At 38.6% G+C, this 230686-nt stretch carries 217 protein-coding genes, 2 tRNA genes, 1 pseudogene and 1 riboswitch (1 of these 221 cut by a window edge); of the genes and pseudogenes, 121 read left to right on the plus strand and 99 right to left on the minus strand.

The window, feature by feature from the left end:
• Positions 1-689 precede the first annotated feature (689 nt).
• Positions 690-2897, minus strand: coding sequence for a polyribonucleotide nucleotidyltransferase (locus PSF86_RS00005; RefSeq protein WP_277898005.1), 2208 nt, complete (start codon positions 2895-2897; stop codon positions 690-692).
• A 291-nt stretch (positions 2898-3188) separates the two neighbouring features.
• On the minus strand, positions 3189-3458 hold the full coding sequence (gene rpsO, locus PSF86_RS00010) for a 30S ribosomal protein S15 (RefSeq protein WP_277898006.1): 270 nt from the start codon (positions 3456-3458) through the stop codon (positions 3189-3191).
• Between the two features lie 155 nt (positions 3459-3613).
• On the opposite strand from rpsO, the gene PSF86_RS00015 reads away from it, so the two are divergent.
• Positions 3614-4477: a hypothetical protein gene (locus PSF86_RS00015; RefSeq protein WP_277898007.1), complete on the plus strand. Its 864-nt coding sequence runs from the start codon at positions 3614-3616 to the stop codon at positions 4475-4477.
• Between the two features lie 101 nt (positions 4478-4578).
• Here the strand turns inward: PSF86_RS00015 and accD are convergent, their stop codons facing one another.
• The 3 genes from accD to tamL form a co-directional block, all read right to left on the minus strand.
• Complete coding sequence (gene accD, locus PSF86_RS00020) at positions 4579-5436, minus strand: acetyl-CoA carboxylase, carboxyltransferase subunit beta (protein WP_277898008.1); 858 nt, start codon at positions 5434-5436, stop codon at positions 4579-4581.
• Between the two features lie 61 nt (positions 5437-5497).
• Positions 5498-6565: a class II fructose-bisphosphate aldolase gene (gene fbaA, locus PSF86_RS00025; RefSeq protein WP_277898009.1), complete on the minus strand. Its 1068-nt coding sequence runs from the start codon at positions 6563-6565 to the stop codon at positions 5498-5500.
• A gap of 74 nt (positions 6566-6639) precedes the next feature.
• Entirely contained in the window at positions 6640-9180 is a 2541-nt protein-coding gene (gene tamL, locus PSF86_RS00030) for a translocation and assembly module lipoprotein TamL (RefSeq protein ID WP_277898010.1), read from the minus strand.
• Between the two features lie 43 nt (positions 9181-9223).
• Here tamL and PSF86_RS00035 point away from each other — a divergent pair, with 43 nt between their 5' ends.
• Positions 9224-9949 (plus strand): TrmH family RNA methyltransferase, encoded by a 726-nt coding sequence (locus PSF86_RS00035; protein ID WP_277898011.1) that lies wholly within the window; start codon positions 9224-9226, stop codon positions 9947-9949.
• A gap of 94 nt (positions 9950-10043) precedes the next feature.
• On the opposite strand, the gene porT is transcribed toward PSF86_RS00035, so the two are convergent.
• Both porT and ubiE read right to left on the minus strand, forming a co-directional pair.
• Positions 10044-10754, minus strand: a complete 711-nt coding sequence (porT, locus tag PSF86_RS00040; RefSeq protein ID WP_277898012.1) for a type IX secretion/gliding motility protein PorT/SprT — start codon at positions 10752-10754, stop codon at positions 10044-10046.
• Between the two features lie 33 nt (positions 10755-10787).
• On the minus strand, positions 10788-11519 hold the full coding sequence (ubiE, locus tag PSF86_RS00045; RefSeq protein WP_277898013.1) for a bifunctional demethylmenaquinone methyltransferase/2-methoxy-6-polyprenyl-1,4-benzoquinol methylase UbiE: 732 nt from the start codon (positions 11517-11519) through the stop codon (positions 10788-10790).
• Between the two features lie 127 nt (positions 11520-11646).
• On the opposite strand from ubiE, the gene trkA reads away from it, so the two are divergent.
• Both trkA and PSF86_RS00055 read left to right on the plus strand, forming a co-directional pair.
• Positions 11647-12996 (plus strand): Trk system potassium transporter TrkA, encoded by a 1350-nt coding sequence (gene trkA / locus PSF86_RS00050; RefSeq protein ID WP_277898014.1) that lies wholly within the window; start codon positions 11647-11649, stop codon positions 12994-12996.
• 8 nt (positions 12997-13004) lie between these two features.
• Positions 13005-14498 carry a TrkH family potassium uptake protein gene (locus PSF86_RS00055; RefSeq protein WP_277898015.1) on the plus strand — a complete coding sequence of 498 codons (1494 nt, stop codon included), beginning with the start codon at positions 13005-13007 and terminating at the stop codon, positions 14496-14498.
• Positions 14499-14690: 192 nt separating this feature from the next.
• On the opposite strand, the gene PSF86_RS00060 is transcribed toward PSF86_RS00055, so the two are convergent.
• Positions 14691-15878, minus strand: a complete 1188-nt coding sequence (locus tag PSF86_RS00060; protein ID WP_277898016.1) for a pyridoxal phosphate-dependent aminotransferase — start codon at positions 15876-15878, stop codon at positions 14691-14693.
• A gap of 15 nt (positions 15879-15893) precedes the next feature.
• Positions 15894-17000, minus strand: a complete 1107-nt coding sequence (locus PSF86_RS00065) for a fatty acid desaturase family protein (protein ID WP_277898017.1) — start codon at positions 16998-17000, stop codon at positions 15894-15896.
• A gap of 145 nt (positions 17001-17145) precedes the next feature.
• Between PSF86_RS00065 and rsmG the strand changes: the two genes are divergently transcribed.
• Entirely contained in the window at positions 17146-17787 is a 642-nt protein-coding gene (gene rsmG, locus PSF86_RS00070; protein ID WP_277898018.1) for a 16S rRNA (guanine(527)-N(7))-methyltransferase RsmG, read from the plus strand.
• A gap of 101 nt (positions 17788-17888) precedes the next feature.
• On the opposite strand, the gene PSF86_RS00075 is transcribed toward rsmG, so the two are convergent.
• The 5 genes from PSF86_RS00075 to PSF86_RS00095 all read right to left on the minus strand — a co-directional run bounded on the left by PSF86_RS00075 (position 17889) and on the right by PSF86_RS00095 (position 22940).
• Positions 17889-18152: a hypothetical protein gene (locus tag PSF86_RS00075; RefSeq protein WP_277898019.1), complete on the minus strand. Its 264-nt coding sequence runs from the start codon at positions 18150-18152 to the stop codon at positions 17889-17891.
• Positions 18153-18475: 323 nt separating this feature from the next.
• Complete coding sequence (gene pruA, locus PSF86_RS00080) at positions 18476-20101, minus strand: L-glutamate gamma-semialdehyde dehydrogenase (protein ID WP_277898020.1); 1626 nt, start codon at positions 20099-20101, stop codon at positions 18476-18478.
• Positions 20102-20188: 87 nt separating this feature from the next.
• Positions 20189-20575, minus strand: coding sequence for a Co2+/Mg2+ efflux facilitator ApaG/CorD (apaG, locus tag PSF86_RS00085; protein ID WP_277898021.1), 387 nt, complete (start codon positions 20573-20575; stop codon positions 20189-20191).
• Positions 20576-20577: 2 nt separating this feature from the next.
• Positions 20578-21669 carry a DUF3667 domain-containing protein gene (locus PSF86_RS00090; RefSeq protein ID WP_277898022.1) on the minus strand — a complete coding sequence of 364 codons (1092 nt, stop codon included), beginning with the start codon at positions 21667-21669 and terminating at the stop codon, positions 20578-20580.
• 14 nt (positions 21670-21683) lie between these two features.
• A complete protein-coding gene (locus PSF86_RS00095; protein WP_277898023.1) occupies positions 21684-22940 on the minus strand; it encodes a type IX secretion system plug protein in 1257 nt (418 codons plus the stop codon).
• Positions 22941-23101: 161 nt separating this feature from the next.
• Here PSF86_RS00095 and PSF86_RS00100 point away from each other — a divergent pair, with 161 nt between their 5' ends.
• The 6 genes from PSF86_RS00100 to nqrF are packed head-to-tail and all read left to right on the plus strand — an operon-like array spanning position 23102 to position 29026.
• Positions 23102-24445: a Na(+)-translocating NADH-quinone reductase subunit A gene (locus PSF86_RS00100; RefSeq protein WP_277898024.1), complete on the plus strand. Its 1344-nt coding sequence runs from the start codon at positions 23102-23104 to the stop codon at positions 24443-24445.
• 14 nt (positions 24446-24459) lie between these two features.
• Entirely contained in the window at positions 24460-25617 is a 1158-nt protein-coding gene (locus tag PSF86_RS00105) for an NADH:ubiquinone reductase (Na(+)-transporting) subunit B (RefSeq protein WP_277898025.1), read from the plus strand.
• Positions 25618-25619: 2 nt separating this feature from the next.
• Positions 25620-26342, plus strand: coding sequence for an NADH:ubiquinone reductase (Na(+)-transporting) subunit C (gene nqrC / locus PSF86_RS00110; RefSeq protein ID WP_277898026.1), 723 nt, complete (start codon positions 25620-25622; stop codon positions 26340-26342).
• A gap of 5 nt (positions 26343-26347) precedes the next feature.
• On the plus strand, positions 26348-27070 hold the full coding sequence (locus tag PSF86_RS00115) for an NADH:ubiquinone reductase (Na(+)-transporting) subunit D (protein ID WP_277898027.1): 723 nt from the start codon (positions 26348-26350) through the stop codon (positions 27068-27070).
• A gap of 26 nt (positions 27071-27096) precedes the next feature.
• Positions 27097-27711: an NADH:ubiquinone reductase (Na(+)-transporting) subunit E gene (gene nqrE / locus PSF86_RS00120; RefSeq protein ID WP_277898028.1), complete on the plus strand. Its 615-nt coding sequence runs from the start codon at positions 27097-27099 to the stop codon at positions 27709-27711.
• Between the two features lie 22 nt (positions 27712-27733).
• Complete coding sequence (gene nqrF / locus PSF86_RS00125) at positions 27734-29026, plus strand: NADH:ubiquinone reductase (Na(+)-transporting) subunit F (RefSeq protein ID WP_277898029.1); 1293 nt, start codon at positions 27734-27736, stop codon at positions 29024-29026.
• A gap of 79 nt (positions 29027-29105) precedes the next feature.
• On the opposite strand, the gene PSF86_RS00130 is transcribed toward nqrF, so the two are convergent.
• A complete protein-coding gene (locus PSF86_RS00130) occupies positions 29106-29624 on the minus strand; it encodes a hypothetical protein (RefSeq protein WP_277898030.1) in 519 nt (172 codons plus the stop codon).
• Between the two features lie 57 nt (positions 29625-29681).
• Entirely contained in the window at positions 29682-31490 is a 1809-nt protein-coding gene (locus PSF86_RS00135; protein ID WP_277898031.1) for a vWA domain-containing protein, read from the minus strand.
• A gap of 190 nt (positions 31491-31680) precedes the next feature.
• Here PSF86_RS00135 and PSF86_RS00140 point away from each other — a divergent pair, with 190 nt between their 5' ends.
• Positions 31681-32040: a DUF8840 domain-containing protein gene (locus PSF86_RS00140; RefSeq protein ID WP_277898032.1), complete on the plus strand. Its 360-nt coding sequence runs from the start codon at positions 31681-31683 to the stop codon at positions 32038-32040.
• Positions 32021-33061, plus strand: coding sequence for an FAD:protein FMN transferase (locus tag PSF86_RS00145; RefSeq protein WP_277898033.1), 1041 nt, complete (start codon positions 32021-32023; stop codon positions 33059-33061). The genes PSF86_RS00140 and PSF86_RS00145 overlap by 20 nt, the downstream gene beginning before the upstream one ends.
• A 26-nt stretch (positions 33062-33087) precedes the next feature.
• Here PSF86_RS00145 and PSF86_RS00150 read toward each other — a convergent pair whose 3' ends face one another.
• From PSF86_RS00150 to PSF86_RS00175, 6 genes are all read right to left on the minus strand, one after another.
• Entirely contained in the window at positions 33088-33861 is a 774-nt protein-coding gene (locus PSF86_RS00150; RefSeq protein WP_277898034.1) for a class I SAM-dependent methyltransferase, read from the minus strand.
• Positions 33862-33875: 14 nt separating this feature from the next.
• Positions 33876-34694 (minus strand): type I methionyl aminopeptidase, encoded by an 819-nt coding sequence (gene map, locus PSF86_RS00155; protein ID WP_277898035.1) that lies wholly within the window; start codon positions 34692-34694, stop codon positions 33876-33878.
• A gap of 367 nt (positions 34695-35061) precedes the next feature.
• A complete protein-coding gene (locus PSF86_RS00160) occupies positions 35062-37368 on the minus strand; it encodes a M1 family metallopeptidase (protein WP_277898036.1) in 2307 nt (768 codons plus the stop codon).
• Between the two features lie 61 nt (positions 37369-37429).
• Positions 37430-37948 (minus strand): DUF6702 family protein, encoded by a 519-nt coding sequence (locus tag PSF86_RS00165; protein ID WP_277898037.1) that lies wholly within the window; start codon positions 37946-37948, stop codon positions 37430-37432.
• Positions 37949-37958: 10 nt separating this feature from the next.
• Positions 37959-38687 carry a BamP family beta-assembly machinery protein gene (locus PSF86_RS00170; protein ID WP_277898038.1) on the minus strand — a complete coding sequence of 243 codons (729 nt, stop codon included), beginning with the start codon at positions 38685-38687 and terminating at the stop codon, positions 37959-37961.
• Positions 38688-38709: 22 nt separating this feature from the next.
• Entirely contained in the window at positions 38710-39453 is a 744-nt protein-coding gene (locus PSF86_RS00175) for a BamP family beta-assembly machinery protein (RefSeq protein WP_277898039.1), read from the minus strand.
• 184 nt (positions 39454-39637) lie between these two features.
• On the opposite strand from PSF86_RS00175, the gene pepE reads away from it, so the two are divergent.
• Complete coding sequence (pepE, locus tag PSF86_RS00180) at positions 39638-40339, plus strand: dipeptidase PepE (protein WP_277898040.1); 702 nt, start codon at positions 39638-39640, stop codon at positions 40337-40339.
• On the opposite strand, the gene rluF is transcribed toward pepE, so the two are convergent.
• Both rluF and PSF86_RS00190 read right to left on the minus strand, forming a co-directional pair.
• Positions 40336-41067, minus strand: coding sequence for a 23S rRNA pseudouridine(2604) synthase RluF (gene rluF / locus PSF86_RS00185; RefSeq protein WP_277898041.1), 732 nt, complete (start codon positions 41065-41067; stop codon positions 40336-40338). The two genes, pepE and rluF, sit on opposite strands and share 4 nt — an antisense overlap.
• Before the next feature lie 59 nt (positions 41068-41126).
• A tRNA-Gly gene (locus PSF86_RS00190) sits at positions 41127-41199 on the minus strand.
• Between the two features lie 286 nt (positions 41200-41485).
• Between PSF86_RS00190 and PSF86_RS00195 the strand changes: the two genes are divergently transcribed.
• From PSF86_RS00195 to PSF86_RS00205, 3 genes are read left to right on the plus strand one after another with little or no spacing between them, the layout of a single operon-like run.
• Positions 41486-41773, plus strand: coding sequence for a GNAT family N-acetyltransferase (locus PSF86_RS00195; RefSeq protein WP_277898042.1), 288 nt, complete (start codon positions 41486-41488; stop codon positions 41771-41773).
• Positions 41774-41783: 10 nt separating this feature from the next.
• Positions 41784-42224 carry a GNAT family N-acetyltransferase gene (locus tag PSF86_RS00200; protein ID WP_277898043.1) on the plus strand — a complete coding sequence of 147 codons (441 nt, stop codon included), beginning with the start codon at positions 41784-41786 and terminating at the stop codon, positions 42222-42224.
• A 51-nt stretch (positions 42225-42275) separates the two neighbouring features.
• On the plus strand, positions 42276-42917 hold the full coding sequence (locus PSF86_RS00205; protein ID WP_277898044.1) for an O-methyltransferase: 642 nt from the start codon (positions 42276-42278) through the stop codon (positions 42915-42917).
• Here PSF86_RS00205 and PSF86_RS00210 read toward each other — a convergent pair.
• The 4 genes from PSF86_RS00210 to gpmI form a co-directional block, all read right to left on the minus strand.
• The gene (locus tag PSF86_RS00210; protein ID WP_277898045.1) at positions 42914-43462 is read right to left on the minus strand and encodes a phosphatase PAP2 family protein; all 549 of its coding nucleotides are present in this window, start codon (positions 43460-43462) and stop codon (positions 42914-42916) included. The two genes, PSF86_RS00205 and PSF86_RS00210, sit on opposite strands and share 4 nt — an antisense overlap.
• Positions 43462-43734, minus strand: coding sequence for a Sec-independent protein translocase subunit TatA/TatB (locus tag PSF86_RS00215; protein ID WP_277898046.1), 273 nt, complete (start codon positions 43732-43734; stop codon positions 43462-43464). The genes PSF86_RS00210 and PSF86_RS00215 overlap by 1 nt, the downstream gene beginning before the upstream one ends.
• A gap of 89 nt (positions 43735-43823) precedes the next feature.
• The gene (locus tag PSF86_RS00220) at positions 43824-44411 is read right to left on the minus strand and encodes a thioredoxin family protein (RefSeq protein WP_277898047.1); all 588 of its coding nucleotides are present in this window, start codon (positions 44409-44411) and stop codon (positions 43824-43826) included.
• An 89-nt stretch (positions 44412-44500) separates the two neighbouring features.
• The gene (gene gpmI / locus PSF86_RS00225; RefSeq protein ID WP_277898048.1) at positions 44501-46018 is read right to left on the minus strand and encodes a 2,3-bisphosphoglycerate-independent phosphoglycerate mutase; all 1518 of its coding nucleotides are present in this window, start codon (positions 46016-46018) and stop codon (positions 44501-44503) included.
• Between the two features lie 251 nt (positions 46019-46269).
• Here gpmI and PSF86_RS00230 point away from each other — a divergent pair, with 251 nt between their 5' ends.
• Positions 46270-46671 carry an ankyrin repeat domain-containing protein gene (locus PSF86_RS00230; protein ID WP_277898049.1) on the plus strand — a complete coding sequence of 134 codons (402 nt, stop codon included), beginning with the start codon at positions 46270-46272 and terminating at the stop codon, positions 46669-46671.
• 140 nt (positions 46672-46811) lie between these two features.
• Here the strand turns inward: PSF86_RS00230 and PSF86_RS00235 are convergent, their stop codons facing one another.
• The 3 genes from PSF86_RS00235 to PSF86_RS00245 all read right to left on the minus strand — a co-directional run bounded on the left by PSF86_RS00235 (position 46812) and on the right by PSF86_RS00245 (position 48677).
• A complete protein-coding gene (locus PSF86_RS00235) occupies positions 46812-46979 on the minus strand; it encodes a DUF6747 family protein (RefSeq protein WP_277898050.1) in 168 nt (55 codons plus the stop codon).
• A gap of 179 nt (positions 46980-47158) precedes the next feature.
• Positions 47159-47932: a M48 family metalloprotease gene (locus PSF86_RS00240; protein ID WP_277898051.1), complete on the minus strand. Its 774-nt coding sequence runs from the start codon at positions 47930-47932 to the stop codon at positions 47159-47161.
• A gap of 40 nt (positions 47933-47972) precedes the next feature.
• Entirely contained in the window at positions 47973-48677 is a 705-nt protein-coding gene (locus tag PSF86_RS00245; RefSeq protein WP_277898052.1) for a M15 family metallopeptidase, read from the minus strand.
• A 414-nt stretch (positions 48678-49091) separates the two neighbouring features.
• Between PSF86_RS00245 and kynU the strand changes: the two genes are divergently transcribed.
• Complete coding sequence (gene kynU, locus PSF86_RS00250) at positions 49092-50366, plus strand: kynureninase (protein WP_277898053.1); 1275 nt, start codon at positions 49092-49094, stop codon at positions 50364-50366.
• 92 nt (positions 50367-50458) lie between these two features.
• On the opposite strand, the gene PSF86_RS00255 is transcribed toward kynU, so the two are convergent.
• Positions 50459-51169: a pirin family protein gene (locus PSF86_RS00255; protein ID WP_277898054.1), complete on the minus strand. Its 711-nt coding sequence runs from the start codon at positions 51167-51169 to the stop codon at positions 50459-50461.
• A 115-nt stretch (positions 51170-51284) separates the two neighbouring features.
• On the opposite strand from PSF86_RS00255, the gene PSF86_RS00260 reads away from it, so the two are divergent.
• Entirely contained in the window at positions 51285-52433 is a 1149-nt protein-coding gene (locus PSF86_RS00260; RefSeq protein ID WP_277898055.1) for an MFS transporter, read from the plus strand.
• Positions 52434-52437: 4 nt separating this feature from the next.
• Here PSF86_RS00260 and PSF86_RS00265 read toward each other — a convergent pair whose 3' ends face one another.
• From PSF86_RS00265 to PSF86_RS00275, 3 genes are all read right to left on the minus strand, one after another.
• On the minus strand, positions 52438-53100 hold the full coding sequence (locus PSF86_RS00265) for a hypothetical protein (RefSeq protein ID WP_277898056.1): 663 nt from the start codon (positions 53098-53100) through the stop codon (positions 52438-52440).
• A 389-nt stretch (positions 53101-53489) separates the two neighbouring features.
• Complete coding sequence (locus PSF86_RS00270) at positions 53490-53648, minus strand: lmo0937 family membrane protein (protein ID WP_008612219.1); 159 nt, start codon at positions 53646-53648, stop codon at positions 53490-53492.
• Positions 53649-54005: 357 nt separating this feature from the next.
• Positions 54006-54251 (minus strand): hypothetical protein, encoded by a 246-nt coding sequence (locus PSF86_RS00275; RefSeq protein WP_277898057.1) that lies wholly within the window; start codon positions 54249-54251, stop codon positions 54006-54008.
• A gap of 250 nt (positions 54252-54501) precedes the next feature.
• Here PSF86_RS00275 and PSF86_RS00280 point away from each other — a divergent pair, with 250 nt between their 5' ends.
• From PSF86_RS00280 to PSF86_RS00290, 3 genes are all read left to right on the plus strand, one after another.
• Positions 54502-55854, plus strand: coding sequence for an FAD-dependent oxidoreductase (locus PSF86_RS00280; protein WP_277898058.1), 1353 nt, complete (start codon positions 54502-54504; stop codon positions 55852-55854).
• A complete protein-coding gene (locus PSF86_RS00285; RefSeq protein WP_277898059.1) occupies positions 55841-56188 on the plus strand; it encodes an avidin-fold protein in 348 nt (115 codons plus the stop codon). Before PSF86_RS00280 ends, PSF86_RS00285 begins: the two co-directional genes overlap by 14 nt.
• Before the next feature lie 95 nt (positions 56189-56283).
• Positions 56284-56925, plus strand: a complete 642-nt coding sequence (locus PSF86_RS00290) for an NAD(P)-dependent oxidoreductase (RefSeq protein WP_277898060.1) — start codon at positions 56284-56286, stop codon at positions 56923-56925.
• Positions 56926-56929: 4 nt separating this feature from the next.
• Here PSF86_RS00290 and PSF86_RS00295 read toward each other — a convergent pair whose 3' ends face one another.
• From PSF86_RS00295 to PSF86_RS00305, 3 genes are all read right to left on the minus strand, one after another.
• On the minus strand, positions 56930-58768 hold the full coding sequence (locus tag PSF86_RS00295) for an ABC transporter ATP-binding protein (protein ID WP_277898061.1): 1839 nt from the start codon (positions 58766-58768) through the stop codon (positions 56930-56932).
• 86 nt (positions 58769-58854) lie between these two features.
• Complete coding sequence (locus tag PSF86_RS00300; RefSeq protein ID WP_277898062.1) at positions 58855-59634, minus strand: zinc ribbon domain-containing protein; 780 nt, start codon at positions 59632-59634, stop codon at positions 58855-58857.
• Positions 59635-59640: 6 nt separating this feature from the next.
• Positions 59641-60735 (minus strand): Nif3-like dinuclear metal center hexameric protein, encoded by a 1095-nt coding sequence (locus tag PSF86_RS00305; RefSeq protein ID WP_277898063.1) that lies wholly within the window; start codon positions 60733-60735, stop codon positions 59641-59643.
• Between the two features lie 44 nt (positions 60736-60779).
• On the opposite strand from PSF86_RS00305, the gene lpxK reads away from it, so the two are divergent.
• Positions 60780-61781, plus strand: coding sequence for a tetraacyldisaccharide 4'-kinase (gene lpxK, locus PSF86_RS00310; protein ID WP_277898064.1), 1002 nt, complete (start codon positions 60780-60782; stop codon positions 61779-61781).
• Here lpxK and PSF86_RS00315 read toward each other — a convergent pair.
• The 10 genes from PSF86_RS00315 to PSF86_RS00360 form a co-directional block, all read right to left on the minus strand.
• A complete protein-coding gene (locus PSF86_RS00315; protein WP_277898065.1) occupies positions 61778-63970 on the minus strand; it encodes a tetratricopeptide repeat-containing hybrid sensor histidine kinase/response regulator in 2193 nt (730 codons plus the stop codon). The genes lpxK and PSF86_RS00315 overlap by 4 nt on opposite strands.
• Positions 63971-64006: 36 nt before the next feature.
• Complete coding sequence (gene gap, locus PSF86_RS00320; RefSeq protein ID WP_277898066.1) at positions 64007-65002, minus strand: type I glyceraldehyde-3-phosphate dehydrogenase; 996 nt, start codon at positions 65000-65002, stop codon at positions 64007-64009.
• A gap of 44 nt (positions 65003-65046) precedes the next feature.
• Complete coding sequence (gene lipA, locus PSF86_RS00325; protein WP_277898067.1) at positions 65047-65925, minus strand: lipoyl synthase; 879 nt, start codon at positions 65923-65925, stop codon at positions 65047-65049.
• Between the two features lie 49 nt (positions 65926-65974).
• Positions 65975-67192, minus strand: coding sequence for an Nramp family divalent metal transporter (locus PSF86_RS00330; protein ID WP_277898068.1), 1218 nt, complete (start codon positions 67190-67192; stop codon positions 65975-65977).
• Positions 67193-67313: 121 nt separating this feature from the next.
• The gene (locus tag PSF86_RS00335; protein WP_407933300.1) at positions 67314-67904 is read right to left on the minus strand and encodes an RNA polymerase sigma factor; all 591 of its coding nucleotides are present in this window, start codon (positions 67902-67904) and stop codon (positions 67314-67316) included.
• Between the two features lie 100 nt (positions 67905-68004).
• The gene (locus PSF86_RS00340) at positions 68005-68211 is read right to left on the minus strand and encodes a membrane or secreted protein (protein ID WP_277898069.1); all 207 of its coding nucleotides are present in this window, start codon (positions 68209-68211) and stop codon (positions 68005-68007) included.
• Between the two features lie 218 nt (positions 68212-68429).
• Entirely contained in the window at positions 68430-69215 is a 786-nt protein-coding gene (locus PSF86_RS00345) for an anti-sigma factor domain-containing protein (protein ID WP_277898070.1), read from the minus strand.
• Positions 69212-69787 (minus strand): RNA polymerase sigma factor, encoded by a 576-nt coding sequence (locus tag PSF86_RS00350; RefSeq protein WP_277898071.1) that lies wholly within the window; start codon positions 69785-69787, stop codon positions 69212-69214. Before PSF86_RS00350 ends, PSF86_RS00345 begins: the two co-directional genes overlap by 4 nt.
• 137 nt (positions 69788-69924) lie before the next feature.
• Entirely contained in the window at positions 69925-70947 is a 1023-nt protein-coding gene (gene murB / locus PSF86_RS00355) for a UDP-N-acetylmuramate dehydrogenase (protein WP_277898072.1), read from the minus strand.
• Positions 70940-72130, minus strand: a complete 1191-nt coding sequence (locus tag PSF86_RS00360) for a pyridoxal phosphate-dependent aminotransferase (protein ID WP_277898073.1) — start codon at positions 72128-72130, stop codon at positions 70940-70942. The genes murB and PSF86_RS00360 overlap by 8 nt, the downstream gene beginning before the upstream one ends.
• A gap of 127 nt (positions 72131-72257) precedes the next feature.
• Here PSF86_RS00360 and PSF86_RS00365 point away from each other — a divergent pair, with 127 nt between their 5' ends.
• Entirely contained in the window at positions 72258-73613 is a 1356-nt protein-coding gene (locus tag PSF86_RS00365) for a PDZ domain-containing protein (protein WP_277898074.1), read from the plus strand.
• A 54-nt stretch (positions 73614-73667) separates the two neighbouring features.
• Here PSF86_RS00365 and PSF86_RS00370 read toward each other — a convergent pair whose 3' ends face one another.
• Positions 73668-74057: a DUF1573 domain-containing protein gene (locus PSF86_RS00370; RefSeq protein WP_277898075.1), complete on the minus strand. Its 390-nt coding sequence runs from the start codon at positions 74055-74057 to the stop codon at positions 73668-73670.
• Between the two features lie 128 nt (positions 74058-74185).
• Between PSF86_RS00370 and PSF86_RS00375 the strand changes: the two genes are divergently transcribed.
• Positions 74186-76816, plus strand: coding sequence for a valine--tRNA ligase (locus PSF86_RS00375; protein WP_277898076.1), 2631 nt, complete (start codon positions 74186-74188; stop codon positions 76814-76816).
• 58 nt (positions 76817-76874) lie between these two features.
• Here the strand turns inward: PSF86_RS00375 and PSF86_RS00380 are convergent, their stop codons facing one another.
• From PSF86_RS00380 to rsfS, 8 genes are all read right to left on the minus strand, one after another.
• Positions 76875-77522, minus strand: coding sequence for an SdpI family protein (locus PSF86_RS00380; RefSeq protein ID WP_277898077.1), 648 nt, complete (start codon positions 77520-77522; stop codon positions 76875-76877).
• Positions 77509-77790, minus strand: coding sequence for an autorepressor SdpR family transcription factor (locus PSF86_RS00385; protein ID WP_277898078.1), 282 nt, complete (start codon positions 77788-77790; stop codon positions 77509-77511). Before PSF86_RS00385 ends, PSF86_RS00380 begins: the two co-directional genes overlap by 14 nt.
• A 57-nt stretch (positions 77791-77847) precedes the next feature.
• Entirely contained in the window at positions 77848-78111 is a 264-nt protein-coding gene (locus PSF86_RS00390; protein WP_277898079.1) for an acyl-CoA-binding protein, read from the minus strand.
• A gap of 2 nt (positions 78112-78113) precedes the next feature.
• Entirely contained in the window at positions 78114-78761 is a 648-nt protein-coding gene (locus PSF86_RS00395; protein WP_277898080.1) for a phosphatidylserine decarboxylase family protein, read from the minus strand.
• Positions 78751-79566 carry a phosphatidate cytidylyltransferase gene (locus PSF86_RS00400; RefSeq protein ID WP_277898081.1) on the minus strand — a complete coding sequence of 272 codons (816 nt, stop codon included), beginning with the start codon at positions 79564-79566 and terminating at the stop codon, positions 78751-78753. The genes PSF86_RS00395 and PSF86_RS00400 overlap by 11 nt, the downstream gene beginning before the upstream one ends.
• 46 nt (positions 79567-79612) lie before the next feature.
• Positions 79613-80221: an LUD domain-containing protein gene (locus PSF86_RS00405; RefSeq protein ID WP_277898082.1), complete on the minus strand. Its 609-nt coding sequence runs from the start codon at positions 80219-80221 to the stop codon at positions 79613-79615.
• A 119-nt stretch (positions 80222-80340) separates the two neighbouring features.
• A complete protein-coding gene (gene ftsH, locus PSF86_RS00410) occupies positions 80341-82293 on the minus strand; it encodes an ATP-dependent zinc metalloprotease FtsH (RefSeq protein WP_277898083.1) in 1953 nt (650 codons plus the stop codon).
• Between the two features lie 89 nt (positions 82294-82382).
• Positions 82383-82751 (minus strand): ribosome silencing factor, encoded by a 369-nt coding sequence (rsfS, locus tag PSF86_RS00415; RefSeq protein WP_277898084.1) that lies wholly within the window; start codon positions 82749-82751, stop codon positions 82383-82385.
• A gap of 93 nt (positions 82752-82844) precedes the next feature.
• Here rsfS and PSF86_RS00420 point away from each other — a divergent pair, with 93 nt between their 5' ends.
• Complete coding sequence (locus PSF86_RS00420) at positions 82845-83576, plus strand: biotin--[acetyl-CoA-carboxylase] ligase (protein ID WP_277898085.1); 732 nt, start codon at positions 82845-82847, stop codon at positions 83574-83576.
• A gap of 130 nt (positions 83577-83706) precedes the next feature.
• On the opposite strand, the gene PSF86_RS00425 is transcribed toward PSF86_RS00420, so the two are convergent.
• On the minus strand, positions 83707-84474 hold the full coding sequence (locus PSF86_RS00425; RefSeq protein ID WP_277898086.1) for an ABC transporter ATP-binding protein: 768 nt from the start codon (positions 84472-84474) through the stop codon (positions 83707-83709).
• Positions 84474-85211 (minus strand): MlaE family ABC transporter permease, encoded by a 738-nt coding sequence (locus PSF86_RS00430; RefSeq protein ID WP_277898087.1) that lies wholly within the window; start codon positions 85209-85211, stop codon positions 84474-84476. Before PSF86_RS00430 ends, PSF86_RS00425 begins: the two co-directional genes overlap by 1 nt.
• Before the next feature lie 111 nt (positions 85212-85322).
• Between PSF86_RS00430 and pafA the strand changes: the two genes are divergently transcribed.
• Positions 85323-86969 (plus strand): alkaline phosphatase PafA, encoded by a 1647-nt coding sequence (gene pafA / locus PSF86_RS00435; protein ID WP_277898088.1) that lies wholly within the window; start codon positions 85323-85325, stop codon positions 86967-86969.
• Between the two features lie 487 nt (positions 86970-87456).
• Here the strand turns inward: pafA and PSF86_RS00440 are convergent, their stop codons facing one another.
• The 4 genes from PSF86_RS00440 to gcvP all read right to left on the minus strand — a co-directional run bounded on the left by PSF86_RS00440 (position 87457) and on the right by gcvP (position 92939).
• The gene (locus tag PSF86_RS00440; protein ID WP_277898089.1) at positions 87457-88308 is read right to left on the minus strand and encodes a glycosyltransferase family 2 protein; all 852 of its coding nucleotides are present in this window, start codon (positions 88306-88308) and stop codon (positions 87457-87459) included.
• Positions 88309-88320: 12 nt separating this feature from the next.
• Entirely contained in the window at positions 88321-88848 is a 528-nt protein-coding gene (locus tag PSF86_RS00445; protein WP_277898090.1) for a class I SAM-dependent methyltransferase, read from the minus strand.
• 1 nt (position 88849) lies between these two features.
• Positions 88850-89908 (minus strand): 3-oxoacyl-ACP synthase III family protein, encoded by a 1059-nt coding sequence (locus tag PSF86_RS00450; protein WP_277898091.1) that lies wholly within the window; start codon positions 89906-89908, stop codon positions 88850-88852.
• Between the two features lie 178 nt (positions 89909-90086).
• Positions 90087-92939 (minus strand): aminomethyl-transferring glycine dehydrogenase, encoded by a 2853-nt coding sequence (gene gcvP / locus PSF86_RS00455; RefSeq protein ID WP_277898092.1) that lies wholly within the window; start codon positions 92937-92939, stop codon positions 90087-90089.
• 250 nt (positions 92940-93189) lie between these two features.
• Between gcvP and PSF86_RS00460 the strand changes: the two genes are divergently transcribed.
• Positions 93190-94002 carry a UbiA prenyltransferase family protein gene (locus tag PSF86_RS00460; protein ID WP_277898093.1) on the plus strand — a complete coding sequence of 271 codons (813 nt, stop codon included), beginning with the start codon at positions 93190-93192 and terminating at the stop codon, positions 94000-94002.
• Here PSF86_RS00460 and PSF86_RS00465 read toward each other — a convergent pair.
• Positions 93999-94250 carry a hypothetical protein gene (locus PSF86_RS00465; protein WP_277898094.1) on the minus strand — a complete coding sequence of 84 codons (252 nt, stop codon included), beginning with the start codon at positions 94248-94250 and terminating at the stop codon, positions 93999-94001. The two genes, PSF86_RS00460 and PSF86_RS00465, sit on opposite strands and share 4 nt — an antisense overlap.
• The gene (locus PSF86_RS00470) at positions 94243-94806 is read right to left on the minus strand and encodes a sigma-70 family RNA polymerase sigma factor (protein WP_277898095.1); all 564 of its coding nucleotides are present in this window, start codon (positions 94804-94806) and stop codon (positions 94243-94245) included. The genes PSF86_RS00465 and PSF86_RS00470 overlap by 8 nt, the downstream gene beginning before the upstream one ends.
• 118 nt (positions 94807-94924) lie before the next feature.
• Here PSF86_RS00470 and PSF86_RS00475 point away from each other — a divergent pair, with 118 nt between their 5' ends.
• Positions 94925-95299 (plus strand): rhodanese-like domain-containing protein, encoded by a 375-nt coding sequence (locus PSF86_RS00475; RefSeq protein ID WP_277898096.1) that lies wholly within the window; start codon positions 94925-94927, stop codon positions 95297-95299.
• 62 nt (positions 95300-95361) lie between these two features.
• Here the strand turns inward: PSF86_RS00475 and PSF86_RS00480 are convergent, their stop codons facing one another.
• The 4 genes from PSF86_RS00480 to PSF86_RS00495 all read right to left on the minus strand — a co-directional run bounded on the left by PSF86_RS00480 (position 95362) and on the right by PSF86_RS00495 (position 99756).
• A complete protein-coding gene (locus PSF86_RS00480) occupies positions 95362-97401 on the minus strand; it encodes a M3 family metallopeptidase (RefSeq protein ID WP_277898097.1) in 2040 nt (679 codons plus the stop codon).
• Positions 97402-97469: 68 nt separating this feature from the next.
• Positions 97470-97724, minus strand: a complete 255-nt coding sequence (locus tag PSF86_RS00485) for a hypothetical protein (RefSeq protein ID WP_277898098.1) — start codon at positions 97722-97724, stop codon at positions 97470-97472.
• 220 nt (positions 97725-97944) lie between these two features.
• On the minus strand, positions 97945-98430 hold the full coding sequence (gene purE / locus PSF86_RS00490; RefSeq protein ID WP_277898099.1) for a 5-(carboxyamino)imidazole ribonucleotide mutase: 486 nt from the start codon (positions 98428-98430) through the stop codon (positions 97945-97947).
• 168 nt (positions 98431-98598) lie between these two features.
• The gene (locus PSF86_RS00495; protein WP_277898100.1) at positions 98599-99756 is read right to left on the minus strand and encodes a 5-(carboxyamino)imidazole ribonucleotide synthase; all 1158 of its coding nucleotides are present in this window, start codon (positions 99754-99756) and stop codon (positions 98599-98601) included.
• Between the two features lie 321 nt (positions 99757-100077).
• On the opposite strand from PSF86_RS00495, the gene hpt reads away from it, so the two are divergent.
• The 5 genes from hpt to PSF86_RS00515 all read left to right on the plus strand — a co-directional run bounded on the left by hpt (position 100078) and on the right by PSF86_RS00515 (position 104380).
• Positions 100078-100611 (plus strand): hypoxanthine phosphoribosyltransferase, encoded by a 534-nt coding sequence (hpt, locus tag PSF86_RS17760; protein ID WP_338424005.1) that lies wholly within the window; start codon positions 100078-100080, stop codon positions 100609-100611.
• A 2-nt stretch (positions 100612-100613) separates the two neighbouring features.
• On the plus strand, positions 100614-101186 hold the full coding sequence (locus PSF86_RS17765) for an adenylate kinase (protein WP_338424006.1): 573 nt from the start codon (positions 100614-100616) through the stop codon (positions 101184-101186).
• 158 nt (positions 101187-101344) lie between these two features.
• Positions 101345-102361, plus strand: a complete 1017-nt coding sequence (gene obgE, locus PSF86_RS00505) for a GTPase ObgE (RefSeq protein WP_277898101.1) — start codon at positions 101345-101347, stop codon at positions 102359-102361.
• Between the two features lie 39 nt (positions 102362-102400).
• Positions 102401-102922: a DUF4136 domain-containing protein gene (locus PSF86_RS00510; protein ID WP_277898102.1), complete on the plus strand. Its 522-nt coding sequence runs from the start codon at positions 102401-102403 to the stop codon at positions 102920-102922.
• Between the two features lie 102 nt (positions 102923-103024).
• On the plus strand, positions 103025-104380 hold the full coding sequence (locus PSF86_RS00515; RefSeq protein WP_277898103.1) for a UDP-N-acetylmuramate--L-alanine ligase: 1356 nt from the start codon (positions 103025-103027) through the stop codon (positions 104378-104380).
• A gap of 50 nt (positions 104381-104430) precedes the next feature.
• Here the strand turns inward: PSF86_RS00515 and PSF86_RS00520 are convergent, their stop codons facing one another.
• Complete coding sequence (locus PSF86_RS00520) at positions 104431-104877, minus strand: DUF1569 domain-containing protein (RefSeq protein WP_277898104.1); 447 nt, start codon at positions 104875-104877, stop codon at positions 104431-104433.
• Between the two features lie 188 nt (positions 104878-105065).
• On the opposite strand from PSF86_RS00520, the pseudogene PSF86_RS00525 reads away from it, so the two are divergent.
• The 7 genes and pseudogenes from PSF86_RS00525 to PSF86_RS00555 form a co-directional block, all read left to right on the plus strand.
• Positions 105066-105281, plus strand: a pseudogene (locus PSF86_RS00525) (JAB domain-containing protein); the annotation flags it as partial.
• Positions 105282-105283: 2 nt separating this feature from the next.
• Positions 105284-106582 carry a polysaccharide deacetylase family protein gene (locus PSF86_RS00530; protein WP_277898105.1) on the plus strand — a complete coding sequence of 433 codons (1299 nt, stop codon included), beginning with the start codon at positions 105284-105286 and terminating at the stop codon, positions 106580-106582.
• Positions 106579-107274 (plus strand): YjjG family noncanonical pyrimidine nucleotidase, encoded by a 696-nt coding sequence (locus PSF86_RS00535; protein ID WP_277898106.1) that lies wholly within the window; start codon positions 106579-106581, stop codon positions 107272-107274. Before PSF86_RS00530 ends, PSF86_RS00535 begins: the two co-directional genes overlap by 4 nt.
• Before the next feature lie 36 nt (positions 107275-107310).
• Positions 107311-107883 carry a hypothetical protein gene (locus tag PSF86_RS00540; RefSeq protein WP_277898107.1) on the plus strand — a complete coding sequence of 191 codons (573 nt, stop codon included), beginning with the start codon at positions 107311-107313 and terminating at the stop codon, positions 107881-107883.
• Positions 107873-109297: a DUF5723 family protein gene (locus PSF86_RS00545; RefSeq protein WP_277898108.1), complete on the plus strand. Its 1425-nt coding sequence runs from the start codon at positions 107873-107875 to the stop codon at positions 109295-109297. Before PSF86_RS00540 ends, PSF86_RS00545 begins: the two co-directional genes overlap by 11 nt.
• A gap of 12 nt (positions 109298-109309) precedes the next feature.
• A complete protein-coding gene (locus PSF86_RS00550; protein ID WP_277898109.1) occupies positions 109310-110104 on the plus strand; it encodes a hypothetical protein in 795 nt (264 codons plus the stop codon).
• Between the two features lie 273 nt (positions 110105-110377).
• Positions 110378-111457, plus strand: coding sequence for a serine hydrolase domain-containing protein (locus tag PSF86_RS00555; RefSeq protein WP_277898110.1), 1080 nt, complete (start codon positions 110378-110380; stop codon positions 111455-111457).
• Positions 111458-111848: 391 nt separating this feature from the next.
• Here the strand turns inward: PSF86_RS00555 and PSF86_RS00560 are convergent, their stop codons facing one another.
• The gene (locus tag PSF86_RS00560) at positions 111849-113126 is read right to left on the minus strand and encodes a replication-associated recombination protein A (RefSeq protein ID WP_277898111.1); all 1278 of its coding nucleotides are present in this window, start codon (positions 113124-113126) and stop codon (positions 111849-111851) included.
• 96 nt (positions 113127-113222) lie between these two features.
• Here PSF86_RS00560 and PSF86_RS00565 point away from each other — a divergent pair, with 96 nt between their 5' ends.
• Entirely contained in the window at positions 113223-113987 is a 765-nt protein-coding gene (locus PSF86_RS00565) for a rhomboid family intramembrane serine protease (protein WP_277898112.1), read from the plus strand.
• 56 nt (positions 113988-114043) lie between these two features.
• Here PSF86_RS00565 and rlmB read toward each other — a convergent pair whose 3' ends face one another.
• From rlmB to PSF86_RS00605, 8 genes are all read right to left on the minus strand, one after another.
• Entirely contained in the window at positions 114044-114778 is a 735-nt protein-coding gene (rlmB, locus tag PSF86_RS00570; RefSeq protein WP_277898113.1) for a 23S rRNA (guanosine(2251)-2'-O)-methyltransferase RlmB, read from the minus strand.
• A 207-nt stretch (positions 114779-114985) separates the two neighbouring features.
• The gene (locus tag PSF86_RS00575) at positions 114986-116422 is read right to left on the minus strand and encodes a SusD/RagB family nutrient-binding outer membrane lipoprotein (protein ID WP_277898114.1); all 1437 of its coding nucleotides are present in this window, start codon (positions 116420-116422) and stop codon (positions 114986-114988) included.
• Between the two features lie 10 nt (positions 116423-116432).
• Positions 116433-119657 (minus strand): SusC/RagA family TonB-linked outer membrane protein, encoded by a 3225-nt coding sequence (locus PSF86_RS00580; protein WP_277898115.1) that lies wholly within the window; start codon positions 119655-119657, stop codon positions 116433-116435.
• A gap of 426 nt (positions 119658-120083) precedes the next feature.
• Positions 120084-120968 carry a hypothetical protein gene (locus PSF86_RS00585; RefSeq protein ID WP_277898116.1) on the minus strand — a complete coding sequence of 295 codons (885 nt, stop codon included), beginning with the start codon at positions 120966-120968 and terminating at the stop codon, positions 120084-120086.
• 13 nt (positions 120969-120981) lie between these two features.
• Entirely contained in the window at positions 120982-122478 is a 1497-nt protein-coding gene (locus PSF86_RS00590) for a SusD/RagB family nutrient-binding outer membrane lipoprotein (protein ID WP_277898117.1), read from the minus strand.
• A 7-nt stretch (positions 122479-122485) separates the two neighbouring features.
• Entirely contained in the window at positions 122486-125602 is a 3117-nt protein-coding gene (locus PSF86_RS00595) for a SusC/RagA family TonB-linked outer membrane protein (RefSeq protein ID WP_277898118.1), read from the minus strand.
• Between the two features lie 388 nt (positions 125603-125990).
• On the minus strand, positions 125991-127346 hold the full coding sequence (locus PSF86_RS00600) for a RagB/SusD family nutrient uptake outer membrane protein (protein ID WP_277898119.1): 1356 nt from the start codon (positions 127344-127346) through the stop codon (positions 125991-125993).
• A gap of 10 nt (positions 127347-127356) precedes the next feature.
• Positions 127357-130365, minus strand: coding sequence for a SusC/RagA family TonB-linked outer membrane protein (locus PSF86_RS00605; protein WP_277898120.1), 3009 nt, complete (start codon positions 130363-130365; stop codon positions 127357-127359).
• Positions 130366-130765: 400 nt separating this feature from the next.
• On the opposite strand from PSF86_RS00605, the gene rpsL reads away from it, so the two are divergent.
• From rpsL to typA, 43 genes are all read left to right on the plus strand, one after another.
• Positions 130766-131140, plus strand: a complete 375-nt coding sequence (gene rpsL / locus PSF86_RS00610) for a 30S ribosomal protein S12 (protein WP_143954394.1) — start codon at positions 130766-130768, stop codon at positions 131138-131140.
• A 22-nt stretch (positions 131141-131162) separates the two neighbouring features.
• Entirely contained in the window at positions 131163-131639 is a 477-nt protein-coding gene (gene rpsG / locus PSF86_RS00615; protein ID WP_277898121.1) for a 30S ribosomal protein S7, read from the plus strand.
• Between the two features lie 11 nt (positions 131640-131650).
• A complete protein-coding gene (fusA, locus tag PSF86_RS00620) occupies positions 131651-133780 on the plus strand; it encodes an elongation factor G (protein WP_277898122.1) in 2130 nt (709 codons plus the stop codon).
• A gap of 11 nt (positions 133781-133791) precedes the next feature.
• Positions 133792-134097 carry a 30S ribosomal protein S10 gene (rpsJ, locus tag PSF86_RS00625; protein ID WP_007094989.1) on the plus strand — a complete coding sequence of 102 codons (306 nt, stop codon included), beginning with the start codon at positions 133792-133794 and terminating at the stop codon, positions 134095-134097.
• 261 nt (positions 134098-134358) lie between these two features.
• On the plus strand, positions 134359-134976 hold the full coding sequence (gene rplC / locus PSF86_RS00630; protein WP_277898123.1) for a 50S ribosomal protein L3: 618 nt from the start codon (positions 134359-134361) through the stop codon (positions 134974-134976).
• Complete coding sequence (gene rplD / locus PSF86_RS00635) at positions 134976-135605, plus strand: 50S ribosomal protein L4 (protein WP_277898124.1); 630 nt, start codon at positions 134976-134978, stop codon at positions 135603-135605. The genes rplC and rplD overlap by 1 nt, the downstream gene beginning before the upstream one ends.
• Before the next feature lie 7 nt (positions 135606-135612).
• Positions 135613-135903 carry a 50S ribosomal protein L23 gene (rplW, locus tag PSF86_RS00640; RefSeq protein ID WP_277898125.1) on the plus strand — a complete coding sequence of 97 codons (291 nt, stop codon included), beginning with the start codon at positions 135613-135615 and terminating at the stop codon, positions 135901-135903.
• Positions 135904-135916: 13 nt separating this feature from the next.
• Complete coding sequence (rplB, locus tag PSF86_RS00645) at positions 135917-136741, plus strand: 50S ribosomal protein L2 (protein WP_277898126.1); 825 nt, start codon at positions 135917-135919, stop codon at positions 136739-136741.
• Between the two features lie 11 nt (positions 136742-136752).
• Entirely contained in the window at positions 136753-137031 is a 279-nt protein-coding gene (gene rpsS, locus PSF86_RS00650) for a 30S ribosomal protein S19 (RefSeq protein ID WP_008613595.1), read from the plus strand.
• 9 nt (positions 137032-137040) lie between these two features.
• Positions 137041-137448: a 50S ribosomal protein L22 gene (gene rplV, locus PSF86_RS00655; RefSeq protein WP_277898127.1), complete on the plus strand. Its 408-nt coding sequence runs from the start codon at positions 137041-137043 to the stop codon at positions 137446-137448.
• 8 nt (positions 137449-137456) lie between these two features.
• On the plus strand, positions 137457-138179 hold the full coding sequence (gene rpsC, locus PSF86_RS00660) for a 30S ribosomal protein S3 (RefSeq protein WP_277898128.1): 723 nt from the start codon (positions 137457-137459) through the stop codon (positions 138177-138179).
• A gap of 20 nt (positions 138180-138199) precedes the next feature.
• Positions 138200-138619 (plus strand): 50S ribosomal protein L16, encoded by a 420-nt coding sequence (gene rplP, locus PSF86_RS00665; protein ID WP_202029075.1) that lies wholly within the window; start codon positions 138200-138202, stop codon positions 138617-138619.
• Positions 138620-138633: 14 nt separating this feature from the next.
• Positions 138634-138825, plus strand: a complete 192-nt coding sequence (gene rpmC / locus PSF86_RS00670) for a 50S ribosomal protein L29 (protein ID WP_277898129.1) — start codon at positions 138634-138636, stop codon at positions 138823-138825.
• Between the two features lie 17 nt (positions 138826-138842).
• Positions 138843-139100 carry a 30S ribosomal protein S17 gene (rpsQ, locus tag PSF86_RS00675; RefSeq protein ID WP_008613590.1) on the plus strand — a complete coding sequence of 86 codons (258 nt, stop codon included), beginning with the start codon at positions 138843-138845 and terminating at the stop codon, positions 139098-139100.
• 2 nt (positions 139101-139102) lie between these two features.
• Positions 139103-139471 carry a 50S ribosomal protein L14 gene (gene rplN / locus PSF86_RS00680; RefSeq protein ID WP_277898130.1) on the plus strand — a complete coding sequence of 123 codons (369 nt, stop codon included), beginning with the start codon at positions 139103-139105 and terminating at the stop codon, positions 139469-139471.
• A 12-nt stretch (positions 139472-139483) separates the two neighbouring features.
• Positions 139484-139798: a 50S ribosomal protein L24 gene (rplX, locus tag PSF86_RS00685; protein WP_277898131.1), complete on the plus strand. Its 315-nt coding sequence runs from the start codon at positions 139484-139486 to the stop codon at positions 139796-139798.
• Positions 139799-139800: 2 nt separating this feature from the next.
• Complete coding sequence (gene rplE / locus PSF86_RS00690; RefSeq protein WP_277898132.1) at positions 139801-140352, plus strand: 50S ribosomal protein L5; 552 nt, start codon at positions 139801-139803, stop codon at positions 140350-140352.
• Positions 140353-140355: 3 nt separating this feature from the next.
• A complete protein-coding gene (gene rpsN, locus PSF86_RS00695; RefSeq protein WP_277898133.1) occupies positions 140356-140625 on the plus strand; it encodes a 30S ribosomal protein S14 in 270 nt (89 codons plus the stop codon).
• Positions 140626-140689: 64 nt separating this feature from the next.
• A complete protein-coding gene (gene rpsH / locus PSF86_RS00700) occupies positions 140690-141088 on the plus strand; it encodes a 30S ribosomal protein S8 (RefSeq protein ID WP_277898134.1) in 399 nt (132 codons plus the stop codon).
• 19 nt (positions 141089-141107) lie between these two features.
• Positions 141108-141650: a 50S ribosomal protein L6 gene (rplF, locus tag PSF86_RS00705; protein WP_277898135.1), complete on the plus strand. Its 543-nt coding sequence runs from the start codon at positions 141108-141110 to the stop codon at positions 141648-141650.
• Positions 141651-141661: 11 nt separating this feature from the next.
• Positions 141662-142018, plus strand: coding sequence for a 50S ribosomal protein L18 (gene rplR, locus PSF86_RS00710; RefSeq protein ID WP_277898136.1), 357 nt, complete (start codon positions 141662-141664; stop codon positions 142016-142018).
• A 6-nt stretch (positions 142019-142024) separates the two neighbouring features.
• Positions 142025-142549 (plus strand): 30S ribosomal protein S5, encoded by a 525-nt coding sequence (gene rpsE, locus PSF86_RS00715; protein ID WP_277898137.1) that lies wholly within the window; start codon positions 142025-142027, stop codon positions 142547-142549.
• Between the two features lie 13 nt (positions 142550-142562).
• On the plus strand, positions 142563-142742 hold the full coding sequence (gene rpmD / locus PSF86_RS00720) for a 50S ribosomal protein L30 (protein WP_277898138.1): 180 nt from the start codon (positions 142563-142565) through the stop codon (positions 142740-142742).
• A gap of 13 nt (positions 142743-142755) precedes the next feature.
• Positions 142756-143208, plus strand: coding sequence for a 50S ribosomal protein L15 (gene rplO / locus PSF86_RS00725; protein WP_277898139.1), 453 nt, complete (start codon positions 142756-142758; stop codon positions 143206-143208).
• A gap of 13 nt (positions 143209-143221) precedes the next feature.
• On the plus strand, positions 143222-144577 hold the full coding sequence (secY, locus tag PSF86_RS00730; protein WP_277898140.1) for a preprotein translocase subunit SecY: 1356 nt from the start codon (positions 143222-143224) through the stop codon (positions 144575-144577).
• Positions 144578-144579: 2 nt separating this feature from the next.
• Positions 144580-144795 (plus strand): translation initiation factor IF-1, encoded by a 216-nt coding sequence (infA, locus tag PSF86_RS00735; RefSeq protein ID WP_014031991.1) that lies wholly within the window; start codon positions 144580-144582, stop codon positions 144793-144795.
• Positions 144796-144799: 4 nt separating this feature from the next.
• Positions 144800-144916 (plus strand): type B 50S ribosomal protein L36, encoded by a 117-nt coding sequence (gene ykgO, locus PSF86_RS00740; RefSeq protein WP_074978891.1) that lies wholly within the window; start codon positions 144800-144802, stop codon positions 144914-144916.
• Positions 144917-144919: 3 nt separating this feature from the next.
• Positions 144920-145294, plus strand: a complete 375-nt coding sequence (gene rpsM / locus PSF86_RS00745) for a 30S ribosomal protein S13 (RefSeq protein ID WP_277898141.1) — start codon at positions 144920-144922, stop codon at positions 145292-145294.
• A gap of 14 nt (positions 145295-145308) precedes the next feature.
• Positions 145309-145701: a 30S ribosomal protein S11 gene (gene rpsK / locus PSF86_RS00750; protein ID WP_178949687.1), complete on the plus strand. Its 393-nt coding sequence runs from the start codon at positions 145309-145311 to the stop codon at positions 145699-145701.
• A gap of 82 nt (positions 145702-145783) precedes the next feature.
• Positions 145784-146389: a 30S ribosomal protein S4 gene (gene rpsD, locus PSF86_RS00755; protein ID WP_277898142.1), complete on the plus strand. Its 606-nt coding sequence runs from the start codon at positions 145784-145786 to the stop codon at positions 146387-146389.
• 21 nt (positions 146390-146410) lie between these two features.
• Positions 146411-147403 carry a DNA-directed RNA polymerase subunit alpha gene (locus PSF86_RS00760; protein ID WP_277898143.1) on the plus strand — a complete coding sequence of 331 codons (993 nt, stop codon included), beginning with the start codon at positions 146411-146413 and terminating at the stop codon, positions 147401-147403.
• Positions 147404-147478: 75 nt separating this feature from the next.
• A complete protein-coding gene (rplQ, locus tag PSF86_RS00765; RefSeq protein ID WP_277898144.1) occupies positions 147479-147997 on the plus strand; it encodes a 50S ribosomal protein L17 in 519 nt (172 codons plus the stop codon).
• A 93-nt stretch (positions 147998-148090) separates the two neighbouring features.
• Positions 148091-149212 carry a glutamine-hydrolyzing carbamoyl-phosphate synthase small subunit gene (carA, locus tag PSF86_RS00770; protein ID WP_277898145.1) on the plus strand — a complete coding sequence of 374 codons (1122 nt, stop codon included), beginning with the start codon at positions 148091-148093 and terminating at the stop codon, positions 149210-149212.
• The gene (eno, locus tag PSF86_RS00775) at positions 149209-150498 is read left to right on the plus strand and encodes a phosphopyruvate hydratase (protein WP_277898146.1); all 1290 of its coding nucleotides are present in this window, start codon (positions 149209-149211) and stop codon (positions 150496-150498) included. The genes carA and eno overlap by 4 nt, the downstream gene beginning before the upstream one ends.
• Before the next feature lie 215 nt (positions 150499-150713).
• Positions 150714-152330: a glycogen synthase gene (locus tag PSF86_RS00780; protein ID WP_277898147.1), complete on the plus strand. Its 1617-nt coding sequence runs from the start codon at positions 150714-150716 to the stop codon at positions 152328-152330.
• Positions 152331-152471: 141 nt separating this feature from the next.
• On the plus strand, positions 152472-153755 hold the full coding sequence (locus PSF86_RS00785) for a citrate synthase (RefSeq protein ID WP_277898148.1): 1284 nt from the start codon (positions 152472-152474) through the stop codon (positions 153753-153755).
• Positions 153756-153959: 204 nt separating this feature from the next.
• On the plus strand, positions 153960-154874 hold the full coding sequence (locus PSF86_RS00790; protein WP_277898149.1) for a dimethylarginine dimethylaminohydrolase family protein: 915 nt from the start codon (positions 153960-153962) through the stop codon (positions 154872-154874).
• 67 nt (positions 154875-154941) lie between these two features.
• On the plus strand, positions 154942-155874 hold the full coding sequence (ctlX, locus tag PSF86_RS00795) for a citrulline utilization hydrolase CtlX (protein ID WP_277898150.1): 933 nt from the start codon (positions 154942-154944) through the stop codon (positions 155872-155874).
• Positions 155875-155913: 39 nt separating this feature from the next.
• The gene (locus tag PSF86_RS00800; protein ID WP_277898151.1) at positions 155914-156342 is read left to right on the plus strand and encodes an RrF2 family transcriptional regulator; all 429 of its coding nucleotides are present in this window, start codon (positions 155914-155916) and stop codon (positions 156340-156342) included.
• 109 nt (positions 156343-156451) lie between these two features.
• Positions 156452-157063 (plus strand): phosphoadenosine phosphosulfate reductase domain-containing protein, encoded by a 612-nt coding sequence (locus tag PSF86_RS00805; protein WP_277898152.1) that lies wholly within the window; start codon positions 156452-156454, stop codon positions 157061-157063.
• 394 nt (positions 157064-157457) lie between these two features.
• Positions 157458-158138, plus strand: coding sequence for an N-acetylmuramoyl-L-alanine amidase (locus PSF86_RS00810; protein ID WP_277898153.1), 681 nt, complete (start codon positions 157458-157460; stop codon positions 158136-158138).
• Between the two features lie 12 nt (positions 158139-158150).
• Positions 158151-159620 (plus strand): M14 family metallopeptidase, encoded by a 1470-nt coding sequence (locus PSF86_RS00815; protein WP_277898154.1) that lies wholly within the window; start codon positions 158151-158153, stop codon positions 159618-159620.
• A 109-nt stretch (positions 159621-159729) separates the two neighbouring features.
• Positions 159730-161535, plus strand: coding sequence for a translational GTPase TypA (typA, locus tag PSF86_RS00820; RefSeq protein WP_277898155.1), 1806 nt, complete (start codon positions 159730-159732; stop codon positions 161533-161535).
• A gap of 85 nt (positions 161536-161620) precedes the next feature.
• Here the strand turns inward: typA and ppgK are convergent, their stop codons facing one another.
• Complete coding sequence (gene ppgK, locus PSF86_RS00825) at positions 161621-162373, minus strand: polyphosphate--glucose phosphotransferase (RefSeq protein ID WP_277898156.1); 753 nt, start codon at positions 162371-162373, stop codon at positions 161621-161623.
• Between the two features lie 167 nt (positions 162374-162540).
• Between ppgK and PSF86_RS00830 the strand changes: the two genes are divergently transcribed.
• Entirely contained in the window at positions 162541-162768 is a 228-nt protein-coding gene (locus PSF86_RS00830) for a YgjV family protein (RefSeq protein WP_277898157.1), read from the plus strand.
• Positions 162769-162853: 85 nt separating this feature from the next.
• On the opposite strand, the gene PSF86_RS00835 is transcribed toward PSF86_RS00830, so the two are convergent.
• Positions 162854-163537, minus strand: coding sequence for a cell division ATP-binding protein FtsE (locus tag PSF86_RS00835; protein WP_277898158.1), 684 nt, complete (start codon positions 163535-163537; stop codon positions 162854-162856).
• 241 nt (positions 163538-163778) lie between these two features.
• Between PSF86_RS00835 and PSF86_RS00840 the strand changes: the two genes are divergently transcribed.
• Positions 163779-166805, plus strand: a complete 3027-nt coding sequence (locus tag PSF86_RS00840; protein ID WP_277898159.1) for a tetratricopeptide repeat protein — start codon at positions 163779-163781, stop codon at positions 166803-166805.
• Between the two features lie 10 nt (positions 166806-166815).
• Positions 166816-168618, plus strand: coding sequence for a TonB-dependent receptor (locus PSF86_RS00845; protein WP_277898160.1), 1803 nt, complete (start codon positions 166816-166818; stop codon positions 168616-168618).
• Between the two features lie 179 nt (positions 168619-168797).
• Here PSF86_RS00845 and PSF86_RS00850 read toward each other — a convergent pair whose 3' ends face one another.
• Positions 168798-169358, minus strand: coding sequence for a hypothetical protein (locus tag PSF86_RS00850; RefSeq protein ID WP_277898161.1), 561 nt, complete (start codon positions 169356-169358; stop codon positions 168798-168800).
• 288 nt (positions 169359-169646) lie between these two features.
• Positions 169647-171875 (minus strand): FUSC family protein, encoded by a 2229-nt coding sequence (locus tag PSF86_RS00855; protein ID WP_277898162.1) that lies wholly within the window; start codon positions 171873-171875, stop codon positions 169647-169649.
• Between the two features lie 293 nt (positions 171876-172168).
• Between PSF86_RS00855 and PSF86_RS00860 the strand changes: the two genes are divergently transcribed.
• Positions 172169-173809, plus strand: coding sequence for an amidohydrolase (locus PSF86_RS00860; protein ID WP_407933301.1), 1641 nt, complete (start codon positions 172169-172171; stop codon positions 173807-173809).
• Between the two features lie 66 nt (positions 173810-173875).
• Here PSF86_RS00860 and PSF86_RS00865 read toward each other — a convergent pair whose 3' ends face one another.
• Entirely contained in the window at positions 173876-174421 is a 546-nt protein-coding gene (locus PSF86_RS00865; RefSeq protein ID WP_277898163.1) for a DUF2911 domain-containing protein, read from the minus strand.
• Between the two features lie 263 nt (positions 174422-174684).
• Here PSF86_RS00865 and asnB point away from each other — a divergent pair, with 263 nt between their 5' ends.
• From asnB to metE, 7 genes are all read left to right on the plus strand, one after another.
• The gene (asnB, locus tag PSF86_RS00870) at positions 174685-176355 is read left to right on the plus strand and encodes an asparagine synthase B (RefSeq protein ID WP_277898164.1); all 1671 of its coding nucleotides are present in this window, start codon (positions 174685-174687) and stop codon (positions 176353-176355) included.
• A gap of 366 nt (positions 176356-176721) precedes the next feature.
• Positions 176722-178662 carry a DNA topoisomerase (ATP-hydrolyzing) subunit B gene (gene gyrB / locus PSF86_RS00875; RefSeq protein WP_277898165.1) on the plus strand — a complete coding sequence of 647 codons (1941 nt, stop codon included), beginning with the start codon at positions 176722-176724 and terminating at the stop codon, positions 178660-178662.
• A 153-nt stretch (positions 178663-178815) separates the two neighbouring features.
• The gene (locus tag PSF86_RS00880) at positions 178816-180204 is read left to right on the plus strand and encodes a M16 family metallopeptidase (protein WP_277898166.1); all 1389 of its coding nucleotides are present in this window, start codon (positions 178816-178818) and stop codon (positions 180202-180204) included.
• 101 nt (positions 180205-180305) lie between these two features.
• Entirely contained in the window at positions 180306-181694 is a 1389-nt protein-coding gene (locus PSF86_RS00885) for a M16 family metallopeptidase (protein ID WP_277898167.1), read from the plus strand.
• A gap of 297 nt (positions 181695-181991) precedes the next feature.
• The gene (locus PSF86_RS00890; RefSeq protein ID WP_277898168.1) at positions 181992-182918 is read left to right on the plus strand and encodes a malate dehydrogenase; all 927 of its coding nucleotides are present in this window, start codon (positions 181992-181994) and stop codon (positions 182916-182918) included.
• A 155-nt stretch (positions 182919-183073) separates the two neighbouring features.
• The gene (secDF, locus tag PSF86_RS00895) at positions 183074-186043 is read left to right on the plus strand and encodes a protein translocase subunit SecDF (protein WP_277898169.1); all 2970 of its coding nucleotides are present in this window, start codon (positions 183074-183076) and stop codon (positions 186041-186043) included.
• A gap of 254 nt (positions 186044-186297) precedes the next feature.
• Positions 186298-186543, plus strand: a riboswitch (cobalamin riboswitch).
• A gap of 153 nt (positions 186544-186696) precedes the next feature.
• The gene (metE, locus tag PSF86_RS00900; protein WP_277898170.1) at positions 186697-189012 is read left to right on the plus strand and encodes a 5-methyltetrahydropteroyltriglutamate--homocysteine S-methyltransferase; all 2316 of its coding nucleotides are present in this window, start codon (positions 186697-186699) and stop codon (positions 189010-189012) included.
• Between the two features lie 69 nt (positions 189013-189081).
• Here metE and PSF86_RS00905 read toward each other — a convergent pair whose 3' ends face one another.
• From PSF86_RS00905 to PSF86_RS00920, 4 genes are all read right to left on the minus strand, one after another.
• The gene (locus PSF86_RS00905; protein ID WP_277898171.1) at positions 189082-189534 is read right to left on the minus strand and encodes a GNAT family N-acetyltransferase; all 453 of its coding nucleotides are present in this window, start codon (positions 189532-189534) and stop codon (positions 189082-189084) included.
• 1 nt (position 189535) lies between these two features.
• Entirely contained in the window at positions 189536-190030 is a 495-nt protein-coding gene (locus PSF86_RS00910; protein WP_277898172.1) for a DUF192 domain-containing protein, read from the minus strand.
• Positions 190027-190851, minus strand: coding sequence for a prolipoprotein diacylglyceryl transferase (gene lgt, locus PSF86_RS00915; RefSeq protein WP_277898173.1), 825 nt, complete (start codon positions 190849-190851; stop codon positions 190027-190029). The genes PSF86_RS00910 and lgt overlap by 4 nt, the downstream gene beginning before the upstream one ends.
• A 133-nt stretch (positions 190852-190984) precedes the next feature.
• Positions 190985-192442 (minus strand): BCCT family transporter, encoded by a 1458-nt coding sequence (locus PSF86_RS00920; RefSeq protein WP_277898174.1) that lies wholly within the window; start codon positions 192440-192442, stop codon positions 190985-190987.
• A 238-nt stretch (positions 192443-192680) separates the two neighbouring features.
• Here PSF86_RS00920 and argS point away from each other — a divergent pair, with 238 nt between their 5' ends.
• Positions 192681-194462: an arginine--tRNA ligase gene (gene argS, locus PSF86_RS00925; RefSeq protein ID WP_277898175.1), complete on the plus strand. Its 1782-nt coding sequence runs from the start codon at positions 192681-192683 to the stop codon at positions 194460-194462.
• Between the two features lie 508 nt (positions 194463-194970).
• On the opposite strand, the gene PSF86_RS00930 is transcribed toward argS, so the two are convergent.
• Positions 194971-195321, minus strand: coding sequence for a DUF6686 family protein (locus PSF86_RS00930; RefSeq protein ID WP_277898176.1), 351 nt, complete (start codon positions 195319-195321; stop codon positions 194971-194973).
• Positions 195322-195348: 27 nt separating this feature from the next.
• Complete coding sequence (locus PSF86_RS00935; protein ID WP_277898177.1) at positions 195349-196251, minus strand: DUF6607 family protein; 903 nt, start codon at positions 196249-196251, stop codon at positions 195349-195351.
• A gap of 111 nt (positions 196252-196362) precedes the next feature.
• On the opposite strand from PSF86_RS00935, the gene PSF86_RS00940 reads away from it, so the two are divergent.
• From PSF86_RS00940 to PSF86_RS00970, 7 genes are all read left to right on the plus strand, one after another.
• The gene (locus tag PSF86_RS00940; RefSeq protein WP_277898178.1) at positions 196363-198486 is read left to right on the plus strand and encodes a TonB-dependent receptor plug domain-containing protein; all 2124 of its coding nucleotides are present in this window, start codon (positions 196363-196365) and stop codon (positions 198484-198486) included.
• Between the two features lie 6 nt (positions 198487-198492).
• Positions 198493-199890, plus strand: a complete 1398-nt coding sequence (locus PSF86_RS00945; RefSeq protein WP_277898179.1) for an HmuY family protein — start codon at positions 198493-198495, stop codon at positions 199888-199890.
• A gap of 12 nt (positions 199891-199902) precedes the next feature.
• A complete protein-coding gene (locus tag PSF86_RS00950) occupies positions 199903-200349 on the plus strand; it encodes a DoxX family membrane protein (RefSeq protein WP_277898180.1) in 447 nt (148 codons plus the stop codon).
• A gap of 251 nt (positions 200350-200600) precedes the next feature.
• Positions 200601-201374, plus strand: coding sequence for a zinc metalloprotease (locus tag PSF86_RS00955; RefSeq protein ID WP_277898181.1), 774 nt, complete (start codon positions 200601-200603; stop codon positions 201372-201374).
• Between the two features lie 56 nt (positions 201375-201430).
• Positions 201431-202792, plus strand: a complete 1362-nt coding sequence (locus PSF86_RS00960) for an MATE family efflux transporter (RefSeq protein WP_277898182.1) — start codon at positions 201431-201433, stop codon at positions 202790-202792.
• A 157-nt stretch (positions 202793-202949) separates the two neighbouring features.
• Positions 202950-204278, plus strand: a complete 1329-nt coding sequence (gene ffh, locus PSF86_RS00965; protein ID WP_277898183.1) for a signal recognition particle protein — start codon at positions 202950-202952, stop codon at positions 204276-204278.
• A 150-nt stretch (positions 204279-204428) separates the two neighbouring features.
• The gene (locus PSF86_RS00970; protein WP_277898184.1) at positions 204429-205319 is read left to right on the plus strand and encodes a bifunctional 5,10-methylenetetrahydrofolate dehydrogenase/5,10-methenyltetrahydrofolate cyclohydrolase; all 891 of its coding nucleotides are present in this window, start codon (positions 204429-204431) and stop codon (positions 205317-205319) included.
• 45 nt (positions 205320-205364) lie between these two features.
• Here PSF86_RS00970 and PSF86_RS00975 read toward each other — a convergent pair whose 3' ends face one another.
• From PSF86_RS00975 to rho, 3 genes are all read right to left on the minus strand, one after another.
• A complete protein-coding gene (locus PSF86_RS00975) occupies positions 205365-206378 on the minus strand; it encodes an AI-2E family transporter (RefSeq protein ID WP_277898185.1) in 1014 nt (337 codons plus the stop codon).
• 97 nt (positions 206379-206475) lie between these two features.
• Positions 206476-207423 (minus strand): mechanosensitive ion channel family protein, encoded by a 948-nt coding sequence (locus tag PSF86_RS00980; RefSeq protein WP_277898186.1) that lies wholly within the window; start codon positions 207421-207423, stop codon positions 206476-206478.
• A 142-nt stretch (positions 207424-207565) separates the two neighbouring features.
• Positions 207566-209266, minus strand: a complete 1701-nt coding sequence (gene rho / locus PSF86_RS00985) for a transcription termination factor Rho (protein ID WP_277898187.1) — start codon at positions 209264-209266, stop codon at positions 207566-207568.
• Positions 209267-209458: 192 nt separating this feature from the next.
• On the opposite strand from rho, the gene PSF86_RS00990 reads away from it, so the two are divergent.
• Both PSF86_RS00990 and PSF86_RS00995 read left to right on the plus strand, forming a co-directional pair.
• Entirely contained in the window at positions 209459-209869 is a 411-nt protein-coding gene (locus PSF86_RS00990; RefSeq protein WP_277898859.1) for a DUF4293 domain-containing protein, read from the plus strand.
• Positions 209870-210104: 235 nt separating this feature from the next.
• Entirely contained in the window at positions 210105-211991 is a 1887-nt protein-coding gene (locus PSF86_RS00995) for a hypothetical protein (protein WP_277898188.1), read from the plus strand.
• Between the two features lie 99 nt (positions 211992-212090).
• On the opposite strand, the gene PSF86_RS01000 is transcribed toward PSF86_RS00995, so the two are convergent.
• A complete protein-coding gene (locus PSF86_RS01000; RefSeq protein WP_277898189.1) occupies positions 212091-212495 on the minus strand; it encodes a hypothetical protein in 405 nt (134 codons plus the stop codon).
• A gap of 293 nt (positions 212496-212788) precedes the next feature.
• On the opposite strand from PSF86_RS01000, the gene crtID reads away from it, so the two are divergent.
• From crtID to PSF86_RS01035, 7 genes are all read left to right on the plus strand, one after another.
• Complete coding sequence (gene crtID, locus PSF86_RS01005; RefSeq protein ID WP_277898190.1) at positions 212789-214249, plus strand: bifunctional phytoene desaturase/3,4-desaturase; 1461 nt, start codon at positions 212789-212791, stop codon at positions 214247-214249.
• On the plus strand, positions 214246-215097 hold the full coding sequence (locus PSF86_RS01010; protein WP_277898191.1) for a phytoene/squalene synthase family protein: 852 nt from the start codon (positions 214246-214248) through the stop codon (positions 215095-215097). Before crtID ends, PSF86_RS01010 begins: the two co-directional genes overlap by 4 nt.
• Entirely contained in the window at positions 215094-215543 is a 450-nt protein-coding gene (locus PSF86_RS01015) for a sterol desaturase family protein (protein ID WP_277898192.1), read from the plus strand. The genes PSF86_RS01010 and PSF86_RS01015 overlap by 4 nt, the downstream gene beginning before the upstream one ends.
• Positions 215543-216250: a lycopene cyclase domain-containing protein gene (locus tag PSF86_RS01020; protein WP_277898193.1), complete on the plus strand. Its 708-nt coding sequence runs from the start codon at positions 215543-215545 to the stop codon at positions 216248-216250. Before PSF86_RS01015 ends, PSF86_RS01020 begins: the two co-directional genes overlap by 1 nt.
• A gap of 285 nt (positions 216251-216535) precedes the next feature.
• Positions 216536-217105, plus strand: coding sequence for an RNA polymerase sigma factor (locus tag PSF86_RS01025; RefSeq protein WP_277898194.1), 570 nt, complete (start codon positions 216536-216538; stop codon positions 217103-217105).
• Between the two features lie 2 nt (positions 217106-217107).
• Positions 217108-217281 carry a hypothetical protein gene (locus tag PSF86_RS01030; protein ID WP_277898195.1) on the plus strand — a complete coding sequence of 58 codons (174 nt, stop codon included), beginning with the start codon at positions 217108-217110 and terminating at the stop codon, positions 217279-217281.
• Positions 217274-218107, plus strand: coding sequence for a mechanosensitive ion channel family protein (locus tag PSF86_RS01035; RefSeq protein ID WP_277898196.1), 834 nt, complete (start codon positions 217274-217276; stop codon positions 218105-218107). Before PSF86_RS01030 ends, PSF86_RS01035 begins: the two co-directional genes overlap by 8 nt.
• 479 nt (positions 218108-218586) lie before the next feature.
• On the opposite strand, the gene PSF86_RS01040 is transcribed toward PSF86_RS01035, so the two are convergent.
• Complete coding sequence (locus tag PSF86_RS01040) at positions 218587-220101, minus strand: helicase HerA-like domain-containing protein (RefSeq protein WP_277898197.1); 1515 nt, start codon at positions 220099-220101, stop codon at positions 218587-218589.
• 289 nt (positions 220102-220390) lie between these two features.
• Here PSF86_RS01040 and PSF86_RS01045 point away from each other — a divergent pair, with 289 nt between their 5' ends.
• Complete coding sequence (locus PSF86_RS01045) at positions 220391-221023, plus strand: 7-carboxy-7-deazaguanine synthase QueE (RefSeq protein WP_277898198.1); 633 nt, start codon at positions 220391-220393, stop codon at positions 221021-221023.
• An 85-nt stretch (positions 221024-221108) separates the two neighbouring features.
• Here PSF86_RS01045 and PSF86_RS01050 read toward each other — a convergent pair whose 3' ends face one another.
• On the minus strand, positions 221109-221810 hold the full coding sequence (locus PSF86_RS01050) for a class I SAM-dependent methyltransferase (protein WP_277898199.1): 702 nt from the start codon (positions 221808-221810) through the stop codon (positions 221109-221111).
• Positions 221811-222022: 212 nt separating this feature from the next.
• Here PSF86_RS01050 and PSF86_RS01055 point away from each other — a divergent pair, with 212 nt between their 5' ends.
• Entirely contained in the window at positions 222023-222517 is a 495-nt protein-coding gene (locus PSF86_RS01055) for a YkgJ family cysteine cluster protein (RefSeq protein ID WP_277898200.1), read from the plus strand.
• Positions 222518-222614: 97 nt separating this feature from the next.
• Positions 222615-223451, plus strand: a complete 837-nt coding sequence (locus PSF86_RS01060) for a sterol desaturase family protein (protein WP_277898201.1) — start codon at positions 222615-222617, stop codon at positions 223449-223451.
• A 20-nt stretch (positions 223452-223471) separates the two neighbouring features.
• Here the strand turns inward: PSF86_RS01060 and PSF86_RS01065 are convergent, their stop codons facing one another.
• Positions 223472-224707, minus strand: coding sequence for an exo-beta-N-acetylmuramidase NamZ family protein (locus PSF86_RS01065; RefSeq protein ID WP_277898202.1), 1236 nt, complete (start codon positions 224705-224707; stop codon positions 223472-223474).
• 3 nt (positions 224708-224710) lie between these two features.
• On the opposite strand from PSF86_RS01065, the gene PSF86_RS01070 reads away from it, so the two are divergent.
• From PSF86_RS01070 to PSF86_RS01080, 3 genes are all read left to right on the plus strand, one after another.
• Positions 224711-225946, plus strand: coding sequence for an ABC transporter permease (locus PSF86_RS01070; RefSeq protein WP_277898203.1), 1236 nt, complete (start codon positions 224711-224713; stop codon positions 225944-225946).
• A gap of 94 nt (positions 225947-226040) precedes the next feature.
• A complete protein-coding gene (locus tag PSF86_RS01075) occupies positions 226041-227396 on the plus strand; it encodes a pyridoxal-phosphate dependent enzyme (RefSeq protein ID WP_277898204.1) in 1356 nt (451 codons plus the stop codon).
• A gap of 64 nt (positions 227397-227460) precedes the next feature.
• Entirely contained in the window at positions 227461-228543 is a 1083-nt protein-coding gene (locus tag PSF86_RS01080; RefSeq protein ID WP_277898205.1) for a Gfo/Idh/MocA family protein, read from the plus strand.
• 376 nt (positions 228544-228919) lie between these two features.
• Here PSF86_RS01080 and PSF86_RS01085 read toward each other — a convergent pair.
• Positions 228920-228991: transfer RNA gene (locus tag PSF86_RS01085), tRNA-Arg, on the minus strand.
• A gap of 299 nt (positions 228992-229290) precedes the next feature.
• On the opposite strand from PSF86_RS01085, the gene rocD reads away from it, so the two are divergent.
• Positions 229291-230535 (plus strand): ornithine--oxo-acid transaminase, encoded by a 1245-nt coding sequence (gene rocD, locus PSF86_RS01090; protein ID WP_277898206.1) that lies wholly within the window; start codon positions 229291-229293, stop codon positions 230533-230535.
• A gap of 76 nt (positions 230536-230611) precedes the next feature.
• Here the strand turns inward: rocD and PSF86_RS01095 are convergent, their stop codons facing one another.
• On the minus strand, positions 230612-230686 hold the 3' portion of the coding sequence (locus tag PSF86_RS01095; RefSeq protein WP_277898207.1) for a hypothetical protein. 222 nt of this gene lie beyond the right edge of the window; only the last 75 of its 297 coding nucleotides appear in the window; its start codon lies beyond the right edge, outside the window; the stop codon is at positions 230612-230614.

Genomic DNA, 230686 nt, shown 5'->3' on the forward strand with positions numbered 1-230686 from the left:
CGAACAGAGCAGTTAAGCCCGCCAGCGCCGATGGTACTACGCAAGTGGGAGAGTAGGTCGCCGCCTTCTTTTGAGCCCCGATGCCCGGACGGACATCGGGGCTTTTTTTTGCCTTTTTTTTGGTGCTCCTTTTTATAATTTATACACTACTTGGATATTTTGACCTTAAGATAGGAATGGCTTGTTTAAGCCTAAACCATGGAATATCTAAGTCATGGATATCTCAATAGTGATCGATAGTTTACACAGCACTAAAATAACGGTTTAGAGGGGTTCTGAAGAATACTCTATATAAAATGCTTAAAATATTATTTTATGTTTGCCTGAAGAGATGTGTTGCGGGTTAGATATTAAAAGCTTTGATAACCCTCCCGAATTAATTTTTTGGCAGGACTCCGTTGGATAGAAATGAATGATTTTTTTTATACTTTTTATTTTAGGATGTAGCGTGTAGTTGCATGCTTTTTTGTTTAATGTACTGGATTTCACGGCCAGGGATTGCAGCAGCGACACACTGCCTGGCGGATGCGCCAGGGGCGAGGAACAATAGAGGAAAGCCAGACTACGCTGGAGGTGGGGACGGCATAAAAAACTCCCGAGAATAGGTGTTGCTGGTTTTTTGGAATAAAAAAAGTCCGGCTTGATGAAATACCGGACTTTCCCACACTTTAAAAAATTAAATAAATGCTTTAGTTTCTTCGAGGTTTTCTATCGCCTCTATGGTCTCTTGACCTGTTATCACGATTTCCATCCCTTTCGCGGGGTACTCTTTCTTTATAACCTTCTGGTTTTGGTATGAGTGCCTTTCTGGAAACTTTTTCCTTTCTTGTTTTAGGGTCAATGCCAAAGTATTTTACTTCGAACACATCGCCTAGATTAACTACATCGGTTACATTGTCCGTACGGTCCCATGCAAGCTCGGAGATATGGAGCAATACTTCATTGCCTGGAGCTTGGATATATTCTACTACAGCACCAAAATCAAGTACTTTAATGACTTTTACTTCATAGGTCTCTCCTTTTTCCGGCTTAAAGGTAATTGCTTCTATTTTTGCTAAAACTGCATCGATACCCGCTTGGTCAGTACCAAGAATCTCGACAACTCCTTGTTCATCCACCTCTTCGATAACAATTTCGGTTTTGGTGGCTTTTTGTAGTTCTTGAATTACTTTTCCGCCAGGTCCAATAAGCGCGCCAATGAAATCTCCTGGAATGGTAACGGTAACCATTTTAGGGGCATGTGCTTTCACGCTTTGGTTTGGAGCTGCAATAGTGTCTGTAAGTTTTTCCAAGATATGTAACCTACCATCTTTGGCCTGGTTTAGTGCTTTCTCTAGAATTTCATAAGAAAGGCCTTTTATTTTAATATCCATTTGGCATGCTGTAATTCCGTCTGCCGTACCGGTTACTTTAAAATCCATATCACCTAAATGATCTTCATCACCTAAAATATCGGATAATACAGCATACTTTTCACCATCGGTAATAAGGCCCATTGCGATACCCGATACTGGTTTTTTAAGCTGAACACCTGCATCCATTAATGCCATTGTCCCGGAACAAACGGTAGCCATAGAGGAAGATCCGTTTGATTCTAATACTTCCGAAACAACCCTTACAGTGTAGGGGCAATCAGCAGGAATCATGTTCTTTAAAGCTCTTTGTGCAAGGTTTCCATGGCCGACTTCCCTACGGGATGTTCCTCTTAATGGTCGTGCTTCTCCGGTTGAAAATGGAGGGAAGTTATAATGTAAATAGAATTTTTCTTCAGATTGTTCTGTAGGCAGATCGATTACATTGGCCTGTTTGGAAGTGCCTAAGGTAACTGTTGCCAAGGCTTGTGTCTCGCCTCTGGTAAAAATAGAAGATCCATGGGTTGATGGTAAATAATTAACTTCGCACCAAATTGGGCGGATATCGGTTGTTTTTCTACCGTCCAAACGGATGTTTTCTTCCAGAATAAGATTTCTAACGGCTTCTTTTTGTGCCTTACCGAAATATTTACCAATAAGTTCGCCAACTTCTTCCAGCTCTTCTTCGGTATACCAAGCTTCTATTTCTTCTTTTATAACGGCAAATTTTTCGCCTCTTTCTTGTTTAGAAGTATCCTCTTTTGCTACGGCATAACATTTGCTGTAAGCAAACTCCTGTATTTTGGTTGCCAAGGCTTCATCTTCGAGTTCAGACTCGTATTCGCGGGTTTCTTTTTTACCTACTTTTTCTACTAACCTTTTTTGTGCCTCACATTGTGTTTTAATGGCTTCATGGGCAAATTTTATGGCATCGGCCATTTCTTTTTCAGAAACTTCGTGCATTTCACCTTCTACCATGGCCACAGAATCTTCTGAAGCACCAACCATCATGTCAATATCGGCTTTTTCCAGTTGCTGTTTGCTCGGGTTGATGATGAACTCTCCATCAACTCTGGCAACTCTTACTTCAGAAATAGGATATTCAAAAGGAATGTCCGACAATTGTATGCATGTAGATGCTGCAAGGCCTGCCAATGCATCGGGCATTACATTTTCGTCATGAGACATTAACTGGATCATTACCTGTGTTTCTGCGTGGTAATCTTTTGGAAAAAGGGGTCTTAATACGCGGTCTACCAAACGCATGGTCAATACTTCGCTGTCGCTCGGTCTAGCCTCGCGCTTAAAGAAACCTCCGGGAAAACGCCCGGCTGCGGCAAATTTTTCTCTGTAGTCTACGGTTAATGGTAAAAAGTCAATACCGGGATTGGCACTTCTTGCAGATACCACTGTAGCTAATAGCATGGCATCTCCCATTTTTACTACAACAGATCCATCTGCTTGTTTTGCTAATTTTCCCGTTTCTAGAGAAATGGTCCTTCCATCCCCTAAATCAATAATTTCTTGTTTTACTTCAGGAATCATATAGTTTTTTAATTGTCCTGCGCAAAGCAGGTTGTTAAACAATGGGTTCCGTGTTTTTCAACGGAGTAGTTGTGTTGTTGTAGTTGTTGTTACCCAATGAAAAACTATTAAATTTAAGCTTTTTTGTATGCTTTATGCGTACGTGTTGTGTTATAATTTATTACTGCTAAAGTAGTGATTTTTAGCTTTTATAGTATGGTAATAAACTATTTTTCAATTAAAGAGAAAGTGTTTATTTATACATATAAAGTCCAGAAAAATAAAAAAGGGGGCAATTCGCCCCCTTATATCTTACTTTCTTAATCCTAATTCTTTGACGATTGCACGATATCTTTCAATATCTTTCTTCTTCAAATAATCAAGTAGGCTTCTTCTTTTACCTACTAACCTAACCAATGAACGCTCTGTGTTAAAATCTTTACGATTCTTTTTCAAGTGCCCTGTTAAGTGGTTAATTCTGTGGGTGAACAAAGCAATTTGTCCTTCTGCAGATCCGGTGTTTTTTTCGTCACCGCTATATTTTTTAAATATGTCTGCCTTTACTTCTTTAGCTAAATACATGCCAATATTTATTTAAATGATTCTTATGTATTTGATAGGCTCTCTATCATTGGGCGCAAAGATAGCAATAATTTTAGTTTCTGTTCGTTTTTGTAGTGTAAATATTTCAATAGAAATAGAAACCAAAATTTAGTATTAATTTTAATTTTTGCCTTATGAAATCTTTTTTTAGAAATGCATTAATGATCCTACTGCCTACTACATTGATTATTTCTTGTAATGATGATGATTCCAATGGTAACCCTGATGGTTCTTCTCCGGAAGCAATTACTCCTGCTGAAGTGCAAACTTCTATGGAGGCTGAAGATGTTTCAGGCGATATAGACAACGTGGTTGATTTTATGGTCGTGGCCGATTTAGGCGATACATCTGCTAAAAGTGACGCGTTAGCGTCGAAGGGATGGTTGCCCGATTGCTATACCATAAGTACTGAAGCTACTAGCGACAGTTTTATTACAACGTTCGATTTTGGCGAAGGTTGCGAAATGCCGGACGGCAAAATGCTTGGCGGAATGTTAACGCTAAGTTATCTTAAGGAAACCGATTCGACTTCGCATACCAGAACCTCCGAGGTTACTTTTGAAAACTTTACGGTAGACTCTGTTACCGTGAATGGTATGAAAACGTATCAGCATACTTTCTCTCAGGAAGAAAACCCAATGTCTTCTGTTGTTACAGATATTACTTTGACATGGGAAGACGATACTTCCATGGCGGTTTCTTCTGAAAAAACCAGGGAATGGGTAGAAGGTTTTGATAACGGAACCTGGGGAGATAGTGCTTTTTTAATTACGGGAAATGCCTCTGTTACAAATAGGGAAGGAGTTGTGTTTACTAGTGATATTAGCACACCTTTAAGAGCCGAATTGTCCTGCGACCATTTGGTGAGCGGTGTTATTGATTTTAGTAAAGACGATGCAACGGCCCAACTTGATTACGGCGATGGAACTTGTGATGACAAGGCGATGTTTACGGGGACCGATGGCGAAACCGTAGAGATAACCTTGGAGAAGAAATAGTAACAATAAGACAGCTCTTTTTGAGCGAACAAAGAGTGAAGAAAATAAAAAATCCGTAAAGCAATTGTTTTACGGACTTTTTTATGGGTTGTATAAAGCTTTTAAACCCTTATAGGTTTGTTCTGTATAAGGTCTATGTATTGATTTATATTGTTTTTTAGGTCTTTTCTGTGGGTGATAAAATCTAAAAAGCCATGCTCCAATAAAAACTCTGAAGTTTGAAAATCTTCGGGCAAATCTTTTCCAGTAGCCTCTTTAACTACACGTGGCCCCGCAAAACCGATTAAAGCACCTGGCTCGGCAATATTAATGTCCCCCAACATAGCATATGATGCTGTTGTTCCACCGGTGGTTGGATCGGTACATAATGAAATATATGGGATTCCCAAATCTGAAAGTTGGGCTAATTTGGCCGAAGTTTTTGCTAACTGCATTAATGATAATGCTGCTTCCATCATACGGGCTCCCCCTGATTTTGAAATCATTAAGAAAGGAGTTTTCTTTTTAATGGAATAATCAATGGCGCGGGCAATTTTTTCTCCAACAACACTTCCCATGGATCCGCCTATAAAAGAAAAATCCATACATGCTATAACCAAATCCTTTCCTTTGGATTTACCTACGGCAGTTCTTACGGCATCTTTTAAATTTGTTTTTTCTTGGGCCTGCTTAAGCCTGTCTGAATATTTTTTGGTGTCAACAAAGCTCAAAGTGTCTTTAGATTCGAGGTTTGGGTCCAGTTCTTTAAACTTGTTGTCATCAAATAGGATAGAGAAATACTCTTTACTACCAATCCTAACATGGTAATCGTCCTCTGGACTTACATAAAAATTTTTAGCAAGCTCGTCGGCTTCTACTATTTTTCCGGTAGGCGACTTATACCACAACCCTTTTGGGGTGTCTTTTTTTTCTTCGGTAGTGGTTTGTATACCTTTTTCTTTTCTTTTGAACCAAGCCATATTCTTCGTATAATTAAAATAAACATCCGGAAGAAGAACTTCCGGATGCACAATCAGTTTATTATAACGTATTTACGTTGTTTAAATCTTCAAAAGCCTTTTTAAGTCTGGTGATGAAGGTTTTTTCGCCTTCCCGCACCCAAACTCTTGGGTCGTAATGTTTTTTATTTGGGGAATCCGGTCCTTCGGGGTTACCAATTTGAGCCCCTAGATAATCGACCTTATTGGCCATATAGTCCCTAATTCCTTCTAAATATGCATATTGAAGGTCTGTATCGATGTTCATTTTGATAACTCCGTAACCAATAGCTTCCCTGATCTCTTCTACGGTAGATCCTGAACCACCGTGAAATACAAAATCGATGCTGTTATGTGGCACATTGTATTTTTCTGATATATATTCTTGAGAATTCTTTAAAATCTTAGGAGTAAGTTTTACGTTCCCAGGCTTGTACACTCCATGAACATTTCCAAAGGCTGCTGCAATGGTAAAGCGGGGTGATACTTTGGAAAGTTCTTCGTAGGCATAGCCAACCTCTTCTGGCTGTGTGTATAGTTTAGAATCGTCTACATCAGTATTGTCAACGCCATCTTCTTCACCTCCGGTTATACCCAGTTCAATTTCCAGGGTCATTCCCATTTTGTGCATTCGGGCCAAATATTTTTTACAGGTTTCGATGTTTTCTTCGATAGGCTCTTCAGATAAATCAATCATATGGGAGCTAAACAAAGGCTTGCCTGTTTCTTTAAAATGCTTTTCGCTGGCATCTAGCATACCGTCTACCCAAGGTAATAGTTTTTGGGCGCAATGGTCTGTATGCAAAATTACCGGAACACCATATTTCTCGGCCAATTCGTGTACGTGTTTGGCTCCGGCCACAGCTCCGGCCACAGCCGATTGTTGTCCTTCGTTGGATAAACCTTTTCCTGCATTAAACTGAGCGCCGCCATTAGAAAACTGGATAATAACGGGGGAGTTTAACGTTGCAGCAGTTTCAAGTACCGCATTAATGCTGCTGCTACCAATTACGTTAACAGCCGGAAGTGCAAATCCCTTTTCTTTGGCATAGTTAAAGATATTTTGTACTTCATCTCCTGTGGCTACACCTGGTTTAATGTTATGACTCATAAAATTTAAGTTTCGAATTTATATTTAGTTGTTTTATTAGTAATGCGTTTGCAAAAATAAGAAATTTAGATGGCTTAAAAGGGATAATTAATACCAATATTGTATACAGCATTGCCAAAATTATAGTCGGTAAACCATCTTTTACTTTTTTGATAAGAAGGGTCGTAAGTTTTAAAACCTATGTCGAAGCGTAAAACAAAGAAGTTAAAATCGTACCTGATACCAAAACCGGTCCCCAGTGCTATTTCGCTTAATGAACTAATGCCTTCAAAAACTGCGGCTTCATCGTCTACGTCGTCAAGAAAGTTCCATATGTTACCCGCATCGGCAAATAAGGCGCCTTTAAAATCCCCGATTAAATTAAACCGATATTCCAAATTGAAGGCCAATTTTAGGTTTGCTTCATTAAAATCGTTAATGTTGTCGGTCCTTCCCGGCCCCAATGAGTATGGTTGCCATGCCCTGTTGTCGTTTGAGCCCCCGGCAAAATAGCTTCGTATAAACGGTATGTTGTCGGCATTTCCATAAGGAATGGCCATTCCTACAAAACTCCGGAACGCAAGTACGTTACTTCTGGATAACCGCCAATATTTGATATAATCGAGCTCGGTTTTTACATATTGAGAATATTGTACCCCAAAAATAAGGTTGTCGCCGTTTTCGTTTTTGTCGAAATTTAGAATAGGCGCCATTGCCGATAACAAGTTTCCGGCAAATTCTATTTTACCTCTAAATTGAAAAAAATTATTGTCGTTAAAATTCCTGCGGTTATTAATAAAGTAGGTGTAGTTGCTGGCAAAGATTAAATTATTGGCCGTGAGTCGTTCCCGCTGATCTTCAACCCGGGATACTTCGTTTCGGTCGTCTGTGGAAGTGCTTATGTTTCCGTCAAGTACATCGTTTGTAAAGCCGGTTGTACCTTCGGGGATAATCAAATTGCCATTTTCGTCATAATAAGCAGGGTCTGCTTGACCGGCATATTTGGTCCCTACGTCATTTAAGTCCTCATAACTATTGTCGTACACATCGTAATAACGGTCTGTGTTTAGGTTTTTAACATATTGAACATTAATTAATTCCAGAAAGTTTTTGCGTTTGGTGTTGGGGTTCCATTTGTAACGCAGGATCCCGTTTAAGGTCTGCTTGTCCAGACCAATATTTTTTTGCAACGTGGCACCTACCGAAAAGCGGGTTTCCGGAGCCATGGATTTTGGTATGTATTTATCGGTATTGAACGGAAAGAATATCCGTGGAAAGTTAAGCCCGACATCTGCACCAAACTCTGCAATATTAAAAAAACCGCTGTCCTGTCCATCAAAATCGGACGAAGAACCGAAGGTTCCCCTAAAAGCAATGTCCAATGTTTCTGCGCCCCTAAAAATATTTCGGCTAATTAGTGAGATACTTGGAGAAATACCAATGTCTTGAATATTGGAATGTATAACATCCGAACTAAAACTAAGCGAGAACCGCGGCCTTGGCGCTAAATAAATATTTGTGTTTAATTGATTGTCGGTACTATCTACATATACATAATTTATATTTGGGTACTTAAAAACCTTTAAATTGCTTATCTGTCTGGCCGTAAGTGACCTCTCGGAATCTTTATAAACATTCCCCGGTAGAATGGCAATGGCATCGGTCAAAGCTTTTGGCCTGTATTTTAACTTGTCCTTAAAATAGATATTGTATCCATCATATTGAATGGATTGCAGGCTAGATATGTCATCGTTAAAAGAATAGTCGGCAAAAATATTTACATTTTTTATGCGATGCACTTTATAGGCCACTTCATCCAAAGAATCCCCGTCGCGCTCGGGAACGTTGTCGATGTCTACCTGAACGGGCATTTTTTGATCTTTTCCCAGCGTAGTATCCCTTTGAATATCGAAACTAATGGAATTGGGCTGAAATTTATAAATACCATTATTCGAAAAAATAGTGGTTAAGCGTTCTTTTTCTGCTTGAAAATTGTCCAGGTCAAAACGTTGTCCCGGCCGTATCCTGGAAAAACGTTTGTATCGTTCGTAAATAGAATCCAGGTCTTTGGATGGGATAGCCGTGGAAATACTGTCTATATAATATGCGGGCCCGGTTTTAAGGCGATAGTTAACAACTGCCCTTTTTTCTTTTTGGCCCGTTGTGTCCACCTCATATTCTACTATATTATTAAAATACCCCTTTGTGTCGTAATAGAGCTCTAGCCTTTCTGCCGATTTTTTAGTCTTGTTCTCATCTATAATTACGGGGGCCTCACCGGTTTTCATCAACCAGTTGTTAAAATTTATTTTATAATCGGCAACCTGCACCAGTTGTTTTTTGGATATAATCCTTTCGAATAGATTGATATCTTTTAAAGCGGTGTCCAGTTTTGCAACATAAAAAGAATCCGGGTTTTCTCTGGCAAGGTTGTACAGTGCCAACCGCCCCATATTATTGGGTCTTTGCGAAAGCAATCCTGCAACTTCTTCGTCTTTTATTTTTTCGCCATTTACAAGGATATTGTTCTTGGAAAGTAAATATTGATCATCTTTTACCCTTTTTACGGCATTACATGAGCTTATAAATAGTATTACAATAAATAATACTGTTATTTTTACAAAAAAATCTCTCAAGCGGGCAATTAATTAAATTTAACGTCAAAAATACATTATTTGGATGGTTAGCAAAAGCGAAATAAAACTTATAACGAGCCTACAACAAAAAAAGTATCGTATTAAGCATGGCCTTTTTATTGCTGAGGGGATAAAGGTAATTAATGAATTTTTGAATTCTAATTTTAAGCTGCACAAAATTTTTGCAACAGAAAAGGGTCTTTTTGATGATGATTTTGCCGTGGAGCAGATTACCAAAGATGAATTGAAGAAGCTTAGTGCTTTGAAAACGCCAAGCAATACATTGGCCGTTTTTTATATAAAGGAAACCAATCCATGCCCAGATCATGAAGGCTTGGTAGTTGCATTAGACGATGTGCGGGATCCCGGGAACCTGGGCACCATTATTAGGATGTGCGATTGGTTTGGTGTAGAAAACCTGATATGCAGCGCCAATACTGTAGATTGCTATAACCCAAAGGTAATTCAGTCCACAATGGGGTCGTTAACAAGGGTAAACATAATTTATTTAGACCTGGAACATTATTTAAAAGAGACACAAAAACCTGTTTTTTGTGCCACAATGGAGGGGGCGAATATTTATAAAACCGAAGTAGGTAACAATGCAATCCTGGTAATGGGCAATGAAGCAAATGGTATTTCTCCTTCGATACTTTCTTTAGTAAGCAAACAGGTAAGTATTCCCCGTTTTGGAAAGCTTCAGGCAACCGAAAGTTTAAACGTAGCTACGGCAACGGCAATTTTACTGAGCGAGTTTAAGCGAAGGTGATTTAACAGTTTAAGGAGTTAATAAGGGAAGAACTTAAAAAGTATAACAATTAAGGTCCCGTTTTCTTATTAATTAATTATCCGGCAATTAATAACTATTCAAAAGTAAAATTAATAAAAACACCTCTTGAATACATGCCATCAATGTTGGATGTCCAAGGACTATTGGGGTCATTGTCCGGAATTAATTCATCTGTGAGGGCAAATACACCTCTAATGGAAGGTGAAAATTTAAAATAATACAGGTAAAAATCGATTCCAAAACCTATCTCATAATAATAGGTGGTCTTTTTCATACGGAATGTTCCGGTTTCGTTGTCTTCGGCACTATCTTGGCTACTACTTAAATTGAGAGAGGTTGAAACCCCGCCAACTATATAGGGTTTAAAATTCCCAAGACGTTTGGTACTTACTTTCAACAAGAGAGGCACATGTATGTATGTAGATTTAACTTCTCTTAAAAAATCACGTTCGTCTGAAAACCCGGGAAACCCAAGATCGCGTTGGGTATAATATAGTCCGGGCTCCAACCGTAAATCAAAATAATCATTAATACGAAGTTCTCCAATGAGCCCTACATTAAAACCTATGTTTTTGGCAACCAAGACATCGGTTTTATTTTGAGCTGGATCATACTCTTTATAGTCAAATTTAAAATCGTATTGATTGAACCCTAAAAAATATCCCCAATTTATACGTTTTTTATCTTCATTTTCTAGGTTGAGAATGGGGTGTTCGTTAAACTGAGCGAATAACGTATGGCAATTGCATAGTAAAACCGGTAAAAAAAACAATACTTTTTTCATGGTCTAGGTTAAGATATTCAATATCAATATTAGTTATTTAAATGCTTTATAGATAGTTGCAACTCCAAAAGTTTGCGGTTTATCTTCCACACTTATAAACCCAATTTTACGCAAAATATTGTTGAATTCATCACCAAAAGGAAAAACAGATGCAGATTTCGACAAATATGCATAGGCCGATCGGTCTTTTGAAAACAATTTTCCTATGGTTGGCAATAGGGTTCTTGTATAAATGTTATAGCCTTGTTTATATGGGGGTTTTGTAGGGACAGAGGTTTCTAAAACCACAAAAACACCTCCCTTTTTAAGCACGCGGAATATCTCGGATAGACCCTTTTCAAGATCTTCAAAATTTCTTACCCCAAAGGCTACCGTAATTGCATCAAAGGAATTATCTTCAAAGGGCAAGGCTTCGCTGTCTCCAAGAACCATTTCAATTTTGCTGGTTAAATTCTTTTCAGCAACCTTTTGTTTTCCTATTTCGAGCATACCGGCAGAAATATCCAGACCAACAATTTTTTGGGCATTGGTTTTTAGGGCCATGTTAATGGCAAGGTCGCCGGTCCCGGTGGCAATATCCAAAATACTTTCGGGATTGGTGCCATTTATCATGGCCACCACTTTTTCCCTCCATTTTACGTCGATGCCAAATGAAATAACTCTGTTCAATCCGTCATATTTTCCCGAAATGGTATCAAACATCTGGGTAACCTGTTGCTTTTTACCTAGTTGAGAATCTTCATAAGGTGTAATCTTTTTCTCCATCTGTAAAATTTAGACAAATATACTATTTAGAATTCATCTTGTCGAGTTAATTTTATAAATGGCTGACAATCTATTGAACTAATAATAATTAATATATATTTGTAAGGTAAATTGTTTACAAAAATAAATGAAAATAATTATTGCAGGTGCTGGTGAGGTAGGCTTTCATTTGGCAAAGCTTTTGTCGTACGAATCACAAGACATAACGCTTATCGACAATGAAAAAGAGAGCTTGAATTATGCCGATACCCATTTAGATATTAAAGTGCTAAGAGGTGATGCAACTTCTGTGTCTGTTTTAAAGGAAGCCAGGGTTGATTCTTCCGACCTTGTTATTGGCGTAACCGCATCTGAAACTACAAATATTACCCTTTGTTTACTTGCAAAGCAATTGGGATGTAAACGTACCATTGCCAGAATATCCAATACCGAGTTCATTCATAATAAAGATGAAATAAAATTTGACAAACTTGGTATTGATGAGTTGATTTCGCCCGAAAAACTGGCTTCTGAAGAAATCCAGCTATTACTCGACCAATCTGCTTTTAACGATAGTTATGAATTTGAAGAAGGGGCCCTCATTATGGTAGGGACTTCCTTGCAGCGGACGGCCCCTTTTGTGGGGAAAACCGTACAAGAAGCCGCTAATATTTTTCCCAAACTGCATTTTATGCCCATAGCAATACAGCGGTTTGGTACACAATACACCTTAATCCCAAGAGGTGATGCATATTTTAAGGAAGGCGACCAAGCATATTTTGTTACCCTCAAGAAAGGTGTGGACGAATTGTACAAGCTTACTGGAAAAACCAAAGAAGACATTAAGAATGTAATGATTCTGGGCGGGAGCAAAGTAGGATTTAAAACAGCAAAAAATCTTTGTAAAAGTAAATTCAGGGTGAAGCTTATTGAAAAAGACAAAAATAAAGCTTTCGACCTGGCCGATGAATTGCCCAATGCATTAATAATTAATGGAGACGGAAGGAATGTAGACTTACTTGAAGAAGAAAATATTAGCGATATGGATGCTTTTATTGCCGTTACCGGGAATTCTGAGACTAATATTATGTCCTGTTTAATGGCAAAATCTAAAAATATTAAAAAGACAATCGCGCTTGTCGAGAACATGGATTATTTTCAGTTATCACAATCCATTGGAATAGATACCCTTATCAATAAAAAATTATTGGCCGCAAACAATATATTTAGGCACATCAGGAAAGGCGAAGTGGTAGCCTTGACCAAATTGAACAATTTAAATGCAGAAATGCTGGAGTTTATAGTAAAACCATCTTCTGCGGTAACTGGTAAAATTATAAAAGACCTGGATTTTCCCCGTTCTGCAATTATTGGGGGCGTAATAAGAAATGGAAACGGCATTATTGCATTGGGGGATTTTAAAATTGAAGCAGGAGACAGGGTTGTGGTTTGTTGTTTGCCGAGGTCTATTTCCAGGGTAGAAAAACTTTTCTTATAACTTTCTTCATGAAAAGGCTCAACACTAAAATAATATTTCATTTTATGGGCTTGCTTTTACTTTGCAATGGTGGGTTTATGTTGTTGGCCTCCATTGTAAGCGGTATATACAGGGACGGGGCAACACTGGAAATAAGCTTTGCAGGCATTACGACTGTTTTAATAGGGGTTTTGCTGATGTTTGTTACGCACAATCATAAAAAGGAGATAAAAAAACGCGATGGCTATATTATTGTTTCTTTCGGATGGATATTTATGACACTTTCGGGAATGTTCCCTTATCTATTTACCGGAGCCATACCAAGTGTTACCAATGCTTTTTTTGAAACAATGAGTGGCTACACCACAACGGGAGCCTCTATTTTAAACGATATTGAAGTACTGCCCGAAGGGATTCTTTTTTGGAGAAGCACCACGCACTGGATAGGGGGCATGGGAATTATTGTTTTGGCAATAGCCATATTGCCTTTATTAGGCATTGGCGGGATGCAGCTTTTTGCTGCGGAGGCACCCGGTCCAAGCGCAGATAAGCTTCACCCCAGAATTACCGATACCGCAAAAAGACTGTGGTTTATATATGTGGGCTATACTTTTGCAGAAACATTATTGTTGAAATTGGCCGGGATGGATTTTTTTGATGCTATTAACCATGCAATGGCAACCCTTTCCACCGGAGGTTTTTCTACAAAAAATGCAAGTTTGGCCTATTGGAACGATAATCCGCTTATTCAATATATCGTTGTATTTTTCATGTTCGTGGCAGGAGCCAATTTTATATTGAGCTATTTTGCTTTTAAAGGTAGAGTGAAAAAGGTTTTTGAAGATTACGAGTTTCGTTTTTATGGTTTGCTGGTACTTTGTGTAAGCATTGTAGCAGCACTTGTTATTTATTTAAAAGCGAATGTCCCTGTTAGCGAATACCATCCCATGGTATTGGGAGCTGCCGAAAGTTCTTTTAGGCATGCAATGTTTCAGGTAATTTCCGTAGTTACGACCACGGGGTTTGTATCGGCCGATTATACAAGTTGGACACCTTTTTTGACCATTGTTTTTTTCGGATTGATGTTCGTTGGTGGGTCGGCAGGTTCAACGGCCGGGGGCGTAAAAGTAGTAAGGCATTTATTAATGATAAAAAACGGCTTGCTGGAATTTAAGCGCACGCTACATCCTAATGCCATCATTCCGGTGCGTTACAACAAAAAAACGGTACCTGAAAAAATTATATACAACATCCTTGGCTTCTTTATTATTTATATGCTGTTGTTTATAATTGGTGCGGTAGTATTGGGGTTGTTGGGCTTGGACTTCGAGTCGGCCATCGGTGGGGCTGCATCTTCTTTGGGAAATATTGGCCCAGCTTTAGGATCATTGCATCCGCTCACTAATTATGATTCGCTTCCCATACTTGGGAAATGGTGGTGCTCTTTTTTAATGCTCTTGGGGAGATTGGAGCTTTTTACGGTGTTGATTTTGTTTTCGCCTTTCTTTTGGAAACGAACATAGCAAGAAAAAAATTCAGCCAAATTCATAAAAAGGGGGTTTTTCCCCTTACCTATTTCTATGGGTTTTATGATATTTGTTAAAATTCTTTGCCATCAAGGCAATGATGAAAGTTTGAGGGAATTAAGAAAAAAATGCGAAGCCAAGGCTTCGCATTTTTATTTTTAAAAACTATTTTGTTTTGTTTAAGTGGCATCAAGAAAGTGCTTCTTTTATTCTTTTGATGGCTTCTTTAAGCTCGGTTTCTGAAGCAGCATAAGAAATCCGGATGCAGTTGGGGTTACCAAAAGCTTCACCTGTAACCGTAGCTACATTTGCTTCTTCTAAAAGAAGTAATGAAAAATCTGATGCATTCTCTATTTTTTTACCTTTAATTGTTTTTCCGAAGAAATAAGATATGTTTGGAAAAACATAAAAGGCGCCTTCCGGTACATTTAGTTGAAAACCTTCTATTTCACCTAAAAGACCAAGCACTAAATCCCTTCTTTCATGAAATTTGTCTATCATGTATTTAATTTTGCTCACCGGGGCTTCCAGCGCGGTTATGGTTGCCCGTTGTGCAATACAGTTGGCGCCACTGGTAATTTGACCTTGCATTTTATTGCATGCCCGGGCAATCCAGTCGGGAGCGCCTATGTAGCCAATTCTCCATCCTGTCATGGCAAAGGCCTTGGAGACTCCGTTTACGGTTACCGTCCTATCGTACATTCCGTCAATGGAAGCAATGCTTGTATGCCCGTTGCCAAAATTTATGTGTTCGTAAATTTCATCTGAAACAATAATGATATTTGGGTGCTTTCTCAGTACAGCGGCAAGCGATTCTAATTCTTCTTTACTGTAAACAGAACCACTTGGATTGCACGGGGAGCTGTACCATATCATTTTTGTCTTTGGGGTAATGGCTGCTTCCAGTTGTTCGGCAGTCATTTTAAAGTCGTTTTCAATAGAAGTTTGAACTTCTACAGGGACACCCTCGGCAATTTTCACGATATCAGAATAACTAACCCAGTACGGTGCCGGCAAAATTACTTCGTCGCCCGGATTGATAACGGCCAAGGCTACATTGGCCAATGATTGCTTGGCGCCCGTAGAAACTACAATTTGATTTGGTGTATAATTAAGTCCGTTATCCCTCTTGAATTTGTTAATGATGGCTTCTTTTAAATCGGCATAACCATCAACCGGGGAATAGCTGTTGTAATTTTGGTCAATGGCCTCTTTGGCCGCATCTTTAATAAAGTCTGGCGTATTAAAATCTGGTTCGCCCAAACTTAAACCAATTATATCTTTCCCTTCGGCCCTTAACTCCCTTGCTTTTGCTGCCATGGCAAGTGTTGCAGAAGTTGCCATGTTTAAAACTCTTTCAGATAATTGTTGTGTCATAAAAAAGATTGTTGTTTAATTATAAACATATGTAGGCTTTTCGCCTAACGCTTTTAAGTGTTTAAAGTGCGAAATTATGGCTTTTCTTGTAGTTTTATACTCGTAATAAGGTAAATTAAACTCTTTTGCCGTTTCTCTAACAATTTTTGCAATATTTGTGTAATGTATATGGCTAATATTAGGAAAAATATGATGTTCTACCTGATGGTTTAAACCGCCAGTAAACCAGTTTACAATTTTATTTTTTGTAGAAAAATTGGTCGTAGTAAACAATTGGTGTATTGCCCATGTATTTTTTATGGTGCCCGTTTCATCGGGGATAAATGTGGTGGCTTCGTCTACAATATGGGCCAATTGAAATACAATACTTAAAATAAGCCCGGCGGTATAGTGCATTACAAAAAAGCCGATAAGGACTTTCCACCAAGCAAGCTCTATAAAGAACATCGGGATTGCGATCCATACCATAATGTAGATAATTTTGGTAATGATGAGCACGCTCCATTCTTTGGCGGGGTTTGGGAATTTTCCGTAAGACAGCTTTCGTTTCATGTAGCGTCTCATTTGTTTAAAATCGGTCGTAATGGCCCAATTAAGCGTTAACAGCCCATAAAGAAAAACAGAATAGTAATGTTGAAATTTATGAAAACGCCTCCACTTTGAATGTTTGCTGAAGCGGATAATCCTTCCGGCATCCAAATCTTCATCGTGGCCGGGAATGTTTGTATAGGTATGGTGCAGTACATTGTGTTGTACCTTCCAGTTGTATACGTTTCCAGCAAGTATGTATATGCTTGCCCCCATTATTTTATTGATCCATTTTTTAGAAGAGTACGATCCGTGGTTGCCATCGTGCATGACATTCATTCCAACACCGGCCATTCCAATACCAATTACAATGGTGAGCAATAATTGTATCCATTGGTTCATGTTGATGGTCAAAATTAAAAAATAAGGTGTAAGGAAAATGGCAAACATAATAGCCGTTTTTAGGTAAAGTTTCCAGTTTCCGGTTTTTTTAATGTTTTTTTCCTTGAAATATAAATTGACCCTGGAATTTAAAGTTTTAAAAAACTTGGCAGGGTCTTTTCTCGAAAATTTAATTGTATTGTGCGTTTTCATAAATTGTTGTAACATTTATATCCTTCATCATTAAAAAACAAGGAATTGTAAGTTGACAAAAATAGAAATAATAAAAGTGTCTAACGCTGTAAAAAGTTTAAAAGTGCATGTTTTATTGCCTATTTTTGTTAAAATTTTTAAAAAGATGACTGCGCAAATTATTAAAAAATATTTTCCCTCAATTACTGACGATCAATTTGATAAATTTAACGAACTCGAAAATTTATACAAAGATTGGAACAGTAAAATTAATGTAATTAGCAGGAAAGATATAGACGAATTGTATGTGCGCCATGTATTGCATTCTTTGGGAATAGCAAAAGTGCAGCCTTTTAATAGCGGCGCCGCTATTTTGGACGTAGGAACTGGCGGCGGTTTTCCCGGCATTCCTTTGGCTATTTTATTTCCCGAAGTAGAATTTATGTTAATCGATGCCATTGGCAAAAAAATTAATGTTGTTAACGAAGTAGTTGCAGGTTTGGGTCTGCAAAATGTTACCGCCGAACAAGTACGTGCCGAGAAGGTAAAAGAGCAGTTCGATTTTATTGTGAGCAGGGCCGTTACCAATATGCCTGATTTTGTGAAATGGGTTAAGGGAAAAACCAAGAAAGAATCCAACCACAGGTTGAAAAATGGTATTTTATACCTCAAAGGGGGGGATTTGTCTGAAGAATTAGCAGTATACCAAACTGCTAAAATATTTAACCTTCCCGATTATTTTGATGAAGACTTTTTTGAAACCAAGAAAGTGGTGTACCTCCCTCTAAAATATACAGGAAAGAAATAGGAATGTTTTTATAATGATCTCAATAAAAAATCGGCTCATAAACATAGGTTTAAGAGCCGAAAAGAATATCTTTTTTTAGATAGCCGGTAACCGGGCTGACGTTAAATTTTCAGCATAGAATGGTATGTATATCTCCAACTTTTTAAGAAATGATGGAGATACTGCGCTTTACGGCTTAAAAAACTTGGTTTCGGTTTTTTTTGAAGCTTGTCTTCAAAGTCCTTTATTTTCCTGAGCAAAATGTTTTTGTTTTTGGCAATAAAGACCCGTTCTATTTCAGTTTCCTTTGCTTTTTTGTTGCTTGAGGTATCCAAAATAGAGTATTTAATGCTTAAAATACAACGTTTGTCATCTTCTTTCATCATGATTTTATTTTAAGTTTAATATTCAAATATAACAAATATTTACATTAAAATTACATTTTGGTAACATTAAATTAACATTAAACTTATAAATAATTGATTTTAAACTAATTGAAGTTGTGTAGTTTGTAATCAATCATGATTTATTGCCCGTTGAGATTAGTCAGGAGATTATGGGCGCATCATTTTCATCATTGGCGATCGATTGACATCACCTAGACATTCATCATTATGTCAAGACTAATAGCAGATAAAATCAGTATTAAAAAAGAAAACCCTTGAAAAATTAATCTCAAGGGTTTTTATGGTGATTATGTTCCTAGGGATTATCCTAAAAACGGATATCTGTAATCTACAGGGGTAACAAAAGTTTCCTTAATAAGCCTTGGCGATACCCAACGCAATAAGTTTTGAGATGATCCTGCTTTGTCGTTGGTTCCAGATGCCCTGGCGCCACCAAAAGGCTGTTGGCCAACTACCGCGCCTGTAGGTTTGTCGTTTATATAGAAATTTCCAGCACAGTTTTCGAGTGCTCTTGTTGCTTCTTCAATAGTGTACCTATCTGAAGAAAAAACAGCACCTGTTAATCCATACTCGGAAGTGTTGTCTACAAGTTCTAAGGTTTCGCTCCACTTTTTGTCTTCATATACATAAACGGTAACAACGGGCCCAAAAAGTTCTGTTGTCATGGTTTTGTACTGTGGATCGGTTGTAACGATAACTGTTGGGTGCACAAAGTACCCTTTGGATTTATCATAGGTACCACCTACGTAAATTTCTGCTTCGCTGTCTTTTTTGGCTTGGTCTATATAGCTTGCAAGTTTATCAAAAGAGCCTTCATGGATTACAGCAGTAATAAAGTTCTCCATGTTGTTGGGAGCTCCAATCTTGAAAGATTCCACATCTGCTTTTACATAATCCAGAATTTCAGTTGCAATAGATTTTGGCAGATAGACCCTTGAGGCAGCGCTACATTTTTGTCCTTGAAATTCAAAAGCACCACGTGTAATAGCTGTGGCTACTTGTTTTGGGTTTGCAGATGGATGTGCAACAATAAAATCTTTTCCACCTGTTTCACCAACAATTCTAGGATATGTTTTGTAGGTGTCGATGTTGTCCCCGATTTTTTTCCAGATACCTTTAAATACCTTGGTTGAACCTGTAAAGTGTATTCCTGCAAAATCTGGACTGGCCAAAACGGTATTGGTAATCATTTCGGGGTCGCCATATACTACATTGATTACCCCGTCTGGTAATCCGGCTTCTTTAAATATATCTACAATAATTTTTGCAGAATAGATTTGGCTATCGCTTGGTTTCCAAACAACAACATTCCCCATCATGGCAGCACTGGCTGGTAAATTTCCAGCAATAGCTGTAAAGTTGAACGGCGTTACGGCATATACAAATCCTTCCAAAGGCCTGTATTCCACACGGTTCCATATGCCTTCGTCTGACTCTGGCTGATCGTCGTAGATTTTTGCCATGTACTCGATGTTGAATTTCAAGAAGTCGATCAACTCACAAGCCGAATCGATTTCGGCCTGATGGATGTTTTTAGACTGAGCTATCATTGTAGCGGCATTTATTTTGGCCCTGTACGGACCTGCAATTAAATCTGCTGCTTTTAAAAAAATAGCTGCCCGTTGTTCCCAACTTAGGGCGGCCCATTTTTTTCGGGCTTCTAGATTGTTTGCAATTGCCTTTTCAACATGAGATTTTTCGGCCAAATGGTACTGCCCCACTATATGTTGGTGGTCGTGAGGAGGAGATAAAGGCTTGGTATTGCCTGTTTTTATTTCCTCGCTGCCAATGTAAAGTGGAACATCAACTTTGCTGTTGAAAAATTCATCATACTGTTTTAATACAGCCTCTCTTTCTGGGGAGCCCGGCGCATAAGTTTTAACGGGTTCGTTAACTGCCGCAGGGACATGAAAAAAGCCTTTTCCCATACTTTTTGATTTAAACATTAAATTTGCCCCCAAAGGTACTAAATGCCATAGGGTTTAAAAAGTAAAATTGTGTTAAAGGAGATTTCTTTAATTCAAGGCAAAAGGAGCGTGTAATTTAAAAGTAGGGATAATTACCCTAAAGCGTCTCGTGGAAGTAAAGTTTACCATATTATAATGACCCCGCATGGCCCCGATGGGCGATGTTAACAAACAGCCAGAGCTATAGGTGTGGGATTCGCCGGGTTTTAAAACCGGTTTTTTGCCAATAACGCCATCGCCGTCTACTATCTCGACTTCGTTGAGGGCATCAAATATTTGCCAGTGCCTTGAAGTAAGCTGTACAGAGTCTTTGCTTTGGTTTTCAATGGTAATCTTGTAACCAAAAGCATAGTGCATTTTATAGTTCTTGAAGAAAGTTCCTTCAAAACTGGTTTTTACAGTAATCTTTATGCCTTTGGTTATTTGTGTAATCATAGTTAATAAGTGAGTGCACTTACAAATAAAATCATGGAAAACGAAAACAAGGCTAAAATAAGAAAAATAGTATTAAGATATATAAATTTAACAATTGTTTTGAATCTTTTCTCCTTGTAAAAGCCTCGCATTGATTTATATAGATAAAGCAGGAATACTATTAAGGCTATCCAATGAAGGTTTATATTGAAAAACCATTTTATAAGGAAGGTTATAATGAGCAAGAGGATGAAAAGGGTTTGTGTATGAAAGCTGAAAATTAAATGGTCTATGTAGTAAAACTTCCGCTTTGGGTAAACCAGCCATATAAAAATTGAAAAAACGGGCAGGTAAAAGAAGATTACAAATGGTAGCTTTGAAACCAGATTTTCAAAAAAACTCCCCGGATGATGATAAGATTTATATGAGCTTTTTGCAATGCTGAAAGCAGTTTTGTTTTCTAGGGTGCTCTCTATTTTTAAGCGTGAAAGTGCATCTTCGTACTGACGGTATTTTTTTGCCTGTATACCATTAAAAAAATATACTGTTTTATCGTATATGGTATTGAACATAGGTTTTTGTTCAAGTTCGGCAAAATAGGCTTTTGGGTCGAGGTCTAAATTGTCGTTTTTTTCTTTAGGACTGTATTTTGTTATTAGAGAGTCTATTAAAGCCGTATCCTCTTTATTTGTGCTGGCATCTTTTATTTGCTGAAGCGTTGTTTCAATATGTAAACTGTCCTGAAGGAGCTCGTTGTTCCAAAACTCGTCAATACTGCTAAAGTCGCTATTGTAGCTTATCATCAGAAAATATAAAATGGTAATGCTGAAAAAGAATCGGAAAGGGTTGGTGTAGGTGGCTCTTTTTCCCTTTATAAATTCTGATGTAATTTTTCCTGGTCTTAAAATAAGTGCGGTAAGCGTTTTCCTCAGCTTTGAGTCATAAGAGAAAACGCTGCCCATTAACTCCTCGATTATGTCGAAAACAGAAATCTTTTTGGTGCTGTTTAATTGTCCGCAATTTGGGCAAAAACGATCGCTGCTTTCAAGGGGGATTTTACAATTAAGGCATTGTGTTCCCCTGTATTTTAACTCAGACCGGGTTGTGTTGTCCATATAATGAATAGGTGTTAGTTGGAAATATCTGTGGATGAGGCACTTCCTATGCCAATAATGCTGTCGTAATTGTTGCCAAATTCACGGTAGTAAACTAAAATGGTATAAGTGTTTTCGGTTTGCCAAAAATTTCCGCAGATAAAGTTGAGGTCGGTAATGCCTTCGCCGTTTACTTTTACAAATTTATAGTTGTAAAAACCTTGTTTTAATAAAATAGCCGTATTGAGCGTATTGGTTTCTTCGTTAAACTTGAGCAGGTTCTCATCTGTTAGGGCGTAATTGTTAAATTTTCCATAGACATATATTTTGTCCAGCCCAATGGTGTTGTTATATTCCAGGCTAAAGCGTATAAAAGAATAATCGGCTTCGTGGTCGGGGTTTTGGCCGGTGCCATCAATACTCCTAATATAAAAGTCGCCATTAATGTCAGGGTTGTATGTATAAGGTTTGTCCTTTCTTATTTCGTTGGTATAAAGGTAATGGTTGTACCTATTGGTAAGCTTCACTTTTGCAATGCTGTTATTTGCAACCCTGATTTCTTTGGTGTCGAACCAAAAATATTCGTTCCCCCCTTCAAAAGTGGCTTCTTTATCGTATTTGTATATTAGTTGGTTTCCTGAGATAAACTGGGGTTTTAGCCCTGTAATCATGGTAGAGAAGTTGCTGTTTTTTATAAGGGCGACTTTAACTTCCTGTTGTGGGTTTACAAGTTCATAATCTGGTGAATTAATAAAAAACTCCAAGCGTTGGGCCTTGTCGATAATGTCAAAATTACGGGATCTCTTGGTAACCGCACCTACTTGGACAAGCTCTTTGTAAACAGCAAAACGTCGCGAAAATATAACTTCACCGGTATTGTCTACAACTTTTAAAATATAATTTCCAGTTACCTTAAACTTAGTTTGCTGGTTGGGGAGCGTTAACTTATAATTAGTGTAAGGTTGAATGGTGGAGAGCGAGTTTTGGTAGCGCATGATACGCTGGTCGTCGATTCCGTCTAGAAATTGAGACTTTAAAAGCTTGGACGGGGACCAATTATAATTGCAGTGTTCAATTTTATAATAATAATCTTTCTCGTCGGCATACAGATCATCAAAGGTCAAATTAACGCTTTCCCCTATTTTTACAATAGGAAATTGATCGCCTTCATAGCTCGATTTAAACACGATTGATTTAATATTTGCCGGGGGGGCTATTTCTTTTTGAACTTGTGCCGTGCATATATTGCCCAATAACAAAATAAAAGCGAAAACCTTATAGTTGAAAATCATTGTCGTTGTCCATTGTTTGGGCTAAAGATACACAAAATACCAACTGTGTTGGTGTTGATTGTTAAAGCACTGAAAAATATAGGTTTTTATTATGCGAACTATGTTTTAATTATTAAATTTGCACGAATTTTTGAGTTAACTAATTTCATTAGATAGATAGCATGTCAAACGACATTAAGATTAGAAAAGGCTTAGATATTAAGCTGAAAGGCGAGGCGGAAAAACTAGTTTCTGATGCGCCAAGATCTAAAAACTTCGCTATTAAGCCTACCGATTTTCATGGTGTTACGCCAAAAATGGTTATCAAGGAAGGTGAGTCTGTTAAGGCCGGAGATACTATTTTTTATTCAAAGTACAGCGACAGGGTGAAGTTTGTTTCGCCCGTTAGCGGAACTTTGAAAGAAATCCGAAGAGGGGCAAAACGAAGAATTTTAGAGGTCGTAATCGAAGCTGATTCAGCCGACACTTACAAGGAATTTGGTCAAAAGGACGTTGAAAAAATGTCTGGAGATGAAGTAAAGGAGCATTTGCTGGAAGGCGGATGTTGGCCATTCATCAAACAAAGGCCATACGATATTGTGGCAAACCCGGAAGATACCCCCAAAGCAATCTTTATTTCAGGGCTTTCAACGGCGCCATTGGCTGCCGATGTTGAGTTTGTCCTGGAAAAAAGAAAAGAAGAGTTTCAGTTCGGGCTTCAGGCAATATCGAAACTTACCACAGGCAAAACCCACCTCTGCGTAGACAAAAAGTCCGCTTCGTTTTTAAACGAAGTAAAGGGCGTTCAGCTGCACACGGTTTCAGGCCCCCATCCTGCCGGGAATGTTGGTGTTCAAATTCACCACATAGATCCCATTAATTCAGGAGAGCGCGTTTGGGTTGTAAGCCCGGAAGATGTGGCAATTATAGGCTCCTTTTTTAAAACAGGAAAGTTCGATGCCACCCGTGTTGTTGCCGTAGCAGGGACCGAAGCTCCAAAAGCACAGTATTTCAGGTTTAAAATAGGTACTAATGTAAAAGAGATTATAGGTCAGGTACCGGCTAATGTCCGTATTATCAGTGGAGATGTACTTACCGGAGATAGAATATCTAACGATGGTTTTGTTGGTTATTACAGTAGCATAATTTCCCTAATTCCAGAAGGAAATACCTATAGAATGTTTGGATGGTTGCCTTTTAAAGACAACAATATCCCAAGTATGTCCAAAACTTCTTTGTCTTGGCTGTTCCCGAATAAAAAATATAAGGTGGACACCAATTTAAACGGCGAAGAAAGGGCATTGGTTGTTACAGGGGAGATGGAGAAAGTAATGCCAATGGACATATATCCAATGCAACTTCTTAAAGAATGTATGGTATTAAATATAGAGAAAATGGAAAATCTGGGGATCCATGAAGTGGCTCCCGAAGATTTTGCATTGGTAGACTATGTTAATACTTCTAAGCTTGAAGCACAAGCCATTATCAGGGAAGCTTTAGATGTAATGATAAAAGAAGTTGGTTAAATAAAACGTAAGATATGAACGCTTTAAGAAAAAAGTTAGATCAACTAAAAAAACCTTTTAACAAAGGGGAGAAATGGGAGAAATATGCTCCCGCAATCAATGCATTCGATACTTTTTTATTTGTGCCCAACCATACCACAAAAAAGGGAGCGCACATTCGTGATGCAGTAGATTTAAAAAGAACAATGATTACCGTAGTTATAGCCTTGTTGCCTGCCTTAATTTACGGGATATACAATACAGGTTACCAGCATTTTTCGCAATTGGGTGAAGCATTTACGTTTATGGATGCATTTACACATGGTTTGTGGAAGATATTGCCTATGATTGCAGTTTCGTATATCGTAGGTCTTGGTATTGAATTTATTTTTGCCATTTACAGAGGCCACGAAGTAAACGAAGGGTTCTTGGTAACCGGATTGTTGGTGCCAATGATCATGCCGATAGACATTCCTTTATGGATGGTTGGCGTTTCAGTAGCTTTTGCCGTTTTAATTGGTAAAGAGGCTTTTGGAGGAACCGGGATGAATATTTTAAACCCTGCACTAACTGCAAGGGTTTTTGCATTCTTTGCATATCCTACTTTTATGTCTGGAAACAAAGTATGGGTCTCTGACGCCAGTAAAATCGATGCTATTTCGGGAGAAACAATTTTAGGTACCTTGGCTGCCGGAAAAGACGTACATTACAGTATGTGGAATATGTTTGAAGGAGCCATTCCAGGATCTATTGCAGAAACATCTACTTTGTGGATTCTAGTTGGAGCCGCCATTTTGGTGCTTACCGGAGTAGGAAGCTGGAGAATTATGGCTGGCGGGGTAATAGGTGGAGCATTTATGGGCTTCCTTTTCAATCTATGGGGAGCAAACGATTTAATGTCCTTTCCTTGGTACCAGCAATTAATTGTTGGAGGATTTGCCTTTGGTATTGTGTTCATGGCCACCGATCCCGTATCTGCCGCCCAGACACAAAAAGGAAAATGGATATACGGAATCCTTATCGGGATATTCTGTATCATGATCCGTGTTTTCAACCCGGCATATCCAGAAGGGGTAATGTTAGCAATTTTATTAATGAACGTCTTTGCGCCGACCATAGACCATTATGTAATTCAGGCTAATATCAAAAGAAGAAAGAAACGTTTATCTGCCGTTAAGGTAAAATCAGCTTAATTATGAATAGAGATAGTAACGCATATACATTTATATTCGCAACTATAATGGTTGTTGTAGTAGCATCTGCACTTGCATTTGCCGCCACTTCCTTACAGCCTAAGCAAGCTGCAAATATTAAAATAGAGAAGATGCAAAACATCTTGTCTACCATAGGGGTCACAGCAACTAAAGAAGATGCAGAAGAAACCTATAAAAAATACATTACAGAAGAGGTTGCCCTCAACAGCAAAGGAGAAGTGGTAACAGATGTAGATCCTTTTAAAGTAGACCTTGCAAAAGAGCTTAAAAAAGATGAGGAGAAACAACGCTTTCCATTATATATTGCAGATGTGGAAGGCAAGAAATATTATGTTATACCACTACGTGGAGCCGGATTATGGGATGCCATTTGGGGATATATTTCTTTGGAAGATGATGTAAATACCGTTAAAGGAGCAGTTTTTGATCATAAAGGCGAAACTCCCGGACTGGGTGGTGAGATTACACAAGCTTGGTTTCAACAACGGTTCCAAAACGAGAAGATATATGATGAATCTGGAAATTTTGTAGGAATTACAGTTCAAAAAGGATATTCAGGTGGAGATAATAAAGACGATAATGCAGTTGATGCTATTTCCGGGGCTACCATTACCGGAAACGGTGTAACGGCAATGATACACAACAGGTTGGAATATTACCTTCCATACCTAAAGGAACAAAATACTAAAGTAGCTTTAAAATAAATATTATGGCTGACACTGAAAACAAAAAAGAGAAATCTCCCGTGGTGCTTTTTGTTGCTGAAGAAAAAGAACCACTTTTCTCTAAGAAAAACAGAAAATTATTAACAGATCCTTTAAACGACGATAACCCGATTACCGTACAGGTATTGGGTATTTGTTCTGCATTGGCAATTACGGTTCAGTTAAAACCTTCTATCGTAATGGCCATTGCTGTATTGGTGGTAGTTGCTGCCAGTAACGTTATTGTATCGCTTTTAAGGAACTTAATCCCCAACAGGATCAGGATTATTGTTCAATTGGTGGTAGTGGCCGCTTTGGTGATCTTGGTTAACGAGGTGCTCAAGGCCTATGCCTACGACGTGAGTAAGGAACTTTCGGTTTTTGTTGGGTTGATTATTACCAACTGTATTGTAATGGGCCGTTTGGAGGCCTTTGCCTTGGGGAACGGACCTTGGAAGTCTTTCCTTGACGGAATTGGAAACGCAGCTGGTTATGGAATGATATTAATTATCGTAGCGTTTTTTAGGGAACTTTTGGGTTCTGGAAAATTGTTTGGTTTTGAGGTTCTTGGACATAAAGGGGTGACAATTGCCGAATCTACAGGATTGTATGCTCTGGGATATCAAAATAACGGTTTAATGCTGTTATCGCCAGCCGCCTTATTGGTTGTTGGTATTATTATTTGGGTACAGCGTTCCAGAAACCGTAAGTTAATAGAAAAACATTAAGCATCAGACTTTAAAAAATATTTAAAATGGAATATGTAAACCTTTTTGTAAAAAGTATTTTTGTTGAGAACATGATTTTTGCCTATTTCTTGGGGATGTGTTCTTACTTAGCGGTTTCTAAAACCGTAAAAACTGCTGTTGGTCTTGGTGCTGCTGTTATCTTTGTATTGGCAATTACAGTGCCTATCAACTTTTTATTAGATAATTACCTGTTAAAGCCCGGGGCTTTATCTTGGCTTGGGCCAGAATATGCCGAGCTTGACCTTAGCTTTTTAAGTTTTATCATGTTTATTGCCGTAATTGCATCCATGGTACAACTTGTAGAAATGATTGTGGAGCGGTTTGCTCCCGCATTATACGGTGCTTTGGGTATTTTCTTGCCATTAATTGCGGTAAACTGTGCAATTCTTGGTGGATCGCTATTTATGCAACAAAAAGATTTTGGTGGCGTATCCGAGGCGGCCGTTTATGGATTAGGCTCCGGTGTGGGCTGGTTTTTAGCAATTCTGGCTATTTCTGCTGTGCGGGAAAAGATTACCTACTCAAATGTTCCTGCTCCATTAAGAGGCTTGGGAATTACCTTTATCATAACAGGACTTATGGCGCTTGGCTTCATGAGTTTTATGGGAATTAAATTATAAATCGTATTTAGTTAATTAGCATATGGATTATTCAGTAATCATAGCAAGTTTAATAGTTTTTCTGGCACTTATTTTTGTATTGGTAGGAATATTATTAACCGCAAAAGCAAAACTCGTTCCTTCGGGTCCTGTAACATTAAAAATCAACGGAGAAAAAGATGTTGAAGTTTCGTCAGGGGGGACCTTGTTATCAACTTTAGGAAATAGCAAAATATTTTTACCTTCTGCCTGTGGTGGTGGTGGTACCTGTATCCAGTGTAAGTGTATAGTTAAAGAAGGCGGGGGGCAAATGCTTCCAACCGAAGAACCGCACTTTACCCGTAAAGAAGCCGCCGAAGGATGGAGGCTTGGATGTCAGGTAAAGGTAAAACAGGACATGGTTATTCAAGTACCGGAAGAGGTATTTGGTATAAAAAAATGGGAAGCAGAGGTTGTTCGTAACTGGAACGTGGCTTCTTTCATAAAAGAATTTGTTGTACGTATCCCGGAAGATATGGATTACCAAGCGGGTGGATATATTCAAATTGAGATTCCGCCGGTGGAAGTTAAATATGAAGATATTAATATTACTGCTCACCCCGAAGAACACGAAGACCCTAAAAAATTCCAGCTAGAGTGGGATAAATTTAATTTATGGCCTTTGGTGATGAAAAATACAGAGGTTGTTGAAAGGGCCTACTCAATGGCTTCTTATCCTGCCGAAGGAAGGGATATTATGTTGAACGTGCGTATTGCAACCCCGCCATGGGATAGAAATAAAAATGGCTGGATGGATGTAAATCCAGGTATAGCATCTTCTTATATATTTTCCAGAAAAGCGGGAGATAAAGTTGTAATTTCAGGACCTTACGGAGAATTCTTTATCAACCCGAGCGAAGCAGAAATGCTATATGTTGGCGGTGGGGCCGGAATGGCGCCAATGCGTTCACATTTGTACCATCTCTTTAAAACCCTTAAAACCGGTAGAAAAGTTACATATTGGTACGGTGGACGCTCTAAACGTGAATTGTTTTACTTAGAGCATTTTAGGGAATTAGAAAGGGATTTCCCTAACTTTAAATTTTATATTGCCCTATCCGAGCCTTTAGAAGAAGATAATTGGAAAGTAAAAGATGGACTTGATGGCGAAGGTGATGGTTTTGTTGGCTTTGTTCACCAAGTAGTTATCGATAATTACTTGAACCATCATGAAGCCCCAGAGGATATAGAATTCTATTTCTGCGGACCGCCATTAATGAACAAGGCTGTTGAAAAAATGTGCGACGATTTTGGTGTGCCGCCAGAGAATGTTCGTTTTGATGACTTTGGAGGATAAACAATCATTACATACGCATATATAGATATAAAAAAACCACGTTTTTCGGCGTGGTTTTTTTATCATTAAAATTCGATATTTATTTAGCTTCAACATTTACAATATTGGTTTCGTCCCCCGATTTAAATTCAACGGTTTTTAAACGGTTGTCTCCCGGAAGTTTAAAAATAAGGACAGCCATGCTTGTAAAAGACTGTTCTTCGCCTTCTTCAATATTGTATTCTATAATAACGCTGGATCCAATTCTTTTAGCATCATCAATTTCTATAATCTCTTTTCTATTGCTTTCAGGGAGTAAAATTACGCCTACCCTATTTTCATTAAAATCAATTTGGGTCACTTCGTTGTTCATGGTTTTGGCAGCCCCAAATTTTTGGTCGAACTCCTGTTGGTTATCAATGGTAAAAAACTGTATTACATTGGGTGCAATATCTTTTTTTGGAAAATAATTAGCTACAATTTCTGTTTTCATAGTTTCTGGTTTTCCAGCACGTGTAAAATCGTTATCACTGCTGTCAGAGTTGTTGCCCTTTTTATTGTTGCAGGACATAATCATTGTTGCGGATAGCGCTATAAAAGCTATTTTTTTAATATTCATAATGTTATGTTTTTTGTTTGCAATTATAGTTGTAAAAATAATCTATAAACAAAGATACTAAAATCTATTGTAGCTTTTCATTAACCGAACAAATTCTGCACGGTACCCTTCCTTGTCAACCCCTTTGTTGTTTTCGGCCAAGTTTACTATTTGTTCTTTGGTGGTACCGTTTAAATATTCAGAATCCCTTAAGTACATCCCCCACATGGCAACAGCCGAAGCAAAGTTAAAATCGACATTGGTCGGCGATGGTTTATCATTAACTGGGTGTACTATTTCTTTACTAGTGTCTCCATCAGGTTTTTTATACCTGAACTTTACGGTAAGCAATTCGTTTCCATAAGTATTGGTGGCTGTTGTTTTGGTATATTTTAAAGAATCTATATCTTTTAAATAAGGGCTGTCAATACCTTCTGGAATAAGCTCATACAAAGCGGATACGGTATGTCCACTGCCCAATTCGCCTGCATCTTTGGTATCGTCTTTAAAATCTTCATCGTTTAAAAGCCTGTTTTCGTATCCAATTAATCTATATGCCTGTATCTTTTCGGGGTTAAATTCCACCTGAATCTTTACATCCTTAGCAATGGTATAAAGTGTGCCTCCAAACTCGGTGCCTAAAACACGTTGTGCTTCTTGCATGGTATCAATATAGGCATGGTTTCCGTTTCCTTTATCAGCTAGGGTTTCTAGCTTGGAATCTTTGTAATTTCCCATTCCAAAGCCCAAACAGGTTAAAAAAACACCACTTTTTCTTTTTTCTTCAATGAGGTCTTCCATTTCGCGGTCGCTGGAAGGACCTATGTTGAAATCGCCGTCGGTGGCAAGAATTACCCTATTGTTTCCTTTTTTTATAAAATTTTCCTGAGCTGTTTCATAGGCAAGTTGCAAACCTTTGCTTCCGGCTGTCGATCCACCGGCTTCGAGTTTGTCCAAAGCTTCTATAATTTTGTTTTTGTCACTGCCTGGGGTAGGTGGGAGTACCAATCCTGCCGCACCTGCATATACCACAACGGAAACCCGATCTTTAGGACGTAATTGACCGACCAATAATTTAAAGGCCGATTTTAACAATGGCAGTTTGTTGGGGGCCTGCATGGAGCCCGATACATCAATGAGGAATACCAAGTTTGATGGAGGAATGTTGTCCAACGGAACGTTTTTCCCTTGAATTCCTATTTTTATAAGTTCGTGCTGCTCGTTCCATGGTGTTTTGTTCAACGTGGTTTCAATTGAAAAAGGGTCGTCTCCTGTGGGTTGTTTGTATTCATACTTGAAATAATTGATCAATTCTTCAATTTTAATGGCGTCCTTTGGTATTTCTTCTCCGTTGTTAATCATACGCCTCATATTACTATATGAAGCCTTGTCGACATCAATTGAAAAAGTGGAAAGTGGCTTATAAGTAACCTGTTGAAAGCCACGCTCGTTAATTTCAGTATAGCTTTCAGTGTTTGCTTGAGGAGATGGGGGATATGCTATTTGCGTGGAATATGTACTTATGCCCCTTATTACATTCATGTTTTTCTTCAACTCGGCAGCATCTTCCACAATCATAATTTCTTCCAATTCTTCACCAGATGGCTCCAATTGTATATTAAGCTCTTTGCTTTTTTCTTTGACGCTAACTTTTTTTGGCTTCATTCCCAAGAATGAAAAAGAAAGAACGTCCCCGGTTTTGGCGGCAATGGAAAAACGACCGTTATAATTGGTAGCCGTACTAGCGTTGGTAGTTGTATTTATAATGTTTACACCAGGTATCGGACTTCCGTCTGATGCATCGGTTACTGTTCCCGTAATCTGTCTAGTCTGGGCTGTAGCCCATGTGGTACTAAGAATGAACAATAAAATATATAAGCTTCGCATATGTATAATTTTTAGTTTGTTTTTTGTAAAAATCAACATCTGTGCCAAAAGGGCCGTACCAATAAATACCGTTTGACTTAAAAATATTGGTTAATACCTTTTTTGTGCTTATTCTTCCTGTAGTTTTGTGTAATTTTACTGAGCTTGCTTTTATAACTACAGATACCGAAAATTTTATTAAACGATCCTTATGTCGATAGAACTTACTACACAAGAACTACACAATTTAGCAATGAATGTTGTTGGAAAAGATTTGGAGAAGCAGGGCTTTGAATTTATTTCGGTTAATAGCCAATTAAAAAAAGATCCGCAATTTGTATGCTTAAAAAACAAAAAGCTTCATTTTGTTGTTGTAAAGGCAGTTTTATATCCTAACAATCCGGAAAAATATGATGTTACGTATATGGAAACCATGAAGGAGCATGCGTTAAAATTTAAGGCCCGTACATATTATGCCGGCGTTGGTATTGCCAACGCAAAAAACTATGAAGCCCCTATAACTAAAAACGAAAACTATATCATTAACTATAATGGCATTATTGAAATCTAAATTATTATTATGGCAACTAGGATTGGTTGTTGTTTTTTTTATAGGATGCAATTCTCAGGCAGAGTCTAACTTTAAAGTAGAACAGGGATATGCCCTTGGTACGACTTACAACATAAAATATGAGGTAGAAAACGACACTGAAGACCTTAAAGGCCAAATCGATGCCGTTTTTGATACGGTAAACAAATCCATGTCCACATACCTTCCAACGTCAGATATATCTGCTATTAACAGAGGCGATTCTGCCGTAGTGGTCGATAAATACTTTCGGGAAGTGTACTTACATGCAAAACAGATATGGCGCAAGACCAATGGTTTTTTCGATCCCACCGTGGGTGCTCTTATAAATGCTTGGGGGTTTGGACCTGAAAAGGCCGTAAACCATATGGAAGATTATCAAGTTGACAGTATTTTGGAATTTACTGGTTTTGATAAGGTTTTTATGTCTGATGATTATAGGATTATAAAAAAGAATAAAAACATATACTTGGATTTTAATGCCTTGGCTAAAGGATATACCATCGACCTTATTGGAAGGATGTTTGAAAGAAACGGCGTGGAAAATTATCTAATCGAACTGGGCGGTGAAATTTTAACCAGAGGGAATAGCCAAAACACAAATAAGATTAAAAATTGGGTGGTGGCCATTGACAGCCCTATGCAGGATAAGGAACAGCGCGTTTTAATTGCCAAGGTAGAGCTTAAAGACAAGGCAATGGCCACGAGCGGCAACTACCGTAAATTTAGGGTAGACGAAGCAACGGGCGAGCATTATGTGCATATTATAAACCCATTGACCGGATATCCCCAAAAAAGCAGTGTTCTAAGTGTTTCTGTGGTGGCAGATAGCTGTATGTTGGCCGATGCTTATGCAACTGCCCTAATGGTAATGCCCTTGGAAAAGGCAAAGGAACTTTTAAAAGTAACCCCAGAAATTGATGCATACATCATTAGCGCCGATAAAGATGGAGACCTTATTGAATATAAAACTAAGGGCTTTCAGGAGTTGCTTTTGGAATAACAATTTAATTAAAACCGAACGGCGCCTCACTTTTTGGGCTTATGGCACACGGGAATAATCTCGTTGGGGTTAAGAGCATAGCGTTGAATGTCTTTGGAAGGTAGTTGTTTTGGATAATCAACTTCTTCTACTTTAAAGCCTATGTTTCTTAACCTGTTAAAATAATCCATTCCATATACGCGGACGTGGTCGTATTGACCAAAGATTTTGGCACGCTCTTTTCTGTTGGTTATGGAATCGTCTTCAAAGGTATTTTTTCTGTTGATATCCTGTGGAATTTGAAAGATGCCCCATCCATCGGGCTTCATTACACGGAACAATTCCTGCATGGCCTTTTCATCATCTTTAATATGCTCAAGTACATGATTGCACAAAATAACATCATATGTGTTATCTTCAAAAGGAAGGTTGCAAATATCGGCTTTTACGTCGGCTAAAGGAGATTCAATATCGGTGGTGGTATATTCAATATTGTTTAACTTTTTAAAGCGTTTGTAAAAAGCCTGTTCTGGGGCAAAATGAAGCAATTTAATGGGGGTTTTAAAAAAATCTGTTTCATTGGCAAGGTACAGCCATAAAAGCCGGTGCCGCTCCAGAGAAAGTGTTCCGGGGGCCAGTACGTTGTTTCTTTGGTTGCCGTAACCATAGGGCAAAAACGATTTATAACTTTTGCCGTCTATTGGGTCGGTATATGTGTTGCCTTTGTATAGAACGACTATAAGTGGCCGGACCCAATAGCTTAATTTAATGAGCAGGGGCCTGGGAACAGTATTTAAAACAAGTTTAAAAAGCTTTTTCAATTAAAAGTGGCTATTTATTTTGCGGTTACATGGTTTTTAAACTCAGCTTCCTCGTTGCTTTCAATCCCCAATGCATCATATATGTATTTAAATGTGGAAAGGATTTCGGGTTGCCCGTTAATAAGGGCTACATCATGCTCAAAATGTGCGCTTGGTTTTCCGTCGGCGGTAACAATTGTCCAACCGTCCTTTAATTGTTTTATACGATGGGTACCCATATTAATCATTGGTTCTATGGCGACCACCATACCTTCTACAAATTTTTTACCACGTCCCCTTTTGCCATAGTTTGGCATTTCGGGATCTTCGTGCATTTTTTTCCCTAATCCGTGGCCTACCAATTCCCTAACAACGCCATATCCGTGATTTTCGCAATAGTTTTGTATGGCAAAGCCAACATCGCCCACGCGGTTACCGTGTTTAAACTCACGAATTCCAACATACAAAGATTCTTTAGTAACCTGGAGTAATTTTTTGGTTTCGGGAGCTACTTCACCAATTTCAAACGTATATGCATGGTCTCCGTAGAAACCATTTTTCAAGGCGCCACAATCTATGGAAACAATATCGCCCTCTTTTAAGGGGGTATCTGTTGGCAGCCCATGTACCACCGCTTCATTGGTGCTTGTTAATAGCGTAGAAGGACAGCCGTACAAACCTAAAAAACCAGGCTCGGCTTGGTGGTCCCTTATAAATTCTTCTGCAATTTTATCTAGGTGCTTTGTGGTAACGCCCGGCTTTAATTCTGTAGCCAACATGCCTAATGTTTTAGAAACAATAAGGGCACTTTCTCTCATTAATTCTATTTCTTCGAGCGTTTTTACTTTAATCATATTGCGTTTTTTAAACTGAAAAATTAATCTGCTGTGCGGTTGTTGTATTTAAGTGCATTTGCTTACTTGCCATGTAAGCTTGCTGCCTTGCAACTTTTGTTGTTATTTTTGAATCAAAAAACTTTAATAACAGCATGCAAAAATAAGTATTATTTTTTAGTTTTTACGTGTTTGGCTTTCTACAAAGGGTTTTGTTGTTTGAGACGGCCATATGCTTGCTGCTAGTTCTAGATTGAGCCAAATATCCTGTTTGTTCGACAAGGAAGGGGAATAATGGCGATTGGTGTATGAAAAGAGGATAGTGTCGTAAAAGAATCGAGGCCATTCTTTGTGGAATGACCTCGAAATATATATATGTTTGGCATAACTAGTTTTGAACTTTCTCCTTGAACTTATCGAAGTCCGATTCTCCTTTTTGTTCAGGCCAGCTATTGTTTGAAGTGTCAACGTCAGCAGTTTCGGCCTTCGGATCGACTACAATACTGGTAATCTCTTTATTGGAGGCTTCAACTATTTTTACCTCTTTGTCATTCTTTCTCCAAATTTCCACGGGATACGTAATATCTTTTTTCGTACCATCTTTATAGGTATATTCAACGATTAATGGCATTGGGATACCGCCCGGCTTGTTGAAGCTTACTTCGTAAAAATATTTTGGTTTTTCCATTTTAGCCCTTTCAGAAGGCGTGAAATTGTCCATTAAGTACTCGTTGAGCGACTTGAAGTTGTCTTCTTCCGATCTTTTTGAAACTTCGTTTTTGTAATCGTCGCTATCTTCAGCAACTAAATATACAAGGTCTGGAAGGTCTGATTCGGCCATGCCTCTTTCTTCCAAAATTTCTTTTACACGTGCATTTGGAGTAGATGAAACATAATATTTTTTAACGCCTTCTACGCCTATGTCAACATGGTCGGTCGTGTAGAACCATTCTCTCCAGAACCAGTCTAGGTCTACCGCCGAGGCATCTTCCATGGTCCTGAAAAAATCTTCGGGGGTTGGGTGTTTAAACATCCAGCGCTGGGCGTATGTTTGGAAAGCATAATCAAACAAATCGTGCCCCATAACGGTTTCCCTTAAAATATTCAGGGCAGTTGCGGGTTTTGCATACGCATTGGCCCCTAACTGGAATACATTTTCGGGGTTGGACATAATAGGGGCGATAAAATTTTGGTCGCCTTTCATGTAGTCCACAATTTTGCTGGGTTCACCTCTTCTGGAAGGATATTTCCCATCGGGGCCTACCGCTTCCGGATGGCTTTTTGCAAATTCCTGCTCGGTTAAATATTGGCAAAAAGTATTGATGCCTTCGTCCATCCACCCCCATTGGCGCTCGTCTGAATTTACGATCATTGGAAAATAGTTGTGGCCAACTTCATGGATAATCACGCTAATCATTCCAAATTTAGTACGGTCGCTATAGGTGCCGTCTTCATTTGGCCGTCCATAGTTCCAGCAAATCATGGGATATTCCATTCCCTGGTTTTTTGCATGCACCGAAATTGCTTTTGGGTAAGGATAAGCAAAGGTATGGTGCGAATATGTCTTTAAGGTTTGTACAACGGCTTTTGTGGAATATTCTTCCCAAAGTGGGTTTCCTTCTTTTGGATAAATGGAAACGGCCATGACCGTTTTGTTTTCACTTGTTTTTACGGCCTGCATTTCCCAGATATATTTTCTGGAAGTTGTAAAGGCAAAGTCGCGCACATTTTCGGCTTTTAGCCTCCATGTTTTTTTGTCTGTAGCATGCCCTTTTTCGTTTTCTCTTGCTTCGTCTTCGGTAACGATAAATACAGGTTTTTTATATGAAGTCTTAGCTTTCTCGTAACGTTTCAACATTTCGTCTGTTAAAACTTCTTTTGGGTTTTGAAGCACCCCGGTACCGTCCAGGATATGATCGGCAGGAACGGTAATGTTTACCTCAAAATTTCCAAATGGTAAAGCAAACTCTCCACTTCCCCAAAATTGATGGTTTTGCCATCCTTCTACGTCGTTGTATACGGCCATGCGAGGATAAAACTGGGCAATAACATAGTTTTTATTTCCGTCGGGGAACAGCTCGTAACCACTACGTGCCCTGTCGATGGTATGATTGTTTACATTGTACCACCATTCGATATTGAACGAATATTTTTCTCCCGGCTCCAGTGGTTTGGGAATGTCTATACGCATCATGGTCTGGTTGATGGTGTGCGGTAAGTTTCTGCCTTTGGTGTCTTTTACCGATTGAATATTGAATCCACCGTCAAAAGGGGCTTTGTAATATTTATTGGCAAAGTTTGCCGTTTCTTCTGCTGGGGGGACACCGCCACCGTTTCTTAAGGGTGCCTTGGAATCTTTGGCCCTGACGTTTTGGTCTAATTGAACCCAAAGGAACTCTAATTTGTCAGGGGAATTGTTGGTATAGGTAATGGTTTCTTTACCAATAATTTTCTGGCTTTCGTCATTAAGCTCGATGTCCATTTTATAATCTGCCTGCTGTTGGTAATAAGCTGGACCGGGAGCCCCGGATGCGGTTCGGTACATGTTTGGAGTAGAAAACTCCTCGTACATTTGTCTAAATTTGTTAGTGTTGGAATGGCCCTGTTCTGGCTCCTCGCTGCCGTTTTCCTGAGAAAAAACCGCACTAAAGGACAAGAAGCAGAAACCTGCTAATAAGTACTTGAATTTATGCATAGTTGTTTAGAATGAATTAGGTTTGAAAATTAAATAATTTGAACACTATTTATAATTAAAGTTACAATTTTAACATAGCTTTATCATTTTCTTTTACCAGCATAAAACTTTTTTTGTGTTTTTTTATGCTTATATGCACGACATTTTGTTGTTCCGGATATATATCATATAAAACTTTGCTTTCAACACTAATGTATTTTAGGTCTTCCGGATGAACGTCTGGAATCTCTAAGTAAACTTTCATCACGTCAACATCGTATTCCTTGCCAATATAATTCCAGTCGGTTTTTTTTCCGTTGATACGTATCACAAATTTGTCATGGAGGTACTTTTCAATATAATTGTCTACGTTTTTTAATTCGTTGTTACTCATTAATTTAGGTTCTATTGCGTAGCGTTCTTTTAAAAGTTTTTCAATATCGTCTATAAAATAACGGGATATCATTTGGATGGCCTGATCTTCTTCGGCATAATTTACATCGGTAACGCTTACATAGAATTTATGAAAGCTATTGAAACCAAATAGCGAAACAATAAAAAGTAGCAATAACGGCGTTCTAAAAAGTTTTTTAATATACATGGCTGTTTTTTTATTTCAATCCGTTGAGTTTTCTAAAATCGATACTTTTGGCATTTATGTATTCTAAAATGCTTAGCGTGTTCTGGTCTTGAAAATCTTTAAAGGATGGGTCGGCAGCACAAAAATACATAAAACGATCTATATAATCTTCGGGGATTTTTAAACCTTCAACAAAGAGTTCGATTTCAAACCGGTCTTTGGTTGCCTGAATTTTCTTTTCCTCTTTTTGAAGGCGGATAAGTTTTTTAATTTTTTTTATTTTTCCGTTGAGGGTATTTATAAGAAGACTTAACGGGCCGGCAGAAGCACTCATAAGCATGCGTTGTGAATATTCGGGGCGTTTAACCGTTGCATTGGGCAACCCAAGGGAAACTGCGTTTATAGGTGTTTTTACCGGGGTGTTCTGAATATCCTTGCTTAAATCTCCCGACAAATTATACGGTGTTACAAAAACGGGTTCGAGGACATTGACCTTTTCTGTTAAAGCAATTTCAAGATGTCCACTGTCGATAATGGTTTTGTTTATGTGCACAAATTTTATTTCGAATTGAAGCGCAGAAAAAACCAATGTATCATTGAGTTTTATCGGAATATTAAATTCCCCTTGTCGATTGGTAATGGTTGCAGCATTTGAGGTTTTATTGAGAATGTAAATGCCTTCGGTTTCAACAGCATTATCTACAATTTTTCCATGTATTTCCGTTCTAGGGAGTTGGGCATTTAGGTAAACCGGGATCAACAGTAAAATTAATATTGGTAAATTAGTTTTCAGAGGCTTTTAATGCGTTAAATTCTTTGCTTTGATCTACCAAAAAATCAATAAGTTCAAATTCATTGCTCTTTTTCAGCAAGGTTTTAGATGGCAGTTTGTCGTCTACATAATATAGAAACTCATCAATTTGGTCTTGCGGTACTTTTAGATCGGTCACAAAAAATTCATCATCGTAAACCTGGCGTAATACTTGGCTGGGCATCAGCACAATTTCTTCCCCTTTTTCTTTATTGGACTTGAACAAGGCCTTGTAAATATTTACAAAATTTAGCCCGTCCTTCATTCCCCTTTGGCTCACGGGAATTGCATAATTGGTTACATCGGTAGCCTTATCGGTTTTATAATCAACCTGTTTAAATTCTTCATTTTTAAGCTGTATGTACGCTTCCCGGTTTTCTGGGGTAATTACCACTTCGTCCAGTTCGGTTACCTTTTCGTTTACTTCAACCACAATGCGTTTGTTTGCTATAATCGCCTCGGTAATTTTTACAGTTTTTAATTGGTAGTTCATGGCGGCAAAAGCCAGTTCGTCGCCCACATTTACCATAATTTCAAATTCACCTTCGTTATTGGTAATTGTTGCGCGCTCGGTAGTAATGTTGATAACATTTTCATTGGGTACGCTGGTATTTTGGTAAAGCACCTTCCCTCTTATTAAAGTTCCATCAGTTTGTGTATGTGCAATAAAGGGGGCGATAATTAAAAGATATAATATGAATATTTTTTTTTGCATTGGAATAGTTTCTAATATTAAAGAAATTACAACTTACCGAAATTTAAAAGAAAAGTGATGGTAATCTTTTGTTAAATCCTATTTTATGTGAATAAAACGAAAAAATTGCGGCACCTTAAATAAATATGGGCTAAAAGTGTTGGTTACTTTATATAAATTTACAAAAAAATGGAAACAGAATAGCATGAAAAAATTAATAATTGCAAGCACTTCTACCGTTCACGAAAGCAGCTACTTAGCTTATATTTTAAGTGATTTGAATAAGTTTTTCGATAATGAGGATGAAATAATTTTTATCCCTTTTGCAAGTCCTGGCGGAATTTCTCATGACGATTATACCAAAATTGCCCAAAATGGCTTTGCTCAAATAGGAAAGAAGGTCGCCGGGCTCCATACATATCAAGATCCGGTTGAAGCATTGAGAAGCGCAAAGGCCGTATTTACAGGTGGTGGAAATACTTTTTTATTGGTTTCGCAGCTATACAAACACAGCATAATGCCGATTTTACGGGAGCGTATTTTTAGCGGCATGAAATATTTTGGCACCAGTGCCGGGGCCAATATTACCGGGTTGACCATGCAAACCACCAACGACATGCCCATAATTTACCCACCGAGCTTTAAAACGTTGGGTGCGGTTCCCTTTAACATAAACCCACATTATCTTGATCCGGTTGAAGGCTCAAAGCACATGGGGGAAACAAGGCAAACCCGTATAAAAGAGTTTCATGAAATAAATACACAGCCCGTGGTTGGACTCCGTGAAGGAAGTTGGCTTGAAGTTAATGGCGAACAAATAGTTTTAAGGGGGAATTTACCTGCCCGGATTTTTGAGCAAGGAAAAGAGCCTTATGAGATGAATTCAGGAAACACCTTAACGCTTTAATCTTTATGCGTTTTTTTTGAAGAAGCAGAAAGTTGTTGAATTTCTTTTAACTCCTCCTTTGTTAAATAACGCCATTGTCCCACGGGAACATCCAGTGTAACGTTCATGATTCGTATGCGTTTTAATGTTTCAACATGATATCCCAAATATTCACACATACGCCTAATTTGGCGGTTTAGGCCTTGGGTTAAAATAATTTTAAAGGTTCGCGTGTCTACCTTTTCAATGTGACATTTTCGGGTTATGGTATCTAAAATAGGGATGCCGTTACCCATGCGTTTTATAAAATTATCGGTAATGGGTTTGTCGACCGAGACGATATATTCTTTTTCGTGTTTGTTTCGAGATCGCAGGATTTTATTAACAATATCGCCGTCATTGGTCAAAAAGATAAGTCCTTCACTGGGCTTGTCCAGTCTACCGATAGGGAAAATTCGTTTTGGGTAGTTTATAAAATCAATAATGTTGTCTTTTTCCACCTTGGTATCTGTAGTGCAGACAATGCCCACGGGTTTGTTGAACGCCAAATAAACAAAATCGTTTTTTGGTGCTGCAATCAACTTTCCGTCAACCCGAATTTCATCGTCGGCACTCACTTTGGTGCCCATCTCGGGGATAGTCCCGTTAACGGTTACCCGTTTTTGCTGGATAAGTTTATCGGCCGCCCTTCGGGAGCAGTAACCCACTTCGCTTAAATACTTGTTTATTCTGGTCAGTTCTTTTTCCATTTCTATTTAAAGGTACATATTTCCCATAAAAAAAGCCCAACATTAGGTTAGGCTTTTAGAGCGGGAGACGAGGTTCGAACTCGCGACATTCAGCTTGGAAGGCTGACGCTCTACCAACTGAGCTACTCCCGCATAAAATTTATTTATTGGTTGTAATAAAACAACTCGTTTATTCTTTTTAGTGTCCAATACGCTCCTTTAATCGAACATTTTGTTTGGCGCGAGCAAATACCAACTGACTTGCCCGAAACTACTTTTTGTAATGGCGGGGCTACTCCCGTGTTTACGGGTTGTGAGGGCAAATATAAAAAAACTCTTAATTTCTTTCCAAATATTTTTTGGCGATTTTATTTTGAAGACATGTGCGAACGAACATTTTAAATTACCGTATCTTTATGACTCTTTAAAAGTGAAAAATATGAAATTCAACATACAACATGAAGCATCTGCAAGCAAAGGAAGGTTTTATGTAGAAGACAATGGCAAAACATTGGCCGAAATGACGTATTCGGTGGCAGGTTCAGACAAAATAATAATAGACCATACAGATGTTGATGATTCTTTACGGGGCATGGGGGTTGGATTGAAGCTGGTGGAAGCTTCGGTAAGATATGTCAGGGAGAACAATATAAAAATACTTCCGTTATGTCCGTTCGCAAATGTACAGTTTAAAAAACATGCCGAATTTCGCGACGTTTTGGTTTAATTAGAAAAAGATGAACGAAATAAAGGTAATTACTTCAGCGGAGGCGCATAAAGTAAGGCATCCCGTTTTAAGGGAAGGAAAACCATTTGAAACAGCCATCTTTCCGGAAGATGATTTAAAAGATACGTTTCATGTTGGTTGTGTTTTGGAAAATGAGCCGATAGGAACAGTTACTTTCATGCAAAAAGGCAAAGAGGAGTTTAAAGCAGTAAATCCTTATCAACTTCGCGGAATGGCAGTGCTGCAAAATTATCAAAAAAAGGGATTGGGAGATTTAATGGTAAAGAAAGGGGAAGAGCTTGTAAAAAAACGCAATGGAGATTTAATATGGCTGAACGCCCGGGAAGTAGCTGTTGGTTTTTATAAAAAGATGGGCTATCAAGTACATGACGGTGTTTTTATGGTAGCGGGTATTGGTCCCCATTATTTAATGTATAAAACATTGACATAAAACCGAGATTCTTAAATTAACATTCATAATTTTAAATTAACATAAAAAACCATGCATTTTTTATCAGAAACAGTAGAAAATTACGTAGCGCAACACTCTGAAGATGAGCCTAAGCTTTTACGGGAACTTTCCAGGGAAACACATTTGAAGATTATGCAGGCAAGAATGCTGAGCGGCCATTTTCAGGGACGTGTATTAAGTGTGCTTTCTAAAATGAAAAGCCCCAAAACAATACTAGAAATAGGGACATATACGGGTTATTCTGCCATTTGCCTTGCGGAAGGGCTAGATAAGGAAGGTGTTTTGCATACGATAGACGTAAACGAGGAATTGTTTGAGTTACAGCGGCGTTATTTTGATAAAAGTGGGTTTGGCGATAAAATTATTCAGCATACTGGAAATGCCATGGATATTATCCCTTCGCTGCACAAGAAATTCGATTTAGTTTTTATTGATGCAGATAAAGTCAACTATACTAATTATTTCGATTTGATTATCGATAAAATGAATCCGGGTGGAATTATTCTGTCAGATAATGTGTTATGGAGCGGAAAAGTTGTTGAAGAAGTAAAGGCAAACGATAAAAACACCAAGGCTTTGCTGGCATATAATAAAAAACTAAAAGTAGACCCGCGTGTAGAAACGGTTTTACTTCCTATTCGGGATGGCTTAACATTAAGCCGTGTTATTTAGGGATCCATTTTTTTATGGATTTGATAAAAGAACAGGGCAATTAAAGTGCCAACGAGTGCCCCGGCCAATATGTCTGAGGGATAATGAACGCCTACATAAATTCTGCTAAATGAAAAAAAGACCGGCCATATGTACAAAATGTATATCCATTGATATTTATTCCTTAATATAAGTACGATAAATGTAGTTAACGCAAAAGAATTGGCCGCATGGCCGGAAAAAAAGCTATAAGAATTTGGTTCTATAATAACGCGTATCAATTCGGTCAGGTCACTATTGCCACTGGGCCTGGTTCTGGCAATTATAGCCTTTACCAAAGATGTTATTAAACTTGTAGTAAGTACAACGGCCAATGTTAACAGGATACTTTTTCTTAAGGGTTCTTTTTGGTAAGTCTTAAAAACTAATATCAGGATAAATATATAAAGAGGAATCCAAACAATGGGCTGTGTAATTGTTTGCCAAAAATAATCGTAGTCCTCAATACCGAGGTTATTAAGAAAAATGAGGAGTTCCCGGTCGTATTCCAGGAGTTTGTCGAGCATTAAAGTTTACGTTTTACAGACCCTGTAAAATCTTCAATATCGTCGCGTACCTTGCCTATTTCTTCACTTATCCCCTTGGTGACGTCTTTGTCCAGCCCGTTTTTTTCTGCACTTTTCTGGATTTCGGACTTTACCTCATTGGTTGCGTCCTTAAGTTGACGCATTCCTTTTCCCAGCTCTCTGGCAATGTCAGGAAGCTTGTCTGCTCCAAAAATCATCACTACTAAAAATAGGATGAATACAATTTCTGCTCCACTAATAAATAAAAACATATTTTTTTCTTCCCTTTAGTCAACTAAAAAGTCTGTACAAATATAGTGAAGTTTATTTCCAAAAAAGAAAAAGTTTTTATAAATGCACATCATTCTGCATAGGGGTTTTTATAATCTTTGCCCTGTAGAATTTGTAGCATGTCTTCTTCCAGTGTATGGATGGGGTATTCTACAATCCTGTTCATTTCTTTTCCGTCCTTATAAAAAATAATGGTGGGAACATTAATAATGTTAAGTCCTTTTTCTAAGTTGGCCGGCGTTGTTTTATCCCTCGACATAGTAATGAGCGTAAAATCATCATAAGAATATCCTGCCTTATCCATAATATTAAAAAATACAGGGACTTGATGTTGGCTGTCGCTGCACCATGTTCCCATAAAAATTTTAATATTCACGCCTTCTAGAAGAGGCTTTATGGCTTCAAGTGTTTCTTTATCAACTTTATAATCGTTGTAATTTTCATCAAACCATTCTTTATAAGGGGCTTCTTCAAGTGCTTCCCTTGATTGTACCCCCAATAGTATTTTTTCTTGTACTTCGGTGCTGTTTTGGTCAACATCGGAAATACTATTTTCAACGGTCTGGGGTGTTGCAGTATCCTTTGAGCTTTTTTTGGTTTTATCGGCACAGGAAATGCCAAACAAGAATATAAACGTAATGAGTGTGTACTTTATCATAAAAAAAAATATGCTAACAAAATACAAATAAAAAAGCGACCGTCAAATTAAATTTATCGGTCGCTTTTATATAATGGTTTTTCAGTTCTTTACACTAGAGAATGCCTGGTCATTGCCTTAGGTTGTTGTATTCCCATAAGTTTTAGAATTGTAGGAGCGATGTCTCCAAGAACGCCATCTTCTATTTTTTTTATGTCATTGTCAACTAAAATAATGGGTACCGGGTTTGTGGTATGCGCTGTGTTTGGGCTGCCGTCTGGATTTACCATAGTGTCGCAATTACCATGGTCGGCGATTACTATGGTGGTATAGCCATTTTTTGTGGCCGTTGTAATTACGTCGTTGGCGCATTTATCTACGGTTTCACATGCTTTAATGGCTGCTTCCATTACTCCGGTGTGCCCAACCATATCTGGATTGGCAAAATTCAGGCAAACAAAATCAACTTCACCCTTTTCAAGTTCGGGAACAATTTTGTCACGAATATCATAAGCGCTCATTTCTGGTTTTAGATCGTATGTTGCTACTTTTGGGGAAGGGCAAAGCAAGCGTTCTTCGTTAACAAAAGGTTCTTCGCGCCCACCATTAAAGAAAAAGGTAACATGTGGGTATTTTTCGGTCTCGGCGATCCTAATTTGTTTCTTCCCTGCTTTGGAAACGGTTTCTCCGAGCGTATCTACGATGTTATCCTTATTGTAAATTACATGGATTCCCTTAAAGGTTTCATCGTAATTGGTCATGGTAACAAAATACAGATCCAGTTTGTGCATGTTCTGTTCATGGAAATCTTGTTGCGAAAGAGCTTGTGTTAATTGTCGGCCCCTGTCTGTCCTAAAATTAAAAAAGATTACTACATCGCCTTCTTCAATTTTTGCAATGGCATGGTTGTTTGCATCTTGTAAGACAATGGGTTTTATAAATTCGTCGGTAATGCCATTGTCATAGCTTTCTTGCATGGCTTCCAAAGCATTTTTATAAGGAGCTCCTTGGCCATTCACTAATAAATCGTAGGCGAGTTTTACCCGTTCCCAACGTTTGTCCCTATCCATTGCATAATACCGACCAATAACCGATGCAAGCCTTGCATTTGTTTTTGCACAATGTTTTTGTATTTCCTCGACAAATCCCTTGCCACTTTTTGGATCTACGTCGCGCCCGTCTGTAAAGGCATGCACATATACATCTTTTAGGCCATATTTATTGCTTGCATCCAGCAGTCCTTTTAAATGATTTATGTGCGAATGGACGCCACCATCACTCAACAATCCTAAAAAATGTACTTTTTTATGGTTCTCCTTGGCATATTCAAAGGCTTTTTTTAGTGCGGTTTCGTTGGTTAGGGTGTTGTTTTCCACGGCCATGTTAATTTTGGCCAAGTCTTGGTATACAATTCTTCCTGCGCCTAAGTTCATGTGTCCAACCTCGCTATTTCCCATTTGCCCGTCGGGCAGGCCAACGTTCATTCCGTCGGTGCGGAGATTGGCATTGGGGTATTTGATGTATAGGGAATCTATAAAAGGGGTGTTTGCATTGTCGATTGCTGATATTTTAGGGTCCGGCGATTTGCCCCAACCATCTAAGATCATCAATATTACTTTTTTGTTCATTATCTCGTGCTTATTGTTTGTCTACTTCAAAGATACTACTATAAATATTTTTACGGAAAGCTAAGCAATGGTTTGTTGACCTATACAATTGATATAAAAAAATAATTAAAAAATAATAGTAATATAACATTCTGGCAGGTGGATAGTTAAAATTAATATAAAGAAGTTAAACATACGTTAAAGCACAGAAAATACTGAAACATTCCTTTGGGTAAGACGTCTTTCTAATATAACCAGTAAAATTTATTCTCATGAAAAAGTTAGCATTTGTTACCGCCTTACTCCTTACAATTGGAGTGACTTTTGCAAACACATCAAAAAACGAAAAAGACTTTGAAACAAGTACCCTTGTTTCTTCCATTACAGTTACGCCAAACGTATCGCCTTTTTGCATGTCTATTGTTAAAGGAGATTATGAGACTGTAAAAAAACTAATCGATTTAGGTGCCGATGTAAATGCCAAATCCAACGGGATGACCCCCGCCATGTATGCGGCTAAATTTAACCGTGTCGATATTTTAGAACTGTTAATTGCCAAGGATGCCAATTTAAAGGCAAAATGCTCCAAAAAAGGGCTTACTGCCCTGGAGTATGCCGAACTGTCTAATGCAACCGATGCTATTGCAGTTCTTAAAAAAGCATTGAATTCTTAAATCTCAGAATTTAATTTATTTGATTTAGCAATCTAAAAAATCCCGCCTTTGCGGGATTTTTCATTTTAAGGGTAACCGTATAAAAACATTGAACATTTAACCATAAACTATTGTAATCCATGGTTACATCTTTTAGTGTTTTATATCGGGAAACCGGTAAACAGCCTATAAAAAAATGCATAAATAACTACTGCCAAGGTAAATGCACATAGCCATGTAAGTGCCTTTAAAACAGTGGCGAGATATTCATTTTTTAATTCGGCAAAAGAATTTGTGTAAAGTTGTTTAAGAAGTAAAAATGTTGTCATAATAAATTATTTAAAACTAATTAATAAATTAATGTTTAGCTTTAAATAGATTATTACAAAGTAGAGAATTAGGGGGTAAGTTTTACCTTACATCCGTAAAGCTATCTATTTTTTAACAACATAAAAAGTAAAAATACAAGGAAACGATAAGTTACTGGAATTTTGGATAAAATGCAGTTTTACAACGTTTTATATTTGTCTATTGCTTCTTCAATCTTTTCTATCCTGTTTTCGGGGTCGGGATGCGTACTTTGAAACTCGGGAGTCCTGTTTGGCCCTGCGGCCTGCTTTAATATTTCCATAACCCCGATCATTTCTTCGGGATTGTACCCACTTTCAATCATAAACTTAACGCCTAAATCGTCGCTTTCCAATTCGTCATCCCTGTCATATTTCATATTGACCACATTGGCAATAACTGCGGCCATTTGGGTCGTGGCCTGGCTATCGCTACCTACGGCAACGCCGTTTAGCAAGCCTTGTGTTAGTCCTTGTTTAGAAATCCTGTCGGCAGAGTGCCTGCCTATAACATGGCCAATTTCATGCCCCAAAACCCCGGCCAATTGGTCTTCGTTTTGTAATTGAGAAAAAAGTGCATAGGTTATAAACACTTGCCCACCGGGCAATGCAAAGGCATTAATTACGTTTTCATCGGCAAGTAGATGAAATTCAAACTGATACGGTGTTTCGGCGGCAATGCTATTTTTAACAAGTTTTCCCCCAACCTGATCGACAAGCAGTTGATATTTGTTTTCTGGGTGGAGCCCGCCGTGCTGCTGTGCCATTTGTGGCGCACTCTGCAACCCAATGGCAATTTCTTCTTCAGGTGATAGCGATATGTGCTGTTTCTTTCCGGTATAAGGATTTGTTTCAGAAGATGCGCAATATTTAATAATTGCAAAAAGCGCAATGGCAATCCCTATAAAAAGCCGGACCCTATTTTTACCTAACATGGTTTTAATAAGTTTAAATCAACATCCTAAAATACAAAAATTAGTCCTTCAACTCAGGATTTATGTCCATGATGTTATCCTCGATATAAGTGTTCATAAAATCGGGGGTTAAATATTCGCTCCCCAATAATTTATTTTCCCGTAAAATAGCAATAATATCAAGTTTTTTGTATGCAACGAGCATGGGCTTGGAAATTGCTTTGTAGCTATAGTGCCAAGGCTCATATTTAAATCCCTTTCGCTTGGGGTCGTCGGTATAGACTAGGTAAAACCCAAAGTCGTTGGCATGTGCATCGAGCCATTCCTTTAATTTGCAAAACGGGCCGTTCCCATGAAATTTATCTGCATCGAGCACATCCCCTTCGGCCGGGACCGCACTGTCTATAATATCCACATCGGTCCCCCAATGGTGCCTGGAAGTTCCCGGAATGGTAGAATATTCAACTATTTTTTCAATGGCTTCTTCCGGCAAAAGCCCAGCGTTTGTATAAGCTTTGTACTTACGTTCCCAAATGGATTTTTGCCTGTTAAAACTGCGGTATCCCGATACCGCTTTTATATCGACCCGCTCTTTTCCGGCAGCTTTTTTCATCTTTAAAAAAGCAGTATAGGCATCTTTTTGCAGGCCAATTCCTTCACCAAACAGCTCCGGCTCCCCTTTTCCTATTAAAATGTTATCCGAGTATGTTTGGCCCGTTATGGTCCCGTAAATAATTGTAAAAACAATGATTAAAATTCTTTTCATTACTATTTTTTTATTTTGAAGCCCAAATATACGGGCATTTATATCTTTGCATTTGCCCGCTTTCATTACTACACATTTTTTTGGCCACACCAAAAAATGGGGCAGTTAATGCAATCGGGGCTAGCTGGATGAGCCTGCGGGGTTAAGCATTTGCAGAAAATTGCAAAAAGCTATTATGCAATAAATATACGCAGAAACAAGTTTGGATTCAATTTCGGCAGGTCATGTATAAGGATTTTTAAACATAGCAATATCTCCATCTGCAAATAATTTAAGTGTCTGCCTCCGTATACATAAGTAGCTTCTACGCCCTTTGTAGTAGAAAGCTTGTTAACTCATAAAAGCCATAAAAACGTCAAATCTGCACTTCTTCCTTCAAAAATATCTCCCTATTTTTGCCGAAACCTCAATTTTATGCAGTTTAAAAACACAAGGGAATTTGCAAGGTCGCTCGATGCCCAAGACAAATTGATTTCCTATAAAGAAGAATTTATCTTTCCCGTAATCAATGGTAAAAAAGTAATTTACTTTACCGGTAATTCTTTAGGGCTTCAACCAAAGCGTGCTCAAAAATATGTAAATGAAATCATGAACGATTGGGCCGGACTTGCGGTAGAGGGACATTTTAAAGCAGAAAAACCATGGTGGGACTACCATGAGCGCCTAACCAGACCATTGGCAAAGGTGGTGGGGGCATTGCCCGAAGAAGTTACCGTAATGAACACGCTTACGGTAAACCTTCATTTTTTAATGGTATCGTTTTACAGGCCCACTAAAAGGAGGTTTAAAATAATCTGTGAGGAAAAAGCTTTTCCTTCCGATCAATATATGTTGGCCAGCCAGGTGCGGTTTCACGGTTTCGACCCGAAAGAAGCCATTGTGGAAATAAAAAAGAGGGAAGGTGAGAATTTTTGGCGTACCGAAGATGTGTTAAAAACCATAGAAAGTACCGGAGACGAATTGGCTTTGGTATTAATTGGCGGGGTTAATTATTACAACGGACAGGTTTTTGACATGGAAACCATAACCAAGGCCGGGAAAAAAGCCGGAGCCTTCGTTGGATGGGACTTGGCGCATGCTGCCGGAAACATAACTTTGCAATTACACGATTGGGACGTAGATTTTGCCGCATGGTGCAGTTATAAATACATGAATAGTGGCCCGGGGAATGTTTCGGGTATTTTTGTAAATAAAAAATACCACGGAAAAAAAGACATCCCCCGTTTTGAAGGTTGGTGGGGAACCAAAAAAGAAACGCGCTTTTTAATGGAACCCGAATTTGAGCCCATGCCAAATGCCGAAGCATGGCAAGTGAGCAATGCCCCGGTAATTTCGTTTGCTCCATATTTGGCATCATTGACATTGTTTGATGAGGTCGGTATGGAAGCATTAATAGCAAAAAGGGACCTGCTTACCAGCTATTTGGAGTTTGTACTAAAAACCATTGATGATGAAATTGGCATTAACGATGTGTTCGAGATCATAACTCCCCCCGAACGTGGTTGCCAATTGTCCGTATTTCTTCATGGGCAGGGAAAACCACTTTTTGATTATTTAATGGAAAACGGCGTAATAACCGATTGGCGGGAACCCAATGTAATTAGATTGGCACCGGCACCGTTTTATACTTCTTTTGAAGAAATGTACGAGTTTGGACAGATACTTAAAAAAGGAATATTGGAAAATTGATAAAAAAATGCCGACGGGTTTGTTGAAGTTCCAATTTTGAAAAATTTCAACAAACCCAACTCGACACAATGGTGTATAGACTTTCTTTTTTCCTAGGCCATCGGTACTTCCATTAAAAGTACTTTGGCATTGGTGTCAGCGGTAATGGCTATTTCTGAGGCTTCCCGGATGCCCATTCCGTCTCTTTGGTTTAATTTTTCACCATTTATAGTTACATCGCCAGCCAGTACAAATGCGTACAGTCCATTTTTAGCATGGTGCAACTGGTATGTTAGCGATTTTTTTGCCTCCATTTCAGTGATGTTGAACCACGCGTCCTGATTAATGCTAACGCCTTCATCATCCATATCTGGGGAAACTATTTGTTGCAACTTGTTCTTTCTGTCTTTTAGCTGCAAACTTATTTGGTCGTATCGAGGTGTTACATTGCGCTTTTTGGGCATAACCCAGATTTGCAAGAATTTCACCTCTTTATCTTTGTTTCTGTTGTATTCGCTGTGTACAACCCCGGTTCCTGCCGTCATCGATTGGATGTCGCCTTCTTTTATAACCTTTTTGTTTCCCATGCTATCTTCATGTTCTAAATCCCCGGAAAGCGGGATGGAGATAATTTCCATATTGTCGTGGGGGTGTTTTCCAAAGCCCATGCCCGGGGCAACGGTATCGTCGTTTAAAACTCTTAAAACACCAAAATTCATTCGTTGTGGGTCGTAATAGTTTGCAAAACTAAATGTATGGTAACTGTTTAACCAACCGTGGTTGGCATGTCCGCGGGTATTGGATTTGTGTATAATCTTTTTCATGTTTTTTTCTTATTTTTATTAGGTACTTAGACGTATGATGAGGGCTTTTCTTACATTTAAACAGGCTGACGAAAGTACAGAAAGATTGTTGTTAATCTAACCATTTTAATTGGGTATGTATTCTTTACGTTTAATATTTAACAATCAAAAATATTTTTCCGCCGCCTGGGTTTTTGCCTCCCTGAACATTCTTTTTGGTACATGGGCCATATACATTCCGCAGGTAAAGGAAAACCTACAAATAACAGAAGGGCAATTGGGCATTGCATTGTTCTTTTTTGCCTTCGGGACATTGGTATTTATACCTTTTACCTCAATAATTATTAAAAAACTTGGTCTGGGAAAAGCTACCATTGTGGCAATTATTGGCTATGCCATTGCTTTTTTACTGCCATTTATGGCTACTTCATATTTTTTATTGGCCTTTAGCCTATTTATAGTGGGCGCAACATCGGGGTTTACAGATGTAGCAATGAATACACTGGTCTCTGAAATCGAAAGGGAAGATAAAGCTAGTTTTATGTCGGCTTCCCATGGATTTTTTAGCTTGGGCGGTGTTATAGGTGCGGGCGTTGGAAGCTATTTAAAATTATTTATAGAGAGCCCGTTGCTTCATATGTGTTATGTTTCTTTGTTCGTGTTGATATCGAACATAGTGCTGGTTAAAAATTATATACATATAAAAGGAACAAAAAGGAGGGAGGAAGCAATGGATTTTAAGTACTTAAAGCCATTGCTTGGCCTAAGTTTAATTGGGCTTTTAATTATGGGGAGCGAAGGCGCCATTGCAGATTGGAGCGGCCTGTACTTAAAAAATATAACCATGACAAGTTCTATGGTCCTTATTGGACTTGGCTATACCATTTTTTCTGCAACAATGACCACCGGAAGGTTTCTTGGAGATTATATTGCAAGCAAGTTTGGGGCATTAAAAATAATAATTGCCGGTGCTCTTTTGGGGGCAATGGGATATATTTTAATACTTACGGCATACACATTTGTTGCCTTGGCTGGCTTTGGCCTTGTCGGACTGGGATTTTCGGTAATTATTCCAGAGCTGTTCCGGCTTGGTGGAAAAGTAGAAGGTGTAGAAACATCAAAAGGAATTGCTTTTATTGCAGGAACAGGCTATGTTGGGTTTTTAACCGGCCCTGTTTTGCTGGGTTTTTTGGCTGATATTGCTTCTTTAAAACTTAGTTTTATGGCATTGTTGCTTGCTGCCATAATTGTATTTGTTATAGCTTCGATTTTGAGGCGCCAATAAAATATTAATCTTCTGAAGTTTTTACGCTTACATTGGTAAAATAAAGTTTAAAGACACCGTTTTCATTTTGGTGCATCGTTGCTATTTTTAAGCCTTCAATATCTTTGTAGTCTTCCCAGGTCGTTATCATGCAATTGGTTGGGTCGTTGTTTTCCCTGTAGACCCATTCTTTTACCATATTATCTTTGTCTATATAAAAATCATAAGCATCGCCGGGGGTATAACCGCCTTCGGAGCTATAAACAATAGTAACTTTTTGCAAAGAATCCTTGCTAATGGGGGCTTGAGAAAGGATGGGGTCTTTATATTCAATTCCGTCGTCCCAAATTAATTTATAAGGAGCAAGCAACCAATATACATCGTTGATGAAGTTTTTATCGGCGGCCAATTCTTGATCGCTTAAAATCTGACTCCGGTTAAAATCCAGTTCTTCACCGTTTTTTATAAGTGTGATTTCGTTTTTTTTAGGCCTCCATTCCCAACTTCTTTCAAAATGTACGGTGTCCCTATCTACATTAAAAGTAAATTTAATTTCATCTACTTTGTTCCAGTTCTCAAAACCATGGGCATATGCTATTTTTTCAAGCGGATTCAAGTTTTTGTTTGTTTCCTTTTTACAGCTTCCCAAAAGAAGAAATAAAATTATAAGTAGGCTAATGTTTTTCATCTTTCTTTATTTTTTAACTGATTGTCCATAATCAATTACAAGTAATGATTGTGCTCACCCTCATATTAGGCATTATTTTATGGCCAGCAACGGGTAATCAGAATTTTTTATAAAAGTAATTATATTTTAAAAAATGGAGGGTGATTTTTGTTGTAGCGTACTTTTTTATCTGTTAATAGAAGTATTTTTAACGCAAATGAAAATATATTTTAATGAAAATGAATGATTTATAATGCTTTTCTTCCACATAAAACTGCTCAAAATAAAAAGCCTCCCAATTTAAAATCGAGAGGCTTTTCCCTAAACTAATACCTACTACTATGTAATGATTACTTTATATACGAAGGAAAATTACTTTTGGATTTCGAAAATGTAATTTTTTTTAAATTTTATGGCCTTCTTCCAGTAGCAAGCCGATAAAGTATACCAATAATGGCCAAAACCAACAGGATATGGATTAAACTTCCAACAGCTTCACCAAATCCAAAATAGCCAACTAGCCATCCTATTATTAGAATTACAACGATAAGCCAAATTATATCTCTCATAATATTAAATTTTTTGGTCTTCCGGTAATTATAAATCCAGAAGATAGTTAATATTATTAAGGTAGGAATAAGTATCTAAAAATGTAGGAGATTTAACAGTATTTAACTTGTAATCACCTATATATCAATATTAAAAATAAAAACCCTTGCTGTTTTGGCAAGGGTTCATTGAAATATATATAGACGCTTGGAGCGGTATTTTTTTATCGTATTTGTTATATATACGGGGTATATATTAATACGGATTATACGGCTTTGTTAAAAAAACATTAAAGTTAATGTAAGCTAGATTTTCCCTAAGCAAAATAGCCTTTATGAACCTGAAAAAAGCCACCTTTTTGGTGGCCTTTTAAATTATTACGCTTCCGGGGTTAACTTGTTAACGCGTTCTTGATATTCATTAATTGCTTCCCTTACCATATCTACATTGTCAGAGGCCCTTTGGTGGGCATCTTCCATTACTTTTTCTAATTTGGCATCGGGATGCTGAAAAAGATCGGTAATTACATGATTGATTTTGTCAATACTGCTTTCTTGAGTATTCTTGATATCTTCTAATTTAGAAAGGATCTTCCTCATTCTATCCAATTTGTTTTCGCTCATAATGTTATATTTTATTTTTCATATAATATACAAAATTTTCCTAATATGTTTACTTTCAATTTGTTTCATATATGGGCGTACTTACTTTTTTAATAAAATCATGGATTGGTTTAAAGGAAAACGAAGTTGGTTTTTAAAACAAAAAATGGCTAAAGAATACTAAAACGGTACTATTGCTCAATAAATGCAAGAAATTGTTAACTTTGTGATGCATCCCGCATAAGCGGGACTTTTTATATTTTATCTTCTCATGCAAACGCCAAAAAAAATCGCTATAACGGGCAGCGGGCTCGTAGGAAGTTTATTAGCTATTTACCTAAAAAAAAGAGGCCATCAGGTGGACGTCTATGATAGGCGGCAGGATATCCGCACCATGAATTTTTCGGGAAGGTCTATAAACCTGGCAATGTCCAAACGCGGCTGGAAGGCTTTAGAAATAATCGGGATGGACAAGCCAATAAGGGAAATAGCAACTCCAATGGACAAACGCGCCATTCATGTACCGGGCAAACCAGCGTATTTTCAATATTACGGAAAAGAAGGCGAGGCCATTTATTCTATTTCAAGGGGGATACTTAATAAAAAAATGATCGATTTGGCCGAGACCGAAGGGGTAAATTTTATTTTTAACTCAAAAGTTTGGGATGTTTCCCTGCCCGAAGCCATTATTTATACCGGGGATAACGAAAAAGAAGAATGGACACCGCACCCGTACGATTTGGTGTTTGGTGCAGATGGAGCCTTTTCAAGGATTAGGCATAAGATGCAACGGCGGAGCTTGTTTAATTATAGCCAGCATTTTCTTGATACCGGCTATAAAGAATTAAGTATACCGGCCAATAAAGATGGGTCGCATAAGCTTAACAAAAATTCGTTGCACATATGGCCAAGGGGAAACTTCATGCTCATTGCACTGCCAAACCTCGACGGAAGCTTCACCTGCACGTTGTTTATGCCTTACGAAGGCGTAAATTCTTTTAAAAACCTGGATTCCGAACCAAAGGTCGAGAAATTCTTTAGCAAACATTTTGAAGATGTAAAAGACGATATACCTTATTTAATACGTGACTTTTTTAAAAACCCAACAAGTTCTTTGGTTACCATAAAATGTTTTCCGTGGATATACGAAGATAAAGTGGCACTTATAGGAGATGCGGCACATGCTATAGTCCCTTTTTATGGACAGGGAATGAACGCAGGCTTTGAGGATATTACCATATTGAACGATTTAATGGAACAACATGCCGACGATTGGCAGACCATTTTTTCTGAATACCAACAGGCACGAAAACCAAATGCCGATGCGATTGCCGAATTGAGCTACAGAAATTTTATGGAAATGAGCTCTAAAACAGCCGATGAGCGTTTTTTGCTTCGGAAAAAAATAGAGAAACACTTTTCTGAAAAATATCCCGGTAAGTGGATTCCCCTATATAGCAGGGTTACATTTTCTGAAAACTCATATGCCGAAGCACTCCAGGTCGGAGATTTTCAAAAGAAAATTATGGATGAGGTGATGCAGATCGACAATATTGAAGAAACATGGAATAGTGAAAAAGTAGAAAATCTCATCCTGACAAAGCTAAGCAATGAACAAGATTGATTATAACGGAAAAAGCTTTAAAGCGGTCTCGAATACCGGAAATGGAGAAACTTCAAATGAAACAATTTTTACGTATGTCCAGCAAGGCAATATCTTAACAGCTTCTTACGCAGGAGGAAATATTGTATCGGGACATTTAATTGGTATGGTAAATGAAAATGGAGAAATAGATATGCGCTACCACCAAATAAACAACAAGGGTATTTTACAAACCGGAACCTGCAACTCCGAACCCGAAATATTGAAGGACGGAAGAATTAGGCTACATGAAAAGTGGAAATGGACTTCAGGCGATGAATCATCGGGAATATCTATTATTGAAGAAATAATATAAGGTTATAAGAGTTAAAAACACACTAAAAAATAACTATCACTTCGTTATTTTCCATAACTTTATAAATAACCCAAAATGAAAAATATAAGTATTCTATGGAAATTCTCGTTATAGGTGCCACTGGAAGGACAGGACGCCATATAGTTCGAATGGCACTCAACGAAGGACACCGTGTAACAGCTTTTGTAAGGTCTCCAGAAAAACTGGATCGGCCACAAACCGGGGTCAAGGTTGTGCAAGGAGACGCACTGGACGCAACTGCTGTACACAACCTTATTAACAATAATAATTTTGACAGTGTGGTAATTGCTATTGGTGCCGATACCCTAAAATGCTCGAATGTACGGGGAGACAGTACAAAAAACGTGATAACGGCCCTTGAAAACAGAAATGCCCCAACTCGATTGTGGATAGTGAGCTCCGTAGGGACCAATGAAAGCATGGACCAGTTGGGCTTTTTTAGCAAGGCCTTTGTAAAAACTATTCTAAAAGGACATATAGCAGACCATACCAATCAAGAAAATTACTTAAAAGAGAGCTCCTTGCCATATACTATTGTGCGGCCAACGGGATTAAAGGATGAAAGTTCTAATGGAGGTTATATTGTTCTAGAAAAAGGAAGGTTGCCAACCGACAGGGTTTCAAGACAAGATGTAGCCCATTTCATTATAAAAAACATCGATAATGAGGCTTATTTAGGAAAGGCAGTTACCTTAACCTCTGCAAAAAAAGATTAAGTTTTTATTGATACCCAGCTGCTTGTAATGAAAATAGCTCGGCATACAAATTTTTATTCTTCATTAATGTCTCATGCGTTCCTATTTCAAGGATTTTTCCATCTTTTAATACCAGAATCCTATCGGCCATTCTTACGGTACTAAACCTGTGTGAAATTATAATGCTTGTTTTTCCTTTGGTAAGTCCCATAAATCTTTCAAAAACCTCAAATTCGGCTTTTGCGTCCAGGGCAGATGTCGGTTCGTCCAGAATAAGAATAGCTGCATCTTTCATATAGGCTCTTGCCAGTGCAATTTTTTGCCATTGCCCACCCGAAAGTTCCTGCCCTTTATTAAAGCGTTTTCCCAATTGTTGTTTATAGCCTTTGTCCAGTTCTTTTACCACTTCGGATGCCAAGCTTAGTTCTGCCGCATTTTCAATACGACCCATGTTTTCTATTTCGTCTATTTTGCCAACGGCAATGTTTTCCTGAACGGTAAACTCGTACCTGAAAAAATCCTGAAAGATTACACCGAACATTTTTTGATATTTGTCTTTGTTGAACTTTCTAATGTCGGTCCCATCGAGGTATATGGTTCCCGAAGTAGGCTCGTAGAATCTTAAAATAAGTTTTATCAAGGTGGTTTTTCCAGCACCATTTTGTCCAACAAAAGCCATTTTTTCACCGGATTTCAATGTAAACGAAACCCCAGAAAGCACCCTTTCGTTACTGCCCGGATAGCTAAAGGCAACATTGTCTATAAAAAAACCTTCGGTAATTTCACTTGGGATCGGAACTTCTTTTGAATGATCTTTTTCAACATCCAAATCAATAAAATCAAAATAATCCTTTAAATACAATGCGCTTTGGGCTATGTTTGTAAAGCGCGAAAAAAAGCCTTGCAAGTTGTTCCTTAACCTGTTGAAAGAGCCGCTTAAAAACGTAAGTTCCCCAATGGTGATTACGCCCGTAAGTACGCGGTAAATAATTAAAATATAGGCGGCGTAATACGACAGGACTCCCAATAAATTAAAAACGGCGCCATAAGTACTTCTTTTTATTGCCAGTTTTTTGTTGAGTTGGTAGTATTCATCAGAGAGTGCCTTAAAACGGTCGGCAATATAATTGGTAAGCCCAAAAAGCTTGATTTCTTTCGCGGTTTTATCATTTGCCCCTACAAAACGTAGATAATCCAGTTCCCGGCGTTCGGAAGTCCAGCTTCTGGCCAGGGAATAGCTTTGAGAGCTAAATTTTATTTCATTTATAAATGAAGGGATGATACTTAAAATCAAGATTAAGATAAGGACAGGTTCAAAATAGATAAGCCCTGCAATAAGGGACACCATGCTGATAACGCTTTGTACTTGGCTAAGTATGTTCGACATTAAATTAACACGGCTGGTTGTTTGTGTACGGGCCCGCTCCAGTTTGTCGTAAAAATCGGGGTCCTCCAACTGGTCAATCCCTATTTCGTTGGTCTTTTTTATAATGCTTACCGATGATTTGTTGGCGTATAAATCTCCGAGAAGGCTGTCGGTAAGGGTGATTAAGCGACTGATAAGGTCTGAAATTAAAGCTAGGGAAAGTTCTAAGGCCACGTATTTCCATAAAAGTGAAAAATCTTTTCCAGAAGCATTTATTTGCGTAATGATTTCATCAATAATTAATTTTCCAACCCATAATAATGCTATGGGTGCAAACGCATTTATGAGCCTGGCCAATGTATTGATGAGGTACATGGTTTTGTGGGTTTTCCATATTTCTGATGAAAAACGGGGAATGTACTTAAAAGCGGCAAAAGAATCTTTAACAGATGTTTTTTCTTTCTTTTGGTCTTTTATGGATGCTAGTTTTCTTGGCAAAGCAATAAGTTGTATGAAAGGAAGATAAAAATAACGAAAAAGCCCCGCAATTATGCGGGGCCGTGATAAATATTTTGTTTAAAACATTAAACGGAAGCAAATATATCTTCCATTTTTTGTTTTTCTTCTTCTGCTAAAGTAGGGTCTACAAGAATTCTACCGCTATGCTCATCGGTAATAATTTTTTTACGAGAGGCTATTTCCATTTGCACCTGTGGTGGAATGGTAAAGAAAGACCCTCCAGAGGCACCACGCTCAATGGCAACTACGGCCAAGCCGTTTTTAACGCTGCTTCTTATTCTTTTGTAGGCTCCAAGCAATCTTTCCTCGATAAGCTCTTCATGCTCAATGCTCATGTTCATGAGGGCTTTCTCTTCTTTTTCAGTTTCTTTTAAAATGTCGTCAAGCTCTCCTTTTTTGTGCTTTAGGTGATTTTCCCTTTCGCTTAAACGCTCTTTTGTTTGAGAAATAACCTCTTTCTTTTGCTCAATCTGGACCTTGAATTCTTTTATATGTTTTTCGGCCAGTTCGATTTCTAATTCCTGAAATTCAATTTCTTTGGAAAGCGAATTGAATTCCCTGTTGTTTCGAACGTTTTTTTGTTGCTCGGTGTATTTTTTGATAGAGACTTTTGCTTCTTCAATGAGGTTCTTTTTGTTAGAAATCTCATGGGTTATTTCTTCAAGGTTCCCGTTGAGTTTCTCCAAACGTGTTTTTAAACCTTCAACTTCATCTTCAAGATCTTCTACCTCCAAAGGTAATTCCCCACGAACATTTCTAATCTCATCGATACGTGAATCGATAAGTTGCAAATCGTATAAGGTTCTTAATTTTTCTTCTACTGTTGCTTCTGTTTTCTTTGCCATATTTCTTTATAAATACTTGACGGGATTTGTATTACAAACTGATAAAACGACTGCAAAATTAGTGAATTTTTTTGTAAGATACTCAACTAAAAGATTTTTTGTGAACTGTTCTGTTTCATAGTGGCCTATATCTGCTATAATCATCTTGTTTTCAGCTTTATAAAAGTCGTGATATTTCACATCGCCGGTAATATAGATGTCTGCTCCGGAAGCAATGGCGCTGGAAATGCCAAATGCACCGCTGCCGCCCAGTACCGCTACTTTTTTTATTTTTTTATCAATTAGTTTAGAATGTCTTATGCATTCGGTTTGCATGTGTTCTTTTACGAATTTAAGAAAATCTGCCGGATTTTGAGGGGTTTCCAGCTCTCCGATCATGCCAATACCGATATGCTGATTGGAGTTTTCCAGCGTTGTTATTTCAAAGGCAACCTCTTCATATGGATGGTTATTGAACAAGGCCTTTAATATTTTAGCCTCTGCATGTTTGGGAAAGGTAATTCCAATTTGCGTTTCTTCTTCGTAATGTGTTTTTCCTTTTTCACCAACAACTGGGCTGGAATTTTCATTTCCTTTAAAGCTGCCTTTTCCTTCAACGTTAAAACTGCAGTGGTCATAATTACCAATAGAACCGCCTCCGGCATCAAACAAGGCTTCCCTTACTTTGTTGGCTTCTTTGATAGGCACAAAAGTATGTAGCTTTTTTATGGTATGTTTTTGGGGGATGAGCACTTGTTTGTTCTTGAGTCCCAAAACCTCGCATATTTTGGCATTTACACCCACAAAGCTATTGTCTAGGGCGGTATGTATGGCGTAAATGGCAATGTCGTTTTTTATTGCTTTATGCACGACGCGCTCGACATAATTTTTTCCTGTAATTTTTTTAAGTCCGCTAAAAATAATCGGGTGAAAACTTACAATAAGGTTGCAGTTTTTTTCAATAGCTTCGTCTATAACTTCCTCCAACGTATCCAAGCAAACTAGCACACCGCTTGCTTCGTTGTTTTTATCGCCTACAAGCAGGCCTACATTGTCAAAATCTTCGGCATATGTCAAGGGCGCTAGTTCTTCTATTCCATTTATTACTTCCTGAATAAGCATACGATCATTTTTTTTCAAAGATAAAATATTCTAATTTCGCTTTTATGCGAAGTTGGAGAAAATTACTTTTACCACTTTCCTGGATCTACGGAATAGTGATTTATGTAAGAAACTGCTTATTTGATGCTCAGGTGCTCAAATCGGTAAGTTATGAATTCCCGTTAATCTGTATCGGAAACCTAAGTGTTGGCGGAACTGGAAAAACGCCCATGACAGAATACGTTGTCACGTTTTTAAAGGAAAAATATAAGGTTGCGATTTTGAGCAGGGGTTATAAAAGAGCCACAAAAGGTTTTGTTTTGGCCGCTAAAAATGTAAGTGTGCGGGATATAGGGGACGAGCCTTTTCAGTATTATCATAAGCTAAAAGGAGTTACCGTTGCGGTTGATGAAGACAGAAGGCACGGGATACGGAAATTGGAGGCTGAAAATGTTGAAGTAATTGTTTTGGACGATGCTTTTCAGCACAGAAAGGTAAAAGCGGGGCTTAATATTTTGCTAAGCACGTATTCCGAACTGTATACCGATGATTTTTTATTGCCGGCAGGGAACCTTAGGGACTTAAAATCGCAGGCCAAAAGGGCCGACGTTGTTGTCGTGACAAAATGCCCAGAGGAATTGAATGTAGAAAGCCGGAAAGAAATTGTAAAAAAATTGAAGATTGCCCCGCACCAAGAGGTGTATTTTTCTAGAATAGCTTATAGTGATACGGTAAGGAACACCGCTGAAGCCATTGGCCTCGATGAACTTAATGACAAAGAAATTACACTGGTTACCGGAATTGCTCATCCAAGGCCCTTGTTGGAATATTTAAAGAATGAAAAAATTCACTTTAAGCATCAAGTATATGCCGATCACCATAATTTTACAACGTCGGAAATTGAATCTTTAAAGAAGAAGCCTTTTGTCCTTACCACCGAAAAAGATTTTGTAAGGCTTGAGCCGTATCTGGAAAATTTATATTATTTGCCCATTACCACGGCTTTTTTAGCAGATGAGAAGAATTTTCAGGCCCGGATATTGAATTTTACTACTAATAATTCCTAAGCATGGCTTCCGGTCCTCAGGATAGAAGCACCAATTATTTTATAAAAAGAATCGGGTTTAAATGGCTTGGTGATAATGTCGTTGCATCCCGAGCTAAAGAAATCGTCTGTACTTTCGTCCAGGGTTAGGGCCGTTAAAGCAATAATAGGGATGGTTTTGTTGAACTTCCGGATTTCCTCGGTAGCTTTCAGGCCGCTTATTCCTGGCATATGGATATCCATTAAAATTAAATCGTAATTATTTTCTTTGGCAAGTTTAATGGCTTCGTAGCCATTATCGGCCACATCGGACGATATTCCTTTTTTGGCAAGCATTTTTTTGGTAATGACCTGATTTATTTTATTGTCTTCTACCACCAGTAAATGCAAGTTGCTTAGGGAAGCTTCTTCGAGTTCTTCTGTTTTTTCCTCCTCTATTTCTGAAGGGTCTGGGGCCTGGAATTCCAAATCGAAATAAAAAGAGCTTCCCATGCCCAGCTCACTTTTCACATAAATATCGCTGTCAAACAGGCTTAAAAGGCTTTTTACAATGGTAAGCCCCAGTCCTGTACCGCCATATTGCCTGTTGATTTGTATGGAGCCTTGAGAGAAACTTTCAAAGATATTTTTTTGCATTTCCTCAGAAATCCCAATGCCATCGTCATTAACTTCAAAATGAATTTTATAATGGTCATCACTGGCACTGATGAGTTTTGTAAGTAAAATTACTTTGCCGTTTTCGGTAAATTTCAGGGCATTCCCAACAAGGTTAATTAAAATCTGGGAAAGCTTTAGTGGGTCGCCTATAAGTTTTATAGGCGTGTTTTTGTCCATATCAAGGATAATGGAATTTTTATTTTCTTTTGCGGTTTGGCTTAAAGAAAACGTTACGTCTTCCAGTGTTTTATGCAGGTCGAACAAAGTACGTTCTGCGGTTAATTTGTTGGCATCTATTTTATTTATCTGAAGGATGTCATTGATAAAATCTAAAAGGTATTCCCCAGAAAATTTCAGCGATTTTAAATGTTCTTTTTGGCTATCCTTGGGGTCTTCTTCCAATAATAAATGTGTGAGCCCGGTTACGGCATAAAGCGGGGTCCTTAATTCGTGGCTTACCGTAGATAGAAACTGTCCTTTGGCTTTCATGGCCCTTTCGGCTTCTTCTTTGGCTATTTGCAGTTCCTTGTTCTTTTTTAAGAGTAAATCGTTTGTTTTAAATTTTATCTGGTTATTCCTGTACAGTGAAATAGTTAACAGCGAAATAATAATAAGCAACGCCGAACTAAGCACTGAAGTTAATTTAGAGATATTTACTTTTTGTTGCTGTTCCAGCTCGTCCTGGCTCATCCTTGCAATAACATTGTTTAAAAACTTGGCTTCATTGGCATAGGCGGCTTCGTTTTGTTTTCTTATAATTTCGGGATTGAAATATTTTTGGAGGATGCTATCTGCCTTTTTGTAATATAAAAGTGCGGCATAATAATCTTCTTTGGCATTGGCTATTTCATATCTTAAAGTATTTGTGCCGTATAAAATACGTGGGAACTTATGTCGGGCGGCAACCCTTAATACATTGTCAAGTAGTATGTTAGCGCTTTCATAATTGTTTTCTTTGGCATAAATCCGGGCCAGGACAAGTTGTGAAGAGGCAAGCAGATATTCTTTTTCATATTTATGATCCGGAGGGATCATTTTTTGTAATATCACTTTGGCCTTATCGTAATCTTTCAGCTCAAAATATATTAGCGCTTGGTTGAACAAAACAAGATTTAGAACACTTTTGTCGTTGTAATCTATGGTTTTTAAGGCTTCGTCTATGCGCTTATAGGCGTCCTCCCTTTTGTTTTTTTTGGCTTGTATATACCCTTCAAGAATAGCTGTTAATGCCCTTCCGTTGTTGTATTTGTATAAATTTAAAACTTCCCGTGCTTCTTTTAGGTAAATCTCGGAATTTATAGGTTTGTTGTATTGAATGTTTAAGCGGGCGTACAAGTTGTAAAAATCAATAATAGCTTCTGCATCATCAATGCTGGCGGCAATTTGTAGCCCTTTTTCAATTTCTAATAAGGATTTTTCGAAACTGCCTTCATTTTTATATTCATAGACACGTTGGGTAATGCTTTCAATGCTATCATTTAAGGCAGTACTTTCTTGTGCTCCTATAGGAATAGGAGACAGGTATAATAAGATTATTAGGACAAAAAAGCGCATAATTATACTAATGCTAAGCAGTAAATATAATTATTTCTATTTAATAAGATGAATTAAATCGACAATACGACTACTATAACCGAATTCGTTATCGTACCAACCAATAATTTTTACCATTTTTCCTATAACCGAAGTCATTTGCGCATCAAAAGTACAGGAATACGGAGTATTGATGATGTCTACAGAAACAATGGGGTCTTCGGTATAAGAAAGGATGTTTTTCAGGTTCCCTTCAGAAGCTTTTCTAAACGCCTGATTTACCGCTTCAATAGAAGTTTCCTTGGTAACGTTAAAAGTAATATCGGTTAAAGACCCATCTGGCACAGGAACCCTTATTCCACAACCTCCAATAACTTTGCTGAGCTCGGGAAAAATGCCGGTAAGTGCTTTTGCTGCTCCTGTTGTGGTTGGTACAATAGACTGCCCCGCAGCCCTTGCCCTTCTAAGGTCCCTGTGTGGTTGGTCGTGCAAACTTTGGTCGCTTGTATAAGAATGTACGGTGGTTATATAAGCTTGCTCGATACCGCAAAGGTCTTTTATTACCTTTATCATGGGTGCTGCATTGTTGGTTGTGCAGGAAGCATTGGAAATAATGGTTTCACTACCGTCCAGTATATGTTCGTTTACGCCCAAGACAACCATTTTAATGCTTTCGTCTAAAGGCGGTACCGTCAAAATCACCTTTTTTGCTCCTCCAATAAGATGGTGCTGCAAGAAGGCTTCTGTTTTATACTTGCCGGTCGCTTCCACCACAATATCGACGTTAAAGTTTTTCCAATCTAATTTTTCAATCGAACTGCAATTCAGCAGGGGAAAGGAAACGCCGTTAACTATTATGTGGTCCTTGTCATGGCCTACGGATTTTTTCAATACCCCATGAATACTGTCGTATTTTAATAGATGACTTAATGTTATGGTATCGGCAAGATCGTTTATGGCAACAACCTCTATGTTTGGTTGTTCTATAAGTAACCTGAAAACGGTGCGTCCTATTCTTCCGAAGCCATTAATGGCAACTCTTGTTTTTTTCAATGCAGTAACTAAATTGATTATGTTAAGTTAACAGGGGCTATTTTTTATTTAATATGTTTATGTGCTTTATAAGAAGACCTTACCAAAGCACCACTCTCTACGTGCCTAAACCCAAGGTCCAGACCAATTTCTTCGTATTTTTTAAATTGATCGGGAGTGATGAATTGTTTTACTGGTAAATGTTTTTTTGAAGGTTGAAGGTATTGTCCAATGGTAACTACATCTACATTGGCGTTCCTGAGGTCGTGAAGCGTTTCTATAACTTCTTCTTCCTGTTCTCCAAGGCCGAGCATAATACCCGATTTGGTCCTGTTGATGCCTTGGGTTTTTAAATATTTTAAAACTTCCAGGCTACGGTCGTATTTTGCTTGAATGCGTACTTCGCGGGTCAACCTTCTTACGGTTTCCATATTGTGGGATACCACTTCGGGGGAAACATCAACGATACGGTCTATGTTACGTTCTTCGCCCTGAAAATCTGGAATCAACGTTTCCAGCGTCGTGTTTGGGTTCATCCTTCTGATGGCCTTTACGGTTTCGGCCCAGATGATGGAGCCCATATCTTTTAAGTCGTCCCTGTCTACCGAGGTAATAACAGCATGTTTAATGCTCATTATTTTTATGGAACGGGCTACTTTTTCAGGTTCTTCCCAATCTATTGTTTCTGGCCTTCCGGTTTTAACACCGCAAAATCCACAAGAGCGGGTGCATACATTCCCCAATATCATGAATGTAGCAGTCCCTTCCCCCCAGCATTCGCCCATGTTAGGGCAACTTCCCGAGGTGCAGATCGTGTGGAGGTTGTATTTGTCTACCAAGCCCCTTAGTTCTGTATATTTTTTTCCGGTCGGTAGCTTTACCCGTAACCATTTGGGTTTTCCTTTTTTTGGTGGGGCAATGCTACTTGCAGTATCTATGCTCATATCAAAATATTATGAATGCAAAGATACAAAGTTAAGTTTGAAAATTGAGTTAAATGGTTGTAAGATACCATACCGAAAAACCCATCAGAAATAGAATCCCTGCCCAGCTTAAAATATGCATTTTAAGACTCGGCTTCCATTTTTCGGGCATATGCTTGGATGATACCAGTTTATAGTTGATAATAGCATAAAATGGCGCAGTAATGAAAGACAAGATGGTGGCAACGTCAATAAGGGTTTTCATTTCCGACATTAAAAACAATAAAATGGCAATGGTGCCCGTTACCAAGATCAATATCCAAATGACAAGGTTGTACTTCCCTTGTATATTATTGAACAACAATGTTGTGCTTTTGGCCATTGCCCTTGGTGAAGCGTCCAGGGTTGTAAGGGTAGTGCTAAACATGGCCGTAAATGCGGCGATGGCAATGATGTAATGAGCATAGGGACCTAATGTGTTGGTGTACATATTTATAAACTGAAACGCAAACTGTGTGGCGCCATTATTAAAGCTTTCGTTGGAGCTATGCATGATTAGCGCACCCAGACTGATAAAAAAGATACCTAAAATAACGGTACCGATATAACCTATATTGAAATCGGTTATGGACCTTTTTGTTTTATAAGATTTTTGAACCTTCTTTTTTTCCAAAGCCCATAAAGAATGCCATACAGAAATATCCAAAGGTGCGGGCATCCATCCCATAAAAGCTATTAAAAAAGTCAACCCCGTTGCGCCGTTAGGAACAATTTGGTTAAAGCTGAGTGTCTCTTTAATTTCGGTAGCAGCAATAACAATGGCAATAAGGGTGCATATGGTTAAAGCGGTTATAATAACCTTCATTAAATTATCAAGTAATTTATATTTACCAATAATTAAAATAATCATACAGAGAAAAGTTATGATGATACTCCAGACGATAGGGTTGGGGGTAATACCGAACAGATTGGAGGCCAATCCCGCAGTAACAATGGTTACAGCGGTCTGGATGGTAAACATAGTGGTGAAGTTTAATATAAAATAGGCGTACAGCACCCCTTTGCCAAGTTTTTTATAGCCGTCCAAAAGGCTTTCTCCCGTGGCCATTGCATAGCGCGGCCCATATTGAAAAAAGGGATATTTAAACAAATGGACCAACAACAATGCCCATATTAAGCCATAACCATAATCGGCTCCTGCCCGTGTGGACTGTACAAGGTGAGATACCCCGATAGCGGCTCCCGCAAAAAGTAATCCGGGTCCCAGTTTTTTAAAAAAGGTCTTCACTAAATTTTAATAATTGGCGGTTAATTATTTGTGCGTGAAAATAAGAAAATTTTAAGCTTTTGGCGATATCAATTTTTTCAATGCTTTTGTTGAAGAGGTTTTAAACCTAGAAAAGAGGATGTTATTTTTTTTTAGCGATAATTTCTGCCAATAATTTTTTTGCCCGTAGAAGTTTTACTTTGACATTGTTGAGGGGTTCGTCCAATTCTTTGGCAATTTCATCATAAGATAGTTCTTGGAAATACCTCAAATTGATAACCCTTTGGTAATGTGGCTTTAGTTTTTTTATGTGTTGAAGAAGGGTGGCTAAATTTTGTTCTGTAATAAGTTTGTCTTCAGCTGTAGGAGCATCATCGGCTAGGTTGTAAACGGTGTTTTCTTCCTGTTGTGATATTTTATGTACAAGTTCGAGCTTCTTTTTCCTGATAAGATCTATGTGGATGTTCTTGGAGATAGTAATGAGCCAAGTTTTAAACTCATACGTATCGTTATAGGTATCGATTTTATCAAAAGCTTTGGAGAATGTTCTTATGGTAATATCTTCGGCTTCGTTTTCGTTTCGGGTACGCATAAGTTGAAAGTTGAATACATCGCCCCAAAAATTATCCAAAAGAAAGCTAAATGATTTTTGATCGCCTTTTTTTGCTTTTTTGATGTATTCTTTTATGTTTTCTGAGGTAACTTCCAATACACTTTGGTGTTTAGGTTCCAAATAAAGATACTAAATTGTCAGAAAAATGAAGAACATACAAACTTTTTATGGTTTATAAATTTCCAAATTTTAGGTGTAAAGAGTTGTGTACTTATGGAAATTAATTATGCTGTGGGGCGGTTTTTTTGCAATCTTGTTCGTCCGGCATTTTTCCGCAAAAGCTACAGGCTTCCCCTTCTTTATTTAAAAATGGGGATTGACTAGCACAGGTCCCTGCAAATTTACCATCTTTTTTAGACCATATTTTTATTGCAATTCCTGCAAATGCTAACCCTAATAAAACTACACTTATTAATAAAAGTTTCATGTTTCTGTGCTTTCTAAAATTAGTCGGGATAAGGGGGTAAACATTTCACTGGAAAGAGCAATTTTGAAAAGCTCTCGGGATTGTTTGCCCGTCTCGACAAAATATTGGTGCAAAGTTACAAAACCAAAGACAAAATAATCTAAACGTAAGCTTAAAAATACGGTATAAAAAGTATAACCCCAGAAAAATCTGAGGTTATACAAGTGGCTGTTTAAGTGTTATTCTGTTAATTTTATATTGGCTACTTCGCTATCTATAGAGGCAAAGTTATCGTTGCCCTTGGATTCAATGGTAATTTTGTAATTGGACGCATTGTCTTTAAAGGGCAAGGCCATTAATTTTCTGTCTGCTTTTTCAATGACCCCAAGGCAAACCATTTCTCCGTTTATTTCGGCCCACATTTTAAGTTCTTTGTCCTTTGGCAGTTCTGGCATGGACAAAACATTTATGGCAGAGAGTTTTTCTTTCGGGTTTACATAGGCAACCGACCTAAGGTTTTTGGCACGCTCGTTACCTTTAATAATGTATTTACGTGTTTCCGGGTCGTTTAAAACCGCATACTTGCTTTTAATATTCTCCAACTTTGCATTGGTAGATACGATGTCGTTTTTAAGGTTCTCTATTTGGCTGGCTACTGTGTTTTTTTCAGTAGAAAGCAACCTGTTCTGTTTCCATAAAGTAATTGTGGTGGCACCAAATAATAAGGTGGTAACACAAGCGGCAATAAAATACCAAGGAACACTTTTTTTAGGGGCACTTGCAGCAACGGTTTTGGTTGCTTTAACTTGTGCCATCACTTCGTTTTTTACGTTTGAAGGAACTTGCATGGCATGTGCTTTTGCGTATAGTTCCAAATTTTCTTGCAAAGTAATGTATTCCTGCTCTACTTCAGGGTATTTGCTTATAAAGTGCTCAATACGAACCTCTTCCTCCTGACTTACTTCGCCTAGCATATAACGTTCCAGTAAGTCGCTTTCCAAAAATATTTTTACTTCATTTTTCATGGCTTTAACTGAATTATCAAATAAAACAAAATTGACAATGTAGCAGGATCATATATTCGTCTTAATTCTCTTAATCCTATCTTTAACCTGGATTTAATAGTACCTAAAGGAATGTCCAGTTCTTCGCTTGCTTCTTGTTGTGTCATGCCTTTGAAGAATAAGGCCTCCATTACAATTTTGTACTTCTCGTCAAGGGAGTTTAAATGTTTCTTGATATCGATGTGTTCCGGATTTACACTTTCAACTCCTAAATTATATACGTCTGAAACTTCGATTTGGATTTCTTGATCGCTTTTTAAATTGGCACTCCGTATTTTATCGATGGCCGTATTGCGCGTAATTCGGAACATCCAGGTAAAAAGTTTTGATTTTTTTGCGTCGTAAGTATCAATTTTTTTCCAGATTTTCATCAAACTAATCTGTAAAACGTCTTTGGCAAGGTCTTCGTCCTTGGTAATTTTCATGGCGACGCCAAAGAGCGTATCTCCATAATATTCGTATAAAAGAGACATCCCTTTTTCATCCCTTTTTTCGAGAAGTGTTATTATATTCTTTTCTAGAAGTTGACTCATCCGATTTTACTTGAAATATATATTTGGGGCATTACCATAGAAGTCAATTTATCAAATGGGTAAATCCAAAAGTATTAATTAAAACGTTAAAAAATGCCAGTGCGTATATTTTTCTTTCTTTTGGCTCTTTTTGGATATCAGTAGACATTTACTTCCGGCTCTATCAAGATATTGAATTTTTCTTTTACAGATTGTTGTATTTTAAGGGCAAGGTCCCAAAGTTCCTTGCCAGATGCATTTCCGTAGTTAACCAAGACCAGTGCCTGGTTTTTATGGATTCCGGCATCGCCATAGCGCTTGCCTTTGTACCCGCATTGTTCAATAAGCCATCCGGCCGGAATTTTAACTTCGGTTGCCGATACCGTATAATGGGGAATTTCGGGATATGTTTTTTTTAAGGTTTCAAACACTGAGGTTGGCACTACTGGATTTTTAAAAAAGCTACCGCTATTACCCAGCTCTTTTGGGTTGGGCAGTTTGCTTTCGCGAATATTTATAACCGCATTGGAGATTTGCCTGATGTTCGGGTTTTTTATTCCCTGCTTTTGTAATTCGGCCCCAATGGCACCGTATGAAATGTTGATATTATGATTGTTGGATGTAAGCCTAAAAGTTACCGAGGTGATAATGTACTTCCCCTTGTTTCTTTTAAAGAAAGAATCCCGGTAAGCAAACCGGCAATCTTCCCTTGTAAATGAAACGGGTTCAAGCGTATTTGCATCGAGGGCTTCGCACGAATGAAATATATCTTTTAGCTCTACCCCGTAAGCACCAATATTTTGAATGGGCGCCGTACCTACATTTCCGGGAATAAGAGAGAGGTTTTCAAGTCCGCCCAGGTCTTTGCCAATGGCCCATTGTACAAATTGGTGCCAATTTTCCCCGGCAGCTACTTTTACATAGGTAAAGTCATTTTCCTTTAAAATAATATCAATGCCCTTTAAATCTATTTTTATTACCAATGCTTCAATGTCCTGCGTTAATAGCATATTACTGCCTCCCCCAAGAACAAATTTTTGCGGGTATGTCTTTAATTGCAATACCTCTTTAAGCTTGTCAACAGAAGAAACAGCAATAAAGTTCTTTGCTTTAACAGCTATTCCAAAGGTGTTAAAAGGTTTTAAGGAAACGTTATGTTCAATAATGTCCGTTTTATGCATTGTATTTTTTTAAAGCCTCTTTTATTATAGTTACGGCTTTTACCAAGTTTTCTTTTTTAAGCACATAGGCAATACGAACCTGATCGTAGCCAATGCCCGGGGTAGAATAGAATCCTGCCGCCGGTGCCACCATAACGGTTTCTCCGTTTAGGTTGAATTCTTCGAGTAGCCATTGTGCAAAATCGTCTGTATTTTCAACGGGCAGTTTTACAATGCAATAAAAGGCTCCTTGTGGTTTTGCTACCGTAACACCTTCTATTTTGTTCAGTTCGGTTATTATCAAATCCCTTCGTTCTACATATTCTTCAATTACTTCGTCAAAGTAACTTTGTGGGGTATCCAGAGCGGCTTCACTTGCAATTAAAGCAAAAGAAGGCGGCGAAAGGCGTGCTTGGGCAAACTTTAAAGCCGTGTTTATTATTTCTTTGTTCCGGGAGATCATGCAACCTATCCGGGCTCCGCACATACTGTATCTTTTTGATACCGAATCTACTACAATGGCGTAGTTTTCCAAGCCTTCTTCTTGTAGTATTGAATAATGCTCGGCACCGTCGTATGCAAATTCCCTGTACACTTCATCTGCAATCAGGAAAAGATCATGCTTTTTAACAATAGCTGCCAATTTTTTTATTTCTTCCCTTGAATAAAGGTAGCCGGTTGGGTTTCCGGGGTTGCAAATAATTATGGCCTTGGTTTTTGGGGTAATAAGTTTTTCAAAATCTTCAATGGGCGGGAGCGCAAAATTATCGTCAATTTTAGAGACCACGGGAACCACGTTTACACCCGACGCTGTAGCAAAACCATTGTAATTGGCATAAAATGGTTCCGGAATAATAATTTCGTCTCCCGGATCTGTAATAGACCCCATGGTAAACATAAGTGCCTCAGAACCCCCGGTGGTAATGATAATTTCGCTTGGATTGATATCTATATCCCTTTTTTTGTAATATTCGGCAAGCTTGGTTCTGTATTCTTCAGAGCCTTCGCTCCTGCTGTACTCTAATATTTCCAGCGTATTGTCTTTAACGGCATCCAACGCCACTTGAGGAGTTTTAATATCGGGTTGCCCAATATTTAAATGGATAACATTAACCCCTCTTTTTTTAGCATCCTCGGCATACGGGACTAACTTTCTAATAGGCGATGCAGGCATTTTTAAGCCTTTCTCAGAAATTATCGGCATATCTCAAATTTTATATCGTGCAAATTTGCAAAATATATTTCATAAATCATTACATCCATGCGGGAGTTATTAAGGGAATTGAATGTTAAATTCTTAAAAAAATTGCATAAAATTTATTAAATTTATAATGATTTCAGTAAGGCTTTGGGTCATGGCTGTTTTAAAACATATTATCTCCTTATTATTGTTAACCGTTTGTTATTTTTCATATGGTCAGGGAGGCTTTAGTTTAAAAAGCGGGGAAAAACATGAAAAAGTCAAGTTTGATTTTGTAAACAACCTTATAATACTGCCCGTAACCGTAAATGGTGTGGAACTTTCGTTTATTCTTGATACGGGCGTGAACAAACCCATTTTATTCAATATTACCCAAACGGATTCCGTAAAGATTAATAATTCCGAAAAAATCCTTATCAAAGGTCTGGGAGATGGGGAGCCCGTTGAGGCAATTCACTCAAAGAACAATAGGTTTCAACTGGGCGATGTATTTAACTACAATCAGGATTTTTATTTAATAGCCGACAGCAGCATCAATTTTTCACCCAGGATCGGGTACAGGGTCCACGGGATTATTGGCTACGATTTGTTGAAAAATTTTATTGTTGAAATAGATTATTCAGCAGAAAAGATAAAGTTTTACGACCCCGATGCATATTCATATAAAAGATGCCGAAAGTGTGAAACCTTGCCATTGACCATTGAAGGGAGCAAGGCCTACATAAATGCCAATATAAAGCAGTATACAACCATTGAAGAAATAAACGTGAAGCTTTTGCTGGATAGTGGTAGCTGCGATGCCATTTGGCTTTTTGAAAACAATGAACAGGCAATAACGGGCCCTATTAAATTTTTCGACGATTTTTTGGGTTTTGGGCTCAGTGGGAAAATTCATGGTAAAAGGGCGCGTGTGCAGCGGTTTGGAATTGGTGATTTTGAACTGCACGAAGCAAAGGTGGCCTATCCCGACTCTACGGCATTACAATACATAACGCGTATGGATGACAGGAACGGCTCGGTCGGGTCCGAGATTTTAAAACGGTTTGATATGGTGCTGGATTACCCAAATGCGAAAATAACCTTGAAAAAGAACGGGAGTTTTAACGATCCCTTTAAATATAACATGAGCGGGATTGAATTGCAGCATAACGGACTTAGGTTGGTTAAACAATTGGTGGACGACGTGGAATCTGGCTATGCAAATACCAATGAAAACGGAATTAAGGTATATACCCGTAATCAATTTAGTTTTGAACTGCACCCTGCCTTGGAAATTGCCCAAATAAGGGAAAACAGCCCTGCGGCCCTTGTGGGATTAAAAGAAGGCGATGTAATCGTTAAGGTAAATAACAGGCCCATATACAGGTATACCTTGCAGGAAGTAAGCGAGATGATCAACGAGCGGGAAGGCAAGAAAGTAAACTTAACAATAGACCGCAAAGGTTCCATCCTTAAGTTTTCTTTTGAATTGGTAAAGGTTTTATAAACGAAAAAGCGGCTCCGAAGAACCGCTTTTTTAATTTTTAATAATCAAAAAAAATTATTTCCCTGTGCTATTTGCCAATACGGTACCTTTAATTTTAATGGCTACCGTGGGCGTATCTGCATTCGATTCCACAGTAATGGTCTTTCTTATGGGTCCAACACGATTGGTATCATATTTAACCTCGATTACTCCTGTGTCGCCGGGAGCAATGGGATCTTTCGGTTTTTTGGGTATCGTACATCCGCAGCTTGAGCGGACATTAGAGATTACTAAAGGAACTTCTCCTGTGTTTGTAAACTCAAATACACGAACTCCATCGCTTCCTTTAGCGATTTCACCATAGTCGATCACGTCTTGTTTAAATTCTATTTTTGCTGTTTTTTCCTGAGCTTGGGCCGCAAAACCTATCACTCCAACAAATAATAGCATTAGTAATTTTTTCATCGTTTTTCAGATTTAAGTGAATATCAAATTTAATTACTTTTAGTTAACCCGCAAAATTTATTGATTGCCTTTTATAATCCTACGGATATAGCTACTTTTGCATTCTTAAACCAAAAAGTGTTCCGAAAATGAATATTCCATCAAAATATGATGCCAAATCGGTTGAAAACAAGTGGTATGAGTACTGGATGAAACATGATTTTTTTCATTCAGAACCCGATGAAAGAGAGCCATACACCATTGTAATTCCGCCGCCAAACGTCACGGGAGTATTGCATATGGGGCACATGCTTAATAACACCATTCAGGATGTTTTGATAAGAAAGGCCCGTTTAAAAGGGTACAATGCCTGTTGGGTGCCAGGTACCGATCATGCCTCTATTGCCACCGAAGCAAAAGTGGTTGCCAAACTAAAAGAACAGGGCATTAATAAAACCGATCTTTCCAGGGAAGAATTTTTGGAACATGCTTGGGACTGGACGCATGAATATGGAGGCGTGATACTCGATCAGCTTAAAAAGCTGGGCTGTTCATGCGATTGGGACCGGACCAAATTTACAATGGATGGCGATATGTCAGCAGCTGTAATAAAGGTTTTTGTCGATTTGTACGAAAAAGGATTGATTTACCGCGGTTACCGCATGGTAAACTGGGATCCAGAAGCAAAAACGACCCTTTCCGATGAAGAAGTGATTTACGAAGAACAGCAAGGATTGTTGTATTACATATCGTATGCTATAGAAGGAAGTGATGAAAAAATTACCATTGCTACCACTCGCCCGGAAACTATTTTAGGAGATACTGCCATTTGCATCAATCCCAACGATGAACGTTACAGCAACTTAAAAGGAAAAAAAGCAATTGTTCCGTTGGCCGGACGCGTAATTCCCATTATCGAAGATGAATATGTGGATTTAGAATTTGGGACAGGTTGTCTGAAAGTAACCCCTGCACACGACGAAAACGATAAAAAACTGGGCGACAAGCACCATCTGGAGGTTGTTGATATTTTTAACGACGATGCCACCCTAAACAGTAACGGGCTTCATTACGAAGGAAAAGATAGGTTTACGGTAAGAAAGGAAATCTCCAAGGAATTGGAAGAAAAGGGTTTTTTGGTTAAAACCGAAAACCACCTTAATAAAGTAGGTACTTCCGAGCGTACCAAAGCTGTAATTGAACCAAGGCTTTCCGATCAATGGTTTCTAAAAATGGAAGAGTTAGTAAAACCTGCCTTAAAAGCAGTCTTGGACGATAAGGAAATTAAACTTTTTCCTTCTAAATTCGAGAATACCTACCGCCATTGGCTGGAAAACATCCGCGATTGGAATATCTCCCGGCAATTGTGGTGGGGGCACCAAATACCCGCATATTATTACGGAGATGGCGAAAACGACTTTGTGGTTGCCGAAAATGCCGAAAAAGCATTGCTAAAAGCCAAAGAAAAATCGGGAAAAAGTGCTTTAACGGTTAACGATTTAAAACAGGATGAAGATTCTTTGGATACATGGTTTTCTTCTTGGTTATGGCCCATGAGTGTCTTTAACGGTATTGTCGAGCCCGAAAACAAAGAGATTTCGTACTATTACCCAACCAACGATTTGGTGACCGGCCCCGATATTTTATTTTTCTGGGTGGCAAGAATGATTTTTGCCGGGTACGAATTCCGTGGCGAAAAACCCTTCAACAATGTATACTTAACCGGTTTGGTGCGTGATAAACAGCGCAGAAAGATGTCAAAATCTTTGGGAAATTCCCCAGATGCGTTGAAGTTGATTGAAGAATTTGGTGCCGATGGAGTTCGTGTGGGCTTGCTGTTGAGCTCAGCCGCAGGAAACGATTTGTTGTTTGACGAGGCACTTTGCCAACAAGGAAAGAACTTTGCCAATAAGATATGGAATGCCTTCCGTTTGATAAAAGGGTGGGAGGTTGCAAATATTGAACAACCAGGGTATGCATCAATTGCTATTGAATGGTATAAGAATAAATTTCAGCATACTTTAAAAAATATAGAAGACCAGTTTTCCAAATACAGGATTTCTGATGCCTTGATGGCTACCTATAAACTTGTTTGGGACGATTTCTGTTCTTGGTTATTGGAAATGGTCAAACCTGCATACCAACAGCCAATCGATGCTAAAACATACAAAGAAGTAATTGCTTTGTTTGAAGCCAATTTAAAATTGTTGCATCCGTTTATGCCATTTTTGTCAGAAGAAATTTGGCAACATATGGAAGAACGCAAGCCCGAAGAAGCCTTAATTGTTTCGCAATGGCCCGAAATTGAGAATGTAGATGAGAAAATTATAGGTGAATTTGATTTTGCAGCTGAGGTAATTTCTGGCATTAGAACCATCCGAAAGGAAAAAAACATTGCTTTTAAAAACGAGATTTCCCTTTCTGTGATAAATAACGAAAAGGCTTCTACAATGTTCGATCCTATTATACAAAAACTGGGCAATATCGATACGCTTTCTTATGTAGATGATAAAGTTGAGGGGGCTATTTCCTTTAGGGTTAAATCCAACGAATATTTTGTTCCTGTAGCTGGAGCTATCGATGTGGAAGGTGAAATAAGTAAGATTGAAGAAGAATTAAAGTATACGGAAGGCTTTTTAAAGTCGGTTCAAAAGAAATTGTCGAATGAACGTTTTGTAAACAATGCCCCCGACAAAGTGGTTGCAATGGAGAAGCAAAAAGAAGCCGATGCTTTGGCAAAAATTGAAACCCTTAAAGAGAGCCTTGCGAGTTTGAAATAGGATTCCTTTTTTCTTATTAATAACTTACTATTTTTAAATAGAAACAAGCCAAAGACTTTTAGTCTTTGGCTTGTTTTTTATATATAATGTAGGAATATACTATTGGAATGAAAGCAATTGCTAAAATAGTGGCTATAAATACCTTAGAAAAAAAATCTTTTGGGATTAATAAACTTGCAATGATTACAAAGGTACCTGCAATCATCCATAATTTTCCGGTCATTACATGTGTTTTTTTCCAAACAGATTCGTTTTCGAGTGTCCATGGAGTTTTTACACCAATAAAATAATTGGGCTTAACGGTTTGCATATAATTCCCCAAAACAGCTATAAAAAACCCAATAAGCAAAAACATACTATTTATGTTTAACGATTCTTTTTTTACGGCATAGATTATATAGCAGGCCAATGCACTCATAAACAACACTAGAAAAAATTTAATGCGGTCGTATTTATTCCCCATTTCATCAATCCTTTTTTTAGGGTCGATTTTGGGCGCAAAAAGCATAATTAAATAGGTGAGCAGGGGCAACAATATTGGAATAACAATGAGCTGTATTTTGCCTCCCCAGCGGTCTATTTCACCTTTATAATTAAAGTGCAGGGGGATTTTTTCGTCCAAATCGTTCCATATAATTGCCAAATAGATAAATGGTATTGCCACAATAATTAAATAGCACCATTCGGGAATCTTAAGGGTTTTCATCTGTTTTGTTTTTTAAAGTTAGTATCCAGTTTAATAAGTCATCTAGAATGGTCGTGTTTATGGAGTATATAACAAATTGGCCATCCTTTTTGCTATTGACCAAGTCTGCTCTTTTTAAGAGCTCCAAATGGTGCGAGATACTAGGTTTTGAAATATTGAACTCATTGGCAATTTCACCAGCGCTCATATCCTTTTCTTTTAATAGAGATAATATCTCTCTCCTGGTCGAATCGTTTAAGGCTTTAAAAAGATGGTTCATTAATTGCATATTTAGATAAATATCTAAATATTTTTAATAAAAAACAAATTTTCGATAAAAAATACACTATTTATACTTAAAATATTCCTTAACTAGTTTGATGTATTTTTCCTTGGCTTCGTTTTCGGTCATACCCCTGGCCTGAAAGAGTGCATTTGCTTTAAACGCATTAATTATGGAGCGCCTGCTGCTTGGCGGCTCACTATTTTGAGTAGCTTTTTTATAATAAGCATAAAGGCGCAACAAAAAATCTGCTGGAAACAGTTCTTGGTAATTATTAACGCGCTCTACGGCTTCTTCGAATTCTTTATCTATTTTTTCTTGATTCATTTTTAGGATGCAATTACATCAACTCCCCCCTTAACTTTTTGGTGCAATGCAACCTGTATCTTTGCATTTAGGGGGAGAAAAAGGTCAACACGCGAACCAAACTTTATAAACCCGGCATCGGTGCCCTGCATTACTTCTTCTCCTACTTCTGCATAATTAACAATGCGCTTTGCCAATGCACCGGCTATTTGCCTATATAAAACTTCTCCATATCCCGGATTGTTTATAACCACTGTTGTGCGTTCATTCTCTTCGGATGCTTTTGGGTGCCACGCCACCAAATATTTTCCAGGATGATATTTGCTGTATTTTACAATACCGCTTAATGCATAACGGGTAACGTGTACATTTATTGGGGACATAAAGATAGATACCTGAATGCGCTTTTCCTTAAAGTATTCTTTTTCAAAAACTTCTTCGATTACTACAACTTTTCCGTCAACAGGGGCTATAATGTTTTCATCTGAAATTGTGGTAGAACGTTTTGGGTTCCTAAAAAACTGAAGTATCAATATCAATATGGCCAATAACGATAGCTGGACCAATGTTTTTAGCCAATATGTATGAATGTAAAACTGTGCCGTAATTACGCCAATGGCTATCAAAATAAACGTAACGATAATAATTTTATGGCCCTCTTTATGAAACATAATAAAATATTTGAAGTGTTAGGTAAGCAAAAGGCGCTGCAAATATAAGGCTGTCCAATCTATCGAGCAAGCCTCCGTGGCCGGGTAAAATGGCGCCACTATCTTTTACGCCTGCCAGCCGTTTAAATTTAGATTCTACCAAATCTCCTATAGAGCCGGTTATAACAACAACAATAGTAAGAATAAACCATTGTGCCATACTTAGTTCGTTGCTGTAAACATATAGTAAATAGGAGGCTATTAATGCAAACACCAGTCCTCCAATAAAACCTTCAATGGTTTTTTTTGGGGAAACACTGGGAAAGAGCTTGTGCTTGCCAATACTTTTTCCTACCAAATAGGCAAACGAATCGTTTACCCAGATCAATATAAAAATACCAATAATTAAAGATTTTGCAAAATGGCCTACTTGATAGGGGATCATTGTTAAAAAGATGCACCCGCCACCAATATAAAAAAGAGTTATAATAAATTTTTGCAGGTTGGAATAGCCCAGCTTTTTAGTTGAAAACAGTTTTAGAATCAATACTAGGTTCACGGCAATGCATACCGCGAGCAAAACAGTCCGCAACATGGTTTGTTGATAGATTTCGCCCAACAAATAGATAAATACCCACCATAGGGAGAGAAATGCAAGAAATATATAGTAACCGCTTAAGCGAATAATTTTTTTAAACTCGTAAATGCAGGTAATGCCAAAAATCAAAAACAGAAAATCAAAAGCGTCATTGCTTAGGAATACGGCCGATAACAGTAAAAAAACATAGAGGATACCCGTTAAGGCACGTTTAAAAAGTTCTTTCACAAGGTTGTTAGTTTTTTAGTTTTAGTCCAATAGCTGTTAGGTTGTCCTACAAGTCTTCCAGCAATAGCAAATATAAGTTTTTTGAACTACTTCCGTAGGTAAGAAAATCTTTTTCTTCTTGTATGCTGAAGTGTTTAATGGTCGTGATGTTTGTGGGGATTTGATTTTTGTTTTTGTTTTTAATACCTCTGAGGCCTTCGCCAATGGTATCAACCAGCTGACTTGTAGTTGCAAAAATGATAAAATTGTCGGGAAGGTCGTTTAATTTACTTTCTTTAATTTGGTTGGACGAGATAAGAATGGCACCATTGTCTGCAACAAGGTTTTCACATGGGGAAAGCAATAAGGTGGCGTTATGGCAATTGTTGGAATTACTAAACTTGTATTTTTTAAAAAGATCGTTCAGTTTTGGGTCCAAACAGCATATATGTTCTTTTGTCCAGTTATTTTCTGATAAAATATTGTTGAAGCATTCATGAATTTCCTCCAATGAGTCGCAATAAAGAAACTTGCCACCATTTTTTTTGAAGTTTATGGTGAATTTTTCATCTGTAGGAAGCTTTATTTCCGGCATAAACTTTCCTCTTTCATCAGCTCCTGTGCCAGACGCTTCTTTCTTTTGTTTAGATCCGAAAAGTTTTTTAAATAAGCTCATTCTGATTTTATGGGGGAATTATTTTTTATTTTTTCAAATTTTTGATATATAAATGTATAAAATTATTAATGATAACGAAGAAAACGGGAGTAAATTTTGTAAACTACTCCCGTTTGTTATTATTTATTTTCAAGTAATGTTTGTTCTTCTTTCTCAAAAGGGCGCTTTCCAAAAATTCTTTCAAGGTCATCTTTAAAAATCACTTCTTTTTCAAGTAAATGCTCTGCCAGTTCGGTAAGCTTGTCTTTGTTTTCTTCCAATAATTTTACGGCCCTTATATATTGTTCTTCTATTATTTTAGAGATTTCTTTGTCTATAAGCTGAGCTGTCTCTTCGCTATATGGTTTCGAGAAATTATAATCGGTTTGTCCGCTGGAATCGTAATACGTTAGGTTCCCGATCTTTTCATTTAGACCATATATGGTTACCATGGCTCTGGCTTGTTTTGTAACCTTTTCCAGATCGCTTAATGCGCCAGTTGATATTTTGTTGAAGATTACCTTTTCTGCAGCCCTGCCGCCTAATGTAGCGCACATTTCGTCTGCCATTTGCTCGGGCCTTACAATAAGCCTTTCTTCGGGCAGGTACCAGGCAGCTCCCAAACTTTGTCCGCGGGGAACAATAGTCACTTTTACCAATGGTGCAGCATGCTCGAGCATCCAGCTTACGGTAGCATGGCCTGCTTCGTGAAAAGCAATTGTTTTCTTTTCGCCGGGCGTAATAATTTTGTTCTTTTTCTCAAGTCCGCCAACAATCCTGTCTACGGCATCTAGGAACGATTGTTTGTCTACGGCTTTTTTACCATTTCTAGCAGCAATTAAAGCAGCTTCGTTACAAACGTTTGCAATATCGGCACCGGAAAACCCTGGGGTTTGTTTTGCCAAAAATTCCAAGTCCAATGTTTCGGCGGTTTTAATAGGTCTTAAGTGCACCTCAAAAATCTCTTTACGCTCCCTCACATCGGGAAGGTCAACAAATATTTGACGGTCAAAACGTCCGGCGCGCATCAATGCTTTGTCCAGAATATCGGCCCTATTGGTTGCGGCCAAGACAATTACGTTTGTATTGGTGCCAAAGCCATCCATTTCGGTTAAAAGCTGGTTTAAGGTATTTTCGCGTTCGTCGTTGCTTCCGGTAAAGTTGTTTTTTCCCCGTGCCCTACCAATGGCATCAATTTCGTCAATAAAGATAATGGCAGGCGATTTATCTTTAGCTTGTTTAAATAGATCACGGACCCTTGATGCTCCCACACCAACGAACATTTCAACAAAATCCGATCCCGATAGGGAAAAGAAAGGAACTTTTGCTTCTCCAGCAACTGCTTTTGCCAATAAGGTTTTACCTGTACCGGGAGACCCTACTAACAATGCTCCTTTTGGAATTTTACCTCCCAATGAGGTATATTTTTCGGGGTTTTTCAAGAAATCTACAATTTCCTGCACTTCTTCTTTTGCGCCTTCCAATCCGGCAACATCTTTAAATGTTACCTTCATATCGGTTTTTTCATCAAATAGGCGTGCTTTAGATTTCCCTATGTTAAATATTTGCCCGCCTGCACCTCCAGCGGCACCTCCGGACATTCTTCGCATTAAGAAAATCCATATACCAATGATAAGCACAAAGGGAAGGATGGAGAATAACAGTTCTCCAAAAAGGTTGGATTCCTGCTCGTATTCTACCGAAGCAGAGAGTTTGTTATCGTGAATGGTTTTCTTGATATCGTTCTCGAAATTCTGCAAATCGCCATATTTTAATTGATATTGCGGGATTTGCGTGCTCGATGGGATTAATGTTTTGCTAAGTGCATTTTTATGAATGTCTTTTTCTTTGGCCTGTTTTGTCAAGTATACCTTGGCCTGCCTTGCATTGGTAATAATCTGTATTTTACTTACATCGCCTTCTTTTAGGTATTCTTGCAATTTTGCGGGCGTGATGTCGGGTGGGGTTTGCCAGCCGCTACTGCCAGAAAAAAATTGCATGCCTATAATTATAACCAATATAGCTCCGTAAATCCAATATGAACTGAATTTAGGTTTCTTTGGGTTTGTATTGTTACTGTTCTCTTTTGCCATTAATTTTTTATTCTTGTCCGGCCTTTGTGTATACCAGGCCCGATAATGTTTCGAAATATCTTAATCCTTGTTTTTAAATGCGCGGTAATTTAGTTTGACGAAATCGCGGTTAGCTTTGCGTCGCCCCATAATCCTTCAATGTCGTAATATTCTCTTATATGTTTTTGAAAAACATGAACAACCACATTTACATAATCCATCAGTACCCATTCGGCATTCTCTGTACCTTCTACATGCCATGGTTTGTCTTTAATTTCTCGGCTGACAATTTTTTGAATGGAATTTACGATGGCGTTTACCTGTGTGTTCGAAGTACCATTACAGATTATGAAGTAATCGCAAACCGTATTTTCAATATCTCTTAAATCCAAAATATTTACATCTTTCCCCTTAACCTCTTCAATCCCTTTTAAGATAACTGTTATTAATTGATCTGCGCTACTATTCGTTTTTGCCATTAAAAATTTTTATTTTCACAAAGTTATTATTTTTTTAGCTTTTTGACTATTCAAATTAACATAACATTACATATTTCTAATGTAGTAATTTAAATGAATTTAATCAAACTTGATGCCACCGATTCAACCAACTCCTTTTTAAGGCAGCTGGCAATACAAAAAGAACTCGAGGATTATACCGTTGTAACCACAAACAGACAAGATGCCGGAAGGGGGCAAATGGGTACAAAATGGGTTTCTGAAGCTGGGAAAAACCTTACGTTTAGCGTTTTTAAGCGAATTGAATGCCTCGATAAAGACGAGCTTTTTTATTTAAGCATGGCCGTATCTTTGGCCATTTACGACACCCTAGTTTATTTTACAATCCCTCAATTAAAAATAAAATGGCCAAACGACATTTTGTCAGTCAACAGCAAGATATGCGGTATTTTAATCGAAAGCATTATACAAAACGGGAAATTAAGTGCTTCCATAATAGGGGTGGGACTTAATTTAAACCAAACCAATTTCGACGGTGTTACCAATGCTTCTTCCCTAAAGAAAATTACCGGGGTCTACTATCAAAAAGACGAAGTATTGCTAAAGATCATCGAGAATATTAAAAAATACGAGGCCTGGATTGTTAACAGAGAGCTTTCAAAACTTAAAAAGGCATACGAAAGAAACCTTTTCAGAAGAAATAAACCTTCCACCTTTAAGCTGAACAACGGCACCCTCATTATGGGCTTCATCAAGGGCGTGGCAAACAATGGCTGTTTAAAGGTGCTTATGGAAGACAACGTAATGAAAGAGTTCGATTTAAAAGAATTGAAGCTGCTTTATTGAGTTGAGGGTTTAGGGTTGAGAGTCCAGAGGTGCAAAGGTTCAAAGTCACATCCCAGATAACCAATACCAAATAACTATTCCCTTATCCCTAATCACTGTTCCCTAATTCCTATCAACTATCAACAAAAACCTAATTCCCTTCCTTTAAATATGTATCGCGTACTTTTTTAAACAAATCAGACGAGTACACAAAATTGGTAACGGCCTCGTTGTCGGTTTTAAATATTTCTTTGTTGGTACCTTCCCATTCCTTGTAGCCATCTTTTAAAAAAACAATCTTCTCGCCAATTTCCATTACCGAGTTCATATCGTGCGTATTAATAATGGTGGTAATATTGTATTCTTGGGTAATTTCATGTATCAAATTATCTATTACAATGGCCGTTTTGGGGTCGAGGCCAGAGTTAGGTTCGTCGCAAAACAAGTATTTAGGCTTGTTTACAATGGCACGGGCAATGGCAACGCGCTTTTGCATCCCCCCCGATATCTCAGAAGGCAGTTTGTTGTTGGCATCGACCAGGTTTACTCTTTCCAGTACAATAGATGCCCGTTCGGCCATTTCGTTTTTAGAGAGTTTAGAGAACATCCGCAGGGGGAACATAACGTTTTCTATAACGGTCATGGAGTCAAAAAGGGCACTTCCTTGAAAAACCATGCCCATTTCCTGCCGCAGCTCGGTACGTTGGTCCTCGTCCATGTCGGCATAGGCACGGTCATTGTATACAATCTTTCCTTGTTCGGGGCGGTGCAGCCCCAGCAGGCATTTTAGAAACACCGTTTTCCCCGAGCCGCTCTGCCCGATAATAAGGTTGGTCTTTCCTTTGTCAAAACACGTAGAGATGCCTTTCAATACCTCTGTATCTCCAAACGATTTATGTATATCTTCAACAATAATCATCAGCCTAACAACATTTGTGTGAGTAAATAATTGGCAATAATAATGGCAACGCTCGTCCAAACAAACGAAGAAGTACTGGCCTTGCCCACTTCAAGTGCACCCCCTTTCATATAATACCCATAAAAGGAAGGGATAGTTGCCAAAATAAAAGCAAAAACAATAGTTTTGGTAAACGCATAAATAACATGAAAGGTGTTAAAATCTACCTGCAATCCCTTTATGAACTCGGCACTGGTACTGTAGCCACCAAAAACCGCGGCTATCCAACCACCAAGAATACCCATGTACATGGCAATGGCAATTACAAAAGGGTAGAGCATGAGCGCCACAATTTTAGGGAACACCAAATAATTCAATGAGTTCACCCCCATAACCTCCAAAGCATCTATCTGTTCAGTAACCCGCATGGTACCTATACTCGACGTAATATAAGAACCCACCTTTCCCGCCATGATAATAGAGGTAAATGTGGGCGCAAACTCCAGGATTACCGACTGCCTCGTGGTAAAGCCTACCAGGTATTTCGGTATCAAGGGGTTATCTATGTTCAGGGCCGTCTGTATGGCAACTACACCGCCAATAAAAAAGGATATAAAGATAATAATACCCAACGACCCGTATATAAGATCGTCTATTTCTTTAAAAATCAGGTTTTTAAGCATGGACCATTTTGTATGCCTGCTAAAAACTTCCTTTAGCATGATAAAATAACGCCCAAAATTTTCAATATAAATCATGTAATTCAAATAGAACAGCTAAAGTAAAAAAATAAAATTACATCTCTTTTAACCAATATTTAAACTTCTCGTTATTTTAAATTGCTAGTTTTACAAAAATTAATAATCCTAATGAAAAACTACGTATTATTGGGCCTTGCAATTATTGGCTTATCTACTGCCAAGGCCCAGGAAAAAACAGCAACTCAATTGTACACAAGGCCAAAGCTCGTAGTAGGCATCATGGTAGACCAAATGCGCTACGACTACATCCCCCGTTTCTGGGAACGATACGGAAACAATGGTTTTAAACGCATGGTAAACGAAGGCTTTAACTGCAAGAACAACCATTTTAACTACATCCCCACCAAAACGGCCGTTGGGCACACCTCTGTATATACCGGGACCACCCCAAAAATACATGGTATACTGGGGAACGATTGGTACGACAAAGAAGAAGAAAGGATGGTCTACTGTACCGAAGACGCTTCAGTAGCATCTCTTGGCACCACCACCGATGCCGGAAAAATGTCGCCCAAAAGGATGCTATCCAGCACCATGACAGACCAGCTGAAGCTCGCCACCGTTTCCCGTGGCAAGGTAATAGGCGTATCGCTCAAGGATAGGGCCTCCATACTGCCCGCCGGGCACGCCGCTGATGCCGCATACTGGTTCCAGGGCGGAGACGAGGGGCACTGGATAACCAGTACCTACTACATGGACAAGCTGCCAAAGTGGGTAGCCAAGTTCAACAAGTCCAATGCTGCCGAAAAATACAACAAAACATGGAATACCCTTTATGACATCAATACCTATACAGAGAGCATTGCAGACGACAACGAGTTTGAAGGCCCGTTTAAAGGTGAACAGGCACCCGTATTCCCGCACGACATACCCAAACTATGGAACGACAACGGGAAATTCGACCTCCTCAAGGGCGTGCCCTATGGCAATTCCCTTACGGTAGACTTTGCAGAAGCCGCCATAGAAGGCGAAGAACTAGGGAAAGACAATATAACCGATTTTCTCGCGGTAAGCTTCTCGGCCACCGATTACGTAGGCCACCGATTTGGCGTAAGCGCCAAAGAAACAGAAGATACGTACTTACGTTTGGACCAAGACCTGGCGAGACTCTTTGCCTATTTGGACAAACAAGTAGGCAAGGGCGAGTATACCGTTTTCCTTACTGCCGACCATGCCGCTGTTGAGGTACCAAGCTATTTGGAGAGCCTAAAAATACCCGGGGGGTACTTCAGCAAAAAGGAATTTTACGACCCCTTGAACAAATTTCTTTCCGAAACCTTCCATAGCGATAAGCTCATAAAAAACATGTCCAACGAACAAATATTCCTGGACCAAGAAGTAATCAAGTCGCTCGGGCTAACGTCCACAGAGGTTGAAAATGCAATAGCTAACGAAATAAAGAGCTATAAAAACATAGCCGAAGCATACACCGCAACCGCCATGAGGAATCAAGAATTTACACATGGCATTGCCCACAGCCTGCAAATGGGCTACAACCAAAACGGGTCCGGGGACGTGCTTATTATACTGCGTCCGGGATACATTCCATCGACTTCCCGTACAGGCACAACGCACGGTTCCGGTTATACATACGATACCCATACACCCCTGCTATTCTTTGGCAAGGGTATAAAACATGGGGCCACCGTAAAACGTACCGAAATACCCGACATAGCAAGTACCATATGTGCCTTATTGGGTATAGAATTTACCAGCGGAAAAAGCGGAGAGCCCATACAAGAAGTATTGGAATAGATTTTATAAGAAGTTGCCGATTGACTAAAAGGCATTGCGGTGTGTATCATATGTAGCAATGTCTTTTATGAGTTCCTTCTAGAGATGTATCGTCTGGAGATACTGTTTCAATCGGAGCTAGAAAAAGAACAAACCATCCTATGGGGTTTTATTTCCCCTAGGGTGGTTTTCTTTTTGCAAAACAAATAAGTGCTCATCCCGAAATAGTGCAGGGCCGTTATCTTCAATACAGCACTCATTTGCCTATAGCAGCAATACCAAGCAAAGTAATAGGTTATATGTATATGGAAGCAGGGGGTCCCATCACGAATTAAATAAAGATAAAGTAAGTGTTAAGCATAGATAAGAGGCATGAAGTCTTACAGAGCCTCGCACAAAATGAAACTTTTAAATAAAGAGTCAGTTAAAAACCCCCGCAAGTCTTTTAACCTTGTTGGGCTTTCCTAATGAAATAATGCACACTCATAAAGTTAAGAACGGACATGTGCTATAAAAATTTCCTTTTAATATTTTCCATACGGTAATTTCTAATAAAGGCACCTTCTTTTTGAGTAACAAGAAAAGGGGCTTTTTCTTTTTTGGCATTAAAATAGCCTTTCAGGTTATCTATAAAAATTTGTACTTTTTTTTGTTTCCATGCCATTTTTCCAGAGGCAATGGCGGTAATTAATAAACCGTACCGCATGGTGTACATGGCCTTTCCCTGAAGCATACGCGCCTTTTTGTTATAAGATGCTCCGGTGGGGCGCAAATGTTTTACCTTTAAAGAGGTAGCTGTATATATTTCAAAATCATGATAACGGGCAAGCAGTTCGTCTACGGTATCCCATCCCATGGCGCACCGTAGTCCGCCAATAGCTTTATAGCAGTCCTTGGTATAGGCCTTAAAGGCGCCACGAACATGGTCGTTCCCCATAGGATGGTTGAGCTTCCATGCACCGTTATTGGTTTGTTCATAAGCAAAGCCGCCGGCAATACCTACATGGGGTTGTTGATTGAAAATACGGGCAATGGTTTCAAAATACGTATCGGGCAGGATAAGATCGGCGTCCAGCTTTACCAAAAAACCGTATTGATCGTCAAGAACGGCCAGGCCTTTGTTAAAAGCATTAATTACCTTGCTCCCCGGCATATGTTCTTTTGTAGAAGTTACATTGAGCTTGGTTATATAGGCATGTTGTTGGGCAAAAGTATCTATAATGGTTTCGGTAGCATCGGTAGAATTATCGTTTACAACTACCACACGTTTGGGCAAAAGCGTTTGACATGCAATACTTTCCAGTGTATACTTTAAAAAAATTTCTTCGTTATGGGCAGGAATAACAATGTAGTAGTTCATTATAAAAAGTCGTTACTTTTTAATCCTTTCGGCATATATTATATAATAGCGTGGTGTAAAAGACCGCAACAATGGCCTAAAGCCTATTTTTTTGACCGGGTTGGTAAACTTTTCCCGTTTTTTAATCTCCCATCCGGCCTTTTCAAGAAGCCAGTCAAACTGCCAATCTTCAAATTCGTGGTAATGCCTGTCCCATGCATCGGTTTTACTTCTGTATGCAGGAGCAAACCACAACCTTAACGGCACCGAAGCAACAAGCTTGTTGCCCTTTATTTTTGTTAAGGCGTTAAAAGGAGCAATAAGGTGTTCGAAAATTTCGAATGCGGTAACTACATCGGCATGGGTGCCTTCAACAGTACGAAAATCAACATCCAAATCTTCGCCCTTGGTATTGGCAACGTGGTAACCACGGTCCTGCATTATCTTGCTAAACGGGTTTTCAATGCCAAGGTCCAATACATTGGCCGGGGCCGGGACGGTAGCTTCTAGAAATTCAATGGTTTTTTTATAGCGCTTGTTAGGAAAGCTATTTTCGTACATACTAATATTTATAAACGAGCGCATTAATATTCATGCCCGCGCCCACACTTGCAAATATAACAACATCTCCTTTATGTAGTTCCTGGTTGGTAATATTTCCTTTTTTAACAGAATCAAATAAAGTGGGTATAGTTGCTACCGAACTGTTGCCAAGCTCATGGATGTTCATGGGCATAATCCCGCTTGGTACCTCTTTATGGTATAATTTGTAGAAACGGAGCAGGATGGCCTCGTCCATTTTCTCGTTGGCCTGGTGAATAAATATTTTTTTTAATTGGCTAATGGAAACACCGCTTTTATCAAGGCATTCTTTCATGGCAACAGGTACGTGGGTTACGGCAAATTCGTAAATTTTTCTTCCATACATTTTAATGTACTTGGTATTACAGGTAAGGGCTTTGTTGTAAGATTTTCCAAAGAACAGATAATAAGCTTCGTCGTGAGCATACGTAGCCGATGTGTGCGATAATATGCCGCCGTCTTGGGTAGTAGCCTCGATAACCATGGCACCGGCACCGTCTGAATAGATCATGGAATCCCTGTCGTGGCTATCAACCACTCTCGATAAGGTTTCTGCGCCTATGACCAGGCATTTTTTTGCCATTCCGGCCTTAATGAAGGCCTGTGCCTGGATAACGCCCTCAATCCATCCGGGACAACCAAATAGCACGTCGTAAGCAACGCATTTTGGATTTTTAATTTTAAGGGAATGTTTTACCCTTGATGCAATGCTTGGCACAGTATCGCTCTGGTCGGTGCCCTTTTTAATGTCGCCAAAGTTATGGGCCACTATAATGTAGTCAAGGGTTTCTTTGTCCAGTTGAGCATCTTCAAGAGCCTTTTCGGCAGCAAAGAAAGCAATGTCGGAAGTGGTATGCCGGTCGAGAACGTACCTTCTTTCTTTAATACCGGTTATAGCTTTAAACTTTTCTATTATAACTTCATTGGGATGATGAAAAGGAGATCCATCAACATTTAAAAACTCATGTTGTGCAAAAGTGCTGTTTTTTGTAATATCAGGAGGGATGTAACAACCTGTGCCTGTTATCTTTATATGCATATAGATGTTGGTTTTGCCAAAGATACAATTAATACAAACATTACTATTATGCATGCATAGTATAATTTACGACGTTCAACGAGAACGTTTTAGTTGCCAAGTAAAAGAAAAAGAACATGAAAAAAGCCTTTCATTTATCTGAAAGGCTTTATATATATAATGTATATGGGGTTTTTTATTATGCATCCATATAATCTTCAATGGGAGCACAAGTACACATTAAATTACGGTCTCCATAAGCTTCGTCTACCCGCCTAACGGTTGGCCAAAACTTGTTTTCGGCAATGTGTTCCAACGGATAAGCAGCCTTTTCTCTTGAATATGGGAACTCCCAAGTAGAAGCCGTAAGCATTTTTAAGGTGTGCGGTGCGTTTTTAAGCACATTGTCGGCTTGATCGGCTTCGGTAAGCGCTTCAATTTCTTTTCTAATGGAGATCAAAGCGTTGCAAAACCTATCCAATTCGGCCAGGCTCTCACTTTCAGTAGGTTCGATCATCATGGTACCGGCAACAGGGAAAGAAACCGTAGGTGCATGGAAACCATAATCTATCAATCTTTTGGCAATATCGGTTACTTCAATGCCTTTTGCTTTAAATGGCCTGCAATCGATAATCATTTCGTGGGCGGCCCTTCCTTTTTCTCCGGTATACAGTACATTATAAGAGCCGTTTAGCCTTTCTTTTATATAGTTTGCGTTTAAGATCGCGGTACTTGTAACTTGCTTTAAGCCTTTTGCACCGAGCATTTTTATATAGCCATAAGAAATCAAGCAAACAAGGGAACTTCCCCACGGAGCAGCAGAAATAGCATCGATGGCATTTTTACCGCCCATTTTGATTATAGGGTTTGATGGTAAAAACGTTACCAAATGGCTGGCAACACAAATGGGTCCAACGCCGGGGCCCCCGCCACCGTGTGGAATGGCAAAAGTTTTGTGCAGGTTAAGGTGGCAAACATCGGCACCAATGGTTGCTGGGTTTGTAAGTCCTACCTGAGCGTTCATATTAGCGCCGTCCATATATACTTGTCCGCCATTATCATGGATAATTTTGGTAATTTCTTTAATTGAAGATTCAAATACCCCGTGCGTAGAAGGGTAGGTAACCATTAATGCAGCCAGTTCGTCTTTGTATTTTTCGGCTTTGTCCCGAAGGTCCTCAACATCAATGTTCCCTTTTTCGTCGGTTTTGGTAACAACAACCTTCATTCCTGCAAGTACAGCAGAAGCGGGATTGGTACCGTGCGCCGAGGCCGGGATTAAACAAATGTTCCTATTTTTATCGCCACGGGATTCATGATAAGCCCGAATGACCATAAGACCGGCAAATTCTCCCTGCGCCCCGGAATTGGGTTGAAGCGAGGTTCCGGTAAATCCTGTAATAACGTTAAGCTGTTCTTCTAAAGTTTTAAGGACTTCTTGGTATCCGGCAGCTTGTTCTACCGGAACAAACGGATGGATGTTTCCCCACTCGTCCCAGCTTAACGGAAGCATTTCTGAAGCGGCATTAAGTTTCATGGTACAAGAGCCCAATGAAATCATGGAATGGTTAAGCGCAAGGTCTTTGCGTTCCAGTTTTTTAATGTAGCGCATCAAAGCAGTTTCTGAGTGGTAAGCGTTAAACACTTCATTATCCAGAAAAGAAGAAACGCGTGCAGCGCCGTTTAAAATGGCACGATCTTCGATCAATGCATCAATGGAAATGGTATTTTTTCCTGCGGCATCGGCAAATATCTGAACGATTTTATTCAGATCGGCCAATGTGGTTGCTTCATTTAAGGAAATGGCAACTTGATCGTTACCGATATATAAGAAGTTTACTTCCTCAAGTTCGGCGATACTTTTTACCTGTTGTACATCTGCTTTAATTAAAATAGTATCAAAATACGACTCGTTTAATTGCCCGTAACCTAATTTGGCGAGTGTATTGGCAAGTACAACGGTAGAATTGTGTACTTTATCTGCAATGTATTTTAAACCTTTAGGGCCGTGATATACTGCATACATTCCAGCCATAATGGCCAAAAGCACCTGTGCCGTACATATATTGGAAGTGGCCTTATCTCTCTTTATGTGCTGTTCCCTGGTTTGCAGGGCCATACGAAGGGCGCGGTTGCCGTCCATGTCTTTGGTCACGCCAATAATTCTTCCGGGAAGGTTACGTTTGTAGGCTTCTTTTGTAGCAAAATATGCCGCATGCGGACCACCGTACCCAAGAGGGATACCAAAGCGTTGTGTGGTTCCTACAACGACTTCAGCGCCAAATTCCCCGGGAGGGGTGAGGTTTACCAAACTTAAAATATCGGCAGCAACGGCTACTTTTATGTTGTTTTTAGTTGCTTCAGAAACAAATTCGGCATAATTATAAACAGCGCCGTACTTTCCGGGGTATTGTAAAAAAGCACCGAAATAGTCCTGAGAAAAATCAAAAGAAGCATGATCGCCAACAACGAGGTCTATTTCTAAAGGCATGGCATGCGATTTTAAAACCGACAATGTTTGCGGCAAAACTTCATCAGAAACAAAAAACTTGTTAATGTTGTCTTTCTTTTGCTCGCGGGTCCTGGCACTAAATAGCATGGACATAGCCTCGGCGGCGGCGGTACCTTCGTCGAGAAGCGATGCATTGGCAATTTCCATTCCGGTAAGATCGCAGACCATGGTCTGAAAATTTAACAAGGCTTCTAACCTTCCTTGAGCAATTTCGGCCTGATATGGGGTATACGCCGTATACCAGCCCGGGTTTTCAAGAATGTTCCTTTTTATAACCGAAGGAGTAATAGACTCGTGATAACCAAGGCCAATGTACGTTTTAAAAACACTGTTTTTTGCGGCCAATTGTTTAAGATGGGCCAGATACTCGTGTTCCGTCATGGCTTCCGGGAGATCAAGGTCGGTTTTTAACCTGATACCGTCGGGGAAGGTTTCGTACAGTAATTCATCTATGTTTTTTACACCAATTGTACTGAATATGGTGTTTAAATCCTCTTCTTGGGGGCCGATATGCCGGGTAACAAAAGAATCTGTTTTCATTATAACCGTCTAAAAATGTTTTAATTTGCGCAAAAGTACATATATTATTTGTTTAAAAAAGTACTTTTGAACTGGCTTTGACCTACTAAGTGAGATTTAACATATTTCAATGCTTGACCAGTAGCCCGTTCGGGCAGAAACCGAAATATTTTTTGTTTTTTAACATGTGTCCAGAGAACTTTTTGGGGTTTGTTGACAGATGTTTTTAAATGCTGTAAACATATAAATTATCTTTTGTTATTTTGTGGCCATGAAGCTGCTTAAACAGATTTTTGATTTTTACCTAGACTCCAGCATTCACGTAGCTTTGGCGGTATATGCGCTAGCGCGGATAACAATGCTTAGTTTTGGTCTGGGTTATGATGAAGTAATAAGTTATGCACTTTTTTTTGGTACTATTGTAGAATATGGCTTTATAAAGTACAGCTCGCTTGCCAAGCACTATCTTTTTGTAGATAAAAAATATTTAAAGATCATACAGTTTTTTGGAGGCATCTGTTTTATTATTGCGGCTTATTATGTTTTTCGGCTTAATTATAAAACACTTTTTGTTGCAGGCGGACTCGTAGTCCTGGCATTTTTGTATGTAGTCCCTGCATTGACCACAAAAAGGAACATAAGAAGCCTAAAGGGGATAAAAATATATATTGTGGGGCTAACATGGTCTGTTTCTACCGTTATCCTGCCGCTTCTAAACAACGATATGCCCATGCAGGCTAATGTCTATGTGGAAGTATTGCAGCGTTTTATCTATATTATTGCTATTATGATTCCGTTTGAGATAAGGGATTTAAATACAGATGAAGCATGGTTACGAACTCTGCCACAGGTTTTGGGCGTTCGTTGGGTAAAATTATTGGGGACGCTTTTGGCGGTATTCTTTTGCGTTTTAAGCTTGTTTAAGTACAATTTTGCGTATAAATATCAACTGGTGGAGCTTGGGGTTGGCGGACTTATAATTTTATCTATTTTGTTTGCAACAAAAAATAGATCAAAGTATTATGCCAGTTTTTTTGTAGAAAGTATCTCGGTGGTGTGGTGGCTTGCCATGCTTTTGGTTTAGCATTTGGAGTTGATGTTCTTTCTCATTTCTTCCTTTTTGTCGGGGTTTAGGGTCTTTATTTCGGCTTTGTTACAGAGTTGGGTTAGGTTCCTGTTCTTTTTAGTATAAGATTTGGTTGCCCTGCACCACATCAATCTAAGGTTGAGCTTCATTTTTTCTATAAAAGTAGCTTCGCCATATTGCACCTTGTCGCAAATCTGCTTTGCTTCTTCGCAAGAAGCAAAAAGGATATTTTTTTTATTACTCATTTTTAAACCAATTATTTTCTAAACAATCCATTAAAGCGGTTCTGGCACGATGTACTATTACCCATAAATTAGACGCAGTGATATTCAGTTCTTTACAAATATCTTCTGTCTCCATGCCCTGTATTGTTTTTTTTATAAAGACATCGGCTTGTTTTTTAGGAAGCTTCATAAGGCATTCCTGAATGGCAATTCCTAATTCTTCGTTTTGTAAAACATCTTCTGCATTGAGATCGAATGGATCTGCCACCCGTTCTTCCAGCCAGTCACCATCTTGGTCGTCGGCATTGGTGTAGCCCATTTTAATTTCAGCTTTGCCCTTTTTTGAATTTATTTTTCGGTAATGGTCAATTATTTTTCGTTTTAAAATAGAGATAAGCCAAGTACGTTCTGCGGCATCTCCTTTAAAATTTTCAGCAGATTTTAATCCGGCCAGAAATGTTTCCTGAACTAAATCTTCGGCTACAATGGTGTCGTTCACTCTGGTAATGGTGTAGTTAAAAAGGTAATCTGCATATAGATCCACCCATTTGGAAGGATTTAGTTTTTGTTTAGGCACGCCGAATAAATTTCTTTCAAAAATATAATAAAAACTTTAATTATCACTTTTGTAACTTTACATTTTAAGAAAATACTGGCTTAAAAGAAAATGATTACTTACTTTAAAAAATAAGCGCATGAACAAAAGTATATTTATAGTTTTTCTGCTGATGGCTACACAATTTACCTTTTCTCAAGTACAGGACGAAGATATTACTGAATTTAAAAACGAATTGTCTGAAAACGACATGCTTTTGGACGTGAGGACCCCGAAAGAGTATCAGGAAGGATATATTAAAGATGCAATCAATATAAATGTGAAAAGTGATGATTTTGTTGAAAAGGTGAGTAGATTAGATAAAAATGCCAATATATACCTTTATTGTAAAGCTGGTGGCAGAAGCGCTAAAGCCTCTGAAAAATTAGCAGCCCTGGGCTTTAAAAACATTCATAACCTAGATGGTGGTTTTGATGCTTGGGTAAACGCGGGAAAACAATTTGTCAAGGAATAAAATAGAAATACACTTTGCCGATAAGAAAACTATTTATCGGCAAAGCGGTCTGTTTTTTTTAATTATTTCTTTTCAATAAGTCCGGCCCTTCTTAACAAAGCATCTGGTTGAGGTTCTTTGCCTCTAAAGCGTTTGTAAAGCTCCATGGGGTCTTCTATACCCCCTTGGGAAAGCACATTGTTTTTGAATTTGGTAGCAACTTCCTTACTAAAAATTCCTTTTTCCTTAAAATATTCAAAGGCATCGGCGTCGAGAACCTCGGCCCATTTATAGCTGTAATATCCCGCCGAGTAACCGCCCTGAAAAATATGAGAAAAGGCTGTGCTCATACAGGTTTCGGGAGTTTCCGGGTACAATCGGGTAGCTTCAAAAACAGCATCTTCATGTTTTTTTACATTTTCAATGTTACTAGGGTCTGTGCCGTGCCAGCTCATGTCGAGCATGCCAAAGCTTAACTGCCTCAGGGTTTGCATCCCTTCCATAAAAGTAGCCGATTCTTTAATTTTCTCTACATATTCCATTGGGATAATCTCTTCGGTTTGGTAATGTTTTGCAAAAATTTCCAAGGCATCTTTTTCATAGCACCAGTTTTCCAGTACTTGACTTGGAAGTTCTACAAAATCCCAATACACACTGGTTCCGCTTAAACTCGGATATGTGGTGTTGGCAAGCATACCATGGAGCGCATGGCCAAATTCGTGAAATAAGGTAGTTACTTCATTGAAAGTTAATAATGAAGGTTTGGACTCGGTTGGTTTGGTAAAATTGCATACAATGGAAATATGTGGCCTTGAGTTTTCCCCGTTTAATTTATACTGTCGCTTGTAAACGGTCATCCAGGCACCGTTTCTTTTTCCGCCACGCGGATGGAAATCGGCATACAGAATTGAAACAAGTTCTTTGTTTTCGTCTAGTACTTTGTATGTTTTTACGTCTTTATGGTATTTGTCTATTTCGGCAGTTTCTTCAAATGTAAGTCCGTACAACCTTTCTGCAACCGTAAAAACCCCGTTGATAACGTTTTCGAGTTTAAAGTAGGGCTTTAGTTTTTCATCATCCAGGTTAAAAAGTTTTTGTTTTAATTTTTCGGTATAAAAAGCACCGTCCCATTTTTCAAGTTTATCTATACTGCCCAATTCCTTTGCAAAATTTTCAAGTTGAGTATATTCCCGTTTGGCGGCCGGTTTGGCTTTGGCCAACAATTCTTCCAGAAAGAGGTTTACTTTTTCCGGAGTTTTTGCCATGCGTTCTTCCAAAATAAAATGCGCATGTGTTTTGTAGCCTAACAACTCGGCGCGTTGTTGACGAAGGCGAACAATTTGCTTGATGATTTCCCGATTGTCGTATTTGTTGCTTTGAAAAGACTTGCTCCCAAAGGCAAGCGACATTTTTTTGCGGAGCTCACGATTTTCGGCATGGGTCATAAGCGGGATATAGCTTGGGTAGTCCAAGGTAAAGACCCACCCGTCTTTATTTCGTTCTTTGGCTTCTCCGGCAGCGGCCTCCAACGCACTTTCAGGAAGCCCTTTTAATTGGTTTTCTTCTGTAATATGAAGCTCGAAATTATTGGTTTCGGCCAACACATTTTCTCCAAATTTAAGGCTCAGCGTAGAAAGTTGTTTGTCAATGTCCCTTAAAATGTCCTTTTTATCGTTGGCTAGATTTGCACCGTTTCTGGAGAAACTTTTATAGGTTTTTTCCAAGAGCATTTGCTGCTCTTTGTTGAGATTTAATTTTTCTTTTTGTTCCCAAACAGATTTTACTCTTTTAAAAAGCGTTTCGTTGAGGCGTATATCGTTACCGAATTCAGATAAAAGCGGAGAGATTTCCTGTGCGAGCTTTTGAATTTCCTTATTGGTTTCGGCACTGTTTAAATTGTAAAAAATAGAAGTAATCCTGTCCAGTTGTTCGCCCGAAAATTCTAATGCCTCAATCGTATTTTTAAAAGTTGGGGCTTCGCTATTGGTAGTTATTGCGTTTATTTCTTCTTTGGTTTTTTGAATTTCCTTTTTAATAGCCGGAAGAAAATCTTCATTTTTTATTGCTGAAAAAGGAGCTGTTTTATAGGGGGTTGTAAACGTATTGTTAAGCAAATTTGCCATAAGTTATTTTTTTATTTCTTTTTCTGAAGTACAAAGTAATAAACTTTATGTAGAATGTGGTTTCTATTTTAAAATTGATTAACATTTCTTGAAGTTGCAAAAAATAAGGTTTTGCATTGTATTGAAGGGGGTGGTATGGTTATGGTAACCGATATTGATTTTTTTGAAATTTTTAATAAAAATTGCTTGTAATGATGCCTCATTTTATTGCCGTATAGCAATGCAGTATATGTTTTTGGAACATCTTGAAACCAGCTTACTTGGTCAGGCTTTTTAGTTTTATAGATGTCTTCCCAATGTGTTTTTGCATCAAAATCGCTCATTTAAACGTTCATTTTGTGCCTGTTATCGATTATTTGGCAATTCAGCAGTAAATATAAAACCTCCAAGGACGGGAATGTCGTAAATGTTAGCATAATACAACAATAGAAAAATAGACATTTAAAATACACATCAAACCTACTTATTCAAATTATAGCTGTGTAATGCGTTAACCTGAAGTAAAAAGGATTGGCAGAAAAAAATAGGCTCTATCCCCGGGGCCTATTTTTTTATTTCCTGTGCACCCTTAATAACTTTATCTTTAAGGAATTCTTTATAAGAAACAATAGTTGCCTGAATTTCCTTATTGGAGCTCCCAATAATTTGTGCCGCTAAAATTCCTGCATTTTTGGCACCGTTCAAAGCTACCGTTGCCACCGGAACACCGCTGGGCATCTGAAGGATAGAAAGTACAGAATCCCATCCGTCTATAGAATTACTGCTTTTTACCGGAACCCCGATAACGGGTAATGGAGACAATGAAGCAACCATTCCCGGAAGGTGTGCAGCACCACCAGCGCCTGCAATGATAACCGAAATTCCTTTTAGGTGGGCATTTTTACCAAAATCATACATTTTTTCGGGGGTTCGGTGTGCAGAAACTATGTCTACCACGGTCTCAACTCCTAATTCTTTTAAAACGTCTATTGCGTCCTGCATAACCGGGAGGTCACTTGTGCTCCCCATAATTACTGCTACTTTGGCCATACTTTTATGTTGAAGGTTTTAAAACGGTAAAGGTACGAAGAAGCCGGAAGATGGAAGCCCTAAGCGGGAAATTTTTATTTTTATAAGCTTGTGGAATGATTTTATCAAATAAACTTATCGATACTATTAAACCAACAATGCCTTACATAAAATTCCAAGGCTAACAATCTAATTTTCTGCAATTACTTTAATGCTTTTCTTAACAAGCTCGGCTGTTTTTCTGGCTTCATTTACATTGGGGTTTACAATGGTAACGTGCCCCATTTTTCTAAACGGGCGAGTTTCCCGTTTTCCGTATATATGCGGGGTAACGCCTTCCATATCCATGATTTTCTCGATATTTTTATAAACAACGGGACCTGTGTAATCTTCGGCACCAACAAGGTTTACCATAATACCGGCAACCTTGCTTTCGGTAGCTCCCAATGGAAGTCCCAAAATAGCCCGGATATGCTGCTCGAACTGATTGGTATAACTGGCTTCAATACTGTAATGGCCACTATTGTGCGGGCGCGGGGCCACTTCGTTTACCAAAATTTCGTCGTTTTGTGTCTGGAACATTTCCACGGCCAATAAACCAATATGTTGGTATGCCTGCGAAACTTTTAAAGCCACTAATTGTGCTTTTTTGGCTACGTTTTCATCAATACGTGCCGGACAAATAACATATTCCACTTGGTTGGCTTCCGGATGAAATTCCATTTCTACTACCGGATACGTTTTTACGTTTCCTTTTGGGTCCCTCGAAACAATTACCGCCAGTTCGTTTTTAAACGGTATCATTTTTTCGGCAATACATTCTGCTTTCGGCAGCCCTTCCAGATCAGAATATGTTTTAATAACCTTTACGCCTTGTCCGTCGTACCCAAAGCGGGCACTTTTCCATACAAATGGGAAGGAAAGCGATTCGTTTTTAATCGCCGTAAGCATCTCGTCTGGATAGGCAAAACGTGTAAAGTCTGCTGTAGGGATGTTGTTGTCTACATAAAACAGTTTTTGTTTGGCCTTGTTTTGTATGGTTTTAAGCGTTTTAGCCGATGGATATACTGTTTTCCCTTCTTTTTCCAATTGTTCCAAGGCATCAATATTTACGTTTTCAATTTCAATGGTCAGTACATCTGTTTTTTTACCAAATTGGTAAACAGTGTCGAAATCCATCAAATCGCCTTGAAAAAATTCGTTGCAGGCAATTTTGCAGGGGGCTTCATTGCTTGGGTCGAGCACTAGCGTGTAAATATCAAATTTGCGAGTTTCGTATAGCAGCATTTTACCAAGTTGGCCACCGCCTAAAATTCCCAATTTAAAATCAGAAGAAAAATAGTTCATTATACGAGTTTATATGTTTGAATAAGGTTATGAGTTTTTGGTTTTTAAACACCAAGCACAAACTTTTGCAAAAATACAGTTTAAAATGAAATAGGAGCGATAATACTGCGCTATCTGTATGAGGGGATTATGGAAAAACAAGCTTAAAAAGCAAGCTGTTTAGGTAGGAGAAATAGCACAAAACCGACTTTTTTTGTAAGTATTGCTTAAAAAATAACTTTTTTGATGTGAAAATAATTGACAAATAGTTGAAATCGATTAAATTTAAAGGAAAAACAAAAATCTAAATAGTATCTTTGCAACTTTATAATTTTAAGAAACTTGATTAAGCTTTACGACACATATTTTGAGCCTTTTATTTCTGCCGAAGAAATAAATGCTGCCATTGAGCAAATGGTAGAAAAGGTAAAAGCCGACTTTAAAAATGAGACGCCCATTTTTATTTGTGTCCTTAATGGCGCGTTCATGTTTGCTTCAGATTTTATAAAAAAATACGATCAGGACTGCGAACTCAGTTTTGTAAAATTGAGCTCATATCATGGAATATCCTCAACAGGAATTGTAAAAACACTATTGGACGTGCCAGACAATGTAGAAGGGCGTAGCGTAGTAATTCTTGAAGATATAATAGATACGGGAAAAACGGTAAAAGAACTGGTCTCCATGTTCTCCAACATCAACGTAAAAAAATTTAAAATAGCTTCCATGTTTTACAAACCCGATGTCTATTCGGGGGAATACAACATAGATTACGTAGGCATAGAAATCCCCAACAAATTTATTGTGGGGTACGGGCTTGATTATGACGAATTAGGAAGAAACTTACCAGAAGTATATCAAATAAAAGAAGAGTAAATATGATCAATTTAGTGCTGTTCGGGAAACCGGGTGCAGGGAAAGGTACACAGGCTAACTTTTTAAAAGAAAAATACAATTTAAAACACATATCCACCGGCGATGTATTTCGTTACAATATTAAAAATGGGACCGAATTGGGGACGCTGGCAAAATCGTATATCGATAAAGGCGATTTAGTGCCCGACGAGGTGACCATAAATATGTTGAAAGATGAAGTTGAGAAAAACCCGGATGCAAGCGGATTTATTTTTGATGGATTCCCCCGCACCAATGCACAAGCAAAAGCACTAGACAGATTGATGGAAGAAAAAGGAATGAAGATACATGCTACCATTGCCTTGGAGGCCGATGATGAGGTTTTGATTCAGCGTTTGTTGGAAAGAGGCAAAGTAAGCGGGCGCAGTGACGATCAGGACGAAAATAAAATAAGAAACCGTTTTGAGGAATACAACCAAAAAACGGCTCCTTTAATGCATTATTACAAAGAACAGGACAAATTCCATAGCGTAAACGGAATTGGCAGCATTGAAGAAATTACAGGAAGATTAAGTAGGGTTATAGAGGCTCTTTAAAATAAAACGCTCTTAATGATATAAATTCTACTGTCATACTGAGCCTGTCGAAGTATATTTAACCTATAAATACAACAAAGTCTTCGACAAGCTCAGACTGACACTAAGTTCTTCAAAAACTTTTAAGGCGCGTTTTTATATTAAAAAAACATATTTAAATGACAGAAGGAAATTTTACAGATTACGTAAAAATAAAAGTAGCATCTGGAAAAGGAGGACAGGGTTCTGCACACCTGCGTAGAGAGAAGTATGTTGCCAAAGGTGGTCCCGATGGTGGCGATGGAGGCCGTGGCGGTCATATTATCGTGAAAGGGAATAAAAACCTTTGGACTTTGTACCATTTTAAATTTAAAAAACACTTTCAAGCCGGTCATGGCGAGCATGGCGGCAAACAAACAAGTACAGGTGCAGACGGGCAAGATGTGTTTATAGAAGTACCTTTAGGGACACAAGTAAAGAACCCGGAGACCGACGAAGTATTTTTTGAAATTACCGAAGACGGAGAAGAAAAAATAGTTGCAACAGGGGGCAAAGGCGGATTGGGGAACTGGCATTTTAAGTCGTCTACCAATCAAACCCCGCGTTATGCGCAACCGGGGCTTCCAGGTGAAGAAACCGAACTTTTATTAGAGCTAAAACTTTTAGCAGATGTTGGCCTGGTTGGGTTTCCCAATGCAGGAAAATCCACGCTTTTATCGGTAATAACTTCGGCAAAACCAAAAATTGCCGATTACGAATTTACTACTTTAAAACCCAATTTAGGCATTGTGGAATACCGCGATTACCGTACTTTTGTCATGGCCGATATTCCCGGGATTATTGAAGGAGCATCAGAAGGAAAAGGGCTCGGGCACTATTTTTTACGCCATATTGAACGTAATTCAACCTTACTTTTTTTAATTCCCGCCGATACAAAAGATATTTACAAAGAATACGAGGTATTGTTAAACGAACTCCAAAAATACAATCCCGAATTATTGGATAAAGAGCGTTTGGTGGCCATTTCAAAGGCAGATATGCTTGACGAAGAATTGAAAAAAGAAATGAAACAGGAGCTCGACCAACAATTTACAAATGTAGAATACCTGTTTATATCTTCAATAGCCCAACAAGGTATCCAACCATTAAAAGACAAACTCTGGGAAATGCTAAATAAAGGAGAGGAAAAAGTCTAAGTAGCCCATTTTTTACGTATTTTTAGTAAAAGATAAGTTATGAGAACTCTATTTTCATCCATATGTATATGCTTTTTAATTTCCTCATGTTCAGGGGTTAAAGTGACCTATGATTATGATAAAAAAGCCAATTTTTCGCAATTCAAAACATATGGTTTTTACCCAAAAATGCAAAGCGGGCTAAGTCAGCTGGACGAAAAAAGGTTGTTTCGCAGTATTGATAGTGTTATGCAGGCCCGTGGTTATGAAAACTCAGCTTCGCCAGATTTATATATCAATATTGAAAGTTCAAACAGACCTAAGCCCGTAAATAGTTCGGTAGGTATCGGCATTGGCGGTAGTAACAGAAATATAGGCGGTGGGGTATCTGTTGGTGTGCCCATTGGGCAACAAGACCAATACCGCCAAATTGTCTTCGATTTGGTTGATGTAGATAACGATGAACTTATTTGGCAGGCAGTAAGCGAAGGAACTATATCTGAGGCCATGACCCCCGCAATGCGCGAGGTAAAGCTTAGAGAAGTTGTAGAAAAGGTTTTTTCTAAATATCCGCCGGAATAACTGCAAAATAATTCCATGAATAGATTTTAGGGGTTCCCAGTTTGACTAAGATTGCCTATTTACTATCTTTACGCTCGATTATCAATTACAGAAATACAAACATTGAAGATACATTTCATCGCCATAGGCGGAAGTGCCATGCACAATTTGGCATTGGCATTACAACAAAAAGGATATACCATAACCGGCAGCGACGATATAATTTACGAACCTTCCAAATCCCGTTTGGAGGCCAAAGGTTTATGCCCGGATGAGTTTGGTTGGTTTCCCAAAAAAATCACCGCAGATTTGGATGCAGTTATTTTGGGAATGCACGCCAAGCCTGACAATCCCGAATTGATAAAAGCGCAAGAACTGGACTTAAAAATTTATTCGTACCCCGAATTTATTTTTGAGCAAAGTAAATACAAAACGCGCGTGGTTATAGGAGGGAGCCATGGTAAAACAACCATAACTTCCATGATTCTCCACGTACTTCATTATCATGACAAGGATGTGGATTATATGGTGGGAGCACAGCTTGAAGGCTTTGAAACCATGGTAAAACTTACCGAAGAAAACGATTTTATTGTTTTGGAAGGCGATGAGTATTTGTCTTCCCCCATTGACAGGCGACCCAAATTTCATCTATATAAACCCAATATTGCCTTGTTAAGCGGTATTGCTTGGGATCATATCAATGTATTTCCAACCTTCGAAAATTATGTGGAGCAGTTTCAGGTTTTTGTCGATTCCATTGTTGAAGGCGGAAGCATTACCTACAATAGCGAAGACGAAGAAGTGGTGAAAGTTGTAGAAGCTTCTAAAAACCAAATACGTAAAATACCCTATTCTGCGCCCGAATTTACTGTTGAAGATGGCATAACCTATCTTGAAACCCCCGAAGGAGAAATGCCCATTGAAGTTTTTGGGAGGCATAACCTGAATAATCTCGCCGGCGCTAAATGGATTTGCCAGCATATGGGCGTTGACGAAGACGATTTTTACGAGGCCATAGCAAGTTTTAAAGGCGCTTCCAAGCGGTTGGATAAACTGGCTGAAAACTCAAAAAGTGTTATTTACAAAGATTTTGCGCATGCGCCAAGCAAGGTCAAGGCTACGCTTACAGCTGTAAGGGAACAATATCCCGATAAAAAAGTAGTGGCTTGTTTAGAGCTGCATACCTACAGTAGCTTAAATGCCACTTTTTTAAAGCAATACAAAAATACGTTGAACAATGCCGATACAGCCGTGGTTTTTTATTCGCCCGAAGCGGTAAAAATAAAGAAGCTCGATGAGGTAACTACCGACCAAATAAAAGAAGCTTTTGAAAAAGAAGGGTTGATCGTGTATACCAATCCAGATGCGTTCAAGGACTTTATTTTTAACTTGAATATGGGCAATAAGGCCTTACTTTTAATGAGCAGCGGTAATTACGGAGGCCTTGATTTGGAAGCGGTAAAAAAACTGATCGATTAGAACTCTTTAAAAAGTTTAATTGAAGGTCATCGATTCTTAAAAAGCAACAATCAAACCCCAAACTGTCTTAAATGATGATCTAAATGCTTGTACTGCATTTGTCCCCATTGTTGTTTGGTGAACTTCCCGAAAACGGGGTGGGGCGGCAATTCATTTTTTGTTTTTAGTTGATGGTATTCGGCTATCAGGCCAATTAATTTCTCTTTTTCCTGTTCAAAGTTTTTAGGGTTTTCTACAATGAATTCTTTTACGGTCGGCAGGCCGTGCTTCCACGGTTTGTCGTTATAAAGCATGGGCTTGAACAGTCTGGACGCCCATTTAAAAAAGAAATTTGTTTTAACGGCCAGCTTTCCCATGGCAACTTCCATAGGTTTTTGGCAATGGTGCAGCATTTGAGAAACATCCATAGAGCCCCATTCTGCTTTGGAAGTTGTCGTAAGCTGTTTAATACGGGAAAGGGTTTCGTGATACACTTCTTCAGAAAATATAGACTTCATATTGGGTATAGGGTGGTTTGTTTTTTATGAAAGATACAACTTTTTGTAGAATTTAGGATCATTTATAAAATGAAAGAAAATCCCCTGTACTTTTCGATTAAAAACTGGAATACAGACAGCCGTCCCTGAGAAAAACTTCTTATAAAAGGCAAAGCAGCATTGTCCGATGCAGAGCTTGTGTCCATTCTGTTAGGCTGGGCTTAAAGCAGGCACTGGAGCTTAATGCCACCGCCATGATCTTGGCGCATAACCACCCATCAGGGACCTTGATAGCAAGTGCGGCCGATAAAGAGATAACAAAAAAAATAAAAAATGCAGCCGAAGGAATGGATATAAAGCTGTTAGACCACCTTATTGTAACCGAAAAATCTTACTTTAGCTTTGCAGACGAAGGACTTTTTTAAAAATGCTATTAGTTTATACGTATAAAGTTACACCGAGATTAACCTATATCATGAGGCATATTTTTACAAAAATGCTTCTCATAGATATAAGTATAACTACCAAGGTGGAAGATTTTATAGCCCATAAGGGCCCTAAAATAACATATACCAAACAACCTTTACAGAGCGAGTTTTTTGTTAAAAGCCATGAGCTGTTGTTCGAGCAGGGAATTTCAGATGTGGAAATTAATGTTCAGGACTGGAACGGGGTGCCATGCTTTTTTCCAACTACGGAAAAATGTGCATTGCCTTTTGATATTTTTGCTGCTAGTTTTTATTTGTTGAGCAGGTACGAAGAATATCTGCCGCATGTAAAAGACGAGCATGGCCGCTTTCCGGCAAGCGAGAGCCTTGCGTACCAAAACAGGTTTTTAGAATTTCCCGTTGTGGATATTTGGGTACTGAAATTAAAAAAAGCCTTGCAGGAACGGTTTCCCGAAATAGAATTCCCGAAACGTACCTACCAGCAAACGTCCATAATGGACATAGCCTCGGCTTTTGCCTACAAAAAAAAGGGCTTCATCAGGACCCTAGGGGGAACACTTATAGATTTAACTTCCCTAAAACTGGGGAGGGTATTAGACCGTTATCTGGTATTGTTGGGTTTTAGAAAAGACCCTTTGGACTTTTTCGATAGGCTTACGGCATTTCATAAAAGGCACAAGGTCTCGGCTATTTTCTTCTTTTTAATGGCCAATTATTCAACGTACGATAAAAATATTTCGGTAATCAACCCCACCTTTCGGTCCTTGGTTAAATCGGTGGCCGATTATAGCATCGTGTCGTTAATGGCTTCTTATAACTCGTTCAACGACATTGCCGAACTTAAAAAAGAACGTAGAAGGCTTATAGACTTTATAAACCGGCCGGTAAAAAGGGCGCGGCAACGCTTTAACAGGCTCAATATACCCGACACATACCGTTTATTGGTAGATGCGGGCTTTAATGAAGACTATACCATGGGATATACCAAAGAGGTTGGTTTTAGGGCGGGAACTTGTACTCCGTTTTATTTTTACGATATAAGCTTTGAAGAACAGATACCCATTAAAATCAATTCTTTTTGTATTCAGTATACTGCATTGTACAAATACAGAAGTGTGAGGAAGGCTCAGGAAAAAATTGCCGAAATTTCGCAAAGGGTTCGTGCTGTAAACGGAGAGTTCAATATTGTGTTCTCCAACGAAATTTTAAATATGCACGAGCGGAGTTCGTGGCAGGATTTATACATTAATTACATAAAAAGCAATAACGAAAAATGAAATGGAAGGGTGAAGGTATTACCGATGTTTTTTTTGACTTGGACCATACGCTATGGGATTTTGAAAAAAACTCCCAACTTACCTACGAAAAAATTTTTACCAGCAATAATGTAGCAATTGACCTAACCGAATTTCTAGAGGTTTATGTTCCCAATAATTTTAGGCTATGGGAATTGTACCAGCAGGACAAAATAACAAAAGAGGATTTGCGGTACCAGCGCCTTAAAACAACTTTTGACGCCCTGGATATGGTTGTTTCTGATGAAATGATACTAAAACTATCAGATGAATATATAAAATACCTCTCTACGTACAATCATTTATTTAACGATTCCATAGAAATACTGGAATACCTGTTCCCCAATTATAAACTTCATATCATTACCAATGGTTTTGCCGAAGTTCAGCAGGGAAAACTTAAAAACTCCAAGATAGACCATTATTTTCAGGTAATAATGAATTCCGAGACTGCAGGCGTTAAAAAACCAAACCCCATCATTTTTAAAATGGCATTGAATCAGGCCAAGGTAAAGCCAGAAAAAGCCATTATGATAGGCGATAGTTACGAGGCAGACATCCTTGGTGCAAAAAACGTTGGCATGCACACGCTTTTCTATACGCCCTTACATAAAAATATAAACATTAATACCCATAAAATTAACACGTTAAGGCAAATAAAAAACTATCTTTAATAAACAATACTTTGTTTTTTAAACCGTTTTATTTACATGCCAATACCAACTAAAAAATATAGGCCTTACTTATTGTTGTTGCTATGCAGTATGCTTTGGTGTTCTTGCGTAAAAGATGTAGATTTTAGCCAGGCCGAAGACTTCAGGTTAGAGCCCGTTATGGAGGTAAGCTTGGTTTATTTCGACCTCCCCGCTTCGTTAATTGGCGAAATACCGGATAATACAACAGGCTATACCGTGAAAGATTCAACTAAAATAGAACTGTTCTCCGAGCCTTTCTTTGACGATAACCTGCAAAAAGCCACTTTTACTTTTGAGTTTACCAACACCATAGAGCGTTCTTTTTCAGCAAATATAATTTTATACAACGAGGCCAATGTGCCCATAGACAGCATTCCTATTTCTATTGAAGCGTCTTCGGGAATCCCCATAAAGGTAACTTCTATTGTAACTTACAACGAGGCCGACATCCAAACAATAAAAAACATGGAAAGCCTGGAAGTGGTATTGTCCCTCGATAGTGGCACCCCAAATTTGCAGCCCGATTCAGAAGGCGTGCTCGACCTTAAATCCGCAGGAACCTTTTTTATGTCAATAGATGACAAATAAACAAGCAATAGCATTCCTCCTTTTTATATCGGGCATATGCACATATGCTCAAAACAAACAATTGCTGTACAATTTTACCGAAATCCCACAGTCGTTAATGGTCAATCCCGGCACCGCTATACAAAACAGAGGGTATTTTGGCATACCCGTGCTCTCGGGCATATATGTAAATGCAGGCTCAAGCAATATGTCGGTTTACGACCTTTTTGCTGATAATGGCGTAGATTTTAACGCCAAGGTAAGCAATATGGTATATTCATTAAAGGCGGGGGACGTACAACGGGTTAACCAGCAATTAGAAGTGGTAAATATAGGCTTTAAAATAGGGGGGCATTTTGGTAAAAGTTACATTACCTTTGGCGCATACCAGGAAATAGATTTTTTTAACTATTGGCCAAAAGACCTAGCCATTTTAGCTTACGAAGGAAATGCCCCAAATATAGGTAGAGCCTTCAACTTATCGCACTTTAACGTAAAAGGAGAGCTGTTAACGGTATATCATGCCGGATACCATAAAAAGGTAAGCGACCGGTTTAGCTACGGGGTGCGCGGAAAAATATATTCCAGCATTATAGATTTTACTTCAACTAAAAATAGCGGTACGTTTATAACCACAGAGGGAGAAAATAACTTTTACAGGCATGCCTTGGTTTCAAATGTAGAAGTAAAAACTTCGGGCTATGCCAGTTTACGGGAAGACGACGTAAATGGTGGCCGGGACATTGTTAATAAAATGATGCCTAGGGCTTTTCTTGCCGGAAACTTGGGGCTGGGCATCGATTTTGGCATTACTTACAGCCCAAACGAAACATGGACTTACACGGCCAGTATTCAAGATTTGGGTTTTATATATCATAATAAAGACGTAGAGCGTTATACCTTAAAAGGGCAAGATGCTATTGAGGGTATAGAACTTCCGTTTGATGATATTTTTAACGATACCGGACTTTCCAACAATTGGCAGGAGCTTGTAGACGAGATAGAAGAAGCATTCCCCCGGGATACTATTCGGGATCCGTACACCACCATGAGGCCCGTAAAGTTAAATGCGGCCGCAATATATAATTTTGGGGGATACGCGGGAAAGAATGCGTGCGATTGTACTGCGTCTGGCTTCGATGGTTTGATAAATTCGGTAGGGTTACAGTTGTTTGCCGAAAAAAGGCCTAAACATCCCGAGGTAGCCCTTACCGCCTTTTACTACAGGAGGTTGGCACAGGCATTGCGTATAAAGGCAACTTATACCGTCGATAAATTTTCAAAAAAGAACATCGGTCTTGGATTGTCAACGCATTTTGCTAACTTTAACTTCTATTTATTGGCCGATAATTTGTTGGAATATTATAATTTAGCCAAAGCAAATAACGTATCAATACAGCTGGGATTTAACTATATATTCCCAATAAGAAACTAAAATTTTTTTTAAATGAAGAAGCTATTATTTTTAGGGTTGGTTTTTATGTCAATTTCAATCCTTGCACAAGAAAATGTAAACAACTACAAATACATTATCGTTCCAAAAAAGTTCGATTTTTTAAAGGAAGCAAATAAATATAGGGTCAATACCTATACCAAGTTTATGTTCGAAAAGGCTGGCTTTAACGCCATTTATGACGACCAAAAACCGGCCGACCTATTGGCAAACCCTTGTTTGGGCCTAAAGGCAAACGTACTGGATAACTCCAACCTGTTTACAACCAAAATGAACGTCACCTTGGAAAATTGCCAAGGGGCCATTATATACACTTCAGACGAAGGGAAAAGTAAAATAAAGGAATATGAAGGCGCATACCAGGAAGCCCTTGAAAATGCTTTTGTTTCCATTAAAGGCCTAAACTATAACTACCAGCCCGTAGAGAACACCCAAGTATACGTTCCCTCGCAAACCAATACCGTTCCCGCAACAACAGCGGCGGTGGCGGTTACGGCAAACACGGCTGCCAATCAGGCAACAAACGTAACACCACAAACCACGGCACCGGCAACGGCCACTTCAGTAGAAACCAATAGCAACACCCTGTTCGCGCAACCTATAAACAACGGTTACCAATTGGTAGACACCACGCCAAAGGTTGTTTTTAAAATAACAAAAACCACGCAGCCAAACTATTACATCATTCAGGACAAAAATGGTTTCCTTTATCAAAAAGATGGCAAATGGATAGCCGAATATTACGAAGGCGACGAGCTAAAAAAGCAGGAACTGCAAATAAAGTTTTAGGCATTCCGTATTAAAATAATTGCCCCCAAAGGGCATATAAATAAAAATGAACAAAAAACCTCAAGATTTTCATAGGTCTTGAGGTTTTTTCATTTCTACCAAAAAAAGATATAGAAAGGCGCACTAGCTATCCATACAGGCATATATAGAACAGGCAGGATAAATTGACATACCGGCACAAACCCAACTGCCAATGGTATCAATATACTATTTTGTAACCAAAATGGTCAATACATAGTCAAACCCTCAAAATCAATAATTAAAAACCAAGAAATGAAAAACACATTCTTTTTAAAATGCCTGTTAACAGTAACTTCTATTTTCTTCCTTAATTATCAATCTATTTGCCATGCCCAAAATATACAGTCCAATATAGATAGTTTGTTGCAAAAACAGTATCGCCCGCATGAAACCGGGGCCAGCTTCCTTATCGCCAAAAAGGGAAAGATTATATACAAAAAAGCATTTGGCCTCTCCAACCTTGAATTAAACGTTCCTATGGAGCCCGATAATGTTTTCGAAATCGGTTCCATAACAAAACAGTTTACGGCCATAGCCATTTTAATGCTCATGGAAGAAGGCAAATTGAATTTAGAAGACACCATAACCAAATTCATCCCAGATTATCCTCACGGAAATAAAATTACAATACATCATTTATTGACCCATACTTCTGGAATTAAAGACTTTACCAGTGTTGATGGATTGAATGAAATATCAAAAAAAGACATGACGCCAACAGCACTCATTAATTTTTTTAAAAACGAGCCAATGGACTTTTTACCGGGTCAACAATACAAATATTCAAACTCCGGTTACATTCTACTGGGTTACATAATAGAAACAGTCTCTGCAGAAAGTTATGCCCATTTTATTGAGCAGCATATATTTAAAAAACTACAATTAAAAAACACCTATTATGCCAGCCATAAAAAAATTATAAACAACAGGGCTTCGGGATATCAAAAAAAAGACGGTAAGTATATAAACAATACCTACATAAGCTTCTCTTTGCCATACTCGGCAGGGTCCATTATGTCTACCGTAACCGATATGTACAAATGGAATCAGGCTATAAAGGACAACTTGTTAATCAGTAAACAAACCACCAAGAAAGCATTTACAAATTATACGTTAAACAATGGAACGCATATCGACTATGGCTATGGCTGGCACATTAAAACAAAAAACAACGTGCAGCGTTATGAGCATGGTGGTTCCATTTTCGGCTACAAGTCAATGGGGGTTTATTTGCCCGCGCAAGATATTTATGTAATCGGGTTGACCAACTGCAACTGCAATTCGCCAACACAAATTACAAAGGAAATAGCCCAACTGGTTGCAGAAAATTAAATTTAAATACAGGGGAAGCCGTTAAATTAAACACGACAACCACTCAATCTTCAATACAAGAAATGGACTGTTTTATAGGAAGTTTTTCTGCTGAAGGCCTTCCTATAGGACATTTCATAAAAACAGCATAACAATCATTCAAATTAAAAATCGTAAAATAAGGGTTATATGAACAAAAAGAAGAAGTAGATCGGTAAATAGGATTCTTACATGTTCATTTAGCATTCTCGCATGCGCCAAAAAGGAAATTTGTACCAACAAAAAAGGCGAGGGCACATTGGCTCAATACGTGGGCATTTGCAAGTGGGGCAATGTAAAAGTTACAGTAGTAAACAGGAGTTGTGTATATATTAGCACATACTACAATAAGCATATGGGCAAAGCATAATGCCTAATAGCCATATTTATTTTTCCAACGGTTCTTTAAAAAATCCCTTAAAGCATTTTCTCGTTGGTTGTTCCCGGGATTGTAGAAAGTAGTGTTCTCCAATTTTTGCGGAAGAAACTCTTGCTCCACAAAATTATTGTTGTAACTATGTGCATATTTATAATCTTCGCCATAGCCAAGTTCTTTCATAAGTTTTGTAGGTGCATTTCTTAGATGAAGCGGAATAGAAAGGTCGCCTGTTTGCTTAACGGCCGTTACGGCCTTGTTAATGGCCTCGTAAGAAGCGTTGCTTTTTGGAGATGTGGCCAAATAAACTGCACATTGGCTTAAAATAATACGTGCTTCCGGATAACCAATAGTGGTAACCGCTTGAAATGTATTGTTGGCAATAACCAGAGCAGTGGGATTTGCGTTGCCAATATCTTCAGAGGCGGCAATAAGCATCCTTCTGGCAATAAATTTTACATCTTCGCCACCCTCTATCATACGGGCAAGCCAATACACGGCACCATTGGGGTCGCTACCCCTGATAGACTTAATAAAAGCCGAGACGATATCGTAATGTTGTTCGCCGGTTTTATCATAGCGTACAATATTCTTCTGTACCTTTTTCATTACCAAGCCATCGGTAATGGTAATGGCATCTTTATCTTCAGAATTAATAACCAGCTCAAAAATATTTAGCAGTTTTCTTCCGTCACCGCCAGAAAGCCTCAGCAGAGCCTCGGTTTCTTTTAAGTTAATGCTTTTTTCTTTCAGCAAACGGTCTTCTTCAATTGCCCGCTTCAAAAGTGCTTCCAGGTCTTCCTTGTTAAAGGCGTTCAAAATATAAACCTGGCAACGGGAGAGCAGGGCGGGAATTACCTCAAAGCTTGGATTTTCGGTAGTGGCGCCAATAAGCGTTACCCAACCTTTTTCAACGGCGCCCAAAAGCGAGTCTTGCTGCGATTTACTAAACCTATGAATCTCGTCTATAAACAAAATAGGGTTCTTGGCTGTAAAAAGTCCGCCACTTTGCTTTGCCTTGTCAATAACTTCCCGTATATCTTTTACGCCGCTGTTAATAGCACTCAAGGTATAAAAAGGCCTTTTGCTCTCATGGGCTATAATATTTGCCAATGTAGTTTTTCCGGTGCCGGGAGGGCCCCATAAAATTAATGAAGGAATGGCCCCTTTTTTAATTTGGGACGTTAAAGAGCCGTCGTCGCCAACCAAATGTTTTTGACTAATGTATTCTTCTAAACTTTTAGGGCGTATACGTTCTGCTAAAGGTTCATTCATAATCCAAAATTACAATTATAACTACAAGGGCTCAACTATATTTCTGACAATTTATCAGTAAATTTAAACTGGTTCTAATTTTGATAGGGATTGGACATGCAAAAAGACGACAGTTTAAACTTTTCTTTATGGATGCTTATATACCCGCTCTTTTTTGGCCTTGCCATTTGGGGTGTGTATTGGTTTGAGTTAAACTTTGGCTTCGATTTTTCCGATTATGGAATATACCCACGGAGTTTTAAAGGGCTCAGGGGCATTTTTTTTAGCCCATTTATCCATGGTTCCGTAAGTCATTTGTACAGCAACACCCTTCCTTTAATGATATTAAGTGCCGCACTTTTTTATTTTTATAACAAAATAAGTTGGAAGGTAATTCTCTTGGGCATCCTTTTTAGCGGCCTGCTAACATGGTTCATCGGGAGGCCTTCTCATCATATTGGCGCTAGCGGACTTATTTACGTGCTGGTAAGTTTTATATTTTTTAAAGGCATTATAGCCAAAAACAAACGTCTAATAGCATTGTCTCTGGTCACGGTTTTTTCATACGGCAGCATGTTCTGGTTTATATTTCCCATAAAAGAAGAAATTTCCTGGGAAGGGCACCTTTCTGGGTTTATGGTGGGATTGGCACTAGCATTTATATTCAAAAACGAAGTCCTTCGCAAGGAAACATACGAATGGGAGCACGAAGATTTTGACGAAGCCAGCGACCCTTTTTTAAAGCACTTCGACCAGGATGGCAATTTTATTGAAAATACAGTAGATGAAGCCGAAGCATTAGGGCAGGATAACAATTCTATATCGATTACCTATCATTATATTGAAAAGGGCAAAGAAAAAGATTCCAATGAATCAAAATAGAAAGGCCTTTAAAACAAAAAAATAGAGAAAAGCCGGGTTATACAGGATAATTTGTTTTACAAACGTTGCCTTACCACTTCATACAAAAAAGCACCACAAGCCACCGAAACATTCAAAGACTCGATTTCCCCCAAAAGCGGCAGCTTTGCCTTTTGGTCAGCAACCTTTAGGATAGAAGGGGAGATGCCCGCATCTTCAGAACCCATTACAATTGCAGTTGGCAGTGAAAAATTGGCATCATAAACAGTGTTGTCTGTTTTTTCGGTAGCCGCAACAATTTGAATCCCCGACGCCTGCATATGGAAAACGGCATCCTTAATATGGTCTACCTTGCAAATGGGCACTTTAAATACTGCCCCGGCCGAAGTTTTTACGGTATCGGCAGTAACGGGAGCCGCTCCTTTTTTCTGAATAATTATCCCGTGCACGCCAGTGCATTCGGCGGTACGTATTATGGCACCAAAGTTTCGCACATCCGACAATTGGTCCAACAACAAGAACAATGGCGTAACACCCGATTCTATAGTCTGCATAACCAAATTGTCAAGGTCGTGAAACTCAATGGGCGAAATATTGGCAACAACCCCTTGATGATTTTTTTTGGTAAGCCGGTTAAGCTTTTCAACGGGTACATAAGCTTTATTAATATCGTTTTTCTTGATAAGCTTGTCAAGCTCATGAAACAGGTTTCCTTGCAATCCTTTTTGAACAAAGACCTTATCTATTGTTTTACCCGATTGAATGGCTTCCATAACCGCGCGGATACCAAAAATTTGATAGTTGTTTTCCATGTGGCAAAAGTACATGATTTTTTTTATTGGGAATTTAGTAAAGCACTCAATATAAAAAATCATGTACTTTCCTGAAGTGAAACCAAAATTCATACTTTTTTGAAATGGATTTTTTAGTTTTACAGAAGAAAAGCCCATAAAAAAACCACCTCATCTCGAGGTGGTTTTAATTTTATAAAATGGTTATGTTTTTTTTACTAATAAATATTAGTTAACATCCCAGAATAGCTTAGTGGTTTGATTGTCGCCACCAATAGCATCTGAAGCGGCAGACCAATTAGCTTCATTAAGGTTTTGTTCGTTTATAGGGTATGTATACCTTGTTGGGATGGGATTTTCACTAGAAACAGGTAAAGTAAACATGTTTATGTCGTACTTTCTCCAAACAGTCCATCCTTCAAAACCTCTGTTGTACATGGCAATCCAAAATTGATTACCAATCTTTTCTCTCCAGTCAGCTCCCGGTGCAGTTGCATATGCCACTTCTGGCATGGCTAGATATGCACTCGCATCACCTGCATTCCAATATTCAAATGAAGCGGTAATACCTTCTTCATAGAATTCTTCAACAGTGCCTCCTACATTGTAAGATCTAGCAGCGGCTTCAGCTAAATAGAAAGAAACTTCTGCATAATCCAATAAGTCTCCAGGATATGTTGGCTCTAACATAACAGGTCCTATATGTGTATAGGAGTTAAAGTTGTTGTTATCTCCATAAGGACCACCTTCGTATGTATCTGCTCCTAAGTTATCATCAAAATATACCATTCTTCTTGGGTCATCAAGTCCATTCATGAAATCAACAATGGTACTTGCTACCACAAAGTCAGATCTACCAGATTGAACTAAGTCTACCCAAAGTGGATTGGTATTAGGTGCAAAGCCTTGATATGGTATAAGTGCATTATCTTCATTTGAGGTAAATACACCCGCAGCTACAGCAGCTTCAACTGTTTGTTGGGCAAGAGATGGATTTACGTCACTTAACCTGATACCTAGTCTCAATTTTACAGAATTAGCAAATTTTGACCATTGTGCCATATCGCCTTCATATATCTGGTCTTCATCCATATAGCCGCTTCCAGTTTGAAAATCAGGAATAACAGTATTGATTCTGCTAATTAGATCTTCGTAGATAGTAGCTGCGTCATCGTATTCTGGAAGTGGGTAATTTTCGATATCCAATGCTTGAGTATAAGGAATATCCCCAAAACTATCTACTAATTGTTGCCATGTATAAATTGCCAATAGTTCTATTTGAGCTAAGCGGCCAGTTTTTTCAGAACTTGATAATTCAGGATCTTCCATAACTTTAGCTTTAGCATCTTTTAAATCGAACAATACATCACGATACATTTCACTCCAGTGATTTTGGGTGATATTTCTCCCATTTAAATCATAATTGGATTCGTCGATATATGTCGTTTCAGTCCAGTACTGAGATAACAACCTATAAACATTCAGGTTTACACTGGTGCTGGTCATTTGATCAAAAAGGCTCTTTGTAGCTGATGTGAAAAGAGCACCGGAGGCTACTTGCTGAGGATTTTTTGGGTCCTCGTTGTAGCTTTCATATTTATCATCGCTCTGACAAGATGATAGTACGAGAGCGATTGTGAATATAGATACAAATATTTTTTTCATGATTAATTTTTTAGAATTGTAGTTTAAGACTTGCTCCTATTTCCTTTACAGCAGGATAAGAACCTGATTGGTACCCTTGGATATTACCAGAGCTTAAACCAGCTTCGGGATCAGCATAAGGAACATTCTTATGAATAATCCATAGGTTTCTACCTATTAATGAAAGAGAAGCTCCGCTTAGAGGTAGTTTGCTGATAAAATCTTTACTAAAGTTGTATGTTAAGCTAGCTTCTCTAAGTTTAACATAAGATGCGTCGTAAACATGAGCGGCATTTGGTGTTCTAACATAACCCCATGGATTTGCATAGGTAGTAGCTGCAGCTCTAACATCATTTGGAGTTCCATCTTCTTTTACACCTGGGAGAATAACCCCTCCGCTATCTGCACCACTGGTAACAGGATTTCTTACAGGGTTTCCTAAATCGTTAGTGCCTGCTGTAAAATCATATAAACCTGTAGCGTAACCATACCATGTATCAAGCGAGAATACATCTCCACCTTTTTGGATATCGATTAAGAAACTCAAATTAAATCCTTTGTATGTGAAGCTGTTGTTAATACCACCTTTCCAATCTGGATTTATATTTCCTATAACATTGTTACTAGCAGAGGTTCTTAAATAATAACCATTGCTACCTACAACCTTTTGTCCATTATCATCATAGATATAATCTGAACCTCTAATGGTACCATATGGTTCTCCAGGTGTGGCGTTAATACTAACACCTCCTTGAAGGCTAGCCATTACTAAGTTATCAATACCTTCTCTAAGCTCAACTACTTCACTTCTGTTTCTAGCCCAGTTTAACGTAATGTCCCATTTAAAGTCTTCTGTTCTGATTGGCGAACCATACAAAAGTACTTCAACCCCTTTATTTTCAATAGTACCGGCATTTAGCCATCTTGAAGAATAACCAGTGGCATTAGAAAATGGAACATTTACAATTTGATCTTCGGTTCTTGTATTGTAATAGGCAACATCAAAACCTAATCTTCTTTCTGCAAAAGCCATTTCAAGACCAAATTCATAAGATTTTTGTCTTTGCGGCTTTAAATCTATTGTGTTTAATGCGCTTGGGTTAGTGGCAACACCAGAACTATTAAATGCAGTAGAAACATCATATGTATTAAAAACCCTGTATGGGTCGGTATCATCACCAACTTCTGCGTAGTTAGCTCTTAATTTTCCCAAGTTTAACCAACTTGCTTCCATCAACTGAGAAAACAAGAAACTTCCAGAAACTGAGAAATAGCCATACGTATTGTCTGCTTTAGGTAAAGCAGAAGAACGGTCTCTTCTGTATGTACCTTCTAAGAACAAAAGATTGTCATATCCTAAACTTGCTCGTGCATATACACCGTCTACCATTTTAGTTGCATCGTATTCGTCTGGTGCTTCTAGCGGGCTAACGGTATTAATTAGTGAGTATAGTCCAGGAATTGCTAAACCTCCATTTGTTGTAGCTCTAATAGAGTTCCAAGTTTGTCTTCTAAGGTTAAATCCAATGTTTCCATCTAAATTTAATTTTTCAGAAAGATCTTTATTGAAATTTAAAATTAAATCGTAGTTGTATTCTGCTACATCATTGTTGTATCTGGAATATTGAGACACATCTGCACTTCCTACATTTATTCTTTCTTCTTGTAATTCACTATATGTATCGTACGTGAACCTTCCCAATAAACTAAATACATCGTTTATTTGGTAGTTTAAAACAACATTACCAAAATATCTATTTCTTGAATCTGTTTCATAGTTTTCATAGAAAACCCAGTATGGATTGTCTGAATATATAGGACGAAGGTTGGTAGATGAGTTAGGGTTCCATGATAAGTTTTTCCCTGTAGAAAAATAAGCTTCTTTTTGCTCTTGGAAATCTACATTGGTTTGGAACCATTGTCTAAACTGTTGCATAACGTTTTTAGAATCGTATCCAGTTCCATAACGTCCTTTACCACTTGTTTTGGTGTAAGTCATAGCTGCTGACAACTTTAATTTGTCAGTCAGGTCATGAGATGCATTAAAGTTTATGGTATTTCTTTTAATTCCACTATTTGGAATAATACCTTCTTGATCAAAATTAGTGATACCAACTCTAAAGCTACTTTTGTCGGTGCTACCATCAAAAGATACTGAATTGATTACAGTAGCAGCACTTTCAAATATAGAATTAGGGTTGTTTTTACCTGCTACCCAAGGAGATGCTTGTTGATAGGTAGATAATTCTGGATAAATAGAATTCCACTGATAAATCATTAAGTTTGGATCAAAAGCGGCACCATAAGAGGCATCTTCTGTAAATGGTGTAGTTAAATCATCTATTCCATCACCATTGATATCAGCAAGGTTAAAGTAACCGTCGTCTGATGAATAATAAGGACCATAACCAGCACCATATTTATCTTGATATGTAGGAAGGGTAGACTTATCTACTGTGCCAACAGTTACACTGGAATTAACAGTTACTCCAATACCTTTTTTAGTTCGGCCTTTTTTAGTTGTGATAATCACGGCACCGTGCATACCTCTAGACCCGTAAAGAGCTGTTGCGGCAGCACCTTTTAGTACGTTAATGCTTTCAATGTCATCAGGGTTAATATCTGAAGCGGCATTACCATAGTCAAAACCACCACCACCACTTCTTTGGGCTGATGTGTTTGTATTTTCGTTGCTAATTGGAATACCATCCACAACGAATAATGCTTGGTTGTTTCCAGAGATGGAGTTGTTACCACGAATTACAACATTGGAAGATCCACCTAAAGTACCGGAACTTTTTACGTCCAATCCAGCAACTTTACCAGAAAGCGAATTTACGAAGTTGTTAGTCTTCACCTTTGATACAGCTTCGCCATCAACTTTTTGTGTTGCATATCCTAATTGTTTCTTTTCCCTTGAAATACCTAAAGCCGTAACTACAACTTCATCAAGAGCTTGCGCATCTTGCCCTAAAGTAACATCTATGCTGCTGGCAGCACCTACAGTTCTTTCTTCAGTTTTTTGCCCTACAAAGGAGAATACCAGTACATCTCCTGTGCTAGCTTGGATGGAATAATTACCATCAAAATCAGTTTGAGTACCATTGCTGGTCCCTTTAACTACTACATTCGCACCAGGTAGTGGCAGCCCATCTTGGTCTGTGATCACACCCGTTACGGTTTTTTCTTGCGCAAAAGTTATTTGCACAATTAACGCTAGGATTAGCGTCAAAAATCCACTAAACTTTGTTCTCATTTTATAAATTTATTTGAATTAGCTGACGCGAAAATGGTAATTTAATGTTAATAATCCAACTTTTCTTAAGAAAAAATAAAGAAAAATAACATTTAAAACTTTAACATTACGTACTTGATAATTAAGAATACCCCTATTTAACAATACGCTAATATTTATGTATTGTATAGTTTAAATTTTGACATATTCTTAATTTCCTATTGGAAGGTTAAAAAAGTAAAAAAATTGTTAGATGATATTGTTTTGAATATGAAAGTGAAGTTTTATATAAAAAGGGATCAGTGTATGTAAACTGTTATTTTTTAACTATGCTATGGAAGTTATAACATGGTGAAAATATTATTTGGGTTTTAGAATTATAATAAAAGCAGTCCCATTATACAAAAATGAGACTGCTTTTATTATGGAATATGATTTAATTAAAAATCATTGTTTTTCAAATACTGTTCTAAATTGACCAAATGAACCAGCATCTACGGTGTTTGTTGTAGTAATATCTATAATGCCAACACAATTACCCGGGGATGGAGCACTTGTTCCAGTTCCTTCCCATCTTAATTCACCATAAGTGTAACCAATGTTGTTTGTGTTAAAAGCAGGCTGCTTAGCAATTGTTAAGTTTCCAGTACCTGGGTCAACATCAACTATTACATCATATGCTTCAGGATGTGCAGCTACATTTACCATAGTAAATTGATTTTCGCCTGGCCCATCTATAACCTCAAATGGTTGAGGCTGTCCAATATAAAAACCAAACTCATCAGTGGTTGCAATATATGTTCCCGCATAATCATTAATGTTATATGGACAGGTATACGCAATAGATGCGCTCAAAGATTTGGTTTTGTCGTTGATTACTATTTCACCATTAGATGAAACTTCCGATATCATTAAATTTAATATTGGAGTCTCTGATACTGGTGTAGATATCCCATCTGTGATGATAGTGATGGGGATTCCACCTTCATAGATATCTTCTGAAGCATCAGGAGTTAAAGTTATCGTTTTGGAATTTAATCGATAATTAACTCCCTCCTCTGCTGTAGAACTGGGATCAACACTTATGGTAACCGTGACTTCATCACTGAATTTGTTTACAGAAGGTCCTATTATTTGAACAGGAATTTCAGAGTTAACTTCTTGGCCATTAGCCTCAGCTTTGAAAGTAGCTGTGCTGTTTGCAAAGCCGACTAAATTAGGCCCTGTTCCAAAATCGGTGACTTCATCATCGAGTAAACATGAAGCAAACATTATCCCCACCGCTATACAAACAGCTAATAATTTTATGTTTTTTATATTTTTATTTTTCATGATTTAGAATGTTTTATTTCCAAAAAGGGTTCTTGGTGAATGCATCTTCAGTTGTTGTAGGCGGAACATTGTCAGAATTTCTTGAATATTCGGAAGTAGGATACAACAATCTAATAGGGCGTCTATTCCCTCCATCAACGGATGTTGGTAAATCAGTTGGGAATCCGGTTCTGGTATATTCAATCCATGGTTCAATAGAAATACCATTTAGTGCAATCCATTTTTGAGTGATTATAGCCTCAATTTTATCGCTGGAAGAAGCCCAGGACACGTTTTCAATTGCTTGACTATAATAAGTTTGCGCATCTTCTGCTTCTAAATAGTCGAAGGAAGCCTCAATCGCCTGGTTATATAAATTCATTGCCACAGCATCTCCCCCTGGAATATAACCTCTTGTAACAGCTTCAGCTTGTAAAAAAAGAGCTTCAGATAATAACATAAGGGGTTGATCTTGATCAGCGCTTTTTAGAATTCCTGGACCAACAGCAGACAAATCATCTGAAGTGAACCCTTCACCTGGAAGATTTATAGATTGATTTACACCTTTAAGCTCATCGGCATTATCACTTCCTGTATATATTCTTAGTATACGAGGGTCATTAGTGCTATCCAATAAATCTATAGCATAATCGGTAGCAACTGTAAAATCATGACGATCGGTTTCAACCCCGGTTGATTGATACCCGAGATAGCCATAAACAGGTGTTTGTTGGTCAGCATTTTGAGAATAACCTGGGTTTGCTGAAATATTATCAGTTATATACCCTGCTCCATTTGCATCTATGAGGGCAATCTGTTCCTGTATATAACTATCTTGCCCAGAATTACTCATGCGCATTAACATCCTTAATTTGACAGTATTGGCAAATTGAGCCCAAGCTGTCATGTCGCCATGTAAAATAATATCGCTATCTCCAGGATTCTCTGAATTTTCTGAAGGAATGTTAAGGGCAAGGTTAGCAGCAGTCGTTAATGAGTCTATAACATTTTTATATATAGTCTCTTCATTATCGTATACAGGTGTAGTATTTCCCCCTCTTTGATTAGCTTCCGAATAAGGAACATCTCCATATAGGTCAACAAGGTATTGATATTGGAACCCTGAAAGAGTCTCAGTGATAACTTTGTATGAACTATAATCTAGAACACCTTGGGGATCGGCATACTCTTCAACGAATGTTAAGTTTTTAAAAATATCCGCATATGAGCTCTCGAAAATGTTGGTGTAAAATGTATTTGTGACATTATATCTTAACAAATCACCATTGGCAGACCAGTTCGAAGGTACTGCATAAGAATATGCAAAGTATTGTCCAAGATACATCATAGAAGTGCCATAGAGATTTGCTAACTGTTGTTGAGCAACTGGCAATGTGAGTTTGGGTGTCGATGTTGGAGGATTGTTTGGATTGTCATTTACATCCAAAAAATCATCACTACAACTTGCTAATACTGTCAAACAGATGATTAGCAATATTCTTCCAATTTTATTAATTTTTATTTTCATCATTATTTCTTTAAAATTTTGCCGTAAGTGTTATACCATACTGTCTTGTAGGTGCAGTTTGGCTTTGAGAGCCGAAACCTGTAGCATTACCACTATTGTAGTTAAATTCTGGATCAGTATATACATTATCCTTAGGCCTCCAAGTGACTAAATTTCTCCCGTAAATACCAATATTTAAATTGGTAAGTCCTAAATTACCTATTGCGTCTAAATCAAAGCTATAACTCAAAGCGACTTCTCTTAATTTAAGTGTTGTAGCATCGGTAACATAATTTGATTTTGTGTTATTATAGGTGTCCCAGAAATTATTACCCCCACCTGTTGTAGGTCTATCTGTATTTTCTACATAACCTCCGTTTCCATCTGAATAAACAGAATTAGGAAATATAAACGGTTGTCTATTTGATGTAACACTGTGTTGTGTAAGTCCTGTAAATTCTAGGGCATCAACTAAATTATTATAAAATACGTGGCCTGTTCTGTAATCCATAACAGTATACAATTTAAATCCTTTGTAATTTAGCGTTGAATTTAAGCCAACAATATAGGTAGGCACAGTTTTGCCTTGACTTTTTAAGTCTCCGTCTTCGAGTGGGTCTCCATCATCACCTACGATAACTCTTCCAAATTCATCTCTTTGATAATCGGTAGTTTTAATTAATGGATAAGGTTGCCCGACTTCAGCTACGATTACTGCACCATATGCTGAATTATCAGCATAAGGGCCACCGATTTCTACCTGATTAACTCCATCTTTTAATGATAAAACTTTTGAGTCATTTAAGGAATAATTAAGGTTTACATCCCATGAGAGGTCTTCATTTCTAATAATTCCTCCTCTTAGATCGATTTCAATACCTCGGTTTTGTATTTCACCAATATTGGTGAAAATGCTTCTTGCTCCTGAAGTGACCGAGGTGTTAATAGGAACAAGTTGGTCTGTTGAATTTGTTTTGTATAATGTAACACCACCAGAGAGTCTATCTCCATTAAAGAAACCAAATTCGACGCCAGCTTCCATTGAAGTTGTAAACTCCGGTTTTAGATTTGGATCAGGCTCTTGAGATGATAATGAAAGCCCTGCATTGGCTCCATAGGGGAAAGAACCATAGCCTTGTGATCCATCTGGCGCAAAGAATGAGCGGTTCGAATCATATGGGCTTAGGTCATTACCGGTTTTAGCTATGTTAAATGTAGTTTTTAGATAATTCAAGGTCCCTTTAATAGCGGGGAAGGCAGTTGTAGGAACGAATGAAATTCCTCCGCTGGGGTAAAAGTAAGACCTACTATCTTTAGGTAGAGTTGAAGTCCAATCATTACGGCCAGAAGCGTTTAAAATAAGGTAGTCCTTATAATTTAAAGTAAGGTCACCATAAACTCCAATCTTTCTGTACTCTTCAGAATTTTCAAAACCTTCTAAATTTCCCGTTCTAGTTGAAACATTATAAAAATCAGGTAAAATTAAGTTGTTCCCAGAAACTTGTATATTTTTTTCATTCTCAATTCTTACATTATTACCGATATTAACATTCGCATGTAAATCCCCTAAATCTTTGTCGAATGTCAAGATAAAGTCGCTATTAAACCTGCTACGGTTAAAAATTTCGTCACGTACTGAAGGAGGAAATTCAGCAATAGTTGCATAATCATTAGGAATAGTGAAATCATACGATAAGCCACCTAGTTCATCTTTTTGTTCGTCGCTATATTTCGTATAACCCATTCGAACATTGGCCTCAAACCAGTCTGTGAATTCATAGTTTGCGTCTGTTATAAAAGTAAATTCAAATGTATCGGATAAATTTCTTTGAGTATCAACTATAAAATAAGGGTTTTCATAAAAACGATAATACGAAACCTCATTTCTTGTAAATTCTCCATTTCTCCAATTTTTATAATTCGTAATTGGAATATGCAATGGCGTATTAATTACATACCAATAAAGAGGCCTTGATTGATGACCTCCTGAGCCGACTTGGTTAGTGTGAGATCTAAAAAAAGAAGCATTCCCATTAATTGTAAATTTTCCATATTCTAATCCTCCCTTTAATCTAACATTCGTCCTGTTATATTGATCTTTCGGGATGGTTCCCTTAATATTGGAGTGGTCAATTGAAAACAGGAAATTACTTACATTATCACCACCTTGAACCGTAACACCATTTCTAATTGTACTTCCGGTTTCAAAAAAACTTCTATGGTTATTAGGGATAGGGGAATATGGTACTTGAAGGACTCTTCCGTCGGGATAAGTTTCACTTGCGTCAACAAGTCTTCCGTCAAATCTTGGCCCCCAATTTACGTTTTCTAATGGATAAAGGGTTCCGTCAGGAAATCCTCCGACACCAAATTCATCTTGGAATTCAGGCATATAGGATATGGATTCCTGTTGATAAGTACTGTTAAAAGTAACTTGGAGTTTATTCGTACCTTTTTTTGTTGTGATTAACACAACTCCATTTGATGCATCTGATCCGTATAGGGCAGCTGCATTAGATCCTTTTAACACAGTAATGTCTTGAATGTCATCAGGGTTGATTCGATCTAAAACACCCCTATTGCTAGGGTAACCATCAATAACAATTAAAGCTTCATTATTTCCTAGTAGAGATCTATTACCACGTAAGATCACTCTTGTATTTGGATTAACTCCACTACTAATAGTGTTTACTTGCAAACCAGAAACTTTACCTGCAAGAGCCGTAGCGGCATTAACTGAACGTGTCTCAGTTAGTTGGTCATTGTCCACTTTGGCAACAGAATAAGAAAGTTCTCTTGAATTTCTTTGAAGACCTAATGCTGCTGTAACTACCACTTCGCCTAATGTTTGAGCATCAGTGCTTAAAGTAATGTCGATAGTGTTTTGGGTACCAATACTTCTTTCTTCTGTTTTTTGTCCTACATAGGAAAAAACCAGAACATCACCTGTGCTGGCCTGGATGGAATAATTACCATCGAAGTCAGTTTGAGTGCCATTGTTTGTTCCTTTAACTACTACACTCGCACCAGGTAGTGGCAGCCCATCTTGGTCTGTGACCAAACCTGTTACGGTTTTTTCTTGTGCAAAAGTTATTTGCACAACTAACGCTAGTATTAGCGTTAAAAATCCACTAAACTTTGTTCTCATGTTTTAATATTTATTTGAATTAGCTAACACTAAAATGGTAATTTTTTGTTAAAAACACAACTTTTATTAACAAAAAATAAAGAAAAATAACATCTGAAACCATCGAATGTAATTGATGATTAAGAATATACATGTGTAGAAATGTGCCAATATTAGGGTGTTGCTACTGTAGAATATAGTTAAAATCATAATTTCATTTTAGTAATAAAAAAAATATTAATTTTTATTAAATGCCAGCTATTGGTATTTTTTAATAGGACAATTCAAGTTATTCTAGAATGTTTTGGGTTTTAATGAAGTGGATTGAGTTTCTTTGGGGAAATTAATTGCAAGAGCCTCCATACATTGAAGGCTCTTGTTTGGGCTTTTATGCAATTTGTATAAGCTGTTAGTTATATCCCGGATTTTGTTCCAGGTTGTCGTTGGTGTCAATATCCCTTTGTGGGATTGGCAATACAAGAGACTCGTCGTTATATGGAAGGTTGCCCACATTTAAATGTAATCTTTTTATGTCGTGAATGGCAAAGCCTTCAAATGCCAGCTCCCTTTTTCTTTCGTCTAAAATATCCTGGAGCGTAATGCCCGGGATGGGATCGGCATTTGCCCTTGTGCGTATTGCGTTTATTTCATCCTCTGCGCTCATGCCTACGCCGGTACCTTCTCTAAAATTAGATTCGGCTCTTATTAAATGCATTTCGGCTACCCTTATGAACAGCACATTGGCAAATTGAGCTTGCCATTTTGTGGTAACATCAGTGCCGTTTCCTTCGTAAAAAAAGTCCATTCTATCATCTGGGACGGTAAAATAATCAAAATATGGTAGCTCGATAGACACGTCGGCAGTAAGCGATCTCCCTCCAAATTCGCGGGTAGACCAATAAGTGTTCATATCATTTATGCCATCTTGTGCGGTTACTTGCCATGCTAAAATATCTTCTGTTGAGTTGAATTCGTTGTTAAATGCGCCTTCATATGTTGTTGTTATTACATGACCGCTGTTTTCAATTACGTCATTGGCGGCATCTCTTGCGGCTGGATAATTTCCTTGCTGTAGATAGATTCTTGCAAGCAGTGCTTCGGCGGTATATTTGTCGGCAAATTCTTCGTTTGATTCGGGTAATAAGTTGTATGCATCCGTAAGGTCGTTTATTGCTTGGCTATAAACTTCGCTAATGGTACTTCTGCTGGGAAATTCTATTTGTGAAGCATCTGTTACGGAATTTAAAACTATTGGTACTCCCAATCCGTTGTTTGCTTGTGTTGTCTCGTAAGGTTGGGCAAAAAAGCGAACCAATTCAAAATACATCATCCCTCTGATAAATTTTGCTTCCCCTTCCATCCTGTTTTTGTCGGAGTCTTCAGTAACGACATTCAAATTATCGAGCACAATGTTTGCTTGGTTGATGGTTTCATAGCCTTCAATCCATAAATCCGCCACAAACGAATTTGTGGTGGTGATTCTTTTTCTGTTGAATTCCCCTGGTTGCGAGAAAGTACCGCCCCAAAAAATTTCGCCATCGTTGGCCAATAATTCTGAGGCTAAGTAAATTTGTCCTCCATAAAGTTCTCCCTGCCCGGCTAAATCATATGCGCCAGTTAAGATGTTTTGAATGTTCTTTTCACTCCCGGTTGCAGCGTCTGGTGTCAGGCTTTGCTCTGGTTCTAAATTTAAATTATCTGCACAGCTTATAAGTACAACGGTGAGCAGGCTTAAAATAATTCTATTTATGTATGTTGTTTTCATTTTTATCTATTTAAAAGTCTATGTTGATGCCTAAAGTCAATGTTTGTGCCGGTGGCGCAGAATAGAAGTCAACGCCTACTGCCAAATCATTGTTTGAATTAAAGTCGGCTGTAGATTCTGGATCCCATCCGGTGTAATCGGTAAATGTTAGCAAATTAAATGCTGTAAAATAAAGACGCAGTCGTTCTACTTGAAATTTTTTTGTTACTTCTGAAGGGATTGTATAGCCAAGGGTTACATTTCTTAACCGTATAAAATCTGCTTCTTGCAGATACCTTGTGGATTGTTGTGTCCCATTAGCGCCAAACAGCCTTGCTTGTGGAACATCGGTAATGTCTCCGGGTTGTTGCCATCTATCTAACTGGTCACTGGTTTGATTGTCGAAATAATCTGCACTGGCCGATTGAAACCTTCCGCCGTCATTATAAATAGAGGCTCCCCATTGCCCCTGGAAGGTGAAAGACATATCGAAATCCTTAAACCTAATGGTATTTGAAAGACCGGCAATTAAATCTGGAAATGGGCTCCCGGAAACTACTCTTGAAGCTTCATTGAATTCATTGGTTGTCGATCTGTCTATTGTCCCGTCGGGATTTAAAGTGTTCCTTACAAACAAGGCGTCTCCGTTATCAGGATCGGCCCCGGCAAATTCTACCATATAAAACGATGCAACTGTTTCTCCTTCCCGTGCTATATTTCTCCCAGATATAATGTCACCGCCCGGTAATTCTGTAATTTCATTTTTATTAGTGGAAATGTTGAAAGAAGTTGACCAAAAGAAATCTTCCTTGATAAAGTTTTTGGTGTTTAAAACAAACTCGAATCCTTCATTTTTTAATTCGCCTACATTTTGTGTAATGGATGTAAACCCAGAACTTGAAGGAACGGGTTGGTCCAATAATAGGTCTGATGTGTTTTTATTGTAATAATCTGCCTCAAGCGAAATGCGGTTATTGAAAAACCCAAAATCAATTCCAAGGTCATATTGACTGGTGTTTTCCCATTTTAAGCTTGGATCGCCTAATTGTGTTGGAGATAATGCTGCGCGTTCATTATATGATGCACCACCAAATAGGCTTCTGGATGCGAAATTTCCAATTCCCGCATTTCCGGTGATGCCCCAACTCCCGCGGATTTTTAATAGCGACAATGTTTCGTTGTTTTTTAAAAAGTTTTCTTCAGAAATTATCCATCCGGCCGATACGGCAGGGAAAAGGCCGTACCTTTCGTCCTTGCCAAACCTTGAAGAGCCATCGTAACGCAAACTTGCTTTTAAAATATATTTGCCGGCAATAGTCGCCCCGGCCCTGCCGAAATAGGATAAAAAATTGTAAGCTGTCCTGCTGGAGCCCCCGCCTGTAATTTCTGCTGCACTGTCAACAGTTTGTAAGTCATCCGAAGGGAATTCTTGGCCCTCTACCGATTGCAGTCGCCTCCTGTCATCTTCGTAAGACATGCCCGCAACGGCATTAAAATCTATGTTTGAGAATGTCTTGTCAAAAGAAAAATAATTGTTTAGTACGTACTTTTCGTTCTCCACGGCATTTGCATCTGCATAGCCGTTGGTTGAGGCAGATTCGGTCAAGCTGCCAAAAAAACGTTCTTCCACCTGGTTGTTGAAGTCATACCCGAATTCTGACCTAAACTTTAGGCTTTGGGTAATTTGGTATTCTCCATAAAGGTTTGCAAGGACCCTCCATATGTTTACCTGGTGGTCTGCATTGTATTCTTGAAACAGAAAGTTATAATATAAGGTACTGCCATTGGGAACAACCCCATTATCTTCATATGGTTTGGAAAAAGGTAATTGAGCAATGGCTTGCAGGGGCGTTGAAAATGAATTGTCATTAGAAAGTCGGTCGATTTTAGTTTTGGATATCCCTGTGCTGATACCTACCTTGAACTTGTTCGAAATGGTGTGGTCGATATTAGACCTTAAGGAATAGCGTTCTAATTTATTGCCTCTTATAATGGCATCTGTTTTGTTGTATCCGGTCGATAAGAAAAACTGGGTTTTTTCGCTACCGCCACTTACATTAACCCCAAAGTCTTCAACCGATCCGTCAACAAGTGCTAGGTCCTGCCAATCGGTGTCCACTTCGTTGTTTCTCCAGTCCGCTTCATTTTCGGCAAAAAGATTAAAATAATATGCGGCATCATCTTCGGTTCCGCCACTGTTAATGGTTGCTTCGGTAAATAAATCTACATATTCCCTGGTATTTAGAAAATCCCTTTTGTTGGTGGGTTTGCTCCAGCCGTATGATGAGTTAATGGAAACTTTTGTTTTTCCCGCCTTACCTCGTTTGGTAGTGATTAGAACGACCCCGTTTGTACCTCGTGCACCATATATGGCTGCCGAAGAAGCATCTTTTAAAATTTCTATCGATTCGATATCGTTCGGGTTTAAACTTACCAAGGGGTTGATGGGCGAGTCGTTTATATTTTCGTCGCTGTTAATCATCGGGACCCCGTCTATAACATATAATGGTTCTTGTGATGATGAGATTGTGGCAACTCCGCGAACCCTTATTTTAATGCCCGATTCGGCTTTTCCGTTAACCTGTGTTACCTGGACCCCCGCGGCCTTACCGGATAATGTGCTCTGGACGCTGGGGGTAGGGATAAGGTTGATGTCCTCTGAGGATACCGAAGCAATATTGTCGGTAACTTCCCTTTTGGTGGAAGTACCGTAACCAACAATCACTACTTCGTCCAGCGCCTGTGCATCTTCCTGCATGGTTATGTCAATAGTGCTGCTGTTCCCTACGGTGCGTTCTTCGGTTTTCTGGCCTATATAGGTATATATAAGGACAGAGCCAACGGTTGCGTTTATGCTGTACTTACCGTCAAAGTCGGTTTGAGTGCCGGTATGTGTACCGTTAATCTGGATGTTGACCCCCGGGAGCGGGAGTCCGTCTTGGTCTGTAATAGTTCCGTTAATCGTTTTTTCCTGTGCATATGATAAATAGGTCATACATACAAGAATTAGCGTGAAAATGACACGTAATTTTGTTTTCATTATTTTGATATAGTTTGAGATTAGCTTTGGTGAAAATACAAACAATTATGTTAAAATAATTAACATTTTAACTCAAATAGTAAAAAGCATTGTATAATTATTTGTAATTCAATTTCATTAACGAATTATTGTTAATATGTTAACTGAATAAGTCCTTTTTTATGGGTTTTTAATTTGGTTTGCTGCCTTTGTTCTTTAAAGAGGATGGATAAGTTTTATAAAGTAATATAGGGGGGGCATGCAGATTTTGTTGAAAATTAATTAATTAAGATTTGATTTGTTGATAAATATTTCTACCTTTGCCACCCTTTTAAGCGAGAGGTGTGTTCGGTTGCGAACTGTGAGCCAGCACTTTATAAGGATTTTTAATTAATAAAACATAATTATTGTTAAGTAAATTATGCCAACAATTTCACAATTAGTACGAAAAGGAAGAGCCACGATTACTAAGAAGAGTAAATCGGCTGCTTTGGATTCGTGTCCTCAAAGAAGAGGGGTTTGTACGCGTGTGTACACTACTACACCTAAAAAGCCAAACTCTGCTATGCGTAAAGTAGCAAGGGTTCGTCTTACAAATGGTAAGGAAGTGAACGCATACATTCCCGGCGAAGGACACAATTTGCAAGAGCACTCGATAGTATTAGTAAGAGGCGGAAGGGTTAAAGATTTGCCAGGGGTAAGATATCACATCGTTCGCGGTGCGCTAGATACAGCTGGTGTTCAAGGAAGAACGCAACGTAGATCAAAATACGGAGCTAAACGCCCTAAAAAGTAATTAAAACTTTTAAAAAGAAGACATGAGAAAAAGACAGGCCAAAAAAAGACCTCTTTTACCAGACCCAAGGTTTAACGATCAGTTAGTAACGCGTTTCGTTAACATGATGATGTGGGACGGTAAAAAGTCTGTAGCTTTTAAGGTTTTCTATGATGCAATAGACATTGTAGACGAGAAAAAACAAGACGAAGAAAAAACTGCTTTGGAAATATGGAAAGATGCGTTGTCTAACGTTATGCCACACGTAGAGGTAAGAAGCCGACGCGTGGGTGGGGCAACTTTCCAGATCCCTATGCAGATCAGACCCGATAGAAAAGTATCAATGGCTATGAAGTGGTTGATTAGCTATTCTCGTAAGAGAAACGAAAAATCAATGGCTCAAAAATTAGCAGCCGAAGTTCTTGCCGCATCCAAAGAAGAAGGTGCAGCTGTTAAGAAGAGGGTTGATACTCATAAAATGGCTGAAGCAAATAAAGCATTCTCTCACTTTAGATTTTAGTAAAAAATAAAATGGCACAAAGAGATTTAAAATATACAAGAAATATAGGGATTGCAGCTCACATTGATGCTGGTAAAACAACAACAACAGAGCGTATCCTTTTTTATACAGGTGTTTCGCATAAGATTGGGGAGGTGCACGATGGTGCTGCCACAATGGACTGGATGGAACAAGAGCAGGAAAGAGGTATTACAATTACTTCTGCGGCTACAACTTGTACCTGGCAGTTCCCAATGGAAAATGCACAACCTACTCCAGAAACCAAAGGGTATCACTTTAATATTATCGATACCCCCGGCCACGTTGACTTTACCGTAGAGGTGAACCGTTCATTACGTGTGCTTGACGGATTGGTTTTCTTGTTTAGTGCAGTTGACGGCGTAGAGCCTCAGTCTGAAACAAACTGGAGATTGGCCGATAACTATGGGGTTCCAAGAATTGGTTTTGTGAACAAAATGGACCGTCAAGGATCTAACTTTTTGGCTGTAGCTAATCAGGTAAAAGAAATGTTAGGTTCCAATGCAGTGCCAATTGTATTGCCTATTGGCGAAGAAGCCGATTTTAAAGGAATTGTAGACTTGGTTAAAAACAGGGCTATTGTATGGCACGAAGATAACTTCGGATCTACTTTTGATGTAGTGGACATTCCTGATGAAATGAAAGATGAGGTTCATGAATACCGTGCCAAGCTTATAGAAGAAGTTGCAGAATATGATGAAAACCTGCTTGAAAAATTCTTCGAAGACGAAAATTCAATCACGGAAGACGAGATCCATGCTGCACTTAGGGCTGCGGTTATGGACAGGGCTATTATCCCAATGATCTGTGGTTCTTCATTTAAAAATAAAGGGGTTCAGTTCTTGTTAGATGCCGTATGCCGCTATTTGCCTTCGCCAATAGACAAAGATGCCATTGTAGGGACAAACCCGGACACAGATGCCGAAGTAAAAAGAAAGCCATTGGTAGATGAACCTTTTGCAGCTTTGGCATTTAAAATTGCTACCGACCCGTTTGTAGGTCGTTTGGCATTCTTCCGTGCATATTCTGGTAGGTTAGATGCAGGTTCTTATGTGTTGAACAATAGATCTGGTAAAAAAGAACGTATTTCACGTATCTACCAAATGCACTCAAACAAACAAAATGCAATTGAATATATAGAAGCTGGAGATATAGGGGCTGCTGTTGGGTTTAAGGACATCAAAACAGGAGATACCCTATCTGACGAAAAGTCGCCAATTGTATTAGAGAGCATGAACTTCCCAGACCCGGTAATCGGTATCGCCGTTGAGCCTAAAACAAAGGCCGATGTAGATAAAATGGGAATGGCTTTGGCTAAACTTTCAGAAGAAGATCCAACTTTCACCGCTAGAACCGATGAGGCTTCAGGTCAGACTATTATTTCTGGTATGGGCGAGCTTCACTTGGATATTATTGTTGACCGTTTAAAGCGTGAGTTTAAGGTTGAAGTAAATCAAGGACAGCCGCAGGTAGAGTACAAAGAATCTATTACGCAAAAAGCACAGCACAGAGAGGTTTACAAAAAACAATCTGGTGGTCGTGGTAAATTTGCAGACATTGTCTTTACGCTGGAACCTGCCGAGGAAGGTAAATTGGGTCTTGAATTTGTTTCGGAAATTAAAGGTGGTAACGTACCAAAAGAATTTATTCCATCAGTAGAGAAAGGTTTTAAAGAGGCAATGAAAAACGGACCTTTAGCAGGTTACGAAGTAGATGCCATGAAAGTTACCTTGACCGATGGTTCTTACCACGATGTGGATTCCGATCAATTATCATTCGAATTGGCTGCTAAGTTAGGGTTTAAAGCTGCTGCAAAAGCTGCAAAAGCTGTAATCATGGAGCCAATAATGAAACTGGAAGTGTTAACCCCTGAAGAATATATGGGAGATATAGTAGGTGACCTTAACCGTCGTCGTGGTCAAGTAAACAACATGAGCGACAGGGCAGGGTCTAAAGTGATCAAGGCAAATGTGCCGTTATCAGAAATGTTTGGGTATGTAACAGCTTTACGTACACTTTCTTCTGGTAGAGCAACTTCTACAATGGAGTTCTCGCACTATGCCGAAACACCTTCTAATATATCTGAAGCTGTTATCAAGGAGGCAAAAGGAGTTGAAGCTTAAATCTTAAGAAAATGAGTCAAAAAATCAGAATAAAACTTAAATCGTACGATCACAATTTGGTAGACAAATCTGCTGAAAAGATTGTTAAGACAGTAAAAACAACCGGAGCTGTTGTAACTGGGCCGATCCCGTTACCAACTCACAAAAAAATATTTACTGTATTACGTTCTCCTCACGTAAACAAAAAGTCAAGGGAGCAATTTCAATTGAGCTCTTACAAAAGACTTCTTGATATTTACAGTTCTTCGTCAAAAACCATTGACGCTTTGATGAAGCTGGAGTTGCCAAGTGGCGTAGAGGTTGAGATAAAAGTGTGATAAACTTGGTTTTTTGAAGTTATACTTTCAAAAACCTTAGTTGAATACATTCCGGAGACGCTTCGGGATCTCATGATGATTACATCCTGAAACAGATTCAGGATAAACATGTCCGGAGCTAGTAAGCAAAGGAAAAACGGGAAAAATACATTCAGGGTTGAAAGTATTTTTGACCCTGAAGTTTTTTAAATAAACAAGTAATAACAAAAAGATGAAAAGGTTTGCCATAGTGTAGACCATGCATCGTAAAACTAAATTAGAATGTCTGGGTTAATAGGAAAAAAAATCGGCATGACCAGCATCTTCGACGAGAATGGGAAAAACATTCCATGTACCGTAATCGAAGCTGGGCCATGCGTAGTTACCCAAGTCAGAACCAAAGAGGTTGACGGGTATGAGGCTCTTCAGCTTGGTTTCGATGACAAGGCAGAAAAACGTGCAAACAAGGCCGAGTTGGGTCATGCAAAAAAAGCAGGTGTTTCTCCTAAGAAAAAAGTCGTTGAATTCCAAGATTTCAAGAGCGAGTACAAATTAGGAGATACTATAACAGTAGAACAATTTGTAGAAGGAGAGTTTATTGATGTTACAGGTACATCAAAAGGTAAAGGTTTCCAAGGGGTAGTTAAACGTCATGGTTTTGGCGGGGTCGGACAGTCGACCCACGGTCAGCACAACCGTTTAAGAGCGCCTGGTTCTATTGGTGCTGCATCATACCCTGCGCGCGTATTTAAAGGTATGCGTATGGCCGGGCAAATGGGAGCAGAAAGAGTAACAGTACAAAACTTAAGAGTGTTGAAAGTGGTTCCGGAGAAAAATCTTTTAGTAGTTAAAGGATGTGTGCCTGGGCACAAAAACGCTTATGTAATCGTTCAGAAGTAATGGAAGTAGCAGTTTTAGATATCAAAGGAAAAGAAACCGGGAGAAAGGTGAAGCTTTCCAAATCGGTTTTTGGTGTAGAGCCAAGCAACCACGCTGTCTATTTAGATGTTAAGCAGTACATGGCAAATCAACGCCAGGGAACCCATAAGTCTAAAGAAAGAGCAGAAATTGCAGGTAGTACACGCAAAATAAAGAAACAAAAAGGTACCGGTACCGCGAGGGCAGGAAGTATAAAGTCCCCTATTTTTAAAGGCGGTGGTAGAATTTTCGGTCCAAGGCCAAAAGATTATACGCAAAAGGTTAACAAAAGCGTAAAGCGTTTGGCTAGAAAATCTGCTTTAAGTATCAAGGCCCAAGAGAAATCGATTATTGTTGTTGAAGACTTCAGTTTTGAAGCTCCAAAAACAAAAGATTTCACTAATGTTTTGAAAGCTTTAGGGTTAGAAAATAAAAAATCCCTCATTGTGTTGGGCGATTCAAATAATAACGTATATTTGTCGTCACGCAATTTAAAGACCTCTGAAGTTATAACTAACTCAGAATTAAACACTTATAAAATTATTAATGCTAATAATATAGTGCTTTTAGAAGGGTCGATTGAAGGAATTGAGTCGAATTTAAGTAAATAAGAAACCAATGAGTGTGTTAATAAAACCTATTATAACCGAAAAAGCAACCGCCGATAGTGAGTTGAACAATCGTTATAGTTTCATTGTAGATACTAAGGCAAACAAGATACAAATCAAAGATGCCATAGAAGCAACTTACGGAGTTTCTGTTGAAAAAGTTCGCACAATGAATTACGGACCAAAGAGAAGTACCCGCTACACCAAGACAGGCATTCAGCATGGTAAAACCAATGCAATCAAGAAAGCCATTATTCAGGTAGCAGAAGGGGACATTATTGATTATTATAGTAATATATAAGTAAAGACAAGAAATGTCAGTTAGAAAATTAAAACCAGTAACTCCCGGACAGCGATTTAGAGTAGTAAACGGATTTGACGCGATTACTACTGATAAGCCGGAGAAGAGCTTGCTCGCTCCGTTAAAAAAGTCGGGAGGTAGAAACAGTCAAGGGAAAATGACCATGCGCTATATAGGTGGCGGTCATAAGAGAAAGTATCGTTTGGTTGATTTTAAAAGGGCTAAAACAGGCGTTGAGGCAACAGTAGAGTCAATTCAGTACGATCCAAACAGAACTGCGTTTATTGCATTGATTACTTACAAAGACGGAGAAAAGAGTTATATAATTGCTCAAAATGGCCTGCAAGTAGGTCAAACGGTAAACTCCGGATCTGGAGTAGCTCCCGAAATAGGAAATGCAATGCCTTTAAGTGAGGTTCCATTAGGTACTATTATATCTTGTATCGAGTTACGTCCTGGTCAAGGAGCCGTTATGGCCCGTTCGGCTGGAGCTTTCGCCCAGTTAATGGCTAGAGAAGGTAAATATGCTACCATAAAACTTCCTTCTGGTGAAACAAGATTGGTATTGGCGGGTTGTTTAGCTACAATCGGTGCAGTATCAAATTCAGATCATCAGTTAGTGGTTTCTGGTAAAGCGGGTAGAAAACGTTGGTTAGGGAGAAGGCCTAGAACTAGACCGGTAGTAATGAACCCTGTCGATCACCCAATGGGTGGTGGAGAAGGTAGGGCTTCCGGAGGTCATCCAAGATCGAGAAACGGAATACCTGCAAAAGGATTTAGAACTAGATCTAAGTCCAAAGCGAGTAATAAGTATATTATAGAACGTAGAAAGAAATAAAGTATTAAAAGATGGCACGTTCACTAAAAAAAGGACCTTACGTTCACTATAGTTTAGAGAAAAAAGTTCAACAAAATGTTGAGTCTGGTAAGAAGACAGTTATAAAAACATGGTCTAGAGCATCTATGATTACTCCGGACTTTGTTGGTCAAACAATAGCTGTGCACAATGGCCGCCAATTTGTTCCTGTGTATGTTACAGAGAACATGGTAGGGCATAAGTTAGGAGAATTTTCACCAACAAGATCTTTTAGAGGTCATGCAGGTGCTAAAAATAAAGGAAAAAAATAATAAGTAGCCATGGGAGTTCGTAAAAGAGAAAGAGCAGAGCAAATAAAAGAAGCTAAAAAAAGTTTAGCGTTTGCAAAGTTGAATAACTGCCCAACTTCGCCAAGAAAGATGAGATTAGTTGCTGATCTTGTTCGTGGTGAAAAAGTTGAAAAGGCACTTGCTATTTTGAAGTTCAGCCAAAAAGAAGCTTCTCGTAGATTAGAGAAATTGTTGGTTTCTGCAATAGCAAACTGGCAAGCTAAAAACGAAGATGCCAACTTGGAAGAAGCAGGTTTATTTGTTCAGGAGATCAGGGTAGACGGCGGAAGTATGTTAAAAAGACTTCGTCCGGCTCCTCAAGGTCGAGCACACAGAATTAGAAAGCGTTCGAACCACGTAACAATCGTGATTGGAGCTAAAAATAACACACAAAGTTAATAGATAGTATGGGACAGAAAACAAATCCAATCGGAAATCGCCTTGGTATCATTAGAGGATGGGAATCCAACTGGTACGGGGGTAATGACTATGGAGATAAACTTGCTGAAGACGACAAAATCAGGAAGTACATCCATGCTCGTTTATCAAAAGCTAGTGTGTCTAGGGTAATTATTGAGCGTACATTGAAGCTTGTAACCGTTACTATCACCACGGCCCGTCCAGGTATCATTATTGGTAAAGGCGGCCAGGAGGTAGACAAGCTAAAAGAAGAGCTTAAGAAAATTACAGACAAAGAAGTTCAGATCAATATCTTTGAGATTAAAAGACCGGAACTGGATGCAAACCTTGTAGCGGCTAGTGTTGCCCGTCAAATTGAAAACAGGATTTCATACAGGCGTGCAATTAAAATGGCTATTGCCGCTGCTATGCGTATGAACGCAGAAGGTATTAAAATTCAAATCTCAGGACGTTTGAACGGAGCTGAAATGGCGCGTTCAGAAGCGTACAAAGATGGCAGGATTCCTTTGTCAACATTTAGAGCTGACATTGATTACGCATTACACGAGGCTCACACTACTTATGGTAGGTTGGGAATCAAAGTGTGGATCATGAAAGGCGAGGTGTATGGTAAAAGAGAACTTTCCCCGCTTGTTGGAATGTCCAAGAAACAAGGGAAAGGCGGCGGAAACAATGCCGGTGGTGGAAGAAAATCTCGTCGTAGAAAGTAATTTTTTAAAGTAAAAGAAAAATGTTACAGCCGAAAAGAACAAAATACCGTAAGCAGCAAAAAGGCCGTATGAAAGGAATCTCTCAAAGAGGGCATGAACTTTCAAATGGTATGTTTGGGATAAAATCAATGGATTCATCGTTTATCACGGCCCGTCAAATAGAAGCGGCCCGTGTTGCAGCAACCCGTTTCATGAAAAGGGAAGGGCAATTGTGGATTAAAATTTTCCCAGACAAGCCAATTACAAAAAAGCCTCTTGAGGTGCGTATGGGTAAAGGTAAAGGTGCCCCAGAATATTGGGCAGCTGTAGTTAAACCAGGTAGAATTATGTTTGAAATAGGCGGAGTTCCTATGGATGTTGCAAAAGAAGCCTTAAGGCTTGCAGCACAGAAACTGCCTGTAAAAACAAAGTTTATTGTAGCTAGAGATTATTCAGCTTAATTATTAAGAAGATTATGAAACAGTCAGAAATTAGAGAATTGTCTACTGCTGAGCTACAAGAAAAGCTTGGTATTGTTAAAAAACAATATGCAGATTTAAAACTGGCTCATGCAATCACGCCTTTGGAAAATCCACTTCAGTTGAGACATACTAGAAGAACCGTGGCAAGATTGGCAACAGAGCTTACTAAAAGAGAATTACAATAATTCGATTCTGCTAGAAGATGGAAAATAGAAATTTAAGAAAAGAAAGAATAGGGGTAGTTACAAGTAACAAAATGCAGAAATCAATAGTGGTTTCTGAAGTTAAACGAGTAAAGCACCCTATGTACGGTAAGTTCGTGTTAAAAACTAAAAAATATGTTGCGCACGACGAAAAAGACGATTGCAACATTGGCGATACAGTAAAAATAATGGAGACACGTCCATTGAGTAAAACCAAATGTTGGAGATTAGTTGAAATCATTGAAAGAGCGAAATAATTATGGTACAACAGGAATCAAGATTAAAAGTAGCAGACAACACCGGGGCTAAAGAAGTTTTGGCCATCCGCGTTTTAGGAGGTACTAAAAGAAGATATGCTTCTGTTGGTGACAAAATAGTTGTTACCGTAAAAGATGCCACTCCAAACGGAAACGTTAAAAAAGGACAGGTATCCACAGCAGTAGTGGTTCGTACCAAAAAAGAAGTAAGGAGGCCAGACGGCTCTTACATCCGTTTTGATGATAATGCTTGCGTGCTCCTTAACCCGGCAGGCGAAATGCGCGGAACCCGTGTATTTGGGCCAGTGGCAAGAGAATTGCGCGATAAGCAGTTTATGAAAATTGTATCATTGGCGCCAGAGGTGCTTTAATACATTAAGACAATGATAAAACTAAAGATAAAATCAGGAGATACTGTTAGGGTAATTGCAGGAGACCATAAAGGTTCAGAAGGGCAAGTACTTAGAGTAAATCGTGAAAAGAACAAAGCGATCGTTGAGGGCGTAAACCTCGTGTCGAAACACGAGAAGCCAAGCGCTAAAAACCCTCAAGGAGGTATCGTTAAGAAAGAAGCTCTTATCCATATTTCAAACCTATCGTTGATTGATCCCAAATCGGGCAAGACAACAAGGGTTGGTTATGAAACAAGAGATGGTAAGAAAGTGAGATTTTCTAAAAAATCTAATGAAGTAATTTAATTATGGCTTACATTCCAAGATTAAAACAAGAGTACAAAGAAAGAATAGTTTCTGCTCTTACAGGAGAGTTTGGTTATACCAATATTATGCAGGTGCCTAAGCTGGAAAAGATTGTTATTAGCCGTGGAGTTGGTGCAGCTGTAGCAGATAAAAAACTAATCGAATACGCAGTAGACGAATTAAGTAGAATATCTGGGCAAAAAGCAGTTGCAACGATATCTAAAAAAGACGTTGCATCATTTAAACTACGTAAAGGAATGCCAATCGGGGCAAAAGTAACTTTGCGCGGAGAGAAAATGTACGAATTCTTAGATAGATTGATTACTTCTGCACTGCCAAGAGTAAGAGATTTTAATGGTATCAAAGCAAATGGTTTTGACGGAAGGGGTAATTACAACCTTGGTGTTACCGAGCAGATTATTTTCCCGGAAATTAATATCGATAAAGTAAACAAGGTCTCAGGTATGGACATTACCTTTGTAACCAGTGCTGAAACCGATAAAGAGGCAAAATCATTATTAAGCGAATTAGGATTACCTTTTAAAAAGAATTAAGACATGGCTAAAGAATCAATGAAAGCCCGCGAGGTAAAAAGAGAAAAATTGGTAGAAAAATATGCTGAAAAAAGAAAGGCCTTAAAAGAAGCCGGAGATTATGAAGCATTACAAAAATTGCCAAAAAACGCTTCGCCGGTACGTTTGCACAACCGTTGTAAATTAACCGGAAGACCAAGAGGGTACATGCGTACTTTTGGGATTTCCCGTGTAACGTTCAGGGAAATGGCAAACCAAGGTTTGATCCCAGGGGTTAAAAAAGCAAGTTGGTAAGAAAATTTTAATTGGTGGCAAGTTCGGCCAAAAAACCGAAAACTGTTACCGCAAATAAATACAGATGTATACAGATCCTATATCAGATTATTTAACAAGAATAAGAAACGCGAACAGCGCTGGTCATAGAGTGGTAGAAATACCTGCTTCAAATTTGAAGAAAGACATCACTAAAATATTATTCGACCAAGGATATATTTTAAGTTATAAATTTGAAGACGACTCCGTACAGGGGATTATCAAAATAGCTTTGAAGTACGATAAGCTAACCAAAGAACCTGTTATTAAAAAGCTAAAGCGCATAAGTACGCCCGGTCTGCGTAAGTATTCCGGAAAAGATGAACTTCCTAGGGTTCTTAACGGTCTTGGTATTGCTATCGTGTCAACTTCCCACGGGGTAATGACCAGCAAGCAGGCTAAAAAAGAGAGCGTTGGAGGAGAAGTATTGTGTTACGTTTACTAATATATAAAGACAAGAAAAAATGTCAAGAATAGGTAATAGTCCAATAGCAATTCCCGAGGGAGTTACTGTAGATGTTAAAGAAGACGAAGTTACCGTAAAAGGTAAACTTGGAGAATTAAAACAAACATTTTCTGATGTTACTGTAAAAGTAGAAGAAGGGAATGTAGTTGTAGAACGTTCTTCAGAGATAAAAAATATTAAAGCCAAGCACGGTCTGTACAGATCATTAATCAATAACATGATTGTAGGTGTTTCAGAAGGCTTTACTAAAGAGTTAGAATTGGTTGGAGTTGGTTACAGGGCCAGCAACCAAGGTCAGAAATTAGATTTGGCCATTGGTTTTTCCCATAACATCGTTATCGAGCTTGCTTCTGAGGTAAAAGTAGAGACGATATCTGAAAAAGGAAAAAACCCAATCGTAAAACTAACTTCATTCGATAAGCAATTAGTTGGTCAGGTAGCAGCTAAAATCCGTTCTTTCCGTAAGCCAGAGCCTTACAAAGGAAAAGGAATCAAGTTTGTTGGAGAACAATTAAGAAGAAAAGCAGGTAAATCAGCTTAATAATTAGCATTATGGCATTATCAAAGACTGAAAGAAGACAGAGAATCAAAAACAGGATACGTAAGGTTGTTTCCGGAACGGAAGCAAGACCAAGACTGGCTGTTTTTAGAAGCAATAAAGAAATTTACGCACAATTGATAGATGACGAATCTGGAAAGACCTTATTGGCGGCATCATCAAGAGACAAAGAAATTAGTTCTGCAAAAGGTACTAAAATAGAAATCGCTGCCCTGGTTGGAAAAGCTATTGCAGAGAAAGCAAAAAGCGCTGGGTATGAAACTATTTCTTTTGATAGAGGTGGTTATCTATACCATGGTAGAGTTAAATCATTAGCAGACGGTGCTAGAGAAGCAGGACTTAAATTCTAAGAAAATATGTATCAAGATTATAAAAACGTAGAATTAGTAAAGCCCAGCGGACTTGAATTAAAAGATCGCTTAGTAGGTGTACAAAGAGTTACTAAAGTTACTAAGGGAGGTAGAGCCTTCGGTTTTTCTGCAATTGTAGTTGTGGGAGACGAGAACGGAGTAGTTGGTCACGGATTAGGAAAATCTAAAGAAGTAGCAGATGCTATTTCCAAAGCAGTAGAAGATGCAAAGAAAAACTTAGTTCGTATACCTCTTAACAAAGGTACATTGCCTCATGAGCAAAAAGGAAAATACGGAGGAGCAAGGGTATATGTACAGCCGGCTTCACATGGTACCGGGGTTATTGCAGGTGGTGCAGTACGTGCGGTACTAGAAGCAGTTGGGGTACACGACGTACTTTCTAAATCGCAAGGGTCTTCAAACCCGCACAACGTAGTAAAAGCAACTTTTGATGCTTTGTTACGTTTAAGGGATGCAAAGACCGTAGCAGCTCAAAGAGGGATTTCTTTAGAAAAAGTTTTTAAAGGATAAATCAAGGATAATCATGGGAAAGATTAAAGTTACACAAGTAAGAAGCAATATAAAACGTCCTGAAACACAAAAAAGAACGTTAAAAGCATTAGGCCTTAAAGGAATTGGTCAAACAGTCGAGCATAATGCAACGCCAAATATCCTTGGTATGGTAAAAAAAGTAGAACACTTAGTTTCTGTAGAAGAAGCTTAATAACAATATAGTTATGAATTTAAGTAACTTACAACCCGCTAAAGGTTCAGTACATAAAGACGGAAAAAGAGTAGGTCGCGGCCAAGGTTCCGGCAAAGGTGGTACAGCCACTAGAGGCCATAAAGGAGCCAAGTCCCGTTCTGGATACTCTAAGAAAATTGGTTTTGAAGGTGGGCAGATGCCACTTCAAAGACGTGTTCCTAAATTTGGTTTTAACAACATCAATAGAAAAGAATACGTTGGTATCAATTTAAACAAGTTACAGGAATTGGTTGATAAAGGTGTTGTTAAAGACACTGTTGATTTAGATGTTTTAGTTAGTAACAGAGTTGTTAAGTCTTCAGACTTGGTAAAAATATTAGGTGGTGGAGAACTAAAAGCTAAATTAAAAATATCAGTACATAAATTTACCGCCAGCGCAAAAGCAGCTATTGAAGCAGCAGGAGGTGAAGCAGTAAGTTTATAACCAACAAGTAACCATGAAGAAATTTATTGAGACATTAAGCAATATCTGGAAGATTGAAGAACTTAAGGGAAGGATTATAATTACCTTAGGACTTTTGTTAGTGTACCGTTTTGGGGCACAAGTAGTTTTGCCGGGTATTGATACGCAACAATTGGCAGAATTATCGTCCAGGACAGATGGAGGAGGTTTATTGGGGATATTAAATGCATTTACAGGCGGTGCTTTTGCAAACGCTTCGTTCTTTGCATTGGGTATCATGCCATATATTTCCGCATCAATTGTGGTACAGTTAATGGGGCTGGCCATTCCTTATCTTCAAAAATTACAGAAAGAAGGAGAGAGTGGAAGAAAAACATTAAACCAGATAACCAGATGGTTAACCATAGGTATCTGTTTGGTGCAAGCCCCGGCCTATTTGTATTCACTAGGGTCCTTAGGGGTTCCGGACAGTGCCTTTTTATTAGGGAAAGGACTGGACTTTATGATTCCGGCAGTGTTAATTTTGGTGACAGGTACCATTTTTGCCATGTGGTTGGGAGAAAAAATTACCGATAAAGGTATTGGTAACGGTATCTCCTTACTTATTATGGTAGGTATTATTGCAAGAATGCCACAGTCGTTTGTTCAGGAATTCGTTTCCAGGACAGCAGGATCCAACGGGGGATTAATGTTGATATTGATTGAATTGATTTTATGGTTCGTTGTTATCCTGGCATGTATCATGCTTGTAATGGCAACTAGACAAATACCGGTTCAATACGCACGAAGAACAGCCTCTGGAGGTTACGAGAAAAATGTATTTGGATCAAGACAGTATATCCCGTTGAAGTTAAATGCATCAGGAGTAATGCCAATTATTTTTGCTCAGGCAATTATGTTTGCACCTGCATACATAGGTAGAATAGGCGCATTGAAAGATACTGGTGTTGGAGAATGGTTGCAAACAGAGTTTAGTAACATCTTTGGATTGTGGTACAATATAGTATTTGCATTGTTAATTATAATATTTACGTATTTTTACACCGCAATTACAGTACCAACAAATAAAATGGCAGACGACCTAAAAAGAAGCGGTGGATTTATCCCGGGCATACGCCCCGGTAAGGAAACCTCAGATTATTTAGATAAAATAATGTCTCTTATTACGTTCCCCGGATCATTATTCTTGGCACTCATTGCAGTATTGCCTGCAATTGTCATGAAGATTATGGGGATTCAGCAAGGATGGGCATTGTTTTATGGCGGTACCTCATTGCTTATTTTGGTGGGTGTTGCCATTGATACAATGCAACAGGTTAACTCATACTTGTTGAACAGGCATTACGATGGCTTGATGAAAACAGGTAAAAACAGAAAAGTTGTAGCTTAGTTATGGCAAAACAACCAGCAATAGAACAAGACGGAACTATTATAGAAGCATTGTCCAATGCAATGTTTCGAGTAGAATTAGAGAATGGTCACGTAGTAACGGCTCATATCTCCGGTAAAATGCGCATGCATTACATTAAACTCTTGCCGGGAGATAAGGTGAAACTTGAAATGAGCCCTTACGACCTAACCAAAGCAAGAATTACTTATAGATATTAAAGAGATGAAAGTAAGAGCATCACTAAAGAAAAGAAGTCCCGAGTGCAAAATTGTGCGTAGAAAAGGGAGATTGTATGTAATTAATAAAAAGAATCCTAGATTTAAACAAAGACAAGGATAAGTTATGGCTAGAATCGCAGGAGTAGATTTACCAAAGCACAAAAGAGGAGTTATAGGTTTAACTTACATCTTTGGTATAGGAAAAAGTAGAGCTAAAGAGATCTTAGAAAAAGCTCAGGTTAGCGAAGACAAAAAAGTTAACGATTGGGCAGATGAAGATATCGCTGCAATCAGAGAGGCAATTTCTTCATTCAAGATTGAAGGAGAGCTCCGCTCAGAGGTTCAGTTAAACATTAAGCGTTTAATGGACATCGGTTGTCAAAGAGGTATTCGTCATAGAGCTGGACTTCCTTTAAGGGGTCAGCGTACTAAGAACAACTCTAGAACAAGAAAAGGTAAAAGAAAAACTGTTGCTAACAAGAAAAAAGCAACTAAATAATTCGTAGCTTAATTATGGCAAAGTCAAATACAAAAACTGCTAAGAAACGCAAAGTTGTAGTAGAGTCTGTAGGTGAAGCTCATATAGCTGCATCATTCAACAACGTAATCATTTCACTTACAAACAAAAAAGGAGATGTAGTTGCATGGTCATCAGCAGGAAAAATGGGATTCAGGGGCTCTAAGAAAAACACTCCTTATGCTGCGCAGATTGCTGCAGAAGATGCTGCAAAAGTAGCTCAGGAGGCAGGTCTTAGAAAAGTTAAAGTGTACGTTAAAGGACCAGGTTCTGGTAGAGAATCAGCAATCCGTTCCATTCATAATGCAGGTATTGAAGTAACAGAAATTATTGATGTTACCCCGCTACCCCACAATGGATGTCGTCCACCTAAAAGAAGAAGAGTTTAATTAATTTATGTTTAAAAGGAGGTTTTTACGATTATCGAAGGATAGCCTTAATTCATAATCACCTTCACAATTTTTAAAAAACATGGCAAGATATAGAGGTCCTAAGACCAAAATAGCCCGTAAATTCGGGGAAGCAATATTTGGAGATGATAAATCTTTCGAAAAAAGAAATTATCCTCCAGGACAACACGGTAACAACCGTAGAAGAGGTAAAAAATCAGAATATGCTGTCCAGTTAATGGAGAAGCAAAAAGCAAAGTACTCTTACGGTATATTAGAAAGACAGTTTAGAAACCTATTCGAAAAAGCAAACCGTAGCAAAGGTGTTACCGGTGAAGTACTTTTACAGCTTTGCGAGTCCCGTTTGGACAACGTAGTTTACAGAATGGGCATATCTCCTTCAAGAAGAGGGGCCAGACAATTGGTTTCGCACCGTCATATTATCGTGAACGGAGAAATCGTGAACATTCCATCTTACCAATTAAAGCCAGGCGATGTAGTTGGGGTAAGGGAAAAATCAAAATCATTGGAAGCTATTAACAATTCGCTTTCAAACAACAGTAGTGTTTACGAATGGATTACTTGGAACAACGAGAAAAAAGAAGGAACTTTTGTTACTGTTCCCGAGCGTTTACAAATTCCAGAAAACATTAAAGAGCAATTAATCGTCGAGTTATACTCTAAATAATAATTAGACAGCAGTCGTACTATGGCAATACTAAATTTTCAGAAGCCCGATAAAGTTATAATGATCGATTCTACCGATTTCGAAGGTAAGTTTGAATTCAGACCTTTGGAACCAGGATACGGATTGACCGTTGGTAACGCATTACGAAGAGTTCTTTTATCTTCATTAGAAGGTTTTGCAATTACATCAACCAGAATAGATAAAGTAGAACATGAATTTTCTACCATAGACGGTGTAGTTGAAGACGTTACGGAAATCATTTTAAATTTAAAACAAGTTCGTTTTAAAAGACAAATAGATGACATCGATAACGAGACCGTTTCTATTTCAATCTCAGGTAAAGAACAGATCACTGCTGGAGATTTCCAAAAATTTATTTCTGGTTTTCAGGTGCTAAACCCAGATCTTGTTATCTGTAATTTAGACCCTAAGGTAACCATAAATATGGAAATCACGATTGAAAAGGGTAGAGGGTACGTGCCTGCCGAAGAGAACAAGAAAGCCAATGCGCCTCTTGGAACTATCTTCACGGACGCTATATATACTCCTATCAAAAATGTTAAATATAGCATTGAGAATTATCGTGTGGAACAAAAAACCGATTACGAGAAATTGGTGTTCGAAATTATTTCAGACGGTTCAATTCATCCAAAAGATGCTTTAACCGAAGCCGCAAAAATACTTATTCACCACTTCATGTTATTCTCTGATGAGCGTATAACACTTGAAGCCGATGAAATTGCGCAAACAGAGACCTATGATGAAGAATCACTTCATATGCGCCAATTGCTTAAAACAAAGCTAGTGGACATGGATCTTTCAGTACGTGCGCTAAACTGTTTAAAAGCGGCCGAAGTAGATACACTTGGAGACTTGGTATCTTTTAACAAGAACGATTTAATGAAATTCAGAAACTTTGGTAAAAAGTCACTAACCGAGCTAGAAGAACTTGTAAACAATAAGGGGCTTAGCTTTGGAATGGACCTATCAAAGTATAAATTAGATAAAGATTAGTAACAGTAAATAACAAACATCATAATTTGCTCCCTTAACGTAGGTTGAGCAAGATGAAGGTTTAAAAGAAACGTCATGAGACACGGAAAAAAATTTAACCATTTAGGCAGAAAGGCAGCCCACAGAAAGGCTATGCTTGCCAATATGGCCTGCTCTTTAATCGAGCATAAGCGCATCAATACAACATTGGCCAAAGCAAAAGCTTTAAAGCAGTTTATTGAGCCGCTAGTGACCAAGTCTAAAGAAGATACAACACACAACAGGCGTATCGTTTTTAGTAGGATTAGAGACAAATATGCAGTAACCGAACTTTTTAGGGAAGTAGCCGCTAAAGTAGGCGACAGGCCCGGAGGTTACACTAGAATTATTAAACTGGGCAATAGGCTTGGTGATAATGCAGACATGGCAATGATAGAATTGGTTGATTACAACGAAATTTACAATGCCGACAAACCTGCAAAGAAAAAGTCGACCAGAAGAAGTAGAAGCAAGAAAGCTACCGAGGAAGCTACTGTTGAAGCCCCTCAGGCTAAAGAAGCTCCTGCTAAAGAAGAAGATTCTGAAAAAGAAAAACCAGAAACTTCACAAGAATAGTGATTAATGTTATCATAACATATCAAAAAGGATAAACGCTTTAGTTTATCCTTTTTTTTATGTTATTTTGTAAAACTTTTGTAACATCCACAAATGAAGTATCAAACAAGAAAAAAAGCAATGATTTTATTGGCCGACGGAACCATATTTTATGGAAAATCAGTAGCCAATAAAGAAGGAAGCGCATTTGGCGAAGTCTGTTTTAATACTGGAATGACAGGCTATCAGGAAATTTTTACCGATCCATCATATTTTGGGCAATTAATGGTAACCACCAATGCACATATTGGAAATTACGGTGTAAAAAATGATGAAGAAGAATCAGATTCGGTTAAAATTGCAGGGCTTATATGCAAAAACTTTAGCTATGTGCCATCCCGCACCGGGAAATCCGATTCATTGGAGAACTTTTTAGCAGAGAACAATTTACTTGCAATTTCCGATGTAGATACAAGGGCACTGGTAAGTTACATCAGGGACCATGGTGCAATGAATGCCGTGATTTCTACCGAAGTAGACAAAATAGACGATTTGAAGGTGCAGTTGGCAAATACTCCCAACATGAAAGGACTTGAGCTTGCTTCAAAGGTATCTGTTAAAGAACCTTACTTCTACGGAAACGAAGATGCAACCTATAAAATTGCAGCCATGGATTTGGGTATCAAGAAAAACATCCTTAGGAACTTGGCAAAACGTGATTGTTATATTAAAGTTTTTCCATACAATGCCACTTTTGATGAGATGAAGGCCTTTAATCCGGATGGGTACTTTTTGTCCAATGGACCCGGGGATCCAGAACCCTTAACCTCGGTTATAGAAATAGCAAAAACCATTATAGATAAAGATCTTCCTTTGTTCGGGATTTGCCTGGGCCACCAGGTAATTGCATTATCTCAGGGGATATCAACCTTTAAAATGTATAACGGCCACCGTGGAATTAACCATCCGGTTATCAACCACAGCACCGGAAAAGGAGAGATTACCTCTCAAAATCATGGTTTTGCCATCAACAGAAAGGAAGCGGAAGCCAATCCTGATATTGAAATTACCCATACTCATTTAAACGACAATGAAGTAATGGGCATTAAACACCTTAAAAAGAATTGTTTTTCGGTTCAATATCACCCAGAAGCTGGTCCCGGACCTAATGATGCCACATATTTATTCGATCAATTTATAGAAAACATTAAACAACAAAAACTAGAAACAGTATGAGTATAATAATAAGTGTTCATGCACGCCAGATATTAGATTCAAGAGGAAATCCAACCGTAGAAGTAGATGTAGTAACAGAAAATGGAGTCTTGGGCAGGGCTGCGGTGCCTTCAGGTGCGTCTACCGGAGAACACGAAGCAGTAGAGTTGCGTGATGGAGGTAAAGATTACATGGGGAAAGGTGTGGCACAGGCCGTAAAAAACGTAAATACAATTATAGCTGAAGAACTTGTAGGGGCTTCTGTGTTTGAACAGAATTTGATCGATCAAACCATGATTGATCTAGATGGAACCCCAAATAAATCCAAATTGGGAGCAAATGCTATTTTAGGGGTTTCACTAGCCGTAGCAAAAGCAGCTGCAAACGAACTCGGGATGCCATTATACCGATACGTAGGCGGCGTAAGTGCAAATACACTTCCGGTCCCCATGATGAATATTATTAATGGGGGTTCGCATTCTGATGCACCTATTGCCTTCCAGGAATTTATGGTAATGCCCGTGAAAGCAAAAAACTTTACGCACGCCATGCAAATGGGGACCGAAATTTTTCATAATCTTAAAAAGGTATTGCACGACAGAGGTTTAAGTACCGCTGTAGGAGATGAAGGAGGTTTTGCGCCCACGCTTGATGGAACCGAAGATGCACTGGATACCATTTCTAAAGCTGTGGAAAAGGCCGGATATAAAATGGGCGATGAAGTAATGATTGCTTTAGACTGTGCTTCAGCAGAGTTTTATGTAGATGGTAAATACGATTATACAAAGTTTGAAGGCGATAAAGGCGCTGTGAGAACTTCTGCTGAGCAAGCAGAATATTTAGCCGGGCTAAGCCAAAAATATCCAATTATTTCTATTGAAGATGGTATGGATGAAAACGATTGGGAAGGCTGGAAAATGCTTACGGAAAAAGTAGGCGACAAAGTACAATTGGTTGGAGACGATTTATTCGTTACCAATGTAGAGCGTTTGTCTAAAGGAATCGATAACGGCATAGCAAATTCTATTTTGATTAAGGTAAACCAAATAGGTACGCTAACCGAAACCATTGCAGCGGTAAATATGGCCAAAAATGCAGGGTATACTTCAGTAATGTCTCACCGTTCTGGAGAGACCGAAGACAATACCATTGCCGATCTTGCCGTAGCATTAAACACAGGGCAGATTAAAACAGGATCTGCTTCCCGAAGCGATCGTATGGCCAAATATAACCAATTGCTCCGCATTGAGGAAGAATTGGGTGCCGTGGCCTTTTATCCGCAAGAAAAAGCGTTTAAGATAAAGTAACAGGAAACGTTTTAAATAAAACACAAAACCTCCCAATTTTTTGGGAGGTTTTTTTATGCCGTGAAATCAAGTGCGATATTAACATTGATTTAATAAAGTATATTTTCCTTATCTCGGTATAATTGATTAATTTAAAGGTGTTTAAAGCCTGTGGTCTCAATTTTTCTTGAATATTGACCATAACTCATTATTAACCTTCTAAAACGAGTTGCCTTGTGAAGTCTAATTTTCTTTTTGTTTGTGCCGAAAACGATGCAATACCCAACTGTAAAGCCGGGGGGATGGGCGATGTTGTCCGGGACGTTCCCAGGCAATTGGCCGCCAATAACGATACTGTGCATATAGTTACGCCTTCCTATGGTAGGTTGCATCAAGGCGGAATTAAAAAATGCAATTTAAAGTTTAAGTACCGCGGAATGGTTCAAGAGGCAATTTTGTATCAGGTTCCGGGGAAAAAAGAGATGGCCAATATTGCACATTATGTAATAGATCATCCTGCAATTGTTTCGGGAGATATTGCGCATATTTATTTTAATGACCCGGAGCAACCTTTTTATACAGATGCTTGTATGTTTTCATTGTTCTGTACGGCAGTTGCGCAGGCAATAAAACAAGGAGTCTTTGGCGGACTGCAAATTATGCACTTACACGATTGGCATACCAGTTTATTGTTGTTTTTAAAAGAATTTCATACCGAATATAAATTGTTGCAGAATATTAGGTGCGTGTATTCCATTCATAATTTGGCCATTCAGGGAATACGTCCTTTCGACAAAAATCATTCTTCCCTAAAGGCATTTTATCCGGATATTGATTATGACGAAAGCCGCTTAAAAGATCCCCGGTACCACGACTGCATCAATTTAATGGCATTGGGCATTCGCTTTGCCGATGCAGTTCATACCGTATCGCCTTCTTATAAAGAAGATATTCAAAAACCGAGTAATCCGCCGGTATTTATTGGAGGAGAAGGATTGGAAGAAGATTTGAAGGAGGCAGAAAAACAGGGTAGGTTGTTTGGAATTTTAAACGGATGCAATTACAGGAACATTAACAGGGTCAGGAAAAACGAACTGTACAGAAATAGTCTGCGCTATATATTTAAATGGCTGCAAGAGCCCAATAAAAAGTATAAAGCAGATTTTTTAGCGCATACCGGAGATAAAATAGCCATGTTGAGGGAACAAAAGCCCGACTTTATGTGTGTAAGTGTAGCTAGGCTCACGGAACAAAAATTCTTTTTTTATAAAAACAATCCAAGGGTACTGGAACAGATACTACAGGTCCTTAAAAAAAGAAACGGGGTTTATATTGTTTTGGGAACCGGTGCTCCGGAATACGAGCAGTTGCTCCGGAATATCAGCTATGAAAATGAAAATTTTATATTTATAAATGGGCAGTCGGAAGAAATCATAGATTCCCTTTATTACGAATCTGATTTGTATTTGATGCCAAGTTTGTTCGAACCCTGCGGAATAAGTCAAATGTTGGCCATGAGAAACGGCCAACCATGTTTGGTTCATGCCACAGGAGGTTTAAAAGATACCGTTGAGCACATGAAAACCGGATTTTCGTTTGGAGGCATTACGCTGGAAGAAAAAAACAGGGAATTTATTAATGTGTTTGAAGATGCGGTAGACTTATTTTTTGAAGACAAGGAAATCTGGAAACATATTAGTAAAGTTGCAAAAAACAAACGCTTCAGTTGGGAAAAATCGGTTAGGGAATATTACAAGGATCTATATAGGTTACCAATACCGTTTCAGAATAGCTTTAAACCCCCAAAAAATCCTTCAGCCATAAAAACGGACAAGCTTATATATAACAAATAGAAACCAATTTGAGCAAAATTGCAATTTTGGTATTATTTTAACTTCCATATCCTTGAAAAAGAAGCGGGCTTAACCCTAAATTAACAGTTAATTTCGTATTTTCGCAACACTTGTAAAAAATTGTAAAACTAATAATATATTATGTCAGATACGGCTACTTTTGAGTATAAAGGTAAAAAAATAGAATTCCCAGTTGTTGAAGGTACTGAAAATGAAATAGGAATAGATATTAAAACACTAAGAGCTTCTGCCGGAGTTATTACTTTGGACCCCGGTTATAAAAATACAGGTTCTTGTGAAAGTGCAATAACATATCTAGATGGAGAAAAAGGGATTTTAAGGTATAGGGGGTATGCTATTGAAGACCTGGCAGAAAAGGCAAATTTCTTGGAAGTAGCATATTTATTAATCTTTGGCGAGCTTCCAAACAAAGAGCAACTGGATAAGTTCCATAGTGATATTAAAGCAAATTCTGAAGTAGACGAAGACGTAAAGAAAATAGTGGACAGTTTCCCCAGGACGGCACACCCAATGGGAGTTCTTTCATCGTTAACAAGTGCCTTGACGGCCTTTAACCCTTCTTGTGTGGATATCAATTCTGAAGAAGACATGTACAATGCCATCGTGAAAATCATGGGTAAATTCCCGGTATTGGCAGCCTGGACGCTTCGAAGAAGAAATTCCAAGCCTTACGATTACGGAAATGCATCATTGGGGTACGTGGAGAACATGCTGTACATGATGTTTAAAAAACCTAATGAAGAATACAAGTTAAACCCGGTCGTGGTAGATGCATTGGACAAATTGTTGATCCTGCATGCCGATCATGAACAAAACTGTTCTACTTCTACGGTAAGAATTGTGGGATCTTCGCACGCCGGATTGTTTGCATCCCTTTCGGCAGGAGTTTCAGCATTATGGGGGCCGCTTCACGGAGGCGCCAACCAAGCTGTTATTGAAATGTTGGAAGGTATTAAAGAAGATGGCGGGGATACTGCAAAATATATGGAAAAGGCCAAGGATAAAAACGATTCCTTTCGTTTAATGGGCTTTGGGCATAGGGTTTATAAAAATTTTGACCCACGCGCCAAAATCATAAAAAAATCAGCAGATGAAGTACTTGGCGACCTTGGGGTCGAAGATCCTGTATTGTCAATAGCCAAAGGATTGGAAAAACAAGCGCTGGAAGACGATTACTTTGTAAAAAGAAAGCTATATCCAAACGTAGATTTCTACTCGGGTATTATTTATAGGGCACTTGGAATCCCAACTGAAATGTTTACCGTAATGTTTGCATTGGGTAGATTACCGGGCTGGATTGCACAATGGAGAGAAATGCGCTTAAAAAAGGAACCAATTGGAAGGCCTAGACAAATATATGTAGGAGAAAATTTAAGACCTTTTGTAGAAGTTAGTAAACGATAAAGAATATTCAATGATAACAAAACGGGGTATGTTGCAAAACATATCCCGTTTTGTTATTTATAAAAGGAATGTTTTTACTCGATTTTATAATTGAATTATTAATGATATTTTTGGCCAACAATACGGATTTGTTTTGTATTGGTTTTTTAGTGCCCGATTTTGCATATAATGGGTATGAGAGATTGCAAAAAAAATTAGATTTTTATGTTAACATTGCATATTAAAAATGAAACATCAAGACTACAGGCCGTTGTTTTGGGAACAGCAAAAAGCAATGGCCCTGTTCCATCCATTGAAGAAGCTTACGATCCAAAATCGTTGCAACACATAAAGGCTGGAACATACCCCAAAGAAGAAGACATGGTGCCAGAAATGGAAGCATTTTCGGCTGTTTTAAAAAAATATAATGTTGAAGTGTTCCGTCCTGAACTAATAGAAAACTGCAATCAAATATTTTCAAGGGACATTGCGTTTGTAATTGACGATTATTTTATAAAATCAAATATTTTACCGGACAGGGAAAAAGAACTGGATGCCATTCAGTACGTAATAGACCAAATGAACCCGTCAAAAGTAATTACGCCCCCAGAAGAAGTCCATATAGAAGGTGGCGATGTAATGTTATGGAACGATTATGTATTTATAGGCACATACAAAGGCAAAGATTACCCCAACTACATTACGGCCAGGACCAATATGCACGGGGTACAATTTATAAAAGACATGTTCCCCGATAAAACGGTAAAAGAATTCGACCTGAACAAATCCAATACAATAGCCAGGGACAATGCCCTTCATTTAGACTGTTGTTTTCAGCCGGTAGGAAAAAACAAAGGGATTATACATAAGGAAGGCTTCAGGGATTTGGCCGATTATGAATATTTGGTACGTTTGTTTGGCCACGAAAACCTGTTTCATATCAGCAAGGACGAAATGTATCATATGTTTAGCAATGTATTTTCCATAGACTCGAACATTGTAGTTTCAGAAAAAAACTTTACAAGGCTCAACAAATGGCTGCAAGAGCAGGACTTTACGGTAGAAGAAATACCTTATGCGGAAATTGCAAAGCAAGAAGGACTTTTACGCTGCTCTACAATGCCATTGATACGCAATTAACACGTATTTTACATTAGATAACTTCTATCTTTATTTGTAGCTTTGCGCGGTAAAATTGGATGTAGCTATGCAACAAATCACCGATACAATTTTTATGGTACGGCCAGTAAGGTTTAGAATGAACGAACAAACTGCCGTAAACAATTATTTTCAGGAAGATATAGACCTTTTAAACGAATCGGTCAATAAAAAGGCACAACAAGAGTTTGACGGGATGGTTAAAACCTTGAGGGAAGCAGGTATTAATGTTATTACCATTGACGATACACAGGAGCCCGACACGCCCGATTCTATATTTCCAAACAACTGGATTTCCACCCATGAAGACGGAACGGTGGCTTTATATCCTATGTTTGCCGAAAATAGGAGGATGGAACGAAGGGAAGAAGTGTTGGAGAAACTAGAAAACAATGGTTTCCATATAGGTAATATAATGGATTATACTACTGCTGAAGATGAAGGGATATATTTGGAAGGCACCGGGAGTATTATTCTAGATAGGGTAAACCGAAAGGCGTATTGTGCCTTGTCGCCCAGGGCAGATGAAGATTTATTTATTGAGTTTTGTGAAGATTTTGAATATTTTCCGGTAATTTTTACCGCAAATCAAACAGTTGACGGGGCTCGAAAGGCAATATACCATACCAATGTTATGATGTGTGTTGGAGATAATTTTGCAGTAATCTGCTTGGATAGCATAGACGATAAGAAGGAACGTAAAAATGTTATTTCCCATTTAAAAAACGACGGAAAAGAAATTATAAACATTACCGAGGCCCAAGTTGCCGATTTTGCTGGGAATATGCTGCAAGTTCGCTCGGCAAAAGGAAAAAAATACTTGGTAATGAGCCAATCGGCACACGATAGCCTAACACCAGCACAAAAAACAGCTATTAACAAATATGCCAAGATACTATCGTCTAACCTAAATACCATTGAAACTTGTGGCGGCGGAAGTGCCCGTTGCATGATGGCAGAAGTATTTCTGCAAAAAAAATAGTATATTAGGGACCATCGCGATTTTTGACACACAACGCTTATGCTTTCAAAAAAAACTAAATATGGTTTAAAGGCACTTACTTACATGGCTAGAAAGGAAAGTAAGGCCCCAGTATTGATTTCGGAAATAGCAGAAGAAGAAAACATATCCAAAAAATTTTTGGAAATTATTTTGCTTCAGCTAAAAAATAGTGGCTTCCTGGGTTCCAAAAAGGGAAAAGGAGGCGGCTATTACCTAATCCGGGAACCCGAGAAAATCACGATTGCCTCTTTAATCAGGGTTTTGGAAGGGCCAATAGCCATGCTTCCCTGTGTGAGTTTAAATTTCTATGAAAAATGCGACGACTGTAAAAATGAAGAAACATGTTCGTTGAGCAAGCTTATGATAGAAGTTCGTGACAGCACACTTAAAATACTTGAAAATAAAAGTTTGGCCGATCTTACACAATCCACCATAACTTCGTTATAATCAATGTTTTACTTTTTTAATTAAAAACTTCGTGTGATTTTTTTGTTAAAAACCTACTTAATTACTAGACTATTAATATCTTTGCTTTTTGGATTAGATATTAAGTGTCATGAATTTAAAAGAAATAAATAAGGAACTTAGCAACAAAACACCCGAAGAAATAGTAGCCTGGGCAATTGAGCAAGCAAAAAAGCCGGTTGTTACTACCAATTTTCGTCCGTATGAGGCTTCTATTTTGCATGCTACCACTTCAATTAAAAAGGATATTCCTGTAATTTGGTGCGATACCGGTTATAATACCAATAAAACATACCTGCATGCAGAACGTTTAATTGATGCACTGCAACTTCAAATAAAATTATACGTTCCCCGGCAAACATCGGCGTACCGCGATGCTGTTATGGGGATTCCGCATATAGATAGTCCACAGCATAAAATATTTACCGAGCAGGTAAAACTGGAACCTTTTAGGCGTGCCATGGAAGAAAACAAGCCCGATGTTTGGTTTACCAATTTACGCAAAGGCCAAACTGCATTTAGGGATACATTGGATATTGTAACGCAAGACGACAATGGCGTGTTAAAAGTGAGCCCCTTTTTCTATTGGACCGATGAAGAACTTGATGCCTACTTGGAAGAACATAACCTTGAAAACGAGTTTAAATACTTCGATCCCACAAAGGTATTGGATAACCGGGAGTGCGGGCTGCATGTTAGCTAAAAGCTAGAAAACACTAAAAAACAATAAAACCCCAATAAAGTTTTGTACTTTGTTGGGGTATTTTTTAATTGATAATGGAGGTTTTTCCCGTTAGTTTACTAAAGAAAAAAGCCACATATTTTAAAATATGCGGCTTCAGGATTAATTATTGAGGGTTTAATCGAAAATTTCTATAATTGGGATGTTTTTCTTTTATGTTAATACATGTTTTTAGCATTAAATCTCCTTTTTTAGGGCATAAAAACAAGATGTATTTTTATTAATTCAATGTAAATATACAAAAAAACATAGTTTATATACTACAAATATCAAATATTTTTTGATATTTGCAAGGTTATAATGTATTTCAGTTGAAATATTTATGATAAGATTAATCATATTAATACATTTATATATGCTGAGAAAATTACCCAATTATTTAATTGTTTTAGGAAGTTTATTGTGTACGGTAACGTTTGTAACTTCTTGTAAGCCTGCAATGGTCCATGAAAAAATTATCTTTAATGAGCAGAGAAACAAACTCAGTTTACAATATTTAAAAGAGCGGTACCACATGGTTCAGGATACACCAACAATAGTTCCCCGTATGGTCGTTGTACATTGGACGGCGATACCTACTTTTCAAAAATCTTTTGATGCCTTTTACGAACCTACTTTGCCGCCCAACAGAAAGGGTATTTCGGGTGCGGGCACGCTTAATGTTTCTTCTCAATTTTTAATAGATAGGGATGGAACCATTTATCAACTTATGCCCGAAACACTTATGGCAAGACATGTAATTGGCCTGAATTACTGTGCAATTGGCATTGAAAATGTGGGAGGCACTAAAAGTACACCCCTAACCGATGAACAACTAAAATCCAACATCCGCCTGATAAAATATTTAAAAAAGAAGTATACCATAGACTATGTAATTGGTCATTATGAATATACTTTGTTTGAAAATACAGACCTATGGCGTGAAACCGATGCGAATTACCGAACTGAAAAAACAGATCCGGGTGAAGAATTCATGGAGAAAATTAGGTACGGGGTTCGTAAATTAGACTTAAAACCATTGCCAACTAATAATTAAAACATAAAACTCATGAAAAACCATATACGAAACCTGTTGTCGCTATGTATTTGCATAGGTGCTTTTCAGGTGCTTCAGGCTCAGGACTTTTACAATAAATTGTATAATACGTATAATACATATAAAGAAGAAAGCATTAAAACACGTAGGTTTACCCATGACCAAATTATGCCATTGATTACTGTTTTAAAAAACAAGCCTTTTTTTGAAGTAAGCCGGGTAGGGACTTCCATAAAGGGAAAAAGCCTTAATTTAATTAGTATCGGCCAGGGAAGTACAGACGTGTTTTTGTGGTCGCAAATGCATGGCGATGAATCTACGGCAACCATGGCTATTTTTGACATTATAAATTTCTTCCGGTCGGATGATTTTAAAGACGAAAAGCAAGAAATGCTGTCAAACCTTCGCATCCATTTTTTACCGATGCTGAACCCAGACGGCGCCGAACTTTTTACACGCCGAAATGCCTTGGGGATAGATGTTAACCGCGATGCGCTCCGCTTGCAATCCCCGGAAGGGAAAACCCTAAAAAGGGTCCGCGATAGTCTGGAAGCCGATTTTGGTTTCAATCTTCATGACCAGAGCACCTATTACAATGCCAATAGAACTCCAAAGCCCGCTACCATTTCGTATTTGGCACCTGCTTTTAATTATGAAAAAGATATAAACGATGTGCGCAAAAGGGCCATAAAACTTATTGGCTACATGAACAATATCCTGCAACAATATGCGCCCGGACAAGTAGGAAGGTACAACGACGATTTTGAGCCAAGGGCTTTTGGTGATAATATTCAAAAATGGGGAACAAGTACCGTATTGATAGAATCCGGTGGTTACCCTAACGACCCGGAAAAGCAAGAAATTAGAAAACTTAATTTCGTAACCATACTTTCTGCTATTTATGCCATTGCCAATAAGGAATATGAAAAAGTTCCGCAGGAAGTGTATTTTAAAATTCCCGAAAACGACCGTAAACTTTTCGACTTAAAGTTAACCGGAGTTCAATACGAATTGCTGGAAAAAACATATACTGTAGATTTAGGTATAAACACCCACGAAGTGTCCGCACATAACCCGAATGGATATTTCGACAGGGGCGGCATTGCAGATATGGGCGACCTTTCTACCTATTATGGGTACCGCGAATTGGATGCTTCTGCATACCATGTTGTTCCCGCAAAAGTATACCCAAAAGCAATGCACTCTGTTGGGGAACTCATGGAAAATGGTATTAAATGGCTTTTAAAAGACGGTTATGCTTACGTGGTAGTAAAAAATATCCCTGCCGATATGGATGCATCATCGGTGCCGGTACATATTTTGGCCGAAGAAAAACCTATTCAGTTTAGTTTGCATGTAGGAGCAAATCCTACATTTTTCCTTCAAAAAGATGGAAAACTACAATATTTGATAATTAATGGCTTTCTGGTAGATTTGGAGCAACCAGAGAAGGGTTTTGGAAATGCATTGATTTATAAATAATTGATTTGCAGTGTATTAAATAATTGTAAAAAACAAAAATATTTTTATTTTTTATATTCAATACATCTAAATAAACACTACCTTTGCGCCCTTAAAATAAAGGGTTTATATGACAGCCATTAAGAATATTGCAATTATCGCACACGTTGACCACGGAAAAACAACCTTGGTGGATAAGATTTTACATCATTGCGAACTTTTCAGGGATAACCAAGAAACAGGGGAGCTAATCCTTGATAACAACGACCTTGAAAGGGAACGTGGAATTACAATTCTTTCCAAAAACGTTTCGGTAATGTACAAGGACACGAAAATTAACATTATCGACACCCCCGGGCACGCCGATTTTGGTGGTGAAGTAGAGCGTGTTTTAAATATGGCAGACGGTGTGTTGCTATTGGTAGACGCCTTTGAAGGCCCTATGCCGCAAACCCGTTTTGTGTTGCAAAAGGCCATTTCTATGAAGTTGAAGCCTATTGTGGTCGTAAACAAAGTAGATAAAGAAAACTGTACGCCCGATGAGGTGCATGAAGCCGTTTTTGATTTGATGTTTGAACTTGGCGCAGAAGAATGGCAGTTGGATTTTCCAACAGTATACGGTTCTGCCAAAAACAATTGGATGTCTGATGATTGGCAAAACCCAACAGAAAATATAGAGCCACTGCTGGATATGGTAGTGGAGCACATTCCTTCGCCAAAAGTAGAAGAAGGTTCTACACAAATGTTGATAACGTCTTTAGACTTTTCTTCCTTTACCGGAAGGATTGCCATTGGACGTCTACAACGCGGAATTCTAAAAGCTGGAATGAACGTTTCTTTGGTGAAAAGGGACGGTAGCATAACGAAATCAAGGATTAAAGAACTACATGTTTTTGATGGCCTTGGCCGCAAAAAAGTTGACGAAGTGGTAGCTGGCGACATTTGTGCCATTGCCGGACTGGAAGGTTTTGAAATTGGAGATACCATTGCCGACTTTGAAAACCCCGAAGGGCTTCCAACTATTGCTATCGATGAGCCTACCATGAGCATGCTCTTTACCATTAACGATTCTCCTTTCTTTGGTAAAGACGGTAAGTTTGTTACTTCAAGGCATATTAAGGAGCGTTTGGAGAAAGAATTGGAGAAAAATTTGGCATTGCGTGTAGAGGCAACCGACAGCGCCGATAAATTTATGGTTTTCGGTCGTGGGGTATTGCACTTATCCGTTTTGATAGAAACCATGCGCCGCGAAGGCTACGAACTTCAAATTGGGCAGCCACAAGTTATCATTAAAGAAATAGATGGTAAAAAATGCGAGCCTATTGAAGAGCTTACTATTGATTTGCCCGAAGATGTTTCTGGTAAAGCCGTAGAAATGGTAACACTTCGTAAAGGTGAAATGTTGAGTATGGAACCTAAAGGAGACCGTATGAACATTACTTTTAACATCCCGTCAAGGGGTATAATAGGGTTGCGTAACCAGTTGTTAACGGCCACTGCTGGAGAAGCCATAATGAACCACCGTTTCTTGGAATATCAACCATACAAAGGAGATATCCCGGGAAGAAATAACGGATCGTTAATTTCTATGGAAAACGGAAAAGCAATTCCATATTCAATTGATAAATTACAAGATAGGGGTAAATTTTTCGTGGATCCTAATGAAGAAATATACGAAGGACAGGTTGTTGGAGAGAATTCACGTAGTGATGATATGACGGTAAATATCACCAAAACCAAAAAATTATCAAATGTTCGTTCTTCCGGAGCAGATGACAAAGCAAAAATTGTACCTGCTATTAAGTTCTCATTGGAAGAAGCCTTGGAATACATTCAAAAAGATGAATATGTGGAGGTAACGCCAAAAACAATGCGTATCCGTAAGATTTATTTAAAAGAAGTAGACCGTAAACGAATGGGCAAACAAATAGGATAGTCTATCCGTTTGTCAATAAGTTCAATATAAAACATCCCAAAAGTTTAAACCTTTGGGGTGTTTGTTTTTTTGGAGGATACTGTTTTTAAAACTTGACCGAAGCCAATGCTTTAGCAGCATAAGCAGCACCAATTATACCAGCTTCGTTAAGGGTTTCAGCTTGTATTACAGGAGTTTTTACTTTTAAATATTTTTCATATTCGTCAAAATATTTACTGCCTCCGCCACCAATAATAAATAAGTCGGGACAAACAATAAGTTCCACATGGTCGAGGAATTTATTAAACCGCTTTCCCCATTTTTTAAAACTCATGTCTTTTTTCTTCCGAACGGAATTGGCGGCATAATCTTCAATATTCTTATATTTTTTATAATACATCTGCCCAAGTTCGAAGTTAGGGATCAGGTTTCCGTTAAAAAAAGCACCGCTCCCGAGACCGGTTCCTACGGTAATGGTAAGTACAAAACCTTTTTTCCCTTTTCCGGCACCAAAATTAATTTCTGCAATACCGGCCGCATCGGCGTCATTTACAACAATAAAGGGTAGTCCGGTTACGCTTTCAAAGAGTTCATCAACATTTACTCCTACCCATTTGCTATGCAAGTTGCTTGAAGTAATCACAATGCTGTTTTTAATGGACGATGGAAATCCGCACCCAACAGGACCGTTCCATTTAAAATGGTCCACGATGGCTTTAATAACTTTGGACATTGCTTCCGGTGTGGCCGGGCGTGGCGTGTCTATGCGGAATCTTTCAGTAAGTAAAACCCCTTTTTTTATATCTACAATGGCCCCTTTCATGCCAGAAGCCCCAACATCTATTCCTAAAACTTCCATGGATTGTTTTTTCTGATAAAGAAATCTTTTGATGTAAAAATAATGGATTGTTATTATTAATCAATATTTTTTGTCTTTTTTATAAAAATAATCACCTTTTTTATAGAAACTGATGATTATCTTGACAAAGAATTGTAGCTTAATGTGTAATAATTAAAAAAGCTTATATGGAATATTTTAATACGTCCATTACCGAATTAATTGGCTATGCAGCTTCTTTAGGCGTGCTTTTGTCTTTTTTTATGAAAGAAATAAGAAGGCTAAGAATTGTAAATTCCATAGGGTGCCTACTTTTTGTAATTTATGGGGCAATGCTCCCTTCAATCCCCATTATTATTACCAATGCCGCCATACTTGGAGTTAATTTTTATTATTTGTTGATAAGGCGGAAGTAAAAAAGTCATTCATGAATATTTAGTCGCATAAAAGGCAATTTGTTTTTGTGGAGCCTCTTAAATGACTGCCTTACAAATAAATAACCTACACACTTTTCTGTACCACTTCAAATACTTTGCTGCCGTCGCATTTTAAGGTTTTAGAAGGAAACTTCAGCAAGAGGGCATAATCGTGCGTGGCCATTAAAATGGTACGCCCATTTTTGTTAATGTCCTGCAACACCTTCATTACTTCCACACTGGTTTGTGGGTCGAGGTTTCCGGTAGGCTCATCGGCCAGGATAAGCTCGGGGTCGTTAAGCAAAGACCGTGCAATGGCAACCCGCTGTTGTTCGCCACCCGATAATTGGTGCGGGAACTTAAATCCTTTGGTGGCCATTCCCACTTTGGTAAGTACTTCGTCTATTTTAGCGGCTATTTTGTCTTTGTCGGTCCATCCGGTGGCCTTCAGTACAAACAAAAGATTATCGTTTATGGTCCGGTCGGGCAATAATTTAAAATCTTGGAACACAATGCCGAGCTTTCTTCGTAAAAAAGGAATGTCTTTTTCTTTTAAGGTACGCAAATCGTAGTCTACAATAACGCCCGAGCCTTGCACAAGCGGTAAATCTCCGTAAAGGGTTTTCATAAAACTACTTTTTCCGCTCCCGGTCTTGCCTATTAAATAAACAAAATCACCTTTGTTGATATTTAAATTTATTTCACTTAACACCAAATTTTCTTTTTGGTATATGGCAACATCCCGTAGTTCTAGAATTACTTCACTCATTGTATTTGGTTGTGCGTATTTGTTTTAGTTTTGATGTTTTATAACAGGCTGTATTGAACATTCAGTATACAAATTTTTAATAATTTAAATAGCATACTATTTTATAAAACTAGCCGTAAAGGTAATTATTATATATTTTTCTAAAATACAAATTATTGCTTTAGGATAATTATAACAAAAAAACCACGTTATTAATATGTTCATTCATGTATTTTTGAAACTAGAAACAAACCCATTTTTTATGAATCTGACACAGAAAGGATTTACTATGTTGCTGCTGTTGGGAAGTGCAGTTTCCTACAGTCAGCAATCCAAAATTTATACATACGGTCAAAAAGATTATTACAAAGCATTAGACCTGTACAATAAAAAGCAATACCAAGCCTCACAAGTTATTTTTCAAAATGTAAAAAGAACAACCACAGATAATGAAATAGAGGCAAATGCTGCTTATTATATTGCCAATGCAGCGATTAGGACCAACCAATTGGGAGCCGATAAACTAATGGAAGATTTTGTTGCTAATTACCCAACATCCACCAAGCGCAGTTCTGCATTTATGGATGTGGCCGACTATTATTTTAACCAAGGGAGGTATGCCAATGCGTTACATTGGTATGATATGGCCGAAGACCAATCGTTAAGCAATGCGGAACGCGATGAATTCAACTTTAAAAAAGGATATTCATTGTTTGTGTCCAAGAAGTATGGGCCGGCAAAAGAATATTTGGAAAGGGTGTCTACCTCTCAAGAATATGGTTCGCAGGCCAAATATTACATTGGTTACATGGCTTATCAAGGTGATGATTACAATGAAGCAAACCAATATTTCGATCAGGTTTCGGGCAACGAAGAGCTCAACAAGAACTTTTCGTATTATCAGGCCGATATGAACTTTAAGCTAGGGAAGTTTGACGAGGCCATTAAACTGGCGAAAGAACAGCTTCCAAATGCCGATAGGAACGAGCTTTCCGAACTCAATAAAATAATAGGCGAAAGTTATTTCAACAAAAAAGAATACCAAGCCGCCATTCCTTATTTAAAAGAATACAAAGGAAAAGGAGGAAAATGGAACAATACCGATTTTTACCAATTGGGTTACGCCTATTACAAACAAGGCGATTACGAATCGGCCATTGGGCAGTTCAATAAAATAGTAGAAGGGAACAATTCCGTAGCGCAGAACGCATACTACCATTTGGGAGAATGTTACTTAAAGACCAACAAAAAACAACAAGCATTAAACGCCTTTAGGAATGCTTCGGACATGCCTTTCGACGAGCAAATTAAAAAAGATGCCTTCCTCAATTATGCACGTTTAAGCTACGAAATAGGAAACCCCTACCAAAGCGCGCCTTTGGTGCTTACCAACTATTTAAAAGCATATCCCAACAGCGAGAACACCCAAGAGATCCAAGAACTTTTAGTAGATTCGTACATTACTTCCAAAAATTACGATGCCGCTCTGGATTTGTTGGAAAAGAACAAAAATTACAGTACAAAAACAACGTATCAAAAAGTTGCCTTTTACCGTGGACTGGAACTTTTTAACGAAGGTAAATACGCAGAAGCGAAAGAATACTTTAATAAATCTGCCAAAGAGCAGCAAGACTTGTTGTTCACGGCAAGGGCTACGTACTGGAATGCCGAGGTTGATTATTTAATGGAAAATTATAGTGAAGCTGTAATAGGTTTTAAGCAATTCAATCAAAATACAATGGCTCCACAGACACCAGAATATAAAAATATGAATTACGATTTGGCTTACGCTTATTTTAAACAAAAGGAATATGCCGAAGCCGCTACCTATTTTAAAGCATATGTAGATGGAAACCAGCAAAAAGACAATGCCCATCTAAAAGACAGTTACCTGCGGTTGGCAGACAGCCAATTTGCAAGCAGTCAATACTGGCCGGCCATGGAAGCATACAATAAAGCCATAGAACTGGGCGGGGACGATGCCGATTATGCACATTTCCAAAAGGCGATTAGCTACGGCTTTGTTGACAGGCAGGAAAAGAAAATAACCGAACTGGAATCGTTCATCAACCGTTTCCCCAACTCAACCTTAAGAGACGATGCGTATTACGAGCTGGGGAATACCTACATAAACAACAACCAGACCGATAAAGGTATAGAAGCCTATGGAAAACTGGCCTCAGAATACCGAATGAGCTCCTTTGTGCCCAAAGCCATGCTAAAAGAAGGCTTGGTATACTACAACAATGGCGCCAACGAAAAGGCCTTGTCCAAATTCAAGTCGGTTGTAAGCGCTTATCCAAATACACCAGAAGCCGTTCAGGCAGTGGCAACTGCAAAACAAGTATATGTAGACGAGGGCCGCGTGGGCGAATATGCCTCATGGGTTAAAGGTTTAGGCTTTGTAAACGTAACCGATACAGAGCTGGAAAGCGCCTCCTTCGAGTCGGCCGAACGGCAATACATCCAAAACAAATCCAATGCGGCCATTAAGGGCTTTGAGGGGTACCTCAATGAGTTTCCGCAAGGTTCCAACGCCTTAAAGGCCCATTTTTATTTAGGTGAATTGTATTACAAAGAAGGAAATAAAGAAAAAGCACTGCTGCATTACGAATACATAGTAAACGAAAAACGCAACGAATTTTCTGAAGAAGCCTATGTGAAAACAGGCGAAATGTACATGCAGAACAAAAATTACAACAAGGCCATAGAAGTATTGAAGATACTTGAGCAGGGAGCCGATTTTCAGCAGAACATCATCTTTGCACAGTCCAATATCATGAAAGCTAGTTACGAGCAAAAAAACTATCCGCAGACTATTACCTATGCCGAGAAAGTTTTAAACACAACAAAAGTAGACGACCGTATTAAAAGCGATGCCTATGTAATGATTGCACGTTCTGCAATAGCAACGGGAGACGAGGCAAAAGCAAAAAGTGCCTATGCCGAAGTACAAAAAATAGCCACAGGAGAATTGGCTGCCGAAGCCCTGTATTACGATGCTTATTTTAAAAACAAAGAAGGCAATTATGAAGCCTCAAACGCATCGGCACAAAAATTGGCCAAAGATTATTCGGCATACAAAGAAACCGGGGCAAAAGGCCTTATTGTAATGGCAAAAAACTTTTTCGCCATGGACGATGCCTTTCAGGCCACTTATATCTTACAAAATGTAATTGATAATTTTTCGCAGTATCCGGAGGTAGTTGAAGATGCCAAAAAAGAGCTTTCCCTTATTAAAACCAAAGAGGCGCAACGCAATTCTTCAATCAATCCAAACCAAAACTAACCATAGTTTTATGACATTCAATTTAAAAAGCACAGAAGATAAAATAGCACGATATACCATGCGCAAGAATTTATATATAACGGCCTTATTGTTTATTTCCGGAAGCTCTGTTTTATGGGCACAGGAAAAAGACAAGAACAAAGAGAAAGAAGAAGAGGGCATAGGCACAGAGGTTGTAAACGTAGTAAAACCATACACGCCCACTATTTCCGATGCCAATAAAATTCAGGAAACCCCTTCGTTAAACGATTCCATTACCACCACAAGAAAAAATATAGAATACAATATCTTTTCGGTGCCCGTAGCCTCGACCTTCACCCCCGCAAAGGGAAAAGCAACAGGACTAAAAAAAGCTGCCAAGGAACGTCTGTACAACTCGTACCTGTCCTTGGGCCTGGGCAACTACAATACGGCTATGCTGGACTTTTATACAAGCCGCGATTTTAGCAGGGACGAAAGTCTGGACATTATGCTCAATCATCATTCCTCTCAAGGCGGGATAGACAATGTGGTGTTGGACGATAAATTTTTCAATACCTCTTTAGAGGCCTATTATAGAAAAAGAGACCGGTACATGAGCTGGGGGCTTAACGGTGGGTTTCAACATCAAATTTACAATTGGTACGGACTTCCCGAAGGTGTATACAGCGATGCTGCAATAGGCAGCATAGACGAGAAACAGAGCTATTATACCGGTTTTATTGGTGGTAACCTAGAGTTCGAAGAATCTTATTTTACCGGGGGCGAAGTTTATTACAGGCGCTTTTGGGATGCATACAGCTCAGGAGAAAACAGGGCGGTGCTAAAGCCTAAATTTCAGTTTCCGGTAGGAGAGGAGCTGGTAAGCCTGGATGTTGCCGTAGATTATGTGGGCGGAAGCTTTGACAGGATTTATGGAAACGCCAATACCGATATAAACTACAGCAACCTCTTTGCGGGCGTCAAGCCAAGCATACAAATTGTAAGCGACGGACTTACGCTTAACCTGGGCGCTTCTATTGTATACAACCAGGATTTAGAAAACAGCGATGGCGATTTCTTTTTCTATCCCAATGTAGATGTGTCCTATGATATTGTAGATGAATTCGTTACCGCATACGGTGGGGTAGACGGTAGTTTGCAGCAAAACTCCTATTACCAATTTGCACAAGAAAACCCATACGTTTCCCCAACGTTGAACATAATGCCAACCGACCAGCAATACAACGCCTTTGCCGGGATTAAAGGCCGCTTTTTGCCAAACGTGGGGTACAATCTAAAAGGCTCGTACATTGTAGAAAACAACAAATACATGTACAAGTCCAATTCTATATACACCGGGCAGGACAGCCAGATTGTTAACAATGAAGGCTATGCCTATGGAAATTCCTTTGGAATGGTTTACGACGATATTACTACAATTTCCGTATACGGGGAGGTAAACGCCGATATAAACCGAAACTTTTCTTTGGGCGCCAATGCAGAGTTTATTGATTATTCTACCGACAACGAAGAAGAAGCCTGGAACCTGCCAACCATTAAAGGGACATTGTTTGCAGACTATAAGTACGGGAAATGGTCTGCCGGAGCACACCTCTTCTATGTCGGGGAAAGGCATGACAGGATAGACTCACCCATCCTTTTAGACCCAGAAACGGTAAGCTTGGACGGTTATTTCGACATTAATGCCAATATAGGCTATGATATCACCAACCAATGGTCGGCCTTTATCAGGGCAAACAACATTGCCAACAACCAATATAACCGTTTGGTATTTTACCCCGTACAGGGCTTTCAGATACTGGCCGGGGCCGCTTATAAGTTCGATTTGTAAAACACATAGACCAAAGGGTTTTAAAAAATAAAAACATAAAAGAGCTTGTCGAAGGGTTATATAGAATACATGTTGTTATATAAACTTCGATAAGCTCCTTGACAGAAATGAATTTCTTCATAGGTACTCATTTTCTTCATGCATGGCAAAGCCTTTAGAACATGCTATTTACTCAATCCTTAATATTTTTTTCGCGGGTGTGTTTCCTTTAAAGAGCAAAGCACCTTATTCATTCTTTGTTTATGAGTACTTTCCCGGCTGGCAAGGGTCCAGCTTAGTACCTGGTAATAATTCTTAATGCCCTCATAAGCACCAATATAATAAAAAACATCAATGCCATCAATTTCACCCTTAAGTGTTGTTAATCTTGCGGGCATGCTATTTATCAAAGTATCCACCACTTCGCCATGTACAGGGCTGTTAATACTATTGCTAAGTATATTCAGGGATATATCGGCATAACTGTCAATATCATTGTTATAGATGCTGGATAAATCATTTTCATCTAGTAGTTGCTGCAAACCATCCTTGGGCTCATCAATGACAACTACATAAAATTCACGGATACCGTTCATGTATTGAAGCGAGGCATCATTGTTTAGGTCATTGGCTTTGCTTAAAAACGAAGGGACAGCCAAAGTATACCTATCTTCTACCGATACAATTTGTTCCCTGTCGCCTCCAAGGGCACAAGATTGTAAAAAAAGGATGGTAAGTAGTAGCGTAAAAGTTTTTTTCATGGGTGATTTTTATGGGTTTAAGGTTGGAATATAGTAAATATAATAAGAACTGGCATAAACTTTCGTTACTTATCCCGGTATTTGTCCTCCGTTGGTAGGTTAAACTATTGATGTGCAACCTTATTTACCTGTCATTTCAACTTCCGAGCAGTCTTATCATACAGTAGCAGACCATTTCCGTAAGTTGGCCGGAATACTTGCGACAGCAAAGCATACAACCCAAGCAAATAAGCAGTATAGCAGTTATAAAAATAATAAAATAGTGCTGTTAAAGAATTTTATGTGAGGCTATAAACCTTCCATATATTTTTTAATGCCCGCATGAAGGTTTTGGCAAAGGGCATAGAGCCATTCCAGTTGTTCCGAGATAATCCTGACCTCCTTTAGTTGCTCCCTAAGTTCGTCTTTAATGGCATGTTGCCCAGCATCTATCTCCTCGTTTCTTTGTGCTGAAAGGTTATTGTAGATTTCCGCAAGGCGGTTTTTTGCCTGGTTGAGGTCCGGTTCGTTTTGTGGGGTAAAGTCCCTCTTATGGATAATGGCTTCGCAATAAGTAAGCTTGTCGATAATAGAATTCATGTACGCGTCGAAATATTCAGAGGCATCGGTAGTATGATGTATCTGTATATAAGTCCCCATTGAAGCCGTGGTCGAGAGCAATGAGTTTAGTGTTACCACTATTTCGTACAACCTGTTCAGGTTTTGCTGCTGCCATTTGGGTTCTTGCGTCATCCGTTGAAAACCCGCATGTAGGTTTCCTATGGCAATAAAAGTTTGCTTCCGTGAAAGTTTGTAAGAAGTCTTTAACTCTGTTTTATCGTGATAAAAAGCCTTTGCTTCTTCTAAATAAGCCTTGTTGGTTGCAATAGCTTCCAAGATTAAGCTTTGTATGCTCTCTTTTTCCCAAGTAGGCCATAACAATAAATTGGCAACACTCGCCAAGATGGCCCCCACTAAGGTGTCTACTACCCTAAATTGAATAATTCCCAGAGTATTGGGCGATAACATGGCATATACAAAAACAATGGTAAGCGTAATAAAAACCGCCGATGCCTTATAGTTTTGTTGTACAAACGTAAAGGCAAGTGTCATGGCAACAAAGGTAATGCCCATGTAAACAAATATGTTGTTGGTAAGCAAAACAATTCCCACGGCAATGGCACCGCCAATAAGGGTGCCTATAATACGCTGCTGCGATCGGTCTTTGGTAAGCACATAGCCCGGCCTCATTATTACTATAATGGTCAATATGATCCAATAAGCATTTTGGAGCGAGAAGAAAGTACCTATAAGGTATCCTGCCAAAACTGTAACCACCAACCGCAGGGAATGTTTAAATATGGGGGATTTTAACGTGAGGTTCTCCATCAATAATTTAGGACTGTAGTCCTGGGGGGTTATAAATTTAAGGCGGTCCCTGTTTTTAAGCCTTTCCGAAATTTCGTCAGTAAGCGTCCCCGTTAAAATACGTTTAATTATAGTTACCTTTTGATGCTGTTTTTCGGTATAGTCAAGCAGGTTCCTCAATTGTAAAATCTCCTCTCGGTATCTTTTTACGTCTACTTCCTGTTTAAACTTTTCTATGGCCATTTTAGAGTTGGCAATAAGCTCGTTGACGCTCACGGGTGCCATACCTTTTTGCTGATGTAGGTTGCGGTTGGACAGTATTTGCAGTCTGTTGGCAATGGCGTTCATGGTAATGGCTATTTCATCTACGGCCTTTTTAAAACCTTGGCTTCCCATGTCGTATTTTTTATAGTGGAGCGGGTTGGCAACGGCAAATTCATGAATATCTATCAACTCTATAAAGAGCATTAACTGCTTTCTTTTAGAATACATCCCACCTGAGCGTTGCCGTTGGTGCAGTAAAATGGCACGCAGGGTTTCGTGTTTTTCATTAATCTCGTTTTGTAGTGCCAGTTGCTTGTTCAGGGCATTTTCCCTGTTTTTTGCCGCTATAGATGCAACCCTTGTTTTAAGATAAGAAGAGGTGAGCTCCATACATTCGGTCAAGAGCTGGTCGCTATATTGTTGTGTCCGTAATTTTCCAACAAGCTGAGACAAAACCAGGTACCACATCCCGCCCCCTATTATATAGAGCGCATTGTACCATATGTCCATGCCCGAAAGCGGATGTGCAAAACTCAATGAAATCGCCAACAGGCCGGAAAAGGCAATTAAAGAAGCCCTAAAACCATAAACCGATATATAAGAATTGATAAAGACCAGCACTGCAAGGGAAATAACAAGCAAGTATACATGGGGCATGGTATAATGAATTATAATAAAGCTCGTTATTGCCAACAAAAGCGATATAAGCATTCCGTTTAAATGATGTTTTTTGTTGCCCGGTATATCACTGGCAGAAATTAAAAGAACCCCCAGGGCTGCACCCGCGCCAATGGTCATATTTAAAAAGAAATAGCAAATGGCAATGGCGCTAAAGGCGGCACAGCTTATTAATAAGCCCTTGGTAAAGTTGTAGCTTTTAAAAAATTGAACAATAATTGGCCTCATTAAAACACATGTTGACAGTACAAAGTTAGGTTATATGTTTAGAACTTGACTTTTCTTTTTTTCTGATTTGCTTTTACGGCAGTATTCCATATACAATTGTTTATAGTAAACAGGGAAAAGGGGTTAGGGAGATGGTTAACTGTTATTGGTTGTTAGGGACATACAGCTCTAAACCCCCAACTCTCAGCAACATAACATCATAACAGCATAACGACACGAAACCTGAAACCTAAAACCTCCTCCTACTATTTTTTGAATTATATTTGGTAATGCTAATTCTAAAAACCAATATAATGAAAATACAGGGAAAAGTCATAGCTAGTATAGCCACGACCTTCTTATTAACCATGTGCATTTCTTGTGCTAGTAAGCAAAAAGTAGATTTAATAGTAGTAAATGCCAAGGTATATACCGTTGATAAAAACATGAGTAAAGCAGAAGCTTTTGCCGTTAAGGATGAAAAATTTATTGAAATAGGAAGCTCTCAATCCATAGCAAGTACTTATGAAGCCAAAAAGGTAATAGACCTTGAAGGTAAGCCCGTATATCCTGGTTTTATAGATGCTCATTGTCATTTTTTCGCACTCGGACTTAACAAGCAAAAGGTAGATTTGGTAGGCACGTCCAGTTATAAAGAAGTTTTAGGGCGAGTTGTAGCCTTTCAAAAAGAAAGACAAGCCAGCTTTATCCAGGGCGGGGGCTGGGACCAAAACGATTGGGAGGTAAAAGAATTCCCAACAAAAGATGCCCTGGATTCGCTCTTCCCCGATACGCCCGTAGTTTTGTCCCGTATAGACGGGCATGCATATCTGGTAAACCAAAAAGCACTGGACTTGGCCGGGATTACTTCAGAAACAAAAATAGACGGTGGAGAGATAATCATAAAAAACGGAGAGCCTACAGGAGTTTTGGTAGACAATCCCATGGGGTTAATAGATAAGGTTATGCCGGCTATTACCACGGAAACAGCAATATATGCACTAACCGATGCCCAAAAAGTTTGCTTCGACTATGGCTTAACTACCGTAAACGATGCAGGTTTGAGCAAACAAACCATTCTTCTAATTGATAGTTTACAAAAAACAGGAAAACTGGATATGCGCATATACGCCATGGTAAGCAATACACCCGAAAGTGTAAATTATTTTTTAGAGCGGGGCATACTTAAAACCGACAAGCTCGATGTACGTTCGGTAAAAGCCTATGCCGATGGAGCTTTGGGGTCGCGCGGAGCGGCATTAAAGGCACCTTACACAGACAAGCACGGCCATTTTGGCGCCATGGTAACACCCGTAGACCAAATATACAGCTTAGCAGAACGTCTGGCTAAAACAGATTATCAGTTAAATACCCATGCCATTGGTGATTCGGCAAATGTGGTTGTTTTGCGCGCTTACGAAAAGGCATTAAAAGATCAAGAAGATAGGCGTTGGAAAGTAGAACACGCCCAAATTGTAGATGTAAAGGACTTTCATTACTTTTCCAACAACATAATTCCGTCAGTACAGCCCACTCATGCCACGAGCGATATGTATTGGGCAAAAGACCGCGTGGGGCCAAAACGTATAAAGGGTGCCTATGCATACAAAACATTGCTGGACAAGGCAGGGGTAATAGCATTGGGTACCGACTTTCCCGTGGAGTATGTAAGTCCGTTTTTAACCTTCTATGCCGCCGTTGCCAGAAAAGATGTTAAAGGATTTCCCCAAAACGGGTTCCAGACAAAAGATGCATTGAGCAGGGAAGAAACCTTAAAAGGGATGACCATCTGGGCAGCCTATTCAAATTTTGAAGAAAAAGAAAAGGGCAGTATTGAAAAAGGCAAATGGGCCGATTTTGTAGTGCTCGATAAAGATATAATGACAGTCCCGGTAGAACAAATACCCGACATGAAAGCAACTTATACCTTTGTGGGAGGTAAACAAATGAAATGATATGTATAAACAAAAAGCGAAGCGGGTATAAACCGGCTTCGCTTTTGTCTTTTTTTAAATTAGTTTTTAATAGGCATATGTAAAAGGAACTTCTACACGAGCCTTGTCCCATCCCATAATCATATTGGCACCGCCATCAATAGGTGTGAAAATAATTGAAAACGACTCCAAAGACTTGCTGTCGGTTTTGGCAGGCACGTTAATCCTGGCCACATCATTCGACTCATTATAACTAAAAGCACCCCAAACATCGGTATCTTTATTGATAATAATGGTCCATTCATCTTTTCCGGGAATGGTAAACAAGCTATAAGTGCCAGCTTCAATTGGCTTTCCGCCAAAAGACACATCTTGGTACAACTTAATCTCGGTAGCCTCATTGGCACCGGTCCTCCATACTTCGCCGTAAGGGGCCAGGTCTATGCCAACAACACGGTCTTTAAGTTGAGGCCGGCTATAGATAACCTTAATGAGCGGGGCGGCATTTTTTTCTGGTCGGTAATAAGCAATGTCTGCCGGACTTTTGTCCAATCCGCTAAATTTTTGGGCTTGTACTTGTGTTCCAAACGAAAGTGCAGCTACAAAAAACATTGCAACGAGGGTCTTTTTCATAATGGGTCTGTTTAATTATTAATAGTTATGTGTTTATTTGATTGTAGATATCAAACTTACGTTTAATAGTATGAAAAAAGATCTAGAACTTACATTTTATTAGTCAATAATATTAAAAAAATATATTATCTTTTGTATTTATACCAAAAAGACACTTATTTGTTTTAAATTAAAACTAATATTAATCTTTTTGTTTTTAAATTAAAACTTATAATGCATATTTGCCTTATCAATTATTAGATGGTATATAAAAATATATAGATATGTGTGGAATTGTATGTGCATTCGATTTAAAGGAAAAGGCCGAAGACTTAAGGCCTCAGTTGTTGGAAATGTCAAAAAGGGTCCGTCATAGAGGCCCAGATTGGAGCGGGATTTATAGTGATGATAAAGCCATCTTGGCACACGAGCGTTTGGCCATTGTAGATCCGGCATCGGGAAAACAACCTTTGTTGAGTGAAGACGGAAAACTTATTTTAGCTGCAAATGGAGAAATATATAATCACCGTGAGTTGCGCAAGCAGTTTGAGGGAAAATATACCTTTAAAACAGAATCCGATTGCGAGGTAATCTTGGCATTATATAAAGAAAAAGGCGCTGATTTTATTGATGAAATGAACGGGATTTTCGGGTTTGCAATCTACGATACCGAAAAAGACGAGTATTTTGTGGCAAGAGACCATATGGGGATTATTCCTTTATACATAGGCTGGGATAAAAACGGAACCTTTTATGTAGCTTCCGAACTAAAGGCTTTGGAAGGCGTTTGTACCAAAATTCAACTCTTTCCTCCGGGGCATTATTTGCACAGCTCAGACGGGGAGTTTAAAAAATGGTACGTAAGGGACTGGACAGAATATGATGCCGTAAAAGATAACGAAACCAGTATTCAAAAAATTAAAGAAGCCCTTGAAGCCGCCGTGCACAGGCAATTAATGTCAGACGTTCCTTATGGCGTGTTATTGTCTGGCGGGTTGGATTCTTCGGTTACTTCGGCCATTGCAAAAAAATATGCCGAAAAACGTATCGAATCAGACGATGCCTCAGAAGCTTGGTGGCCACGTTTGCACTCGTTTTCAGTAGGATTGGAAGGCTCACCCGATTTAGCGGCGGCACAAAAAGTAGCCGATCATATCGGGACGGTTCATCACGAAATAAAATTTACCATCCAAGAAGGGCTGGACGCCATCAAAGATGTTGTTTATAACCTGGAAACATACGATATTACTACCATTAGGGCCTCGACACCCATGTATTTAATGGCAAGGGTGATCAAATCCATGGGGATAAAGATGGTACTTTCCGGAGAAGGTGCAGACGAGTTGTTTGGCGGGTATTTGTACTTCCATAAAGCGCCTAATGCAAAAGAATTTCACGAAGAAACCGTACGCAAATTAAGCAAATTGCATATGTACGATTGCCTGCGTGCCAATAAATCTTTGGCCGCATGGGGAATCGAGGGCCGTGTACCGTTTCTGGACAAAGAATTCATGGATGTGGCCATGAGCATCAATCCACAGGATAAAATGATCAACGGCGAACGCATGGAAAAATGGGTGGTACGCAAGGCATTCGAGTCGTATTTGCCAGAAAGTGTGGCATGGCGGCAAAAAGAGCAATTTTCCGACGGTGTCGGGTATAGTTGGATAGACACTTTAAAAGAGATGGTAAACCAAGAGGTAAGCGACGAGCAATTGGCAAACGCCAAGTTTAGGTTCCCGTTACAGACACCTACTTCAAAAGAAGAATTTTACTACCGTTCTGTCTTTGAGGAGCATTTCCCTTCGGATGCAGCTGCACTTTGTGTTCCGCAAGAAGCATCGGTGGCATGTAGTACACAAATTGCCTTAGAATGGGACGAGGCATTTAAAAACATGAACGACCCTTCTGGAAGAGCAGTGGCAAAGGTGCATACAGATGCCTATGAAAAATAAGGAGTTACATTTTTTCACTAAATAATCTTAGTTTATAGAAGTAAAATCCCGCATTCGCGGGATTTTTCTTTTTTTGACCATCTTTGGAAATGTTAAAAATCACCGAAATCAATTTTAAGGACGTTTTTAGCAGTTCTAACGAACTTTTAGAGTAATTAACAATTGTTGATAATTTTATGCCCAAATAAGCTCAAGGCTTTTAAAACAGCTTTAATTTTCGTATATTTGTAGGTATTCCAACGAATGCACCAAAGTGCATTTTTTTATGTTTGATAATACCAAAAAATAATAGCATTCAGGGTAGCGGAAACTATAATAAAATTCTGGTTTCCTACGCTCTTTTTGTGTAATTAGAAAGGAAAATTTATGAGCGAAGAAGCAAAAAAGCATAATTATTCGGCCGATAGTATTCAGGCACTGGAAGGGATGGAGCACGTTCGTATGCGCCCGTCCATGTATATTGGGGACGTAGGTACAAGAGGGCTTCACCACTTGGTGTACGAGGTGGTAGATAACTCTATTGACGAAGCATTGGCCGGTCATTGCGATACCATCCGTGTGGTAATAAACGAAGATAATTCCATCACCGTTGAAGATAACGGCCGGGGTATTCCTGTTGACCTTCATAAAAAAGAAGGTATTTCGGCACTCGAAGTGGTAATGACCAAAATTGGAGCCGGAGGCAAATTTGACAAGGATTCTTATAAAGTTTCCGGAGGGCTTCATGGAGTTGGTGTATCTTGTGTAAATGCACTTTCCGAAAGTTTAAAAGCCACCGTTTACCGCGACGGTAAAATTTGGGAACAGGAATACGAACGGGGAAAAACTTTATATCCGGTAAAAACCGTTGGCGAGACCGATTTAAGAGGTACTTTGGTTACCTTCAAACCAGACCCTACCATTTTTCAGCAGACGCTTGAATATAATTACGATACCTTGGCCAGCCGAATGCGCGAGCTGTCATTCTTAAATAAAGGAATTACCATTACCCTTACCGATAAACGTCATAAAGACGAAAAAGGGGAATTTGTTTTTGAAAAATTCTATTCGGAAGAAGGATTAAAGGAATTTGTTAGGTTTTTGGACGGTAACCGCGAACCGCTAATTGCAGATGTGATTTCCATGGAAGGCGAAAAGAACGATATTCCTGTAGAGGTTGCCATGGTATATAATACTTCTTTTAATGAAAATTTACACTCGTATGTAAACAACATCAATACGCACGAAGGAGGAACGCATTTATCCGGATTTAGGCGCGGGCTAACAACTACATTGAAAAAATATGCCGATGCTTCGGGAATGCTGGATAAATTGAAGTTTGAGATTGCAGGAGATGACTTCCGTGAAGGATTAACGGCAATTGTTTCGGTAAAAGTAGCCGAGCCTCAATTTGAAGGGCAGACCAAAACAAAACTAGGCAATAGGGATGTAACTTCTGCGGTTTCGCAGGCGGTTTCAGAAATGTTGGAAATCTACTTAGAAGAACATCCAGACGATGCCAGATCTATTGTACAAAAAGTAATACTTGCAGCTCAGGCCCGGCATGCAGCACGGAAGGCGCGTGAAATGGTACAGCGAAAAACTGTAATGAGCGGTGGTGGACTTCCCGGGAAACTATCAGACTGCTCCGAGCAGGATCCACAAAAATGCGAAATCTTTCTTGTGGAGGGTGACTCGGCAGGTGGGACCGCCAAACAAGGGCGTGATAGGAATTTTCAGGCAATTCTTCCGCTTCGCGGTAAAATCCTTAACGTGGAAAAGGCCATGCAGCATAAGGTATTTGAGAATGAGGAAATCCGAAATATCTTTACCGCTTTTGGCGTGACAATAGGTACCGAAGAAGACAGCAAGGCACTAAACCTTGAAAAACTACGCTACCATAAAATAGTGATTATGTGTGATGCCGATGTAGATGGATCCCACATTGCGACACTTATATTGACTTTTTTCTTTAGATATATGCGCGAACTTATTGAAAATGGCTATGTATATATTGCCACACCCCCTTTGTACCTTATTAAAAAAGGAAACAAAAAAGCATATGCTTGGAACGATAAAGAGCGCGATAAATTAACCGAAGAATATGGTGGTAGCGTAAACGTTCAACGTTACAAAGGTCTTGGAGAAATGAATGCAGAACAATTATGGGACACTACCATGAACCCTGAGTTTAGAACATTGAGGCAGGTAACCATCGACAGTGGTAGCGAGGCCGATAGGATTTTCTCCATGCTAATGGGTGATGAAGTGCCGCCACGAAGAGAATTTATAGAAAAGAATGCAGTCTATGCCAATATTGACGCATAAAATTTTTTAAAAATATCAGTTAAAAACGAGACCGTCTTTTTTAGGCGGTCTTTTTTGATTGAAACTGAAGCTTATAAAAAGTATAGGTGATTGGGTATAGGATTTTTTTGTATTTTAGTTTTGACCATCAGCGCTAAACTAAAATAATTTTATATGAAATTAAGACTTATCATTTTGTTGTGCCTGTTTTTTATTGCATGCAAAAAAGATGCAGGTACAAAAGACCAAACTTCCTCAACGACATACAAAGTGCCTGTTGAGTATTATAAGTTGGATAATGGGCTAAAAGTTATTCTTTCTCAAGACAAAACGGCACCTACGGCCATTATAGCTGTTTATTACAATATCGGTTTTAGGATCGAACCCAAAAACAGGACCGGTTTTGCCCATTTGTTTGAGCATATGATGTTCCAAGGTTCTCAAAATCTTGGCAAAATGGAATTCATTAATTTGGTGCAAAAAAACGGAGGGGTCCTAAATGGTTCCACCCGATTTGATTTTACCAATTATTTTGAGATTGTCCCGGCCAATAAATTGGAAACCATGCTATGGGCAGAGGCAGACCGAATGAAGGGATTGGCAATTACGCAGGACAATTTAACCAATCAACAGGGGGTTGTTAAGAACGAAGTAAAAGTAAATGTACTTAACCAGCCGTATGGAGGATTCCCTTGGTTGGATATGCCTCAATATGCAAATGAAAATTGGTATAATGCCCATAACTTTTACGGCGATTTGGAAGATTTGGATGCGGCCAACCTGGAGGACGTACAAAGCTTCTTTAAAACATATTATGCGCCAAATAATGCTGCGTTGGCCGTTGTAGGCGATTTTAACATTGACGAGGCCAAAAACTGGATGCAAAAATATTTTGGAGGAATCCCTCCGGTTGAATTACCAGAGCATCCCGATATTTCCGAGCCAAAACAAACCGAAGAAAAAGAATTTGTTAAAAATGATTCCCTTGCCAATAAGCCTGCCATTGCGGTTGCGTATAAGATGCCAAAGCGAAATTCTTCAGAATATTATGCCATGGGCTTGCTAGATCAGATATTGGTACAGGGCGACAACGCTTTATTAAGGCAGAAGTTAGTGAGCGAAAAAGGCTATACTTCAGGGATTTCCGGTGGGATAAATTATTTGGGAAACATGTTTAATTACAAAGGCCCCATGGTGTGGATGTTTGATTTTACTTATGATAAGGAAACTTCTAAAGAAGATGTAATGTCGGCAGTAGATTCGGTGATGATAAACCTAAAATCCAGTATTGATAAAAAAACATTAAATGCTGCGCTTGTAAAAATACGTTCCAGCCTCTATGATGATTTAGGAGGGACGTTTGGATTGGGTAGGGCAGATATGCTGTGTAGTTTTGCCTTATTCGACGACAATCCTAACCGTATAAATACTTTGGAGGATGAATTCAAGAAAGTTACCCCTGAGATTATTAATAAAACAATTGATAATTATTTAAGGTCTACCAATAGGACGGTTCTGGAGGTTAATCCATTGTTGGAAAACGATAAAAACATGGAGAAATAAAATCGAAAGGATTAAAACGGTCGCTTTCATTTTATATGAAAAGCCTCTTTTAATTATTGAAGGATTAAATGTATCCAATAAAAACGATAAAAATACATCAAATGAAAAAAATCATTTTATATATCATGGCAATTGTATTTGTATTAAATGCAACTGCACAGGAAAAAGAACTTCCTCCAAAAGGTGGGAAACCAAAAGATTTTAAATTGCCCGAAAAACAAACCATAAGCCTAGAGAATGGATTGGAATTAGTAATGGTGCCTTATGGGGCAATTCCAAAGGCAACCATTAACATACGGATAAAGACCGGAAATATTCATGAAAAGGAAAATCAGGTATGGTTATCGGATTTATTGGCCGATTTAATGGAAGAAGGAAGTGAAACCAGTGATGCCAAAAGTATTTCCAATACAATGGCCTCCATGGGCGGAAATCTTAATATATATGTAAACAGTCACGCTACAACGCTTAATACAAATGTGCTTTCGGAATATGCAGGAAAGGCAATTTTCACCATGGCCGACGTATTGATGCATCCAAAATGGCCGGCATCAGATCTAGATCGGTTAAAAAACGATATGAAGCGTAGCTTGACCATTCGTTTGTCACGGCCACAGGCACAGGTCAGTAAAGATTTCTATGCGGCCATATACCCGAATCACCCGTACGGGAATATATATCCTACGGAGGAAATGATAGATTCTTATACCATTGATAATATTAAACAGTTTTACAAAGCAAATTTTGGCGCCAAACGAACAGTTGTTTATGTTGTGGGGAAGTTTGATGCTTCGGAAGTTGAAAAAGCGGTGAAGGAAACCTTTGCCGTCTGGAAAGAGGGACCTGAGGTTCAGTATCCGCAGGCTACTCCCGTAACCAAGCATGAAGTGAAAATCATCGATCGTCCGGGGGCGCCGCAATCTACCATAATGTATGGGCTACCAACCATAGGCCCTTCGAACCCCGACTATTTGGCATTGAGCATAACCAACTCCTTATTGGGCGGTTCTTTCGGTTCTAGGATTACAAGCAATATCAGGGAAGATAAAGGATATACCTATTCCCCATATAGCAACCTTCAAAGCAATTATAAAACTGGAGTTTGGTATGAGTCTGCCGATGTAACTTCGCAATATACCGGGGCATCAATAGAGGAAATAAAAAAGGAGATTTATAAACTACAGGATTCCATCCCTTCCAAAAAAGAGCTTAGCGGAATTAAAAATTACGTATCGGGCGTATTTGTACTGCAAAACTCAACGCCAAGTGGAATTGTTAATCAATTGAGTTTTTTGGACTTGCACGAATTGCCAGAATCCTGGCTAGAGAATAAGGTTAAAAATATTATGGAATTAACACCGGAGCAAATAACGGAAATGACCAAAAAATACATTAAACCCGAAGGCATGACATTGATTGTTGTAGGGGATAAGGAGAAAATTAAATATCAGCTTCGGGAAACCTTTGAGAAAGATAGTCTGGAGAAGTAAAAATTATTGAGAAAGCCGCAAACTATCGGGTTCGAATATCCAGACGGTTTTGAGAAGATGATTGTTATGATGAAGTTGATTTCTCTATCGAAAATAATAAACCGATGTACCGTATGAACAAAGTAGAAAGAACGGGTTTATTACATTCAAGGAAATTCATTGTATATTTTTGATTATAACTGATAATATAAATTAGTTTTATAACATATTTAATAATTTTCAAAGCTACTGATTGTGTTAAAATTAGTAGCTTTGTGTCTTTGTATAACAAACGTTTAAATTAAAATAATATATAATATGAAAGTTACAGTTGTAGGGGCAGGAGCCGTTGGTGCAAGTTGCGCAGAGTATATAGCTATCAAGAATTTTGCCTCAGAAGTTGTTTTGGTAGATATAAAGGAAGGTTATGCCGAAGGTAAGGCCATGGATTTAATGCAGACAGCCTCCCTGAACGGTTTTGATACTAAAATTACAGGAACCACTGGAGATTATGTCAAAACAGCCCATTCTGATATTGCAGTAATTACAAGTGGTATTCCACGCAAGCCGGGAATGACACGTGAGGAACTTATCGGAATCAATGCCGGTATCGTTAAAGATGTATCAAGCAACCTTATTAAGTATTCTCCCAATGTAACTATTATTGTGGTGAGTAACCCAATGGACACTATGACTTACTTGGTGCATAAAACTACTGGACTTCCTAAAAATAAAATTATAGGCATGGGCGGTGCTTTAGACAGTGCTCGCTTTAAATACCGCTTGGCAGAAGCCTTGGGAGCGCCCATTTCTGATGTGGACGGAATGGTAATTGGAGGACATAGTGACACAGGCATGCTTCCTTTAACACGCTTGGCTACAAGAAATAGTGTCCCGGTAAGTAAGTTCTTATCTGAGGAACGTTTGGAGCAAGTAAAAGAAGATACTAAAGTTGGCGGTGCAACCTTGACCAAATTGCTAGGAACAAGTGCTTGGTATGCCCCAGGTGCAGCAGTTTCAGGGCTGGTTCAGGCTATAGCATGCGATCAGAAAAAAATGTTCCCCTGTTCTACTTTGTTGGATGGGGAATACGGTTTAAAAGATATTTGTATTGGTGCTCCGGTTATTCTGGGAAATGACGGGATTGAAGAAATAGTTGAAATAGAACTAACTGATGCCGAGAAAAATAAGCTTCAAGAGAGTGCTGCTGGTGTTAGAAAAACAAACGGACTTTTAGAGGTGTAAACAAGAAATAAGTACTATTTTTTTACTAAAATCCTGCAAACATGATTGTTTTGTGGGATTTTTTGTATTTCAAATCTTCAAAAAAATAATTGTCAATTCATATCGTAAACGCTATATTTGTCCGTTTTTAAAAATGACCATTAAAATAAATCAGAATGCAGAATAAAGGACTTATTAGGCTGTTTGCTATTTTGTTTGGTATTGTAAGTATTTATCAGCTTTCGTTTACGTTTGTTGCAAACAACGTAGAAGACGATGCTGAAGTTTATGCAGTTAACAAAATTTCAGATGCAGAAGAAAACTACGTGGCCAAGCGGGAAGCCGAAGAATCTAGGTACTTGGATTCTCTTGAAAACCAGGAAGTTTTTAATCTTGGTTTTACCAGTTTTACCTACAGTGAGGTAAAAGAAAAAGAATTGAACAAGGGACTTGATCTTAAGGGAGGGATTAACGTAATCCTTCAAATATCGGTAAAGGATATCTTAAAAGGACTGGCCAACAATAGCAAGGACCCTGTGTTTAACAAAGCATTGGCGCAAGCAGATGAGACTTCAAAAAATAGTCAGGACGATTACATTGACATTTTTTTCCAGGAGTTTGAAAAAGTAAGCGGAGGTACTACAAAATTGGCCTCCCCTGATATTTTTGCCAATAAAACACTGAGCGAAGAGATTAATTTTCAGATGACTGATGCTCAGGTGCAGCCTATCATCCGTAAAAAAATTAACGAATCCATTGTTTCTGCATTCGAGGTATTGCGCAAGCGTATCGATAAATTTGGGGTTACCCAGCCAAACATTCAACGTTTGGGTACTTCTGGCCGTATTTTGGTAGAATTGCCGGGTGCTAAGGACGTAGCCCGTGTACAAAACCTATTGCAAAGTACAGCACAATTAGAGTTTTGGGAAACTTATAAAGCAGATCAAGTAGCCCCTTTCTTAATTGCCGCAAACAATACTTTAAAAGATATAGTTGGTACAGATAAAAAAGAAGAAACCAAGGAAGAAACTACTTCCGAAATAGATTCTTTGTTATCGGATGCTGCCGAAGATTCTTTGGATGTAGCCAATCAAGTAAATCCGTTATTTGATTTAATTGCCAGCGGTGGGTCGCAAGGGTCTCCCGTAATTGCAATGGTTGCCATTAAGGATACGGCAAAATTCGATCAGTACTTAAAAATGCCGGAAGTAAAGCAAGAGCTTCCAGCAAATCTTCAATATGCAAAATTTGCTTGGGGAATTCCTCCAAAAGATGCTCAAGTAGTAGAATTATATGCACTTAAAGGAAACCGTGAAAACGAACCTAACATGAGCGGTGATGTAATTACAGACGCGGCCCAGTCATACGATTTAGGAGGTAGACCTGCGGTTTCCATGCAAATGAATTCTAGGGGAGCCAAAATCTGGGAAGAATTAACAGGAAAAGCATTTAGGGAACAAGGTAACATAGCCATCGTTCTTGATAATATTGTTTATTCTGCACCTGGGGTTTCTAAAGGGGCCATTAGTGGTGGAAATTCTGAAATTTCAGGAGATTTTACCTTAGATGAGGCAGACGATTTGGCAAACGTATTGAGGGCAGGTAAATTACCAGCTTCGGCAGATATTATCCAATCGGAAGTCGTTGGACCTTCTCTTGGGCAAGAAGCTATAGATAGCGGGATGTTCTCATTTATTGTTGCCATGATCTTGGTATTGATATGGATGATTTCATACTACGGTAAAGCTGGTTTGTTTGCAGATATTGCCTTGGTATTTAACATTGTATTGATCTTTGGTGTTTTAGCAGGATTGGGTGCCGTACTTACATTGCCCGGTATTGCAGGTATTGTATTGACTATTGGTATGTCTGTAGATGCCAATGTAATTATATATGAACGTATAAAAGAAGAGATAAGGGCAGGTAAAGGACAGAAACAGGCCATTGCCGACGGTTTTAGCAATGCACTTTCGTCTATTTTGGATGCCAACATCACTACAGGGTTAACGGCCATTATTCTATTGTTATTTGGAACAGGGCCTATTCAAGGTTTTGCCACAACTCTATTGATAGGTATTGCAACTTCTTTATTTACAGCAATCTTTGTTACAAGGTTATTGATTGAATGGAATTCCAGAGGTGGTAAAAATGAATTGTTGTTTACTACAGCACTTACAAGGGCGTTGCCTAAAAATCCGAATTTCGACTTTTTGTCAAAACGTAAAATAGCGTATGTGATTTCGGGTATAATGATTCTTATTAGTGTTGTAGCATTATTTACCAAAGGCCTCGAAGGCGGCGTGGATTTTGTTGGAGGGCGCTCTTATCAAGTACGGTTTGTAGATCCTGTAAATCCTACTGATATTTCCAACGACCTGGAGACCGTGTTTGGTAATACCGAGGTGAAAACATTTGGTGATGCCAACCAGATAAAGGTTACCACCAAATATAAAGTAGATGAAGAAGGAACACAGGTCGATGAAGAAATTCAAAACAAGCTGTTTGAAGCAGTAAAAAAATACCTTCCAGAAGGTACAACATATAACGATTTTACAACAGGTGGCGGAGCAGACAAAATAGGGATCCTGCAATCTATAAAAGTAGGACCCACAATAGCAGATGATATTAAAAAAGATGCTTTTTGGGCAATTTTAGGATCGCTAGCCGTGGTGTTCTTATACATCTTGTTACGTTTCCAAAAATGGCAATTCTCATTAGGTGCCGTTGTTGCGGTTTTTCATGATGTTATGATTGTTCTGGGAATTTTCTCTTTAACATCTAGTATCATGCCTTTCAACATGGAAATAGATCAAGCATTTATTGCGGCAATATTAACAGTTATTGGTTACTCATTGAACGATACCGTAATTGTGTTCGACCGTATTCGTGAGGTTGTTAGGGAAAAAGGATGGAGAGGCGGAGACAATGCCAATGAAGCATTAAACAGTACATTAAGTAGAACATTGAATACCTCATTAACCACTTTGGTGGTGTTATTGGCAATATTTATTTTCGGTGGTGAATCGCTACGCGGATTTATGTTCGCAATGATTGTAGGTATTGGTGTAGGTACATACTCATCTTTATTTATAGCAACCCCGGTAATGTTTGATACATTGAAGAACAAAGGGGAAAAGAAAGAGTAACTGTTTTTAAAATAGTATAAAATTAAGGACTGCCTTTTGGTGGTCCTTTTTTTTTGCAATGGGAATTGCAGCGGGAGCTTTTGTAAAATTTGATATATGCCATTTGACAAAGCTACAAGCGTAAAGCCCGGGGTGCCGCAATAAAATTGCAATTGCCATAAACTAATAACAGAATTTCTTGTCAATGTCATAAAGGAATAGCGAAGACTATAAAAATATTGCGTAGTTTTACCGCTCAAAGATGTTCTTTACATAATAATCAATCAAATAAAGGTTTGGCTTAACGCCAATTAATAGGGAATTGTGTGCAAATCACAAGCTGTCGCGCAACTGTAAGCTTTATGCTGCCCTGATACTTATCGGGATTATCGGCATCCATTAAAAATGCTTTTGCATTTTTGGGCGTGTTGTTTATTTAAAACCACTGTCTTGGAAACAGGATGGGAAGGTAAAACAACATGAGAGCAAGCCAGGAGACCTGCCTGTATTTTAATGATGATGTTTTCGCGATTTGAAGCAATAATCAAGCATTGATAGTAAACACCTTTTTTATAAGGTGTATTTTGCTATGGATGCATGTGTTTTTTAAATCGGGAAAAGTTTAGGTGTAAGGAAATATCTAGAATGTTTAACCGATTTTTAAAAACAAACAAATGATTACACACAATTTAGGGTACCCGCGTATTGGTGCCAAAAGAGAATTGAAGCGAGCGTGTGAGCAGTATTGGTCTGGTAAAATAGACATTTCTGTATTGCTTGAGGAAGGAAAACGCTTACGGAGAGAACACTGGTTACTTCAAAAAGAAAAAGGAATTGACCTTATCCCAACGAACGATTTTTCGTTTTACGACCAAGTCTTGGATATGTCGTATACTTTAGGAGCTGTTCCTAAACGATTTTCGAATGTATTCCTTGAAGAAAGCCAGCCATTGGATTTATATTTTGCCATGGCAAGAGGATATCAAAAAAACGGTTTTGATATTACAGCCATGGAAATGACCAAATGGTTTGACACGAACTACCATTACATTGTTCCGGAATTTTATAAAGACCAACAGTTTAAACTGAATGCCATAAAGGTTGTAGACGAGCTTAAAGAGGCCAAAAGCTTAAATCTTGAGGCAAAACCCGTGTTAATTGGCCCCATAACCTATTTATTGTTGGGGAAAGAAAAGGAAGAAGGGTTTAACCGTCTTGATTTGATAAACCGTTTGTTGCCCATATATGTAGAGTTGCTGAGTTTGTTGGAGGCTGAGGGAGCAGAATGGATTCAATTGGATGAACCGTTTTTAGTTACCAATCTTTCTGAAAAGGAAAAAGAGGTATATATTGAGGTTTACAATGCCCTTGCAAAGCGCTTTCCTACATTGAAGATTATGTTGGCTACTTATTTTGAAGGATTACACGAAAACACATCTTGGGTAGCCCAGTTGCCTGTGCATGCACTTCATGTAGACTTGGTAAGAGGTAAAAAACAATTGAATGAATTATTGTCTGCAATACCAGAAAAGCTGCAATTGTCTTTAGGCTTGGTTGATGGGCGTAATATATGGAAGAATAATTTTGAACAATCGTTGTCAATAATTGAAAAAGCAATAGGGACCATAGGAAGCGACCGCATTAGTATAGCTCCTTCTTGTTCTCTGTTGCACACACCTTTTGATTTGGATAACGAAACAGACGAAGCAACCTTGCCCTCGGAAGTGAAAAATTGGATGGCCTTTGCCAAACAGAAAATAGAAGAATTATCACTTCTTGCCGAATTGGCTCGGGAAAATCCTTCAGAAAAAGCTAAAAATGCCTTTGAAGCCAATAAGTTTGCAATGAAGAGCAAGTTAACGTCGCGGTTAATACATGATAAAAAGGTAGAAAATGCCGTAAAAGAAATTACTATAGACCATGCAAAACGAAATAATCCGTTTAATATCCGCCAGGCATTACAACATGGAAGTTTAAAATTGCCATTGTTTCCTACCACTACCATTGGCTCATTTCCGCAAACCAAAGAAGTACGTTTGCTACGTTCGCAACTTAAAAAAGGAGGCATAACCGCAAATGCTTATGAGACAGCAATTAAGAGCGAGATACAAAAGGCAATTTCTTGGCAGGAGCAAATTGGCTTGGATGTATTGGTGCACGGCGAATTCGAGCGCAACGATATGGTTGAGTATTTTGGCGAACAATTAAATGGTTTTGCTTTTACAAAGTTCGGTTGGGTGCAGAGCTATGGTTCCAGAGCCGTAAAACCCCCAATTATTTATGGCGATGTAGACCGTATTGACCCCATGACCGTTGCGTGGACAGAATATGCGCAAACTTTAACCGACTTGCCGGTTAAAGGGATGCTTACAGGCCCGGTAACAATTTTACAATGGTCGTTTGTACGCAATGATCAATCAAGAGAAGAAACAACCAATCAAATAGCCTTGGCTATTCGAAAAGAAGTGCAAGATTTGGAGTTGGCCGGAATAAAAGTGATTCAGATTGACGAACCGGCTATTCGCGAAGGCCTGCCGTTGCGGAAAGAAGCTTGGAAGAATTATTTAGATTGGGCCATTAGAGCATTTAGAATCAGTGCTTCGGCAGTAAACGATGAAACGCAGATACATACCCACATGTGCTATTCTGAATTTAATGATATTATTGAAAGCATAGCAGCTATGGATGCCGATGTAATTACCATTGAAACTTCCAGGTCACAGATGGAATTGCTGGATGCGTTTGTAGATTTTAAATATCCTAACGAAATCGGCCCTGGGGTATACGATATTCATTCGCCAAGAGTCCCTTCGGAAAAGGAAATGGAAGCATTGTTGGAAAAAGCTGCTTTGTTAATACCCATACGGAATTTATGGGTAAACCCCGATTGTGGCTTAAAGACAAGAGGCTGGAAAGAAACCGACAAAGCGTTGGTTAAAATGGTAAATGCCGCCAAAGCATTGCGTGAAAAATATCAAGTTGAAGCATAACTTTAATAAGATATGATCTTTATAAATATGAAGCCGTGCTCTTGCACGGCTTCATATTCTTCTTATTTTTTAAAAGTGAAGCTTTAGTCCTTCATGTGAAGCTGTAAAGCCAAGTTTTTCATAGAAGCGTAGTGCCTCTGGCCTTTTTTTGTCTGTGGTAAGTTGGATTAGGTGTGCGCCTTTTTCTTTTGCTCTTTCTATGGCCCATAAAAAAGCTTTTTCCCCGAGCCCTTTGTTCCTGTGTGCTTTATGGATCCGTACCGCTTCTATTTGAGCCCGTATACCGCCTTTGTATGTTATGTATTGAATAAAACTTAATTGAAATGTACCCGTAATTTCCGAGGCTTCGTTTTCTATAACATAGAGTTCTTGATTGGGATCATTGTCAATATTTGTAAAAGCTTTGTAATATTGTTCGGGGAGCGGAGTTTTGTAATTTTCGCGCAAGCTGCCGAGTTTATCATCAGCTAGCATTGCTACAATAGCAGGAACGTCGTTTTTAGAGGCAGATCGAATATTCATTTTATTTGGTTTCCTTGTAATTTATACGGTCTCCTTTTTCGATCTTTAATTCGTCAGTCATTCCTCCGTTTAATTCCAAAACATATTTAGCGGGAAAGTTGGAAGGTAAAGACGCCTCATTCATGGGATGTGCATTCTTCACAAGGCTCACTATTTTTTTATCGGCATCAATATAAATTATGTCCAACGGGATTTCGGTATTCTTCATATAGAAGTACCGAGGCTCTTCATCTTCAAAAATAAAAAGCATTCCACGGTCTTTTTTCATGGAAGGGCGGTACATAAGCCCGGTTTGCCGTTCGTATTCATTATCGGCAATTTCAATGTCTATTTTTTTTACGGAAAGCGAATCACCTTTGTAAATACTCAATTCGCCCTCTTTTTTAAAGGAAACAGTTTCTGTTTTCACTTCTTTTTTGGTGTTGGATTCACAACTAATAAGCGTTAAGCATAAAAAAATGAGTACTAATAAAACCCTGAATAAAAAATTAATCATGATTTGCTTTTTGAAGGTTTAAACATGAAAAAGAAGCCTGCAATAATGAAAGGGATGCTAAGCCATTGACCGGTGGAAAGCAAACCGAGTTCGTTTTCAAATCCGCCTTGCGATTTTTTATAAAACTCAGCAATAAACCGCACGGTCCATAAAAGAACCAAGAACAGTCCGAAAATATAACCGAGTTTCTCCTTTTTGTTGGTTTTCCAATAAGTGTACCAAAGTATAGCAAAAACAATTATATACCCAAAAGCCTCATAAAGCTGGGCCGGGTGCCGTGGAAAAGTCTCGCCAAGTTGCTTAAAGATAATTCCATAATCGCTATTGGTAGGTTTTCCTACAATTTCAGAATTGAAAAAATTTCCCAACCGCACAAAAACGCCACCAATTGTTACCGGAATAACAATGCGGTCCAGAATCCATAAAATGGGCTTTTTTATAACCCTTTTGCTGTAAAGATACATGGCAATAATAATACCAATGGCTGCACCATGGCTTGCAAGTCCCCTAAAGCCGGTAAATTTAAATTCTGGATTAAATTGTACGGGAAGAATAATGCTCAATGGGTCTTTGACGAACATTTCGGGTTCGTAAAACAAAAAATGTCCTAATCGGGCGCCTATCAATGTTGCCAAAACGGTATATATAAAAAGAGAGTCCAGTGCTTCTTCAGGTTGCCCTTCGTTTTTATAAATTCTTTTCATCAAGAACCAACCCAATGAAAAGGCAATAACAAACATTAAACTATAATAGCGAAGCTGAAAAAAACCTAAGTCTAATAGAACCCCGTTTGGGTCCCAGGTAATACTTATAAAGTGCATTATCTATATATATTTTGGGTAAATATAGTTATAAACTTCAAAGTTATAAAGTTCGGGGTTGGGTATTTGTATAATACCTATTGTAAAATTCTGTTAACCATGACTGCTTACTATATATTTACCCCGCACAGCATTACCTGTTCTTTATAAGTTCCCGCAAAAAAAGAAAACACATAATGGGTATAAAAATGGCAAAGGGCAACGAGGTTATAATAAGTATTTTTTGCAATGCAATAAGCATGTCTATGTCTGGGCGGGCATTTCCAAGCATAAGCATGGCAATGCAAAATACGGTAACTATAATTCCCCATAGTAAACGATGTGCTTTTTTAGGGGTTGTTTTTCCTTTGTCGGTAAACATGCTCAAAACAAAAATGGCCGAATCTATGGAGGTAAGTAAAAAACCGGCAAGCAGTAGAACCACGACCATATTGATAAAGAAATGATAGGGAAACTCGCTAAAAAATACAAAAACCGATGTAAAAACATTTCCGAACTCGTTATTGTAACTGCCCCAATTTTCAATAATCCTAAAAGCATGGTCGCCAAAGCTGCTAAACCATAAAAAAGTTCCCAACGAGGGGATAACCATTACCCCCAATAACATTTCCCTTATAGTGCGTCCCTTGGAGATACGTGCAATAAACACTCCTGTAAACGGTGCCCAAGCCAACCAAAAAGCCCAATAATAATAAGTCCAATCGGTTAAAAACGCTTTCCCTGGGTTGTAATTGCCCAAGGCTAGACTTAAGGGGATAAAATCTACGATGTAATGATATAAAGCATTAAAAAAAAGCTTTAAAACCGATATAAAATTGCTATTCAGCAAAACAAAAAGCAAAAGTAAAAAAGTAATAAGAATGTTTACCTTCGAAATATTTTTAATGCCTTTATTGATTCCCTTCCATGCCGAAAAAGAAGCCAATAAACAAATAATGACCGTTATACCTATGGTGTGGTTAATTGTAAATTGATAATCGCTTAAATGGTTAAGCCCACCGTTAATTTGTGTTGTGCCAAGGTCTATGGCACCTACAAGTCCGAAAACAGTAGTAATAATAACCAGAATATCAATAGTATTCAATACCCATTGGTTGTGCACACTTCCTGCAACAGAGGCGCTTATGAGTCCTTTTTTTTGTTCAGAAAACAAATAATAACCAATAATCAAGGCAAAGAGCCCATAAAAAGCCCAGGCAGTAAGCCCCCATTGATAAAAAGTATATTCCAGCGCAAGGGTATTGTTTGGAGTTCCCGTCTGCAAAGGTGGATTTACAAACATAAAAACGGGTTCTTGTACGGCCCGCAACAAAATACCGGCTCCCATGCCGGCACTATAAAGCATGGCAATCCAGGACCATCTGGAATGTTCGGGAGTATCTTTTGGGGTACCCAGTTTGACCTTCCCCAAGGGAGAAATTGCTATGCAGAGTAAAAAAAGCACACTAAAAAAGCCCAAAACCAAATAAAAGTTTCCAAACCAGTCCCTCACCCATAAAGACCAGTTTTCTATATAATTATATACCCCTTGCGGGTCCATAAATGCAAAAACAGCAAATAAGGCAAAGAAGCAAATGGGTATGGCAAGCAAGTAAAATTTTTTAAAATGCAAAAGACAGATTAAATTAAGTGCAACGGAAAGATATAAAAGTTTTATTAAAATGCAGGTGCTTTATTTTATTATATGGATATCTGGAAAACAGGCCATAAATGGTTATCTTTGCACCCAAATTTTTAAAGCTATAAAGAAAGGGCAATGTGCTTATGCCTGTGCCCTTCTTTTTTTCCGGACGGTTTTATAATCAATAAAATACTAAAAATTTAAGCGCGTGAATATTCAAGATATTATAGTTGCCAAGGTTGAAGAAGCTATAAAGTCGATTTATAATAAGGAAATTGAAACTGTGGAATTACAAGCTACCCGCAAGGAGTTTGAAGGCGATATTACAGTGGTAATCTTCCCTATGTTGCGTACCATTAAAGGAAACCCGCAGCATATAGGGGAAGAAATAGGAGCCTATTTGGTGGCCAATGTAGCCGAAATAGCAAAATTTAACGTGGTAAAAGGCTTTTTAAATCTTGTAATTTCTGATGCTTTTTTTGTAGATTTTTTCAATTCCATCAAAAAAGAAAAACATTACGGATACCAAAGCCCCGCTCCGGGAAGCAAGGCCGTAATGGTTGAGTATTCTTCGCCCAATACAAATAAACCACTCCACTTGGGGCATATTAGAAATAATTTATTGGGGTATTCTGTAGCCGAAATTTTACAAGCCTCCGGGAGAAAAGTATATAAAACACAAATTATCAACGATCGTGGCATTCATATTTGCAAGTCCATGTTGGCTTGGCAAAAGTTTGGGAACGGAGAGACACCACAGTCCACTGGATTAAAGGGCGATAAACTGGTTGGTAATTATTATGTAGCTTTCGACAAGGCCTACAAGGCCCAAATTGAAGAAATGATAGCCAATGGCATCGATAAAAAAGTAGCCGAAAAAGAAGCGCCGTTACTTTTGGAAGCACAGGAAATGCTACGCAAGTGGGAAGCCGGCAACCAAGAAGTGGTAAATTTATGGAAAACCATGAACGGCTGGGTTTATGAGGGCTTTAATGAAACCTATAAAAACCTGGGCGTAGATTTCGACCAGTTGTATTACGAGAGCGACACCTATTTATTAGGGAAAGATGTGGTAGCCGATGGTTTGCAAAGAGGGGTGTTCTTTAAAAAGGAAGACGGCTCTGTTTGGATAGACCTTACCGATGAAGACCTTGACGAAAAAATTGTGCTCCGTGCAGATGGAACCGCCGTTTACATGACGCAAGACATAGGCACGGCCATACAGCGTATAAAAGATTATCCCGATGTTGGCGGACTTGTTTATACCGTAGGAAACGAGCAGGATTATCATTTTAAAGTATTGTTCCTCATTCTAAAAAAACTTGGGTTCGATTGGGCAGATAACCTTTACCACCTAAGTTATGGAATGGTCGATCTGCCTAGCGGAAAAATGAAAAGCCGCGAAGGAACCGTGGTTGATGCCGACGATTTGATAATTGAAATGAGCCGGACTGCCGAGGAAATCTCATCAGAATTGGGTAAACTGGATGGTTTTTCAAATAAAGGAAGGCAACAGTTGTACAAAACAATCGGGTTGGGGGCATTAAAATATTACATACTTAAGGTAGACCCTAAAAAACGTATCTTGTTCGACCCGAAAGAATCCATAGACTTTCAGGGGAATACGGGCCCGTTTATACAATATACCTATGCCCGGATACAATCTATTTTAAGGAAAGCCGACTTTGATTATGCCCAGCCTATTGACAATAATTACCATTTGCATGAAAAAGAGCGGGAGCTTATAAAACAGCTTCAATTATTCCCTGAAGTTATACAAAACGCCGCATCCAACTTTAGTCCGGCGCTAATTGCTAATTACGTATACGATTTGGTCAAGGAGTTTAATTCATTTTATCAAAATGTTTCCATTTTGGGGGCCGAAAACACTTCAGAAAAAATAACCAGGGTACAACTGTCCAAAAAAGTAAGTGAAATTATAGCCGATGCTTTAAGTCTATTGGGGATTACCGTTCCAGAGCGTATGTAATTTCGTGTTGTTACGCTGTTATGTTGCTATATTGTTGAGAGTTGAGAGTCCAGAGGTTCAAAGTTGCAAAGGTTCAAGGTTTAATAACTTATCCCTAATCACTTTTCCCTTATCCCTAACCCTTAATAACCATTAACAAATAACTATGAAGCTATCAAAACCTCATAGTATAGAAAGTGTCTACCGAAGTATTTTTTACAAATAGTTAAGTATTATGAATATGTGAGAAAGTACTTACTTCAATGACCAAAGTAGCGCGTGAAAAGACCAAAGTACGACGTGAATGCATCAAAATAGCATATAATATAGCAAAGCATCATTTCAATGTATTATGCAGGGCATCGGTTTAAGGAAGTAGGTATCCCGTATGCCCATGAAGGATTTGGCGTATAAAGGCTTTAAGTGCCATGGTAGCATAGAAAACCCCTAAAATGGCTTAATTTTTAGGGGTTTCTTTTGTTGCAACGCAACGTTAAACTAACAAACTCAAATAATTCGAAAACAAATATTAGTTAGGGAATAACTTGTAATCGATATCTTTAAAATCTATAAACTCATAGCTGGGCGTTCTCAACCTTATAAGCAATATAAGTTCTTCAACCTCTTGTTTGTTCAACAGGATAAGCAAATTAGACTGTATGGTCGGGATCGGGATGCGCTTATCGTAAACAGAATGTTTGTATTCTTCTTCCCAATAGGCCACTTCTAAGTTGAATATGTATTTATGAAAACTTTCAAACTCGGCTTCGGTAAAATTAAAGTTGAGGTTGTTGAACAGTAATTGATACATTCGGTTATGCTTGCAATAAATAAGAATCCCGTTTTTAGATCTATTCAATATTTGAAGGTGTTTGCACATATCAATTACATTTTATTAATAATCGGTTTATTCTTCAGCAATAAAACTGTCTATAACAGCTTCGATATCTTTTTTGCTACTGTTAGGCGGCATGCCAAACAAGTGGGCAAAAAGCGGTTTGTTGTCCACGCTTTTTTTAAGGTGAATGTCTTTGTTCTCATTAAATAACCGTTGCCATTTATTTCTTACGACCTCCCAGAAAGCTTGGTTTTCTTTCCACCAATTTTGAGCCGCTTTGCACTTGGTATCGTCTACCTTTGTATAGGTATCATATCCCTTTTCCTGAGCAAGCACAAAGTCTTTTCCATCATCGTCTCTCACAATTTTATCGTTGTCCTGCTCGTGCAGCCAACCATAACCGGTTATGGCATGTATGTTCCTGCGTTTCATAACATTATAATCGTCGCGAACGGTATGCTCCCTTCTCGGCAGGGGGGCATCGGTAGTGTTTACCCAATAATCCTTACCGTCTACATGGAGCCAAGTGGCCGTACCTTCGTAGCGCGGGCTGTCGTCTACTTGAAATACCTTTTGTGTCCATTGCCCTTTTACGTCCTTATTGTCCAGCGAAGTGTACTTCCAGGTCTTGTCTTTGTAAAATTGATAAAGGTCGGTGTTCTCATAAAGCCAATCCTGTCTCCAATGCTTGATAATCATGGTGTCATTGGCAATTAAAAGGTGTTGCATTACAACCTTTTCGGGTTTATCTTCTACCAATTGCACCCATTCTAGGGCGCCAACCTGTTTAACTTTGGAGGGCTGGTAGGTAGAATCTTTGGCGTTGTTAAAAGTTTCGGCAAAATTAAAGCGCACTTCATAACAGCCGCACATAGCTTTAATGCTTTCCAGGTCTTCTTTCTTTTTTTCCTGTGCAGTTAGGGTCAAGGCCTGTAAAGTTGTTGCAAGGCCTATTAACATTAGTTTTTTCATTGTTGATGTAATTAGTTTTTCAATTTGAATAAGACAAAAATATAAAATTTATTTAGATTGAATAAAAATAACTATATATTTGTGAAAAATTATTAAGAACCAATCTAAATAATGAAGCAACTAACAAACCTGATACTATTCTTAACAATAAGCTTTGGGTATGCACAGGAGGTTAATATGATAGATTCCCTGGCAATAAACAATTTGGAAGAAGTGGTAATAACGGGCCAGTACAATGCACAGTCCATAAAAAAGTCGGTTTACGAAGTTTCGGTAATAAGCAAGGCCGATATAGACAGGCAGGCGGGAAACAACTTGGCCGATATTCTTAACCAAACGTTGAACATAACCATTCTCCCCAGTGCATCCACGGGAAAGTCGCAAGTACGTATGTTTGGTCTCGACGGGCAATACGTAAAGATTCTGGTTGATAACATTCCGCTGGTAAACGATGAAGGATTTGGGAACAATACCGACCTTACCCAGATAAACCTGGACGATGTCGAACAGATTGAAATCGTAGAGGGTGCCATGGGGGTGCAATATGGAACCAATGCCGTGGCGGGCGTTATAAACATAATCACGAAAAAGTCGTCCCGGCACAAATGGAAGATAACCCCTTATATCCAGGAAGAAACCATAGGCAACGAGTATGGATGGTTCGATAAGGGCAGGCATATTCAATCGTTGAGCATAAGCCATGACCTGTCTAATAAATGGTATGCCAATGCCATGTTTACCCGTAACGATTTTGCGGGCCTTTGGGGCGATAAAGAAGGACAAAATTATGCCCAAAACGATGGGAAACGGGGGTACGAGTGGCTGCCAAAAATACAATATAACGGGAAGGCGTTGCTAAGTTACAACGGAGAGCATGCCAAGTTGTTCTATAAGTTTGAATATTTTAACGAAAAGGTTTCCCGTTACGATTCGGTGGTACGGTCAAACGAAAACCCATCTACGGGTACGAACAATCCTATTTCTTCTGATGAGATATTTACTTCCAACAGGATAATGCATCATTTAAATGTCAATGGAAACTTTAACGGTGGCGTTACTTACGATGTGTCGTTTTCTTTTCAGCAACAAAAAAGAAATGCAGAAACCTATAATTACCGTATTCCAACACGGGAAAAATTTGACGTGCAGGATTTTGAGTACGAATCACGCAAGATATATTATTCAAAAGGGATGTTCAGCAATTTCATGGCCGCCAATGCTTTCGACTTTCAATTGGGGTACGAGCTTAATGCCACCAATGGCTATGCATCGGCTATTTCGGGCGATTTTGGAGGGGAGAACATCGACAGGTATTTGGGCGCTTACGATGTTTTTGCTTCCGCAGAATACATACCCGGAAACAGGTTTTCGATAAGGCCGGGTGCAAGGGTGTTCTTTTCCAATAAGTTCGATACACAAACGGCATTGGAGCTTTCATCAAAATACCTTTTCGACAACAACCTAGAGCTCCGGGCAGTGGTGGGTACAGCACCCCGGATGCCCGATTTTACCGAGCTCTATTCGTACTTCGTAGACACGAATCACGATATAAGGGGCAACGAAAACTTAAAACCCGAACAAGGAACATCTATTTTTGTACATGCCAAGAAGCCATTTGTTTTTAATAATGGTTTGATGCTTAAAAGTAAACTGTCGCTGGGTTATATTAATGTAAAAGACCGCATAGAACTTATAATTGTGAACAGCTCTCCTTTGGCATACCAATACAACAACATAGATAAATACCGTACATGGAACATCTCTTTTGCCAATGGTTTTGCATACCAAAACTGGAGCGGGAACCTCGGGGTTTCATATTCGGGTGTTTCCAAAGTTTTGGACAGCCGCGATTATAACGATGATTATCTTAACGCATTGCAATTAAACGCAAATTTGGCATATATCATCCCGGACTGGGGCACTACCTTTTCAACCTATTTTAAGCATAACGGACCCGAATACCAATTTGTACAGCAACAAGATACCGATGGAAACGCTGTATTGGTACGCGGTAAACAAGATGCATACAGCTGGTGGGATGCATCGGTACGTAAATCATTTTTAGAAGATAATAAATTACAAATAACAGTAGGAGCTAGAAACCTATTAAACATAACACGCGTGAATACCACGGCCACAGAAGGCGGCGCGCATTCCGGTCCTCCAAGCAGTGTACTGCTGGGCTATGGCCGGTCTTATTTTATAAAACTATTGTATAATCTAAACTTTAACTAATTAATCATGAAAAAAACAATATTATTATGTGGCCTGCTTTTGGCCTTTGTACTGTTTTCTTGCAGTAGCGATGACGACGGAGGAACTACACAGCAATTTGTCGCGGCTTTTGAAAACCCTTCAATGAGTTTTACCGCAGACGATGCGTCAAAGGAAGTAAAACTGGTATTTTCCAAAACAGCTCCCGAAGATGGAACGGTAACCATTACCTATACAACCGTAAATGCTGAATATGGCACACATTTTACCACCGACCCTTCAGGAGAAGAAGGCACTATAGAAGTCCCTATAACTGCCGGAAGCAACCAATCTACATTTACCTTCAACAAACTTGCAAACCCGATTGAAGGCACCGAAATGTCGGTAAGCTTTAAACTGGAAGCAATTACCAATCCCAATAGCGCCATACAAGGAAATACCACATTAGCTGTAAGCTTTACCGAAAGTGCCGCTGTAGGAGGTGTTATGGCTCCCGAAGTAGGAGGCCCAGATCAGCCTAATCAAGTATATGTGGATTTAAGTGCACAGACCCAAACGGTGGTTAAAAGAGACGCATGGGACTTAGGTTTTTATAGCGGTGAAAGCTTTAGGGTAGTTTTAAATGAATCTGTTTATATGGCAGCAGCTCCATTGGAAGTAACCGATATTGATGCCGTAACAGAGGCCGATGTAGCAGCATTACAACCAAATGTGGCAGTTGGTATACCGGGATCTAATGTATACGTAGATAACCCATCTGGTGATATTCAGGAGACGGTAATTGCCGAAGTTTCTGAAACAGATACCGATAATAAAGTGTATTTAGTAAACCTGGGAATCAATATTGGAGGAAGCATCCATGTGCCGGGCGGTTCGCGCGGATGGAAAAAAATAAGGGTGCTTCGTCAAGGTAATGATTATGTGTTGCAGTATGCCGATTTAAATGCAACGACACATGAAGAAGTTGTAGTAAGCAAAGCAGAAGGTTACAACTTTACTTTCTTTAGTTTTTCTTCAGGAGAGCAAGCTTCTGTAGAGCCTATGAAAAACAAATGGGATTTAAACTTTACACATTATATAGACTTGTTATCCTTTCAAGGAGATGACTACGCATACACCTATCAAGATTTTATAGTGTCTAATACCAAAGCTGGAATAACAGCATATCAAGTTGCAGTTTCTGATTTTACTTATGAAGATTTTACGTCAGAAAATATAGTTGAAGCCAATTTATCGGCCGATCAAAGAAGTATTGGAAGTAGCTGGAGAAACGCCGGAGGGCCCAATGCCCAGCCTTCCATAAAAGAAGATGTGTTTTATGTTCTTAAAGACGCCGACGGGAATTATTATAAAATCCGCTTTACGGCCATGTATAATGAAAGTGGCGAGCGTGGGTATCCTAAATTTGAATACAGTCTTTTATAAAATTTTAAATACATGAAAGTAAACATTCTATTTATAATTCTACGGCTTATTTTGGGCGGGCTCATGGTATATGGAGGGATTCATAAATTCGAACAGCCCAGTCCGACGCCCATAGCGGTTTTCCAAAAGGCAGAAAAATTTGCAACACCCGAAAAAGAAAGCACGCTCCAAAAGATATTGTACATAAGCGGAGCCAAGCAAACCGGTTATTTCTGGCAGGTTTTGGGAGTATGCGAGCTATTATTTGGTTTGCTCCTTATTTTTCAGGGCACCAGTTTTATAGGGGCAATTTTTCTTTTGCCCATAACCTTGCATATTTTTCTGTTTCATTATTTTTTGGAATCAGATGAAATGGGAGAATTATTAAAAACAACAGGCCTATTGCTTATCAACATTGCATTGGTATTGAAAGAATACAAAAAATGGAAACCCTTACTCTGGGTAAACCCTATGAGTTAAGGTATAAAAATATTTAGTTGACTTATTGTTAATTAGATAATTAGTTATTTCATTAATTCAACGTGGTGAAGGGGTGCTTTTGCAAAAAGGCATCCCTTTTTTTGTGAGATCCGAACCACAAAAGCCATTGGCGCATTGTGCTTCGCGGTCGAACGAACCTTATGTTGGGTAGGAACTATTGGTTCATGTTCATGGTTTGAGGACCAATGCCATTTCATTCATATTTAATATCTTGCAACAAAAACCACTAAATGTCTAAACAACTAATCAAAGCTGCCCTGCTTTCAACAATTCTATTTCTATCGGCTTGTTCCAAGGACGACGACATACAAGATAACGGTAATTCCACGATAGGAAACAGGTTGAGCACCGGAGACTCGGCCCATGAAATTTTATCAGATGAAGAATTTACAGATATGGTTATTGAGGTTGTATATGTAGAAGGCTATCAACCCTCTCAAATTTCATTGAATAATTTAACAAGCTTTATCAAACAACGTTGCTACAAACCAGGGGGTATCGAGCTTAACTTGCGCGCAATACAGGCCCCGGGAAAAGAAACATATACAATTCAGGAAATAGATAGCATAGAAAGAGAAATAAGGTCGCAATATAACAACGGAAAAAGGTTGGCGCTTTTTATTTCTTTTATGGACGGAAGTTTTAATGAAGATACCGATAGTTCGGTTGTCTTGGGGGTTGCCTATAGAAATACTTCTTTTGTTGTTTTTGAAGAAACCATACAAACGCTTAGCGACCAAATTACAGAACCGGACAGGGATTTGTTGGAAAGCACGGTATTGCGGCATGAATTTTCTCATTTGTTGGGTCTGGTCGATTTGGGTACCGATATGCTGACCGATCATCTGGATACCGAAAACGGCCATCATTGCAATGTTGAAAGTTGTTTAATGAATTTCAAAGTAGAGTCGGGGGTAAATTTAATCGGGATGTCATCGGAAGAAAACATACCAAAACTGGACCAACAATGCCTAGCCGATTTAAAAGCAAATGGAGGGAAATAAAACATTCGTTATTTTTCAAAATCGTATACCAATTAAAATCCCTATTTTTATAAGTAATGGAGAAGGGGAACATTCATACAGAAGGTAAAATATTGAATGCGATTTTACGATTGGCTTTTCCTATAATTATGACCAATGTTTTGCAAACCATGTATCAATTGGTAGATACTTTTTGGTTAGGTAGGCTAGGAGCCAATGCGGTAGCAAGTGTAAGTTTAAGTTTTCCAATTTTGTTTTTGGTGGTTTCTTTAGGTGGTGGGTTAACACTTGCAGGTACCGTTATTGTATCGCAACACAAAGGTGCCAACGACCAACGAATGGTAAACTATGCTGCTTCTCAAACCGTTATGGTTATTTTTTTCACCTCTATTTTGTTAGCGGTTGTGGGTTATTATGCGGCTGCTCCACTAATGAAACTGGTTGGTGCCGGTAATGAAATATTAAACGACTCTGTGGCATACTTTAAAGTTTCGTCTTGGGGGTTTATCTTCATGTTTATGTTTTTTGTATACCAATCGCTTATGCGAGGTATTGGCAACGTAATGATTCCTATGTACATAGTTTTAGGGACCGTTTTACTCAATTTGGTGCTAGACCCACTTTTTATTTTTGGTTATGGTGCCATTCCCGGTTATGGAGTAGCCGGTGCAGCTGTTGCGAGTATTTTTACACAAGCAATTTCGGCCTTTATAGGTCTTTTTATTCTCTTTAGAGGAAAAAGAGGGATAAAAATCAAATTCTTTCATATGAAGCCGAATTTTCCCTGGGTAAAAAACTTATTTGCACTGGGTTTGCCATCGAGTCTAGATCAATCGAGTAGGGCTGCAGCAATGACTGCCATGGTGATGTTGGTTACCAGCTACAGCAGTGATATTGTTGCTGCTTATGGTGTGGGCGCCCGAATTTTGAGTTTGGTTATTGTTCCAGCTTTAGGGCTTTCTATAGCAACTACAAGTTTGGTTGGACAAAATATTGGAGCCGGAAGAATGGATAGAGCAGAAAAGGTAGGCGACTTAAGTACATTAATGGCGGTAATAGGGCTCACTGTTTTAGGAATGTTGCTATTCTTTTTTGCAGAACCTTTAACTCGGTTTTTTGTTCCCGATGATCCCGAGGTGATAAAAGAAGGGGCAACATTTATAAAAATTATGGCACCAAGTTTTGGGTTATTGGGTGTGCAACAGGTATTAAATGGAGTATTTAATGGTGCCGGACTAACAAAAGTCTCGATGTTGATATCAATATGCGCATTATGGGTAGCTCGTTTCCCTATGGCTTTTATGCTTTCTAATAAAACCGACTTAAATTACGAAGGTATTTGGTGGGCCTTTCCGGTTTCTAATGTTATTGCAGCCATTATTGCATTTTCCTATTACAAAAGCGGTAGCTGGAAAGTAAATCAACCGCAGTTATTATAGTTAGGTATTGTTTAAATAGTTGAATAGAATAACTCCAAAATAACTTTCGCACTTCTCGTTCAAATTCTTAAATTTGCATCTCTCAAGAAATTAGGGATAAAAACTTCTTGAGAACCGAGATGTAAATCTCGCAATACAAGTAAAGCAGCAAGATATTATGTTTGATAATTTAAGCGAAAAGTTAGATAAGGCGTTTCATGTGCTTAAGGGGCATGGACAGATTAGCGAGGTTAACGTTGCCGAGACCTTAAAAGAAGTACGCCGCGCATTATTGGATGCCGACGTGAACTTTAAAACCGCCAAAGAATTTACCAATACGGTTAAGGAAAAGGCACTTGGACAAAATGTATTAACAACCCTAAAGCCCGGCCAGTTAATGGTAAAACTCGTAAAAGACGAGTTGACCGAATTAATGGGCGGCGAAGCGGCCGATATTGATTTGTCCGGAAATCCATCGGTGATTTTAATGGCAGGTTTGCAAGGATCGGGTAAAACCACTTTTTCGGGCAAACTAGCCAATTTCCTCAAAAATAAAAAAACAAAAAATCCACTTTTGGTAGCTTGTGATGTGTATCGCCCTGCGGCGATAGACCAATTACACGTGGTGGGCGACCAAATTGGCGTTGAAGTATATTCCGATAAAGAAAACACCAATCCCGTTGCAATTGCCAAAGCCGGGATTGCTCATGCAAAAGCAAATGGACATAATGTGGTAATTGTTGATACCGCTGGACGTTTGGCAGTCGATGAGCAAATGATGGACGAGATTTCAAACATTCACAAGGCCATTCATCCAAACGAAACCTTATTTGTGGTTGACTCTATGACGGGGCAGGATGCCGTAAACACCGCCAAGGCCTTTAACGATGTGTTGGATTATAACGGGGTAATCCTTACCAAATTAGATGGGGATACACGTGGTGGTGCCGCTTTGTCCATTAAATCGGTAGTTAACAAACCCATCAAGTTTATCGGTACGGGCGAAAAAATGGATGCCGTAGATGTTTTTTACCCTGCACGTATGGCCGACCGTATCCTTGGAATGGGAGACGTGGTGTCGTTGGTAGAAAGGGCACAAGAGCAATATGATGAAGAAGAAGCCCGCAAACTCCATAAGAAAATTGCCAAGAACCAATTTGGTTTTGATGACTTTTTGAGTCAGATACAGCAAATAAAGAAAATGGGGAGTATGAAAGACCTCCTCGGAATGATTCCCGGTGCAGGAAAAGCATTAAAAGGGATGGACATAGACGACGATGCCTTTAAAGGGGTTGAGGCAATTATTCATTCCATGACCCCTGAAGAACGCTCAAACCCTTCCGTATTGAACGGAAGCAGAAAAAAAAGAATTGCCAAGGGAAGCGGGACTTCCGTACAAGAAGTAAACCAACTGTTGAAGCAATTCACACAAATGAGTAAAATGATGAAGATGATGCAAGGCGGTGGCGGCCGTAAAATGATGCAGATGATGCAGGGGATGAAGTAGGGATTGTTATAAAGGAATAATTATTTGTTAACTGTTATTAACGATATTTGAAATTTGAACTCTGGACTCTCAACAATATAGCAATATAACAGCGTAACCATCTGAAACCTAAAGATAGAAACTAAACAACATTCAGCAAAAAACCATAAAATGGAAATTCTAGACGGAAAGAAAATATCCAATCAAATAAAAGACGAAATTACAGTTGAGGTTGATAAAATGAAGAAAAATGGGGAGAAAGTCCCTCATTTGGCCGCTGTACTTGTTGGAAACGATGGCGCCAGCCTTACGTATGTGGGGAGCAAGGTAAAATCTTGCGAGCGTGTAGGTTTCGAATCCACTTTGGTAAAAATGCCAAGCACAACAAGTGAATTGGAATTGCTTAAAAAAATTGAAGAACTTAATAAAAATCAGGATATCGACGGTTTTATTGTTCAGCTTCCACTCCCGGAACAAATCAATGAACAAAAAGTACTAATGGCCATCGATCCCGATAAAGATGTTGATGGTTTCCATCCGGCAAATTTTGGTAAAATGGCATTGGATATGAGTACTTTTATTCCGGCTACGCCATTTGGTATTTTAGAATTGTTGGAGCGGTATAATGTGGAAACCAAAGGAAAGCATACGGTAGTGATTGGGCGTTCGCATATTGTGGGCCGTCCCATGAGTATTTTAATGGGGCGAAAAGGATTTCCGGGAAACTCTACGGTTACCCTAACGCACAGTCATACCAAAAATATTACGCAAATAACATCGCAAGCCGACATTATTATTACCGCATTGGGGCAGCCCAATTATCTAAAAGCCGAAATGGTAAAAGACGATGTGGTTGTAATTGATGTGGGTATTACGCGTGTTCCCGATGAAGATACACCACGTGGGTATAAGATTACCGGAGATGTAGATTTCGAAAACGTAAGCAAAAAAGCAAGTTATATTACACCGGTTCCCGGGGGCGTAGGGCCCATGACTATTGCAATGCTTTTAAAAAACACACTGTTGGCAAGAGAACGTCACAGGGCAAAAAACGGAAATTAAAATTCAAGATAGCAATGCCTCGATGATACATCGGGGCATTGTTGGTTATGAGCTTCCGTATTCGTTTTTATAAATTTTTACCAAGAGCAAAAAGAGGCTTAAAAGCAACGGGCCAAAAATAAGGCCTATAAAGCCAAACAAGGGAACACCAATTATAACTCCGATAAGGGTAATGAGCGGGTGCAGATTTGCCAATCGGTTTTGTACAATAACCCTAAATACGTTATCGGTAGAGCCCACAACTGCAATACCATAGATTAATAAACCTATAGCTTGCCAATTTTCGCCTTGAGATAACAATAAAATAGTTACGGGAACAATCCCCAATGCCGTTCCTATAAATGGTATCATAGACCCTACCACAGTTACAACAAACCAAAACAAAGGGTCTTTTACGCCAAAGATATAATATCCGATTAAAGCTACGATACCCTGCATAAATGCTACCAAAGGAATGCCTATTGCATTAGATTTTACAATATCGGAACTTTCTTTAGAAATAACCGCTATGTTTTTATCGCTCAGCGGGATATATTCCAAAAAAATAGCTTGCAATTTTTTTGCATTTATCAGCATAAAATACAATATAAAATACATAATAGTAACGGCAATAACAGTATCAAACGTAGAACCGACCAATCCCTGTATTTGGTCCGAAACCCACGATGTAATATCTTTTGTGTTTATTTGAGAAAGGAAATCAATACCGATATAACCTTCAATTTGATCCAATTTCGACTTTACTATTGTTGTGAGTTCTTCTGAATTTGAAGCGGCTTTTTGAATTTTAGAGGAAAGTAAAAGTATAATTAAGGAAATAGGAATTACAATAATGAACATGGAAAGAACAATTACAATGGCCGCTGAAATCCATTGTTTAAACCCTTTATTCACAAGTTTTATCATGAACTTTTTAAAAATAACATAAATTGTAATGGCGCCAAGAATACCAGACAGATAGGGAACCATTTCTTTTGCAATTAGATAGCCTAAAACTATAATAGTGATAAGCATAAACAATTGGCGGGTCAATGCAGGGCTCAAGCGTTCTTTATTCATATGCTATGGTTGGAGTTTATCCTTGTCGGTGCTCAATATAGCCCGCATGGATGTTTTAAAGTTATAAAACTTCCTGCATAATAATGTTAATTAGTGCCTAAATTTTAGAAGTATCAATGTCGGTTTTGGGCAAATCTTTAACAATAACCCTTGTTTTTGAAAAGCTGTCTGGATAATTCTGTTGAATAAACGTGATTAACTTTTCCCTGATATAAACACGTAGATCCCATGCCTGTGGAGAATTTTTGGCACTCATCAATGCCCTTATTTCCACATAATTTTCTCTACAATCGGTTACTTGTAAAACATTGGCTTTGCCGTCCCATAGATTGTGTCCTTCCAAAAGCCTGGTAAACTCTTTTCGTAAAGCATCAAAAGGAACATTGTAGTCCGTATAAATAAAAACGGTACCCAAGATGTCGGCATTGGTGCGTGTCCAATTCTGAAAAGGGGTTTCAATAAAATAAGTGGTGGGTAAAATCAACCTGCGTTTATCCCAAATCCTTACAACCACAAATGTAAGCGTAATTTCTTCCACCCATCCCCATTCGCCTTCAACAACCAATACATCGTCAAGGCGAATGGGCTGTGCAATGGCTATTTGCAAGCCGGCCAGAATGGTACCTATAACCTTTTGGGCCGCAAAGCCAAGAATTATCCCTGCTACTCCTGCTGAAGCAAATAAGCTTATCCCCAGCTTTCGTACACCATCAAACAGCATAAAAATAGCGGCAATGGAAATAAGTACGATAATAAAAATAATAATGCGCTCCAGAATATTGAATTGGGTATATAGTTTCCTGGCGTCCAGATTGTTTTCGTTGTCAAGGCTGTAACGCTTTAGGTATCTTTTTTTCAATGCTTTTAAAATGGCAATAAGCATCCATGCAATACTTATGATTAACAGTATGGAACTAATCTTGCCTACTATATATTCGGTTTCTTTATTGAAGTTTAAAAAGCTGTGCGCACCAGATTTTAAAACGAGCGAAACCACGAAAAAGAGAATGGGGGAGATTATTTTTTTTGAAGTCAATAGTGTCATAAATTCCCGAATTTGTTATAAAATAGAAAAACTTTTTTAATATAACCAGCTAATTAACAAGCTTATAACCTATAACGATATCGAAAAAAAAGGCTGCCTTTTCGGGCAGCCTCATTGAAATGTATGATGCTTTTGTATCTTTTTATTGATTCATGGTCATCAAAAATTCTTCATTGTCCTTGGTCATTTTTATGCGTTGTTCCATAAATTCCATCGCTTCAACAGGATTCATGTCCGATAGGTATTTGCGCATAATCCACATACGCTGAATTGAATTTTCATCCAACAATAGGTCGTCACGACGTGTAGAAGAAGAAATAAGGTCAATGGCAGGGAAAATACGTTTGTTGGCAATACGTCTATCCAATTGAAGTTCCATGTTACCGGTGCCTTTAAATTCTTCAAAAATAACTTCATCCATTTTAGAACCGGTGTCGGTCAGCGCAGTGGCGATAATGGTTAAAGACCCGCCTCCTTCAATATTCCTGGCAGCTCCAAAGAAACGTTTGGGCTTATGCAGGGCATTGGCATCTACACCACCGCTAAGCACCTTACCACTAGCAGGCTGTACGGTATTGTATGCTCTTGCCAGTCGGGTAATGGAGTCCAAAAGAACCACTACGTCATGTCCACATTCTACCAAACGCTTAGCTTTTTCAAGCACAATATTGGCAACTTTTACGTGCCTGTCCGCAGGTTCGTCAAAAGTCGAGGCAATTACTTCACCTTTTACGTGGCGTTGCATATCGGTTACCTCTTCTGGACGTTCATCAATTAATAAGATAAGTTGATATACTTCTGGATGATTGGCAGCAATAGCATTCGCTATATCTTTCAATAGCATGGTTTTACCTGTTTTGGGCTGAGAAACTATCATTCCACGTTGTCCCTTTCCGATAGGCGAAAACAAATCTACGATCCTTGTTGAAAGAGTGCTGTGTTTTTCTGCAAGCCTAAATTTTTCATTGGGAAAAAGCGGCGTAAGATGTTCAAAAGAAACACGGTCCCTTACAACTTGGGGATCCAGTCCGTTAATTTGGTTCACCTTAATTAAAGGGAAGTATTTTTCTCCTTCTTTTGGAGGCCTAACGGTCCCCTTCACGGTATCCCCGGTTTTTAAACCAAACAATCTAATTTGCGATTGCGATACATAAATATCGTCGGGGGAAGATAGGTAATTGTAATCACTGCTTCTCAAAAAGCCGTAACCGTCCTGCATAATATCCAGCACGCCTTCACTTTCCACAATGCCGTCAAATTCAAAATCGGGCTCCCTATAACGGTTTTTCTTCTCTTTGTCAAAGTTGTCCTTGTCTTTTGGCGTATTGCTTTTTTTGTGCTGTTGCTGTTGGTTGCGCTGGGAATTTGTGTTGTTGTTCTCTTTGCGCGGTTTGTTGTTTTTGGCGTCGTTATTGTTTTTGGTATCGTTGTTTTTTTGTGTAAACTGCTTTTTTTGCTCCTCTTTTTTAGGTTCTTCCTTTTTTGAGCTTTCTTTTGGGGCCTGCTCGGTTTTTGGGGCAGTTGCCGTTTTGTTTTTTGCAGTTTGATCTGGGGAAGAAGTGTTTGTTTTGGGAGTATTGTCCCTAGAATCGGTTGGGTTGGTTACTACTTTTTTGGTAGTTCTGGTGCGTTTCCTTTGTGCAGGTTTTTTTGGACCCTGCTGGGCATTGCTTGCGGTATTCTTTTCATTAGCTACCGCATTTGGACTTGCTGCCTGTACATCTAATATTTGGTATATTAAATCGTTCTTTTTTAGAGATTTGTATTTGGGGATACCAGCTACTTTGGCAATCTCATGCAACTCAGCAAGTTTTTTTGCTTTTAAATCTGAAATTTCAAACATTGATTAAATAAATAATTATTATTGGTTTGAGGTGAAAAATGATAGTTTTTCGTGAAAATCTTTATTGAAGTGCAAAAACAAACGTAGTAAAGTACTCGTTTCGAATTGACTACGCAATAATACAAATTTATTTTAATAAACAAGCATATTTTTTAGAAAAGAACATTATTTTTGCCAAACAAAAAGAGAAAAGTGTTACAGCGCATACAAACCATATATTTACTTTTAGTAGTTATAGTAAACGGTGCATTGCCGTTTTGGGTGTATTTGTGGACAGATGCTAATGGAGCAGCAGTATACGCCGAAAGCGATGTTTTGTATTCGGCACTGTTTATAGCTTCGGCCATATTGGCTTTTATCACTATTTTCTTGTTTAAAAATAGAAAAAATCAATTTGTGTTGAACAGATTGAACATGATATTAAATCTTTTTTTACTAGGATTTTTCGTTTATCGGTCGCTAGTCTTATCCGGAGAAATTAATATTTCTGAGAAGGGTATTGGGATGCTTCTACCTGTAGTTTCTATCGTTTTTTTAGTGTTGGCTAACAGAGCCATTAAAAAGGACGAAGATCTCGTAAAATCTGTTGATCGGTTACGATAAACCTAACATCTTAGTATATTAGTGCGTGAAGCCCGGGTGAAGATCCGGGCTTTTTTTATGGACAGGTTTTAAAAAAATTGTACGGCCCTACGTTTTGTCGGACTTATACAACATGTTGTCCGGGGGCATGTTTGTCAATGCTTTCCATACCACTAATATGGCGTTATTGGCAACATTATGTTTTAATCTTCTGCATAATTAAATACATTCGTGAGGATTTTAAACAAATTTATCAATGCTATTTTACAGCCCCCATTCCCCCATAAAGAAAATAGTAATTGCCTGCCTTGTTGTATTTGGTTTGGTAGGCAGTATTTACGGTTTTACCAAACTCTATACAAAAACAATAAGTAAAAATTATGTCCTTGCCCCTGTGGATACCGACGGAGATGGCCTGACGGACGATATTGATAAAGACGATGACAATGATGGAATCCCCGACTTATGGGAAGACGAATGCGAAGTGAAGGGAAATTTCGGGCCCCCGCCGGCACCCACGACCTCAAGTAATGTAGTCGATGCTATTTATTCTGATTATAAAGGATATTGGCATTCTTCAACTTCAAGTATCAACCCCATTTCTTTTGATGACCATGCCACGCTTTTGGCATTTAAGACCATGGGAAAAACCTATGCTACCGGAGCCGGTATTGCAAACCCAAGAATGAAGGACACTGATACGAATGGAAAATTCGACATGATCGATACCGATAACGATGGTACGGGAGACCTCCCCGTTGAAGAGACTACTTGGGTGGCCCTTAAGCCAGTTACCCGGATTACAAACGGGATCCGGTTGGAAGGGAGGGCCATAGATGGCGACTTGAACAACGCAAAGGGCCCTTTGTTAACGTCGGGCGGAATACCTTTTAACCCCTATTTATACGAAGGCGAAAGAGGGCTCGATATGGCCTATACCATTGCAAATATCGGCAATGCATGGTCTTTTAGGCTCGGTGGGAGTGTCGCCAGTGCTTATGACGATGGCGATATGGATATTCTTTTAACCCAGGGCGCAATGTTATTAAGCGGCGCCAATTACAATAGGCTCCACCTGCTCGATGCCAATGGAAATTACCTTGGGAATGGGGTAGAGATAAACTGGAACAACATTCCCGTGGTGGGTAACTCGATAGTAGACCAATACAATCCAAACGATACAGAAAGCCAAAAAAATGCACAGAAGGGAATACGCCTTGCCGCGGTAGAGTTGTCCGAATTTAATTTAACCGAGGTCGAAATAAGCCAGGCCGTTGTATTCAGGTTGGAAATATCCAGTGGCGCCGACCCGATTTTCTTTGCCGTAAACGAAAACAGCTTTGTCCCGGGCTGTATTTCTGTAGATACCGACGGGGACGGGGTTGCAAACAGCCACGATTTGGATAGCGATAACGATGGCATATTCGATGCCGTTGAGGCCGGTCACGGTATGGCCATTAATACCAGCGGAAGTGTTGCGGGCACTGTTGGTACAGACGGCATCCCCGATAGCGTGCAAATGGCTTCCCAGGCAAATAGCGGGAATATAAATTATAATATTGCAGATTCTAATACCGATAACCTGCCCGATTATATTTCGTTGGACAGTGATGCCGATGGATGTAACGATGTAGTAGAAGCCGGGTTTAACGATGATGATTCTGATGGGCTGTTAGGAAGTGCACCACTTTCGGTTAATGCTTCGGGCGTTGTTTTGGCACAAGGGGGATATTCCGTTCCCGCAGATCTCGACACTAATGGCACTTTTGATTATAGAACTCCCGGAGGGCAACCCAATATTTTGGTGCAACCACAAAACACAACCCTTTTTGATGGATATCCAGGCACCCTGAGCATAAATGCAGCCCATACCACCGGTTATCAATGGCAGTTAAGCACCGATGGCGGTATAACTTATGCCAATTTAACCAATGACAATACTTATGCAAATACCAACACACACACGCTAACCATTAAAGAAGCTTCTTTTTCCATGGAAGGTTATATATATAAGGTGGTGCTAAAAAATACAGCATATGTATGTAATCCAGACAATATTTCTGCGGAAGCAATTATAAAAGTGAGGGTTAAAAATGTAATTACCAACAGGAATAAAACCTATCGTGTAAACAAGCCCGATTAATCATGGTTTAAAGATGTTTTTCCTTTTATGGAGAATGCCTTAACCCCGAACATTCATAGCTAAAATGCCCTTTGGCTACAAATGGTTTGTCCATACCTATTACATCGGCATTAAACCAATAGTCTCCTGTGGCATATGCTTTCCGTTATAGGTGCCGTCCCAGCCGGGGCCACCGGCATCGCTACCCCATGTGTTTTCCCCGGCACTTAAAAGTTCGTTGTTAAAATTGCCCCCAATATCGTTAATGTTGCCAGAAGTAATTACAATACCGTTATCAAACGGAAAAGCAGCATTCTGTTTTTCAAAATAACCATAACTGTTTATATTGTTTACCGATCCGTTTACGAGAGTGCATACATTGCTAATCTCCACACAGCCTTGAATAAAGTGCTGCTCGATTAAATCTTCGACAGGGAGGCTGTTTTCTACCGAAATCCCCTGTGCCTTGACCAGGGAAATGCAGCAAGAGAAAACGATAGTACCGATAAAGCATTTAATGTTCATATAAAATGGAGAGTTAAGTCATATTTGGAGGAAGGGGACAACTACAGCATTGGGGTTTTTGTAGGATTAAAATCAGATGAAAGATAGTTAATTCTCACATACACTACAAGAAAACATTTTAAATAATAATGCGGCAAGAATGAAGGTTTTTTATAAATAACTGAATTTTAATGAAATGATAATATGAAAAATTGAATATTATGTTTAACTTTATGTTTAAATTTATTAAACAAAACAAATAGAATGATTGTAAATTTTCAATATAAATCGGTATTTATGAATGTTACAAGCCCATGAAAGAAGTAATTGTTATAGGCTCCGGATTTTCGTCCCTATCGGTGGCATGTTACCTGCAAAAGGCGGGGAAACAGGTAACCGTACTGGAAAAAAACGAGCAAATTGGTGGAAGGGCTTCTATTCTGGAGGCGGAAGGCTTTAAATTTGATATGGGACCTTCTTGGTATTGGATGCCCGATATATTTGAACGGTTTTTCAATGATTTTGGCAAAAAGATATCCGATTATTACGAACTCATAAAGCTCTCACCGGCTTACAATGTGTTTTTTGAAGGAGGAAATTGTATTGAAATAGCCAATGATCTTAAAAAAATATGCAAGACCTTTGATGAAATAGACCCGGGAAGCGGGGGAAAACTCAGTAAATTTATAAATCGGGCCAAGGAAAATTATAAAATTGCAATGGAAGATCTGGTATACCGGCCCGGGATTTCTATAACGGAGTTAATTACCCCAAAAACAATGATAAGGCTAAATTTATTTGTTTCCAGTATAACTTCAGAAGTAAAAAAAGTAACAAAAAACCGGTATTTACAAAGCATTTTGGAATTTCCGGTATTGTTTTTAGGAGCAAAACCCGAAAATACCCCCGCCTTTTATAATTTTATGAACTATGCCGACTTTGGAGGCGGTACCTGGTACCCAAAACACGGCATGAATGGTGTGGTTATAGGAATGGAAACGCTGGCGGCTTCGTTGGGAGTGGTTTTTAAAACCAATGAAGAAGTGAAAAGTATATATGTCGAAAATAGAAAGGTTACCAAAGTGATTACCCAAAAGAGGGAATATGCGGCAGGGATTGTTGTTTCGGGGGCAGATTATTTCCATACAGAAAAACTGCTTGCTGAAGAATTTCGTAATTACAATGCGGCTTATTGGGAAAAGAAAACATTTGCCCCTTCTGCATTTTTGTATTACGTAGGTTTTAAAGGGGGTGTTGAGAGCGTTGGGCATCATAATCTTTTTTTTGATACCGACTTTAAAAAGCATGCCGAAGCTATTTATGATAAGAAAACCTTGCCGGACAATCCATTGTTTTATGCAAATTTTCCATCAATTACCGATGAAACATTGGCACCAGATGGAATGTCGACCGCCTTTTTTTTAATTCCAATAGCCGTAGACATAAACGATACAAAGGAAATGCGCGATAGGTACTTTAACATCATCATGGAGCGGTTTGAAAAGTGTACGGGTGAGCGTATTGCCAATAGAATCGTGTATAAAAAGGCGTTTGGGGTAAACGATTTTAAATCGAGGTACAATTCGTACAAGGGAAATGCCTATGGACTGGCCAATACCTTGAGGCAAACATCGGTGCTTAGGCCGGGCATAAGAAACAAAAAAGTAAAGAACCTTTTTTATACCGGGCAGTTAACGATCCCCGGACCTGGAGTGCCACCGGCATTGATTTCAGGGAAAATAGTGAGCGATTATATAGTAAAACACAAAATATGACAACCAACTACAAACTATATCAAAAGGTATGCTTGGAAATAAGTAGAATGGTAACCAAAAAGTACAGCACGTCGTTCTCGCGGTCAATAATGTTCCTTACACCCGATATTCGCGAAAACATATATAATATTTATGGTTTTGTGCGCTTTGCCGATGAAATAGTAGATACTTTTCACGAACACGACAGAAGGAAGCTGTTGGACCGGTTTGTTGCCGATTACCATTTGGCCTTAAACGAAGGAATATCGATGAACCCTGTTTTAAATGCATTTTGCAATACCCAGAAAACTTGCAAGATACCGCAGGATTTGGTAGATACCTTTGTAGAATCTATGTACATGGACTTGGGGGAGATGAAAAACCTAAACTCCCAGGCGTATAAAAAATATATTTATGGGTCGGCAGAAGTGGTTGGTTTAATGTGCTTAAATGTTTTTTTAAAAGGTAATGAAGCAGATTACAATAAATTAAAGCCGTATGCGCAAAGTTTCGGCGCCGCACTGCAAAAAGTCAATTTTTTAAGGGACATCAGTTCAGATTTTCATCAACTAAACAGGACTTACTTTCCAAATGTTGACTTTACGCAGTTTACGCTTGAAGATAAAATGCAAATTGAAGAAGACATTAAAAAAGACTTTCAGGAAGCAATAAAAGGAATTAAAAAGTTGCCACTTTCCTCCCGTTTTGCTGTGTATCTTGCGTATCTTTATTACTCAAACCTATTTAATAAAATAAAAAAAACCGACTCTGAACAGCTTTTTAAAAAGCGAATACGGGTAAACAACTTCGAAAAGGCGTTGTTGTTTTCTAAAATATATATGCACAAGCGTTTAAATATAGAAATATGAACCTTTTAGTATATCCATTGGTTACCGTTTTGGTTTTCTGTTTTATGGAAGCAGTTACATGGTGTACGCACAAGTATGTCATGCATGGGTTTATGTGGTATTTTCACGAAGACCATCACCGGCCAGGATACCCGCACGTTTTTGAGAAGAACGATTTCTTTTTTGTAATTTTTGCCACTCCCAGCATCTTACTTTTTTATTTTGGAGCCTATAATGGATTAAACGTACTTTTTTTTATCGGCCTTGGAATCCTTATGTATGGAATTGCTTATTTCTTGGTCCACGATGTGCTTATACATCAGCGGTTTAAATGGTTTAAAAACACAAAAAATAAATACTTAAGGGGTTTGAGGAAAGCACATAAAATACACCATAAGCATTTAGGGAAAGAGTTTGGAGAATGTTTTGGCATGTTGTATGTTCCAAGAAAATACTTTAAAATATAGTGGAAAGGTTTTTATATTTACTATTGGTGACTTTAAGCTTTGTAGTGCCTTTTTTATACAGTTTTGAAAAAAAACGCCTCCATTTTATTCAATATTGGAAACCTTATTTTTTGTCAATAATTATTGCGGGATTGTTTTTTATAGCATGGGACATTTATTTTACCATTGCAAAAGTATGGAGCTTTAACGACACCTATTTAACTGGACTGACTATTTTTTACCTTCCCGTGGAGGAATGGCTTTTCTTTCTGCTCATTCCCTATGCAAGCAATTTTATACATTATGCCCTGTTGCATTTTTTCCCATCTCCACGCTTGGGCAAAGTATCTGCACGGTATGTTGCATATTCCCTGTTTGTTATGGCATTGACAATAACCGTTTTTAATAGCGAAAAAATATATACTTTTTGCAGCTTTGGTCTTTTTGCCCTGTTAATGTTACTTCAAATAATATATAAATTTCATAGTTTCAATCGTTATATACTTTCCTTTCTTGTTATTTTAATTCCTTTTTTCATAGTCAATTCCTGGTTGACCGGGTTATTTACAGAAACGCCCATTGTTTATTACAATAATGAAGAAAATCTGGGGATTCGTTTGGGGGCTATTCCTATAGAAGACATTTTTTATTGTTTTTCATTATTGTACACAAGTATTCTTCTGTTTGAATTTTTTAAAAGAAGTCCTATCAAACAAAAAAGAGCATAGATACTGTTACTTTCCGTAAAAAATCTTTCAGTTGAAGCAGTACAAACTGTAAGTTGCTGTTATTTAGCTTAATATAAAATATTTTTTGAAGAATAATTCAATATTATGTTTGAAAACATCTGTAAATTTAGAGGAAATACAGTGAAAAAATTTTAAAAACAAAGATTGAAAAAGCCCGAATTTTACAAAAAGGAGATTTTTATTAAAAAAGGTGTGACTTTTTTATCCTTTGTGTGTCTAAAGGGGTGACACCGGTTTTTTTACCGTAAATTTCTTACAATTTTGATGAAATTTGAGAGTGATAAAAATAGCAGTGACGAACAACTTGTAGAGAAGATTGTTGCGACCAACGACACCCATCTCTTTGCTGTTTTGTATGACAGGTACTCAGACCTTGTATATAGTAAATGCCTGAGTTTTACCCGTGACAAAGAAGAAGCCCAAGATATTACACACGATATTTTTATACACTTATTTTTAAAACTTAGGACCTTTAAAGGAAAATCTAAATTTTCTACATGGCTGTATTCCTTTACATATAATTTTTGTGTGAATTACATACAGCGCAATAAAAAGAAGCGAAATGAAAAGTTTGTCTTAACAGACGAAATCCCCCCAAATACCGATGAATACGATGAAATTGATGATACGCAGATTTACCAAATGAAATCTGAAAATTTATCAAAAGCATTAAAGTTGATAGACCCGAGCGATAAAATGATATTGATGATGAAGTACCAAGACGACTTGACAATAAAAGAAATTCAGGAAGTGCTCGAATTAGGGAGCAGCGCTACCAAGATGCGCTTGAACAGGGCAAAGGGTCGTTTAATAGAAATATACAATACTTTGTAATTATGGATAATCCGTTCAAGAAAATAATACAAAACGAAAAATTACCCGATTCTATCAAAGAAAAGGTAATGGAAGATGTAAACATGATAAAATTGACTTTGGATGTGGCGGATTTATTTATGATTAAATATCCCGATACAATTAACGATATATTAAACTTGAGAAACGATGAATAAACAGTTACTTGCAAAACTAGATTTCGATATTTTACGCGATTTATTTAATACTATCATTGAAGCATTGCCAAAAATACTGGGCGGCATAGTTTATATAGTAGCATGTTGGTTAATCCTTAAATTGGTGCTCTTTATTGCAAAAAAATCGTTGAGGTTCACAAAAATAGACCAGCTGCTTACCAATGAAAGCGAGAAAAGCAACCTGTTTAGTACTTCTGTAAAAATACAGCCAACCAAAATTATATTGGGTTTTATTAAATGGTTTTTAATACTCATATTCATAATAGTGGGGGCCGATATTTTGGGCTTGTCCATAGTCTCTAACGAAGTAGGCAAACTTGTACAGTACCTACCTAGAATTTTTAGCGCGGTACTAATATTCTTTGTAGGGGCATACGGTGCCATGCTATTGAAAAAAACAATTCAATCTACATTAAAGGCATTCGATCTAAATGGCTCCAAAGCCATTAGTATGATTGTTTTTTACCTAGTTTTTATTTTTGTAACCATAATAGCACTCAACCAGGCTGGAATAGATACAGAGATAATTACCAACAACTTGTTTTTAATTATCGGTGGCTTCCTTGCCGCTTTGGCCATAGCTTTGGGCTTGGGCTCGCGGGAGGTGGTTTTAAGGCTTTTGTTGGGTTACTACTCAAGAAAAAACTTCCCGATAGGCAAACGCATTAAAGTTGAAAACGAAAATATTGAGGGTACCATACTATCGGTAGATAATATCTGTATGGTAATAAAAACAGACGGGCAAAAGAAAATAGTAGTGCCTATAAAACAAATTGCAAATAAAAAAGTAGAAATTTTAGACTAATTTTAATTTTATAAAATACTGATTATTAGTATTTTGTAATTATTTTTAATAAAATTGAAAAATAATTACAAAAAAGAGTGACCTATTAAGAATATATGTGTCTAAATTAATAGAGGAGCAATCTTCACGAGTATAACACACAATTTAATTTGCACATATTATGGAACTTTTATTTTTGCTAGTACAACTTTTGATATTGCCAGGTTTAATTTTTTTGGGTTTAATTAGTTGGTTTGATTACAAAAGATCAAAAGAAGATTATATGAAATTGAAAAATGCGGTTGCGCAGCAAAAAGTCCATTAATATGTCAAACTCCAAGAAAAAAGTATGCAAATACTTTTTTTGAGACATTAAAAGCAGAGCTTAGAAATAAGCTCTGTTTTTTTTGATTAAAAACAACCGACCATATAATTGGCGGTTTTCTTTTATAACATTCGATTATTTTGACAAAGTCATAATAATCGAACTCAGATTTATATTACCGTATGGCTTTGCTTAATATGCCCATGACGCCACGAATAAATGTGGCACTGGTAAGCACTTTGACAATGGGGTTCATGCGGGTGCTTTTTCTAGAAGAAGATGTCTTGACCCGTTTTTGTTCTTCTTTGGCTTTTTGCTGGGCTTCTTCCCGTTGCGATTTCTCAATTTTTTCCGTAAGAAGCTCGTAAGCACTTTCCCGGTCTATTGTTTCGTTGTATTTGGGAATCAATTTGGAATTGTCGAGCACCTGTTTCAATTCACTTTCGGTAAGTATGTCCATACGGCTCATGGGTGCGCGTAACATGGTTGCTGCCAATGGCGTTGGCCTGCCTTTTTCGTCCAGGGCAGATATAAGCGCTTCTCCAATACCCAAAGAAGTTAGTACTTCGGCTGTGTTGTAAAACTCTGAAATAGGATAATTTTCTGCCGTGAGCTTAATGGCCTTTCTGTCTTTGGCAGTAAAGGCCCTTAACGCATGCTGTATTTTAAGTCCGAGTTGCGCCAAAACCTCATTGGGGATATCGGTTGGGTTTTGGGTAACAAAATAGAGGCCAATGCCCTTGGAACGTATAAGTTTTACAATACTTTCTATTTGGTCCAGCAAGGCGTCTGAAGCCTCGTTGAAAATTAAGTGCGCTTCGTCAATAAAAATAACCAGTTCTGGCCTGTCGCTGTCCCCTTGCTCTGGAAAGGAGCTGTACACTTCGGCTAAAAGACTTAGCATAAAGGTCGAAAACAGTTTTGGTTTGTCCTGGATATCGGTTAGCCTCACGATGTTGATGATTCCCCTTCCGTTTTCGTCTATCCGCGTAAGGTCGTCTACTTCAAAAGATTTTTCTCCAAAAAAGAGGTCGGCTCCCTGTTGCTCCAGTTCTATTATTTTCCTTAATATAGCCCCTGTTGACGATGTTGAGATACGGCCGTAAGATTCCTGAAATTCGTCTTTTCCCTCATTGGTGCAATATTGCAGGATTTTTTTAAAATCTTTTAGGTCCAATAACGGGAGTTGTTTATCGTCGCAATACTTAAAAAGCACGGCAACAATCCCTTGCTGGGTATCGGTAAGGTCGAGTATTCTGGAAAGCAGTACCGGGCCAAATTCAGATACGGTGGCCCGCAACCTTACGCCGTTTTGTTGGGAAAGCGTAAGGATGTCGATAGGGGATTTTTTTGCTTCGTAAGCAAAGCCTATTTTTTGGTGGCGCTCTTGTATCTTGGCATTATTATCGCCCGGTTGTGCCAATCCGCTTAAATCGCCTTTGAGGTCCATGAGCAATACCGGAATTCCTTTTTCTGAAAGGTTTTCGGCTAATATTTGCAATGTTTTTGTTTTTCCGGTTCCGGTAGCCCCGGCTATAAGCCCATGCCGGTTTAGGGTTTTTAAAGGTATTTTTACATAGGCATTTGTTAACGGCTCGCCATTGAGCATTGCTGCCCCCATGTTTATAAAATCGCCTTTTGTGGTGTAGCCTTTTTCTATATGGCTAAAAAATGCTTCTTTATTGCTCATGACCAAAATTTTTTGCTACTAAAATAGTTGAAAGTTTGTTAAGTTGAAAGCAGGTCGATGGGTTAATGGAATAAAATGATTGAAAAGGCAAAACTTTTATCGGCACGATACTTTTAAAAGCAGGGTGTTGAACGAAAGACAAAACCTGCTAGCCCTGATTGCGCCAACTACCCTCCTGTACGGCTTTTGCCGGGCAGGTGCGTAGTGACAAAAGCAGGCAAATGCCACGGCTGTAAAAACCGGGCCTCCGTGCTCTAGAAAATAGAAAAGGAAACCGTATCTTTGCCGCATGGAAAAAGAAGCGATTTTAGCGAAGGTAAATGCAGGGGAAATGCTTCCGTTGATGGAAGAATTTTACACCATACAGGGAGAGGGATTTCATAAGGGAACAGCAGCCTATTTTATTAGGATAGGCGGCTGCGACGTGGGCTGTCATTGGTGCGACGTGAAGGAGAGCTGGAATGCCGATACGCACCCGCCAACGGAGGTGAGGAGCATTGTGGAAAATGCGGCTAAATATTCTGATACCATTGTGATTACGGGCGGGGAGCCGCTTACATGGGATATGACTTTTATTACTTCTGAATTGAAGAAAAAAGGGCTAAAAATCCATATTGAAACTTCTGGCGCTTATAAATTAACAGGGGATTGGGATTGGATTTGCCTTTCACCAAAGAAAATGAAACTTCCTACAGAAGAAGTATATAAAAAAGCACATGAACTGAAAGTAATTGTTTATAATCTGCATGATTTTAAGTTTGCTGAAGAACAGGCCGAAAAAGTGAACAAAGATTGTATTTTGTATTTGCAGCCCGAATGGAGCAAACGTGATAAAATGATTCCAGAAATAGTTGATTATGTGATGAAAAATCCAAAATGGAAGGTTTCGCTACAGACACATAAGTATTTAAATATTCCGTAGGTTTTAAGAGGCAAAGAGGCAAAGAGGCAAAGAGGCAAAGAGGCAAAGAGGCAAAGCTTTGTGCCTTGCTTTTTGAGTACTGGTTTTATAGCGTGATTTTGGCGAGGTAGTTGTAATGTTCGCCTTCGGCCAGAAGCTCGCATTTTAATCCGGCCATTTGGCAAAAAGTCTGCAAGGTGGTAAAATCTAAATACAGCCAAGTAGTGGTTTCGCGCTCGCCTTTGTATTTTAACGTATATGTAAGTTCGCCGTAATAATCGCCGTCCATGGGGATCCACTTTCCGCCATCTTCGTCTTCGTCGAACATGTAAATAATATCGGACGAATCGATAAGGATTTGTCCTTCTTGGTTGAGAAGGCTCTTTAAATGTAGCAGTTTTTTGGGCACTTCCTTATACTTCCCAAAGATTCCGGTGCCGTTCATCAGTAATAAAATGGTATCGAACTTTTGATCTTTCAGTTGAAAAACATCTTGTTGAAATGCTTTTTTTACGCCCCGTAATTTGCTGGTTTTTATTGCTCCCTCAGAAATATCAATAGCCGTAACGTCTGCATTTTTTTTCTGAAGGTACAGCGAATGACTCCCGGCGCCACAACCAATGTCCAGCACTTTTCCATAAGCATGTTTTAGCGCTGTTTGCTCCAAAGGGGGCATTTCATCAAAACTCCTAAAAAGATACAAAATGGGCAGGGTATCTTCTTCAGAAATGGAAGTTTCGGTAAAAATGTCTTCAGAAAAATTATCGTTGAAATAATCTAAAATGGCCTTGCCAAGAATGTCTTTCATTGCTGTAATGTTGAAAGGGATAATAGTTTGTAAAGGTAATGAGATATTTGCTTTTGGTCGGCATAATTAAGGGGTTATGTAGTTACGTAGTTATGAAGCTATGTAGTTATGAGGTAATGGAATTTTTATTGAGATGAATTATAAAAAAAAAATCAGCTAATTGGAGGCTGACGGCGTTCTTTGTATCTTTGTTCCTTGAGGAAAAAGGCAGCATGGAACAATTTTTAAAACAGCTCCCGCAATTGGCGAACGACAAAAAAGCGGAAAATAAAAAGTATTTTGCGAAACTTAAAAAGAAACCGCCAAAGAACTTGGATTATATCATGCAGGAGCTTCATGACGACGAGTTTGAAAAAACAGATTGCCTTACTTGTGCCAATTGTTGTAAAACCACGGGCCCGTTGTTTACCAATGCAGATATAGAACGTATAGCCAAGCACCTAAAAGTAAAACCACAACAGTTTATTGACCAATACCTGCAAATCGACGAAGAAAACGATTATGTGCTCAAGGAAATCCCCTGTACTTTTCTGGATGCCGATAATTATTGTTTAATTTACGATGTTCGTCCAAAAGCATGTAGGGAGTACCCGCATACCAATAGAAAGAAATTTCACCAGATAACAAATTTAACATTGAAGAATACCGCTATTTGCCCGGCCGCATACAATATTGTCGAGGAAATGAAAAAGCGGTTGCCTAAATAAAGAGGAGGTTATTGGACTGACATTATAAAAAAATGGGTTTGAGCGAAAACCTAATTTGGGGCCAAAATAATTTCAATAAAAATGTTATCTTGTAATTATGGAAACCTTAATTGCTTATTTCGAGACCATTCCGTCTTCGCACCGGAGCATTATTTTAATATCCGGCATTACATTTTTTTGGCTATTGGAATATGGTGTGCCCCTTTTTAAATTTAATTATAAAAAGTTTAAACATGCCCGGCCAAACATTTTTTTTACGTTAACGACCATAATTGTAAATTTTGTACTGGCCTTTATCCTGCTAAAAACAAGCGATTGGGTCGTTGTGCATAATTTTGGCGTTTTGCAGTGGCTGGAAATGCCTTTATGGGCGACCATATTGGTTGGACTGCTGTTGTTGGATCTTATTGGGGCATGGTTGGCACATTGGGTACAGCATAAAATAAAACCGTTATGGATGTTCCATTTAATACACCATACCGATAATCATGTCGATACAACTACGGCAAATAGGCACCATCCCGGAGAAAGTGTTGTACGTTTTGTATTTACAACCTTGGGTGTATTCATTGGGGGCGTGCCTATAGGGATTGTATTGTTGTACCAATCGCTTTCAGTAGTTTTTTCGCAATTTAACCATGCCAATATTAAATTGCCCAAAAAGCTCGATACGGTAATTAGCTGGATAATTGTGTCGCCCGATATGCACAAGGTTCACCATCATTATGTATTGCCGTATACAGACACCAATTATGGAAATATATTTTCTGTTTGGGACCGCTTTTTTGGCACGTTCTCCAAAATGAGAAACGAAGATTTAATATATGGCGTCGATACATACCCCGATGTGGATTCCAATACACATATCGGGAAACTTTTAAAGATACCTTTCTCAAGATACCGTGCGCCAAAAGGGGCTAAGTTTGAGCAGTAGTTTTTATGATTTTGAAAAAATCAATCGTAAATCAAATATTTTTTTCTAATTTTTTTAAACGAATCCAAATCCTTTTGCCAAGAAGCCCTAATTTCTTCATTGGTTAAGCCGCTTTCTATTTGTTCTTGTAATTTCTCGGTACCGGCATGAAGGGTGAACGATGAGGTTCTAAAAAAATTAGGTTTGTCGGTACAATGTTGGTATGCCTTGATAACCCATTTCATACTTACCATTTTTGGAGCTTCAATATGGCTTAAATCTTCACCGTAACAAACTTCGTCCTGGTGTTTGGGCGATTTAGAACCAAAATTGGGCTTGGGAGTGTAGGTAAATGTAAAATAGTTTTTATCCAAAAACGGCGCCCCGTACCTTTGGAACTGAAATTCTGTGCCGCGACCGGCATTTATATGGGTTCCTTCAAAAAAGCCCAAACTTGGATACAATGCAATGGATTGGTCATTGGGTAAATTAGGCGAAGGGCGAATGGGTAAACTATAATTGGATTGATGCGTGTAATTTTTTACTGGAATCACCGTTAGATCGCATTGCACTCCATTTGCCAGCCAATGTTCGCCATTGAGCATTTTTCCATATTCCCCAATGGTCAGGCCATATACCAACGGAATAGGTATTTTTCCCAAAAAACTGGTATGCGCCATTTCCAGCATTGGCCCATCCACATAGCTTGCGTTTGGATTTGGACGGTCCAGCACGATAAGCGGAACATTATTTTCGGCGCATGCTTCCATGACCAAATGCAGTGTTGAAGTATAGGTATAAAAACGGACCCCAACGTCTTGAATGTCAAAAACAACAATATCCAAGTCTTTTAATTGCTCAGCATCTGGCTTTCTTGACTTTCCGTACAACGATACAATGGAGAGTCCGGTTTTAGTGTCTTTATTTCCCTTTACGTGTTCCCCGGCATCGGCTTTTCCCCTAAATCCATGTTCGGGCGAAAATATTTTTTCTACTGCAATGCCAAGTCCCAGCAAAGAATCTACCAAATGTGTGTGCTTTCCATCTTTTTTAAACAAAACAGATGTCTGGTTAGCAACAATGCCTACTTTTTTGTTTTTTAACAACGGCAGGTATTCATTTGTTTGGTTGGCCCCCACGACAATTTTTTCTGAAATGTCAACACCGTTATTTTCGGTATGTGTGCCCTCTTTTTTTTGTTGATGTCCATTCCCGCAGGAAATCACTAAAAAAAACAATAATAAAAATGTATTTTTGAAGCTTATAAAGTATCGCATAGTTTGAATTTAGAATATTTTATCGCCAAACGCCTTATAAAGGGAAAGGAGCATAAAAGTAGTATATCGGCACCAATTATAAAAATTGCAATTACAGCAATTGCATTGGGTGTTATCATGATGCTTATTGCCATTGCAACCGGTGTGGGCTTACAACGCAAGATCCGGGAGAAAATTGCGGCTTTTAACGGCCATATTCAAATTTATAATTACGACAATAATACTTCGGATGTTTCCATAAACCCAATTTCCATCCACCAAGATTTTTATCCCGAGTTTAAAACCATAGACGGGATTTCGCATGTGCAGGCAGTCGCCACAAAAGGAGGGATTATCAGGACCGAAAATACTTTTGAAGGAATAATAGCCAAAGGCGTGGGAGCCGATTATAACTGGAAGCCTTTTGAAGATTTTCTGGTGGAAGGAAGATTGCCCGAATTTTCAGGGAAAAGAAATGAAGAAGTGCTGATTTCGCAATATTTGGCAAACCGCCTTAAATTTAAAGTGGGTACAGAGTTTTGGGCCTTTTTCTTAAAAGACGATGTTAGTGATATTCCAAGCCAGATAAAACTTAAAGTGGTGGGGATTTACAATAGCGGGTTTAACGATTTTGATGCAAATTACATTTTTATAGACCTGCGCCATATCCAGCGTATGAATAGGTGGAAGGAAGACCAAGTGGGAACTTTTGAGGTTTTTATAGACGATTTTCATAAAATTCAACAAAAAGGAAGGGAAATATACGGGGTTACCTTATCCACACTCGATTCCCAAACCATTGCCGATAAATATTATACCATTTTTGAATGGCTCTCTTTGTTTGATTTTAACATAGCAATCATTATAGTTATTATGATTATTGTTGGCGGAATAAACATGATTACCGCCCTGCTGGTCCTTATATTGGAGCGAACCCAAATGATTGGGTTGCTTAAAGGTCTGGGGAGCAATAATTGGAGTATTCGCAAGATTTTTCTCTATAATGCAGCATATCTTATTGCAATCGGGCTCTTTTGGGGAAACGTTATTGGTTTGGGGCTGTTGTTTTTACAGCAAAAATATGGTTTTATTTCCCTTGATGCCCAAACCTATTATGTGTCGCAGGCCCCGGTGTATATACATCCCCTTGATGTCATCATTTTAAACATAGGAGTGCTTGTTTTGTGCATGCTCATGCTATTGGTGCCTTCTTATATTATTACTAAAATATCTCCGGCAAGGTCCATAAAATTCGAATAAATATAAATAAGTGCTTTTTAATACTTTTTAACTTGACTCTTCCCAAAAGCCTGCGCTACATTTTATATCTTTAAGGAAATCAATTGTATAGTGTATGGATTATGCAAATAATATATTAGAAACCATAGGGGATACCCCGTTGGTTAAGCTTAATAAAATTACCGGTGAAGTAAATGCTTTGGTCTTGGCAAAGGTAGAAACTTTTAATCCGGGCAATTCCGTAAAAGACAGAATGGCCGTAAAAATGGTAAACGATGCCGAAGCATCTGGGGCTTTAAAGCCCGGAGGAACCATTATTGAAGGAACCAGTGGAAATACGGGCATGGGGCTGGCTTTGGTTGCCATTGCCCGTGGCTATAAGCTTGTTTGTGTAATAAGCGATAAACAGTCCAAAGAGAAAATGGACATACTCCGTGCCGTGGGTGCCGAAGTTATAGTTTGCCCAACCAATGTTGCGCCCGATGACCCACGGTCGTATTATTCCGTATCAAAACGTTTGGCTGAAGAAACCCCAAATTCTTGGTATGTAAACCAATACGACAATCTTTCCAACTCGCAGGCACATTACGAACAAACAGGGCCCGAAATATGGAAACAAACCGATGGAAAAATAACACATTTTGTTGTGGGTGTTGGTACGGGGGGCACCATCTCGGGTGTTGGAAAATATTTAAAGGAAAAAAATCCAAACATAAAAATATGGGGCGTAGATGCCTATGGCTCTGTTTTTAAAAAATATCATGAAACAGGTGTTTTTGATGAAAACGAAATCTATACATACATTACCGAAGGCATAGGGGAAGATATGCTCCCTAAAAATGTAGATTTTAGCATTATAGATGGGTTTACCAAAGTTACCGATAAAGATGGTGCCGTTTATACAAGGAAACTCGCAAGGGAGGAAGGTATTTTTGTAGGATATTCGGCCGGATCTGCCATTAAAGGGCTGTTGCAATTAAAAGAACATTTTAAGCCCGACGATGTGGTTGTGGTACTTTTTCACGATTCGGGAAGCCGGTATATAGGGAAAGTATTTAACGATGACTGGATGCGGGACCGCGGTTTTTTGGTCTCGGACGTTAAAATGGCCGGGGATTTAATAAAAAGTGCCGAAAATGAATTGATAACCGCCAAGACGGAAGAATTGGTATCGCATGCAATAGAACGCATGAAAATCTATAACATTTCGCAAATACCCGTAACGGATTCATCGGGGTTTGTAGGCTCGCTGGACGAATCGGCGCTTTTTAAAGCTTTTATAGACGATAAGGATATTGCCAATAAGCCCATAAAGGAAATCATGCAGGCACCTTTTCCGATAGTGAAAAAAAACACATCTATTGACGAACTTTCAAAATTGATAAATAGAGAAAATAAAGCTGTACTGACCAATTTGGGCGATGGGCGTTACCGTATTATTACCAAACACGACATTATAAGTGCTATTTAAATAAAAATCAGTAATTTAAGGATTTATAACAATGAGTTTGAAAATTGTTTAAAGCAAAAAAATAATGATTAACAGAAGAGGATTTATAAAAAAATCGGGGCTTTTGGTAGCAACAAGCTTGCTGCCATATCCTGCCTATTTGTTTGCGCAAAAAAAGCAAAAACTGGGCGTTGCATTGGTAGGATTGGGTTATTATAGCACCGATTTATTGGCGCCTGCACTACAGCTAACAAAGTATTGCGAGCTAAAGGGAATTGTTACCGGGAGCCCGGAAAAAATTCCGACCTGGCAGTCTAAATACGCTATTAAAGACGGCAATGTATATAATTATGAAAACATGCACGAAATTGCCAATAACAACGAGATAGATGTTGTATACATTGTATTGCCGCCGGCATTGCACGCAAAATACGCTATTATAGCCGCAAATGCAGGCAAACATGTGTGGTGCGAAAAACCTATGGAAGTTACCGCTGCTAAATGCCAGTCCATAATCGATGCCTGCCATAAAAACAAGGTTAAATTGGCCATTGGCTACCGCATGCACCATGAGCCCAACACACAAATCTTAATGAAGTGGGCAGAAGCACTTCCTTTTGGGAATATTGAGTATGTTGCGGCCGAAGCAGGATATTTTGATAACAGGACAGACCATTGGAAACAAATAAAAGAATTGGGCGGAGGCGCCATGTACGATATGGGGGTATACCCGCTTAATGCCATTAGGTATACAAAAGGAATGGAGCCGGTACAGGTAAGTGCTTCGCACGAGACAAGGCGCCCGGAAATATACCAGGAAGTTGATGAGACCACAATTTTTGAATTAAAATTTGAAGGCGGCACCATTGCTCAAGGAAAAACGAGTTTAGGCCAAAGTTTTAATAATCTGGAAGCCAGTTGCGAAGACGGAAGCTATTATTTGCGTCCGTTTCAATCGTATACTGGAGTTCAGGGCAGGGCTAGCGACGGAACGGAATTATTGCCTTTTAAGGGGAACCAACAAGCCAAACAAATGGATGACGATGCCTTGGCCATTATGCACGACCAGCCCATGTTGGTGCCTGGGGAAGAAGGGTTGAAAGATATTCATATAGTAGAAAAAATATACGAGTCGGCTGCCAACAATAGTAAATGGATTTTTATATAACTAAAATTTGTTAATAAATTGATAATTAACGGAATAAATCAATGTGTTTTTAAATTTTATTAGGATTTATTATTAATTTTTTTGTAATTTTAGAATACTAATAGCTGCCCCAAATAGATTTTAGGTTTATTTTTATTAACTTTTTAAATTATCAACAATGGGGCAATCTTTACACAACGAATCTTCAATTCTTGTTTACGCATTAAAAGCGGTAGTTTTTCTACTCATCGCTATTTTATCATGGGTATTTATCTCGGCAATGTTTAGTTTTGTTGGAATACTCGGGTAAACAACGATAATTTTTATTGGTAAATTAAAGATTTAGAGCATTTAAAGGTTCTTTTAGGTGTTCCGAATCTTTTTGTGTTTTGTAAAGTAGCCCCGCCAGGACTCGAACCTGGATCTAAAGTTTAGGAAACTTCTATTCTATCCCTTGAACTACGGGGCTAAAAGAACTGCAAAAATAAGATAAAAATGCAAACCCAAAAATTTTATTGGTGTTGGTTTGCCATGCCTTTTTATAATCGATCGTTTTTACTTTGCGTCAGCGATAGTAGCGGCACCCCCAGACGGCACTATGTGCACCTGGGATATATCGGATAGCGCGGTCCCGATGTTTACAGTCGGGGAAACGCCCATAAAACTTTATGGACACTAAAAAATTTTGTAATTTGCGGCCACTGCATGGATGATTTCTCTCCGTAAGAAGGAATTGTAAAGTTTCACGATTAAAATTTCGATTTCAGAATGGCAGTTTTGGAAAAATTAACTTCAGATGATGCAATAGCATTAGAGAACAAGTATGGCGCACATAATTATCATCCGCTTCCCGTAGTGTTGAGCAAGGGAGAAGGTGTGTTTATGTGGGATGTAGAAGGAAAAAAGTATTACGATTTCTTGTCGGCTTACTCGGCCGTAAACCAAGGGCATTGCCACCCGCGCATTATAAGCGCAATGATGGAACAGGCAAAAACGCTTACATTGACATCGCGTGCCTTTTACAATGATATGTTGGGAAGGTTTGAGCAGTTTGCTACATCGTATTTTGGTTTTGATAAGCTTTTGCCAATGAACACAGGTGCAGAGGCTGTTGAAACGGCCATAAAAATCTGTAGGAAATGGGCTTATGAAAAAAAAGGCATCAAGGAACAGGAAGCGCAGATAATTGTTTGTGAAAATAATTTTCACGGCCGTACAACGACCATTATCTCTTTTTCGAATGATGAAGACGCAAGGAAAAATTTTGGACCCTATACGCCCGGGTTTATTAAAATTCCTTACGATAATACCGAGGCTTTGGAAAAAGCCCTGAAAGAAAATAAAAATATAGCAGGTTTTCTGGTTGAGCCAATTCAAGGCGAAGCAGGGGTATATGTCCCAACCGAAGGTTATTTAAAAAAGGCTAGGGCATTGTGCAAGGAACATGGCGTATTGTTTATTGCAGACGAGATACAAACGGGAATTGCCCGCACGGGAAAATTATTGGCAGTGGACCACGAAAATGTAAAGCCCGATATGCTTATTTTGGGCAAAGCCATAAGCGGTGGTGCATATCCGGTAAGTGCGGTATTGGCCAATAACGATATTATGGAAGTAATTAAGCCCGGACAACATGGAAGTACTTTTGGCGGAAATCCGGTGGCCGCAGCAGTGGCCATGGAGGCACTCAAGGTTGTAAAGGATGAAAAGCTTGCCGAAAATGCAGAAAAATTGGGGCAATTATTCCGTAGCGAACTCAATAAATATATAGAAACGGGCACTATTGTAAAATTGGTCCGCGGAAAAGGTTTGTTGAACGCGATTGTAATTAACGACAGCGAAGACAGCTCGACCGCATGGGACATTTGCCTGGCATTAAAAGAAAATGGTTTGTTGGCCAAACCTACTCATGGCAATATTATACGTTTTGCACCGCCTTTGGTAATGAACGAAGAACAATTGAACGATTGTGTTGCCATAATTACCAAAACTTTAAAAGGTTTTGAACAATAAATAAATTTGAACACATAAAAAAAGCCTTCCCGGATTTGCCCGGGAAGGCTTTTTAATTACTACCTAAAACGTATTATTATTGTTCGATCCATTCACCGTTCTCATTGGCAAATAGCGTTCCTGTTTGCTCGCCCATTTGCACTTCTATTTT

The sequence above is a fragment of the Galbibacter pacificus genome (genome assembly GCF_029603165.1).
In the GTDB taxonomy this organism is placed as follows: domain Bacteria; phylum Bacteroidota; class Bacteroidia; order Flavobacteriales; family Flavobacteriaceae; genus Galbibacter; species Galbibacter pacificus.

What these genes read in the sequence shown, in the direction of transcription:
- PSF86_RS00005 (WP_277898005.1), bottom strand. Translation starts at nt 2,897, where the DNA reads ATGATTCCTGAAGTAAAACAAGAAATTATTGATTTAGGGGATGGAAGG.
- rpsO (WP_277898006.1), bottom strand. Translation starts at nt 3,458, where the DNA reads ATGTATTTAGCTAAAGAAGTAAAGGCAGACATATTTAAAAAATATAGC.
- PSF86_RS00015 (WP_277898007.1), top strand. Translation starts at nt 3,614, where the DNA reads ATGAAATCTTTTTTTAGAAATGCATTAATGATCCTACTGCCTACTACA.
- accD (WP_277898008.1), bottom strand. Translation starts at nt 5,436, where the DNA reads ATGGCTTGGTTCAAAAGAAAAGAAAAAGGTATACAAACCACTACCGAA.
- fbaA (WP_277898009.1), bottom strand. Translation starts at nt 6,565, where the DNA reads ATGAGTCATAACATTAAACCAGGTGTAGCCACAGGAGATGAAGTACAA.
- PSF86_RS00035 (WP_277898011.1), top strand. Translation starts at nt 9,224, where the DNA reads ATGGTTAGCAAAAGCGAAATAAAACTTATAACGAGCCTACAACAAAAA.
- porT (WP_277898012.1), bottom strand. Translation starts at nt 10,754, where the DNA reads ATGAAAAAAGTATTGTTTTTTTTACCGGTTTTACTATGCAATTGCCAT.
- ubiE (WP_277898013.1), bottom strand. Translation starts at nt 11,519, where the DNA reads ATGGAGAAAAAGATTACACCTTATGAAGATTCTCAACTAGGTAAAAAG.
- trkA (WP_277898014.1), top strand. Translation starts at nt 11,647, where the DNA reads ATGAAAATAATTATTGCAGGTGCTGGTGAGGTAGGCTTTCATTTGGCA.
- PSF86_RS00055 (WP_277898015.1), top strand. Translation starts at nt 13,005, where the DNA reads ATGAAAAGGCTCAACACTAAAATAATATTTCATTTTATGGGCTTGCTT.
- PSF86_RS00060 (WP_277898016.1), bottom strand. Translation starts at nt 15,878, where the DNA reads ATGACACAACAATTATCTGAAAGAGTTTTAAACATGGCAACTTCTGCA.
- PSF86_RS00065 (WP_277898017.1), bottom strand. Translation starts at nt 17,000, where the DNA reads ATGAAAACGCACAATACAATTAAATTTTCGAGAAAAGACCCTGCCAAG.
- rsmG (WP_277898018.1), top strand. Translation starts at nt 17,146, where the DNA reads ATGACTGCGCAAATTATTAAAAAATATTTTCCCTCAATTACTGACGAT.
- PSF86_RS00075 (WP_277898019.1), bottom strand. Translation starts at nt 18,152, where the DNA reads ATGATGAAAGAAGATGACAAACGTTGTATTTTAAGCATTAAATACTCT.
- pruA (WP_277898020.1), bottom strand. Translation starts at nt 20,101, where the DNA reads ATGGGAAAAGGCTTTTTTCATGTCCCTGCGGCAGTTAACGAACCCGTT.
- apaG (WP_277898021.1), bottom strand. Translation starts at nt 20,575, where the DNA reads ATGATTACACAAATAACCAAAGGCATAAAGATTACTGTAAAAACCAGT.
- PSF86_RS00090 (WP_277898022.1), bottom strand. Translation starts at nt 21,669, where the DNA reads ATGGACAACACAACCCGGTCTGAGTTAAAATACAGGGGAACACAATGC.
- PSF86_RS00095 (WP_277898023.1), bottom strand. Translation starts at nt 22,940, where the DNA reads ATGATTTTCAACTATAAGGTTTTCGCTTTTATTTTGTTATTGGGCAAT.
- PSF86_RS00100 (WP_277898024.1), top strand. Translation starts at nt 23,102, where the DNA reads ATGTCAAACGACATTAAGATTAGAAAAGGCTTAGATATTAAGCTGAAA.
- PSF86_RS00105 (WP_277898025.1), top strand. Translation starts at nt 24,460, where the DNA reads ATGAACGCTTTAAGAAAAAAGTTAGATCAACTAAAAAAACCTTTTAAC.
- nqrC (WP_277898026.1), top strand. Translation starts at nt 25,620, where the DNA reads ATGAATAGAGATAGTAACGCATATACATTTATATTCGCAACTATAATG.
- PSF86_RS00115 (WP_277898027.1), top strand. Translation starts at nt 26,348, where the DNA reads ATGGCTGACACTGAAAACAAAAAAGAGAAATCTCCCGTGGTGCTTTTT.
- nqrE (WP_277898028.1), top strand. Translation starts at nt 27,097, where the DNA reads ATGGAATATGTAAACCTTTTTGTAAAAAGTATTTTTGTTGAGAACATG.
- nqrF (WP_277898029.1), top strand. Translation starts at nt 27,734, where the DNA reads ATGGATTATTCAGTAATCATAGCAAGTTTAATAGTTTTTCTGGCACTT.
- PSF86_RS00130 (WP_277898030.1), bottom strand. Translation starts at nt 29,624, where the DNA reads ATGAATATTAAAAAAATAGCTTTTATAGCGCTATCCGCAACAATGATT.
- PSF86_RS00135 (WP_277898031.1), bottom strand. Translation starts at nt 31,490, where the DNA reads ATGCGAAGCTTATATATTTTATTGTTCATTCTTAGTACCACATGGGCT.
- PSF86_RS00140 (WP_277898032.1), top strand. Translation starts at nt 31,681, where the DNA reads ATGTCGATAGAACTTACTACACAAGAACTACACAATTTAGCAATGAAT.
- PSF86_RS00145 (WP_277898033.1), top strand. Translation starts at nt 32,021, where the DNA reads ATGGCATTATTGAAATCTAAATTATTATTATGGCAACTAGGATTGGTT.
- map (WP_277898035.1), bottom strand. Translation starts at nt 34,694, where the DNA reads ATGATTAAAGTAAAAACGCTCGAAGAAATAGAATTAATGAGAGAAAGT.
- PSF86_RS00160 (WP_277898036.1), bottom strand. Translation starts at nt 37,368, where the DNA reads ATGCATAAATTCAAGTACTTATTAGCAGGTTTCTGCTTCTTGTCCTTT.
- PSF86_RS00165 (WP_277898037.1), bottom strand. Translation starts at nt 37,948, where the DNA reads ATGTATATTAAAAAACTTTTTAGAACGCCGTTATTGCTACTTTTTATT.
- PSF86_RS00175 (WP_277898039.1), bottom strand. Translation starts at nt 39,453, where the DNA reads ATGCAAAAAAAAATATTCATATTATATCTTTTAATTATCGCCCCCTTT.
- pepE (WP_277898040.1), top strand. Translation starts at nt 39,638, where the DNA reads ATGAAAAAATTAATAATTGCAAGCACTTCTACCGTTCACGAAAGCAGC.
- rluF (WP_277898041.1), bottom strand. Translation starts at nt 41,067, where the DNA reads ATGGAAAAAGAACTGACCAGAATAAACAAGTATTTAAGCGAAGTGGGT.
- PSF86_RS00195 (WP_277898042.1), top strand. Translation starts at nt 41,486, where the DNA reads ATGAAATTCAACATACAACATGAAGCATCTGCAAGCAAAGGAAGGTTT.
- PSF86_RS00200 (WP_277898043.1), top strand. Translation starts at nt 41,784, where the DNA reads ATGAACGAAATAAAGGTAATTACTTCAGCGGAGGCGCATAAAGTAAGG.
- PSF86_RS00205 (WP_277898044.1), top strand. Translation starts at nt 42,276, where the DNA reads ATGCATTTTTTATCAGAAACAGTAGAAAATTACGTAGCGCAACACTCT.
- PSF86_RS00210 (WP_277898045.1), bottom strand. Translation starts at nt 43,462, where the DNA reads ATGCTCGACAAACTCCTGGAATACGACCGGGAACTCCTCATTTTTCTT.
- PSF86_RS00215 (WP_277898046.1), bottom strand. Translation starts at nt 43,734, where the DNA reads ATGTTTTTATTTATTAGTGGAGCAGAAATTGTATTCATCCTATTTTTA.
- PSF86_RS00220 (WP_277898047.1), bottom strand. Translation starts at nt 44,411, where the DNA reads ATGATAAAGTACACACTCATTACGTTTATATTCTTGTTTGGCATTTCC.
- gpmI (WP_277898048.1), bottom strand. Translation starts at nt 46,018, where the DNA reads ATGAACAAAAAAGTAATATTGATGATCTTAGATGGTTGGGGCAAATCG.
- PSF86_RS00230 (WP_277898049.1), top strand. Translation starts at nt 46,270, where the DNA reads ATGAAAAAGTTAGCATTTGTTACCGCCTTACTCCTTACAATTGGAGTG.
- PSF86_RS00235 (WP_277898050.1), bottom strand. Translation starts at nt 46,979, where the DNA reads ATGACAACATTTTTACTTCTTAAACAACTTTACACAAATTCTTTTGCC.
- PSF86_RS00240 (WP_277898051.1), bottom strand. Translation starts at nt 47,932, where the DNA reads ATGTTAGGTAAAAATAGGGTCCGGCTTTTTATAGGGATTGCCATTGCG.
- PSF86_RS00245 (WP_277898052.1), bottom strand. Translation starts at nt 48,677, where the DNA reads ATGAAAAGAATTTTAATCATTGTTTTTACAATTATTTACGGGACCATA.
- kynU (WP_277898053.1), top strand. Translation starts at nt 49,092, where the DNA reads ATGCAGTTTAAAAACACAAGGGAATTTGCAAGGTCGCTCGATGCCCAA.
- PSF86_RS00255 (WP_277898054.1), bottom strand. Translation starts at nt 51,169, where the DNA reads ATGAAAAAGATTATACACAAATCCAATACCCGCGGACATGCCAACCAC.
- PSF86_RS00260 (WP_277898055.1), top strand. Translation starts at nt 51,285, where the DNA reads ATGTATTCTTTACGTTTAATATTTAACAATCAAAAATATTTTTCCGCC.
- PSF86_RS00265 (WP_277898056.1), bottom strand. Translation starts at nt 53,100, where the DNA reads ATGAAAAACATTAGCCTACTTATAATTTTATTTCTTCTTTTGGGAAGC.
- PSF86_RS00270 (WP_008612219.1), bottom strand. Translation starts at nt 53,648, where the DNA reads ATGAGAGATATAATTTGGCTTATCGTTGTAATTCTAATAATAGGATGG.
- PSF86_RS00275 (WP_277898057.1), bottom strand. Translation starts at nt 54,251, where the DNA reads ATGAGCGAAAACAAATTGGATAGAATGAGGAAGATCCTTTCTAAATTA.
- PSF86_RS00280 (WP_277898058.1), top strand. Translation starts at nt 54,502, where the DNA reads ATGCAAACGCCAAAAAAAATCGCTATAACGGGCAGCGGGCTCGTAGGA.
- PSF86_RS00285 (WP_277898059.1), top strand. Translation starts at nt 55,841, where the DNA reads ATGAACAAGATTGATTATAACGGAAAAAGCTTTAAAGCGGTCTCGAAT.
- PSF86_RS00290 (WP_277898060.1), top strand. Translation starts at nt 56,284, where the DNA reads ATGGAAATTCTCGTTATAGGTGCCACTGGAAGGACAGGACGCCATATA.
- PSF86_RS00300 (WP_277898062.1), bottom strand. Translation starts at nt 59,634, where the DNA reads ATGGCAAAGAAAACAGAAGCAACAGTAGAAGAAAAATTAAGAACCTTA.
- PSF86_RS00305 (WP_277898063.1), bottom strand. Translation starts at nt 60,735, where the DNA reads ATGCTTATTCAGGAAGTAATAAATGGAATAGAAGAACTAGCGCCCTTG.
- lpxK (WP_277898064.1), top strand. Translation starts at nt 60,780, where the DNA reads ATGCGAAGTTGGAGAAAATTACTTTTACCACTTTCCTGGATCTACGGA.
- PSF86_RS00315 (WP_277898065.1), bottom strand. Translation starts at nt 63,970, where the DNA reads ATGCGCTTTTTTGTCCTAATAATCTTATTATACCTGTCTCCTATTCCT.
- lipA (WP_277898067.1), bottom strand. Translation starts at nt 65,925, where the DNA reads ATGAGCATAGATACTGCAAGTAGCATTGCCCCACCAAAAAAAGGAAAA.
- PSF86_RS00340 (WP_277898069.1), bottom strand. Translation starts at nt 68,211, where the DNA reads ATGAAACTTTTATTAATAAGTGTAGTTTTATTAGGGTTAGCATTTGCA.
- PSF86_RS00345 (WP_277898070.1), bottom strand. Translation starts at nt 69,215, where the DNA reads ATGAAAAATGAAGTAAAAATATTTTTGGAAAGCGACTTACTGGAACGT.
- PSF86_RS00350 (WP_277898071.1), bottom strand. Translation starts at nt 69,787, where the DNA reads ATGAGTCAACTTCTAGAAAAGAATATAATAACACTTCTCGAAAAAAGG.
- murB (WP_277898072.1), bottom strand. Translation starts at nt 70,947, where the DNA reads ATGCATAAAACGGACATTATTGAACATAACGTTTCCTTAAAACCTTTT.
- PSF86_RS00360 (WP_277898073.1), bottom strand. Translation starts at nt 72,130, where the DNA reads ATGCCGATAATTTCTGAGAAAGGCTTAAAAATGCCTGCATCGCCTATT.
- PSF86_RS00365 (WP_277898074.1), top strand. Translation starts at nt 72,258, where the DNA reads ATGATTTCAGTAAGGCTTTGGGTCATGGCTGTTTTAAAACATATTATC.
- PSF86_RS00370 (WP_277898075.1), bottom strand. Translation starts at nt 74,057, where the DNA reads ATGAAAAAATTACTAATGCTATTATTTGTTGGAGTGATAGGTTTTGCG.
- PSF86_RS00375 (WP_277898076.1), top strand. Translation starts at nt 74,186, where the DNA reads ATGAATATTCCATCAAAATATGATGCCAAATCGGTTGAAAACAAGTGG.
- PSF86_RS00380 (WP_277898077.1), bottom strand. Translation starts at nt 77,522, where the DNA reads ATGAAAACCCTTAAGATTCCCGAATGGTGCTATTTAATTATTGTGGCA.
- PSF86_RS00385 (WP_277898078.1), bottom strand. Translation starts at nt 77,790, where the DNA reads ATGCAATTAATGAACCATCTTTTTAAAGCCTTAAACGATTCGACCAGG.
- PSF86_RS00390 (WP_277898079.1), bottom strand. Translation starts at nt 78,111, where the DNA reads ATGAATCAAGAAAAAATAGATAAAGAATTCGAAGAAGCCGTAGAGCGC.
- PSF86_RS00395 (WP_277898080.1), bottom strand. Translation starts at nt 78,761, where the DNA reads ATGTTTCATAAAGAGGGCCATAAAATTATTATCGTTACGTTTATTTTG.
- PSF86_RS00405 (WP_277898082.1), bottom strand. Translation starts at nt 80,221, where the DNA reads ATGAGCTTATTTAAAAAACTTTTCGGATCTAAACAAAAGAAAGAAGCG.
- ftsH (WP_277898083.1), bottom strand. Translation starts at nt 82,293, where the DNA reads ATGGCAAAAGAGAACAGTAACAATACAAACCCAAAGAAACCTAAATTC.
- rsfS (WP_277898084.1), bottom strand. Translation starts at nt 82,751, where the DNA reads ATGGCAAAAACGAATAGTAGCGCAGATCAATTAATAACAGTTATCTTA.
- PSF86_RS00420 (WP_277898085.1), top strand. Translation starts at nt 82,845, where the DNA reads ATGAATTTAATCAAACTTGATGCCACCGATTCAACCAACTCCTTTTTA.
- PSF86_RS00425 (WP_277898086.1), bottom strand. Translation starts at nt 84,474, where the DNA reads ATGATTATTGTTGAAGATATACATAAATCGTTTGGAGATACAGAGGTA.
- PSF86_RS00430 (WP_277898087.1), bottom strand. Translation starts at nt 85,211, where the DNA reads ATGATTTATATTGAAAATTTTGGGCGTTATTTTATCATGCTAAAGGAA.
- pafA (WP_277898088.1), top strand. Translation starts at nt 85,323, where the DNA reads ATGAAAAACTACGTATTATTGGGCCTTGCAATTATTGGCTTATCTACT.
- PSF86_RS00440 (WP_277898089.1), bottom strand. Translation starts at nt 88,308, where the DNA reads ATGAACTACTACATTGTTATTCCTGCCCATAACGAAGAAATTTTTTTA.
- PSF86_RS00445 (WP_277898090.1), bottom strand. Translation starts at nt 88,848, where the DNA reads ATGTACGAAAATAGCTTTCCTAACAAGCGCTATAAAAAAACCATTGAA.
- PSF86_RS00450 (WP_277898091.1), bottom strand. Translation starts at nt 89,908, where the DNA reads ATGCATATAAAGATAACAGGCACAGGTTGTTACATCCCTCCTGATATT.
- gcvP (WP_277898092.1), bottom strand. Translation starts at nt 92,939, where the DNA reads ATGAAAACAGATTCTTTTGTTACCCGGCATATCGGCCCCCAAGAAGAG.
- PSF86_RS00460 (WP_277898093.1), top strand. Translation starts at nt 93,190, where the DNA reads ATGAAGCTGCTTAAACAGATTTTTGATTTTTACCTAGACTCCAGCATT.
- PSF86_RS00465 (WP_277898094.1), bottom strand. Translation starts at nt 94,250, where the DNA reads ATGAGTAATAAAAAAAATATCCTTTTTGCTTCTTGCGAAGAAGCAAAG.
- PSF86_RS00475 (WP_277898096.1), top strand. Translation starts at nt 94,925, where the DNA reads ATGAACAAAAGTATATTTATAGTTTTTCTGCTGATGGCTACACAATTT.
- PSF86_RS00480 (WP_277898097.1), bottom strand. Translation starts at nt 97,401, where the DNA reads ATGGCAAATTTGCTTAACAATACGTTTACAACCCCCTATAAAACAGCT.
- PSF86_RS00485 (WP_277898098.1), bottom strand. Translation starts at nt 97,724, where the DNA reads ATGAGCGATTTTGATGCAAAAACACATTGGGAAGACATCTATAAAACT.
- purE (WP_277898099.1), bottom strand. Translation starts at nt 98,430, where the DNA reads ATGGCCAAAGTAGCAGTAATTATGGGGAGCACAAGTGACCTCCCGGTT.
- PSF86_RS00495 (WP_277898100.1), bottom strand. Translation starts at nt 99,756, where the DNA reads ATGAACTATTTTTCTTCTGATTTTAAATTGGGAATTTTAGGCGGTGGC.
- PSF86_RS17765 (WP_338424006.1), top strand. Translation starts at nt 100,614, where the DNA reads ATGATCAATTTAGTGCTGTTCGGGAAACCGGGTGCAGGGAAAGGTACA.
- obgE (WP_277898101.1), top strand. Translation starts at nt 101,345, where the DNA reads ATGACAGAAGGAAATTTTACAGATTACGTAAAAATAAAAGTAGCATCT.
- PSF86_RS00510 (WP_277898102.1), top strand. Translation starts at nt 102,401, where the DNA reads ATGAGAACTCTATTTTCATCCATATGTATATGCTTTTTAATTTCCTCA.
- PSF86_RS00520 (WP_277898104.1), bottom strand. Translation starts at nt 104,877, where the DNA reads ATGAAGTCTATATTTTCTGAAGAAGTGTATCACGAAACCCTTTCCCGT.
- PSF86_RS00530 (WP_277898105.1), top strand. Translation starts at nt 105,284, where the DNA reads ATGCTATTAGTTTATACGTATAAAGTTACACCGAGATTAACCTATATC.
- PSF86_RS00535 (WP_277898106.1), top strand. Translation starts at nt 106,579, where the DNA reads ATGAAATGGAAGGGTGAAGGTATTACCGATGTTTTTTTTGACTTGGAC.
- PSF86_RS00540 (WP_277898107.1), top strand. Translation starts at nt 107,311, where the DNA reads ATGCCAATACCAACTAAAAAATATAGGCCTTACTTATTGTTGTTGCTA.
- PSF86_RS00545 (WP_277898108.1), top strand. Translation starts at nt 107,873, where the DNA reads ATGACAAATAAACAAGCAATAGCATTCCTCCTTTTTATATCGGGCATA.
- PSF86_RS00550 (WP_277898109.1), top strand. Translation starts at nt 109,310, where the DNA reads ATGAAGAAGCTATTATTTTTAGGGTTGGTTTTTATGTCAATTTCAATC.
- PSF86_RS00555 (WP_277898110.1), top strand. Translation starts at nt 110,378, where the DNA reads ATGAAAAACACATTCTTTTTAAAATGCCTGTTAACAGTAACTTCTATT.
- PSF86_RS00560 (WP_277898111.1), bottom strand. Translation starts at nt 113,126, where the DNA reads ATGAATGAACCTTTAGCAGAACGTATACGCCCTAAAAGTTTAGAAGAA.
- PSF86_RS00565 (WP_277898112.1), top strand. Translation starts at nt 113,223, where the DNA reads ATGCAAAAAGACGACAGTTTAAACTTTTCTTTATGGATGCTTATATAC.
- rlmB (WP_277898113.1), bottom strand. Translation starts at nt 114,778, where the DNA reads ATGGAAAACAACTATCAAATTTTTGGTATCCGCGCGGTTATGGAAGCC.
- PSF86_RS00575 (WP_277898114.1), bottom strand. Translation starts at nt 116,422, where the DNA reads ATGAAAAAAATATTTGTATCTATATTCACAATCGCTCTCGTACTATCA.
- PSF86_RS00580 (WP_277898115.1), bottom strand. Translation starts at nt 119,657, where the DNA reads ATGAGAACAAAGTTTAGTGGATTTTTGACGCTAATCCTAGCGTTAATT.
- PSF86_RS00585 (WP_277898116.1), bottom strand. Translation starts at nt 120,968, where the DNA reads ATGAAAAATAAAAATATAAAAAACATAAAATTATTAGCTGTTTGTATA.
- PSF86_RS00590 (WP_277898117.1), bottom strand. Translation starts at nt 122,478, where the DNA reads ATGATGAAAATAAAAATTAATAAAATTGGAAGAATATTGCTAATCATC.
- PSF86_RS00595 (WP_277898118.1), bottom strand. Translation starts at nt 125,602, where the DNA reads ATGAGAACAAAGTTTAGTGGATTTTTAACGCTAATACTAGCGTTAGTT.
- PSF86_RS00600 (WP_277898119.1), bottom strand. Translation starts at nt 127,346, where the DNA reads ATGAAAACAACATACATAAATAGAATTATTTTAAGCCTGCTCACCGTT.
- PSF86_RS00605 (WP_277898120.1), bottom strand. Translation starts at nt 130,365, where the DNA reads ATGAAAACAAAATTACGTGTCATTTTCACGCTAATTCTTGTATGTATG.
- rpsL (WP_143954394.1), top strand. Translation starts at nt 130,766, where the DNA reads ATGCCAACAATTTCACAATTAGTACGAAAAGGAAGAGCCACGATTACT.
- rpsG (WP_277898121.1), top strand. Translation starts at nt 131,163, where the DNA reads ATGAGAAAAAGACAGGCCAAAAAAAGACCTCTTTTACCAGACCCAAGG.
- fusA (WP_277898122.1), top strand. Translation starts at nt 131,651, where the DNA reads ATGGCACAAAGAGATTTAAAATATACAAGAAATATAGGGATTGCAGCT.
- rpsJ (WP_007094989.1), top strand. Translation starts at nt 133,792, where the DNA reads ATGAGTCAAAAAATCAGAATAAAACTTAAATCGTACGATCACAATTTG.
- rplC (WP_277898123.1), top strand. Translation starts at nt 134,359, where the DNA reads ATGTCTGGGTTAATAGGAAAAAAAATCGGCATGACCAGCATCTTCGAC.
- rplD (WP_277898124.1), top strand. Translation starts at nt 134,976, where the DNA reads ATGGAAGTAGCAGTTTTAGATATCAAAGGAAAAGAAACCGGGAGAAAG.
- rplW (WP_277898125.1), top strand. Translation starts at nt 135,613, where the DNA reads ATGAGTGTGTTAATAAAACCTATTATAACCGAAAAAGCAACCGCCGAT.
- rplB (WP_277898126.1), top strand. Translation starts at nt 135,917, where the DNA reads ATGTCAGTTAGAAAATTAAAACCAGTAACTCCCGGACAGCGATTTAGA.
- rpsS (WP_008613595.1), top strand. Translation starts at nt 136,753, where the DNA reads ATGGCACGTTCACTAAAAAAAGGACCTTACGTTCACTATAGTTTAGAG.
- rplV (WP_277898127.1), top strand. Translation starts at nt 137,041, where the DNA reads ATGGGAGTTCGTAAAAGAGAAAGAGCAGAGCAAATAAAAGAAGCTAAA.
- rpsC (WP_277898128.1), top strand. Translation starts at nt 137,457, where the DNA reads ATGGGACAGAAAACAAATCCAATCGGAAATCGCCTTGGTATCATTAGA.
- rplP (WP_202029075.1), top strand. Translation starts at nt 138,200, where the DNA reads ATGTTACAGCCGAAAAGAACAAAATACCGTAAGCAGCAAAAAGGCCGT.
- rpmC (WP_277898129.1), top strand. Translation starts at nt 138,634, where the DNA reads ATGAAACAGTCAGAAATTAGAGAATTGTCTACTGCTGAGCTACAAGAA.
- rpsQ (WP_008613590.1), top strand. Translation starts at nt 138,843, where the DNA reads ATGGAAAATAGAAATTTAAGAAAAGAAAGAATAGGGGTAGTTACAAGT.
- rplN (WP_277898130.1), top strand. Translation starts at nt 139,103, where the DNA reads ATGGTACAACAGGAATCAAGATTAAAAGTAGCAGACAACACCGGGGCT.
- rplX (WP_277898131.1), top strand. Translation starts at nt 139,484, where the DNA reads ATGATAAAACTAAAGATAAAATCAGGAGATACTGTTAGGGTAATTGCA.
- rplE (WP_277898132.1), top strand. Translation starts at nt 139,801, where the DNA reads ATGGCTTACATTCCAAGATTAAAACAAGAGTACAAAGAAAGAATAGTT.
- rpsN (WP_277898133.1), top strand. Translation starts at nt 140,356, where the DNA reads ATGGCTAAAGAATCAATGAAAGCCCGCGAGGTAAAAAGAGAAAAATTG.
- rpsH (WP_277898134.1), top strand. Translation starts at nt 140,690, where the DNA reads ATGTATACAGATCCTATATCAGATTATTTAACAAGAATAAGAAACGCG.
- rplF (WP_277898135.1), top strand. Translation starts at nt 141,108, where the DNA reads ATGTCAAGAATAGGTAATAGTCCAATAGCAATTCCCGAGGGAGTTACT.
- rplR (WP_277898136.1), top strand. Translation starts at nt 141,662, where the DNA reads ATGGCATTATCAAAGACTGAAAGAAGACAGAGAATCAAAAACAGGATA.
- rpsE (WP_277898137.1), top strand. Translation starts at nt 142,025, where the DNA reads ATGTATCAAGATTATAAAAACGTAGAATTAGTAAAGCCCAGCGGACTT.
- rpmD (WP_277898138.1), top strand. Translation starts at nt 142,563, where the DNA reads ATGGGAAAGATTAAAGTTACACAAGTAAGAAGCAATATAAAACGTCCT.
- rplO (WP_277898139.1), top strand. Translation starts at nt 142,756, where the DNA reads ATGAATTTAAGTAACTTACAACCCGCTAAAGGTTCAGTACATAAAGAC.
- secY (WP_277898140.1), top strand. Translation starts at nt 143,222, where the DNA reads ATGAAGAAATTTATTGAGACATTAAGCAATATCTGGAAGATTGAAGAA.
- infA (WP_014031991.1), top strand. Translation starts at nt 144,580, where the DNA reads ATGGCAAAACAACCAGCAATAGAACAAGACGGAACTATTATAGAAGCA.
- ykgO (WP_074978891.1), top strand. Translation starts at nt 144,800, where the DNA reads ATGAAAGTAAGAGCATCACTAAAGAAAAGAAGTCCCGAGTGCAAAATT.
- rpsM (WP_277898141.1), top strand. Translation starts at nt 144,920, where the DNA reads ATGGCTAGAATCGCAGGAGTAGATTTACCAAAGCACAAAAGAGGAGTT.
- rpsK (WP_178949687.1), top strand. Translation starts at nt 145,309, where the DNA reads ATGGCAAAGTCAAATACAAAAACTGCTAAGAAACGCAAAGTTGTAGTA.
- rpsD (WP_277898142.1), top strand. Translation starts at nt 145,784, where the DNA reads ATGGCAAGATATAGAGGTCCTAAGACCAAAATAGCCCGTAAATTCGGG.
- PSF86_RS00760 (WP_277898143.1), top strand. Translation starts at nt 146,411, where the DNA reads ATGGCAATACTAAATTTTCAGAAGCCCGATAAAGTTATAATGATCGAT.
- rplQ (WP_277898144.1), top strand. Translation starts at nt 147,479, where the DNA reads ATGAGACACGGAAAAAAATTTAACCATTTAGGCAGAAAGGCAGCCCAC.
- carA (WP_277898145.1), top strand. Translation starts at nt 148,091, where the DNA reads ATGAAGTATCAAACAAGAAAAAAAGCAATGATTTTATTGGCCGACGGA.
- eno (WP_277898146.1), top strand. Translation starts at nt 149,209, where the DNA reads ATGAGTATAATAATAAGTGTTCATGCACGCCAGATATTAGATTCAAGA.
- PSF86_RS00785 (WP_277898148.1), top strand. Translation starts at nt 152,472, where the DNA reads ATGTCAGATACGGCTACTTTTGAGTATAAAGGTAAAAAAATAGAATTC.
- PSF86_RS00790 (WP_277898149.1), top strand. Translation starts at nt 153,960, where the DNA reads ATGTTAACATTGCATATTAAAAATGAAACATCAAGACTACAGGCCGTT.
- ctlX (WP_277898150.1), top strand. Translation starts at nt 154,942, where the DNA reads ATGCAACAAATCACCGATACAATTTTTATGGTACGGCCAGTAAGGTTT.
- PSF86_RS00800 (WP_277898151.1), top strand. Translation starts at nt 155,914, where the DNA reads ATGCTTTCAAAAAAAACTAAATATGGTTTAAAGGCACTTACTTACATG.
- PSF86_RS00805 (WP_277898152.1), top strand. Translation starts at nt 156,452, where the DNA reads ATGAATTTAAAAGAAATAAATAAGGAACTTAGCAACAAAACACCCGAA.
- PSF86_RS00810 (WP_277898153.1), top strand. Translation starts at nt 157,458, where the DNA reads ATGCTGAGAAAATTACCCAATTATTTAATTGTTTTAGGAAGTTTATTG.
- PSF86_RS00815 (WP_277898154.1), top strand. Translation starts at nt 158,151, where the DNA reads ATGAAAAACCATATACGAAACCTGTTGTCGCTATGTATTTGCATAGGT.
- typA (WP_277898155.1), top strand. Translation starts at nt 159,730, where the DNA reads ATGACAGCCATTAAGAATATTGCAATTATCGCACACGTTGACCACGGA.
- ppgK (WP_277898156.1), bottom strand. Translation starts at nt 162,373, where the DNA reads ATGGAAGTTTTAGGAATAGATGTTGGGGCTTCTGGCATGAAAGGGGCC.
- PSF86_RS00830 (WP_277898157.1), top strand. Translation starts at nt 162,541, where the DNA reads ATGGAATATTTTAATACGTCCATTACCGAATTAATTGGCTATGCAGCT.
- PSF86_RS00835 (WP_277898158.1), bottom strand. Translation starts at nt 163,537, where the DNA reads ATGAGTGAAGTAATTCTAGAACTACGGGATGTTGCCATATACCAAAAA.
- PSF86_RS00840 (WP_277898159.1), top strand. Translation starts at nt 163,779, where the DNA reads ATGAATCTGACACAGAAAGGATTTACTATGTTGCTGCTGTTGGGAAGT.
- PSF86_RS00845 (WP_277898160.1), top strand. Translation starts at nt 166,816, where the DNA reads ATGACATTCAATTTAAAAAGCACAGAAGATAAAATAGCACGATATACC.
- PSF86_RS00850 (WP_277898161.1), bottom strand. Translation starts at nt 169,358, where the DNA reads ATGAAAAAAACTTTTACGCTACTACTTACCATCCTTTTTTTACAATCT.
- PSF86_RS00855 (WP_277898162.1), bottom strand. Translation starts at nt 171,875, where the DNA reads ATGAGGCCAATTATTGTTCAATTTTTTAAAAGCTACAACTTTACCAAG.
- PSF86_RS00860 (WP_407933301.1), top strand. Translation starts at nt 172,169, where the DNA reads ATGAAAATACAGGGAAAAGTCATAGCTAGTATAGCCACGACCTTCTTA.
- PSF86_RS00865 (WP_277898163.1), bottom strand. Translation starts at nt 174,421, where the DNA reads ATGAAAAAGACCCTCGTTGCAATGTTTTTTGTAGCTGCACTTTCGTTT.
- asnB (WP_277898164.1), top strand. Translation starts at nt 174,685, where the DNA reads ATGTGTGGAATTGTATGTGCATTCGATTTAAAGGAAAAGGCCGAAGAC.
- gyrB (WP_277898165.1), top strand. Translation starts at nt 176,722, where the DNA reads ATGAGCGAAGAAGCAAAAAAGCATAATTATTCGGCCGATAGTATTCAG.
- PSF86_RS00880 (WP_277898166.1), top strand. Translation starts at nt 178,816, where the DNA reads ATGAAATTAAGACTTATCATTTTGTTGTGCCTGTTTTTTATTGCATGC.
- PSF86_RS00885 (WP_277898167.1), top strand. Translation starts at nt 180,306, where the DNA reads ATGAAAAAAATCATTTTATATATCATGGCAATTGTATTTGTATTAAAT.
- PSF86_RS00890 (WP_277898168.1), top strand. Translation starts at nt 181,992, where the DNA reads ATGAAAGTTACAGTTGTAGGGGCAGGAGCCGTTGGTGCAAGTTGCGCA.
- secDF (WP_277898169.1), top strand. Translation starts at nt 183,074, where the DNA reads ATGCAGAATAAAGGACTTATTAGGCTGTTTGCTATTTTGTTTGGTATT.
- metE (WP_277898170.1), top strand. Translation starts at nt 186,697, where the DNA reads ATGATTACACACAATTTAGGGTACCCGCGTATTGGTGCCAAAAGAGAA.
- PSF86_RS00905 (WP_277898171.1), bottom strand. Translation starts at nt 189,534, where the DNA reads ATGAATATTCGATCTGCCTCTAAAAACGACGTTCCTGCTATTGTAGCA.
- PSF86_RS00910 (WP_277898172.1), bottom strand. Translation starts at nt 190,030, where the DNA reads ATGATTAATTTTTTATTCAGGGTTTTATTAGTACTCATTTTTTTATGC.
- lgt (WP_277898173.1), bottom strand. Translation starts at nt 190,851, where the DNA reads ATGCACTTTATAAGTATTACCTGGGACCCAAACGGGGTTCTATTAGAC.
- PSF86_RS00930 (WP_277898176.1), bottom strand. Translation starts at nt 195,321, where the DNA reads ATGTGCAAACACCTTCAAATATTGAATAGATCTAAAAACGGGATTCTT.
- PSF86_RS00935 (WP_277898177.1), bottom strand. Translation starts at nt 196,251, where the DNA reads ATGAAAAAACTAATGTTAATAGGCCTTGCAACAACTTTACAGGCCTTG.
- PSF86_RS00940 (WP_277898178.1), top strand. Translation starts at nt 196,363, where the DNA reads ATGAAGCAACTAACAAACCTGATACTATTCTTAACAATAAGCTTTGGG.
- PSF86_RS00945 (WP_277898179.1), top strand. Translation starts at nt 198,493, where the DNA reads ATGAAAAAAACAATATTATTATGTGGCCTGCTTTTGGCCTTTGTACTG.
- PSF86_RS00950 (WP_277898180.1), top strand. Translation starts at nt 199,903, where the DNA reads ATGAAAGTAAACATTCTATTTATAATTCTACGGCTTATTTTGGGCGGG.
- PSF86_RS00955 (WP_277898181.1), top strand. Translation starts at nt 200,601, where the DNA reads ATGTCTAAACAACTAATCAAAGCTGCCCTGCTTTCAACAATTCTATTT.
- PSF86_RS00960 (WP_277898182.1), top strand. Translation starts at nt 201,431, where the DNA reads ATGGAGAAGGGGAACATTCATACAGAAGGTAAAATATTGAATGCGATT.
- ffh (WP_277898183.1), top strand. Translation starts at nt 202,950, where the DNA reads ATGTTTGATAATTTAAGCGAAAAGTTAGATAAGGCGTTTCATGTGCTT.
- PSF86_RS00970 (WP_277898184.1), top strand. Translation starts at nt 204,429, where the DNA reads ATGGAAATTCTAGACGGAAAGAAAATATCCAATCAAATAAAAGACGAA.
- PSF86_RS00975 (WP_277898185.1), bottom strand. Translation starts at nt 206,378, where the DNA reads ATGAATAAAGAACGCTTGAGCCCTGCATTGACCCGCCAATTGTTTATG.
- PSF86_RS00980 (WP_277898186.1), bottom strand. Translation starts at nt 207,423, where the DNA reads ATGACACTATTGACTTCAAAAAAAATAATCTCCCCCATTCTCTTTTTC.
- rho (WP_277898187.1), bottom strand. Translation starts at nt 209,266, where the DNA reads ATGTTTGAAATTTCAGATTTAAAAGCAAAAAAACTTGCTGAGTTGCAT.
- PSF86_RS00995 (WP_277898188.1), top strand. Translation starts at nt 210,105, where the DNA reads ATGCTATTTTACAGCCCCCATTCCCCCATAAAGAAAATAGTAATTGCC.
- PSF86_RS01000 (WP_277898189.1), bottom strand. Translation starts at nt 212,495, where the DNA reads ATGAACATTAAATGCTTTATCGGTACTATCGTTTTCTCTTGCTGCATT.
- crtID (WP_277898190.1), top strand. Translation starts at nt 212,789, where the DNA reads ATGAAAGAAGTAATTGTTATAGGCTCCGGATTTTCGTCCCTATCGGTG.
- PSF86_RS01010 (WP_277898191.1), top strand. Translation starts at nt 214,246, where the DNA reads ATGACAACCAACTACAAACTATATCAAAAGGTATGCTTGGAAATAAGT.
- PSF86_RS01015 (WP_277898192.1), top strand. Translation starts at nt 215,094, where the DNA reads ATGAACCTTTTAGTATATCCATTGGTTACCGTTTTGGTTTTCTGTTTT.
- PSF86_RS01025 (WP_277898194.1), top strand. Translation starts at nt 216,536, where the DNA reads ATGAAATTTGAGAGTGATAAAAATAGCAGTGACGAACAACTTGTAGAG.
- PSF86_RS01030 (WP_277898195.1), top strand. Translation starts at nt 217,108, where the DNA reads ATGGATAATCCGTTCAAGAAAATAATACAAAACGAAAAATTACCCGAT.
- PSF86_RS01035 (WP_277898196.1), top strand. Translation starts at nt 217,274, where the DNA reads ATGAATAAACAGTTACTTGCAAAACTAGATTTCGATATTTTACGCGAT.
- PSF86_RS01040 (WP_277898197.1), bottom strand. Translation starts at nt 220,101, where the DNA reads ATGAGCAATAAAGAAGCATTTTTTAGCCATATAGAAAAAGGCTACACC.
- PSF86_RS01045 (WP_277898198.1), top strand. Translation starts at nt 220,391, where the DNA reads ATGGAAAAAGAAGCGATTTTAGCGAAGGTAAATGCAGGGGAAATGCTT.
- PSF86_RS01050 (WP_277898199.1), bottom strand. Translation starts at nt 221,810, where the DNA reads ATGAAAGACATTCTTGGCAAGGCCATTTTAGATTATTTCAACGATAAT.
- PSF86_RS01055 (WP_277898200.1), top strand. Translation starts at nt 222,023, where the DNA reads ATGGAACAATTTTTAAAACAGCTCCCGCAATTGGCGAACGACAAAAAA.
- PSF86_RS01060 (WP_277898201.1), top strand. Translation starts at nt 222,615, where the DNA reads ATGGAAACCTTAATTGCTTATTTCGAGACCATTCCGTCTTCGCACCGG.
- PSF86_RS01065 (WP_277898202.1), bottom strand. Translation starts at nt 224,707, where the DNA reads ATGCGATACTTTATAAGCTTCAAAAATACATTTTTATTATTGTTTTTT.
- PSF86_RS01075 (WP_277898204.1), top strand. Translation starts at nt 226,041, where the DNA reads ATGGATTATGCAAATAATATATTAGAAACCATAGGGGATACCCCGTTG.
- PSF86_RS01080 (WP_277898205.1), top strand. Translation starts at nt 227,461, where the DNA reads ATGATTAACAGAAGAGGATTTATAAAAAAATCGGGGCTTTTGGTAGCA.
- rocD (WP_277898206.1), top strand. Translation starts at nt 229,291, where the DNA reads ATGGCAGTTTTGGAAAAATTAACTTCAGATGATGCAATAGCATTAGAG.